This is a genomic window from Terrirhizobium terrae (assembly GCF_030323265.1).
In the GTDB taxonomy this organism is placed as follows: Bacteria; Pseudomonadota; Alphaproteobacteria; order Rhizobiales; family Rhizobiaceae; genus Neorhizobium.
Genome location: NZ_CP104992.1, coordinates 3984033 through 4214718, shown reverse-complemented (window position 1 = coordinate 4214718; position 230686 = coordinate 3984033). Strand labels below are relative to the sequence as shown.

General features: G+C 61.3%; 185 protein-coding genes, 1 tRNA gene and 45 pseudogenes (2 of these 231 only partly in view). 104 read left to right on the top strand and 127 right to left on the bottom strand.

What is annotated here, in order from left to right:
• On the top strand, nucleotides 1-637 hold the 3' portion of the coding sequence (locus N7E02_RS28825; protein ID WP_286581261.1) for an alpha/beta hydrolase. The gene continues 380 nt to the left of window position 1, outside the view; only the last 637 of its 1017 coding nucleotides appear in the window; the start codon falls outside the window, past its left edge; the stop codon is at nucleotides 635-637.
• Nucleotides 638-701: 64 nt separating this feature from the next.
• Here N7E02_RS28825 and N7E02_RS28820 read toward each other — a convergent pair whose 3' ends face one another.
• Nucleotides 702-1751, bottom strand: coding sequence for a glycosyltransferase family 4 protein (locus tag N7E02_RS28820; RefSeq protein ID WP_286581259.1), 1050 nt, complete (start codon nucleotides 1749-1751; stop codon nucleotides 702-704).
• Nucleotides 1752-1913: 162 nt separating this feature from the next.
• On the opposite strand from N7E02_RS28820, the gene N7E02_RS28815 reads away from it, so the two are divergent.
• Complete coding sequence (locus N7E02_RS28815; protein ID WP_286581257.1) at nucleotides 1914-2159, top strand: type II toxin-antitoxin system VapB family antitoxin; 246 nt, start codon at nucleotides 1914-1916, stop codon at nucleotides 2157-2159.
• Nucleotides 2159-2587, top strand: coding sequence for a type II toxin-antitoxin system VapC family toxin (locus N7E02_RS28810; protein ID WP_286581256.1), 429 nt, complete (start codon nucleotides 2159-2161; stop codon nucleotides 2585-2587). The genes N7E02_RS28815 and N7E02_RS28810 overlap by 1 nt, the downstream gene beginning before the upstream one ends.
• Before the next feature lie 7 nt (nucleotides 2588-2594).
• Here the strand turns inward: N7E02_RS28810 and N7E02_RS28805 are convergent, their stop codons facing one another.
• Nucleotides 2595-3509 carry a sugar kinase gene (locus N7E02_RS28805; protein ID WP_286581255.1) on the bottom strand — a complete coding sequence of 305 codons (915 nt, stop codon included), beginning with the start codon at nucleotides 3507-3509 and terminating at the stop codon, nucleotides 2595-2597.
• A 144-nt stretch (nucleotides 3510-3653) separates the two neighbouring features.
• On the opposite strand from N7E02_RS28805, the gene bglA reads away from it, so the two are divergent.
• The 3 genes from bglA (at nucleotide 3654) to N7E02_RS28790 (ending at nucleotide 7433) form a co-directional block, all read left to right on the top strand.
• Nucleotides 3654-5303 (top strand): beta-galactosidase BglA, encoded by a 1650-nt coding sequence (gene bglA, locus N7E02_RS28800; protein WP_286581254.1) that lies wholly within the window; start codon nucleotides 3654-3656, stop codon nucleotides 5301-5303.
• An 80-nt stretch (nucleotides 5304-5383) separates the two neighbouring features.
• Nucleotides 5384-6361, top strand: coding sequence for a hypothetical protein (locus N7E02_RS28795; RefSeq protein ID WP_286581253.1), 978 nt, complete (start codon nucleotides 5384-5386; stop codon nucleotides 6359-6361).
• A 238-nt stretch (nucleotides 6362-6599) separates the two neighbouring features.
• Entirely contained in the window at nucleotides 6600-7433 is an 834-nt protein-coding gene (locus N7E02_RS28790) for a GNAT family N-acetyltransferase (protein ID WP_286581251.1), read from the top strand.
• Nucleotides 7434-7516: 83 nt separating this feature from the next.
• On the opposite strand, the gene N7E02_RS28785 is transcribed toward N7E02_RS28790, so the two are convergent.
• The 12 genes and pseudogenes from N7E02_RS28785 to N7E02_RS28730 all read right to left on the bottom strand — a co-directional run bounded on the left by N7E02_RS28785 (nucleotide 7517) and on the right by N7E02_RS28730 (nucleotide 19440).
• On the bottom strand, nucleotides 7517-8758 hold the full coding sequence (locus N7E02_RS28785; RefSeq protein ID WP_286581250.1) for a saccharopine dehydrogenase family protein: 1242 nt from the start codon (nucleotides 8756-8758) through the stop codon (nucleotides 7517-7519).
• A gap of 67 nt (nucleotides 8759-8825) precedes the next feature.
• Nucleotides 8826-9923, bottom strand: coding sequence for a carboxynorspermidine decarboxylase (locus N7E02_RS28780; protein WP_286581248.1), 1098 nt, complete (start codon nucleotides 9921-9923; stop codon nucleotides 8826-8828).
• A gap of 159 nt (nucleotides 9924-10082) precedes the next feature.
• Complete coding sequence (locus tag N7E02_RS28775) at nucleotides 10083-10499, bottom strand: GFA family protein (protein WP_286581246.1); 417 nt, start codon at nucleotides 10497-10499, stop codon at nucleotides 10083-10085.
• Nucleotides 10500-10578: 79 nt separating this feature from the next.
• A pseudogene (locus N7E02_RS28770) lies at nucleotides 10579-11111 on the bottom strand (SRPBCC family protein).
• A 21-nt stretch (nucleotides 11112-11132) separates the two neighbouring features.
• The gene (locus N7E02_RS28765) at nucleotides 11133-11549 is read right to left on the bottom strand and encodes an ArsR/SmtB family transcription factor (RefSeq protein WP_286581245.1); all 417 of its coding nucleotides are present in this window, start codon (nucleotides 11547-11549) and stop codon (nucleotides 11133-11135) included.
• Between the two features lie 188 nt (nucleotides 11550-11737).
• Nucleotides 11738-12844 carry a branched-chain amino acid ABC transporter substrate-binding protein gene (locus N7E02_RS28760; protein WP_286581244.1) on the bottom strand — a complete coding sequence of 369 codons (1107 nt, stop codon included), beginning with the start codon at nucleotides 12842-12844 and terminating at the stop codon, nucleotides 11738-11740.
• A 273-nt stretch (nucleotides 12845-13117) separates the two neighbouring features.
• Nucleotides 13118-14811 (bottom strand): annotated as a pseudogene (gene ade / locus N7E02_RS28755) (adenine deaminase).
• A gap of 380 nt (nucleotides 14812-15191) precedes the next feature.
• Nucleotides 15192-15512: an ArsR/SmtB family transcription factor gene (locus tag N7E02_RS28750; protein ID WP_286581243.1), complete on the bottom strand. Its 321-nt coding sequence runs from the start codon at nucleotides 15510-15512 to the stop codon at nucleotides 15192-15194.
• A gap of 125 nt (nucleotides 15513-15637) precedes the next feature.
• Entirely contained in the window at nucleotides 15638-16354 is a 717-nt protein-coding gene (locus tag N7E02_RS28745; protein WP_286581241.1) for a HugZ family pyridoxamine 5'-phosphate oxidase, read from the bottom strand.
• Nucleotides 16355-16472: 118 nt separating this feature from the next.
• Nucleotides 16473-17552 (bottom strand): choline ABC transporter ATP-binding protein, encoded by a 1080-nt coding sequence (choV, locus tag N7E02_RS28740; protein ID WP_286581240.1) that lies wholly within the window; start codon nucleotides 17550-17552, stop codon nucleotides 16473-16475.
• Complete coding sequence (gene choW / locus N7E02_RS28735) at nucleotides 17549-18382, bottom strand: choline ABC transporter permease subunit (RefSeq protein WP_286584084.1); 834 nt, start codon at nucleotides 18380-18382, stop codon at nucleotides 17549-17551. The genes choV and choW overlap by 4 nt, the downstream gene beginning before the upstream one ends.
• Before the next feature lie 105 nt (nucleotides 18383-18487).
• Nucleotides 18488-19440: pseudogene (locus N7E02_RS28730) on the bottom strand (choline ABC transporter substrate-binding protein).
• Between the two features lie 253 nt (nucleotides 19441-19693).
• Here N7E02_RS28730 and N7E02_RS28725 point away from each other — a divergent pair.
• Nucleotides 19694-20416, top strand: coding sequence for a L,D-transpeptidase (locus N7E02_RS28725; RefSeq protein ID WP_286581239.1), 723 nt, complete (start codon nucleotides 19694-19696; stop codon nucleotides 20414-20416).
• A 299-nt stretch (nucleotides 20417-20715) separates the two neighbouring features.
• Nucleotides 20716-21723 carry an FkbM family methyltransferase gene (locus tag N7E02_RS28720; RefSeq protein WP_286581238.1) on the top strand — a complete coding sequence of 336 codons (1008 nt, stop codon included), beginning with the start codon at nucleotides 20716-20718 and terminating at the stop codon, nucleotides 21721-21723.
• On the opposite strand, the gene N7E02_RS28715 is transcribed toward N7E02_RS28720, so the two are convergent.
• Complete coding sequence (locus N7E02_RS28715; protein WP_286581237.1) at nucleotides 21653-22291, bottom strand: VOC family protein; 639 nt, start codon at nucleotides 22289-22291, stop codon at nucleotides 21653-21655. The two genes, N7E02_RS28720 and N7E02_RS28715, sit on opposite strands and share 71 nt — an antisense overlap.
• Before the next feature lie 106 nt (nucleotides 22292-22397).
• Between N7E02_RS28715 and N7E02_RS28710 the strand changes: the two are divergent.
• A pseudogene (locus N7E02_RS28710) lies at nucleotides 22398-22966 on the top strand (AAA family ATPase).
• A gap of 7 nt (nucleotides 22967-22973) precedes the next feature.
• Here N7E02_RS28710 and N7E02_RS28705 read toward each other — a convergent pair.
• Nucleotides 22974-23489, bottom strand: coding sequence for an NUDIX hydrolase (locus N7E02_RS28705; protein WP_286584083.1), 516 nt, complete (start codon nucleotides 23487-23489; stop codon nucleotides 22974-22976).
• A gap of 117 nt (nucleotides 23490-23606) precedes the next feature.
• On the opposite strand from N7E02_RS28705, the gene N7E02_RS28700 reads away from it, so the two are divergent.
• The 6 genes from N7E02_RS28700 to N7E02_RS28675 all read left to right on the top strand — a co-directional run bounded on the left by N7E02_RS28700 (nucleotide 23607) and on the right by N7E02_RS28675 (nucleotide 29016).
• Entirely contained in the window at nucleotides 23607-24251 is a 645-nt protein-coding gene (locus N7E02_RS28700) for a DUF47 domain-containing protein (protein ID WP_286581236.1), read from the top strand.
• Nucleotides 24251-25255 (top strand): inorganic phosphate transporter, encoded by a 1005-nt coding sequence (locus N7E02_RS28695; protein WP_286581235.1) that lies wholly within the window; start codon nucleotides 24251-24253, stop codon nucleotides 25253-25255. Before N7E02_RS28700 ends, N7E02_RS28695 begins: the two co-directional genes overlap by 1 nt.
• A gap of 88 nt (nucleotides 25256-25343) precedes the next feature.
• Complete coding sequence (locus N7E02_RS28690) at nucleotides 25344-25925, top strand: thymidine kinase (RefSeq protein WP_286581234.1); 582 nt, start codon at nucleotides 25344-25346, stop codon at nucleotides 25923-25925.
• Between the two features lie 396 nt (nucleotides 25926-26321).
• Nucleotides 26322-26771 carry a pseudoazurin gene (locus N7E02_RS28685; protein ID WP_286581232.1) on the top strand — a complete coding sequence of 150 codons (450 nt, stop codon included), beginning with the start codon at nucleotides 26322-26324 and terminating at the stop codon, nucleotides 26769-26771.
• 182 nt (nucleotides 26772-26953) lie between these two features.
• A complete protein-coding gene (locus N7E02_RS28680; RefSeq protein ID WP_286581231.1) occupies nucleotides 26954-27787 on the top strand; it encodes a hypothetical protein in 834 nt (277 codons plus the stop codon).
• A 77-nt stretch (nucleotides 27788-27864) separates the two neighbouring features.
• Nucleotides 27865-29016, top strand: coding sequence for a DUF2333 family protein (locus N7E02_RS28675; RefSeq protein ID WP_286581229.1), 1152 nt, complete (start codon nucleotides 27865-27867; stop codon nucleotides 29014-29016).
• A 93-nt stretch (nucleotides 29017-29109) separates the two neighbouring features.
• On the opposite strand, the gene N7E02_RS28670 is transcribed toward N7E02_RS28675, so the two are convergent.
• The 3 genes and pseudogenes from N7E02_RS28670 to N7E02_RS28655 form a co-directional block, all read right to left on the bottom strand.
• Nucleotides 29110-29526, bottom strand: a complete 417-nt coding sequence (locus N7E02_RS28670) for a PAS domain-containing protein (RefSeq protein ID WP_286581228.1) — start codon at nucleotides 29524-29526, stop codon at nucleotides 29110-29112.
• 99 nt (nucleotides 29527-29625) lie between these two features.
• Nucleotides 29626-30352, bottom strand: a pseudogene (locus tag N7E02_RS30265) (helix-turn-helix transcriptional regulator).
• 157 nt (nucleotides 30353-30509) lie between these two features.
• Nucleotides 30510-30969 (bottom strand): annotated as a pseudogene (locus N7E02_RS28655) (Lrp/AsnC ligand binding domain-containing protein).
• Nucleotides 30970-31080: 111 nt separating this feature from the next.
• Here N7E02_RS28655 and putA point away from each other — a divergent pair.
• A pseudogene (putA, locus tag N7E02_RS28650) lies at nucleotides 31081-34201 on the top strand (bifunctional proline dehydrogenase/L-glutamate gamma-semialdehyde dehydrogenase PutA).
• 169 nt (nucleotides 34202-34370) lie between these two features.
• On the opposite strand, the pseudogene N7E02_RS28645 reads toward putA, so the two are convergent.
• Both N7E02_RS28645 and N7E02_RS28640 read right to left on the bottom strand, forming a co-directional pair.
• Nucleotides 34371-35680: pseudogene (locus N7E02_RS28645) on the bottom strand (GGDEF domain-containing response regulator).
• A 163-nt stretch (nucleotides 35681-35843) separates the two neighbouring features.
• Entirely contained in the window at nucleotides 35844-36389 is a 546-nt protein-coding gene (locus tag N7E02_RS28640) for a TIGR00645 family protein (protein WP_286581225.1), read from the bottom strand.
• Nucleotides 36390-36675: 286 nt separating this feature from the next.
• On the opposite strand from N7E02_RS28640, the gene N7E02_RS28635 reads away from it, so the two are divergent.
• From N7E02_RS28635 to N7E02_RS28610, 6 genes are all read left to right on the top strand, one after another.
• The gene (locus N7E02_RS28635) at nucleotides 36676-37992 is read left to right on the top strand and encodes a TonB-dependent receptor plug domain-containing protein (RefSeq protein ID WP_286581224.1); all 1317 of its coding nucleotides are present in this window, start codon (nucleotides 36676-36678) and stop codon (nucleotides 37990-37992) included.
• Entirely contained in the window at nucleotides 37976-38509 is a 534-nt protein-coding gene (locus N7E02_RS28630) for a TonB-dependent receptor domain-containing protein (protein WP_286581222.1), read from the top strand. The genes N7E02_RS28635 and N7E02_RS28630 overlap by 17 nt, the downstream gene beginning before the upstream one ends.
• Complete coding sequence (locus N7E02_RS28625) at nucleotides 38491-38907, top strand: TonB-dependent receptor domain-containing protein (protein ID WP_286581221.1); 417 nt, start codon at nucleotides 38491-38493, stop codon at nucleotides 38905-38907. Before N7E02_RS28630 ends, N7E02_RS28625 begins: the two co-directional genes overlap by 19 nt.
• A gap of 173 nt (nucleotides 38908-39080) precedes the next feature.
• Nucleotides 39081-40760: a formate--tetrahydrofolate ligase gene (locus tag N7E02_RS28620; protein WP_286581220.1), complete on the top strand. Its 1680-nt coding sequence runs from the start codon at nucleotides 39081-39083 to the stop codon at nucleotides 40758-40760.
• Between the two features lie 60 nt (nucleotides 40761-40820).
• Nucleotides 40821-41024 (top strand): hypothetical protein, encoded by a 204-nt coding sequence (locus tag N7E02_RS28615; protein ID WP_286581219.1) that lies wholly within the window; start codon nucleotides 40821-40823, stop codon nucleotides 41022-41024.
• Between the two features lie 160 nt (nucleotides 41025-41184).
• The gene (locus tag N7E02_RS28610) at nucleotides 41185-41433 is read left to right on the top strand and encodes a hypothetical protein (protein WP_286581218.1); all 249 of its coding nucleotides are present in this window, start codon (nucleotides 41185-41187) and stop codon (nucleotides 41431-41433) included.
• Nucleotides 41434-41558: 125 nt separating this feature from the next.
• Here N7E02_RS28610 and N7E02_RS28605 read toward each other — a convergent pair whose 3' ends face one another.
• Nucleotides 41559-42875, bottom strand: coding sequence for an extensin family protein (locus tag N7E02_RS28605; RefSeq protein WP_286581217.1), 1317 nt, complete (start codon nucleotides 42873-42875; stop codon nucleotides 41559-41561).
• Nucleotides 42876-43260: 385 nt separating this feature from the next.
• Here N7E02_RS28605 and N7E02_RS28600 point away from each other — a divergent pair.
• Nucleotides 43261-45449: pseudogene (locus N7E02_RS28600) on the top strand (anthranilate synthase).
• 135 nt (nucleotides 45450-45584) lie between these two features.
• Here N7E02_RS28600 and N7E02_RS28595 read toward each other — a convergent pair.
• The gene (locus N7E02_RS28595) at nucleotides 45585-45815 is read right to left on the bottom strand and encodes a hypothetical protein (protein ID WP_286581215.1); all 231 of its coding nucleotides are present in this window, start codon (nucleotides 45813-45815) and stop codon (nucleotides 45585-45587) included.
• A 269-nt stretch (nucleotides 45816-46084) separates the two neighbouring features.
• On the opposite strand from N7E02_RS28595, the gene N7E02_RS28590 reads away from it, so the two are divergent.
• From N7E02_RS28590 to N7E02_RS28580, 3 genes and pseudogenes are all read left to right on the top strand, one after another.
• Nucleotides 46085-47029, top strand: a complete 945-nt coding sequence (locus N7E02_RS28590) for a cation diffusion facilitator family transporter (RefSeq protein WP_286581214.1) — start codon at nucleotides 46085-46087, stop codon at nucleotides 47027-47029.
• Nucleotides 47026-47489, top strand: a pseudogene (gene queF, locus N7E02_RS28585) (preQ(1) synthase). The gene N7E02_RS28590 and the pseudogene queF overlap by 4 nt, the downstream one beginning before the upstream one ends.
• Nucleotides 47490-47668: 179 nt before the next feature.
• Entirely contained in the window at nucleotides 47669-48001 is a 333-nt protein-coding gene (locus N7E02_RS28580; protein WP_286581213.1) for a hypothetical protein, read from the top strand.
• A 47-nt stretch (nucleotides 48002-48048) separates the two neighbouring features.
• Here N7E02_RS28580 and N7E02_RS28575 read toward each other — a convergent pair whose 3' ends face one another.
• A complete protein-coding gene (locus N7E02_RS28575; RefSeq protein WP_286581212.1) occupies nucleotides 48049-48873 on the bottom strand; it encodes a DUF2076 domain-containing protein in 825 nt (274 codons plus the stop codon).
• A gap of 133 nt (nucleotides 48874-49006) precedes the next feature.
• Nucleotides 49007-49591, bottom strand: a complete 585-nt coding sequence (locus N7E02_RS28570) for a HupE/UreJ family protein (RefSeq protein ID WP_286581210.1) — start codon at nucleotides 49589-49591, stop codon at nucleotides 49007-49009.
• A gap of 218 nt (nucleotides 49592-49809) precedes the next feature.
• Between N7E02_RS28570 and N7E02_RS28565 the strand changes: the two are divergent.
• Nucleotides 49810-50400: pseudogene (locus tag N7E02_RS28565) on the top strand (ATP-dependent Clp protease proteolytic subunit).
• Between the two features lie 61 nt (nucleotides 50401-50461).
• On the opposite strand, the gene N7E02_RS28560 reads toward N7E02_RS28565, so the two are convergent.
• The 3 genes from N7E02_RS28560 to N7E02_RS28550 all read right to left on the bottom strand — a co-directional run bounded on the left by N7E02_RS28560 (nucleotide 50462) and on the right by N7E02_RS28550 (nucleotide 54268).
• The gene (locus tag N7E02_RS28560) at nucleotides 50462-51079 is read right to left on the bottom strand and encodes an ATP-binding protein (RefSeq protein WP_286581209.1); all 618 of its coding nucleotides are present in this window, start codon (nucleotides 51077-51079) and stop codon (nucleotides 50462-50464) included.
• Nucleotides 51016-51483: a MerR family transcriptional regulator gene (locus N7E02_RS28555; protein WP_286581208.1), complete on the bottom strand. Its 468-nt coding sequence runs from the start codon at nucleotides 51481-51483 to the stop codon at nucleotides 51016-51018. Before N7E02_RS28555 ends, N7E02_RS28560 begins: the two co-directional genes overlap by 64 nt.
• Before the next feature lie 103 nt (nucleotides 51484-51586).
• Entirely contained in the window at nucleotides 51587-54268 is a 2682-nt protein-coding gene (locus N7E02_RS28550) for a bifunctional diguanylate cyclase/phosphodiesterase (protein ID WP_286581207.1), read from the bottom strand.
• A 197-nt stretch (nucleotides 54269-54465) separates the two neighbouring features.
• On the opposite strand from N7E02_RS28550, the gene N7E02_RS28545 reads away from it, so the two are divergent.
• The 6 genes and pseudogenes from N7E02_RS28545 (at nucleotide 54466) to leuA (ending at nucleotide 61186) form a co-directional block, all read left to right on the top strand.
• The gene (locus N7E02_RS28545; protein WP_286581206.1) at nucleotides 54466-54963 is read left to right on the top strand and encodes a winged helix-turn-helix transcriptional regulator; all 498 of its coding nucleotides are present in this window, start codon (nucleotides 54466-54468) and stop codon (nucleotides 54961-54963) included.
• 50 nt (nucleotides 54964-55013) lie between these two features.
• Nucleotides 55014-55148, top strand: coding sequence for a hypothetical protein (locus N7E02_RS28540; protein WP_286581204.1), 135 nt, complete (start codon nucleotides 55014-55016; stop codon nucleotides 55146-55148).
• A 123-nt stretch (nucleotides 55149-55271) separates the two neighbouring features.
• Nucleotides 55272-56140 (top strand): annotated as a pseudogene (locus N7E02_RS28535) (class I SAM-dependent methyltransferase).
• A gap of 211 nt (nucleotides 56141-56351) precedes the next feature.
• A complete protein-coding gene (eglC, locus tag N7E02_RS28530; protein WP_286581203.1) occupies nucleotides 56352-57788 on the top strand; it encodes an endo-1,3-1,4-beta-glycanase EglC in 1437 nt (478 codons plus the stop codon).
• A 161-nt stretch (nucleotides 57789-57949) separates the two neighbouring features.
• Nucleotides 57950-59130, top strand: a pseudogene (locus N7E02_RS28525) (benzoate/H(+) symporter BenE family transporter).
• A 347-nt stretch (nucleotides 59131-59477) separates the two neighbouring features.
• A pseudogene (gene leuA, locus N7E02_RS28520) lies at nucleotides 59478-61186 on the top strand (2-isopropylmalate synthase).
• Nucleotides 61187-61278: 92 nt separating this feature from the next.
• Here leuA and N7E02_RS28515 read toward each other — a convergent pair.
• From N7E02_RS28515 to N7E02_RS28505, 3 genes are all read right to left on the bottom strand, one after another.
• A complete protein-coding gene (locus N7E02_RS28515; RefSeq protein ID WP_286581202.1) occupies nucleotides 61279-62127 on the bottom strand; it encodes an anti-sigma factor family protein in 849 nt (282 codons plus the stop codon).
• Nucleotides 62124-62603, bottom strand: a complete 480-nt coding sequence (locus N7E02_RS28510; protein WP_286581200.1) for an RNA polymerase sigma factor — start codon at nucleotides 62601-62603, stop codon at nucleotides 62124-62126. Before N7E02_RS28510 ends, N7E02_RS28515 begins: the two co-directional genes overlap by 4 nt.
• Before the next feature lie 89 nt (nucleotides 62604-62692).
• The gene (locus tag N7E02_RS28505; protein ID WP_286584081.1) at nucleotides 62693-63652 is read right to left on the bottom strand and encodes a metallophosphoesterase family protein; all 960 of its coding nucleotides are present in this window, start codon (nucleotides 63650-63652) and stop codon (nucleotides 62693-62695) included.
• A gap of 65 nt (nucleotides 63653-63717) precedes the next feature.
• Between N7E02_RS28505 and N7E02_RS28500 the strand changes: the two genes are divergently transcribed.
• Nucleotides 63718-64206, top strand: coding sequence for an NUDIX domain-containing protein (locus N7E02_RS28500; RefSeq protein WP_286581199.1), 489 nt, complete (start codon nucleotides 63718-63720; stop codon nucleotides 64204-64206).
• A gap of 12 nt (nucleotides 64207-64218) precedes the next feature.
• Here the strand turns inward: N7E02_RS28500 and N7E02_RS28495 are convergent, their stop codons facing one another.
• The gene (locus N7E02_RS28495; protein WP_286581198.1) at nucleotides 64219-65205 is read right to left on the bottom strand and encodes a glutathione S-transferase family protein; all 987 of its coding nucleotides are present in this window, start codon (nucleotides 65203-65205) and stop codon (nucleotides 64219-64221) included.
• A gap of 262 nt (nucleotides 65206-65467) precedes the next feature.
• On the opposite strand from N7E02_RS28495, the gene N7E02_RS28490 reads away from it, so the two are divergent.
• Nucleotides 65468-65998, top strand: coding sequence for a GNAT family N-acetyltransferase (locus tag N7E02_RS28490; protein ID WP_286581197.1), 531 nt, complete (start codon nucleotides 65468-65470; stop codon nucleotides 65996-65998).
• 68 nt (nucleotides 65999-66066) lie between these two features.
• Nucleotides 66067-67379 (top strand): annotated as a pseudogene (locus tag N7E02_RS28485) (MFS transporter).
• Between the two features lie 6 nt (nucleotides 67380-67385).
• Here N7E02_RS28485 and N7E02_RS28480 read toward each other — a convergent pair.
• The 6 genes and pseudogenes from N7E02_RS28480 to N7E02_RS28455 form a co-directional block, all read right to left on the bottom strand.
• Nucleotides 67386-67805, bottom strand: a complete 420-nt coding sequence (locus tag N7E02_RS28480) for a GNAT family N-acetyltransferase (protein ID WP_286581196.1) — start codon at nucleotides 67803-67805, stop codon at nucleotides 67386-67388.
• Between the two features lie 38 nt (nucleotides 67806-67843).
• Entirely contained in the window at nucleotides 67844-68260 is a 417-nt protein-coding gene (locus tag N7E02_RS28475; protein ID WP_286581195.1) for a GNAT family N-acetyltransferase, read from the bottom strand.
• 3 nt (nucleotides 68261-68263) lie between these two features.
• Nucleotides 68264-70330, bottom strand: a complete 2067-nt coding sequence (locus tag N7E02_RS28470; protein WP_286581194.1) for a hypothetical protein — start codon at nucleotides 70328-70330, stop codon at nucleotides 68264-68266.
• A 12-nt stretch (nucleotides 70331-70342) separates the two neighbouring features.
• A pseudogene (locus tag N7E02_RS28465) lies at nucleotides 70343-73185 on the bottom strand (DUF4159 domain-containing protein).
• The gene (locus N7E02_RS28460; RefSeq protein WP_286581193.1) at nucleotides 73182-74099 is read right to left on the bottom strand and encodes a DUF58 domain-containing protein; all 918 of its coding nucleotides are present in this window, start codon (nucleotides 74097-74099) and stop codon (nucleotides 73182-73184) included. Before N7E02_RS28460 ends, N7E02_RS28465 begins: the two are co-directional and overlap by 4 nt.
• A gap of 27 nt (nucleotides 74100-74126) precedes the next feature.
• Nucleotides 74127-75140: an AAA family ATPase gene (locus N7E02_RS28455; RefSeq protein WP_286581191.1), complete on the bottom strand. Its 1014-nt coding sequence runs from the start codon at nucleotides 75138-75140 to the stop codon at nucleotides 74127-74129.
• Nucleotides 75141-75331: 191 nt separating this feature from the next.
• Here N7E02_RS28455 and N7E02_RS28450 point away from each other — a divergent pair, with 191 nt between their 5' ends.
• The 3 genes and pseudogenes from N7E02_RS28450 to N7E02_RS28440 all read left to right on the top strand — a co-directional run bounded on the left by N7E02_RS28450 (nucleotide 75332) and on the right by N7E02_RS28440 (nucleotide 77860).
• Nucleotides 75332-75955 carry a DUF1285 domain-containing protein gene (locus N7E02_RS28450; protein ID WP_286581190.1) on the top strand — a complete coding sequence of 208 codons (624 nt, stop codon included), beginning with the start codon at nucleotides 75332-75334 and terminating at the stop codon, nucleotides 75953-75955.
• Complete coding sequence (locus tag N7E02_RS28445; protein WP_286581189.1) at nucleotides 75952-76602, top strand: CoA pyrophosphatase; 651 nt, start codon at nucleotides 75952-75954, stop codon at nucleotides 76600-76602. Before N7E02_RS28450 ends, N7E02_RS28445 begins: the two co-directional genes overlap by 4 nt.
• Nucleotides 76599-77860: pseudogene (locus N7E02_RS28440) on the top strand (CCA tRNA nucleotidyltransferase). Before N7E02_RS28445 ends, N7E02_RS28440 begins: the two are co-directional and overlap by 4 nt.
• A gap of 56 nt (nucleotides 77861-77916) precedes the next feature.
• Here N7E02_RS28440 and N7E02_RS28435 read toward each other — a convergent pair.
• The 3 genes and pseudogenes from N7E02_RS28435 to hemF form a co-directional block, all read right to left on the bottom strand.
• Nucleotides 77917-78105, bottom strand: a complete 189-nt coding sequence (locus N7E02_RS28435) for a DUF1059 domain-containing protein (RefSeq protein ID WP_286581187.1) — start codon at nucleotides 78103-78105, stop codon at nucleotides 77917-77919.
• A gap of 594 nt (nucleotides 78106-78699) precedes the next feature.
• On the bottom strand, nucleotides 78700-79374 hold the full coding sequence (locus tag N7E02_RS28430) for a hypothetical protein (protein WP_286581186.1): 675 nt from the start codon (nucleotides 79372-79374) through the stop codon (nucleotides 78700-78702).
• Between the two features lie 15 nt (nucleotides 79375-79389).
• A pseudogene (gene hemF, locus N7E02_RS28425) lies at nucleotides 79390-80302 on the bottom strand (oxygen-dependent coproporphyrinogen oxidase).
• Between the two features lie 221 nt (nucleotides 80303-80523).
• Between hemF and N7E02_RS28420 the strand changes: the two are divergent.
• Complete coding sequence (locus N7E02_RS28420) at nucleotides 80524-80781, top strand: hypothetical protein (protein WP_286581185.1); 258 nt, start codon at nucleotides 80524-80526, stop codon at nucleotides 80779-80781.
• Between the two features lie 9 nt (nucleotides 80782-80790).
• Here N7E02_RS28420 and N7E02_RS28415 read toward each other — a convergent pair whose 3' ends face one another.
• A complete protein-coding gene (locus tag N7E02_RS28415) occupies nucleotides 80791-81252 on the bottom strand; it encodes a tRNA (cytidine(34)-2'-O)-methyltransferase (RefSeq protein ID WP_286581184.1) in 462 nt (153 codons plus the stop codon).
• 380 nt (nucleotides 81253-81632) lie between these two features.
• On the opposite strand from N7E02_RS28415, the gene N7E02_RS28410 reads away from it, so the two are divergent.
• The 3 genes and pseudogenes from N7E02_RS28410 (at nucleotide 81633) to N7E02_RS28400 (ending at nucleotide 87637) form a co-directional block, all read left to right on the top strand.
• Nucleotides 81633-83501, top strand: a complete 1869-nt coding sequence (locus N7E02_RS28410; RefSeq protein ID WP_286581182.1) for an ABC transporter ATP-binding protein — start codon at nucleotides 81633-81635, stop codon at nucleotides 83499-83501.
• 205 nt (nucleotides 83502-83706) lie between these two features.
• A pseudogene (locus tag N7E02_RS28405) lies at nucleotides 83707-85627 on the top strand (HAMP domain-containing methyl-accepting chemotaxis protein).
• A 143-nt stretch (nucleotides 85628-85770) separates the two neighbouring features.
• Nucleotides 85771-87637 (top strand): annotated as a pseudogene (locus N7E02_RS28400) (ABC transporter ATP-binding protein).
• 29 nt (nucleotides 87638-87666) lie between these two features.
• Here N7E02_RS28400 and N7E02_RS28395 read toward each other — a convergent pair.
• Nucleotides 87667-88611 (bottom strand): endonuclease/exonuclease/phosphatase family protein, encoded by a 945-nt coding sequence (locus tag N7E02_RS28395; protein ID WP_286581181.1) that lies wholly within the window; start codon nucleotides 88609-88611, stop codon nucleotides 87667-87669.
• 458 nt (nucleotides 88612-89069) lie between these two features.
• On the opposite strand from N7E02_RS28395, the gene petA reads away from it, so the two are divergent.
• The 5 genes from petA to N7E02_RS28370 all read left to right on the top strand — a co-directional run bounded on the left by petA (nucleotide 89070) and on the right by N7E02_RS28370 (nucleotide 93134).
• Nucleotides 89070-89573 carry a ubiquinol-cytochrome c reductase iron-sulfur subunit gene (gene petA, locus N7E02_RS28390; protein WP_374730751.1) on the top strand — a complete coding sequence of 168 codons (504 nt, stop codon included), beginning with the start codon at nucleotides 89070-89072 and terminating at the stop codon, nucleotides 89571-89573.
• Between the two features lie 11 nt (nucleotides 89574-89584).
• Nucleotides 89585-90877, top strand: coding sequence for a cytochrome b (locus N7E02_RS28385; RefSeq protein ID WP_286581179.1), 1293 nt, complete (start codon nucleotides 89585-89587; stop codon nucleotides 90875-90877).
• Between the two features lie 26 nt (nucleotides 90878-90903).
• Nucleotides 90904-91800: a cytochrome c1 gene (locus N7E02_RS28380; RefSeq protein ID WP_286581178.1), complete on the top strand. Its 897-nt coding sequence runs from the start codon at nucleotides 90904-90906 to the stop codon at nucleotides 91798-91800.
• A 95-nt stretch (nucleotides 91801-91895) separates the two neighbouring features.
• Entirely contained in the window at nucleotides 91896-92438 is a 543-nt protein-coding gene (locus tag N7E02_RS28375; RefSeq protein WP_286581176.1) for an adenine phosphoribosyltransferase, read from the top strand.
• A gap of 84 nt (nucleotides 92439-92522) precedes the next feature.
• Nucleotides 92523-93134, top strand: coding sequence for a LysE family translocator (locus N7E02_RS28370; RefSeq protein WP_286581175.1), 612 nt, complete (start codon nucleotides 92523-92525; stop codon nucleotides 93132-93134).
• 6 nt (nucleotides 93135-93140) lie between these two features.
• Here the strand turns inward: N7E02_RS28370 and N7E02_RS28365 are convergent, their stop codons facing one another.
• The 3 genes from N7E02_RS28365 to ychF form a co-directional block, all read right to left on the bottom strand.
• Complete coding sequence (locus N7E02_RS28365; RefSeq protein WP_286581173.1) at nucleotides 93141-93608, bottom strand: MaoC family dehydratase; 468 nt, start codon at nucleotides 93606-93608, stop codon at nucleotides 93141-93143.
• Nucleotides 93605-94063 (bottom strand): MaoC family dehydratase, encoded by a 459-nt coding sequence (locus tag N7E02_RS28360; RefSeq protein ID WP_286581172.1) that lies wholly within the window; start codon nucleotides 94061-94063, stop codon nucleotides 93605-93607. The genes N7E02_RS28365 and N7E02_RS28360 overlap by 4 nt, the downstream gene beginning before the upstream one ends.
• Nucleotides 94064-94129: 66 nt before the next feature.
• Nucleotides 94130-95233 (bottom strand): redox-regulated ATPase YchF, encoded by a 1104-nt coding sequence (gene ychF, locus N7E02_RS28355; RefSeq protein ID WP_286581171.1) that lies wholly within the window; start codon nucleotides 95231-95233, stop codon nucleotides 94130-94132.
• A gap of 242 nt (nucleotides 95234-95475) precedes the next feature.
• Between ychF and clpS the strand changes: the two genes are divergently transcribed.
• The gene (gene clpS / locus N7E02_RS28350) at nucleotides 95476-95784 is read left to right on the top strand and encodes an ATP-dependent Clp protease adapter ClpS (RefSeq protein ID WP_286581169.1); all 309 of its coding nucleotides are present in this window, start codon (nucleotides 95476-95478) and stop codon (nucleotides 95782-95784) included.
• A gap of 6 nt (nucleotides 95785-95790) precedes the next feature.
• Here the strand turns inward: clpS and N7E02_RS28345 are convergent, their stop codons facing one another.
• From N7E02_RS28345 to N7E02_RS28325, 5 genes and pseudogenes are all read right to left on the bottom strand, one after another.
• Nucleotides 95791-96534 (bottom strand): oxygenase MpaB family protein, encoded by a 744-nt coding sequence (locus tag N7E02_RS28345; RefSeq protein WP_374730674.1) that lies wholly within the window; start codon nucleotides 96532-96534, stop codon nucleotides 95791-95793.
• 277 nt (nucleotides 96535-96811) lie between these two features.
• Nucleotides 96812-97539, bottom strand: a pseudogene (pth, locus tag N7E02_RS28340) (aminoacyl-tRNA hydrolase).
• 67 nt (nucleotides 97540-97606) lie between these two features.
• Nucleotides 97607-98356, bottom strand: a complete 750-nt coding sequence (locus N7E02_RS28335; protein ID WP_286581167.1) for a substrate-binding periplasmic protein — start codon at nucleotides 98354-98356, stop codon at nucleotides 97607-97609.
• Between the two features lie 51 nt (nucleotides 98357-98407).
• Nucleotides 98408-100783, bottom strand: a complete 2376-nt coding sequence (locus N7E02_RS28330; RefSeq protein WP_286581166.1) for a putative bifunctional diguanylate cyclase/phosphodiesterase — start codon at nucleotides 100781-100783, stop codon at nucleotides 98408-98410.
• A 205-nt stretch (nucleotides 100784-100988) separates the two neighbouring features.
• Nucleotides 100989-101609: a 50S ribosomal protein L25/general stress protein Ctc gene (locus N7E02_RS28325; protein WP_286581165.1), complete on the bottom strand. Its 621-nt coding sequence runs from the start codon at nucleotides 101607-101609 to the stop codon at nucleotides 100989-100991.
• Nucleotides 101610-102188: 579 nt separating this feature from the next.
• Here N7E02_RS28325 and N7E02_RS28320 point away from each other — a divergent pair.
• A complete protein-coding gene (locus tag N7E02_RS28320) occupies nucleotides 102189-104741 on the top strand; it encodes a bifunctional diguanylate cyclase/phosphodiesterase (protein ID WP_353622861.1) in 2553 nt (850 codons plus the stop codon).
• Nucleotides 104742-104761: 20 nt separating this feature from the next.
• Here the strand turns inward: N7E02_RS28320 and N7E02_RS28315 are convergent, their stop codons facing one another.
• From N7E02_RS28315 to lgt, 8 genes are all read right to left on the bottom strand, one after another.
• Nucleotides 104762-105019: a hypothetical protein gene (locus tag N7E02_RS28315; RefSeq protein WP_286581164.1), complete on the bottom strand. Its 258-nt coding sequence runs from the start codon at nucleotides 105017-105019 to the stop codon at nucleotides 104762-104764.
• A 109-nt stretch (nucleotides 105020-105128) separates the two neighbouring features.
• On the bottom strand, nucleotides 105129-105617 hold the full coding sequence (locus N7E02_RS28310) for a Kazal-type serine protease inhibitor domain-containing protein (RefSeq protein ID WP_374730673.1): 489 nt from the start codon (nucleotides 105615-105617) through the stop codon (nucleotides 105129-105131).
• 113 nt (nucleotides 105618-105730) lie between these two features.
• A complete protein-coding gene (locus N7E02_RS28305; protein WP_286581163.1) occupies nucleotides 105731-106663 on the bottom strand; it encodes a ribose-phosphate pyrophosphokinase in 933 nt (310 codons plus the stop codon).
• 138 nt (nucleotides 106664-106801) lie between these two features.
• Nucleotides 106802-107563, bottom strand: coding sequence for a hypothetical protein (locus N7E02_RS28300; protein WP_374730672.1), 762 nt, complete (start codon nucleotides 107561-107563; stop codon nucleotides 106802-106804).
• A gap of 91 nt (nucleotides 107564-107654) precedes the next feature.
• Nucleotides 107655-108806 (bottom strand): M24 family metallopeptidase, encoded by a 1152-nt coding sequence (locus N7E02_RS28295; protein WP_286581162.1) that lies wholly within the window; start codon nucleotides 108804-108806, stop codon nucleotides 107655-107657.
• A 1-nt stretch (nucleotide 108807) separates the two neighbouring features.
• Nucleotides 108808-109539, bottom strand: a complete 732-nt coding sequence (pgeF, locus tag N7E02_RS28290) for a peptidoglycan editing factor PgeF (RefSeq protein WP_286584076.1) — start codon at nucleotides 109537-109539, stop codon at nucleotides 108808-108810.
• A gap of 173 nt (nucleotides 109540-109712) precedes the next feature.
• Nucleotides 109713-110789: a class I SAM-dependent methyltransferase gene (locus N7E02_RS28285; protein ID WP_286584075.1), complete on the bottom strand. Its 1077-nt coding sequence runs from the start codon at nucleotides 110787-110789 to the stop codon at nucleotides 109713-109715.
• Between the two features lie 48 nt (nucleotides 110790-110837).
• A complete protein-coding gene (gene lgt / locus N7E02_RS28280) occupies nucleotides 110838-111692 on the bottom strand; it encodes a prolipoprotein diacylglyceryl transferase (protein WP_286581161.1) in 855 nt (284 codons plus the stop codon).
• Between the two features lie 186 nt (nucleotides 111693-111878).
• Between lgt and N7E02_RS28275 the strand changes: the two genes are divergently transcribed.
• The 4 genes from N7E02_RS28275 (at nucleotide 111879) to N7E02_RS28260 (ending at nucleotide 114256) form a co-directional block, all read left to right on the top strand.
• Nucleotides 111879-112139 carry an accessory factor UbiK family protein gene (locus tag N7E02_RS28275; protein ID WP_286581160.1) on the top strand — a complete coding sequence of 87 codons (261 nt, stop codon included), beginning with the start codon at nucleotides 111879-111881 and terminating at the stop codon, nucleotides 112137-112139.
• Between the two features lie 452 nt (nucleotides 112140-112591).
• The gene (locus N7E02_RS28270; protein WP_286581159.1) at nucleotides 112592-113092 is read left to right on the top strand and encodes a type III secretion system chaperone family protein; all 501 of its coding nucleotides are present in this window, start codon (nucleotides 112592-112594) and stop codon (nucleotides 113090-113092) included.
• 2 nt (nucleotides 113093-113094) lie between these two features.
• The gene (proC, locus tag N7E02_RS28265) at nucleotides 113095-113910 is read left to right on the top strand and encodes a pyrroline-5-carboxylate reductase (protein ID WP_286584073.1); all 816 of its coding nucleotides are present in this window, start codon (nucleotides 113095-113097) and stop codon (nucleotides 113908-113910) included.
• Nucleotides 113911-113914: 4 nt separating this feature from the next.
• Nucleotides 113915-114256, top strand: coding sequence for a tRNA-binding protein (locus N7E02_RS28260; RefSeq protein WP_286581158.1), 342 nt, complete (start codon nucleotides 113915-113917; stop codon nucleotides 114254-114256).
• Between the two features lie 29 nt (nucleotides 114257-114285).
• On the opposite strand, the gene N7E02_RS28255 is transcribed toward N7E02_RS28260, so the two are convergent.
• The 5 genes and pseudogenes from N7E02_RS28255 to N7E02_RS28235 form a co-directional block, all read right to left on the bottom strand.
• Nucleotides 114286-114711: a GFA family protein gene (locus tag N7E02_RS28255; protein WP_286581157.1), complete on the bottom strand. Its 426-nt coding sequence runs from the start codon at nucleotides 114709-114711 to the stop codon at nucleotides 114286-114288.
• Between the two features lie 185 nt (nucleotides 114712-114896).
• Nucleotides 114897-115904 carry a Rossmann-fold NAD(P)-binding domain-containing protein gene (locus tag N7E02_RS28250; protein ID WP_286581156.1) on the bottom strand — a complete coding sequence of 336 codons (1008 nt, stop codon included), beginning with the start codon at nucleotides 115902-115904 and terminating at the stop codon, nucleotides 114897-114899.
• A 148-nt stretch (nucleotides 115905-116052) separates the two neighbouring features.
• Nucleotides 116053-117431 (bottom strand): annotated as a pseudogene (locus N7E02_RS28245) (ATP-binding protein).
• Nucleotides 117432-117458: 27 nt separating this feature from the next.
• Nucleotides 117459-118155, bottom strand: a pseudogene (locus tag N7E02_RS28240) (response regulator).
• A 9-nt stretch (nucleotides 118156-118164) separates the two neighbouring features.
• Entirely contained in the window at nucleotides 118165-118668 is a 504-nt protein-coding gene (locus tag N7E02_RS28235) for a MarR family winged helix-turn-helix transcriptional regulator (protein WP_286584071.1), read from the bottom strand.
• A gap of 315 nt (nucleotides 118669-118983) precedes the next feature.
• On the opposite strand from N7E02_RS28235, the gene N7E02_RS28230 reads away from it, so the two are divergent.
• Nucleotides 118984-119169 carry a hypothetical protein gene (locus N7E02_RS28230; protein ID WP_286581155.1) on the top strand — a complete coding sequence of 62 codons (186 nt, stop codon included), beginning with the start codon at nucleotides 118984-118986 and terminating at the stop codon, nucleotides 119167-119169.
• A 72-nt stretch (nucleotides 119170-119241) separates the two neighbouring features.
• Nucleotides 119242-119889, top strand: a complete 648-nt coding sequence (locus N7E02_RS28225; RefSeq protein WP_286581153.1) for an MBL fold metallo-hydrolase — start codon at nucleotides 119242-119244, stop codon at nucleotides 119887-119889.
• Nucleotides 119890-119974: 85 nt separating this feature from the next.
• Here the strand turns inward: N7E02_RS28225 and N7E02_RS28220 are convergent, their stop codons facing one another.
• Entirely contained in the window at nucleotides 119975-120190 is a 216-nt protein-coding gene (locus N7E02_RS28220; RefSeq protein ID WP_046633016.1) for a cold-shock protein, read from the bottom strand.
• On the opposite strand from N7E02_RS28220, the gene N7E02_RS28215 reads away from it, so the two are divergent.
• Both N7E02_RS28215 and N7E02_RS28210 read left to right on the top strand, forming a co-directional pair.
• Nucleotides 120098-120523: a hypothetical protein gene (locus N7E02_RS28215; protein ID WP_286584120.1), complete on the top strand. Its 426-nt coding sequence runs from the start codon at nucleotides 120098-120100 to the stop codon at nucleotides 120521-120523. The two genes, N7E02_RS28220 and N7E02_RS28215, sit on opposite strands and share 93 nt — an antisense overlap.
• 450 nt (nucleotides 120524-120973) lie before the next feature.
• Complete coding sequence (locus N7E02_RS28210) at nucleotides 120974-122176, top strand: pyridoxal phosphate-dependent aminotransferase (RefSeq protein ID WP_286581147.1); 1203 nt, start codon at nucleotides 120974-120976, stop codon at nucleotides 122174-122176.
• 67 nt (nucleotides 122177-122243) lie between these two features.
• On the opposite strand, the gene N7E02_RS28205 is transcribed toward N7E02_RS28210, so the two are convergent.
• The 3 genes and pseudogenes from N7E02_RS28205 to N7E02_RS28195 form a co-directional block, all read right to left on the bottom strand.
• Entirely contained in the window at nucleotides 122244-123467 is a 1224-nt protein-coding gene (locus N7E02_RS28205; RefSeq protein ID WP_286584069.1) for a PQQ-dependent sugar dehydrogenase, read from the bottom strand.
• Nucleotides 123468-123683: 216 nt separating this feature from the next.
• Nucleotides 123684-124112, bottom strand: a complete 429-nt coding sequence (locus tag N7E02_RS28200; protein ID WP_286581146.1) for a DUF3597 domain-containing protein — start codon at nucleotides 124110-124112, stop codon at nucleotides 123684-123686.
• A gap of 95 nt (nucleotides 124113-124207) precedes the next feature.
• Nucleotides 124208-125388: pseudogene (locus N7E02_RS28195) on the bottom strand (calcium:cation antiporter).
• Between the two features lie 209 nt (nucleotides 125389-125597).
• Between N7E02_RS28195 and N7E02_RS28190 the strand changes: the two are divergent.
• Nucleotides 125598-125858, top strand: a complete 261-nt coding sequence (locus N7E02_RS28190; protein ID WP_286581145.1) for a DUF2188 domain-containing protein — start codon at nucleotides 125598-125600, stop codon at nucleotides 125856-125858.
• A gap of 141 nt (nucleotides 125859-125999) precedes the next feature.
• On the opposite strand, the pseudogene N7E02_RS28185 reads toward N7E02_RS28190, so the two are convergent.
• From N7E02_RS28185 to trxB, 4 genes and pseudogenes are all read right to left on the bottom strand, one after another.
• Nucleotides 126000-127122 (bottom strand): annotated as a pseudogene (locus N7E02_RS28185) (alkene reductase).
• Between the two features lie 55 nt (nucleotides 127123-127177).
• Nucleotides 127178-127473 (bottom strand): annotated as a pseudogene (locus N7E02_RS28180) (ArsR/SmtB family transcription factor).
• 537 nt (nucleotides 127474-128010) lie between these two features.
• Nucleotides 128011-128913, bottom strand: coding sequence for a LysR family transcriptional regulator VtlR (locus tag N7E02_RS28175; protein ID WP_286581144.1), 903 nt, complete (start codon nucleotides 128911-128913; stop codon nucleotides 128011-128013).
• A gap of 2 nt (nucleotides 128914-128915) precedes the next feature.
• A complete protein-coding gene (gene trxB, locus N7E02_RS28170) occupies nucleotides 128916-129890 on the bottom strand; it encodes a thioredoxin-disulfide reductase (RefSeq protein WP_286581143.1) in 975 nt (324 codons plus the stop codon).
• Nucleotides 129891-130133: 243 nt separating this feature from the next.
• Here trxB and N7E02_RS28165 point away from each other — a divergent pair, with 243 nt between their 5' ends.
• The 4 genes and pseudogenes from N7E02_RS28165 to N7E02_RS28150 all read left to right on the top strand — a co-directional run bounded on the left by N7E02_RS28165 (nucleotide 130134) and on the right by N7E02_RS28150 (nucleotide 133497).
• Nucleotides 130134-130601, top strand: coding sequence for an Lrp/AsnC family transcriptional regulator (locus N7E02_RS28165; RefSeq protein ID WP_286581141.1), 468 nt, complete (start codon nucleotides 130134-130136; stop codon nucleotides 130599-130601).
• 12 nt (nucleotides 130602-130613) lie between these two features.
• Nucleotides 130614-131423 (top strand): annotated as a pseudogene (locus N7E02_RS28160) (glycosyltransferase family 2 protein).
• 20 nt (nucleotides 131424-131443) lie between these two features.
• Nucleotides 131444-132475 carry a glycosyltransferase gene (locus N7E02_RS28155; protein WP_286581140.1) on the top strand — a complete coding sequence of 344 codons (1032 nt, stop codon included), beginning with the start codon at nucleotides 131444-131446 and terminating at the stop codon, nucleotides 132473-132475.
• Nucleotides 132472-133497 (top strand): glycosyltransferase, encoded by a 1026-nt coding sequence (locus tag N7E02_RS28150; protein ID WP_286581138.1) that lies wholly within the window; start codon nucleotides 132472-132474, stop codon nucleotides 133495-133497. Before N7E02_RS28155 ends, N7E02_RS28150 begins: the two co-directional genes overlap by 4 nt.
• On the opposite strand, the gene N7E02_RS28145 is transcribed toward N7E02_RS28150, so the two are convergent.
• From N7E02_RS28145 to greA, 3 genes and pseudogenes are all read right to left on the bottom strand, one after another.
• On the bottom strand, nucleotides 133498-134328 hold the full coding sequence (locus tag N7E02_RS28145) for a glycosyltransferase family 8 protein (protein ID WP_286581136.1): 831 nt from the start codon (nucleotides 134326-134328) through the stop codon (nucleotides 133498-133500). It abuts the gene before it with no gap.
• A 32-nt stretch (nucleotides 134329-134360) separates the two neighbouring features.
• Nucleotides 134361-135445: pseudogene (locus tag N7E02_RS28140) on the bottom strand (glycosyltransferase family 4 protein).
• A 6-nt stretch (nucleotides 135446-135451) separates the two neighbouring features.
• Nucleotides 135452-135928, bottom strand: coding sequence for a transcription elongation factor GreA (greA, locus tag N7E02_RS28135; protein ID WP_286581135.1), 477 nt, complete (start codon nucleotides 135926-135928; stop codon nucleotides 135452-135454).
• A 238-nt stretch (nucleotides 135929-136166) separates the two neighbouring features.
• Here greA and N7E02_RS28130 point away from each other — a divergent pair.
• Both N7E02_RS28130 and N7E02_RS28125 read left to right on the top strand, forming a co-directional pair.
• Nucleotides 136167-137400 (top strand): annotated as a pseudogene (locus N7E02_RS28130) (putative DNA modification/repair radical SAM protein).
• A gap of 64 nt (nucleotides 137401-137464) precedes the next feature.
• The gene (locus N7E02_RS28125) at nucleotides 137465-138850 is read left to right on the top strand and encodes a UdgX family uracil-DNA binding protein (RefSeq protein ID WP_286581134.1); all 1386 of its coding nucleotides are present in this window, start codon (nucleotides 137465-137467) and stop codon (nucleotides 138848-138850) included.
• Between the two features lie 727 nt (nucleotides 138851-139577).
• Here N7E02_RS28125 and N7E02_RS28120 read toward each other — a convergent pair.
• From N7E02_RS28120 to carB, 6 genes and pseudogenes are all read right to left on the bottom strand, one after another.
• The gene (locus N7E02_RS28120) at nucleotides 139578-140783 is read right to left on the bottom strand and encodes a T6SS phospholipase effector Tle1-like catalytic domain-containing protein (protein WP_286581133.1); all 1206 of its coding nucleotides are present in this window, start codon (nucleotides 140781-140783) and stop codon (nucleotides 139578-139580) included.
• 172 nt (nucleotides 140784-140955) lie between these two features.
• On the bottom strand, nucleotides 140956-141447 hold the full coding sequence (locus N7E02_RS28115) for a hypothetical protein (protein WP_286581132.1): 492 nt from the start codon (nucleotides 141445-141447) through the stop codon (nucleotides 140956-140958).
• A 243-nt stretch (nucleotides 141448-141690) separates the two neighbouring features.
• Nucleotides 141691-142151 (bottom strand): annotated as a pseudogene (locus N7E02_RS28110) (SRPBCC family protein).
• Nucleotide 142152: 1 nt separating this feature from the next.
• Nucleotides 142153-142611: an SRPBCC domain-containing protein gene (locus tag N7E02_RS28105; protein WP_286581131.1), complete on the bottom strand. Its 459-nt coding sequence runs from the start codon at nucleotides 142609-142611 to the stop codon at nucleotides 142153-142155.
• Nucleotides 142601-142957, bottom strand: a complete 357-nt coding sequence (locus N7E02_RS28100) for an ArsR/SmtB family transcription factor (RefSeq protein WP_286581130.1) — start codon at nucleotides 142955-142957, stop codon at nucleotides 142601-142603. The genes N7E02_RS28105 and N7E02_RS28100 overlap by 11 nt, the downstream gene beginning before the upstream one ends.
• 87 nt (nucleotides 142958-143044) lie before the next feature.
• On the bottom strand, nucleotides 143045-146527 hold the full coding sequence (carB, locus tag N7E02_RS28095) for a carbamoyl-phosphate synthase large subunit (protein ID WP_286581128.1): 3483 nt from the start codon (nucleotides 146525-146527) through the stop codon (nucleotides 143045-143047).
• Nucleotides 146528-146884: 357 nt separating this feature from the next.
• On the opposite strand from carB, the gene N7E02_RS28090 reads away from it, so the two are divergent.
• The 5 genes from N7E02_RS28090 (at nucleotide 146885) to N7E02_RS28075 (ending at nucleotide 150391) form a co-directional block, all read left to right on the top strand.
• Complete coding sequence (locus tag N7E02_RS28090) at nucleotides 146885-148006, top strand: acyltransferase family protein (RefSeq protein ID WP_286581127.1); 1122 nt, start codon at nucleotides 146885-146887, stop codon at nucleotides 148004-148006.
• A gap of 101 nt (nucleotides 148007-148107) precedes the next feature.
• Nucleotides 148108-148296 carry a hypothetical protein gene (locus tag N7E02_RS28085; RefSeq protein ID WP_286581125.1) on the top strand — a complete coding sequence of 63 codons (189 nt, stop codon included), beginning with the start codon at nucleotides 148108-148110 and terminating at the stop codon, nucleotides 148294-148296.
• Nucleotides 148290-148610, top strand: coding sequence for a phosphatase PAP2 family protein (locus tag N7E02_RS29970; protein WP_353622933.1), 321 nt, complete (start codon nucleotides 148290-148292; stop codon nucleotides 148608-148610). The genes N7E02_RS28085 and N7E02_RS29970 overlap by 7 nt, the downstream gene beginning before the upstream one ends.
• Before the next feature lie 145 nt (nucleotides 148611-148755).
• Nucleotides 148756-149154, top strand: coding sequence for a phosphatase PAP2 family protein (locus tag N7E02_RS28080; protein ID WP_286581124.1), 399 nt, complete (start codon nucleotides 148756-148758; stop codon nucleotides 149152-149154).
• Between the two features lie 25 nt (nucleotides 149155-149179).
• Nucleotides 149180-150391: an MFS transporter gene (locus tag N7E02_RS28075; protein ID WP_286581123.1), complete on the top strand. Its 1212-nt coding sequence runs from the start codon at nucleotides 149180-149182 to the stop codon at nucleotides 150389-150391.
• Between the two features lie 58 nt (nucleotides 150392-150449).
• On the opposite strand, the gene N7E02_RS28070 is transcribed toward N7E02_RS28075, so the two are convergent.
• Nucleotides 150450-151895, bottom strand: coding sequence for a methyl-accepting chemotaxis protein (locus tag N7E02_RS28070; protein ID WP_286581122.1), 1446 nt, complete (start codon nucleotides 151893-151895; stop codon nucleotides 150450-150452).
• Between the two features lie 269 nt (nucleotides 151896-152164).
• Between N7E02_RS28070 and ypfJ the strand changes: the two genes are divergently transcribed.
• Nucleotides 152165-153070 carry a KPN_02809 family neutral zinc metallopeptidase gene (gene ypfJ, locus N7E02_RS28065; RefSeq protein ID WP_286581121.1) on the top strand — a complete coding sequence of 302 codons (906 nt, stop codon included), beginning with the start codon at nucleotides 152165-152167 and terminating at the stop codon, nucleotides 153068-153070.
• 392 nt (nucleotides 153071-153462) lie between these two features.
• On the opposite strand, the gene N7E02_RS28060 is transcribed toward ypfJ, so the two are convergent.
• Entirely contained in the window at nucleotides 153463-153942 is a 480-nt protein-coding gene (locus N7E02_RS28060; protein ID WP_286581119.1) for a DUF2938 domain-containing protein, read from the bottom strand.
• Between the two features lie 166 nt (nucleotides 153943-154108).
• On the opposite strand from N7E02_RS28060, the gene N7E02_RS28055 reads away from it, so the two are divergent.
• Nucleotides 154109-155362 carry a TCR/Tet family MFS transporter gene (locus N7E02_RS28055; protein WP_286581118.1) on the top strand — a complete coding sequence of 418 codons (1254 nt, stop codon included), beginning with the start codon at nucleotides 154109-154111 and terminating at the stop codon, nucleotides 155360-155362.
• 127 nt (nucleotides 155363-155489) lie between these two features.
• A complete protein-coding gene (locus tag N7E02_RS28050) occupies nucleotides 155490-156905 on the top strand; it encodes an MATE family efflux transporter (protein WP_286581117.1) in 1416 nt (471 codons plus the stop codon).
• A gap of 24 nt (nucleotides 156906-156929) precedes the next feature.
• Here N7E02_RS28050 and carA read toward each other — a convergent pair whose 3' ends face one another.
• Nucleotides 156930-158147 (bottom strand): glutamine-hydrolyzing carbamoyl-phosphate synthase small subunit, encoded by a 1218-nt coding sequence (gene carA, locus N7E02_RS28045; RefSeq protein WP_286581116.1) that lies wholly within the window; start codon nucleotides 158145-158147, stop codon nucleotides 156930-156932.
• 305 nt (nucleotides 158148-158452) lie between these two features.
• Here carA and N7E02_RS28040 point away from each other — a divergent pair, with 305 nt between their 5' ends.
• A complete protein-coding gene (locus tag N7E02_RS28040; RefSeq protein WP_286581115.1) occupies nucleotides 158453-158905 on the top strand; it encodes a GatB/YqeY domain-containing protein in 453 nt (150 codons plus the stop codon).
• On the opposite strand, the gene N7E02_RS28035 is transcribed toward N7E02_RS28040, so the two are convergent.
• Together N7E02_RS28035 and N7E02_RS28030 are read right to left on the bottom strand one after the other, a co-directional pair.
• The gene (locus tag N7E02_RS28035) at nucleotides 158834-159286 is read right to left on the bottom strand and encodes a BrnA antitoxin family protein (RefSeq protein WP_286581114.1); all 453 of its coding nucleotides are present in this window, start codon (nucleotides 159284-159286) and stop codon (nucleotides 158834-158836) included. The two genes, N7E02_RS28040 and N7E02_RS28035, sit on opposite strands and share 72 nt — an antisense overlap.
• The gene (locus tag N7E02_RS28030; RefSeq protein WP_286581112.1) at nucleotides 159252-159542 is read right to left on the bottom strand and encodes a BrnT family toxin; all 291 of its coding nucleotides are present in this window, start codon (nucleotides 159540-159542) and stop codon (nucleotides 159252-159254) included. The genes N7E02_RS28035 and N7E02_RS28030 overlap by 35 nt, the downstream gene beginning before the upstream one ends.
• Nucleotides 159543-159728: 186 nt before the next feature.
• Between N7E02_RS28030 and dnaG the strand changes: the two genes are divergently transcribed.
• The 3 genes and pseudogenes from dnaG (at nucleotide 159729) to N7E02_RS28015 (ending at nucleotide 165675) form a co-directional block, all read left to right on the top strand.
• Nucleotides 159729-161747, top strand: a complete 2019-nt coding sequence (gene dnaG / locus N7E02_RS28025; RefSeq protein ID WP_286581111.1) for a DNA primase — start codon at nucleotides 159729-159731, stop codon at nucleotides 161745-161747.
• Between the two features lie 424 nt (nucleotides 161748-162171).
• A pseudogene (rpoD, locus tag N7E02_RS28020) lies at nucleotides 162172-164231 on the top strand (RNA polymerase sigma factor RpoD).
• A 181-nt stretch (nucleotides 164232-164412) separates the two neighbouring features.
• Nucleotides 164413-165675: a DUF930 domain-containing protein gene (locus N7E02_RS28015; protein WP_286581109.1), complete on the top strand. Its 1263-nt coding sequence runs from the start codon at nucleotides 164413-164415 to the stop codon at nucleotides 165673-165675.
• A 245-nt stretch (nucleotides 165676-165920) separates the two neighbouring features.
• On the opposite strand, the gene N7E02_RS28010 is transcribed toward N7E02_RS28015, so the two are convergent.
• Both N7E02_RS28010 and N7E02_RS28005 read right to left on the bottom strand, forming a co-directional pair.
• The gene (locus tag N7E02_RS28010; protein ID WP_374730671.1) at nucleotides 165921-166106 is read right to left on the bottom strand and encodes a DUF982 domain-containing protein; all 186 of its coding nucleotides are present in this window, start codon (nucleotides 166104-166106) and stop codon (nucleotides 165921-165923) included.
• 262 nt (nucleotides 166107-166368) lie between these two features.
• Nucleotides 166369-166444: transfer RNA gene (locus tag N7E02_RS28005), tRNA-Ile, on the bottom strand.
• A gap of 225 nt (nucleotides 166445-166669) precedes the next feature.
• Here N7E02_RS28005 and N7E02_RS28000 point away from each other — a divergent pair.
• Complete coding sequence (locus N7E02_RS28000; RefSeq protein ID WP_286581107.1) at nucleotides 166670-167410, top strand: SIMPL domain-containing protein; 741 nt, start codon at nucleotides 166670-166672, stop codon at nucleotides 167408-167410.
• A gap of 80 nt (nucleotides 167411-167490) precedes the next feature.
• On the opposite strand, the gene N7E02_RS27995 is transcribed toward N7E02_RS28000, so the two are convergent.
• The 4 genes and pseudogenes from N7E02_RS27995 to N7E02_RS27980 all read right to left on the bottom strand — a co-directional run bounded on the left by N7E02_RS27995 (nucleotide 167491) and on the right by N7E02_RS27980 (nucleotide 170821).
• Nucleotides 167491-167832, bottom strand: a complete 342-nt coding sequence (locus tag N7E02_RS27995; protein ID WP_286581105.1) for a hypothetical protein — start codon at nucleotides 167830-167832, stop codon at nucleotides 167491-167493.
• A 135-nt stretch (nucleotides 167833-167967) separates the two neighbouring features.
• Nucleotides 167968-168389 (bottom strand): annotated as a pseudogene (locus N7E02_RS27990) (secondary thiamine-phosphate synthase enzyme YjbQ).
• A 54-nt stretch (nucleotides 168390-168443) separates the two neighbouring features.
• Nucleotides 168444-170055, bottom strand: a pseudogene (locus N7E02_RS27985) (DHA2 family efflux MFS transporter permease subunit).
• 1 nt (nucleotide 170056) lies between these two features.
• Nucleotides 170057-170821, bottom strand: coding sequence for an HlyD family secretion protein (locus N7E02_RS27980; protein ID WP_286581104.1), 765 nt, complete (start codon nucleotides 170819-170821; stop codon nucleotides 170057-170059).
• Here N7E02_RS27980 and N7E02_RS30260 point away from each other — a divergent pair.
• The 3 genes from N7E02_RS30260 to N7E02_RS27965 all read left to right on the top strand — a co-directional run bounded on the left by N7E02_RS30260 (nucleotide 170784) and on the right by N7E02_RS27965 (nucleotide 172964).
• Nucleotides 170784-171272, top strand: a complete 489-nt coding sequence (locus N7E02_RS30260) for a hypothetical protein (protein ID WP_445344464.1) — start codon at nucleotides 170784-170786, stop codon at nucleotides 171270-171272. The genes N7E02_RS27980 and N7E02_RS30260 overlap by 38 nt on opposite strands.
• Before the next feature lie 125 nt (nucleotides 171273-171397).
• On the top strand, nucleotides 171398-172123 hold the full coding sequence (locus N7E02_RS27970; RefSeq protein WP_286581103.1) for a phosphatase PAP2 family protein: 726 nt from the start codon (nucleotides 171398-171400) through the stop codon (nucleotides 172121-172123).
• Between the two features lie 73 nt (nucleotides 172124-172196).
• Complete coding sequence (locus N7E02_RS27965; protein ID WP_286581102.1) at nucleotides 172197-172964, top strand: SDR family NAD(P)-dependent oxidoreductase; 768 nt, start codon at nucleotides 172197-172199, stop codon at nucleotides 172962-172964.
• 5 nt (nucleotides 172965-172969) lie between these two features.
• Here N7E02_RS27965 and N7E02_RS27960 read toward each other — a convergent pair whose 3' ends face one another.
• The 3 genes and pseudogenes from N7E02_RS27960 to N7E02_RS27950 form a co-directional block, all read right to left on the bottom strand.
• A complete protein-coding gene (locus N7E02_RS27960) occupies nucleotides 172970-174181 on the bottom strand; it encodes an SAM-dependent methyltransferase (protein WP_286581101.1) in 1212 nt (403 codons plus the stop codon).
• Complete coding sequence (locus N7E02_RS27955) at nucleotides 174181-174930, bottom strand: DUF1365 domain-containing protein (RefSeq protein WP_353622860.1); 750 nt, start codon at nucleotides 174928-174930, stop codon at nucleotides 174181-174183. Before N7E02_RS27955 ends, N7E02_RS27960 begins: the two co-directional genes overlap by 1 nt.
• A gap of 58 nt (nucleotides 174931-174988) precedes the next feature.
• Nucleotides 174989-176341: pseudogene (locus N7E02_RS27950) on the bottom strand (NAD(P)/FAD-dependent oxidoreductase).
• A gap of 101 nt (nucleotides 176342-176442) precedes the next feature.
• On the opposite strand from N7E02_RS27950, the gene N7E02_RS27945 reads away from it, so the two are divergent.
• The 4 genes and pseudogenes from N7E02_RS27945 (at nucleotide 176443) to N7E02_RS27935 (ending at nucleotide 178244) form a co-directional block, all read left to right on the top strand.
• Entirely contained in the window at nucleotides 176443-177096 is a 654-nt protein-coding gene (locus tag N7E02_RS27945) for an RNA polymerase sigma factor (protein WP_510185318.1), read from the top strand.
• Complete coding sequence (locus tag N7E02_RS29965) at nucleotides 177060-177155, top strand: hypothetical protein (protein WP_353622932.1); 96 nt, start codon at nucleotides 177060-177062, stop codon at nucleotides 177153-177155. Before N7E02_RS27945 ends, N7E02_RS29965 begins: the two co-directional genes overlap by 37 nt.
• Nucleotides 177152-177807 (top strand): annotated as a pseudogene (locus tag N7E02_RS27940) (ChrR family anti-sigma-E factor). Before N7E02_RS29965 ends, N7E02_RS27940 begins: the two are co-directional and overlap by 4 nt.
• A gap of 29 nt (nucleotides 177808-177836) precedes the next feature.
• Nucleotides 177837-178244, top strand: coding sequence for a DUF2177 family protein (locus N7E02_RS27935; protein WP_286581100.1), 408 nt, complete (start codon nucleotides 177837-177839; stop codon nucleotides 178242-178244).
• A gap of 25 nt (nucleotides 178245-178269) precedes the next feature.
• On the opposite strand, the gene N7E02_RS27930 is transcribed toward N7E02_RS27935, so the two are convergent.
• Both N7E02_RS27930 and N7E02_RS27925 read right to left on the bottom strand, forming a co-directional pair.
• Nucleotides 178270-178659, bottom strand: coding sequence for a response regulator (locus N7E02_RS27930; protein ID WP_286581099.1), 390 nt, complete (start codon nucleotides 178657-178659; stop codon nucleotides 178270-178272).
• A 136-nt stretch (nucleotides 178660-178795) separates the two neighbouring features.
• Nucleotides 178796-179770 (bottom strand): DnaJ C-terminal domain-containing protein, encoded by a 975-nt coding sequence (locus N7E02_RS27925; protein ID WP_286581098.1) that lies wholly within the window; start codon nucleotides 179768-179770, stop codon nucleotides 178796-178798.
• Nucleotides 179771-180147: 377 nt separating this feature from the next.
• On the opposite strand from N7E02_RS27925, the gene N7E02_RS27920 reads away from it, so the two are divergent.
• Nucleotides 180148-180870, top strand: a complete 723-nt coding sequence (locus tag N7E02_RS27920) for a Crp/Fnr family transcriptional regulator (RefSeq protein WP_286581097.1) — start codon at nucleotides 180148-180150, stop codon at nucleotides 180868-180870.
• 6 nt (nucleotides 180871-180876) lie between these two features.
• On the opposite strand, the gene N7E02_RS27915 is transcribed toward N7E02_RS27920, so the two are convergent.
• Nucleotides 180877-181239 (bottom strand): response regulator, encoded by a 363-nt coding sequence (locus tag N7E02_RS27915; RefSeq protein WP_286581096.1) that lies wholly within the window; start codon nucleotides 181237-181239, stop codon nucleotides 180877-180879.
• Between the two features lie 247 nt (nucleotides 181240-181486).
• On the opposite strand from N7E02_RS27915, the gene N7E02_RS27910 reads away from it, so the two are divergent.
• The gene (locus N7E02_RS27910) at nucleotides 181487-182155 is read left to right on the top strand and encodes a Crp/Fnr family transcriptional regulator (protein WP_286581095.1); all 669 of its coding nucleotides are present in this window, start codon (nucleotides 181487-181489) and stop codon (nucleotides 182153-182155) included.
• 12 nt (nucleotides 182156-182167) lie between these two features.
• On the opposite strand, the gene N7E02_RS27905 is transcribed toward N7E02_RS27910, so the two are convergent.
• Nucleotides 182168-182398, bottom strand: coding sequence for a DUF6894 family protein (locus N7E02_RS27905; protein ID WP_286581094.1), 231 nt, complete (start codon nucleotides 182396-182398; stop codon nucleotides 182168-182170).
• Between the two features lie 154 nt (nucleotides 182399-182552).
• Between N7E02_RS27905 and N7E02_RS27900 the strand changes: the two genes are divergently transcribed.
• On the top strand, nucleotides 182553-183068 hold the full coding sequence (locus tag N7E02_RS27900; RefSeq protein WP_286581093.1) for a sigma-70 family RNA polymerase sigma factor: 516 nt from the start codon (nucleotides 182553-182555) through the stop codon (nucleotides 183066-183068).
• A gap of 27 nt (nucleotides 183069-183095) precedes the next feature.
• Here the strand turns inward: N7E02_RS27900 and pepT are convergent.
• From pepT to N7E02_RS27860, 8 genes and pseudogenes are all read right to left on the bottom strand, one after another.
• Nucleotides 183096-184332, bottom strand: a pseudogene (gene pepT, locus N7E02_RS27895) (peptidase T).
• Nucleotides 184333-184485: 153 nt separating this feature from the next.
• Nucleotides 184486-185766, bottom strand: coding sequence for a TRAP transporter large permease (locus tag N7E02_RS27890; protein ID WP_286581092.1), 1281 nt, complete (start codon nucleotides 185764-185766; stop codon nucleotides 184486-184488).
• Nucleotides 185766-186287 carry a TRAP transporter small permease gene (locus N7E02_RS27885; protein ID WP_286581090.1) on the bottom strand — a complete coding sequence of 174 codons (522 nt, stop codon included), beginning with the start codon at nucleotides 186285-186287 and terminating at the stop codon, nucleotides 185766-185768. Before N7E02_RS27885 ends, N7E02_RS27890 begins: the two co-directional genes overlap by 1 nt.
• Before the next feature lie 226 nt (nucleotides 186288-186513).
• Entirely contained in the window at nucleotides 186514-187500 is a 987-nt protein-coding gene (locus N7E02_RS27880; RefSeq protein WP_286581089.1) for a TRAP transporter substrate-binding protein, read from the bottom strand.
• A gap of 49 nt (nucleotides 187501-187549) precedes the next feature.
• Nucleotides 187550-188463: pseudogene (locus tag N7E02_RS27875) on the bottom strand (amidohydrolase family protein).
• On the bottom strand, nucleotides 188429-189565 hold the full coding sequence (locus tag N7E02_RS27870) for a mandelate racemase/muconate lactonizing enzyme family protein (RefSeq protein WP_286581088.1): 1137 nt from the start codon (nucleotides 189563-189565) through the stop codon (nucleotides 188429-188431). The pseudogene N7E02_RS27875 and the gene N7E02_RS27870 overlap by 35 nt, the downstream one beginning before the upstream one ends.
• A 6-nt stretch (nucleotides 189566-189571) precedes the next feature.
• On the bottom strand, nucleotides 189572-190477 hold the full coding sequence (gene kdgD / locus N7E02_RS27865; RefSeq protein WP_286584067.1) for a 5-dehydro-4-deoxyglucarate dehydratase: 906 nt from the start codon (nucleotides 190475-190477) through the stop codon (nucleotides 189572-189574).
• A 73-nt stretch (nucleotides 190478-190550) separates the two neighbouring features.
• Nucleotides 190551-191321, bottom strand: coding sequence for a FadR/GntR family transcriptional regulator (locus N7E02_RS27860; protein ID WP_286581087.1), 771 nt, complete (start codon nucleotides 191319-191321; stop codon nucleotides 190551-190553).
• A gap of 240 nt (nucleotides 191322-191561) precedes the next feature.
• Here N7E02_RS27860 and N7E02_RS27855 point away from each other — a divergent pair, with 240 nt between their 5' ends.
• The 7 genes and pseudogenes from N7E02_RS27855 (at nucleotide 191562) to N7E02_RS27830 (ending at nucleotide 197749) form a co-directional block, all read left to right on the top strand.
• Nucleotides 191562-192521 carry a S1C family serine protease gene (locus tag N7E02_RS27855; protein ID WP_286581086.1) on the top strand — a complete coding sequence of 320 codons (960 nt, stop codon included), beginning with the start codon at nucleotides 191562-191564 and terminating at the stop codon, nucleotides 192519-192521.
• A gap of 84 nt (nucleotides 192522-192605) precedes the next feature.
• Nucleotides 192606-193202 (top strand): DUF922 domain-containing Zn-dependent protease, encoded by a 597-nt coding sequence (locus tag N7E02_RS27850; RefSeq protein ID WP_353622858.1) that lies wholly within the window; start codon nucleotides 192606-192608, stop codon nucleotides 193200-193202.
• A 132-nt stretch (nucleotides 193203-193334) separates the two neighbouring features.
• Nucleotides 193335-194483 (top strand): M20 family metallopeptidase, encoded by a 1149-nt coding sequence (locus N7E02_RS27845; protein WP_286581084.1) that lies wholly within the window; start codon nucleotides 193335-193337, stop codon nucleotides 194481-194483.
• A gap of 31 nt (nucleotides 194484-194514) precedes the next feature.
• Nucleotides 194515-196071 (top strand): VOC family protein, encoded by a 1557-nt coding sequence (locus tag N7E02_RS27840; RefSeq protein ID WP_286581083.1) that lies wholly within the window; start codon nucleotides 194515-194517, stop codon nucleotides 196069-196071.
• Nucleotides 196047-196589 (top strand): annotated as a pseudogene (locus tag N7E02_RS29960) (ROK family protein); the annotation flags it as partial. The gene N7E02_RS27840 and the pseudogene N7E02_RS29960, both read left to right, overlap by 25 nt.
• A 32-nt stretch (nucleotides 196590-196621) precedes the next feature.
• Nucleotides 196622-197047 (top strand): ROK family protein, encoded by a 426-nt coding sequence (locus N7E02_RS29955; protein WP_353622857.1) that lies wholly within the window; start codon nucleotides 196622-196624, stop codon nucleotides 197045-197047.
• A pseudogene (locus N7E02_RS27830) lies at nucleotides 197031-197749 on the top strand (copper homeostasis protein CutC). The gene N7E02_RS29955 and the pseudogene N7E02_RS27830 overlap by 17 nt, the downstream one beginning before the upstream one ends.
• Nucleotides 197750-197757: 8 nt before the next feature.
• On the opposite strand, the gene N7E02_RS27825 reads toward N7E02_RS27830, so the two are convergent.
• Entirely contained in the window at nucleotides 197758-198246 is a 489-nt protein-coding gene (locus N7E02_RS27825; protein ID WP_286581082.1) for an MgtC/SapB family protein, read from the bottom strand.
• An 86-nt stretch (nucleotides 198247-198332) separates the two neighbouring features.
• Nucleotides 198333-199588, bottom strand: a pseudogene (locus N7E02_RS27820) (AGE family epimerase/isomerase).
• Nucleotides 199589-199755: 167 nt separating this feature from the next.
• On the opposite strand from N7E02_RS27820, the gene metH reads away from it, so the two are divergent.
• The gene (gene metH / locus N7E02_RS27815) at nucleotides 199756-203529 is read left to right on the top strand and encodes a methionine synthase (RefSeq protein ID WP_286581081.1); all 3774 of its coding nucleotides are present in this window, start codon (nucleotides 199756-199758) and stop codon (nucleotides 203527-203529) included.
• A gap of 77 nt (nucleotides 203530-203606) precedes the next feature.
• Here metH and N7E02_RS27810 read toward each other — a convergent pair whose 3' ends face one another.
• The 7 genes from N7E02_RS27810 to N7E02_RS27780 form a co-directional block, all read right to left on the bottom strand.
• Nucleotides 203607-204032, bottom strand: a complete 426-nt coding sequence (locus tag N7E02_RS27810; RefSeq protein WP_286581080.1) for a hypothetical protein — start codon at nucleotides 204030-204032, stop codon at nucleotides 203607-203609.
• Nucleotides 204033-204042: 10 nt separating this feature from the next.
• Nucleotides 204043-204300, bottom strand: a complete 258-nt coding sequence (locus tag N7E02_RS27805) for a type II toxin-antitoxin system Phd/YefM family antitoxin (protein WP_286581079.1) — start codon at nucleotides 204298-204300, stop codon at nucleotides 204043-204045.
• Nucleotides 204301-204400: 100 nt separating this feature from the next.
• Nucleotides 204401-205735, bottom strand: a complete 1335-nt coding sequence (locus tag N7E02_RS27800; protein ID WP_286584064.1) for an MFS transporter — start codon at nucleotides 205733-205735, stop codon at nucleotides 204401-204403.
• A 155-nt stretch (nucleotides 205736-205890) separates the two neighbouring features.
• The gene (locus N7E02_RS27795) at nucleotides 205891-206952 is read right to left on the bottom strand and encodes an ABC transporter ATP-binding protein (RefSeq protein ID WP_286581078.1); all 1062 of its coding nucleotides are present in this window, start codon (nucleotides 206950-206952) and stop codon (nucleotides 205891-205893) included.
• A gap of 9 nt (nucleotides 206953-206961) precedes the next feature.
• A complete protein-coding gene (locus N7E02_RS27790) occupies nucleotides 206962-207750 on the bottom strand; it encodes an ABC transporter permease (protein ID WP_286581077.1) in 789 nt (262 codons plus the stop codon).
• Between the two features lie 10 nt (nucleotides 207751-207760).
• Entirely contained in the window at nucleotides 207761-208636 is an 876-nt protein-coding gene (locus N7E02_RS27785) for an ABC transporter permease (protein ID WP_286581076.1), read from the bottom strand.
• Nucleotides 208637-208713: 77 nt separating this feature from the next.
• Entirely contained in the window at nucleotides 208714-209817 is a 1104-nt protein-coding gene (locus N7E02_RS27780) for an ABC transporter substrate-binding protein (RefSeq protein WP_286581075.1), read from the bottom strand.
• 529 nt (nucleotides 209818-210346) lie between these two features.
• Between N7E02_RS27780 and N7E02_RS27775 the strand changes: the two genes are divergently transcribed.
• Both N7E02_RS27775 and N7E02_RS27770 read left to right on the top strand, forming a co-directional pair.
• Entirely contained in the window at nucleotides 210347-211846 is a 1500-nt protein-coding gene (locus N7E02_RS27775) for an amino acid permease (protein WP_286581074.1), read from the top strand.
• Nucleotides 211847-212052: 206 nt separating this feature from the next.
• On the top strand, nucleotides 212053-212766 hold the full coding sequence (locus N7E02_RS27770; RefSeq protein WP_286581073.1) for an AAA family ATPase: 714 nt from the start codon (nucleotides 212053-212055) through the stop codon (nucleotides 212764-212766).
• 223 nt (nucleotides 212767-212989) lie between these two features.
• Here the strand turns inward: N7E02_RS27770 and N7E02_RS27765 are convergent, their stop codons facing one another.
• Nucleotides 212990-214399: a L,D-transpeptidase gene (locus N7E02_RS27765; RefSeq protein ID WP_286581071.1), complete on the bottom strand. Its 1410-nt coding sequence runs from the start codon at nucleotides 214397-214399 to the stop codon at nucleotides 212990-212992.
• A gap of 190 nt (nucleotides 214400-214589) precedes the next feature.
• Between N7E02_RS27765 and N7E02_RS27760 the strand changes: the two genes are divergently transcribed.
• The 3 genes from N7E02_RS27760 to N7E02_RS27750 all read left to right on the top strand — a co-directional run bounded on the left by N7E02_RS27760 (nucleotide 214590) and on the right by N7E02_RS27750 (nucleotide 216257).
• The gene (locus tag N7E02_RS27760; RefSeq protein WP_286581070.1) at nucleotides 214590-215429 is read left to right on the top strand and encodes a DUF4432 family protein; all 840 of its coding nucleotides are present in this window, start codon (nucleotides 214590-214592) and stop codon (nucleotides 215427-215429) included.
• Between the two features lie 77 nt (nucleotides 215430-215506).
• Complete coding sequence (locus tag N7E02_RS27755; RefSeq protein ID WP_286581068.1) at nucleotides 215507-215845, top strand: protein tyrosine phosphatase family protein; 339 nt, start codon at nucleotides 215507-215509, stop codon at nucleotides 215843-215845.
• Between the two features lie 70 nt (nucleotides 215846-215915).
• The gene (locus tag N7E02_RS27750) at nucleotides 215916-216257 is read left to right on the top strand and encodes a RidA family protein (RefSeq protein WP_286581067.1); all 342 of its coding nucleotides are present in this window, start codon (nucleotides 215916-215918) and stop codon (nucleotides 216255-216257) included.
• A 62-nt stretch (nucleotides 216258-216319) separates the two neighbouring features.
• On the opposite strand, the gene N7E02_RS27745 is transcribed toward N7E02_RS27750, so the two are convergent.
• From N7E02_RS27745 to N7E02_RS27725, 5 genes and pseudogenes are all read right to left on the bottom strand, one after another.
• A complete protein-coding gene (locus N7E02_RS27745; protein WP_280141693.1) occupies nucleotides 216320-216442 on the bottom strand; it encodes a hypothetical protein in 123 nt (40 codons plus the stop codon).
• A 64-nt stretch (nucleotides 216443-216506) separates the two neighbouring features.
• Nucleotides 216507-218168: a thiamine pyrophosphate-binding protein gene (locus tag N7E02_RS27740; protein ID WP_286581064.1), complete on the bottom strand. Its 1662-nt coding sequence runs from the start codon at nucleotides 218166-218168 to the stop codon at nucleotides 216507-216509.
• A pseudogene (locus tag N7E02_RS27735) lies at nucleotides 218165-219300 on the bottom strand (CaiB/BaiF CoA transferase family protein). Before N7E02_RS27735 ends, N7E02_RS27740 begins: the two are co-directional and overlap by 4 nt.
• Nucleotides 219301-219400: 100 nt before the next feature.
• Nucleotides 219401-220365 (bottom strand): annotated as a pseudogene (locus N7E02_RS27730) (DMT family transporter).
• Nucleotides 220366-220433: 68 nt separating this feature from the next.
• Nucleotides 220434-221372: an alpha/beta fold hydrolase gene (locus N7E02_RS27725; RefSeq protein WP_286581061.1), complete on the bottom strand. Its 939-nt coding sequence runs from the start codon at nucleotides 221370-221372 to the stop codon at nucleotides 220434-220436.
• Between the two features lie 90 nt (nucleotides 221373-221462).
• Between N7E02_RS27725 and ettA the strand changes: the two are divergent.
• From ettA to metF, 3 genes and pseudogenes are all read left to right on the top strand, one after another.
• A pseudogene (ettA, locus tag N7E02_RS27720) lies at nucleotides 221463-223111 on the top strand (energy-dependent translational throttle protein EttA).
• Nucleotides 223112-223425: 314 nt separating this feature from the next.
• Nucleotides 223426-224431: pseudogene (locus tag N7E02_RS27715) on the top strand (ArsR/SmtB family transcription factor).
• 2 nt (nucleotides 224432-224433) lie between these two features.
• Nucleotides 224434-225327, top strand: a complete 894-nt coding sequence (gene metF / locus N7E02_RS27710) for a methylenetetrahydrofolate reductase [NAD(P)H] (protein ID WP_286581059.1) — start codon at nucleotides 224434-224436, stop codon at nucleotides 225325-225327.
• 339 nt (nucleotides 225328-225666) lie between these two features.
• Here the strand turns inward: metF and N7E02_RS27705 are convergent, their stop codons facing one another.
• The 5 genes and pseudogenes from N7E02_RS27705 to N7E02_RS27685 all read right to left on the bottom strand — a co-directional run.
• Nucleotides 225667-226665, bottom strand: a complete 999-nt coding sequence (locus tag N7E02_RS27705) for a DMT family transporter (RefSeq protein WP_286581057.1) — start codon at nucleotides 226663-226665, stop codon at nucleotides 225667-225669.
• Nucleotides 226666-226806: 141 nt separating this feature from the next.
• Nucleotides 226807-228021, bottom strand: a complete 1215-nt coding sequence (locus tag N7E02_RS27700) for a lytic murein transglycosylase (RefSeq protein WP_286581056.1) — start codon at nucleotides 228019-228021, stop codon at nucleotides 226807-226809.
• A gap of 173 nt (nucleotides 228022-228194) precedes the next feature.
• Complete coding sequence (locus tag N7E02_RS27695; RefSeq protein WP_286581054.1) at nucleotides 228195-228977, bottom strand: glycoside hydrolase family 25 protein; 783 nt, start codon at nucleotides 228975-228977, stop codon at nucleotides 228195-228197.
• Nucleotides 228978-229105: 128 nt separating this feature from the next.
• Nucleotides 229106-229773: pseudogene (locus N7E02_RS27690) on the bottom strand (class I SAM-dependent methyltransferase).
• Nucleotides 229770-230686 carry the 3' portion of a BtaA family protein gene (locus tag N7E02_RS27685; RefSeq protein WP_286581052.1) on the bottom strand. Its footprint extends 349 nt past the window's final position, so the window shows 917 of its 1266 coding nt (coding positions 350-1266); the start codon falls outside the window, past its right edge — the gene reads right to left on this strand; its stop codon occupies nucleotides 229770-229772. The pseudogene N7E02_RS27690 and the gene N7E02_RS27685 overlap by 4 nt, the downstream one beginning before the upstream one ends.

The following is a 230686-nucleotide window of genomic DNA, read 5'->3' as shown; positions in this document are numbered from 1 at the left end:
CGGCGCTGAGGCTGCCGTCGTTTTCGTCGACTACGAGCGCTCGCCGGAAGCGCGCTATCCGGTCGCCATCGAACAGGTCTATGCCACGGCCAAGTATGTGACCGAGCATCCGAAGGAATTCGGTGTGGATGCGAGCAGGCTCGCCGTGGTCGGCGACAGCGTCGGCGGCAACATGGCTGCGGCCTTCACGCTGCTGGCCAAGGAGCGCGGTGGACCGCAGATCGACCAGCAGGTGCTGTTCTATCCCGTCACCGACGCCAATTTCGATACCGGATCCTACAATCAGTTCGCCAATGGCCCGTGGCTGACGAAGGAGGCGATGAAGTGGTTCTGGGACCAGTATCTGCCCGACGTGGCAAAGCGCAAGGAGCCGACCGCTTCGCCGCTTCAGGCATCGATCGAACAGCTCAACGGCCTGCCGCCGGCACTCGTGATCGTCGATGAGAACGACGTGCTGCGCGACGAGGGCGAGGCCTATGGCCGCAAGCTTTCGCAGGCGGGCGTCAAGGTGACCTCGCTCCGCTACAACGGCACGATCCACGATTTCGTGCTTCTGAATGCAATTGCCGAGACACCGGCCGTTCGCAGCGCCATCTCGGTAGCCAACGCAACCTTGAGGGATGCTCTGAAGAAATAGGCGGTTTGGCCGAAAGCATGCCAAGGAGACAGGGCCCGGTGTTTATCCGCCGGGCCCTTTTGCGTCAGTTTGCAGGGAGTGCGCTGTTTGAATGCGGATGGCTGGCCTGAGCCTTCAGCACATTGCCGAGAAACTGTTTCGACGCCGCTTCCCAAGTGTAATGTTTGGCCAGACGACTTGCATCCTCGCGGCGACAGTCGAGCGCTTTGAGGCAGGCGATCCGCAGGTCTTCGTCCAGCGCGCCGGCACCCGATCCTTCCTCGATGATGTCGACAGGCCCCATGACCGGGTAGGCCGCCACCGGGACGCCGCTGGCGAGTGCCTCCAGAATGGTATTGCCGAATGTATCCGTCTTGGACGGGAAGACGAAGACGTCGGCCTGAGCATAAGCCTTGGCCAGTTCCTCTCCCGTCTTCATGCCGGTGAAGAGGACGTTCGGATAGCGTTTCTTCAGGTCTGCCAGGGCAGGGCCGTCGCCGACGACGACCTTGGAACCGGGCAGGTCTAGATCGAGGAAGGCGGGTAGGTTCTTTTCCACGGCGACGCGGCCGACCGTCATGAAGATCGGGCGTGGCAGGTCGAAGGGCCGCTCGTCGCGTTCCATCGGGTGGAAGACCGTCTGGTCGATGCCGCGGCTCCAGCGCAGGAGGTTATGGATGCCAATCTTGGAAAGCTCGCGCTCGAGGCTCGCGGTTGCCACCATGCAGCCATTGCCGGCATTGTGGAACCAGCGGACGAAGGCCTGCATCCAGCGGATAGGCACCGGAAAGCGGGCCGCGACATATTCTGGAAAGCGGGTGTGATAGCTGGTCGAGAACGGCATGTTGTTCTTCAGGCACCAGCGGCGGGCGATCAGGCCGAGCGGGCCTTCGGTGGCGATATGCACTGCCGTCGGCATGGTCTTCTCGATCGCACCGGCGACCTGCGTATAGGTCGTCACCGACAGCCTGATCTCGGGATAGGTGGGGCAGGGGATGTTGGCGAAATCCTTCGGCGTGACCATGAACACCTCGACGCCCATGCCGGTGAGCTCGCGATTGGTGTTCTCGATTGAACGGACGACGCCGTTCACCTGCGGATACCAGGCATCCGTGACGATCGTGATTCTGGTCATGCGACGGCCCCAAGCCCCGTTGCCGATCCGCGGGCGACTCGCTGATAGCCCGCGTTTTCGGCTCTCTATCGCCAACTATTGTAACAGGGGGATGAAGCAGAGTGTGGGGCGTTGTTACGTTGTATACCTGGTGATATCTTGTTTCGGAAAAGGAGATATCTCATGCCGCTTTTCGTACGCGATGAGGAGATTGCCGAGATGACGGTCGAGCTGCAGCAATTGCTGAATGCTCCCACCAAAACGGAGGCATTGCGCACTGCGCTGCGCCATGAGCTAGAACGCACGCGCGCAAGGGTTCCGATGAGAGACCGGCTCGCCAAGGCGCGGGCCATGGCTGATGCCATCGGTCCATCCAATCCGAAGTTCGACCAGAAGGCTTTCAGCGACGAACTTTGGGACGATCTCTAATGTTCATTGATGCGTCGGTTATTGTAGCAATCCTCAAACCCGAAGCGGATGCAGAGGAGCAGATGGCGCGTCTCGATACGGCAGGTGGTCCATTCTACGTGTCGCCGATGGTCCGAATGGAGGCTAGCCTTTCGCTCGCGCGAGCCAAGGCCGAAGCCGTTGACGCGAAAGGAAAGCCGACGCCGGAGATACTGAGGCAATCGGGTGCTGCGGTCGATCAGCTTATCGAAGCACTCGCGGCACAGGATATTCCGATATCATCTGAAATCGGTATGGCGGCGCGGGATGTAGCTGCCCGTTATGGCAAACTCGTCGGGCACCGGGCAAAGCTCAATCTCGGGGATTGCTTTACCTATGCCTGTGCCGCCAGCGTCGGGCAGAAGATCGCCTACAAGGGCGATGATTTCATCCATACGGACATGGGGTGAGCCGGGGTCATGCCGGCAAAAGCTCCGGGCTGACCAGCGCCCCATGGTGGCGGATGACGGTGGCGGCGACGGCGGCGCCGTGGGCGGCGGCTTCTGCCGGTGATGCGCCGGTCATGAGGCGGGAGAGGAAGCCGCCGTTGAAGCTGTCGCCGGCGCTTGTCGTGTCGACCACCTTGTCGACCTTGACCGAGGGGACGTGCACCGTTGGAGAGGTGCCGAAGGCCAGCGTGATACCGGCAGGTCCGTTCTTGACCACGACGTTCTCGACGCCATAGCTGCGGTAGCGGGCGATGGTCGCTTGCTCGTTGGTGTCGCCGAAATGGGTGGCCTCGTCGTCGAAGCTCGGCAGGACGAGGTTGGAAGAGCGGGCGCCGTCCTCTATCGTCTTCAGCATGTATTCCTTGTTCGGCCAGAGGCGGGGACGGATGTTCGGGTCGAAGACGACCGTCTTGCCCATGGCCTTGGCGCGGCGCGCCTCCGACAGCAGCGTGTCAGCTGCTTCGGGAGCGAGGATGCCGAGCGTGATTCCGGAAAAGTAGACGATGTCGGCGCTTTCGATCGCGGCACGCAGATGATCGGCATCCTCGGCGAGCTTCTTCGCTGCTGCCGTATCGCGCCAGTAGCTGAAGGTGCGCTCGCCATCCTTCAGGGTGATGAGATAGAGGCCCGGCGTCTTGCCGGGGATGCGGCGGATGAGGCCGGTGCCGATGCCGGCTTCCTCCATCATCGCCAGCATGTCGGTGGAGAGCGGGTCATCGCCGACGGCGGTGAAGTAATCGATCGACCAGTCGGACGGGAAGCAGGCGCGCGCATACCAGGCAGTGTTGAACGTGTCGCCGGCAAAGCCCTTGCGCAGCAGGCCTTCGCCCGCCTGCGACAGTTCCACCATGCATTCCCCGATCGAAAGAAGCTTTCCGCCCAATTGTCGTCCTCCTCTGTTGGCTAAGTCGCATAGGCCGAAGAACGTTGTCTGACAAGAGCGTGTGGGCGTCTCGTTTGCGCGTTGTCTTTTGAGGGCAGGGCTCTAGGTTGGGCGTTGGAACAATCGGGAAAGGAGATGCAGACGATGGCGACGGAAGTGCAGAGCAAGTCGGGTGCCGACTGGTGGCGCGGCGCGGTGATCTACCAGATCTATCCGCGATCCTTCCAGGATACGACCGGCGACGGTCTTGGCGACATCAAGGGGATCACCCAGCGCCTTGCCCATGTCGCCTCGCTCGGCGTCGACGCGATCTGGCTGTCGCCCTTCTTCACGTCTCCAATGGCCGACATGGGGTATGACGTCTCCGATTATTGCAACGTCGATCCTATGTTCGGCGTGCTTGCCGACTTCGATGAGATGATGGAGGAGGCGCATCGCCTCGGCCTCAAGGTGATCATCGACCAGGTGATCTCGCACACGTCCGACCGCCATCCGTGGTTCATCGAGAGCCGCGCGAGCCGCACCAATCCCAAGGCGGACTGGTTCGTCTGGGCCGACCCGAAGCCGGACGGCACGGCACCGACCAACTGGCTGTCGATCTTCGGCGGGCCGGGCTGGGAATGGGACGGCGTGCGCAAGCAATATTACATGCACAATTTCCTGATTTCGCAGCCGGACCTGAATTTCCATAATCCCGATGTTCAGGATGCGATGCTGGACACCGTGAAATTCTGGTTGGACCGCGGGGTGGACGGGTTCCGGCTCGATACGGTGAACTACTATTTCCACGACAAGCAGCTGCGCAACAATCCGCCAATGGTCTACGATACCGACGGCGCGGGCATGGAGACGGATACCAATCCGTATTCGATGCAGAACCATCTCTACGACAAGACGCAGCCGGAGAATATCGGCTTCCTGAAGCGGTTCCGGGCGCTGCTCGACAGCTATGACGACCGTGCTTCGGTGGGTGAGGTGGGCGACGGGCCACGCTCGCTCAACACGCTGGCTCTCTATACGACCGGCAATGACAAGCTGCATATGTGCTACACGTTCGACCTTCTCGGGCCGGCGTTTTCGGCGAGCTATATCCGCAAGGTGATGCAGACCGTGTTGGACACCGTGGTCAATGGCTGGGTCTGCTGGGCGTTTTCCAACCATGACGTGGTGCGCCATGTCACCCGCTTCATCGAGGATCCGAGCGAGCAGGATCGCGTGGCGAAGATTTCCGCCTCGCTGATCTCTGTCCTGCGCGGCTCGATCTGCCTCTATCAGGGCGAGGAACTGGGTCTAACGGAGGCGGAACTCTCCTTCGAGGATCTGCGCGATCCCTACGGCATCCGCTTCTGGCCGGCCTTCAAGGGCCGCGACGGATGCCGCACGCCGATGGTGTGGGAGGCGAAGGCGCCGCATGCGGGCTTCACCGACGGCTCGACGACCTGGCTGCCGGTGCCGGCCGACCATGCAAGCCGCGCCGTCGACGCGCAGGAGAAGCTCGCCGATTCCGTATTGGCGCACTACCGCCAGACGCTCGCCTTCCGCAAGGCGCATCCGGCGCTGATTGATGGCGACATGACCTTCATCGAGACCAACCAGGCCCTGCTCGCCTTCGTGCGCGAGAAGGGCGGCGAGAAGCTGCTCTTCGTCTTCAACCTGACTAGGGAGCCGCAGAAGTTCACGCTTCCGGCCCGTTTCGGCAGCGTGATGCCAGTCGATATGCCGGGGTTCACTTCGAAGCTGGCGGGCGGAGTGGCCGAACTCGATGCGATCGACGTGTTCTGCGCACGGGTATAAGGGCAAATTTGGGGGGCGGCATGAAGAGGCTTTTGCTCGTTCAGGCGTTGACCTGCGCGCTCGTTGGTTTTGGAGGGCCCTTGGCTGCCGAAGAAACTGGCGAACCGCCGGTCAAAGAAGGCTGGGTTGAAAGGGCGTTCGAGTTTTCGGCGCCGGACCTGGATTTCAAGACGCTGGTGCCGGACGAGGCAAAAGTAGCTTTCGTGCCGATGAAGCCGCGGGAAAAAATGAGATTCGGCAGCATCAAGATCATCGGCGAGGTGCCGGTGATCGATACTGCCGAGGTACCCGTCAGGGTGACCATATTGGGTTATGACCTTCGGACATCCGGCGGTGCCGATCGCATCTGTAGCCGGGTGCAGGAGGAAGAGGGGTACAAACAGGTCGAAGAGAAGGTGACGCGGCATCGGTCCGATGCCATGTCCCTGGCATTCAAATATGTCGACGGGCTTGCTGCCGATGGCATCATTAGCCGCTGCCTGACGCGCGGCCACCAGGCTCTGGCCGTGAATTTCCTCTTCTCGCTGGCCAAGGCCAAGACGGATGAGGATCGTTCCGCGATTTTCGAGGCCGCGGAGAATTATGCCACGACGTTTACGGACAACATGGCATTCAAGAACGGCGAGGATGGCGGTTACTGGGACAGCGTGAAGGAAGTGCCTCTCAGGATCGGCGGCAAGACGATCGACCTGCGCATTCCCGACGACTGGGGCGTCCCGATCAACGATTTCGACGGGCGGCCGACCGCCGAGCTGCATATCCTCAAGCAGGATGGGAACGTGACCAAGGGCGGAGCGTGGCTGCTGGCAGCGGACATGACTGCCAAACCCGACCTCGAAAAGGTTGGTAGCGAGGCAATCCCGCTTTTCATCAAGCTTCAGTTCCAGGGACAGCAGCCCGGCGTGCTCAAACTCGAAGAGACCAGTGCCGGATCGGGGCCGAGCGGCAAGGACGCGCTGGTACAGCATTTCCTGTTTTCGCTGACGGGCGAGGATGGAACGACCCAAAGCAGTGCTCGCGCAATGATGGTCTGGCACGAGGGAGGCTCTACACCCTGATCCGCTGGTCGCCCTACGTGGAGGACGGCAGCCAGAATGCCTTCTTCTCGATGCTCCCGTTATTGACCATTTATGACAGCTTCGCCGCCACGGTTCATGATCTTGTGACCGGCGAAGGCTGAAGCGGCAGCGCTCAGACGTTTCACGCAGTGATTTCAATCGTAGCGCGAAGTCTCGTGGCCGTGCCGATATTCGATGGTATTTCAGCTCCAGGTCATATCCTTGGCAAGGAGCCGTCATGCAAGTGGATACAGTAGCGAGAATTTCCCCGGCGACCATCGAGGCTATCGAGAAAGAGGCTTGGCTCGATCTTTATGCGGCCGCGCCTGCTCACGTAAGGGGCGAGATGGCGCTGGCATCCACTGAAATCAGCTCTGCCCCGGCTATTGCATGCCGGGGCATGGCGGTCACCGAGCTCAACCGCAGTTTCGGTCTGGAGGACGCGGAGGCTCCCGATCTTGCCTCGTTAACGACATGGCTGGAAGAGAATGCTGATCCTGCTTTTGCGCTGCAGATCGCAAATGACGAGAGCACGGCGGCAATACAACGCTGGGCCGGCAGTATGGGCCTTACGCCAACGGGCAATGGATGGTCCAAGCTCGTTCGCCGTTTCGACTTTTCGAGCGAGATTCACGCAGGCGGATCGCTGCAGTCCGGCATCGAGATCGTTACCGATCCCGAACCGGCGGTCTACGGCCGACTTGTCGTGAAGGCCTTCGGATTTCCCGAGATCCTTGCGGACTGGTTCGGGGCGCTTGTCGGCCGGCCGAACTGGACGACGGTTGTCGCGCTGCTCGACGGCAAGCCTGCCGGAAGCGGAGCCCTTTTCGTCAAGGACAATTGGGCCTGGTTCGGTGTCGGCGGCACATTGCCGGAGGCCAGGCGAAACGGTGTCCAGGGGGCGCTGATTGACGCTCGCACCAAGATCGCCCTTGCCAAGGGCGCCACCCACATCACCGCCGAAACCGGCCGGCCGGAGCAACCCGATATGAAACAGACGTCGCGCGACAATTTTCTACGTCGGGGCTTCGTCGAGGCCTATCATCGCCTCAACTTCAAAAGGCCGGCGTGATCCCAACCGAGCTTTTAAAGCAAAAAGGCCCGCGATCACTCGCGGGCCTTTCGTCATTTCAGTGATGAGGCTTTCGCCGCATCTCAATCGAAATGCAGTTCGCGCTCGCCCTGTTCGTCGCGGATGCAGGTCTGCAGGCCGATCTTGTTGAGGATATTGAGGAACGGGCGCGGGGCCAGTTCTTCGACGTTTGCCATCTTCTTGACGTCCCATTCGCCCGTTGCCACCAGCATGGCGGCTGCGACCAGGGGAACGCCGGCGGTGTAGGAAATGCCCTGGGAGCCCACTTCATTATAGGCTTCCTTGTGGTCGGCGACGTTGTAGATGAACACCGTGCGTTCCTTGCCGTCCTTGATGCCCTTGACGAAGTCGCCGATGCAGGTCTTGCCTTCGTATTCCGGCGCCAGCGAGGACGGGTCGGGCAGGCAGGCTTTTACGACCTTGAGCGGCACGACTTCGGAACCGTCGGCGAGCTTGACCGGCTGTTCGGAGAGAAGGCCGATCGACTTTAGGACGGTGAAGACGTTGATGTAGTGATCGCCGAAGCCCATCCAGAAGCGCACGTCGGCGCCTTCCATGTTCTTGGCCAGCGAATGCACTTCATCATGGCCGCAGAGATAGGCGCGGCGGGTGCCGACGACCGGCAGGTCGTAGTCCTTGCCGATTTCGAACATCTTGTTGACGTTCCATTCGCCGCCCTGCCACGAATAAACGACACCCGTGAATTCGCGGAAATTGATTTCCGGGTCGAAGTTGGTGGCGAAATACTTGCCGTGGCTGCCGGCATTGATGTCGACGATATCGACGTCGGTGACCTTGTCGAGATATTCGTCCTTGGCCAGACGCGCATAGGCGTTGACGACGCCCGGATCGAAGCCGGCGCCGAGGATGGCGGTGATGCCCTTTTCCTCGCATTCGGCAGCACGCTTCCACTCGTAGTTACCGTACCACGGCGGGGTCTCGCAGATCTTGTTCGGCTCTTCGTGGATGGCGGTGTCGATATAGGCGACGCCGGTATCCATGCAGGCGCGCAGCACCGACATGTTCAAGAAGGCGGTGCCGACATTGATGACGATCTGGCTGTCGGTCTTTTCGATCAAGGCCTTGGTGGCTTCGATGTCGAGCGCGTCAAGCGCATGGGCTTCGAGCACGCCCGGCTGCTTCATCGCCTTCTTCTCGTGGACTGAGGCGATGATGGCGTCGCATTTCGACTTGGTGCGCGATGCGATATGGATGTCACCAAGGACATCGTTGTTCTGCGCACACTTGTGGGCAACGACCTGTGCGACGCCGCCGGCGCCGATGATGAGCACGTTCTTCTTCATTCTGGGGACCACTCCTTGCGTCCAATCGTCAGAAAGTCTTGTCCTGTGGGCCTTTGGCCCTTTCTGTTCAGGAAAGGCTCTGTTCGTAGTCCGTGTAGTCAAACTCACGGACCGTCCTGAGGCTGCCATCCAGTTCCCGGATGGCGATTGCCGGCATTTTCACGCCGTTAAACCAGTTTTTCTTGACCATCGTGTAACCGGCAGCATCCTGGAACGAGATGCGGTCGCCGACCTTTACTTCCTCCGGGAAGTCGAATTCCCCGAAGATATCCCCGGCAAGGCATGACTTGCCGCAGATCATCGCACGATGGGGTCCCTGGTTGGGGTGAACCTTGGCATTCTCACGATAGATCAAAAGATCCAGCATGTGCGCTTCGATGGATGAATCCACCACGACAAGGTTCTTGCCGTTGTAAAGCGTGTCGAGGACGGTGGTTTCCAGCGTCGTCGATCTGGTGATCGAGGCTTCGCCTGGCTCAAGATAGACTTGGACGCCATATTCGCCGGAGAAACGCTTCAAGCGTTCGGCAAACTGGTCGACCGGGTAGTCGTCGCCGGTGAAATGGATGCCGCCGCCGAGCGAGACCCATTCGGCCCTCTTCAGAAGCGGTGCGAACTTTTCCTCCATATCGCCGAGCATGCGATCGAACAGGGAGAAATCCTTGTTCTCGCAATTGTTGTGGATCATGAAGCCGGTGATCATGTCCATGACCGGCTCGACCTTGGCGAGATCCCATTCGCCCAGCCGCGAGAAGGGGCGGGCAGGGTCTGCCAGATCGAAGGACGAGGAGGAGACGCCGGGGTTCAGGCGCAGGCCGCGGGTGATGGCGGAGGACTGGCTTTCGAAACGCTGCAGCTGGCCGATCGAGTTAAAGATGATCTTGTCGGCGTGGGAGACGACTTCATCGATCTCGTAATCGGCATAGGCGACGGAATAGGCGTGGGTTTCCTTGCCGAAGCGCTCGTGGCCGAGGCGGACCTCATTCAGCGACGAGGACGTGGTGCCGTCCATGTAGTCGCGCATGAAATCGAAGACCGACCAGGTGGCGAAGCACTTTAGCGCCAGCAATGCCTTGGCGCCCGACTTCTCGCGGACAACGGCGATCTTCTCCATATTCTGGAGCAGTTTCGACTTGTCGATGAGGTAGTAGGGGGTCTGCAGCATCTCGTTCGGCCGGCCTTCTTACAGTTCTTCTAAAACGTGAAGGGGCCTATTGCCTGACAAGCCTGTCATCTTCAAGACCTGAGGGCCAAGAATGTGGCACGGCTGGCCGATTGGCGGGCGACTGGCAGATTATGGTGCGTTACTGGCTCAGATGGTGATTTACCCTGCCGGTGGCATTCGCGCGAAGGTGGTCAGGGCCGTGTCGATGCGATCCCATGGCTGGGCGCCGTCGGTCCAGGTGACGATCTGCGGTTGGTAGCGGTCCGGCTCGTCGAGGCTTGCGGCGCGGATGACGAAGAGATCCGGCATGGCGGGGAAGGTCATGTAGACGGGCGAGCCGCAGGTCGTGCAGAAAGCGCGACTTTTGACCGTCCCGCCGTCACCAGTCGCCTCCCAATGGCCGGGTTGGCCTTCAAGCTTTACCGTCGCGCCTGCGAAGACCATGTTCGAGGTGTGGCCGGTGCCGCTCTCGCGCTGGCATTGTCGGCACTGGCAATCGACCATGGCGACAGGGTCGCTCGTGACATGGTAGCGGATGGCGCCGCAGGCGCAGCCGCCGGTAAATGGCCTGCTCATGATTGTCTCCATGTCCGAAAGGGCGATCGATTGTCAGCGTTGGCCCTGCCGATCCGGAGGCCGGCAGGGAGTGGGAGGTTCACTCCGGAATGAGGCGCTCGTACTCATCCCGCAGCCGCTGCCAGCCCTGCCAGAAGGGCTCAGGCTTGCGACCCTCGGCCTTGGCGGCGAGGATATCGAGATGCATGTGCCAGCCGGCGCCGACCATGGTCATGTTCTTGCGGTCGGAAATGCGTCTGTGAACGAGGGTGAGCAAGACATCCGAGCCGATGGTCTTGAGTTCGATCGAGACCTCGCCGCGCGGCGGCCAGGTGAAGGCGAGGCGGTGCGGGGCCTCGAAGAGAACGATCTCGCTCGTCATCCGCTGTTCCTCGGGAAGCCTTCGGGCCGAGCTTCCGCGCCGTCGGTCAGCTCGTCGTTGCGCCAGACGAGTTCGAACGAGCCGCCCGGCTGGCTCGGCATGATGCCGGAGGCCAGCCATTGGCGGCGCAGGTCGCTATCGGTCAGATAATCCCAGATGCGCTCGATCGGACCGGGCAGCTTGCGCTGGATGGTGATCTCGGAGGGCGCTGTAACGGTGCCGTATTTCTCCAATAGATTCATGCTGTTCATCGGTCTTCTCCCAGTTTTGATTCAAGGTTCATTTCCAGGTTTCGATGCGGGCTTGGGGGCAGGCTTCGGGGCAGGTTTGTCGGTGGGTCGATCGGCCAAGGCCCTTCGGGCGTCGTCTTCCTTCAGGAGGCGTTCCAAAGCATCCAGGCGATCGGTCCAGAAATGTTCGTAGAAGGACAGCCATTCGTGTGCCGTGGCGAGCGGGCCGGGATCGAGGCGGCAGAGATGGGTGCGGCCCTGGATCTCGCGGCGCACGAGGCCGGCACCCTCCAGAACCTTGATATGCTTGGAGGCTGCGGCGAGCGACATGGCGTAGGGCTCGGCCAGCTGGCCGACCGTGCGTTCGCCGCGTGTCAGTTCCCGCAGCATCTGGCGGCGCGTGGCATCGCTCAGCGCATGAAAAACGGTGTCGATCTGCTGTGCGTGTAATTCAACCATGTGGTTGAATGTGCGCTTATCGAGATGGATTGTCAATCGGTCGGTTTAATAATTACAAGCTGGCCGGAAGAGGGAGGAGGCAGGGCTTTAAGGGCCTGTCTGACGGTAAGGCGGCAGAACTTGAGGCTTTGAGATGGATGTCTTCCGGCGGCAATCCTTGAAGGTGCCGCCGGAAAGCCGTTGTCAGATTATTCGGCGGCGACGATCTTGCCGTCTTCCCACTTGAACAGGGAGAAGCTCTGCGAGGTGAGGTCGCCCGTCTCGCCATAGGTGAGCTTGCCGATCGCGGTCGGGATTTCCTCGCCGGACTTCAGAGCTTCCGCCACGGCTGCCGCGTCATCCGCCGCCTTTGCCTTCTCGATGCCGGCCTTGATGACTTCCACGGCGGCATAGGCGTTCAGTGTGAAGGCTTCGGCCGGGATGTTGCGTGCGGCGAGCGCATCGGCTGCAGCCTTGGAATCTGGGTTCTTGGTGGCGTCCGAGGCGTTGGTGAAGATCGTTCCTGCCGCAGCGGCAGTGCCGATCGTCCAGTATTCGCTATTGGACAGGCCGTCACCGCCGATGAGGGCGGCCTTTACGCCGGCATCCGAAAGCTGGCGGACGAGCAGGCCGCCTTCCGGATGGTAGCCGCCGAAATAGATCACGTCGACATTTTGCGCCTTGAGCTTGGTCACCAGAGCGCTGAAATCCTTGTCGCCGGGGGTGACGGATTCGTTGACGACTTCTGTAACGCCGCCCGCATTGAGCGTGGCTTTGAAGGCATCGGCCAGGCCTTTGCCATAGGCGCCCTTGTCGTCGATGATGGCGATGTGCTTGCCCTTGAGGGACTTCAGCACATATTGTGCGGCCACTTCCGCCTGCTGGTCGTCACGGCCGCAGGTGCGAAGGACGGTTTCGAGGCCGCGGCTCGTCAGCGTCGGGGTCGTCGCCGTCGGGGTGACCATCAGCACGCCGTTTTCCGCCAGCACGTCGGACGCGGGAACCGCAACGCCGGAGGTGACGGGGCCGACGACGAACTGGATGCCTTCGCCGATCAGCTGGTTTGCGGCGGATACGCCCTGCTTCGGTTCGGCCGCGTCATCTGCAGCCTTCAGGACGAGCTTTTCGCCGAGTACGCCGCCGTTTTCGTTGATCACGGCAATGGCAGTCTCGACGCCGTTCCTGACCTGAGCGCCATAGGCGGCAACCGGGCCGGTGAGCGGCGCGATCAGCCCGATCGTAATGTCGGCGTAGGCCACTGACGAAAACAGGGTGGAGGCGAGGGCGGTTGCCCCGATGAGGGTCTTGAAGTTCATGTCTGGTCTCCTTGGATGGGGCTATACCCGCAGTGAACGCCCGCTTCACCGTCTTCCAGGCGCCACAGCCAATGTGACGGAAGACGGGAGAACACGCGGACGACGCGTCGAGCGAGTCATGTTTGACTTTCGCCCGGCGGAATATCTGTAAAAACCTGGCCTGGATTTCGCAAGAAGAGAACTCGCGATGCCAGGTTTTCGCAACCTATGGAAAAGGGGAGGCCGCTTGGTGTTTTTCCAGCGCCCGATGCGTGTCTCTCTGACGCGACCTGTTCAGATCAGCTGAAACCTGTCGACATCCACCATGCCCCGGTCGGAGATCTTCAGGTGGGGGATGACGGGAAGGGGCAGGAAGGCGACCTGCAGGAATGGTTCCTCAAGCGTCGTTCCAAGGGCATAGGCCGACTTCCTCAGCTCATGCAGCGTGTCGCGCACCCACTCATAGGGTTCCCGGCTCATCAGACCGGCGATGGGGAGGGCGATCTCGCCCGTGACCTTGCCATCCTCGACGACGACGAAGCCGCCCTGGGTTTCGCCCAGTCTGTTGGCGGCGAGCGCCATGTCGTCCTCCGAGACGCCGACGACGCAGATATTGTGGCTGTCATGCCCGACGGTGGAGGCGATCGCGCCCTTCTTCAGGCCGAAGCCCTGGACGAAGCCGTTGGCGTGGTTGCCGTTTTTGCCGTGGCGCTCGATGACGGCGACCTTGATGATGTCGCGGTCGAGATCGACGCCGGCCTGGTTGCCGGCGGCGGGCAGGCGATAGCGACGGTGCTCGGTGATGATCTTGCCAGGCATAACGCCGATGACCGGGGTTTCGGCTTCGGAATAGGGGACGCCGAAATGCATGGCCTGGACCGGCCTTGCCTTGACGCTATGAAGGCCGACCGGGGCGACGGGTTTGCGGGTGGCGAAGAGCTCGTTGCTGACGCGGCGGCCGGCCGAGAAGACGATCTCGGCCTTGCAGCTTTCGAGTGTGTCGATGACGACGAGATCGGCGCGCCAGCCGGGGGCTACAAGGCCGCGGTCTCGCAGGCCGAAAGCCTTGGCGGCGGATATGGATGCGGCGCGGTAGATGGCGAGCGGCTCGACGCCGGCCGCGATCGCGGTGCGGATCATGTAGTCGAGATGACCCTGCTCGGCGATATCGAGCGGATTTCGGTCGTCGGTGCAGAGCGCGAGGTAAGGCGACAGGCGCTCGGTGATGATCGGCATAAGCGCGTGCAGATCCTTCGACACCGAGCCTTCGCGCACGAGGACGTGCATGCCCTTGCGGATCTTTTCGAACGCTTCTTCGGCCGTGGTGCTCTCGTGCTCGGTGCGGATGCCGGCCGCAAGATAGCCGTTCAGGTCGTTGCCGCGCAGGAGGGGGCGTGACCATCGATATGGTCGCCGTAGAAGGCGTCGAGCTTGGCGAGGCAGGTGGGGTCCTTGTGGATCACACCCGGGAAATTCATGAACTCGGCAAGGCCGATGACTTTCGGGTGCTCGCGGAAGGGGAGGAGCTTCTCGATCGGCAGTTCGGCGCCGGCCGTCTCCAGATGGGTCGCCGGGACGCAGGAGGAGAGCTGGACGCGGATGTCCATGATCGTCTGCTCGGCGGAGTCCAGGAAATATCGGATGCCCTCGGCGCCGATGACATTGGCGATTTCATGAGGGTCGCAGATTGCGGTCGTCACGCCATAGGGCAGGACGCAGCGATCGAATTCGTGCGGCGTCACGAGCGAGGATTCGATATGGAGGTGGGTATCGATGAAGCCCGGCACGACGATCCTGCCGGTGATGTCGATCTCGGTCCTGCCCTGATAGTCGCCACAGGTACCAACGATCCGTTCGCCGCAGATGGCGATGTCGGATTGAACGAGTTCGCCGGTGACGAGGTCGAAGAACTTGCCGCCCTTCAGCACGATATCGGCCGGTTCGCGGCCCGTGCCTTGATCGATCAGTGTTTCAAGCCGTTTGGACATTTCGCAAGGTCTCCAATTCAGGAGACGATACTAATGATTTGGAACAGAAGCACAAAATGTTCGAGGCGTGTTCGCTGTATCGTCCACGGATAGATCGCTGGACGTTCCCGGCAAATTATGCGCGCACGGCTTCTCCCGCACTCGATGGCGAGTGGTCGGCGGAGGACAAATGTTGCGTGCCTTGGTTCGCATGCCGCGCCGCTCAAATCCGGCTGAAGCATGCCTATGGCCTGCAGCGAAACATCATTTCGCGCTCATGGCCATCTCTGGTCCGGGTGACAAACCCAAGCGGTGTTGGCTAACTTCTCACTCTGCCCCCCGACAGAGTAGCAAGTCGTCACACAGCCGTGGGTACATCGTGTTGGACCGATCCAAATGGATCAGGCAGCCGCCGACGTCTTGCGCTCGGAAGTGATGTAGATGTCTTCGAGGCTGTCGAGAATCTTCAGAACCGATTCCGACGAGCTCGAATAATAGATCGTCTGTGCGTCGCGGCGTGTCTTGACCAGCTTCTGAGCGCGAAGCTTGGACAGATGCTGCGACAAAGCGGACTGGCTGAGGCCGACACGTGTGGCAAGAGCGCCCACAGCGACTTCGCCTTTGACCAAGCAGCAGAGAATCATCAGTCGCTTGGGATTGGCCATTGCCGACAACAAGCCAGCAGCGGCATTCGAATGTTCAGAAAGCGGTACCTTATCCATCAACTCGTTCCCCTCAGTCTCCATAACAGCCGCGTAATTCATAATTTCATTTTTTATGATGTTAGGCGGCATCGCCAGAATTTGTATATCCCCTAAATTTCGGGTAGTTCAAACTGAACTTTAGATTATTCGTAAATATAATACATGACGTCGTCAGGCAAATATTTCGTATGTGAAAACTCATGCCTTACGAGCAGATCACCCGAGATCAGGTCTATTCCTGATGGATCGGCCAAGCCGAACCGCCAGTTCTTGTCGCCGAGCCCCAGCCTAGCTGCCAGACTGGCCGCTTGAGGCTTGAGATCGCCAAGCTTTTCCTGCAGCTGCGTCCAGGCCGATTCGTCGGTCGCAGCCGCCATGATGAGGTCGTCGCCGGACAAGGCATAAGCGCGCCCGAAGCCTCCGTTCAGCGATGCCTGTTGCGGGATCAGCCGGAAAAACCGAAAGTCCGGGAAATCCACATAAAGCTGCGCCTTCGGGTGGCGGCAAATAAATCTCTGCCTGATGCGCACATGGTCGCCGCTCTCGCGTTCGACCATCTCGGCCAGGCACTGGACCGTGATGCGGGCATGGGCCAGCGGATCGCCTTTGCCCGGCTCGCCGGCCAGCAATGAACAACGGGCGTCCGCCAGAAGTCCCTTCGTATGTCCCGACAGCGCCGATACGAGCACGACAGGCGTGCCGTCCAGATCAATGGCTGTCAAGGCGCGGCTAACGGACGGAAAGCCCGTTGCCGCATCAATGACCGCGAGCGACATGTAGCGCGCGCCACGCACAAGCAGGCGAGCGAGCTCGCGTGCTTCATCGTCCGTCGGGCGCAGCAACTGGGCCTGCTCGGCCATTCTTCACTCTCAGGTTGAAACCGTTATTTGTTGTATCTCTATAACATTTATTTTCGAGATACAAAAGATGCCTTACCCTGTTAAGTTTAGGGGTTGCAATAAGCTCTCAACGGTTGATTCACCGCCTATGGCGTGTCAGTCCGGCCACGACATTGTCTGCCGTAATCGAGCCGACAATCCCGCCATTCTCGACGATTGCGATGGTTCCGCTCTGGCGAGCCAGGGCATCCAGAATGTCGACGAGCGGCGTATCGGGAGATGCCGTGGCCGATACGGGCACATTTCCGGAGGACGTAACACCCGGTGTCATGATGTCGCGGGCCGACAGCATGCTGATCGGATTCATATGCTGCACAAAGTCCGCAACATAATCATCGGCCGGATCGCGCACGATCTCCTGCGGCGTGCCGCACTGGATGATACGCCCGCCTTCCATGATGGCGATCCGATTGCCGATGCGGAATGCCTCATCGAGATCATGGCTGACGAAGAGGATCGTCTTTTTCAGACGACGCTGGAACTCGAGCAACTCGTCCTGCAGCTTGGTGCGGATCAAAGGGTCGAGCGCGGAGAAGGGCTCGTCCATCAGAAGAATGGGGGCGCCCGTTGCAAAAGCACGGGCAAGCCCGACGCGCTGCTGCATCCCGCCGGAGAGCTCGCCGACGCGGCGACCGGCCCATTGGGCAAGGTTGACCAGATCGAGTTGTTCGGCCACCCGGCGCTTGCGTTCGGCCTCCGGCACGCCGGCAAGCTCCAGGCCGAAGCCGACATTTTCCGATACGGTGCGCCAGGGCAGAAGGCCGAATTGCTGGAAGACCATGGAGACGTTGTGCATGCGCAAATCGCGCAGCACCTTCGCGCTCGCCCGGTAGGGATCGACCGGGCCTGAAGGCGTGGCGACGCTCACGCTGCCGCGCACGACCGGTGCAAGGCCGTTGACCGCACGAAGCAAGGTCGACTTTCCGGAACCCGACAGCCCCATCAGGACGAGAATCTCGCCCTCCTTGACCGACAGGTTGGCATTGGCGACACCGACCACCATGCCCGTCTCGGCGCTGATCTGGTCGCGGCTCATGCCCTTGTCGAGAAGCGGTAGCGCTTGGCCCAGCCTCTCGCCGAAGACGATGTCTACATTGGTGAAGGTGACGCAGTCCGGGGCTTCGGCTTGGCCGGCTTGCAGCTTGGGCGAGAGGCTCATGCGGCATCTTCCTTTCCGCTTCTGAACAGCCGGTCGAGGATGATGGCGAGGATGACGATGCAGAGGCCCGCCTCGAAGCCGCGGGCGATGTTGACGGTGTTGAGCGCGCGCACGACGGGCACGCCGAGGCCGTTGGCGCCAACGAGAGCAGCAATAACCACCATCGAAAGCGACAGCATGATCGTCTGGGTGAGACCGGCCATGATCTGCGGCATGGCGTAGGGTAGTTCCACCTTGCGCAGTACCTGGGCGGGTGTTGCGCCGAAGGCCACGGCCGCTTCCGTCAGTGCTTCCGGCGTCGAGATGATGCCGAGGCGGGTGAGGCGGATCGGCGCCGGAATGGCGAAGATCACGGTGGCGATGAGACCCGGCACCATGCCGAGGCCGAACAGGATCAGCGCCGGGATGAGGTAGACGAAGGTCGGGATGGTTTGCATCAGGTCGAGCACCGGGCGCATGATCTCGTAGACCCATTTGCGCCTTGCCGCGGCGATGCCAAGCGGAATGCCGACGGCCATGCTGACGACCGTGGAGGCAAGAACCAGCGCAAGCGTTTCGGTCGTCTCCTTCCAGTAACCCTGGTTATAGATCAGGAGCAGCCCGAGACAGGTAAACAGCGTGATGCCGATCGAGCGGCGCAGCGCATAGGCGAGCACGGTGAACAGCGCCACGAGCACGAGCGGGTGGGGGAACTGGAGCACGGCCAGCAGCGCGTCGATGACAGCCGACAGCACATTCGACAGCCAGTCGAAAAACCAGTTTGCATTGGTCGTCAGCCAGTCGACGACATCCTTGGCCCAGGTGCCGAGCCGAAGCTTGCCGCTCAGAATCGACGAGCCAGTCAGGGAGCCAGTTCACGTCCGATATCACCCCGATGTTATAAAAAGGCAGAGCGGAAGGGCCGGTTCACTGCGTGACCGGCCCTTGAGCGTGGATCAGAGGCCGAGTTCGGACTTGACCGCATCGAGGCCGGGCTTGCCGTCCTTGGTGGTGACGCCCGCAAGCCAGGGCTCGATCGCCGCACCATTGGCTTTCAGCCAGTCGGTGGCAGCCGCTTCCGGCTCTTCGCCGTCATTCAGGATGCCGCCCATGATCTCGTTTTCCATCGGAAGCGAGAATTTCAGGTTTTTGATGAACGCGCCGACATTCGCGCATTCCTCGGTATAGCCTGCGCGGACATTGGTATAGACCTCGGCGCCGCCGAAATTCGGGCCGAAGACGTCGTCGCCGCCGGTCAGATAGGTCAGCTTGAAATTGGCGTTCATCGGGTGGGGTTCCCAGCCGAGGAAGACGACCGGCTCGCCAGCCTTGTCGGCGCGCGCGACCTGGGCGAGCATGCCCTGTTCAGAGGATTCCACCACTTCCAGCTTCTTGAGGCCGAACGTGTCCTTCTCGATCATGTCGAGGATCAGGCGGTTGCCGTCATTGCCCGGCTCGATGCCGTAGATCTTGCCGCCAAGCGCATCCGCATGGGTGGCGATGTCCTTAAAATCCTTGATGCCGAGTTCGGCACCCTTTTCGTTGGTGGCGAGCGTGTACTTGGCGCCGACGAGGTTGGGGCCGAAGGATTCTACGGTCTTTTCGGTCAGGTAGGGCGCACGTCGCCTTCCTGGGTCGGCATCCAGTTGCCGAGGAAGACGTCGATGTCCTTGTTCTTCAGCGACGAGTAGGTGACCGGCACGGAGAGAACCTTGATGTCGGTCTCGTAACCGAGCGCCTTCAGAAGAACCGAGGCTGTCGCGGTGGTGGCGGTGATGTCGGTCCAGCCGACATCGGAGAAGCGGACGGTGCCACAGGCGGCCGGTTCGGCGGCAGCAGCCTGAGTCGCGAGACCGGCGACAGAGGCGGAGAGGGCGGCGGCGAAGGCGAGCGATGTATGGATGCGCATGATTTGCTCCCGTTTTTCTTTGTTCCCGTCATTATCAATATCTTCCTACGGGAGGCAAGCGCGTGCATTCGCGGCACGGTAGCGGGGGCATTTGCGACATGGAATGGGACAGGGCTGTCAAAGGAGCCAGCCCGAGCGCTTCCACCGGGTAGATCGCCTGCTTTGCCAGATGCCCGACTTGTGATTTGATCCGTGATGATCGCAGGCGGATAGAGGCCTATCAATCCTTGCGAAATTTCCGGAATCGATTCCCATGGACTTTCAATCCTACTTGCCGCGGCGCAGTTTTCTTCTCGGGTCGCTTTCCCTGAGTGCGGCACTTGCAGGCTGTTCCACGGCGGGGCGGCCGACAGTGGTTCCGGCTGTGGCGCAACGCCCGGTCGGCCCGCCCGACGAGGCGGAGCTACAGGCGCGTTATGCGGCACTGGAGGACAGCGGCCACCAGATCCCGGCCATTCCTTACCGGGAGATCGATCCGAAATATTATCGCCAGCGGGTGTACGACCCGACCGGCGAGACACCCGGCACGGTTGTCGTCGATACGCCGAACCGGTTCCTCTACGTGGTCGAGCCCGGCGGGACGGCGATGCGCTATGGCGTCGGCATCGGCCGCGACGGGTTCGCCTGGGAAGGCGAGGGCGTGGTGCACTGGCGCCAGCCTTGGCCACGCTGGAAGGTGCCGGACGAGATGATTGCGCGCCAGCCTTCGCTTGCCCGTTACTCGGTGGAAGCCGGCGGCATGGATCCGGGCATCAAGAACCCGCTCGGGGCGCGTGCGCTCTACATCTTCCAGAACGGGCAGGACACGCTCTACCGCCTGCACGGTTCGCCGGAATGGCAATCGATCGGCAAGGCAACGTCATCCGGCTGCGTGCGCTTCGTCAACCAAGACATTCTCGACCTCTACACCCGCGTTCCCTACCACGCCCGCATCGTTGTGCATCAGGGCCCGCTGAACGTTGCCTCGACGGCGTGATGCTGTGGACGCTCATCTATGCTGAGTAAGTGTCGGATTTGTACTTCTTTCGCGCCTTGACTGGGCCTGCTCGGCCTTGGGAGGACGATTCCTGGCGCTCGGTGCGGCGTGATCGGGAGCGATAGACAGAAGGGTTAGACCGCGATCTCCCGATGTAATCCACCCGGAATCCCTCCATTTGAATTGTTTTGGATGCAATTCCAGGTGGTATCATCGCTTCTCTGCATCGTCATAGGAGGCGCGGCATGATCTCATCTTCAAGGTCGAAATATCTCGATGGCCAGTGGTGGAGAGCTGCGGTGATCCCCAGGCTGAATGATTTCATCGCGTCTTTCGGCTTTACTCCCCATGAGGAGAAGCTGACGGTAAACGACATTCCGTTCGACTTCGTCGTCTCGACGCCGCTCGCTAAGAACTGGTACGCGCGCAAGTCGACCGACTACTCGCACGAAATCGCGGCGCTGGCTGCCCTGGATCTACGGGATGCCACGATCTTCGAATGCGGCGGGCACCATGGTCGCGATTGCGTGGTTATGGCGAAGATGGTCGGGCCCAATGGCCGTGTCGTCAGCTTCGAGCCGCATCCGGACAATGTCGATGTGTTGAGAAGAAACGTAAGGCTCAACCACCTCGATAATGTGATCGCCGTCGGTGCCGCGGTCGGCTCCAAACCGGGGGCGCTTTTCATCCGGTCTCGTTCAAATGCGAAAGTGTCTCGCAGCGGCAGCGGAATCAAGGTGCCCGTCGTGACTGTGGATGAATGGGCGGAGGAGCAGGGGTTCTGGCCGGATATCATCAAGATCGATGTGGAAGGCTACGAGTTCGAGATCCTGCGCGGCGCGCAACAGGCGTTGGCGAGGACGCCGGCGCTCTCCATCGAAGTCCATTGCAATATCGTGCGTGAATTCGGTTGGGAGCCCGACGCGTTATGGGATCTCGTCGACGTGTCGAAATACGACGTCTTCATCCAGCGGCATGACGGACAGGCGGCCGAGCCCTTGCTCAAGCCGGAAGCATTGGAAGGACGTCCCCACCTCTTTTCAAGCCGCGTATCTCGCGGCATTGATGCTGGCCAGTTCGCCGCGCGCTTGTTTCGCCAGGCGTTGCCGCAACCGGCCGGCCACCTTCAGGGAGCGATGGCTGGCGGCTGCCATATTGGGGGCGGCCGCCAGTTCACCGACGCAACTGAGCCTGGGCAAATGAGCTGGAATCGGCTGCCGTGCGTCGTGCGGCGGTTCAGGTCAGTGCTTTCAATCCGGAAGGCGTTGCAATCGCCGCCCGGTAGCGAAGCTCGGGACCCGCGATGACGGCCGGCGGCTGCTGGATGGCGAGATCCCGGTAGAGCGCCTCTATGCCTTCCGGATCTGGATGCTCCAGGGTGAACGCGTGAAGGCGCGCGCCGAGGTCCGGAATGGAGGCCACATAGCTGGCATCGCCGCGATGATCGATGATCGAGGGAGCCGCGCCATCCAGCGGAAGCGATCCATCAGCCGGAATCGAGAATGTGAAGGTCGGGTCCGCTGACGGCAGGCTCACCGCGTCGCCGAAGATTGCACCATGGGTCTGGCGGATGGCATCCATGTGATCGGTATTGGCAACCCAGCCTCTCAGGCGTCGCCCGGCATCCCAGTCCGACCTGATCTTTCGCTGATCATCCAAGCCGAACCAGCGTGGCCTGCCGGGTGGCGTGCCGTCGGGATCAAGCGCAACGATTTCGAGATAGACGGAGTTTCCCAGCTGGAGGCGATGGTTGTGGGTGCCCATATAGTCGTGGCGCGAACCGAAGGGCACGTCGAGATCGAGGCAATTGCGGACGTGCTCAACCCCTTCGGCCAGCGACGGCGCTATCACGGTCAGATGATCGAGTTTCAGCACGAGTGTCACTCCGATAGGATCTCGCGCAGATTAGGCATGGCGGCGATGGCGGCAATACCCGAAACCTTGCCTTCTCGATCCGGCTTACAGGACAGGAATATTTCGCATGGACCGTTTGGTCGTGATTTCAGGATGCTCCGGTGGCGGCAAGTCCACACTGCTTGCCGAGCTTGCAGCGCGGGGCCATACAGTCGTGGAAGAGCCCGGACGGCGGATCGTGAAGGAGGAACTGGAAGGCACGGGGGCCGCTCTCCCTGGGTGGACCTCGCGGCGTTTGCGCGTCGGGCCATTGAAATGGCGGTCGCCGACCGTGCTTCGGCTGCCCGGAATGAAGGCTGGACGTTCTTCGATCGCGGGCTGGTCGATGCAGCCGCAGCGCTCGAGCAGGCGACCGGGGAGCCGGCTGCCGCGCGGCTCAACGCATCCCATCCCTACCAACCCATGGTCTTCATGACGCCGCCTTGGCCGGAAATCTATGCCGGGGACGCTGAGAGGCGCCATTCGCTTGATGACGCCGTTGCCGAATACGAGCGGCTTGCCGCGATCTATCCCGCGCTCGGCTATGAAGTGATCCCGCTGCCGAAAGTGACGGTCGGCGAACGGGCGGATTTCGTTCTCCGCATGCTGGAAATTCCAGGGGCGGGCAGGGCTGAGCGATGCCGGCCGATTGGTTAGCCGTCGCCTATTTTTGTTTCGGCCTAAAGTCGATGATGAGGGATTTGAGCTCGACCTCGCGGACACGATGGGCAGCTTCCTCGCGTGACAGCCAGGCAAGCTCGCGCTGGCCGCGTTCCTTGAACTTGGCATCTATCTCGGTGACCTCGATCTCGTAGACTTCCACCATGCAGGGCGCGACGTCGCCGTCGTCCAGCCATTTCAGATAGGTGTAGCGACCCACAGGCTTCTTTTTCGCCCGGCCGCGGACGCCCGCTTCCTGCCATGCCTCTATCTCGGCGGCTTCGTGCGGCTTCTTCCTTTTCATAGGCCAGCCCTTGGGGATCACCCAGCGGCCGCTTTCCCGCGAGGTGATGAGCAGGATTTCGATATCTCCGCGGCCTGCCGCCTGCCGATAGCAGAGCGCTGCGTATTGATGCCGGAACTCGCCGTTGAACAGCTTGTCCGGCATCTGCGCAAGCTGTTGCAGCAGCGTCCTCGGTTTGGTGTCGAGCCGCTTCTTATCTTTTCTGGCAGGCTTCATGGGCGGGTAAAAGCCGATTTTCACGGTTGATTCCAGCGGCCCGATAGCATTTATGACAGTTTTGTGACAGTGGCGGCGCCAGACGACGAACACTGAGACAATACCGAGGACAGGGCCATGATGAGCGTTTTCCGGAAATTGATGCCGCGCGAGGACAAGTTCTTCGACATGTTCTCCGAGCATTCGCGCACAGTGGTCGAAGCTGCCGAGGCGCTGCGCAGTCTTCTCAACGGCGAGGACGTGGAGAAGAACTGCGAGCGCATCGTGACACTGGAAGACCGCGCCGACAACATTACCCGCGAGGTGCTTTTGGCCGTGCGGCGCAGTTTCATCACGCCTTTCGACCGCGGCGACATCAAGGATCTGATCCAGTCGATGGATGACGCGATCGACATGATGCACAAGACGGTCAAAACGATCCGCCTGTTCGAGCAGACGAGCTTCGATCCGTTGATGCGGCAGATGGGCGAGGAGGTCGTGAAGGCCGCGCATCTCGTCGCCGAAGCCATTCCGCTGCTCGATAAGGTCGGCGCTAATGCACAGCGTCTGAGCGCCATCGCCGAAGAAGTCACCCGCGTCGAGGGGCGTTCCGACGACCTGCACGATCAGGGGCTCAAGGATCTCTTCATCCGCCATGGCGCTGCCGGCAATGCGATGGCCTATATGATCGGCAGCGAGATCTATGGCGAACTTGAAAAGGTCGTCGACCGGTTCGAGGACGTCGCCAACGAGATCAGCGGCATTGTAATCGAGAATGTCTGATGGACGCGACACTCGCTTTTCCGCTTCTCGCCGGTCTGATCGGCATCGCGCTGTTTTTCGATTTCCTCAACGGATTGCACGACGCCGCCAATTCGATCGCGACGATCGTCTCGACGCGTGTGCTGCGGCCGCAATATGCGGTGGCCTGGGCTGCGTTCTTCAATTTCATCGCCTTCCTGTTTTTCGGCCTGCATGTGGCCGAGACGCTCGGAACCGGCATTATCGATCCCGGCATCGTGTCGCCTGCGGTGATCTTCGCCGCGCTGATGGGGGCGATCGTCTGGAACATCGTCACCTGGATCTTCGGTATTCCGTCCAGTTCGTCGCACGCGCTGGTCGGTGGACTGATTGGAGCAGGTCTTGCCAAGGTCGGCGTCTCTTCGATCGTCTGGAGCGGTTTCCTGAAGACGGCGGGGGCGATCTTCATGTCACCTGCAATCGGTTTCTTCCTGGCGCTGGTGCTGGTGCTTGCCGTCTCCTGGATCTTCGTGCGCCAGACGCCCTTCGCTGTCGACCGGACATTCCGCATCATGCAGTTCATCTCGGCCTCGCTGTATTCCCTCGGTCATGGTGGCAATGATGCGCAGAAGACGATGGGCATCATCGCGGTTCTGCTGTTCAGCCAGGGCTATCTCGGTTCTGAGTTCTACGTCCCGTTCTGGGTGGTGATCACCTGCCAGTCGGCGATGGCACTCGGCACGCTGTTCGGCGGCTGGCGGATCGTCCACACAATGGGGTCGAAGATCACCCGGCTCAACCCGATGCAGGGTTTTTGCGCCGAAACGGGCGGTGCGCTGACGCTGTTCGGCGCGACATGGCTCGGTATTCCGGTCTCCACCACCCACACGATCACAGGTGCCATTATCGGCGTGGGTGCGGCGCGTCGGATGTCGGCAGTGCGCTGGGGGCTTGCCGGCAACATCGTCATCGCCTGGATCGTCACCATGCCGGCGGCGGCGCTGATCTCCTACCTGACCTACAAGGCCGCATCGCTGTTCGGCTGACGGAGCGCTTGGGGGCAGCGCTTCAATTATCTGTGGTTATCGGCACCAATCCCTTCCGTCGAAAGCGGCGGAAGGTCAAAACGCATCCATGGCCAAGCTCTATTTCCACTACGCGACGATGAATGCCGGCAAGTCGACGATGCTGTTGCAGGCTTCGTATAACTACCGGGAACGGGGCATGCGCACGGCGATCTTCATCGCCGCGCTCGACGATCGCGCCGGCAAGGGACGCGTCGCCTCGCGGATCGGACTGTCGTCCGAGGCGATCCCCTTCGGTGGCGGCGAAGACCTGTTCTCGATGATCAGCGAGATGCATGCCGCCGAGCCGATCGCCTGCGTCTTCGTCGATGAGGCGCAGTTCCTGTCGGCCGAACAGGCCTGGCAGCTGGCGCGGGTCTCCGACCGGATCGGTATTCCCGTGATGGCCTATGGGCTGCGCACCGATTTCCAGGGCAAGCTGTTTCCAGGCTCGCTGGAGCTTCTGGCGATTGCCGACGAGCTGCGCGAAGTGCGCACCATCTGCCATTGCGGCCGCAAGGCGACGATGGTGGTCAGGGTCGACGAGGCGGGCGAGGTGATCCGCGAGGGCGCTCAGGTGGAGGTCGGCGGCAACGAGAAATACGTGTCGCTCTGCCGCCGCCACTGGGAAGAGGCGATGCGCTGCGAGTAAACGCGATCGTGTCCGGTCGTCAGGCGGGATTGTCTTGCGCGCTACAATTGACCGATGTCAAAGCGTGCTCCGGGAGGAGGGCTAGGGTCAAAACTCAATCAGGATGGGTGTTCTGTTGAACGGGATGGGATCGAATGGAAGCGAACAAGCGCAAGGCAAGACCCGAAGGTCTTGTCGAGCATTGTTCGCGATCAGGCGGCCCATCCCGTTCAATCCTTCGGACAAGCTGTATTTTGTGCCTGCGGGCGTCGGAGAAGTTTGAAAGTGATTGGCACTTTCTGCACTTCCCTCCTACTCAGGCACAAAATACAGCTTGCAGAACACCCATCCTGATTGAGTTTTGACCCTAGAACACCGTTGCCACGGTTTCGCGTGATCCCCGCAGGAGAATTTCTAATGACCAAGACCCGTCTCACTTCCCTCGTTCTGGCTGCCGGCATGAGCCTATTGGCACTGCCGGCGCTTGCTGCCGAGATCGAGATCAAGATGATGAACAAGGGCACGGACGGCCAGGCGATGGTGTTCGAGCCTGCAGCCGTCAAGGCTGCACCCGGCGACACGATCAAGTTCGTCGCCGTCGATAAGGGCCATGACGCAGCCTCGCTGCCGGGCCTCGTGCCGGACGGCGTTGCCGCGATCAAGGGCAAGATGAGCCAGGACCTGTCGGTTACCGTCGATCAACCCGGTGCCTACGTATTCAAGTGCACGCCGCATTTCGGCATGGGCATGGTGGCGCTCGTCGTCGTCGGTGATGCGCCCGCAAATATCGATGCGGTCAAGGCAGCCAAGATGCCGAAAAAGGCCAAGGATCGGCTGGACGCCGAGATCGCCAATCTCGGGCTCTGATCTTCGGCGCCGCCGAATTTCCAACACCTTGTCGAATTTCTGAACTGTTCGATAGGGCCGCCATCGTCAAATCGCGTGGCGGCCCTATTTCCGTCTGGCGCATGAAAGGCCGGGGGCGGCCGAGCGCAGGTACCAGGGGCAGGAATGCGGCGGATTGAGGGGCGGTTTCGTTCGAAGAGGCTATGGCGCAGACATGCGCCGAGTTGAGGGCTATCGGCGAAGTGGCCGACCGGCTCGTCGAGCGCGTGGTGTCGGGCGTCGGCCCCGGAGCTCCTCATGCGGCTGATATCGCCGACTTCGACCGTAACTGCGATGCATTGATCGCCCACCAGAAGATGGCCCATGCCATGCTGGCCGGGCAGGTCGGAGAGATCTCAAAGGCGGTTGATGGGGCACGTACGGCGCTCGCGGCAGATGACGAGCCGCGTCGCAGCGACCGATGGATCGGTCACGTTTCAAAACGGCTGATGCGGCGCCGGATTGCAGGTCGCTCCGGTCGGCTGTCGCAAGGGCAGGGGTTGCTGCTGGTACTTGGCCGCTGTGACCGGCTGGCGGGAATTATCGAGGGACATCGTCACATGGTGACGGGGCAGCGTGATAGAGCGGAGGCCACTCTTTCGAAATTCTATTCCCGCAATCGCAATCGCGAACAGGAGATGGACGATGCGGCCGCCGAATTGTCGCGCCCGTCAGATATCGAAAGCGCTCAAGCGGTCGACCCGGCCGCTCCTTCCTTCTCCGCCTTCGTCGATTTACTCAATAGGGCAATCGGCGACCATGTGGTCTTGCTGCACAAGCTGACCTTCGATCTTGAGCATGCGCTGGAGGTCTACAATGTCCTCACGGATATGGGCCTGGTGCGCGAGGCACTGCCGGGACCAGAAGCCCATCCGCATTTCAGCCCGTCGATCGCACGCTTTGCGGACGGCATCCTGCCCGGTGGCCGTCTGGCGCCTGCGCGCCATGCCGCAGACCGCGCTTTCGAGGAGCGGTTCTCGCCTCGCGGTCAAGCTTGATGAACCGTGCTGTTGTAGAACACGGTTCGACAACATATGTCAGCGGTCACGATTGTTGATAGGTTCCAGGAGGAATAATGCTCGACCAGATCACCGGATTTCTTCGAAGGATCGTTTCCGCCATTGGACGCGGGATCCGGTTGCTGATTGCCTGGCTGATCTGGCCGTTCATGGCCGCCCACGGCTGGTATCGCGGGCGTCATCTCTGGGTGAAGGCTCCTATTGCGGCGTTTCTCGTGCTCCTGGTTGGTCTTTACGGCTATTTCATCTGGCAGACGCAGGTGTGGAGCGGCTTTAATCCCAATTTCGTCGACAGCTATCGCTGGAGCGAGAGAAACATTCCGGCGGGGCAGGAGTTGCCGACCGCTGGCCCGCAGGAGCAGGCCAATGCGGCGGCCACCTCGACCGTTCCCAAGCAATGCCAGACCTCGGCGATCGCAGACGCGGCCGTCGACCTGACCGACATGAACGTCAACCAGAACGCATGGATTTCGTCCATGCTGCTCTATCGTCTCGGCTTCTTCGGCATGGACTGGGATGCGACGCCCTTTCTCGACAACAAGGCGTCCTTCCAGCGCGGTGTGAACCAGGCCGTGCGTCGCACGTCAGTGGAACTCGTCGATACGCTTGCGCGGGTGAGGGGTACGTCGGGCGTCAACAATAACCTTCAGGACGCGCGCAGCAATCTGCAGTTCGACGAATATTCCTGGTATTTCGGCCTCAGCCCGTTCGGCCCGAAGACGCCGACGCCGAGCTATTATCGCGCAGCGATCGACAGCCTGCGCAAGTTCAATGTGGAACTCGGCAACTGCTCGACGATGTTCGATAGCCGCGCCGACAATCTCGTCCAGTTCCTCGACCGTATCGCCAACGATCTCGGCGGCACCTCGGCGATCCTCAGGGAACGTTCGGAAAACTATAATGGCGGCTGGTTCGATACCCGGGCGGATGACCGCTTCTGGTTTTCGTATGGCCAGATCTATGGTTATTACGCCATTCTCTCTGGTGCGGGAGCAGATTTCTCGCAGGTGATCCGCGAGCGCAACCTCGCAACGCTCTGGGGCGATACGCTGAAGCAGATGCAGGCTGCGTTGCGCATCCAGCCCGCCATCATTTCCAATGGCCGTGAAGACGGGTGGATCATGCCGACGCATCTTGCGGTGATGGGTTTCTACACATTGCAGATCCGCTCCAACCTCGTGGAAATCCGCTCGGTGCTGGACCGCTAAAGCGTGTCGCGATCTTTCAGATTCGCTCTCACACTTTAGCCTTTTGTTTTTCGCATGTCTCCCGAAACCGGAGCCACTTTCGGGAGACATGCTTTAGCCCCCATGCTCGTTCAAGATTTCTTCCCCTGAAATGAACCCGATCGTGGTCTCCTGGGGGAAGAGTTCATAGGTCATGCCTATAACCTCGCCCTTGCTGCTTTCCGCAGGACGGAACTTGCCGACGCTGCGGACATAGCGATAGTTCTCCGCGTCGGTCTTCACCCGGTAGAGGTTGTGATAGGTAAGTCGAGCTGCACTGGCTCTCTCAAAAGTTTCCATCATCGACGAGAGGTCGTCAGGATGGATGAGGGAGCTGAGCTTCACGAGATTGACCGGACCAGTCGTGTGCGTCATGCCGAAGATCCTGGCATGGTCAGGACTTGCGAAGAAATGGCCGCTGTCTATGTCAAAGCGCCAAAAACCGCATAGCCGGAACGACGAGAGCAGTTCCAGAACTTCGTTGTCGCCCAATCCAACCATGCGATGCTGAGCCTCGTATGGTTTGCGAGAATATTCGATCCAGGACGCCAATCCAGGGTCTCCTGACGCCGGATGAGACCCCTTCATACACTAGGCGATCAGCCTCAACCTCAACGCCTTAGCTACCAACTGGGTGCGATTCACGCAATCGAGTTTCTTGATCGCATTGGTCATGTAGGCGTTGACGGTATGATCGGAGAGCGACAGGATCTGCCCGATTTCGGCGGAGGTCTTGCCCTGGGCGGTCCAGCGAACAACCTCCAGTTCGCGGGTCGTCAAGAGCGCGGGAGCGGCTTTTCGCTCGCAGCGCTTGATCCGGTCATAGACGTCGAACGCGTGCAGCATGATCATGCCGATCTCGTTCAGTTCCACCTGGGTCAGGCGGTGGCGCGTGCCGTCGAAGCGCATGATGAAGCGGCCGCCGTCCATCGAATACAGGGTCATCGCAACGCTGGTGATGAGATCGTAACGGCGTTGCAACTCCTCGATAGCCGGATCGAGTTCAGAAGCCGCGGGTCTGGATCGTGTCATTGATGGACCAACAGAAGGGCAGCTTGGAGTTGAGGATGATCGGGGCGATCGGGCATTTTCTCAAGAGCCGTTTACGGTCGAATTCTTGATGGAAGGCTTTGGGAACGCTGCTCTCCACCACCATTCGCGAAAGAAATTCTTCGTCTGGATTATGCAGGGAAAGCAAAGTCACATGCCGCAGACTAAATTCGTGCGTCACACGTCTCAAGGCAAGGAACAAGCCTTCCTGTGAATGGACAGCGGAGATTTCGCTGCTCAGCACCGATTGCCGTTCGAGAATGATCATCAGTTCATCGTTTCGAGGAGCTATGTTCTTGTTAATAAATATACTAATCAGTTTGAATGGCCAGCAGATATTAGTGCACGAATGGTTACCAATGCAATATTTCTGATATCTGATCACATTAATTATTTAATATCAGTGGGTTGTGGGCAAATGTCAATCACACAGGAATATGCCCAGTCGTTTTCACCTCCTCCATCACCGCGTAGGTGTGGGTCTCTCGGACCCCTGGAAGGGGAGAATCACCTCCGAGAGAAACTGGCGGTAGGCATCCATGCCGGCTACGCGCGCTTTGACGAGATAATCGAAACCGCCCGCGACCATATGACACTCCATCACGTCATCGCTGCGCTTCACGGCGGCGGCGAAGGCATCGAAGACATCCGGTGTCGTGCGGTCCAGTTTCACCTGAACGAAGACGAGGAGATTGCGTCCGAGCTTGGTAGGGGAGAGTTGCGCGCTGTAGCCCGTGATGTACCCTTCCCGGGTCAGGCGCTTGACGCGTTCGGTCGTGGCCGTGGGGAAAGGCTTACCCGATCGGCCAGTTCGGTGTTCGTCAGGCGGCCCTCTTTCTGGAGCAGCCGGAGTATCTTGCGGTCGAGGCGGTCTAAATCCTTCATGTTGTCCCTAGGAAGTGTCGTTTTTGCAGTGAGATCCTCCGCTACTATCGATGAAATCAGCGGGAAACACCAGCAATTTCCCGCTATCTGGGCGATGAAACGGGATGTGCCATGGAGCCGAGAAACGTGACCGAGACCTTTGCGCTGTTTAATGCCCCTTATGCCGGTGACGACGATCGGCTGATCCGCCAGTTCGCCGCCCGCACCAGCTTTACCGCCGCCCAGGATGCGGCGATCGACCAGCGTGCACGTCGCATGATCAACGCCATTCGCGACGGCTCCGGCAAGGTCGGCGGTGTCGAGGACTTTTGCGCGAATACGGTCTTTCGACGCGCGAAGGGCTGGCGCTGATGGTGCTGGCGGAAGCGCTGCTGCGCGTTCCCGACGCGATCACCCAGGACAGGCTGATCGAGGACAAGCTGCGCCAGGGAGGCTGGAGCACCCATGAGGCTACAGGCGAAAGCTGGTTCGTCTCGGCTTCTGCCTGGGCGCTTGCCGTGTCTGCCCGCGTCATCGGCCCCGGCGAGACGCCGGAAGGTGTCCTGCGCGGCCTTGTGAAGCGCGTCGGCCTTCCGACGGTGCGCAGCGCCACCAAGCAGGCGATGCGGTTCCTCGGTCATCACTTTGTTCTCGGAGAGACAATGAAGGATGCGCTTGGCCGCGCCGCCAAGAGCGAGGAGAGGGCTACCGCCACTCCTTCGACATGCTGGGCGAGGGTGCCCGCACCGCTGAGGACGCCAAGCGCTATTTCCGCTCCTATGCCGACGCGATCCAGTCGATCGGCACGTTCATGGCCAAGAAGGGCAAGGGCAAGCAGCTGCCCGACCGCATGGGTATTTCGGTCAAGCTGTCGGCGCTGCATCCGCGCTATCTCGCCACCCATCGCGACCGGGTGATGCGTGAACTGGTGCCGGATCTGCTCGACCTCGCCCGCATGGCGAAGGAGCATCAGCTCAACTTCACCGTCGATGCCGAAGAGGCGGATCGCCTGGAACTGTCGCTCGACGTCATCGCCGCCGTGTTCTCCGACCCGTCGCTTGCAGGATGGGACGGCTTCGGGCTTGCGATCCAGGCTTATCAGAAGCGCGCGCCTCAAGTGATCGACTATATCGACAATCTTTGCGCCACCTATGGTCGCCGGATGATGGTGCGCCTCGTGAAGGGCGCCTATTGGGATACCGAGGTGAAGCGCACGCAGGAGCGCGGGCTCGAAGACTATCCGGTCTGGACCCGCAAGCCCGCCACTGACCAGGCCTATCTCGCCTGCGCCCAGCAGATGCTGTCGAAACGCGCCCGCATCTTCCCGCAATTCGCCACTCACAATGCGCTGACCGTCGCGACCATTCTGGAACTGGCCGGCCCTGATCGCAGCGGCTTCGAATTCCAGCGCCTGCACGGCATGGGGGAGGCGCTCTATGATGACCTGCTGGAAAGCAACGACCGCATCGCCTGCCGGATCTATGCGCCGGTCGGCGGCTATCGCGACCTGCTCGCCTATCTCGTCCGCCGCCTCCTGGAAAACGGTGCGAACTCCTCCTTCGTCGCGGTTGCCGGCGACAAGCAGATCCCGGTCGAGAAGCTGCTGGAGCGCCCCGCCCAGCGCCTTGGCCTGGATGATGGCGCGAGCGCCCGCCACAAGCAGATTCCGCTGCCGTCCGAGCTTTATGGGCGCCGCAAGAACAGCGCCGGCTTCGAATTCGGCCATCGCGAAAATCTTGAACGGCTGATGGCGACGCTTGAGCGGCCGCTTGGCGAGATCAAGGCCGGGCCGCTGGTTGCCGGTCTGGTGCCCAAGGCGGAAGCCAAGCCGGTTCGGTCTCCCTCCGACAGGCAGAAGATCGTCGGCACGGTGCAGGACGCGAGCGTTACGGATGTCGGCGTCGCCTTCGATGCCGCCTCCAAGGCGTTCAAGGCTTGGGCGCGCCAGCCGGTGGAAGTGCGTGCCGCCTGCCTGGAACGTGCCGCCGGGCTGCTGGAAGACAATCGCGACGGCCTGCTGGCGCTTCTGGCACAGGAAGCCGGCAAGACGCTGGATGACGGTGTCGCCGAAATCCGCGAGGCGGTCGATTTCCTTCGTTACTATGCCGACAAGGGCCGCGAACTCTTCGGCACACCGACTGCGATGCCCGGCCCGACCGGCGAGGACAACCGGCACCTGTGGCGCGGCCGCGGCGTCTTCGCCTGCATCTCGCCGTGGAATTTCCCGCTGGCGATCTTCATTGGGCAGGTTTCGGCAGCACTCGTGGCCGGCAACACGGTTGTCGCCAAGCCGGCGCCGCAAACGCCGCTGGTCGCCTTCGAGGCGATCAAGCTGCTGCATCAGGCCGGCATTCCGGTCGAGGCGCTCGCATTCCTACCGGGTGGTCCGGAAATCGGCTCTGCCATCACCGCCCATCCGAAGCTTGCCGGCGTCGCCTTTACCGGCTCGACCAAGACGGCCTGGGCGATCAACCGGACGCTCGCGGCCAAGGACGGTCCGATCGTGCCGCTGATCGCGGAAACCGGTGGCATCAACGCGATGATCGTCGATGCGACGGCGCTAGGCGAACAGGTGGCCGACGATGTCGTCATGTCCGCCTTCCGTTCGGCCGGCCAGCGCTGCTCGGCCCTGCGGCTGCTGTTCCTGCAGGACGATATTGCCGACGGCATGCTGAAGATGATCGAAGGGGCTGCCGCCGAACTCAATCTCGGCGACCCGATGCTTGCCAATACCGATGTCGGTCCGATCATCGACGAGAACCAGACGAAGATGCTGTCCGGCCATGTGGCCGAGATGGGCGCCAAGCAGAAGGTTCGTTATGCGGGCAAGGTGCCGACGACGGGCAATTTCTTTGCGCCACACATCATCGAACTCGACAGCGCTGCGGCACTGACCAAGGAAGTCTTCGGTCCGGTTCTCCACGTCGTGCGCTGGAAGGCGAAGGATCTCGACAAGGTGATCGAGGCGGTGGAGGCAACCGGCTACGGCCTGACGCTCGGCATCCATAGCCGTATCGAGGCAACGATCCGCAAGGTTTCGGACGCGCTCGATGTCGGCAATGTTTACGTTAACCGCAACATGATAGGCGCCGTCGTCGGCACCCAGCCCTTCGGCGGGTCAAAACTTTCCGGTACCGGCTTCAAGGCGGGTGGTCCGGCCTATCTGATGCGCTTCGCCGAAGAACAGGTCGTCTCCGTCAACACGGCTGCAGCCGGCGGCAACGCCAGCCTGATCGCGATCGGGGAAGGGTGAGGAACGGTCCGGCGTAAGCCGGGGCCGGCAGGGCGCGACGGCTTGCCGGCAAAAGGCTCCACTGGAGCCTTTTGCGTGTCGAACGCTCAATGCAAATACGGAAGCGTAAGCTACACCGCCGTTTGAATGGATCAAGGCACCGCGAGGTGCCTTGATCGTTTGAGCCACGTCAATCGCCGGTCGAGGATGACAGGGAGCGCATGGCTTCGGGAAGCGTCAGCGAGGAATAGACGCGGTTGCGGCCGTTGGCCTTGGCGAGATAGAGAAGCTGGTCGGCGGCGTTCATCTGGTTGTTGAACGTCTCGCCTGGCTCGATCTCGACAACACCGATCGAAACCGTGACGGATATTTTGCCGCTTCCGGTCGGCACCTCGGCTTCCTCGATTGCCCGGCGTAGGTCCCCGCAGAAGGAATGGCTCTGGAAAGCATCGGCCTTGTTGAGGAAAATGGCGAATTCCTCGCCGCCGAGCCGCGCGGGAATGTGCCGGCCGGCCGCGCACATCTTCTCCATCACGGTTGCCAGGGTCACCAGCACGCGGTCGCCGACATCATGACCATAGCTGTCGTTGACGTTCTTGAAGTGGTCGATGTCGAGCAGGGCTATGGAGCCGGAAAGGGCATCGGCGCCGAGATTGCGCATGCGGTCGAAAAAGTGCCGGCGGTTTGCCAGTCCGGTCAGATGATCGCGCTCCGCAAGGCGGCGCAGGTGCTTCAGCTGGTTCAGCGTCTCGATATTGTTGTCGATCCGACACTGCAGCTCTTCCGGTACGAAGGGGCGGTAGATGAAGTCGGAGGCGCCCGCCTTGAGGAAGCTTGCCGAGAGCAGGCGGTCGGAGGAGGACGAGACGCCGACGATGCGGATTTCCTCGGAGCCACGGGTTTCGCGGATACGACGGGTCAGCTCGTAACCGTCCATGTCGGGCATGTGATAGTCGGTGATGACGAGTTCGATCGTGTCGTCCCCGGCCAGGATTTCGAGTGCCTGCCTGCCGGAATGGGCTTCCAGAACCTGAAAATTCTGGCGATCGAGAATGTCGGTCAGGCCCGAGCGGGCGGTGCGGACGTCGTCAACCACGAGGATCCGGTAAGAGCTGTTGGTGCAGAAGCGGCGCACGGTGTGGACAACCGTGTCGACCGTGCGGCTGCCGTCCTTGACGATATAGTCGATGATCTTCTTTTCGGCATATTTTTCCCGGGCGTTCACATCGAAACGGGCGGTGAAAACGATGGTGGGAACGCCGGATTCGTCGAGAAGGCTGAGAACTTCGCCATTCGGTGCATCCGGAAGGTTGAGGCCGGAGAGCGCAAGCATGAAGCTTTTTCCTGCAGCCTGGCGCGAGCCGCCGCCATGCTGCCGCAACGGGTCACCGAAACGCCGGTCTCCTCTTCCAGCCTTTGGGTCAGCAGGGTCGAGAGAGCGACGGAATCCTCAATAAGGAGGATTTTATCTGCCCCACGATTGCCCGGCCCTTCGGCCATGAGCAGATTGTCCCTGCCAACAGTCATGTCTTGCTCCAGTGTATTGGGTACACTGGTAAGCGGCATCCCTTACCAATCGATTATGTGCGATTGTTCATTCCGACTTTTTGTCTCTACTGTGTCTGGAGGCGGAAACATCTCTGACAACCTTAGGTTTCTCCAGTCAGAGCTTGACTTGGTGGTCGTTGTCTTTGCTGACCTCAGCCTTGTCCGCCTTGGCGGCGGCCATGATGCGTTCGAGCCAGCCGAGCATAACGGCGGAGACGACGAACGCGAGGTGGATGATGGTGTACCACATCAGCTGCCCGTCGCTATACTGGCTCGCGTTCAAGAAAATCTGCAGCAGATGGATCGAGGAGATCGCCACGATAGAGGAGGCTACCTTGATCTTCAGGCTACCGGCGTCAAGCTTGCCGAGGAAGGAAACATCCGCCTCCGTCTCGTCGAAGCGGCTGACGAAGTTTTCGTAGCCGGAGATCATCACCATGACGATCAGGCTGGCGACGAGTGCCGCATCGATCAGGCCGAGCATGGCGAGGATCATTTCTGCTTCGCCAAGCGTGAATACGCCCTGAGCAACCTTCCAGAACTTGAAGATGAAGGAGAGGGCGTAGACGGCCAACGCTGCGACCAGTCCCATGTAGAAAACGACCAGAAGCCAGCGGCTCGAGAGAATGATCTTTTCGACCAGTAGTTCCAGCGATTTCATCGGGGCTCCGCGGAAATAGTTTTTAGTTTCCCATAATTTAGGAATGCCAGCGTCGCAAGATACCCATCAGGATTGTTGTAAATTTGTCACCAAAATTGCCTCTCGGAAAGATGATCGCAAGAGTCATGTTTCAATAATTGACAATTTTGCTCATGTTTTATAATGGCATGAATAAGGCGGCTTTCTGCTGCTTTCCGTATTTTTGCCATAGTTGAACGAGGCCCATCCATTGTTCCACGCGCTTCCGCGCGGGGACGATTTCGTGCGGCCGGACGAAGGGATATTCATGATCAGTCGGCGTCTGCGCTATGTATTTACCACGTGCACGGCACTCGCTTTGGTATCGATTGCTGCCCAGGCCTCTGCCCAGCAACCGGCCCAGGCCGAGCAGGAGGGAGAATCTCTGGAGCCCATCGTGCTGAAGGGCAAACGGCCGACCAAGGCCGGCGATCTCGAGAGCACACCGACTGCAACCGAAACCACCGAAGCTCAGCTTGAGCAGAAGCAGGTTCAGTCCATCGAGGATCTCGGTCGTACCATTGATCCCGGCGTCAATTTCAACCGGGCGACGAAATCCCTGAACATCCGTGGCCTCGAAGGCAATCGCGTAACGACCCTGGTCGATGGCATCCCTCTGAGCTATCTCAGCGATGGTGCCCGCAGCACTGCGGGCGGTGCCGACAGTGTGGATTTCTTCTCACTGACCACCGTCAATGTGGTGAAGGGCGCAGACAGCAGCCGCATCGGCGATGGCGCGCTCGGCGGCGCGCTCGTCCTGCGCACGCTGGAGCCCGAAGACCTGATCGGCGAAGGCAAGGACTGGGGCGGCAAGGTCGGCGTCACTTACGACAGCATGGACAATAGCAGGTTTGGCGGAGCGGCTGTCGCCAAGAAGATCCAGAATACGTCCGTGCTGTTCCTCGGTACCTACAAGAAGGGCGATGAGCGGGACAATCGCGGCGATGTCGGGGGCTACGGGCCGCTCAGAACCAAAACGAACCCGGCCGACTACGATCAGTACAACCTGTTGTTCAAGCTGCGTCAGGATACCGATAGCGGGCATCGTTTCGGCATAACGGCGGAGCATTTCGACTTCGACAAGGATATCGATCTGAAGCAGGCGCAGACCCCTACCGGAAACTATCGTCCGGGCGACCATTCCTCAGGGGAAGAAAACAAGCGCACCCGCGTTTCGCTCGATTACGAATACGAAGCGCCTAGCATGGACGGCCTGATCGATGCCGCCGAGGCAACTCTCTACTGGCAGCGGCAGGAGCGCGTCGACAGCCAGGATTCCTATCGCTGGACCAGCGTTCGCGGCGTGTTCAAGCGTAATAACGAGATCTCTGAATCCGGTGTGGGCTTCAACGGGTTCTTCGATGCCGGTCTCGATGCCGGATCGGTCAATCACACGTTCACGCTCGGCACGAGCATGTTCTTCTCCAAGGCCGAACAATATTCCGCCGGCGTCGATCTCGTGCACGCCTATTACCTCTCTGTTTCCGCCCTGCAGCATGCTGCACACCAACCAGTCCGACATGCCGGATGTCGACAGCTCGAAGGTCAGCGTTTATGCGCAGGACCGGATGACATTCGGAGATAGCGGTTTCTCGCTTACGCCGGGTATCCGTTTCGATTGGTATGATCACTCTCCCCAGGACACTGAGGCCTATCTGAGCAACCCGGCAACGCCGGTTCTGCCGAACGGCTCCAGCGACAGTGCGTTTTCCCCGAAAATCCTGGCGGAGTATGAGGTCAACAATAACCTTACCTTCTTTGGCCAGTGGGCGATGGGCTTCCGTTCGCCGACCGCGAACGAGCTCTATCTCACCTACGGCGGGACCGGCAGCTATCTGCGGATCGGCAATCCTGATCTGGAAGCGGAAACCAGCCGCGGTTTCGAAGTGGGAGCACGTCTGGGAGACGGCGACTTCGGTGGCTCGGTCAACCTCTTCTACAATCGCTACAAGAACTTCATCGACAGCCGCGCCTATACGAACGCCGAGGCCATCGAAGCGGGATACGATCCGGCAGACTTCCCTTGGGAGTTTCGGGATACCAGAACATTTCGCGCGCCAAGATTTACGGTGCCGAGTTCAGCGTGCACAAGAACTTCGTGAACGGCTTCAATGTCCGCGCAGGCCTCGCCTTCACGAGGGGCGTAAACCAGCAGACGGATCGCTACCTCAGCTCCGTTGCGCCGCTGAAGGGTGTCATCGGTGCCGGTTACGCGGCCGACAGCTGGGGCGTCGATGCGCTGTGGACCGGCGTGGCGGGCGTTTCGGACAAGTCCACGGCAACATTCAAGGCGCCGGGATACGGCCTCGTCGATCTGACGGCATGGTGGGAGCCCGAGCAGGTCAAGGGCCTGAGTATCCGCGCCGGCGTCTACAACGTCTTCGACAGGAAGTACTGGGATGCGCTCAACACGAAGGACGCAACCGTGCCTGCCGCGACGAAGGACTATTACACCGAGCCTGGCCGGACCTTCAAGATCTCGCTGACGCAGCGGTTCTAACCGGCAAGAGTGGACAGGAGCGGGGACGCTCTGAAAAGGCGGTGCGGGAAACTGCGCCGCCTTTTCCTTGTGGGCATCTCGGGAAGATCACCCTTGGCTATTCTATCTTCGCGCCATCTTCGCTATCGGTGTCGCCACGGGCCATGCGTGGCAAAGAGATGCGGAGAATACCTATGGTAGACGTGAAATCGGATATCGAGATCGCTCGCGCAGCGGTGAAGAAACCGATCGGCGAGATCGGCGATAAGCTGGGCATTCCCTCTGCGGACCTCATTCCTTACGGTCACGACAAGGCGAAGATCGGCGAGGGCTTCATCGCTTCGCTCGACGGCCGCAAGAACGGCAAGCTGATCCTTGTCACCGCGATCAACCCGACGCCGGCCGGCGAAGGGAAGACGACGACGACGGTCGGCCTCGGAGACGGTCTCAACCGCATCGGCAAGAAGGCGGTCATCTGCGTGCGCGAACCGTCCCTCGGTCCCTGTTTCGGCGTCAAGGGCGGGGCTGCTGGCGGCGGATATGCTCAAGTCGTGCCGATGGAGGATATTAACCTCCATTTCACCGGCGATTTCCACGCCATCACCTCGGCGCATAATCTCCTGTCGGCGATGATCGACAATCATGTCTATTGGGGCAACGAGCTTAACATCGACATCCGCCGCATCACCTGGCGGCGGGTGATGGACATGAACGACCGCGCGCTGCGCGAAGTCGTCATGTCGCTCGGCGGTTCCAAGAACGGTTTTCCGCGCGAAGGCGGCTTCGACATCACGGTCGCCTCGGAAGTCATGGCGATCCTCTGCCTTGCCGAAAACCTGGCCGATCTCGAGCGGCGGCTCGGCGAGATCGTCATCGGCTACCGTTTCGACCGCTCGCCGGTCTATGCCCGTGATCTGAAGGCCGACAAGGCGATGGCGGTTCTGCTCAAGGATGCGATGCAGCCGAACCTGGTGCAGACGCTGGAGAACAATCCGGCTTTCGTGCATGGCGGCCCGTTCGCCAATATCGCCCACGGCTGCAATTCGGTGATCGCCACCAAGGCGGCGCTGAAGCTCGGCGATTATGTCGTGACGGAAGCGGGCTTCGGGGCGGATCTCGGCGCTGAAAAGTTCTTCGATATCAAGTGCCGTCAGGCCGGGCTGAAGCCTGATGCGGCGGTCATCGTCGCAACGATCCGTGCGCTGAAGATGAATGGCGGCGTGAAGAAGGAAGACTTGTCCGCCGAGAATGTCGAGGCGCTCGTGCGCGGCTGTGCCAATCTCGGCCGTCATGTCGCCAATGTGCGCAAGTTCGGCGTGCCGGTGGTCGTGGCGATCAACCACTTCATCTCCGACACAGATGCGGAAATCGCCGCGATCAAGGAATATGTCGATCGGCATGGCGCTGATGCGATCGTTTGCCGCCATTGGGGGCAGGGCTCTGCCGGCATCGAGGAGCTTGCCTATAAGGTGGTCGAGCTTGCCGATAGCGGTCAGGCCGATTTCCAGCCGCTTTATCCCGACGATACGCCACTGATGGAAAAGATCGAGGTCGTGGCCACGAAGATCTACCATGCCGGCGAAGTGACGGCAGACAAGGCGGTGCGCGACCAGCTGAGGGCCTGGCAGGATCAGGGTTACGGCCATCTGCCCGTCTGTATCGCCAAGACGCAATATTCATTCTCGACCGATCCTGCATTGCGCGGCGCGCCGGAAGGGCATGTCGTGCATGTACGCGAAGTGCGGCTTTCGGCCGGTGCCGGCTTCATCGTGGCGATCACCGGCGAGATCATGACTATGCCAGGTCTGCCGCGCTCGCCTTCGGCGGAACGGATCATGCTCAACGAGGAAGGCCAGATCGAAGGGCTATTCTAGGCAACCGATCGAGGCTCCGGGCGTTCAGCTTCACAGGCAAGAACGCAGGAAGGAGCCGCCATGCCCTATCTCGAAGTCGCATTGAAGGCCGGAAGCACCATTCTGGTCGAGGACGAGCGGTCGCCCGAGGCGTTTTCTCGGGCGCTGGCGGAAAACGACGAAGTGACGGCAAATCGTGTCGAGGTGTTCGATCCGGATCAGAAATACGAGGTCGTGCTGACAGACGAGGACGTGGCCGGGGTTGCCGCTGCGCGGGATCTCTGACCCGGTTTCCAATGGGTGAACATCGGCCTTTCGACAGTTCGAGAGATCTCACCTAGTTGCGTGCAGGAGCTGTGGGAACCTAAATCCCATTTCGGAATTGATGCTGCGCGGGATTGGGGGCAACCTTTTCCGCGTCCATTTTTCTTTTCCGGAGATATCCATGTCGATTTCATTCCGAAAGCTTACGCTTCCTGCGGCTGCTCTTATGGCTGCAATGGTATCGCCCATTACAGCAGGTGCCGCTGATCTCGTCGGTGGCTATTATGCGCCATCCCAGTCTCACTATCGCGAGGCTCGCGCCGTTCGCACGACTTACGTGCGCCGCGAGGTTCGCGACTGCCAGCTGCTGCGCATCACCGATCCGGACGATAGCCGGGTTGTCGAGGTCTGCTTCAAGCCGATCTTCTGACCCCCAACTAGTCCCTAAAAACACAATCCCGCGAAACTCAGGTCGAGTTTCGCGGGATTGTGTTTTTGAAACAGATGCTTGAGGCTTGCAGTTGCGGTTATGATTCATGCTGTTGAGACATTGATTCAACGGCAGTAGCGATAGCCGCCTTTCCGCTCCATGACGTCGAGATGCAGGTGGTCTTCGTGGGCTGCATCGCTGCCGGGAGAGAGCACGGTTGTGAAGTGCAGGCAGGCGCCGGCTGTCGCGGTGCGCTGGAAGGCGCCTTCGAGCGTGGAATCCTCGTCGCGTGGTTTCATCTCGATGGTCTCGCCATTGTCGAGCTTGAAGGCGGCCACATCGAAGGCGTTGCCGCGCGCATGCTCTGAAATCTTCCCGGTCGAGGCGTTGTTTCTGAGGCGGCACTGATAGGTGGAGCCGGGCACGAGGCGGACGATCTTGCGGCCAGGCATGGCGATGTCCAGCGCCGGCTGGGCCGTGTCCTTCAGCCAGTGGGCCATGGTGAGCGCCGTCTTGCAGCGCATCGTCGCGCCGCCGAGATCGACACCGGGCAGGACTTCGGCGACATCGATCGGGTGCTCGATGCCGCAGCCATTGCCTTCGTTGATCGGATCCGTCGCCTCGAATTTTGCGCCGATCGCTTTGAGATCGGCAAGGCAGGCCTGCAGTTCCTGCGGGTCTTCCTTCACAAGCGGCGGTGGAGGCGGTTCGGCCTCGGCCTTTTCACCTTCTTCCGCCGCTTTCCCATCGGGTTTGGTTTCATCGGCAGCGGTCTCGCCGTCCTTGGCTGGTTCCTGATCGTTCTTCGTTGCCGGCCCCTTGTTGTCGGTCGCTGCCTCATCCGTTTCAGGCTTGGCCAAGGGCTTGGGAACCTCGGCTTCACGGGCCGGCTCGTTAGCGGTGGCCGGCTGCTGGACGACAGGCGGGCTGGCTGCCCCGTCAGTCGGAGCCGGTGTGGCTGGAGACGGAGGCTCGTCGGCCTTTGCCGTCTCCGGCTTTGCAGCAGAAGGCGGAGCAGTGTCCGACGATGAGGTGCTCGGCGTCGCAGTTTCGCGTTCTGCCGGTTTCCCGGGAGCGGTTTCTGCCTTCTCTGGTTCCGCTGGCTTTTCCTGCGGCGTTGGGGTGGTGCCAGACTTATCTTCCGTCTGCGCCTGCTCGTTTGCGGGCGCAGCTTGCGCGTTTTGCGTAGGCTTCGGCAGCGGCAATGGAACGCTTGCGATGGCCGGTGGTTTGGGGAACACGCCGCGATTGGCCTGGGAGCGTGTTCTGGTGCGCTGGGAGGACGGACGCTTCCTGACGCCGGCATCCTGGAGGAAGCGGTCGATGACATTCACTTCGACGACATCCGCAGGCTGAGCCTGCGGTATCGGCCGCGTCGGCGGCAGTGATGCGCCGAGCATCAGGGGCATGCCCAAGGCAAGAAGATAAAGGGATCGCTTCATCCTTCGTCCTGTCCTATTCCTCGTCTATCCATGGGCCAGAACGCCCGTTGCCGGGCTATCTCGGACGTCCGGCCAGACAGGCAACGCGCGTGACCCGGATTTGGTCGCATCCGTCGACGGTATTTTTGCGCTTGCGCGTGGAACGGACTGACGCTAACAATTCCGCCCATGACGATTTCGATGATCAACAACGGTAACTGGTGGTGGGCACGCTGACGCGGCCTTGACCAGTCATGTCCATCGACAAGACGAGACCAAGCCGCCCGAGACCCGAGGCGGCTTTTTTATTGGCCGACGAGGGAAACGGGTACTGAACAACCCGAGCAGGCCAACGCGACGTGAAGTCTCAGCCTGCGCCGGAGACGAGAGACCGGAGAGGCATGCCATGGTGACGATCATCAACGACGACGGATCGGAGACTTACGAGACGAAGGGCGGCATTACCGTCAGCCGCGCACGCCGGCCGGCGGAATATGCAACGGCGATTTCGTCCTATGTCGACCGGCTCGATGAGCGCCGCGGCGCCGTCTTCTCGTCGAACTATGAATATCCGGGCCGTTATACAAGATGGGACACGGCCATCGCTGATCCCCCGCTCGGGCTCACCTGCAATGGCCGCAAGGTATGGATCGATGCCTATAACGAGCGCGGTGAGGTTCTCCTTGGGTTCGTTGCCGACAGGCTTGCGACGGTCGAGGACTTGACACTTGGCGAACGGACTGCACGCCGGCTGGACCTGACGGTCAACCAGCCGTCCCGCGTCTTCACCGAAGAAGAGCGCTCCAAGATGCCGACGGTGTTCACCGTCCTGCGGGCAGTCGTCGATCTCTTCTATTCCGATGCGGATTCGGCCATCGGCCTGTTCGGTGCCTTCGGTTACGATCTCGCCTTCCAGTTCGATGCGATCAAGCTTTCGATGGAGCGGCCGGAAGACCAGCGCGACATGGTGCTTTTCCTGCCGGACGAAATCCTGGTCGTCGACCACCATGCGGCGAAGGCCTGGGTCGACCGCTATGATTTTGCCAAGGACGGCGTGACGACCGAGGGCAAGTCGGGCGATGTAGCGCCTGATCCTTTCCGCCGGACGACGGTCACGCCGCCGAAGGGCGACCACAAGCCGGGCGAATACGCGAGCCTCGTCACCAAGGCGAAGGAAAGTTTTCGCCGTGGCGATCTGTTCGAAGTGGTGCCGGGCCAGAAATTCATGGAACGCTGCGATTCCAAGCCTTCGGAGATTTCCAACCGGCTGAAGGCGATCAACCCGTCGCCCTATTCCTTCTTCATCAATCTTGGAAACCAGGAGTATCTGATCGGCGCATCGCCGGAGATGTTCGTGCGCGTCTCCGGTCGCCGGATCGAGACCTGCCCGATCTCAGGCACGATCAGGCGCGGCGAGGACGCGATCTCCGATAGCGAGCAGATCCTCAAGTTGCTCAATTCCAAGAAGGACGAGTCCGAGCTCACCATGTGCTCCGACGTTGACCGCAACGACAAGAGCCGTGTCTGCGAGCCGGGTTCGGTGAAGGTGATCGGTCGCCGCCAGATCGAGATGTATTCGCGCCTCATCCACACGGTCGATCATATCGAAGGCCGCCTGCGGCCGGACATGGATGCGTTCGACGGTTTCCTGTCTCATGCCTGGGCCGTGACAGTCACCGGTGCGCCAAAACTGTGGGCGATGCGCTTCATCGAGAGCCACGAGAAGAGCCCGCGCGCATGGTATGGCGGTGCGATCGGCATGGTCGGCTTCGACGGCAACATGAATACGGGTCTGACGCTGCGTACCATCCGGGTCAAAGACGGCATTGCCGAAGTGCGTGCCGGTGCGACATTGCTGAACGATTCCAACCCGGAAGAGGAAGAAGCAGAAACCGAACTGAAGGCATCGGCCATGATTTCCGCGATCCGCGATGCGCGCGCCGGCAATACGGGCAAGGTCTCCCGTGATGTCGCCCGGGTGGGCGAGGGGTGAAGATCCTGCTCGTCGACCACGAGGACAGTTTCGTCCATACGCTCGCCAACTATTTCCGCCAGACGGGCGCGACGGTTTCCACTGTTCGCACGCCGGTGCCGGAAGAGGTGTTCGACCGGATCGATCCCGATCTCGTCGTGCTGTCGCCGGGACCCGGCAACCCAAAGGACTTCGACTGCAAGGCGACGATCAAGGCGGCCAGGGCGAAGAACCTGCCGATCTTCGGCGTCTGCCTCGGCCTGCAGGCTCTGGCGGAAGCCTATGGCGGCGAGTTGCGCCATCTGGCGCTGCCGATGCACGGCAAGCCATCGCGCATCCGCGTGCTGGAGCCGGGCATCGTCTTTTCCGGCCTTTCCAAGGAAGTGACGGTCGGTCGCTATCACTCGATCTTTGCCGATCCGGCGACGCTCGATCCGAACTTCATCATTACGGCGGAGAGCGAAGACGGCACGATTATGGGCATCGAGCACGCCAAGGAGCCGATCGCGGCTGTGCAGTTCCATCCGGAATCGATCATGACGCTCGGCGGCGATGCAGGGATGCGGATGATCGAGAATGTCGTGGCGCATCTGGCCAGGAAGCGCGAGACGAAGGCTGCTTGAGCCGTTTTGGGAAGAGGAGCCGGCAAGGGGTGAGTTCTCCCCTTGCCGGCTCCTCTTTCCTGATTTACCGAAACGCGAGGCCATCAGCAGGGCTCAGGATTGAGGCAGCAGCAAGCCCCGCGTTTCGCCAAATGCCTAGACCCCGAGCTTCCTATCTACTTCCTCGCGCGGGATGCCTTCGTTGATGAGGTGACGGGCAAGCTTCTTCTTGTCGGAAAAATTGAGAATCGTTTCCGGCTTCTCCCAGCCGGCATCGAACTGCATCGTGGTGGTCACGCCATAGCTGCCGTCCGGCGCGGGGGTAACGTCGAAGCGTCGCATCGTTTCTTTGTCGAATTCGATGAAGAATTGGATATTGGTGTCCATCCCAGCCTATCGGTCCATTTTTATTAGTTTTACGTTACATAAGCTTAGTTGGATCTCTTTTGTACAGATTTTCTTGATAAGCCTAACAAGATATTGGGGATGAACATTGTCGGGCAGGGAGTAACCGCGCGCCTTTGACAACCGACCCTGTCTAAGGCATAGAACCGCTCATCCGAAACCGCCGCCGCGACCTCCGTCGTGGCGGCGGTTTTGCCGTTTTGGAGCTTGGCTCCTGCAAGTCATTCGCACACGCAATAGAGGCGCGATCCGTGAATACCGTTACCGTTGAGGACAGATCCATCGTCGGCAGGCTGGCATTCTGGGGCATCCCCATCTCGATCGGCGTGATGGGCCTGAAGATGCTGGCATGGTGGGTGACCGGATCGGTGGCACTGCTCTCCGACGGGCTGGAATCCTTCGTCAACGTGACGGCGGCCTTCATCGCCTATTTCGTCATCCGCTATGCGGAGCGTCCGGCAGACCATGACCACCAGTTCGGGCATCACAAGGCGGAATATATCTCGGCTGTCGTCGAGGGTGTGCTGATCGTCGTTGCGGCGATCCTGATCATCCAGGAGGCGTGGGACGCGCTGGCATCTCCGGCCGTCATGGAGGCGCCGGCGCTGGGGCTTGCGATCAATGCGGTTGCCGGTGTCTTCAACGCAATCTGGGCGACAATCCTCATCCGCACCGGGACAAAGTTCCGCTCTCCTGCGCTGACGGCCGACGGTCATCACATCATGTCGGATGTCGTCACCTCGGCTGGTGTCTTCGTCGGCCTCATCCTCGCTGTCGTCACCGGCTATGCGATCCTCGATCCGCTGCTCGCGATCCTCGTGGCGATCAACATCCTTTGGCAGGGCTACAAGGTGATTTCCCACTCGCTCGGCGGCCTGATGGACAAGGCGCTGGAGCCGGACGAGGAGGCAGCGGTGCGCGCTGCGATCACTACCCATTCCACTGGCGCGCTCGATGTTCACGACCTCAAGTCCAGACGGGCAGGGGCAGCGGCCTTCATCGATTTCCATCTCGTCGTGCCCGCATCGATGAGCGTCGGAGAAGCGCATGATATCTGCGACCGCTTGGAAGACGCGATCAAAGAGGTTATTCCCGGCGCCACATTGGCGATCCATGTCGAGCCCGAAGGCGAGCACGCACATGGACAGAAGGTAGACGTTGAAGGGCATGCAGGCCCGGAAGGAACAGGCAAATGACGATGACGGATGTCAGCGGGCTGTCGCAGCTCGGAAAACAGGTGGACGCGCCGAAGAGCCCGGAAGAGGCCGTACTGGAGCGCGTACCGAACAGCAACCAGGACATGGATTACGTGACACGCTTCACCGCGCCGGAATTCACGTCGCTCTGCCCGATGACCGGCCAGCCGGACTTCGCCCATATCGTGATCGACTACATTCCCGATGCCTTTCTGGTGGAATCGAAGTCGCTGAAGCTTTTCTCACCTCGTTCCGCAATCACGGGGCATTCCATGAAGACTGCTCGGTCTACATCGCCAAGCGGCTCGTCGAGCTGCTGCAGCCGAAATGGCTGAGGATCGGTGCCTACTGGTATCCGCGCGGCGGCATTCCGATCGACGTGTTCTGGCAGACGGGCGAAGTTCCGGCCGGTGTATGGCTGCCTGACCAGGGCGTACCCACCTATCGCGGTCGAGGCTGAGAGCCGCCAGGACGGCCATGATGCGAAGCGAGCGGCCGCCTTCGGAGGTCGCCCAAAGCGAAGTCTTTCCGATAATACTGCTCGATAAGCAGATTATCTCCATTGTTGACCAACATAGATTTATGTCGGGACGCGGATAGTCTGCTTTACTTCAGCTCCATCTAAAGCTGGAGGAAGAGATGAAGGTCATTTGCATTTCAGGTGTCGCCTTGCTGGCATCGGTTCTCTCAAGCAGTCTGGCTCATGCCATCGAGCGGCCGGCTACCAAGGCAGAAATCGAGCGGATTGCTGTCGGCCACACCATGAATGGTCGAATGCGATACATGACCAATGGACGCTACCTTCATGCCGGGAAATATCCCGGCGTGTATACGATCGCGAATGGCAGGATCTGCATCCATTTCGACAGCCGCCGCAACCGCTGCGACCGCATCGTGACGGATGACGACGGAAAGACCTTCTGGATGATCACATCCGCCGGCAAGCGAAGCACGTATCGTCGCCGTCCATGACCTGACACTTACTGGTGCTGTTACCCGAGGTCCGTTCGGGGTGTGGCTCAGATGTCGAGGCTGTTGTCGTCGCCGAAGTCCGATTGATCAGAGGCGCCGTCATCATTGTCGTAATCTGCCTGCTGCCAGCCATCATTACCGGCGGCGCCGCCATCGTCGCCATTGTCTGACGCCTCGCGGATGGCATCGTCACCGTAGTTGTTGTTGACGACGGTCTCCTCGACGGCAGGCTGTTCCGAGGCGCCGAATGCGCCCGCACCGGCGAGCGGATTGCCGAGGCCCGCTCCGGACATATGGCTGCTGAAAATTCCCGACAAGGAATTGGCGAGCAGCATGCCGCCGGCTACCCCGGCCGCGGTCCCGAGTGCTCCGGTCAGAAAGCTGCTGCCGGCGGACGGGCCGCGATATGCGTTACCGCCCCATGGGCCGGCGGGCTGGTTTGCTGAAGCTTGGTAGCCAGAGGAGGGCTGCGGACTACGATAGCCTTCATCGTGGCGACGGCCGTCATCGGACGGCCCACGCGCCGTGCTGTCCCATGGACCGGAATTTTGCTGCACTGGCGCTTGTTGTTGAGGCTGTGATGAGCCGAAAATCGAACTCAGAAAACCTCCTCCCTGTTCGGCGCGGCGGTGATCACTTCCGCTGGCTTCCAGCTCGCGTATGCGGTCTTCAAGGTCACGAATGCGGTTGGCAGCGGCTTCGAGCCCCTTTTCCTGCACGGCGACTGCCTGGGCAAGATAATAGGCGGCGTAGGGCTGGCGGCGGGTTTCCTGCTCGATCAGTTCTTCCGCTTCCCTGTCCCGCGGCGTGGCGGATGCCGTGCGGATCCGTTCGAAAAGTCCATTGAGAAGCTGGCGTTCTTCCGGCGACATGAGTGCCTCCCTGTGAGCCCCTTGGGGCTGTTGTTATCCACAGGGAGGTAGGAGAGAGTATCGGCTTTTCAAACCGCCGGAAGGTTAATTCGCGGTAATGCGGCCGTCTCCGGCTTTGTCCCGAGGTTTCCGCTCAGCCGAAGGCCAGCGACAGACCTAGCAGGGCGGTGATGCCCCCGAGAACGCGGGCGATATAGGGGCTGAACCGCGAAATTCCGAGACCCAGGGCTATGCCGGCGACATGCAGTAGGGCGGTGGCGATGACGAAGCCGATGCCGAACTGCATCGCGCCCGCCGAACCGAGTTCACCGCCATGGGCATGGCCGTGGAAGAGAGCGAAGATCGCGACGATCGCGGCGCAGGCTGCCGTCGGCAGGCGAACGGCCACTGCAACGAGAAGGCCGAGCGCAATGACCGATGCAAGGATCGCGGGCTCGACAAACGGGAGTTCGATGCCGGCAAGCGCCAGCGAGAAGCCGACAGCCATCGTCGCGACGAATGCAGACGGAACGATCCACAGAGCGCTCCGCTTTCCGTCCTGGGCAATCTGAGCAGCCCAGAGGCCGACCGCGATCATCACCAGGATATGATCCATGCCGAAAAGCGGGTGGGAGAAGCCGGCCATGAAGGAACCATGTTCCTCCGGATTGAGATGGGCAAAAGCGGGTGCCGCCGCGGCGGCGAAAATGGCGGCTGACAGTGAAAGGCGCTTGAACATCGGGTCCCCGTAATCTTGTTCTGCAAAATCGATGTTGGCGAGAATAGGGCAGGACCGTCCGGCCTGTCCACGGCAATCAAGGGCTATCGGGCTGAAGTTCCTACGTCATTCACCTTAGTCACCGCTAACCGTGTGGCTTCGGGCCTGCCTCCATTGTTTTGTGGCCGCGAACACATTATGTCCGGTATATGAATCCCATGCAGGAGACACTGACTGTGCTGAACGACGAAGACGACAACGACGACAAGACCAAGGAATTGCCGCTGGGCAAGGAAACTGAGGCGAGATCTTTTCAAGTCGCGCTCGATCTTCATCTATGGGCCGATCACCCAGGAATTGGCGCAGAAGGTCAACACGCAGCTGGTCGCCCTTTCGGCAGCCAGCGATGACGACATCCGCATCTACGTGAACTCGCCTGGCGGTCACGTCGAGATCGGGCGATCTCGATCCATGACATGATCAAGTTCATCAAGCCCAAGGTCTGGATGATCGGAACCGGCTGGGTCGCTTCCGCCGGTGCGCTGATCTATGCGGCCGCGCCGAAAGAGCGCCGTATCGCGCTTCCGAACACCCGCTTCCTGCTTCACCAACCGTCCGGCGGTACCCGCGGCATGGCTTCGGACATCGAGATCCAGGCCCGCGAAATCATCAAGATGAACGAGCGTCTGATCAAGATCTTCTCCAAGGCCACCGGGCAGCCGGAAGACAAGATCGCCAAGGACATCGACCGCGATTACTGGCTCTCCGCCGACGAAGCCGTTTCCTACGGTCTGGTGTCGAAGATCGTGACGTCGCAGAGCGAACTCTGATCGCCTGAACCCATAGGTTCTTTTGAAGCCCCGCCTGCTCATAGCCGGCGGGGCTTTTTCGTCAGGCGGCCTGCCGCCGCCAGGCAATCGTGCCGGCAGTCCGAGCGCGCACTTCAGGCGTCGCGAGGCAGGTTTCGACCGCCTCGAAGCCAAAGGCTCCGGTGCGTGGTTCCACCACGAGAGGCGGGCTGTGGTTGGCAGGGCAGAAGAGTACTGCTTCCTGCGGGCCGATCGCTGCAAGATCCAGGATCGCCGACGAGCGTGTCATGGCGAAGATCGGCACGCTGCGGCCCGGGCGTTTCAGCCATGCCGCGACTGCCTGCTGGGTGGCCGCGTCGAGATCATGCTCGATCATGTCGATGACCTTGATGGTTTCGGGATCGCTTTCTATGGCAACGAGCAGTGCTTGAAGGGCAGCGGTTTCGCGCGCGCCTTCCTCGGCCATCCATCGCATGGCTCGATCCACGCGTCGGGCGAGTTCAACGTCATCCGCCATTCGCTTGCCGTCGCAGTCGCCATCCCGGCCCATGCCGACGAAGATGGCATCCGCTATGTTGCCGGCCAGCGCTTTCGCGAGGCGGGTCTTGCCACTGCCGAGCGGCCCGACGATGTAGATCAGCGTCGCATCGCTATTAAACTCGAAGCGTTCACCGCCCCAGGGCCAGGGAGGTCGAAGCAAACCGAGATCTTCGGTCTCTGGCGAAGGCCATGAGCGAGTTCCTCTGGCGTCGGTTTGTGCCCGCGGGAAATGCCCGCGCGAAGGTCGTTCACTGCGCGCAGCCTTTCCGAAACGACGTCGATCTGACGCTCAAGCCTCGCCTGATGGGCCGAGAGAGCCGCGTCCATTGCTTGCAGTTCGCCGCCTATCATGCGCTTGACCTCGGCCAGGCTTAGGCCGAGATTGCGCATCTCCACGACGGCCGCCGCCCTCGCCATTTCATTCGGTCCGTAAAGTCGCCAGCCGGCAGCCGATCGTTGCGGCTCGACCAGTCCGTGCCGTTCGTAAAGCAGGAGGGCCTTGCGAGATACGCCGAGCCTCCGCACGGCCTGCGACGCGGTAAGATCTGCTGGATATGGGCTCACGGAATCACCTCGCTGGTTATAGTCCGCATCCTTATCGGGGCGGACCCAGGGGCAAGGTCAAGCCGTTCCGTGCATTCGTTCTGTTTTCAGCCTGTTCCGGCAATCACGCGACGGCGCTGCCGAGCCGGTCGCGATTTTGCCAGTCGCGGGCGAAGTCGACAAAAGCTTCCGCCGACATGGGCTTGGCGAAGGCATAACCCTGCAGCGCGTGGCAGCCGAGATTGCGCAGGATCTCGATATGCGCCTGGGTTTCGACGCCTTCGGCCAGGATCTCGATATTTTGAGACTTGCCGATCTCGATGATGGAGGCGACCAGTCTGCGTTGCGAGGCGGATGCTTCGAGCGGTGCGATCAGCTTCCGGTCGATCTTGAGGCGTTTCGGGCCGAGTTCGAGGAGGCTGACGATCGACGCGTGGCCCGTGCCGAAATCGTCGATCTCGATGTCTACGCCGAGAGACTTCAGCCTGCTGGTCGCGAGGCGCAGCTCGTCGTCATTGCCGTCGAAGGAAATGGATTCGAGCAGTTCGAAGGAAAGGCTGCCCGGCCGGAAATGCATGCCGGCCAGCTTGTCCATCAGGCGGCCGTCCTTTAGCCGCTGGGCCGAGATGTTGACGGACAGATGCGGGATGTCGAGGCCAAGGGCCTGCCAGCGGGTGGACTGGAAGAAGGCCTTGTCCAGCATGATCGCATCGAGATCGGCCGCGCGGTTGAGGCTTTCGGCGATATCGAGGAACTTGTCCGGGGCGAGGATGCCCAACTCGGGATGATCCCAGCGGGCGAGCGCCTCGACACCGACGATATCGAGCGTCAACGCGTCGAATTGCGGCTGGAAGAACGGCACAATCTGATCGTGTTCGAGCGCCGTCAGGAATTCGTCCGACGTGTTCTTGCGGCGCACCGCGGCCATGCGAAGTTCTTCGGAGAAGACTTCCATGCGGTTGCGGCCGCGCTTCTTCGCCTCATATAGGGCGATATCGGCATTGACGAGAAGCTGGCGTGGGTCTTCTGCGGCGGCCGTCTGGCAGGCGATGCCGGCGCTGCAGCCGATGCGGCATTTTTGGCCGTCGATCTCGATCGGCTTGGCGAGCGAGCGGACGATTGCAAGCGCCAGTTCGCGCGAGCGGCGCCAGGCCTGCGGGCCGCTGGTGACGACGACGAATTCGTCACCGCCGACGCGCGAGGCAAATTCGTCGTGGCCGATCAGCTTGAGCAGTCGTTCGGTCGTTTGTCTCAGCACCTCGTCGCCGGCTGCGTGGCCAAGCGTGTCGTTGACCTCCTTGAAGCGGTCGAGATCGACATGGATGAAAGCCAGGCGATGGTTGGCATCAGCGGTATTCTCGGCATCCATAAACTGGTCGAGGAAGCGGCGATTGGGCAAGCCCGTCAGCGCGTCGTGAAGCGACTGGTGTTCGAGGGTGCGGCGGGTGGCGCGCAACTGGTCGTTCTGTTGCTCGGCGCGCTGACGCGCATCGTTCAGTTCCGCCTGCAGCATCATGTCGTTGGTCACGTCCCAGTTCGCGCCGATGACCTTGATCGGACGACCGGGCGGGCGGTAAACGCGCCCATTGGCACGGATATGGCGGATTTCACCTCGCGGGGAAACAAGGCGGAACTGGGTGACGTAAGGAGAATCGTCATTGAGCGTCTCGCGGAAACCTGCCACTGCGGCCGCGGCATCGTCCGGATGTATGGCGTTTCTCCAGTCTTCATAGCCGAATGTCGAGCGATCCGGCGCGGCATCATACATTTCTCGCATGCGGCGGTCCCAGATCAGATTGCCGCTATCCGGGTCGTATTCCCATACGCCGATGCCGGATGCTTCCAGGGCCAATCCGAGGCGATGGGAAATCGATCCGAGCTCCTCCTCCCGTTGCTGCAGGGTAACGAGGGTGCGGTACCGCTGCTTCATCAACAGCCCCGCCCATATCATCGGAGCGACGATGCCGACGGCAATCAGCGCCGCATACAGGCGGAATATCGCGATTGAGGGCGGGGTCTCGACCCATCCACCCTTCGGAACGGCAGAGAGATACCAGGTGTCGTAACCGAGCTCGATGCGGGTGCGCACCGCGTCTTCGGAGAAGACGGCGGGGTTGCCGACAAAGACGTCCTTGGGCTGCGGAAGCGGGCGCCGGGATATGGCGATATCCAGAGGTTGGCGATTGGAATTGAGGTTGCTGTCGCGGTACAGGCGATCAGCATCTATGACCGAAGAAACTATGCCCCAAAAATGCCCGTTGGACAGTTTGAAGACGGGGTAGCGGACGAGCAGCCCGTAACCGCCCTGATCCAGCTTCACGGGGCCGGCGATCATGGTCTTACGGCGCTTGATGGCCTCCATGACCGAACCCGATTGCTTGGGATGCGCCGCATAGTCATGACCGATGAGCGACTTATTCTCTTCGAGGGGATGGACGAGCTTGACCACAAGATCAGGCGCGGCGACAACATTCCTCAACTGCGAGGGGACGGAAAATATTCGTTCCGATAGCGCGGCGAACTGCGGCTGGCTCATGTCCGGGCTTGCAGCGATGGCGGCAACCAGACCGTGGACGAGATTGACGTTGCCGTGGATCTGCGTCTCCAGCCTGGAGGATACCTGGGCAAGTCTTTCCGATGCGACAAGCCGCTGTTCGGACAGGAACTGTTCGTGCTGTTCGCGATCGGCCTGAACGACGCCAATGGTTACGGCCACCACAACCACGATGGCAGGCAGGAAATAGCTTATTCCGAACGACTGGGTCGCCGGTGCGCCGGGTGCTGCAGAAGACGTATAAAAGGCCATAGACTATTCCGATCGGATACTTGGCCATTTTTTCAGATAAGCTTTAAAATTATACTTTAGGAATAAGGTGTTGAAGAGGTTAAGCCTGAAGGCTGCCGGCGATCACCTCTGGTTGTTCAGTCAGTGTGCCGGTACAATTCGTGGACTAGACCCTGTCTCTACGCAGGCGCATAATTTGCTGGACGGGAGACCAAGCCATGCAGGGTGACGGCTACAATCAGTTCTGCCCCATCGCAAAGGCCTGCGAGCTGATCGAACCGCGGTGGACCTTGTTGCTGCTGTCGGAAATGTGGTCGGGATCGACCCATTTCAACGAGATCAGGCGCGGCGTACCGGGAATGTCGCCGACGCTGATGTCCAAGCGATTGAAGCAACTGGAGGAGAACGGCCTCGTCACCCGCTCGATCAACGGGCGGACCGGCGAAATCACCTATGTGACGACCGATATCGCCAATGAGCTTGCGCCGATCGTCAAGGAGCTCGGCCGCTGGGCGCACCGCAATGTCGACGCGGAGGTGACCCTCGAACATCTCGATGCGCGTCTGCTGATGTGGAACATGCGCCGCAAGGTCGATGCGACCGGACTGCCGAAGCGAAAGCGCAGCGTGATCGAATTCAGCTATCCGGAACTGCCGCGTGAGGAGCGCAATTACTGGATCGTCAGCAAGCCGGGGAGCCTGTCGATCTATGCCTGATCGACCCCGGCTATGACGTCGACCTCTATATTACCGCACAACTCAAGGCGATGACTGCGGCCTGGATGGGCCTGTCCGGTCTGAAGGCCGAGATCGATCGCGGTACGATTTCACTCGTCGGTGACCCCGATATCGCCGCGCGCATCGACACATGGATGGTGCGCAGCTCGTTTGCCGGCTGCTGAGTGCTCCAGTTTCTGTAGCAGGTCCGCTACACTTCCTGCACTGGAGAGACTGAGGTGCTTTCCTGCATTTTCCCTCCATGGCCCAAGATCAAGCGGGCCGATCATTCGAGTGGAGGGATTACAATGCAGAACACCAATCTCAACCCGTCCCGGGGTAATGCAGCTCCGCCTTTGCAGCCCGTGCCTTTCGGCGGCGTGGATTTTTCTGCCGTCAAGACACGGCAGCAGGGCGCCTGGGCTTCCGGAAACTATGCGGTGGTCGGCACGACGCTGCAGATCGTCGGCGAGCGGCTGTGTGAGGCGCTTGACCTGCGCGGCGGGCAAACGGTGCTGGATGTCGCTGCCGGAAACGGGAATGCAACGCTGGCTGCCGCGCGGCGCTGGTGCAGCGTGACGTCGACCGACTACGTGCCTGCCTTGCTGGAGCAGGGCAGACGCCGGGCTGAGGCGGAGGGGCTTACCGTTGATTTCCAGGTGGCGGACGCCGAAGCTCTGCCATTTTGCGATGAGGCGTTCGATGTCGTCGTTTCCACCTTCGGCGTGATGTTCACGCCCGACCAGCAAAAGGCGGCAGGAGAAATGCTGCGGGTCTGCAAGAGCGGCGGCCGCATCGGCATGGCAAACTGGACGCCCGACAGCTTCATCGGACAGCTGTTCAAAACGATCGGGCGTTACGTCCCGCCACCAGCCGGTGTGCAGCCGCCGTCCCTCTGGGGCACGCCTGCGCGGCTCGATGAGCTTTTGAACCGATGGCCGGTCTGGCAATCGAGGCACAGTCCTTCGTCTTCCGGTATCGCTCGCCCGAACACTGGGTCGACGTGTTCCGCAACTGGTACGGGCCGGTTCACAAAGCTTTCGGAGCGCTTGAGCCGGAGAAGCAGGCCGATCTACAAAGGGAGCTGCTCGATCTGATTTCGCGTTTCAATCACGCAAAGGACGGGACGATGGTGGTTCCGAGCGACTATCTCGAGGTGGTCGCGACCAAGCGTTGAGCCGCTTCCATATGCGAATAAGTGCCGCGATAAAGCCTGTTTCATTGCGGCACATCGTTCGATCGCCGTTTCAGCCTGACTTAACCGCCATGACGATTTAGGTGTATCAAAATCGGATTATGTCTCGGTTTGTTGCATTCTCGCCCCATTCCGGCCGCATGTTCCCAGCGGGAGAAAATCTGGAGGAGACCACGCAACAGGAGCGATTTCGATGACGAATTCCATTTTGAATGCGTTAGGCCAACCCCTTTATTATAGTGGCACATCAACGGCCTGGCTCTCGGCGACGGGATCCGGACCGACGCTGAACGGCACTGCCGGCAATGATTCCATCTGGGGTGACGGCGCCGTCAATGTGACCATGGCCGGCGGAACCGGCGACGATATCTACTACCTCTATTCCAGCATCAACCGTGCCGTAGAGTCATCCGGGGCAGGGGTCGATACGATCGATACCTGGATGAGCTACACCCTGCCGGAGAATTTCGAAAATCTCAGGGTGACCGGCGACGGTCGCTATGCCTTCGGCAATTCCATCGACAATATTATTACCGGCGGCTCTGGAAGTCAGACCATCGACGGCGGTGCCGGCAATGATGTGCTGATCGGCGGCGGCGGTGCCGATACATTCATCTTCACCGGCGGCAACGGCACGGATCTTATCCGGGATTTCGGCGCGGATGACACGATCCGCCTGAATGGCTACGGCGCCACGACCTTCGACCAGCTGATCAGCGGATCGACGCAGAAAGGCAGCGACCTCTGGCTCAATTTCGACAATGGGGAGAGCATTGTTCTTGCCAACACGACGAAGGACGATCTGAGCGCAGATCAATTCGATCTGAACCTGGACCGCTCCAACCTCACCCAGACCTTCAATGACGACTTCAATTCACTTTCGCTCAACAACGGTGAAGGCGGCACATGGGAAGCGAAATACTGGTGGGCGCCGGATAAAGGAGCCTCGCTCCATACCAATGGCGAGTATCAATGGTACATCAATCCGGAATACGGCCCGACCGCATCGGCTAATCCATTCTCGATCTCGAACGGTGTGCTGACGATCCGGGCGGAGCAGACACCAGACGAGCTTTCCTACCATGTCGAAGGCTACGACTACACGTCGGGGATGCTGACGACGCATGCAAGCTTTGCCCAGACCTACGGCTATTTCGAGATCCGCGCCGACATGCCGGAGGAACAGGGCGCGTGGCCTGCATTCTGGTTGTTGCCGGAAGATGGCTCCTGGCCGCCGGAACTCGACGTGATCGAGATGCGTGGGCAAAATCCGAATTCGCTGATCCTCTCGGCGCATTCGAACGAGACGGGTGAGAAGACTTCCGTCATCCAGGATGTCAGCGTGGCAAGCACCGAAGGTTTTCACACCTATGGGCTGCTCTGGGACGAAGAACATATCACCTGGTATTTCGACGACGTCGCCGTTGCGCAGACGGATACGCCATCGGACATGCATGACCCGATGTACATGATCGTCAACCTTGCGGTCGGCGGCATGGCGGGGAAGCCGGCAGACGGTCTGCCAAATGGCTCGGAGCTGAAGGTGGACTACATCCGCGCCTATTCGCTGGACGATATGGAGCAGGCAACAGCCAGCTCTGCTACCCACCATGACGGAATGCTTTCCTAGATAGCCTTGAGATCACGCGACCCTGTTGCGTGATCTCTTCAACGCATGGATGAGCGATAGGCGTGACCCGCCGAACGCTTTCGACCTTCGCCGACTTGCAAGAACTCTCTCGGTTTGATCTGACGAACGGACAGTTCGCGCAATCTGTCCCCGAGTCATCCATGCTCAAAGATTTCTCCCCTCTGCCCTCACCATGGGGCTGCTGACGGCTTTCGTCGGTTTCATCAGTTCCTTTGCCGTCATCCTGCAGGGATTGCAGGCCATGGGGGCGACGGGTGCGGAACAGGCGAGCGCGCTTCTGGCGCTTTCGCTCGCGCAGGCCGTTCTGGCGATCTACTTCTCGCTCCGGCTTCGCATGCCGATCATGATGGCGTGGTCAACGCCCGGCGGCGCGCTCTTGGCCGCGACCGGTGCCATACAGGGCGGCTTTCCGGCGGCGGTCGGCGCCTTCGTCATCTGCGGCGTGCTGATCACGCTGTCGGGACTGTTTCACCCGCTCGGCCGGGCGATCCGGCTGATCCCGACCGCGCTTGCCAATGCCATGCTTGCCGGCATTCTTCTCGGTCTCTGCCTTGCGCCGGTCAAGGCTGTCGCCTTCGATGCGGCACTCGGCCTGCCGATCGTGCTGGCCTGGATGGTGGTTGTTTCGCGCTGGCGGCTCTGGGCCGTGCCGGCTGCGCTCGGGGCCTTCGTGCTGGTGCTCATCTTCGGCGTCGACCTGCCGGATAATGCCTTCGCGCGGATCGGCGAGGCGATCCACCCGGATCTGATCGCCGTCATGCCTGTCTTCACCTGGCATGGTGTCGTTTCGGTCGCTCTGCCGCTGTTCATCGTCACCATGGCGTCGCAGAACATTCCGGGCATCGCCATCCTCAAGGCGCATCACTACGAGCCGGAGCCCGGGCCGCTGTTTGCCTCGACCGGCGTGTTTTCGACCATCTGCGCCTTTTTCGGCGCCCTGCCGGTCAACATGGCTGCGATCACGGCGGCGATGTGCGCCAGCGAAGATGCCCACCCCGATCCCGCCAGACGTTATTGGGCGGCGGTCGTCGGCGGTGCTGCCTACATCGTGCTCGGCCTGATCGCGGGCGGCATCATCGCCTTCGTCTCGATGGCGCCACCGATTCTCCTGCAAGCTGTCGCCGGTCTCGGTCTGATCGGTGCCTTTTCGAATGCGGCCTTTGCGGCATGGCGTGATCCAGAAACGCGCGAGGCTGCCGTGATCACCTTCCTCGTCACGGCATCCGGCGCCACGTTTGCCGGTATTTCCGGTGCGTTCTGGGGCCTCGTGGCTGGCGGCGTGATGATGGGGTTGGCACGCGTGATGCGCAAGAAGGCCTGAGGCAAACCGTACCGCAACGGCGAAAGCGGTTCTTGCCACTTTCATTCGCGGCAGTTATACATCCCGACATGACCATGACAGGCGCGATCATGTCCGACCGTTTTGCCGCCCGCAGCATCGCTGCCGGGGCGACGGTTTTCGCGCCTCTCTCGCTTCTTAGCCTCGACCTTACACTCGGTTGCCGGGTCCGTTGAGGAGCGCCCGGCGGCCGACAAAGCCCGCCGGCGTAAGAGCTCCTCGCAAGAAATCCTAATTTAAGCTGAGATTAGCCCGACAGGGCGCCATCCGTTCGTTACAGGCCGCGCTTAAGACGCGAAGCCCGGGGATGGCAGGACGAGGACGAAGACATGGACACCAAGATTTCCACATCCAAGGGCATGGCCGACGCTGCGGTGAAGTACCGGGCCTATCCCGCCATCAATATTCCCGACCGCACATGGCCGTCGAAGATCATCGAAAAGGCGCCGATCTGGTGTTCCGTCGATCTGCGTGACGGCAACCAGTCGCTGGTCAACCCGATGGGCCATGATCGCAAAGCGCGCATGTTCAAGCTGTTGCTCGACATGGGCTTCAAGGAAATCGAGATCGGCTTCCCTCCGCCTCGCAGACCGATTTCGACTTCGCCCGCTGGTGTGTGGAAGAGGGCGGTGTGCCGGATGACGTGTCGCTGCAGGTTCTGGTTCAGTGCCGGCCGGAACTGATCACCCGCACGTTCGAGGCGCTGGAAGGCGCCAAGCACCCGATCATCCACTTCTACAATTCGACATCGGAGCTGCAGCGCCGCGTCGTGTTCGGCAAGGATGTTCACGGCATCAAGCAGATTGCCGTCGATGCGGCGAAGATGATCATGGACATGGCCGTAAAGGCGGGCGGCGACTATCGCTTCGAATATTCGCCGGAAAGTTTCACCGGCACAGAGCTGGAAGTGGCGCTGGAGATCTGCAACGCAGTGATCGCCGAAGTGAAGCCGACGCCGGAGAACAAGCTGATCCTCAACCTGCCGTCGACCGTCGAGATGGCGACGCCGAACATCTATGCCGACCAGATCGAGTGGATGTGCCGCAATATCGACAAAAGAGACAGCGTCATCATCTCCGTTCATCCGCATAACGACCGCGGGACGGGCATCGCCGCGACCGAGCTGGCGCTGATGGCCGGTGCCGACCGCGTCGAAGGCACGCTGTTCGGCAATGGCGAGCGCACCGGCAATGTCGATGTCGTGACCCTGGCGCTCAATATGTACACCCAGGGCGTCGATCCGGAACTGGATTGCTCAGACATCGAGCGGATCAAGGAAGTCTACGAATATTCCAACGAGATGGTGATCCCCGAGCGCCATCCTTACGTCGGTGAGCTGGTCTATACGGCCTTCTCCGGTTCGCACCAGGATGCGATCAACAAGGGCATGAAGGCGATCAAGGTCGCCAACCATCCGGTCTGGGAAGTGCCCTATCTGCCGATCGACCCGCGTGATGTCGGCCGTTCCTACGAGGCGATCATCCGCATCAATTCGCAATCGGGCAAGGGCGGCATCGCCTATATCCTGCAGCAGGACTATGGGTTGAACCTGCCGCGCAACCTGCAGGTGGAGTTCCGCGAGGATATCCAGCGGATCACCGATGAGGAAGGCAAGGAGGTCGGCTCCAAGCGCATCTACGAGCGCTTCATGGAGCGCTATGTCGAGCAGCCGGACGCGCGGTTGAAATTCGTCGATCACCACACCTATCCGTCGGAGCCGAACCACAAGGGCATCCGCGTCGTCGCAGCCGAGATCACCGATGGCGGTGAGACGAAGCGGATCGAGGGCAGGGGCACAGGCCCGATCGACGGGTTCATCAATGCGCTGTCGACCTATCTCGGCATCGACCTGTCGGTGAACGACTATTCCGAGCATTCGCTGCAACATGGCTCCAACGCATCGGCGATCGCCTATGTCGAGATGGAGCATCCGGGCGGAAAGCTTTTCGGTGCGGGCGTCAACAAAAACATCGTCACCGCCTCGCTGGAAGCGATCGTCTCTGCCGCGAACCGGGTTCTGGAAGAGCGCAGCCGCTAAGGTTTGAGTGTGGCTAAAACGAAAGCCGCATCGGGTTCGATGCGGCTTTTGTCGTTTTGGATTATCGCGTGCGTTCGATCTTCCGGATCAGATCAGCCCGGCGGCCTTGGCGGCAATCTCATCCAGGTCTGCGGCAGAAGAGGGGCCGACCACGACATAGGTCGCCATCGGCGTGCTCCAGGACACAAGTCCGGTATCAATGCGGATGTCTTCGGCCGGCTTGAGGTTTCCGGGCGCGACTTGGAGAAAGTCAGCGCGATGATGTCGCTGCCGACATCGGCGTCTGTGCGGCGGTATAGCAGGATGCCGGTCGGCGTATTGTCGGCCGCGATCATGCGGGCGCCCAAGAAAGTCAGGCCGCTATCGCCTAGATCGGGGATGCGGAAGGTTACGCCGGTGCCGGTCGTCAGCCATTGCAGGATATCGGCCGGCCGATCGGCGCCGATCTCGACGAGGCGATTATCCTGACGCGCGTAGAGCCTGTAGTGGGCGACGATGTCATCAAACCAGTCACGCGTGGCCGCGGCGTTGCTTTGCGCGAGTTGCGGCGAGGCGACGCCAAGCGGCTGCATGCCCATCATGTAGCCGATGCCGCCGCCGAGGATCAGTGTCAGCGTACAGGCGGCAAGTGTTGCGGGTGCCGACATCTTGAATGCCATGCTGGGCCGCGGCGAGCCGGGAAGGCGGATTGCCTTGCGGGGCAGCGGCGCATTCTTGATGCCGCGCACCAGATCAAGCGGAACGGGCTCCTTCAGCATGTCGTCGAACAGGCGGCGGCCGAGATCGCCGCCGCGCTTCAGGCCATCATGCAGGCTCCGCGCTTCGGGATCGTTGACCAGAAGCGCTTCCATGTCCTGCTTCTCGTTGTCGGAGATTTGGCCGTCGACAAAGGACGACAGGCTCCTTTCCAGCGCTGACGGCTCGACGCTCGCAATTGTCATGCCCGCCTCTCCATCGGTTCGGGAGGCAGCGAGGCAAGGTGCAAGCGGGCAGCGCAGAGCCGGGAGGCAAAGGTATCTGACGGGATGCCGAGGATGGACGCCGCTTCGGCATAATCGAAACGCTCCACATCGGCGAGAAGCAGCGTGCTGGCGAGGCCTTCCGGCAGACAGAGAAGAGTTCTGCCCGCTATGCCTTGAATATCGTTTGAAGAGGCATTTACGCTATTCGCCTCCTGATCACCGCGCTTTTTTGCCTGATCGCTCCATGTCGTGCGGATCAGGCTGAACAACCAGCTCTCGATCCTTCCCTTGCCCTTCCAGTGATGGCTCTTCTGGATCGCGTGCGCGCAGACATCCTGCACCAATGCATCTGCCATCGAGGCATCACTGGTGAGCGTCAAGGCAAAACGCCTGAGCTGCGGCAGGAGGGCCACGAGATCGCGGCGGATGTCATTGGAGGTGGCGGATGCGGTCATGAATGCGCTGGTGGCCTTTTCGCCATTCGATCGATTGCTTGCGAGATCTAGCTATGAATCGATTGTGACGATTATGCAACAAGCTTCTCTTAAACTTGTAGTGTTCTGGCGGCTTCCTCCACCGGGATTTGTTCCGGCACATGGCCGTAGAACAACCGGCTCTCGTCGAGCTGCACGTGATCGCCGGCCTCGGTCAGCGCATATCGCTCGCACAGAAGGTTCCAGGCGCCGGGCTCTCCCGACAAAGTGAAGAGGTTATAAGCCGCGCGCGGTTTATGGCCACCGGGTCCCTGGGAGGCGGAAGCGATGCCGACGACGGGCACCGGATCACCATGAGTTTTCAGCTGGTAGACTGTGTTAAGATGGGTGTGGCCATGCAGAACGAGTTCCGCGCCGCCGGTAGAGATCGCTGCCGCGAAACGCCTGATCCCGATCATGCGCTTGTGGGATGCAGCCGCGCCATGAATCGGCGGGTGGTGGATGAGGACGACGCGGAAAAGGCCTTCTTCGCCGGCCTTCCTCAGCAGGTTGACCGTCTCGCGCGCTTGCCTGGGGCTGTAAAAGCCGGAGGCGGAGAAGGGCGGAGTGGCATTGGAGGTGGAGCAACCGATGATCGCCAGCGGCCCGCGGCGGCGTAGCGTCGGGAAGATATGGTCTTCTTCCGACCAGTGCTGGGAATCGTCGTCGCTCGCAATATAGGGATACCAAGCCTCGACGGACTTATCGTGGGCACCGGGCACGTAAGCGTCGTGATTGCCGGGCACCACCGTCATCGTCTCCGGCGTGCCGATCGTATCCAGCCATTCGCGCGCCAGCCGTGTCTCGATCTTCGTCGCCAAATTGACCAGATCGCCGGTGATGACGAGCTGGTCCGGATGGCGGCTCTTCAGGTCGCTCAGGATGAGGTCGAGCGTATTGACGAAGAGATGCTTGCGCCTGTTTCGATGCCAGTTCACGAAGCCGGTTATGCGCTTCGACATCAGTTCGCGAAGCGTAAGGTTCGGGAGAGGCCCCAGGTGGATATCGGAAATATGGGCGAATTTGAACATGACCCAGACATAACGCACGAAATGGAAATTCGTTATGAAATTTGCGCGAGCGATGTGGAGGTCATATGAGCAGCGCTGGAATACCTGAGATCGGCAGCTGGCGTACCCGCATAATCGTGTGGCTGATGCACCGCGTTTTCTTCTTCACGCGCGGTATGACCGTGGGCGTCAGGGCCGCCTGTTTCGATGCCGAAGGCCGTATTTTCCTGGTGCGCCATACCTATGTTCCAGGCTGGTACATGCCGGGTGGCGGGATGGAGCGGGGCGAGACGGCGCTTGGAGCTCTGCACAAGGAGTTGCGGGAGGAGGGCAATCTTGTCGTCAGGGGCGAGCCGCAGCTCTTTCACGTCTACTACAATCGCAAGGCCAGCAAGCGCGACCATGTGCTTTTCTATCGCGTCGACGTGGAGCAGACGGCGCCGCGTGCGCCGAACATGGAGATCGCCGAGAGCGGTTTTTATTCGCTGGAGGCTCTGCCCGACGGCGTGACAGACGCGACGCTTCGCCGGTTGCAGGAACTGAGCGGCAAAGCGGAGCGATCTGACTATTGGTGAGCGGGCGATGCCTCAGGTCTGAGCCAACCCCTCGCGCCCATGCGCGGCATTCAGGTCAAGCGCCGGGCCTACCGGCACGATGCCGGTCGGATTGATGGTCTTGTGGCTCTCGTAATAGTGATGCTTGATGTGGAAGAGATTGCAGGTCTCGGCCACGCCCGGCTGCTGGTAGAGGTCGCGCAAATAGCCCGACAGGTTGGGATAGTCGGCGATGCGGCGGATGTTGCATTTGAAGTGGCCGACATAAACGGGATCGAAGCGCAGCAGCGTGGTGAAAAGCCGCCAGTCGGCCTCGGTCAGCTGGTCGCCGAAGAGATAGCGGCTCGTCTCCAGCCGCTGGTCCAGCATGTCGAGTGTCTCGAACAACGCGGTGACGGCCTCTTCATAGGCGTCCTGTGTCGTCGCGAAGCCTGATTTGTAGACACCGTTATTGACCCGGTCGTAGACGATGGCATTCAGGTCGTCGATCTCGCTTCGCAGCTCGGCGGGATAGAGGTCGAGATCCGATCCCGTCAGCCCGTCAAAGGCGCTGTTCATCATGCGGATGATCTCGGCGCTTTCGTTGGAGACGATCGTGTTCTGCTGCTTGTCCCACAGGACAGGCACGGTAACGCGGCCCGAATAGCTGTGATCAGCCTTGAGATAGACCTGATAGAGGTAGTCGGAACCGAACAGGTCGTCGCCTGTGGCGCCGTCGCGTTTCCTGAATTCCCAGCCGTTCTCCAGCATCAGGTAGTCGACGACCGAAACGGAGATCAGGCCCTCGAGTTTCTTCAGCTTGCGGAAGATCAGCGTGCGATGCGCCCAGGGGCAGGCGAGGGAAACATAGAGATGATAGCGACCGGGTTCCGCCTTGAAGCCGGGCTTTCCCGTCGGGCCTGCGGAACCGTCGGGCGTGATCCAATTGCGGAACTGTGATTCCGTCCGCTTGAAATGTCCCTTGGTCGCCTTGGTGTCGTACCAGACGTCCTGCCACTTGCCTTCGACGAGCATGCCCATAGCGCTCTCCTTATCCTTCGTTTCCCGATACATACGGCGCTTGCGGCAGATGGCGAGACGCGATTTTGCGAACGATGTGTTTTTGCATTGGACGGACAAAAGAAATACTGCTAGTTCGCTTTTCACACTTTTTCGGGAACACGCACTCTCATGACCGAAGTACGGGCACTGCGACGACGCTGAAGATCGACCACGACGCCACAAGAGGCGTCATCGATTTCGCTTGTCCTGTCCGCTCCTTTATCTACGGCTTCGGTTCACCATGTCCCTGCACCTTCTCAGCATCCAGTCGCTCGCAAAACACGATCTCGTCTATCTGACCGAGGACGCGTCTCATGATGAAGTCATCGAACTGATCAACGAAGAAGCCTTCGGTCCCGGCCGGCATGTCAGGGCCGCAGCCCGCATCCGCGAGCAGGGGCCGCATGACCGGTCGCTGTCCTTTGTCTGCACCGATGACGGCGAGACGATCGCTTCCGTGCGGATGACGCCGGTGCTGGCGGGTTCCGTAAGAGGCCACATGCTCGGCCCGCTTGCCGTCAGGCCCTCGCACAAGAACCGCGGTATAGGCCGGGAACTGGTGCGGATTGCCATCGAGGCCGCGCGGCGCAAGGGTTCGGAAGGCGTGATCCTGATCGGTGACCCGCCCTATTACATGCCGCTCGGCTTCGAAAAGGTCTCTTACGATGCGCTGAAGTTCCCCGGTCCGGTCGATCCGGCACGAGTTCTGGTCGTACCGTTGGTCGAGGGCGTGCATGACGGCCTGAAGGGCGTCATCGGCTGGCGCGAATAAATTAAATCGATTATGCCTACCCTTGGCTGGTGGCGAGAGCCGAACTGAACTCAGGGGTGAGGGCGGGCATGAAATACATCACTGTCGACGAAGCGCTGGATCGTGCCGGCGCCGGGCGGTATCAGCGTCGGCTGATTGCGATTTTCGGGCTCGTCTGGGCCGCCGACGCGATGCAGGTGCTGGCGGTCGGTTTTACCGCGGCGTCGATCGCGGCGACCTTCGGCCTGACTATCCCGCAGGCCCTGCAGACGGGAACGGTATTCTTCCTCGGCATGCTGATCGGCGCGGTTGCCTTCGGACGGCTTGCCGACCGGATCGGCCGACGCTCGGTGCTGATCATCACCGTATCCTGCGACGCGCTCTTCGGAACGCTGTCGATCTTTGCGCCTGACTTCACCATTCTCTTGATCCTCAGGCTGTTTACCGGCATGGCGGTCGGCGGCACTCTGCCGGTCGACTATGCGATGATGTCGGAATTCCTTCCGGCGAAGAACCGCGGCCGCTGGCTGGTGGCGCTGGAAGGTTTCTGGGCAATCGGCACTCTGATCGTTGCCCTGACGGCCTGGATCGCCAACGTTGCCGGGATCACCGACGCGTGGCGGGTTATCTTCGCCGTCACGGCCCTGCCGGCTATCCTTGGTATAGGCATGCGCGTGCTCATCCCCGAATCGCCGATTTATCTGTTGCGCACGGGTAAGACGCATGAGGCGCGCGAGGTGGTGAACCGGATCGTGGCCGTCAATACCGGCAAGGAGCTCGCGCTGTCGGAGGAACTGGTTCTGCCGCCGGCGGAGGCGCGGGTCGGCATATTCGCGCCGGCGCTGCGGCGAACGAGCGTGATGATCCTTGCTGTCTGGTTCCTGGTCTCAGTCTCCTATTACGGGGTCTTCACCTGGATGCCGGCGAGGCTTGCCAGCGAAGGCTTCGGCTTCGTGCGCGGCTACGGCTTCCTTGTCCTCGTAGCTCTGGCTCAGCTGCCGGGCTATGCGCTTGCCGCCTATGGTGTGGAGAAATGGGGCCGCAAGCCGACACTGACCGGCTTCTGCCTGCTTTCCGCCGTCGGATGCCTGCTCTTCGTGCTGGCGTCAGGCGCGGTGATGATCGGAACGTCGCTGCTGCTGATGAGCTTTGCGCTTCTCGGCACCTGGGGGCGCTCTACGCCTATACGCCGGAGCTCTATCCCACGACGTCGCGCGCAACCGGCATGGGCGCTGCAGGCGCCATGGCCCGGCTCGGCGGGCTGATCGCGCCTTCGGCCATGGTCTATATCGTTGCCCACGGCTTCGGCCTGACGATCGGCATCTTCGCCGCATTGCTTTTGGTTGCGGCGATCGCTTCGCTGATGATCCGTGTCGAGACGAGGGACGCTTCGCTGTCGTGACGCGCTCTAGAAGCGTTTGGCGAGCCATGTGATGACATGGCCGCCCGCGAGCGCGTCGAGCCTGCCGATCTCTGCGTAGCCGAGCTTGAGATAGAGTTTCAGCGCCGCCGGGTTCATCGTGTCTATATAGGCGCCGATGCAGCCGCGTTGGCGGGCCTCGTCTTCGGCCATGGCGAGCATGCGGGCGGCAAGGCCTTGGCCACGCAGTTCTTCCGGGATGTAGAGCATCGAGACATAGAGCCATCCGCGGCCTGTATAGCCGACGAGGCCTCCAGTGATTTCGCCCTCATCGCCGTAAAGAGGGATGGTCAGTTCGCGGCGATCGCTCTCGCCGAAAGAGGCGGTATTGAATGACTTCAACCGATCGAGAATGACCGCTTCCTTTGAAGGAGCAATTCCCTCCGTCACTTTAAGCTCGGATTCCATGCCTCTGGATTTCCTCCCGTTTTCAGGGGAGTTGTAGCTCAGAGCGCCTTCCGGAGAAAGCTGCGGGTGCGGTCGCCGACGAAGGCGGGCAGTTCGCCGAAGATCTCGTATCCCTGCCGCTGATAGGCCTTGAGGGCCTGCGGGTTGAACGTGTCGATCCAGGCACCGCGGCAGCCGCGATGGCGGGCTTCGGCCTCTGCCTCATCCAGCAGTCTGGCGGCCATGCCGTGTCCGCGCAGCTGTTCGGGAATGAACAGCAATTGCGTGAACAGCCAGCCCCAGGACGTGTAGCCCGACAGGCCGCCGATCACCTGTCCGCCTTCGTCGCGGATCAGGACCGCCAGCGGGATGCGGTCGGCGGGACCGACCTCGGCTTCGTTATAGGCGGTGAGGCCCTTGAGGATGACGTCCAGATCCTCGCCGGTTGGCGCGGACGTGAGCTCGATCGTGGCCACGGGTCAGCGACCCTCGCGCCACCACATGGCGGCGACGGCGAAGAGCAGGGCCGAGAGGCCCGCAAAGCCGGCGAACAGCGGCAGGCTGTTGATGCCGCGCAGCACGGATTCATCGGTCATGCGCACGACCATGCGGCTCGGGTCGCTGATGCGCACCTCGCCGCGCACCGGCAGGATATCGGGCAAAGTGATGCCGTCGCTGGATGCGACGCGGGTGACGAGGCCACGGGTTTCGTCGGCATAGGGTTTCAGCGTCTCTTCGGTCGAGATCATTGCCTTGAATTCCGGTGCATCGACGGCGCCGACATGGACGAGCGTGGTGAAATCGCCGTTCGACACCTGGAAGAGGCCGACCTCATCCATGCGCCGCTCGAAGCGGTACTGGCCGGGGCCGGCTTCGGCCATCGGGATGGTCTCGGTGCGCCCGGACGGGAAACGGACTGTCGCGGGACCCGGATCGTCGCCGATCGTCTGGCGCGTCGCCTCGAGCGTGCGGCCGGAGGAGCGGGCGGTCAGCGCCTCCTCCTCGAGTTCCGGTTCTTTCATCAGCCAGTGGGCGATGCGGCGATAGAGCGCCACATGCGGGCCGCCTCCTTCGAAGCCGCGGGCCCAGAGCCAGCCCTGGTCGGAGAGCAGCATGGCGACGCGGCCTTCGCCCTGGCGGTTCAGCACGAGGAGAGGACGGTTGCCGTCGCCTTCCATCACCGTCTGGCCCTGCGGCTGGTCGACATCGATGGTGCGGAACCAGCGGCCCCAGGCGGGCGGGGTGGAATTGGAGCCGTCGAGGCCGCGGGTCACCGGATGCTTCTGGCCGGCTGCCGAAAGGTGCGGATAGAAGCCGGCATTGTGGACTTCACCGGTCGGGGAGGCGGGGAGTACCTGTTCCAGCGGCGTCAGCGCGATCGAATCCTCGCTCGCATGTTCCGGGCCCGCCGCGATCAGCAGCGCGCCGCCGTTCTGCACATATTGGGAGATGTAGTCGTAATAGAGGATCGGCAGGACGCCGCGATGCTTGTAGCGGTCGAAGATGATCAGGTCGAAATCCTTGATCTTCTCGACGAAGAGTTCACGGGTCGGGAAGGCGATCAGCGACAGTTCGTCGATCGGCGTGCCGTCCTGCTTTTCCGGCGGACGCAGGATGGTGAAGTGGACCAGATCGACCGAGGCATCGGACTTCAAGAGGTTACGCCAGGCGCGCTCACCTGCGTGCGGTTCGCCCGAGACGAGCAGCACGCGCAGGTTCTGGCGGATGCCGTCGATCACATGGACAGCGCGGTTGTTTGCCGTCGTCACTTCGCCCGGCAGTTCGTCGACGGAAAATTCCATCACGTTATTGCCGGCGCGGGGCACGGTGAAGGGGAAGGGCGTATCGGTGCCGGGCGTGGCGCGGAAGGTCGCGGTCTGTTCGCCGTTCATGCGCACCGTCACCTGGGCCGGCGCATTATTGGAGCGGCCGTCGTCGACAACCCGAAGCGTCAGTTCCTGCTCCTCGTTGACGATGCCGAAGCGCGGGGCGCGGACCACTTCGACGCGGCGGTCGAACTCGTCCGGCTGGCCGGTGATCAGGCCGTGGACGGGGGCATTGAAGCCGAGATCCTGATTGGTGCCGGGCATGTCGTGGATCTGGCCGTCGGTAACGAAGACGGCGGCACCGAGACGGGCAGGCGGAACGTCGGAGATCGCGGCACGGAGCGCGGTGTACAGCCTCGTCGAGGGCGTGTCGCTATCCGGGTCGTCATTGACCTCGACGATGCGCGTCTCGATGCGGGGATAGCGCGAGAAGCGATCCCTCAGTTCGGCCAGCGCCTCATCCGTCTGGCGCTTGCGTTCCTCGGTCTGCTGGCTCTGGGAGCGGTCGACGATGACTGGTACGATGGTCGAGAGCGGCTCGCGGTCTTCCTGCAGCAGCGTCGGATTGGCGAGTGCCAGAAGCAGGGCGGCGAGGGCGAGCGTGCGCAGGCTCGCGCCACGAATGCCACGCCAAAAAGCCATGGCGCAGAGAATGAGCGCGAAGGCGCCGAGACCGATCAGCACAGGCCAGGGGAAGAAGGGCGCGAATTCAAGTGTCATCGTCGTTCTCCCTTACTGGCCTAGCCGTTCGAGCAGGGCAGGGACATGCACCTGGTCGGCTTTATAGTTGCCGGTCAGCATGTACATCATGATGTTGACCCCGGCGCGGTAGGCATATTCCCGCTGCATGTCGTCCGGCGGTACGGTCGGCAGGACAGGCGCGCCCTGTGCATCGACGGCCCAGGCGCCGGCCATGTCGTTGCCGGTGATCATGATCGGCGAGACGCCGTCGCCGCCGGAAGACACCTGGTTTGCGCTGTTGCGTCCGTCCTGCCGTGCCTCGACCCAGAGCGGGCTGCCGGTATAGCGGCCGGGGAAGTTGGTCAGTAGGTAGAAAGAACGCGCGAGAACGTGGTTTTCCGGCACGGGCTCCAGAGGCGGAATGTCGATGTTGGCGAGGATTTCCTGCAGCCGCTCGCCGTTCGGAGATGTGCCGCCATCAAGCGAGGACACCTGATCGCGCGTATCGAACAACACGGTACCGCCATTGCGCATATAGGCGTCGATACGGGAGATCGCGGCCTGCGAGGGCATCGGTGCGTTGGCGGAAATCGGCCAGTAGATGATCGGGTAAAAGGACAGTTCGTCTTTGGTGATGTCGAGGCCGACGGGCGCGCCGGGCTCCAGCGTCGTGCGATAGGTCAGGAACTGCGACAGGCCGTCGAGCCCCTGTTCGGAGACGCTATCCACATCCGCCTCGCCGGTGACGACATAGGCGAGATGGGTCGTGTCGAGATGTTCGAGGATCTGCTCGTCGCCGGCCTTCGCACCGCTGCCCTCCGGCATTTCCTGGGCGGAAACCGGGTTCGGCTGCATGGCGAAGAGGCCGAAGGCCAGCGCTGCGATAGCGGCCGCAGTGGCTGCATCGGAGCTGCGGCGTGGGCCTTTCGGCCTGCGGGAAAAGGCACCATTCATGAAGAGCACGATCAGGCTGTCGAGGATAAGCATGGCGAAGGCTGCGGCAAACAGCGAAGGACGCAGCGACACGGCTTCACCACCGGCGAGCCCTTCGCGGACGACGGGGCGACCGATCGCGGCGGGATCGAAGGCGGCGAGCACCGTTCCCGGGGCTAAAAGGTTTACGGCCGAGAAGCCGTCCTCGGTGCCGTAAAGGCCGGGCGGATGGTCGAAATTGGCGGATGGCGTCTGGCCGGCGGCGATGGTGATCGGGCGGGCACCGCCCGTTTCCGTCGTCAGCAGGCCGTCAGCCGTCAGCAGGCGATAAGGCGGAAGGGTCGCTGCCGCGTTATCCGAGCCGGCAGACGAAGTGGTCGCACCGCCGGCGCGGGCGAGCTGGACCACGCGGCGCAGCATTTCGACGAAATTGCCCGATAGGGGCAGGTTGGACCATGTCGCCTCGGCGCTCGTATGGAAGAGGACGAGACGGCCGGCTTCGACTTCGCGGGTCGTGACCAGCGGCGTGCCATCGGCAAGGCTTGCCCAGGTGCGCTCGGCAAGGTCCGGCGTCGGTTCGGCGAGGACCTGGCGGGTGACGGTGATGTCGGCGGCGCGCGGCATGCCGGCGAAGGGACCGAATTTCGGGAAGTCCGCCAGAACCTGCGGCTCTGACCAGGACATGGCGCCGCCAAGCGCGCGCTCGCCCTGGCGCAACCGCACCGGCACGAGCGGATCGTCGGCAGGGGCGGCGGCAAGGCGTGGGCCGGCGAAGCGGATCAGCGTGCCGCCGCGTGAAATCCATTGCTGTAGAGGAGCGTAGGTCTCCGCCGGCAGGCGCCCGACATCGGCCATGATGATCGCGGACGGGTTGTTTTCGAGAATCTGCGGGATGGACACCGCGAGATCGGCCGTATTCGGCTGGATGACGTCGGCATAGGGCGAGAGCGCGCGGCTGATGTAGTAGAGCGGCTGGAGCAGCGGTTGGAAATCGCTGCCGCTCTCGCCGGCTATCAGAGCGATGCGGCGGCGCTTGAAGCCGTCGTCTAGCAGATGGGTGGCGCCGGCCGTAGCGACACCTTCGACACTCAGGCGGGCGAAATCGTTGCGCAGCTCAAAGGGGCGGAGATTTCCGCCGTGGCGGTACCGGAGCCGGCGGCGAAATCCATCGTGCCCGAGGCGAGCGCGCGGCCCTGCTGATCCAGCGCGTTGACGGTGACCTGTTGCGGCGCACCGGTCTCAAGTCGGGTGGCGGTGACAGCCATGGAGGCGGAATTGTTGGTGGCGCTGGTCAGCGCGATCGAGCCACGGCCGTCGCCTTCGTAGAGGCGGACTTCGCCGGGAGACAGGCCAGCGAGCGTCGTCATTGCCTCTTCGTCGCCGCCGGCAGCGATGCCATCGGAAATCATCGCGACGGTGCCGGGCTGGTTGCCGTTCAGTGACTCCTGCAAGGCGCGGGCGGCGCGCAGGCGGTCAGGCACGAGCGGCCTCGGCTCGGCTGCGGCGAGCTTGTCACGCGCGGCGGCGGCGGTTCCCGCGACCGGCTCGTTGGTCGCTTCGGCAGTGAAGATGACCGAAACCGGCACGTCGGAGCTCTCGGCCTCGTCGATCAGCATGTTGGCCGTCTCGATGCGGCGCTCCCAGTCGACGGCGCTCGACCAGCCATTGTCGATCACAAGCGCGAGCGGACCGCCGGAATTGAGCGAGCTTGCGCGCGGATTGAGGACCGGATCGGCGATCGCCAGGATGACGGCGGCGGCAAGCAGCATGCGCAGCAGTGTCAGCCACCAGGGGCTTTGGGCCGGCGTTTCCTCGCGCTTCAGGACCGTCGCAAGGATACGAAGCGGCGGAAAGACTTCCGTCTGCGGGCGCGGCGGGGTGAGCCTGAGCAGCCACCAGATCACCGGCAGCGACAGAAGCCCGAAGAGGATGAAGGGGTTGGCGAAGGCGAGAGCACTCATGTCCGCGCCCCCGGAATGACGGCCGGCATGCCGGCGAGATAACCGTGGACGGCGACGAGCGCTTCCGATGCCAGATGGTCGGTGCGGTGGAAAACGAAACTCCAGCCGAGCCGGCGCAGGCCTTCACCAAGCGCCTCGCGGCGGGCGAGATAGGCGCGCTGATAGTCGTCGCGGATCATTTCGGCGCGGCCGGCTGTCAGCTTCTCGCCGGTCTCGGGATCGGTGAATTCGGTGCGGCCGGCATAGGGGAAGGTTTCCTCGGCCGGGTCGGCGACCTCGACCACATGGCCGCGCAGGCCGCGTTTCCCGAGCGGCGAGATGCGGCTCATCACGGTATCGGCGTCATCGAGAAAATCGCCGATCAGGACGATATCGCTCTGGCCTCTGATCATCGAGGTTTCCGGCAGGCCGGTGGTGAGCGGTGCGTGCATGATGGCGGTTGCCAGCCGTTCGGCGGCGTTGCGGGACGAGACCGGCTCCATGATGCCCGGACATCCGATGCGCTCGCCTGAGCGCGCGAGGATTTCGGCAAGCGCCAGCATCAGCACCAGCGCGCGGCTTTCCTTCGAGACCATGGCGAGCGTCGACTTGTACATCATCGACGGCGACATGTCGGCCCAGAGCCAGATCGTGTGGGCGGCTTCCCATTCGCGGTCGCGGACATAGGTGTGGTCGTCGCGGGCGGAGCGGCGCCAGTCGATGCGCGACAGGCTTTCGCCATCCGCATAGGGGCGGAACTGCCAGAAGTTTTCGCCCATGCCGCGCTTGCGCCGGCCATGCCAGCCGGCGATCACCGTGTTGGCGATACGCTTTGCTTCCACCATGCAGTCGGGAACGAGTGCTGCGCGCGCCTGGGCGCGGGAGAGGACTTCGCTGCTGGATGTCTGCTCGACGATCTGGCCGATTGATGCCACGCACTGTCCTTTCAGAGGAGCGGGATTTTACCCGCGAGCCTGCTTTACCAATCCAGCAATCACGTCACGCACCGACATGCCTTCGGCGCGCGCTGCAAAATTCAGGGCCATACGATGTTCGAGAACCGGCTCCGCCAGCGCGTAGACATCGTCGAGCGACGGGGCGAGGCGGCCTTCATAAAGTGCGCGTGCACGCGCCGTCAGCATCAGCGACTGGCCGGCGCGCGGGCCGGGGCCCCAGGCGACATGCTTGTCGGTCTGAGCATTGCCGTGCCCAGGACGCGCTGAACGGACGAGCGACAGGATGGCATCGACCACCTTGTCGGAGACCGGCATCTGGCGGATCAGCATCTGGATCTCCTGCAGGCGGGCGCTGTCGATCACGCCGCGCGGCTTTGCTTCGGCCATGCCGGTCGTGTCGAGAAGGATCTGTCGCTCGGCGGCGAGATCCGGATAGAGCACGTCGACCTGCAGCAGGAAGCGGTCGAGCTGTGCTTCCGGCAGGGGATAGGTGCCTTCCTGTTCCAGCGGGTTCTGGGTCGCGAGAACATGGAAAGGGGCGGGCAGATCGTAGCGCTGGCCGGCCACCGTGATGTGATATTCCTGCATTGACTGCAGCAGTGCCGACTGGGTGCGCGGCGAGGCGCGATTGATCTCGTCGGCCATCAGAAGCTGGGCGAAGACGGGGCCTTTGATGAAGCGGAACGAGCGGCGGCCGCTCTCGTCCGTATCCATGACTTCGGAGCCGAGAATATCGGAGGGCATCAGGTCGGGCGTGAACTGGATGCGGCTGGAATCGAGACCAAGAACCGTGCCGAGGGTATTGACGAGTTTTGTCTTGGCAAGACCCGGGACGCCGACGAGCAATGCGTGGCCACCGGAGAGAACGGCGAGAAGGGTGTTTTCGACGACCCGCTCTTGGCCGAAGATGACCTTGGCGACTTCCTCGCGGACCGCTGCGATGTCTGCGAGCGCCTTTTCGGCGGCTGCGACGATCGCCTTTTCATCAAGAACGGCCTCGGTTGGATTCATCACGCCCATGTCGTTCTCCATGTTCAAGGTCTTGTTCAAAACCGAACGGCTTCATGCCCGGTCGCGACTCGTTGCACCGCAACAGACACGATACCCTCAGAAGTTATTACCCGAAATATGGCTGACAAGCTCGTTTCGAATGACTATCTCGTGAGAACTACCGCGACCGTGAACGATTAAAATCGAACCGGGACTGAAAGATGGCAGCAGAAACGATAAATTCGGCATCCGACGCCGCCGGCCTTGCGGCCATGATTTCGCGCGCCGCCGAACAATCAGGTACCGGAAAGCGCGGCTTGCCGCCGGTCGACAGATGGAACCCGCCCTTTTGCGGTGATCTCGACATGGAAATCAGGGCCGACGGGACTTGGTTGTACATGGGTACGCCGATTGGCCGGGCGCCTCTCGTCAGGCTGTTCTCCACCGTCCTGCGCAAGGATGAGGACGGCAAGACCTATCTCGTCACGCCTGTGGAAAAGGTCGGCATCCGGGTCGTCGACGCGCCCTTCCTGGCGGTCGAGATGCAGGTGACCGAGCGAGACGATGAGCCGGTCCTCACGTTCCGCACAAATGTCGGTGACGTTGTGGAGATCGGGACCGAGCATCCGCTGCGCTTCGAGACGCTCGGCGAGGACCGGCAGCTGAAGCCCTATCTGCTCGTGCGCGGCCGGCTGGAAGCGCTCGTGTCGCGGCCCGTCATGTATGACCTGGTCGAGCTTGGTGACGTTATCGATGTCGATGGTGTCGCGATGTTTTCTGTCCGCTCGGGCGGCGTCACCTTCCCGATCATGTCGGCGGACGAGCTGGATCGGCTGGCGTCATGAGCGATCTCTCAGCCCATGACCGCGCGCCGTTTTCGGCAGAGAGCTTTCGCCGCCGAGCGCTGCATCAGGCCGGAGCTCCGCTGGAGACGGCGTGGCGTGACCATGGCGACCATCTGCTCAATCCGCAATTCGTCCAGACCGCGATGGAGCTGAAGCTCAAGGACGCGGCCGTTCTCGTGCCGGTCATCGACGACGGGGACGAGGCGAAGGTGATCCTGACGCAGCGCACGGCGACTTTGAGGAAACATTCCGGCCAGATCGCCTTTCCGGGCGGTGCCGTCGATCCCGAGGACGGCTCTCCGGAGCGGGCGGCGATGCGTGAGGCGGAAGAGGAGATCGGGCTTGATCCCCGTTTCGTCGAACCGCTGGCGCGGCTGCCGCAATATTACGCGATGACCGGCTTTCGCATCACGCCGGTGCTTGCCGTGGTCAATCGCGGATTTGACCTGAAGCTCAATCCGACGGAAGTCGATGATGCCTTCGAGGTGCCGCTGTCGTTTCTGATGAACGAAGCGAACCATCAGCGCGGCACCCGGCAGTTCAACGGCACGGAGCGGCATTTCTACCTGATGCCCTACGAGAACCGGAATATATGGGGGATCACCGCCGGTATCCTCCGCACTCTCTACGAAAGGCTTTATGCATGACATCGGTGGCTGGCGAAACCTGGTTCCAGGATGCGGCCCTGCAGCGCATTCTTGTGCTGCTCAATGATGATGGCGGCGAGGCGCGGGTCGCTGGCGGCGCGGTGCGCAACGCGTTGATGGGCCTTGCTGTTGCGGATGTCGATATCGCCACGACGCTGCGGCCCGAGGTCGTCGTCGAGCGCGCCAAGGCGGCCGGCATCAAGAGCGTGCCGACGGGCATCGAGCACGGCACGGTGACGCTGGTCATCGACGGCCGCGGGTTCGAGGTGACGACGCTGAGGCGCGATATAGAGACCAATGGCCGGCATGCAGTTGTGGAATTCGGCACCGACTGGAAGGCTGACGCCGAACGGCGGGATCTCACCATCAATGCGCTCTATGCAGATGCCAAGGGCGAGGTGATTGATCTCGTCGAGGGGTTGAAGGATCTCGAAAAACGGACCATCCGCTTCATCGGCGACGCGTCGCAACGGATTGCCGAGGATCATCTGCGGATCCTCAGGTTCTTTCGCTTCTTCGCCTTTTACGGCTCCGGCCGCCCCGATGCTGATGGTTTGCGAGCCTGCGCGCGGGCGAAGGACAAGCTTTCGACGCTGTCTGCGGAACGGGTCTGGGCCGAGACGAAGAAGTTGCTATCCGCACCGGACCCGTCACGGTCGCTTTTGTGGATGCGGCAGGCCGGCGTGTTGACGGAAATTCTGTCCGAGACGGAAAAATGGGGCATCGATGCCATCCACGGGTTGGTCGCGGCAGAAAAGTCGCTCGGCTGGGCACCGGATCCGCTGCTCAGGCTTGCGGCCATCGTGCCACCGGATGAACAGAGGCTGGAAGCGCTCGCCAAGCGGCTGCGCCTGTCGAATGCCGATGCACTGAAACTGACACGCTGGGCGACGACGCCGATGCCGCCGGACGAGGTGACAGATGTCGGCTTTACGCGACTGCTCTACAGGCACGGCAAGCCTGGCATGATCAGCCGGTTGAAGCTGGCGCTGGCATCGGCACGGGCCTCCGCAGAAGGCGACCCGATCGCGATGCGCAAGAGCGCGCGGTTGTATGAGCTTCTGTCCAAGGCGGAGGCCTACGAAAAGCCGAACTTCCCCTGAGTGGCGCGGACGTGATTGCAGCCGGTGTGCCCGCAGGCAAGCAGGTGGGAGAGGTTCTGAAGGAGCTGGAGGAATTCTGGATCAGCCGGAACTTCAATCCCGAGCGGCCCGAACTGGCCGCTCGTCTGTCGGATATGGTGAGCAAGCAGGACTAGCCCCGAAACTCAAGCCAACGAAGTCCAGGCTTGGTGAAGCTCAAGCCCGATGAAACTCAGGCGGGCGCGTTCTGCTCGTTGCGGATGCGCGCCTTGATGTTTTCCACCATGTTCTCGCGAATAATTTCCTCGCCGTGGGCGCTGCGCATATGCTCCACCGCCCGACGCACGACTTCGGCATCCTCTTCGGCGCGCGTATGCCACTGGCATCCGGGCACCAGCGTCCCGCATTCGAAAAGCCGCATGGCCATATCTCCCTGATGGTTGATGTCCGCCACCCGTTTTGCGAGTGGTCAGACGGAAACCAATGGAGAGCGCAAGAGTTCCCACGGTTCTCGATTGCCCAGGCTGATGCGGAAAAGGCCGCGCCAGGTCGCTATTCGGGCATAGCCCAAGAGTGGAACACCGATCTGCCGCCGGTCTGCGCCGTCTTTGCCGAAAATGCCGCTGCGGTATTGGCCGCTGCCGTTTCCGCAGTCTTGCCCGCCAGCTTGCGCTTGACCTGCTCGACACAGAAGGAATGGGGAGTTCACCACCGCTCGCGGTCCGCATTTCACGCGCCATCCGCTCTATAAGCTGGGCTTTGTCGGTCGGGTGGTTCGGATCGTCCTTGGGAGGCAATGCTGCTGGTGAGGGCATGCTCTTCGATTCACTCATCGACTCCTCCTCCGGTGATAGCTCGTTCGAGCTAAGTTAGAACAAGCTAACACCAAGGATGCGATTCGCGTATGACATTTGTCAACGAAGAGTTGTTGTAGAGATCAAAGATTCGTGCGTCGGTGTATTGTCGGAGATACCCTGCGTGTCGACAGCCCAAGACTTCCCGCAGGCGAGATGTGCTAGAGCCCTGAAATGCGCTTTCGCGCGAGAGTGGCGGCGTTGCGCACCATCGGGTGCGGATGTTGCTCGCCTTGCTCGGCAACCTGCATCAGATGCGGCATCGGGCGCTGAGCTATCGTCCGGCATAGCGCTTCCGCGACGTAAACGTCATCGCCACCGACAAGGATGGACAGATAATCCGGGTCGGAGAGGTCGAGCGAGGGCACAAGAACCGGGACGATATCTTCGTTATCCGCTTCCGAACATAGCTGCGCGATGAGGCTCTTCAAGCCGGCCTGATCGCCGGCGATCCAAGCATGTTGCGGATGCTCATCATCCAGGAAACCTCCGGCATCAGAAGCACGGCGGGCCGCTTCCATGAAGCTTGTAATGCCGTCGAAAACGATCCGGCTGTCGCCGTCATGAGCCAGATAAACGACCGTTCCTTCTAGCGGGCTGCGACACACAACCACATGATGGTTGCTCGTGTCGGGATCATCCAGAACTATGCCTTGGAGTGTCCTGACCAGCGGATGAAAGCTTCGAAAATTCTCAGTCTGCTCGATCGCTTCGGGTCGCGGTAAAAGACCGAGCTCGTCTCGGCCCTCGCTCCAGGCGTCGACGGTTCTGAAATAGGCTTCCAGCTTTTCGGTGATGTCGTGATCGCCGGTCAGCGCAACCAGTTCCGTGTTCATCTGCCGTATCCTTCGTTATGGCCAGCGGACGACGGGGGCAGGGAGGAAAGGATCGATTCCACGTTGCCGCCCGTCTTCAGGCCGAAGATCGTGCCGCGGTCGTAGAGTAGATTGAACTCCACATAGCGGCCGCGGCGCACGAGCTGTTCGTCGCGCTGCTCTTCCGTCCATGGCTTGTTGAAGTTCTGCCGGACGATGCGCGGATAAACGAGATTGAAGGCGCGGCCGACATCCTGCGCGAAGGCGAAATCGGCCTCCCAGCCGCCCTTTTCTGCGGGAGACTGCAGCCAGTCGAAGAAGATGCCGCCAATGCCGCGCGGCTCGTTGCGGTGCTTGAGGAAGAAATACTCGTCGCACCACGCCTTGTAGCGCGGATAGTCGGCGACCTCGCCATGCCGCTGGCAGGTGATTTCCATTACCCGGTGAAAGAGCTGGGTATCCGGATCTTCCTGGGTGCGGCGATCGTTGAGCACCGGCGTCAGGTCGGCGCCGCCGCCGAACCAGTGGCTCGACGTTACCACCATGCGGGTGTTCATGTGCACGGTCGGCACATTGGGATTGACCGGATGGGCGATCAGCGAGATGCCGGAGGCCCAGAAACGCGGGTCTTCCTCGGCGCCGGGGATCTGGCTGCGGAAATCGGGGAGAATTCGCCATGCACGGTGGAGGTGTGAACGCCGACCTTTTCGAAGACGCGGCCTTCCATCATGGACATACGGCCGCCGCCGCCTTCGCCACCGTCGCGAAGCCAGTCCTTGCCCGTGAATTTTCCGGGCGGCTGGTCCGACAGCATGCCGGTCAGTTCCTCTTCCAGGGTCTCGAAGGAGGCGCAGATCGTGTCGCGCAGGGTCTGGAACCAGGCGCGCGCTGCCTGCTTCTTGTCCTCGATGTCGTCAGGCAGGCCTTTCGGCAGATCAGGACGCTCCATTCAATACTTCCTTCCGGTCTTGCAAGTCACGTTGCGCATTCGCTTGGCGCAGTCGCTTGTTCGGGCGATTCGGCTCCTCGGCCACCGACATAACAGCAATGACTTTCGCGAGCCATTCCGCAGTCGGCTCCACGGCTAATCATCCGTGTAAAATCAGACTCGTAAAACGTGCAGAGCAAGCCTATCTTCCGTATTCAGCAAGGTGCGGATGAGAGGCTTTCATGGCGAAATTCACACCACCGCCGCTCGACGGCCTGAAGCGGCGGATCAGCCGCCATCGGCAGCAGACCGCCGGTGAGCGTTCGGGCATGTTCGTCCGGGAGACTTTCCAGATGTCCCGGTTGGATGCGCGCGAAAAAGCGAGGGAATGGTTCGAGGAATTTCCCAAGGCTGCCTACTGGACGGAAGTCGAGAGCTGGCGGCAGCTGGAAGGCGACCGGATCGAGTTCACCATGCGGCGCCTGCCGACCGCGGACTGAAAAAGCTGGCTATTGCCAAACAGTCTGGCGCATCGCCTCGCCGGCGATCATGGCGGCCGACATGGCGACGTTGATCGAGCGCTGGCCTTCCACCATCGGGATCAGGATGCGTCCCTCGACTGCTTCATGCACATGGTCGGGCACGCCGGCGCTTTCGCGGCCGAAGAGCAGGATGTCGTTCGGCCGGTAGGCGAATTGCGTATAGGGCTCAGGCGATTTCGTGGTCGCGAGCACCAGCCTGCGGCCGGCTCCGCGGCGCCATTCGTCGAATTGCTGCCAGTTCACGTGGCGGGTGAGCGAAACGGCCGAGAGATAATCCATTCCGGCGCGTTTCAGGTTACGGTCGGATATGTCGAAACCGGCGGGCTCGATGATGTCGACGCCGAGGCCGAGGCAGGCGGCAAGCCGCAGGATCGTGCCGGTATTGCCGGGAATATCCGGCTGATAAAGAGCAATGCGCAGGTCGGTCATGGAGATCTTGTTAGCGGAGACCGGGTCTCTCGCTCAAGGCCCTTGTCTTTCCCTAGGGCACTCGATGACTTTTCGCGCGGCGCGATCTGTGGCCGAAATGGCCTTTTCAATTTTACCGCAAGCGTGTATGAGGACGGCCTGTTTAACGCCCACTCCGGAGGCCTACATGGATATGACCGTGCTCTCGCGCCTCCGCCAGTCGGATCTTCGTCTGGCCTGAGGCGTTTCGCGGTTCACGCAAAGTCTTTTCTTCACTGATCCGCTCTTCAAGGACCGTTCGTCGTCGAATGCGTCCATAGCTGTTTTCCCTCGATGTGTATCGGCTCCGGTATGCCCGTGCCTTCGGATCGCTCGAGGTTTCCGTCCATCGGAGCTTATTCATGTTTTCGTGGTTTGAACGTCGTCTCAATCCCTATCCGGACGATCAGCCGACCCTTCCGCCCAAGGGGCTTTTTGCCTTCTGCTGGCATTATACCAAGCCGGTCTGGCCGTGGCTTGCGCTGCTCGGCACCTGCTCGCTGCTGATCGCCGTTGCCGAAGTGCTGCTCTACCAGTTCCTCGGCAATATCGTCGACTGGCTGGCTGCGGCGAACCGTGAGACTTTCCTCTCGGATGAAGGCGGGAAGCTGTTCTGGATGGCGGCGCTTGTGCTGGTCGGCCTGCCGCTTGTCGGTGCCGTCCATACGATCACCATGCACCAAGTGCTGGCCGGCAACTATCCGATGATCGCGCGCTGGCAGATGCACCGCTTCCTGCTGCGCCATTCCATGGCCTTCTTCGCCAACGAATTCGCCGGTCGCGTCTCGACCAAGGTGATGCAAACTTCGCTTGCCGTGCGCGAGGCTACGATGAAGATCATCGACGTCTTCGTTTATGCGATCAGCTTCTTCGTCTCGATGCTGGCGCTGGTCATCGCGGTCGAATGGCGGCTGGTGCTGCCGCTGGTCATGTGGTTCGTGCTCTATGTGCTGATCCTGCGGTATTTCATTCCGAGATTGCGCAAGCTTTCCAGCGAGCAGGCCGATGCCCGTTCGATGATGACGGGCCGTATCGTGGACAGCTATACGAATATCGGCACGGTGAAGCTGTTTTCCCATGCGGGTCGCGAGGAGCGCTACGCCAGGGAAGGCATGAACGAGTTTCTCGGTACGGTGCATCGCCAGATGCGCCAGATCAGTCTGCTCAACATCTTCGTCGACCTGAACAACGCGCTGACGGTGTTTGCCGTGGCGGGTCTCGGTATCTGGCTGTGGCTCGGAGGCGGGGTAAGCGTCGGTTCGATCGCGGTGGCGATCGGCCTTGCGATGCGCATCAACGGCATGTCGCAATGGATCATGTGGGAAGTCACCGCGCTCTTCGAAGCGATCGGCACCGTCTATGACGGCATGAACATGATGACCAAGCCGCATGACGTGATCGACGTCGAGGGCGCGCATCCGATTGCCACTGGGCCGGCCACTGGCGGCAAGGGGCATATCCGCTACGAGAATGTCCGCTTCCACTACGGCAAGAACAAGGGCGTCATCGATGGGCTGTCGCTCGACATTCCCGCCGGCCAGAAGGTTGGCCTCGTGGGCCGTTCCGGCGCCGGCAAGACGACGCTGATGAACCTGCTTCTGCGCTTCTATGATCTGGAAGCGGGCAGGATCACCATCGACGGCAAGGACATCTCGACGGTCACCCAGGACAGCCTGCGCGGTCTCGTCGGCGTGGTCACGCAGGATACCTCGCTGCTGCACCGCTCGATCCGCGACAACATCGCCTATGGCCGCCCCGAGGCGAGCGATGCTGAGATCATGCAGGCCGCCAAGCGCGCCAATGCCTGGGAGTTCATCGAAGGCCTGTCCGACCTGCAGGGACGTACCGGTCTCGATGCCCATGTGGGCGAACGCGGCGTGAAGCTTTCCGGTGGCCAGCGCCAGCGGATCGCGATTGCCCGCGTGTTCCTCAAGGATGCGCCGGTGCTTGTGCTGGACGAGGCGACGTCGGCGCTCGATTCCGAAGTCGAGGCTGCGATCCAGGAAAACCTGTTCTCGCTGATGCAGGGCAAGACGGTGATCGCAATCGCGCATCGCCTTTCCACCTTGACCGAGATGGACCGGCTGATCGTGCTCGACAAGGGCCATATCGTCGAGGTCGGGACGCATGAGGAACTGGTGTCCTCGGGCGGCATCTACGCCGATCTGTGGCACAGGCAGTCCGGCGGGTTCCTCGGCGATCATGCACTGGAGGACGCGGCGGCGGGGTAACCCGCCGCCTTCGCATCTCGCGCCGTGGTTGCTTGTCGCCCTTTTTGCATGAGCCGGACTTGATGTTCGTCAAATCCAGGCGCGACTTTGCGTTGAACGCCGATTGTTCTCATCGGTTGGTAAGTCTTTCTTCATCGGAAACTGGCAGCAAGTAAGCACGGGTGCTTCGCACTTTTGGCTTTTTCCTCAGCTGGTTAACGAGATGATGAACTCTATTAAGATAAAACTACTTTTGCCTGCGCTTTTCGGCGTGATGGTCTTAATCCTAATTGTTCAGGGTGCTCTCGGCATGCGTTCCGTCGCTCAGATGGATGAGCAGACCGACCAGATCAGCCGGCGCATCGATCGCGCACTGATGGTTGCGGATATGGACGGCGTTCTGTCGGATATCCGTCGTCTTTATTTGATGACGCTGACGGCAAGCAATGCCGCGGAGAGGAAGAACTGGCTTTCCCAGCTTCAGGAAAAGAACTCCGCTCGTGCTGAAGCCTTCAAGGCCTATGGCGATTCGATGACGATCCCCGCCGCGAAGGAAAAATTCGCCGAGATCGAAAAGGTCGTCGCGGATTATGACGCGCTCGGGCAGCAGTTTATCGGTCTCGTTCAGTCGTCGCGGGTCTATGAAGCCAAGGACGTCATCGCCAAGATGATCCCGTTGGGCGGAGAGGCCGGCACGATGCTGCAGGGCCTGATGGACGACAACAAGGCACGCAGCGTCGAGGATCGCCAGAAGGCAAGCGACACGGCTGACTTCGTCTACATCTCCACGATCGGCGGCGTCCTCTTCGCCGTCGCGATTGCCGTCGGTGCTGCGGTTCTGTGCCTTATGCGCGTGACCCGCCCGATCACCCAGATCACCAATTCGATGAACGTCCTTGCCGCCGGCAACAGCTCGGTCGCCATTCCCTATGCCGGCCGTCCGGACGAAATCGGCGAAATGGCGGCGGCCGTCGCAGTATTCCGCGACAATGCACTGGAGCGCGTCCGCCTGGAGCAGGAAACCGAAGCCAATCGTTCGATGAGCGAGCGCGAGCGTATCGCCAATGAAGAGCAGAAGGCCCGCGAAGCTGCCGACGTCGCCTTTGCCGTCGATGGCCTCGCTCGTGGTTTGAAGAGCCTGTCGGATGGCGACATGACCATCCGCCTGCAGCAGCCGTTTGCCGGCCAGCTCGACATGCTGCGCACAAACTTCAACGAATCCGTCGGCAAGCTGCAGACCGTGCTGCGCTCGGTCGGCGACAATGCCCGCATGATCGATGCCGGCGCCAACGAGATCCGCTCGGCTGCCGACGACCTTTCCAAGCGTACCGAACAGCAGGCTGCCTCGGTCGAGGAAACGGCCGCAGCGCTCGAGCAGGTCACCACCGCAGTCAAGGATCTCGGCCGTTCGTGCCGGTGAAGCAGGCACGCTGGTCGACCAGACCCGCGCAGGTGCGGAGCGTTCCGGCGACATCGTCCGCCAGGCGGTCAACGCCATGGAGGCGATCGAAAAGTCTTCCGGTGAGATCTCCAACATCATCGGCGTGATTGACGAGATCGCCTTCCAGACCAACCTTCTGGCGCTTAACGCAGGGGTGGAAGCGGCACGTGCAGGTGAAGCCGGCAAGGGCTTTGCGGTCGTTGCCCAGGAAGTACGTGAACTCGCCCAGCGTTCGGCCAATGCCGCGCGCGAAATCAAGGCGCTCATCAGCGCCTCCGGCGAGAAGGTTCGCGATGGCGTGACGCTGGTCGGCGAGACCGGCAAGGCGCTGGAAACCATCGTTGCCGACGTGCAGGTGATCAACCGCAACGTTGCCTCGATCGTCGTCTCCACCCGCGAGCAGTCGACGGGTCTTTCCGAGATCAGCACCTCCGTCAACCAGATGGACCAGGGCACCCAGCAGAATGCGGCCATGGTCGAGCAGACCAACGCAGCAAGCCACAGCCTTGCAACGCAGGCGGCGGCGCTGAACGAGCTGCTGTCGCAGTTCAAGCTCGGCGGCGAAGCTGCCGTAGCACCGCGCGCGGCAACGCCTGCCTCGCGTCCGGCCGCATCGCCGGCACGCGCGCTCGGCGCCAAGATCGCCTCGGCCTTCGGCGGCGGTTCTTCCGCTGCTGCCGTCAAGCAGGAATGGTCCGAGTTCTAAGCTCGGCACCAGCTTTGACGAACACATCGAACGGCGGCCTCGGGCCGCCGTTTTTCGTTTCCGCCGGTGGTTCATGATGCTTGCCGAAATGTAATCTGGTCGCACCCTTTGCCGTACTGCCGAACCGGCATATATCGGTGGCCATGGCCATCACCCAATTCTTTCGCTTCTTCGAGACACGCGTCGAACCTTTCGCCGAAGCGGAGGATCTGCGGCCGCCTTCCGGCACGCTGTCCTTCATCTGGTTCTATGTCCGCCAGGCCAAGGCGCCGTTTCTGGCAATGCTGGTGCTCGGCGGCCTGACGGCGGCGATCGAGGCTGCACTCTTCTGGTTCGTCGGCCGGCTGGTCGATATTCTCGCCACGGTCGACCGCGCGGCAGGATGGGGAGGCTTGCTGGCCGCCCATGGCTGGGAGCTCGGCGGTATGCTGGTGCTGATCGGCGTCGTCCGCTTTCTCGTCACGATGGTGACGGCACTGGTCGACCAGCAGATCATCACGCCCGGCTTCTACAATCTCGTCCGCTGGCAGTCCTACCGGCATGTGGCGCGCCAGTCTCTGTCCTTCTTCCAGAACGATTTCGCCGGACGGATCGTGACCAAGGTCTGGTCGGGCGGGCAGGCGGCGGGCGATCTCGTGACCTCGCTGATGGAAAGCGTCTGGTTCGTCCTGATCTATTCGGTATCGATGCTGACGCTGATCGGCGGGCTGGACTGGCGGCTTGCGATGCTGGTGCTTGCCTGGGTGGCGATCTTTGCAGCGCTCGCCCGCTATTTCGTGCCGCGCATCCGTTATCATTCCAAGGAGACGGCCGAGGCGGCATCCATGCTCTCCGGCCGCATGGTAGATGCCTATAGCAATATCCAGACGCTTCGCCTGTTCGGCCGCGACGAGGCGAATGACCGCTACATGCGCAACGGCTTCGACGTGTTCCAGTCGTCAGTCATCATGTTCACCCGGTTTATCACCGGCGTGCGCGCCTCCATGGCGCTTCTCTCCGGCGTGATGATCACCTCCATGGCGGCGCTCTGCATTCATCTCTGGCTTGAGGGCAAGATCAGCTCCGGCGCGGTGGCCTTCACGCTGGCGCTGGTGCTGCGTCTCAACTTCTTGCTCGGCCGGCTGATGACGCAGTTCAACGGGATCATGCGCAATTTCGGCACGGTGCAGAATGCCGCCGAGCTGATCTCGCAGCCGATCCAGCTGACCGATATGCCCGGTGCGCCGGCACTCACCGTCGAGCGGCCGGAAATCCGTTTCGAGGATGTGAGCTTCCACTACGGCCGCAGCGCCGGTGTGATCGACCACATGAACCTCACCATCAGGGCGGGGGAGAAGGTCGGCATCATCGGCCGCTCGGGTGCCGGCAAGTCGACGCTCGTCAATCTGCTCCTGCGCTTCTACGATCTTGAAGGCGGTCGGATCGAGATCGACGGGCAGGACATCTCGAAGGTGACGCAGGAATCGCTCAGGGCACAGATCGGCATGGTCACGCAGGACACGTCGCTGCTGCACCGCTCGATCCGCGACAACATCCTGTTCGGTCGCCCCGATGCTTCCGACACGCAATTGCTCGACGCGGCGAAACGGGCGCAGGCCGACGAGTTCATCGCCAGCCTTGTAGACCAGCGTGGCCGCAAGGCGTTCGATGCCCATGTAGGCGAGCGTGGCGTCAAGCTCTCCGGCGGCCAGCGACAGCGGATCGCGATCGCCCGCGTCATGCTGAAGGACGCGCCGATCCTGGTGCTGGACGAGGCGACATCGGCGCTCGATCTCGGAAGTCGAGGCGGCGATCCAGTCGAGCCTCGACGAGCTGATGCAGGGCAAGACGGTGCTGGCGATCGCCCATCGGCTCTCGACCATCGCCATGCTCGACCGGCTGATCGTGATCGACAAGGGGCGGATTGTCGAAGAGGGGACCCATAACGAGCTGCTGGCAAAGGGCGGGCTGTATGCCGAGCTCTGGTCGCGGCAGACCGGCGGTTTTCTTGCGGCAGATGCTGCGCAGTAGATCGACTATCGAACCTGACGTGGCAAGCCTCAGTTTCCGGTAATGGCGATCTCGGCCATCAGCCCGGCATGGTTCGATCCGTGAGCGTCGGGAAGGCGTTCTACGGAGCGGAACTTCAACGGCGCACGAACGTAGACATGGTCGATCGCGAGGCCGAAAGGACCGAGCTCTATCGGCCATGTCGCCGGTTCCCAGCTCGCGGCGCGCAGGTCGGTCCAGCGCAGGAATTCGCGAACATTCGGTCCGAGGCTCGATGCATTGAAATCGCCGGACAGGACCAGCGGACCTTCCGTGTCCGTCAGGGCGAGGGCAGCCCGGATCAGTTCCATCGTCTGGAAATTGTCGAAGTAAGGCTTCGTCGTGTGGATGCCGGCGACATGAATGCGGTGCCCGCCGATCACCGTCTCGGCCAGGATGAAGCGATTGTCGAAGATCGGGCCTAGGCTGCGGATCACGCCGTTTTCGAGCGGCGTCTTCGACAGCATCAGCTGATCGCAGTCCATGACCTGGATGCCGCAACCGACATGGTAGGGATAGGCGTCGGCGAGCAGGGGCAGTTGGGCCCGCAGCGGCTCGCTTTCCATGACGTTGACGACGTCGGCACCTGAGGCCGCGATCATCTTCGCGATCGCCTCGCCGTTCGTGTAGTTGTTGGACAGGATGTTGAAGGACATCAGTCTGAAGCCCGGCGCATCGGCATCCGCCGCCGTCACCTCTGACGCGAGCTGCCTGCCCATGACGACCGCATGTCCGGCCAGCACGAGGGAAGCGATGAGCAGCAGGTAGCTGACGACATTGCGATGAAGCAGGATGGCGACAAGCATCGCCACCGCGCAGGCAAGCGCAAAATGCAGTTGCAGGCTGTGAAGAGCCGCCAAAATCCAGTGCGGATGGAAATAGCGCGTCGCAATCGCGAACAGGACAAGCGACACGATGACGCAGATGGCGACGGATAAGATCTGTCTGATGGTCATGATCGCGTCCGAGGCCCCGTGATGCTGCGATGCATTAGCATGCCCGCAGAACACTGGCAACGCGACAGCCCTGGCGGGTGGACGTGGCGCTGCCACACTTGATCCAAGTCAAGCTACGCTTTGATTTTGCGCGCTAAATCAGTGCTGCTGCAATCGCTTGAAAAGGCGCGTTGCCGCACCCGGTTGTTGCGACGCAAAAGTGTAGGGCGACCCTCGCTTGGAAGGCCGAAGGCCTTGCCAAAGCGGGAGTTTTTCTGCGATCAAAGCGTTGAGGAGCCGTCTTGCTGGGGAATCGATGTTCGATCTATGGTGGCGGAGGCTTAACCATAGCCAGGAGGAGGCATGCGAATGACTGGGACATTGCATGAGAGGATGGTTGAACCGTGAGTGAGCATAATCCAAACGACGGGACCGTGAGCGAGCCTACTCGCCGCGATTTCCTCTATCTAGCGACGGGCATGACGGGTGTGGTCGGTGCCGCAGCCGTCGCGTGGCCGTTTATCGATCAGATGCGCCCCGACGCATCGACGCTGGCTCTCGCCTCCATCGAAGTGAATGTCGCTGCGCTGCAGCCCGGCATGTCTCTGACGGTGAAATGGCGCGGCAAGCCCGTCTTCATCCGCAACCGGACGCCAAAGGAAGTCGAGGAGGCCAATGCGGTCGCGCTTGGCGACCTCAAGGATCCCGTCGCCCGCAACGCCAACCTTGCGGCGGATGCTGAAGCCACGAGCATCGACCGCTCGGCTGGCGACGGCAAGGAGAACTGGATCGTCATGATCGGCTCCTGTACCCATCTCGGCTGCGTACCCCTCGGCCAGGCCGGGGATTTCGGCGGGTGGTTCTGTCCCTGTCATGGCTCGCACTACGATACGGCGGGCCGCATCCGAAAAGGTCCTGCGCCGCAGAACCTGGCAATTCCGACATTCGCATTCGCTAGCGATACCGTGATCCGGATTGGGTGAGGGGCAGGGACATGAGTGGACATTCTTCATACCAGCCGTCGACCGGCGTGGAAAAGTGGATCGATGCCCGGCTTCCGCTGCCGCGCATGCTGTACGACAGCTTTGTCGCCTATCCGGTGCCGCGTAACCTCAATTACGCTTATACATTCGGCGCCATGCTGTCGGTCATGCTCGTGGTGCAAATCCTTTCGGGCATCGTGCTCGCCATGCACTATACGGCCTCTACCGGCGTCGCGTTCGACTCGGTCGAAAAGATCATGCGTGACGTCAACCACGGCTGGCTCCTGCGCTACATGCATGCCAACGGCGCATCGTTCTTCTTCATTGCGGTCTATCTGCATATCGCGCGCGGCCTCTATTACGGTTCCTACAAGGCGCCGCGCGAAATCCTCTGGATCCTCGGCGTCGTCATCTATCTCCTGATGATGGCGACCGGCTTCATGGGCTACGTGCTTCCCTGGGGACAGATGTCCTTCTGGGGTGCCACCGTCATCACCGGTTTCTTCTCGGCCTTTCCGCTTGTGGGCGAGTGGATCCAGCAGTTCCTGCTCGGTGGCTTTGCGGTCGACCAGCCGACGCTCAACCGCTTTTTCTCGTTGCACTATCTCCTGCCCTTCATGATAGCAGGCGTCGTCGTGCTGCATGTCTGGGCACTGCATGTCACCGGCCAGACCAACCCGACCGGCGTCGAGGTGAAGACCAAGACCGATACAGTCGCGTTTACACCCTATGCAACGCTTAAGGATGCGCTCGGTGTCTCGATCTTCCTGATCGCTTATGCCTGGTTCATCTTCTACATGCCGAACTATCTCGGCCATCCGGACAACTACATCCCGGCCGACGCACTGAAGACACCGTCGCATATCGTGCCCGAATGGTACTATCTGCCGTTCTACGCAATGCTGCGTGCGATCACCTTCAATGTCGGGCCGATCGATTCCAAGCTGGGCGGCGTGCTCGTGATGTTCGGCTCGATCATCATCCTGTTCTTCCTGCCCTGGCTCGATACGTCGAAGGTTCGCTCCGCCGTCTATCGTCCATGGTACAAGCTGTTCTTCTGGCTGTTCGTCGCCAATGCGATCCTGCTCGGCTGGCTCGGCTCGCAGCCGGCGGAAGGCATCTACACTCTCCTGTCGCAGCTCGGTACGCTCTACTATTTCGGCTTCTTCCTGGTGATCATGCCGCTTCTCGGCCTGTTCGAAACCCCACGGAGAATTCCGAACTCGATCACCGAGGCGGTGCTCGAGCAGCAAGCCAAGAAGAACGGATCGGCGGTCGCCGAGCCCGTGAAGGTCTCGGCATGAGCGCGGCGACGGAGAGGGACAAGATCATGAAAAAGCTTGCAACAAGCATCCTGTCGCTGGCACTTCTCGCAGGCGTGGGGCTGGGTCTCGGCCTGACCCAGGTTCAGGCGCAGGAAAACCACGATGCTGCCGCCGGCGGCGAAGAGCACGCGGAAGGCGGCACGCCGCATTATCCGATCCATCATCCCAAGAATGAGGACTGGAGCTTTGCCGGGCCATTCGGCCATTACGACAAGCAGCAGCTTCAGCGCGGGTTGAAGGTCTATACGGAAGTCTGTGCCGCCTGTCATTCGATGCGGTTGGTTTCCTTCCGCACACTGGAGGACCTCGGTTACTCGGAAGCGCAGGTAAAAACCTTCGCTGCGAACTACCAGGTGCAGGATGGGCCGAACGACGACGGCGAGATGTTCGAACGTGCGGCGACGCCGTCCGACTATTTCCCGTCGCCCTATCCGAACCCGCAGGCCGCTGCCGCTTCCAACAACGGCGCAGCCCCGCCGGACATGTCGCTGCTTGCCAAGGCACGCGGCATCACCCGTGGTTTCCCGCAGTTCGTCTTCGACATCTTTACCCAGTACCAGGAAGGCGGGCCGGACTATATCTACTCGCTGATCACCGGGTATCAGGAGCCGCCGGCCGGCGTCGAAGTGCCAGAAGGCGGTCACTACAACCCGTACTTCGCCAATGCGGCCTCGCTCGCGATGGCGCCGCCGATTGCCGACGATCAGGTGACCTATGACGACGGCGCGCCGCAGACGGTCGACCAGTATGCCAAGGACGTCTCCGCCTTTCTGATGTGGACCGCCGAGCCGCATCTGGAAGAGCGCAAGCGTACCGGCTTCATGGTCATGGTGTTCCTGGTCATCTTCACCGGCCTCATCTATCTGACGAAGAAGTCGGTCTACGCCAACAAGGGACATTGATCCTCCGTTGGCTCACGGGTAGAGAAGGCGGCTTCGGCCGCCTTTTTCATGCGCGCTTTGCAGAGCGCCGCAACAGGACGACAGACAGGGTTTTCATGACATCCGCCAAAGACATTCTCGCCGCTTCCATCCGCTCGATCCCGGACTATCCGAAGCCCGGCATCATTTTTCGCGACATCACCACGCTGCTTGGCGATGCGGCGGCTTTTCGGCTGGCGGTGGACGAACTGGTGAAGCCCTATGAAGGCCTCGGCGTCGACAAGATCGCCGGCATGGAAGCGCGTGGCTTCATCCTCGGCGGCGCGATGGCGCATCAGCTTTCGGCCGGCTTCGTGCCGATCCGCAAGAAGGGCAAGCTGCCTTACCGGACGGTCAGCATGGCCTATGCGCTGGAATACGGTACGGACGAGATGGAGATCCATGTCGATGCGGTAAAGCCGGGCGAGAAGGTGATCCTCTGCGACGACCTGATCGCCACCGGCGGCACCGCCGTCGGCGCCGTGCAGCTGCTGCGCCAGATCGGTGCGGAAGTCGTCTCCGCCTGCTTCGTCATCGACCTGCCGGATCTCGGCGGCCGCAAGAAGCTCGAAGCGCTTGGCGTGGAAGTGCGCACGCTGGCCGAGTTTTCCGGGCACTGATCAGTAGGCTTTGTCCCCTCGTATTCCAGGGGTGGCGGCGCGGATGCTCGCTGCTAGTCTCCCATCTTTCCGACGGGGGAATCGATGGATCTTACCGCGCTTGCGACTTTCGCCGCCGCCTTCCTGTTCTTCGCTGCCAGCCCTGGGCCCGACAACGTGACGATCGTCGCGCGTACGATCGCGCAGGGCGCGGCGTCAGGCATTGCCTATGGAGCCGGGACATGCACCGGCATCCTGCTTTTTCTCTGGCTTGCCGTCTTCGGTCTGTCGGTGGTTGCGAGCGAGATGGGGGCGGTCATGACCGTCCTGCGTTATGCCGGAGCGTTGTATCTTGTCTGGACCGGCATCAGGCTCTGGACGGCGAAGCCGATCGTGCCGGAACTTGAGGCGAGGTCTTCGCAAGGCGTGATGGGGGCGTACCTCACGGGTGTCGTCCTCAACCTCGGCAATCCCAAGATGCCGCTCTTCTATATCGCGCTCTTGCCCAATGTGGTCGGGACCACGCTGACCGCTGCTGACGGCGGCATGCTGGCCGCGGTGATCCTCGCCGTGGAGGTTTTCGTCGTGGGTGGGCATGTGATGCTGGCGGCACGGGCGCGGCGTGCGCTTCGCAGCCCGGTCGTCGTTAGGCGCGTCAATCGAGCGGCCGGGACCTTCATGATTGGGGCAGGGGCGGCGGTGGTCGTCGCCCGATAGGGGGCTCTATTCGAACTCCAGCACGCTGCCCTGGAAGCGCAGAACTGTTTCGCCCTTCTGGTTGACGCCTTCGTTGGCGGACGTGTTGATGAAGGTGCCGGGTCGCGACATCAGTGCCCGGCTGTCGGTCAGCGAAGTGGAATAGGTGATCGTGTCGCCGGCATAGACGGGCTTCAGCCATTGCAGCTTCTTGAAGCCGGGCGAGGGGCCGAATTTCGGTGGCTCGATGCCGTCTGCGAGAAGCCGGGCACGTTCACGGTCGCGATAGGCGATATAAGTCTTCATCCAGCCGGCGCAGGTGTGCCAGCCCGAGGCGCAGAGCCCGCCAAAGACATAGTTCCTCGCTGCCTCTGCATCGGTGTGGAACGGCTGCGGATCGAATTTCTTCGCAAAGGCGATGATGTCCTCTGCCGTGAACAGCAGCGAGCCGATGACGGTCGTCTGGCCGGGCGGGGAGAGTTCGATGAGCCTCATGCCTCGCTGCTCCCGTCGGTGCGGGCGCGGAACATAATCGGGTTCTCGCCGCGCATCACCACGTCGCCATTCTGGTTCGTGACCTCGTGGAGGAACCTGACGAGGCCGATGCCGGGGCGCGACTGCAGGCGTCTGGCCTCGATCACCGTCGAGCGGCCAGAGAGCCTGTCGCCTGCCAGAACCGGCTTCTTCCATTCCATGAAGTCGATGCCGGGAGAGCCTTCGGAGGACGAATCCGCCAGCCAACCGTCATACATCATGCGCATGAAGACGCTTGCCGTGTGCCAGCCCGATGCCGACAGTCCGCCGAGGATGCTGGCCTTGCCGGCTTCCTCATCCAGATGCATCGCTTGGGGATCGAATTCCGAGGCGAAGGCAATGATCGCTTCGGCCCTCATGGTCTGCGAGGCGAGCGGTAGCACGCGACCGGCTGTGAAATCCTCGAGGTAGAGCATTCGGCGCCTCGGCAGATCGGTCGGAGGCCACGGCAGGGGAGCCTGCCATGGTCTCCTGTCAAAGACTTAGGTGTTGAAGCGGAAGTGGATCACGTCGCCGTCATGGACGACATATTCCTTGCCTTCGTCGCGGCCCTTGCCGGCTTCCTTGGCACCGACTTCGCCCTTGTAGGCGATGTAGTCGTCAAAGCCGATGGTGAAGGCACGGATGAAGCCGCGTTCGAAATCGGTGTGGATGACCCCGGCGGCCTGCGGGGCCTTGGTTCCGCGCACGATCGTCCAGGCGCGAGTTTCCTTCGGGCCGACGGTGAAATAGGTGATCAGGTCGAGCAGGTGGTAACCGGCGCGGATCAGGCGGTCGAGGCCGGCTTCTTCCAGGCCGAGCGCGCCGAGGAATTCCTTGGCTTCTTCTTCCGGTAGCTGGGCGACCTCGGATTCGATTGCGGCCGAGATGATGACGCATTCCGCGCCTTGGCCCTTGGCCATTTCGGCAACAGCCTTGGTGTGCTCATTGCCATCGACGGCGTCACCCTCGGCGACGTTGCAGACGTAGAGAACCGGGTGCGAGGTCAGGAGATTGAGGCCCTTGAGGATCTCGATTTCTTCCGCCGACAGAGTCTGGAGAAGAAGGCGGGCCGGCTTGCCGTCCTGCAGCAGCTTGATGACTGCTTCCATGACCGGCAGCTGGGCAACCGATTCCTTGTCCTTGCCGGTGGCGCGCTTGCGGGTCTGCTCGACGCGGCGTTCCAGGCTTTCGAGATCGGCGAGCATCAGCTCGGTCTCGATCGTTTCGGCATCGCCGACCGGGTTGATGCGGCCTTCGACATGGGTGATGTCGTCGTCCTCGAAGCAGCGCAGGACGTGCACGACGGCATCGACTTCGCGGATATTGGCGAGGAACTTGTTGCCCAGGCCTTCACCCTTGGACGCGCCGCGCACGAGGCCGGCGATGTCGACGAAGGAGATGCGGGTCGGGATGATTTCCTTGGAGCCTGCGATCGCCGCCAGCTGCTGCATGCGGGCGTCGGGAACCGCGACCTCGCCGGTATTCGGTTCGATCGTGCAGAACGGATAGTTCGCGGCCTGCGCGGCAGCGGTCTTGGTCAGCGCGTTGAAGAGAGTGGACTTGCCGACATTGGGCAGTCCGACGATACCGCATTTGAAGCCCATCGGGGATGAAACCTATCGCTTGAACTGATTTTGCAGTCGCTATGGGGGAAAGTGCCTTGCGGGTCAAGGCTTGGTGAGAAGGCAGCGTCCGGTGGGTAGGGCAGACAACCTTGTCGGCGGCGTCTTATTCTCGACACCGATTGACTGCCATCTTCCGCCCTCGCCTTGAAATATTCCTGTTGCGATGCAAAATTACTGTTATTCGAACGCCCTTATACAGGGCCCATCAGGAGGTTGTGCTGATGGCCGACGACACTGTTATCGATCCCAAGACAAAATCGAAGCCGAAGCTGGAGCGTCCGAAGCTCTACAAGGTCATTCTGCTCAATGACGATTATACCCCACGCGAATTCGTCATCATGGTGCTGAAGGCCGTGTTCCGGATGAGCGAGGAGGCCGGCAGTCGGGTCATGCTGACGGCACACCGCCTCGGCTCCTGTGTTGTCGTGGTCTGCGCCAGGGATATCGCCGAGACGAAGGCAAAGGAAGCGACCGACCTCGGCAAGGAAGCCGGCTTCCCTCTGATGTTCACCACGGAGCCTGAGGAATAGCCGCAGCTATTGGCGGCGATAGAGATAATCCTCGGGAAGGCCGAGCCTCAGACAGGCCTGGACCGGTGGGGATGAGCGCAGCAGCAGTCGGTCCGCGCTTCTCGCAGCGAGAGAAACGGCGGCCCGCTCCAGCCGGTTCAGAGACCATTCCGGTCCAAGCTGCAATCGCTCGCGGATCCATGCCGGCAGAATGTCGACCGCGGCGTTTATCATCAGCCCCTGCAACGGGCGAGAGGGACCGGGAAGGGCAGGGACTTCGGCCATGATCGCCAGAAACTCACCGACAATCGGGGATGGCTCGAGGCGGCTGCGCATGCTTTCGAAAAGCGCGTCCAGTTCGGCCTGCGATGCCGGAGCGCCGGTTGCGCCGTAGAGGCGCGCTGCAGGTTGTGCTTCGCGAAACAGGGCATCGCGCTCGCTATTCGAAAGCGGATGAGCGAACTGGTGGTAAGCCTCCATGAAGCCGAAACCCGCCGTAGCCTGCACCCAGTCGAGCAAATCCTGATCATTGGCATTGTAGGCTTCGCCGCCTGTCGTCATGCCCTCAACCCTGCCATGACGGCGGACCACGCCGGCGATCATCGCCTCGACCTGGCTGCGGGCGCCATAGACGGTCACCATGGCGGCGAGGCCGGTACGCTGCAGTCGCTTCATCGCATCCTGGCGGAAGGTGCTGTGCTGCCAGACGCCGTCGCGCACCTTTGGCTCGGCGAATTCGAGGATTACGGCAGCGACGCCACCAATGAACATGGTGACCTGGTTCTTGAAGATGCGCCAGGAGACGGAGTCTGCTGAAACCAGCGCTGCCTCTCCTCGGGATGGGCGAAGTCGACCGAATGCGCGGCGTTGCCTAGGAGGTCCAAAGCGGCGCGGTCGAGCCGGTCGTGCATGAGGGCAGGCAAGGGAATTGCCGTCGAGTGATGAAACATCGGTGCCTCCTTCCGGAAGGTAAGCACCGAAGGTCCGAATTGTTCCAGATAAATGACTGTCTATCGGTTTTTGTAGGGCGTCTGGATGAGCGGGATACTCAGTCGCCTTTGGAGCCAAACATCTTCTTCAGCATATCGGCCATGGGGCCTGTCGTCGGAAGGTTCGGCTTCGCTCCGCCGCGGGCCTGATGGATATGCGACTTGCCGGCCGGTTTCGGTGCCGATGCCGGTTTGGCGGGCTTTTCCGGTTCAGGTTTGCCGCCGACGGCAAGCGTCAGCTTGTTCATCAGCTGCGAGATCCTCGGCCTTCACCAGCATACCGGCATTATCGGCTATCGCATCCATCAAGGGTTCGAGCCATACGCGGTCGCTCTTGGCGAAGTCGCCCAGAACATGGTTGTGGACCTGTTCCTTCGATCCGGGATGGCCGATGCCGATGCGCAGCCGGCGGTATTCCTTGCCGCAATGGGCGTCGAGCGACTTGATGCCGTTGTGCCCGCCATGCCCGCCGCCGGTCTTGATACGCGTCCTGCCGGGCGCCAGATCCAGCTCGTCATAGATGGCGATGATGTCCTTCGGTGCCAGCTTGAAGAAGCGCATCGCTTCGCCGACGGATCTCGCCGGAAAGGTTCATGAAGGTCTGCGGCTTCATCAGCAGCACTTTTTCGCCGTCGATCTCGCCCTCGGAAATCTCCGCCTTGAACTTCTTCGACCAGGGCGAAAAGCTGGCGCGACGCTGGATGGCATCGACCGCCATGAAGCCGACATTGTGGCGGTTACCCGCATATTTCGCGCCCGGATTACCCAGGCCGGCAATGATCAGCATCGAAGATCTCCGTTCGCTATTACCGGTTCACCACCGCGAAACGGAGGTCGTGTCAACAGTTTTTCGCTTACCGGTCCCACCAGCGAAGCGGCTTCACACCGTATTGCTCAAGGATCTCATCCTGCCGCCTGTCACGGATGAGCGTGTCCAGGCCCTGCTGCATCCGCTCGATCATTTCGTCCGGCATGTCCCTGTTGCAGGCGATGCCGAGTTGCGGTTCGGAGAACAGAATGACTTTCTCCAGCGGTTTCCCTTCCGCCCGCAACTCGTCGAAAGCATTTTCCGCCATTGGCATCATGTCGATGCGCTGTTCCAAAAGCTTGTTCAAAGTGAGTTCGAAATCGGCACTAAGATCGATCGCCGGGAAGCCGCGCTCGCGCAAAAGGCTCTCGGTATAATCCGCACGATGAGTCCCTATCGTGTAGCGTTTGGCCTCTTGCATGGTGGTCGCGCGCACCGCGGATCGGCCGTTTCTTACGAGGAAATTTCGATCTACGTTGAGCGGCGAGACCCATTTGAACTTCGGCTCCCGTTCAGGTGTGCGAGCGGCGGCGAAGACGCAGTGCATCGGCTGGGTCTCCGCAAGTGCAATGGCACGGGCCCAGGGCATGATCTCCATGGTGAAGGGGATGCTTGCATTGCGCATCATCGCTCCGACCTGGTCGACGCCGGCGCCACGATAGGAGCCGTCGGGGTCACGATAGGTAAGGGGCGGATAGGCTTCGGTCGTGAACGTCACGGCATGCTGAGCCTTGGTTGGCGATGCCAGCATCGATGCCAGGCCTAGCGTTCCAATGAGCAATGTCTTCTTCTTCATCGCATGCCTCGGAATGGTTTGGATGATGGCCTGCTCGGTGGCGTTCAAGTCTCAGCTTGCAAGGGATGCCTCATCCGCTCGCGAAGACAGATTGGCCAGAAGATCGTTGATGCTCTGGGGCTTGGCAAAATAATAACCTTGTGCGCAATCGACAGCCATCTGCATCAACTGCAGCTGTTGTTGGCGCGTCTCGACGCCTTCGGCGACGACCGCACAGTTCATCTTGTGCGAGATCGTGGTGATCCCTTCGATCAGCATCCGGCTCTTGCGCTCCACGTCCGGCTCACATCCGATCAGCGACTGCACGAAGGATTGGTCGATCTTGACGATATCGACGGGGAAGCGGTTGAGATAGCTGAGCGAGGAATAGCCGGTACCGAAATCGTCGAGTGCGATGCGGCAGCCGAAGGAATGAATTTCGTCGAGAATGCGCCGGATTTCAGGGTCGTCGTGCATCAGAACGGCCTCGGTGATTTCGACCACGAGGCGGGATGGCCTGATGCCGTGGCGCGCAAGAAGCGATGCGAGACGGTTCGGCAGCCCCGGCTGAAACTGCAACGGTGAAAAATTCACGGCAACATAGGCATCCGCCAGAGCCGGAAGGCGGGATGCTCGCGCAAGATTTGCCAGCGCGTCCTCAAGGATCAGATTGCCGATCTCGATGATGCTGCTGGTTTCTTCGGCGACGCTGACCAGCGGGCCAGGCGGCATCAGGCCCTTGCGGGGATGGCGCATGCGCATGAGCGCTTCGAACCCCATCGTTCGGCCGCTGGTGATCTCCACGATCGGTTGGAAATGCGCTTCGAACCAGTTGCCTGCTATGCCAAGCTCGATGTCGCTCTCGATCTCCGCACGCTCGCGCGTTCGGTCGAGGATGGCAGCATTATAGACCTGTGTACCGTTCTTGCCGTCGCGTTTTCGGGCATACATGGCTAGGTCGGATTTCTGCAGAAGTTCCGCGGCACTTGCCGCATGCTGGGGATAGAAGGCGACACCGACGCTGGCGCTCAGCCGCACAGTCGCGCCGTCAAGATGGAATGGCGTCTCGAGCATATCGACGATCCGCTGGCAGAGCGCCTCGCTTCTCGCCTCGGCATCGTGTCCGGCCAGAAGGATTGCAAATTCGTCGCCGCCGAGGCGCGATGCACGATCGCCGTCATCCAGCATCGGCTGCAAGCGCGCCACGAACTCGCATAAGACTGTGTCACCTGCTGCATGACCGTGATTGTCGTTGATGGATTTGAAGCGGTCGAGATCGACGAAAAGGCAGGCAAGTCTGGATCCCTCGCGATCGGCGTCGACGATCCTGAGGTCGAGTGCGCTTTCAAACCCCTGTCTGTTCAACAGGCCGGTCAGATGGTCAGAAATCGCCTGCTGATGATTGCGCAGTTCGGATTGCTTCAATTGTGTCACGTCGGTCATGACACTCAGCGAGCCTGTCAGATGGCCGCTGACACCTGCAAGTTCGGCTTCAGCGATCAAGACGTCCATGGCGCTTCCATCGCTCCGCAGAAACCGCACGGTGATCTCCCGTCGCGAATTTTCTCCATCGCCGCCCGGTCGGCGTCCTTCGAATGCAGGCCGGTCCATCGGGCAAAGCAGCTCGGAGAACGGGCGACCGATGACTTCCTCCCGGCAATAGCCGCTTGCAAGAAGCCAGTAGTCGCTGACGGCGGCAATCGTATCGCTGGTCGTCAGCGAGAAGAGCATGGCCGGAGTGAGGTTGTAGATCTCCACCGATTGCTCGTGCGCGCGCTTCAGTTCGCGCTCCTCACGTTCTAGCAGAGCCTGCATTTCGTTGTAGCTCTTCGCCAGGCGGCCCATCTCGTCATTGGAGCGCCAGTCAACATGATGGCGCGAGCCGAGCCTCCGGGTGGCCTCGATCGCCGCGGTCAGTCGCATCAGGGGCTTGATGACCATCATCCTGTTGCCGAAGACGGCCGCACCGAACACGGTAAGGATGGCAATGATGAAGATGGAGATGAAAGCAAATTCGATCTGGTGAAGGGCGGAAAACCAGCTGGGCTGCGGAACCCATACGGTCAGTGTGCCTACTTCGCGGACGCCCTGGACGGACTTGTAGATGACCGGTCGGGTACGCGCGTCGAAGCCATAGAAATTGTTCGGATTGCTGTCTCCTTCGAAGACGCTCAGCTTGCCCGTCGTGTCGCGGATGTCGACGGCGTGGATCATCGGATCGGCCACCAGCATCAGCGCGACCTGTTCGATGCTGTCGGCGTCGAGATCCCACAACGGCTTGCCCAGCGCTTGCGAATTGCTGGTCAGCACGACGTCGACATGTTCGGTCAGGCTTTGGGATGCCTGCTGGGAAGACAATGTTAGGAAAAGCGTAAATAGCGGCGCGACCACGACAAGAAGTGCGCCAGAAATCAGCGCAATGAAACGACTCTCAACAGAATGAGTCATTCGTTTTCCCCGCAACTCGCCTGGAGGCGATCAAAGTATTTCCCCATAGTAGAGGGGCATACTTCCATCGAAAGCTTTAAACTTCCCTCATGGGGTTAAGCAAATACATCGTTAAGGGTGCGTCATACGGCGCAATGGATGTCTCGAAAACAAGAAAGCCCGCCCCGGATGGGGCGGGCTCTGCAAAGAGCTGATGCCGAAGATCTTATTCTTCGGTCGAAGCTTCTGCTGCTGCGGCTTCTTCTTCGTCGGCAACGCCGGCTGCCGGAGCAACGATCGTTGCGATCGTGAAGTCGCGGTCGGTGATGACCGGGCGAACGCCCTTCGGCAGCTTGACAGCCGAAATGTGCAGGCTGTCGCCGATCTTGGCGCCGTCGAGGTCAACCGTGATGAATTCCGGGATAGCGTTTGCCGGGCAATGGAACTCGACCGTGTGACGGACGATGTTCAGGACGCCGCCCTGCTTGATCGCGGACTTGTCTTCGTTGACGAAGTGAACCGGAACTTCGACGTTGACTTCCGTGTTGGCGGAAACGCGCAGGAAGTCGACATGCATGGTGAAGTCGCGGACCGGATCGAGCTGGTAGTCCTTCGGCAGGACGCTGATCTTCTTGCCATCGAGTTCGATGGATGCGACCGTCGTCATGAAACCGCCAGCGTGAATACGCTTGGTGACCTCATTGGTGTTGAGGACGATCGACAGAGGAGTCTGCTTGTCACCGTAGATGACTGCAGGAATGAAACCGTTGCGGCGAAGTTCACGGGAGGACCCCTTACCGACCCGTTCGCGCGCCTCGGCCTTGAGCACGTAAGTTTCCTGGCTCATGGCATTTCCTTTCGAGGTTGTTTGGAGAGTTCTGCCGGCATTTGCCGGTTCGAACCGGAGGGCATCTCACGACGCTCTCCATCCGCATTGCCTCCAAGGGTGTCTGTGCGGACGCGGTCCCTATAATACAAGGGGCATAGGGAGGCAAGGGCTCAGTCAATGCGACAGGCAATCAGGTTGATGCAGCCTATCGGTGCGTCGCCCGCCCAGGCTTACTCACGGTGGGGGGCGCTTGCGGGACTATTAAGCACGTTTTGTCATGGTGACCTAAAAAAGTGTGTGCTCAATAAGCTGTACGGAGTTTGTTAAAGACGCTGCCCCTTAAAAAAGGATCAAGTTTCGGGGGTAAGTTCTTATGTATGGTGTGTTCACCTGCCTAGCTTATGAGCATGATCTGTCGCTTGTCGTCGTGGCAGGCCTGCTGTGCTTCATGGCAAATCTGGCGACGGTCACGTTCATCGGACGGGCAAAGCAGACGCGCGGCAGTGCGCGGATGATCTGGGCCGCCGTGGCCGGCGGGGCAGGGGATTCGGCATATGGGCGACCCATTTCGTCGCGATGCTGGCTTACGACCCGGGAATGGCTTTCCGCTTCGACCTTTCTTTGACCCTCGTTTCGCTTGCGCTGGCCTTCGCTTCCACGTTCGTCGCGTCGTTCCTAATGGTCGCTGCACCGACGCGTCTTGGTGCCATCGCCGCCGGCGCGATCTTCGGCGCCGGCGTGTCCTGCATGCATTTCACTGGAATGTCGGCAATCGAGTTCGGTGGCGTGATCGCGTGGTCGCGTCCGCTCGTGATCACCGCGATTGCCGCTGCCGTCGTCATGGCGCCGATTGCGTTCTTGATCGCACTCGGCAAGGGGGCGAAGACGGTGGCACTTGCCGCGACGACCCTATCGCTCGCGATCGTCTGCATGCATTTCATTGCCATGGGCGCTGTCGAGCTCGTTCCCGACCTTTCGCAAAGCATTGAGATCGGCTCGCTGTCCAAGCCATTGATGCTATCGACGATTATCGTCGTTTCTCTTTCGCTCATCGGATCCGGCGTTGCGGCGGCGATCGTGTCGGGCCAGGCCGCCCGTTCGTCGAAGGCTATCGAACGCAATTTCCAGCTGCTCGTCCGCGGCGTCACCGACTACGCCATCTACATGCTCGACCCGAACGGCGTCGTGACCAATTGGAATGCCGGGGCCGAGCGTGCCAAGGGCTATGCGGCAAAGGAGATCGTCGGGCGGAACTTTGCCCGCTTTTACTCCGCTGAAGATCAGGCTGCAGGCGCGCCCGCGAAGGCTTTGAAGACCGCGCGTGAAACCGGTCGATTCGATGCGGAGGGCAAGCGCTACCGCAAGGACGGCAGCTGGTTCTGGGCGCATGTGGTCATCCAGCCAGTGATCGATGATGACGGCATCCTCGTCGGTTATGCGAAGATCACGCGCGACATCACACGACAGAAGGGAGACAGCGACCGGATCGCCGCCATCACCCAGAACCTCGACCTGGCGCTGGAGAACATGAGCCAGGGCATCTGCCTGTTCGACCGCGACGAGAAACTCATTCTCTCCAATGGCCGCTACCGTGACATGTTCAAATTCCCCGAGGGTTTCGTCGTGCCGGGCCGTAGCTATTGGGAAATCGTCAGCAAGGGCTTCGAGATGTCCTATCCCGATCCCAGGGATGCGAGCCTGCGCGCCCGCGCCCACTACGACCGTTACATTGCTGCGATGAAGGCCGGGCCGCAGAGCCTGCTGCACAGGACCTATGATGGGCATACGGTCCGCACCGCTCTCAACGAGCTTGCCGGCGGTGGCTGGGTCGCGACCTTCGAGGATATTACCGAGCAGGTCCGGTCCGAGGAACAGATCGCCTTCATGGCCCGCCATGACAGCCTGACGCAGCTGCCCAACCGCGCAGCCTTCATGAGCTATCTGGAGGGCGAGGTCCTGCATGCCGCCCATAGCGGCGATCAGCTTGCCGTTGTCGGGATCGACCTCAACAAGTTCAAGCAGATCAACGACCAGCTAGGTCACGCGGTCGGCGACGAAGTGCTGAAGGAAATGGCGCGTCGGATGATGCAGCTGGTCGGTCCCAACGACATGTTCGCCCGCTTCGGCGGTGACGAATTCGTGGCCGCGATGCGCTACAACGACATTGCCGACGTGCAATCGTTCCTTGATCGTATGACCGCCGAATTCAATCGGCCGATGGATGTCGAAGGTCACCGGCTGGTGCCGGGCGCCAGCATGGGCGTGGCGCTCTATCCGAATGACGGCAATTCGCCGGAGGCGCTGATCGCCAATGCCGACCTTGCCATGTATCGCGCCAAGGGCTCGCTCTCCCGTGAGGTCTGCTTCTACGACGTGGAAATGGACGAAGCGGCGCGCGACCGCACCAAGATGGCTAAGGACCTCTGGGCGGCCATTGAGGCCAAGCAGTTCTATCTGCATTATCAGGTGCAGAAGTCGATCTCGACCGGGGAAATTACCGGCTACGAAGTGCTGCTGCGCTGGCGGCATCCGGAGCGCGGGCAGGTTTCGCCGGTCGATTTCATCGGCGTGGCGGAAGAATGCGGTGCCATCCTGCCGATCGGCGAATGGGTTCTGCGGGAAGCCTGCCGCGAGGCGGCGACTTGGCCAGTCGGCTACAAGGTTGCTGTCAATCTTTCACCGGTCCAGATCGCCCATGCCGACATGCCGGCAATCGTCCACTCGGTGCTTCTCGAAACCGGCTTGAAGCCGAGCCGTCTGGAGCTCGAGATCACCGAGAGCTCGATCTTCGCCGACAAGCAGCGCGCGCTTCATGCGCTGCGGGCTATCAAGGCGCTCGGCGTGTCGATCGCGATCGACGATTTCGGCACCGGCTATTCGTCGCTTGAGACCCTGCAGTCCTTCCCGTTCGACAAGATCAAGCTCGATCGCAGCTTCCTGGCGGATGTCGAGCGCAGCGAAGAAGCCAAGGCGATGGTCCGCGCAATCCTGGCATTGGGGCAGGGGCTTCGCATCCCGGTCCTGGCGGAAGGTGTGGAGACCAGCGACCAGCTTCTGATCCTGCGGGACGAAGGATGTCACGAAGCGCAAGGCTATCTGCTTGGACGCCCTGCACCGATGGGTGATCAAAAGGTCGTTGCGGCTGCTTGAGCGGAATTCCGGCAGGAAGACTACCGCCGGGCCTCGCCGCCCGGCGCGTAGTAGGACTTCTGCTCGAAGCGGAATTTCAGTCCGCAGTCGCCGCATCGGATCATGTATTTGCGTGGGTCGGCGGATGCGAACTCCGTACGAAAGCCCTTCGGCAATTCGTCGATGCGGAAATCACGATTGCCGGCGCGCTTGTCATCCGTTTCCGAAACCTCGGCAAAGCCGGTCTGGCCGCACTGGGCGCATTCGAGTTTTCGGGAATAACGGTCGCGTGAGGCCATGCGGGGCTCCTTGAATAGGCGATCTACATAGTCAACGGATTTGCCGAATGCAAAATGCCGGGACAGCGATCCCGGCATTTTGTTTTGGATGGCTGAGCGATTTCTTCCGTCAGCCGCGGCGGCACTCGCCGGAGGAGATTACCCCAAAGCCGGCATTGCGGGCTTCACAGGCATTCGGGAAGGTTCGCGTGCGGCCGCGGTTCTGGCCGCAGACAGGGCGATATTCGCGGGTGCAGAAGCCCTGTTCCGGGCGATCTGGCCGATCCGGTCTTCCCGGGCGGTCCCAGCCGGGTCTATCCGGCCTGTCGGGACGGCCCGGAGGCGGATATCCACCGGGGCCGCGGCATTCGCCTGGGCTGGCAACACGGAAGCCGCGGGCGCGCGCCTGGCAGGAATTGCTGAAAGTCTCGAACCGGCCGCCGCGTTCGCCGCAGACCGGACGATACTCCATCGTGCACATCTGCGGTCCGGGCTCAGGGCGCGGTGGCGGATAATATCCACCCGGGCCGGACGGCGGACCGCCCTCGACGCAGGCCGAAAGCATCGGCAGCAGGACGAGAAGCGGCAGCCTGTTGCGCTGGCTTCTAATTGAAAACATGGCGGTTCCTCTCCGGTTGATCATAGTCAGCCTAAAGCATCGGGCCGAAAATCGAAAACGACTTCCGGCCCGACGCGGTAATCTGAAACTTTGGCAGAATTGGCCTGCGCCAATCAATCGAAGAGACTGGAGACCGACGATTCCATCGATGTGCGGCTGATTGCTTCGCCGAGCAGGTTCGCCGTGGAAATGACGCGGATATTCGGCGCGGACTGAACGGCCGTCGTAGGCTGGATCGAGTCCGTGATGACCAGTTCCTTCAACTTGGACGAGGAAATACGGGTAACCGCACCACCGGAAAGCACGCCGTGGGTGATATAGGCGGTCACGCTGGTCGCGCCGTTCTTCAAGAGGGCTTCGGCGGCGTTGCAGAGCGTGCCGCCCGAGTCGACGATGTCGTCGATCAGAAGACAGTCCTTGCCTTCGACATCGCCGATGACGTTCATGACTTCCGATTCACCGGCGCGTTCGCGGCGCTTGTCGACGATCGCGAGCTGGCAATCGAGGCGCTTGGCAAGCGACCGCGCACGAACCACGCCGCCGACGTCCGGCGAGACGACCATGACGTTGTTGAGGTCGTAGTTTTCCTTCACGTCACGCGCCAGGACCGGCACGGCGTAAAGGTTGTCGGTCGGGATATCGAAAAAGCCCTGGATCTGACCGGCATGCAGATCGAGCGTCAGCACGCGATCGGCACCGGCCTCCGTGATCAGGTTCGCGACGAGCTTGGCCGAAATCGGCGTGCGCGGCCCGGCCTTGCGGTCCTGTCTCGCATAGCCGAAATAGGGAAGCACTGCCGTGATACGCTTGGCCGACGAGCGGCGAAACGCGTCGATCATGATCAGCAGTTCCATCAGATGATCGTTGGTCGGGAACGACGTGGACTGGATGACGAAGACGTCTTCCCCGCGCACGTTCTCCTGGATTTCAACGAAGATTTCCTGGTCTGCAAATCGCCTTACACTGGCTTTTCCGACTGGAACATTGAGATAACTGCAGATCGCGTCGGCCAAGTGCCGGTTCGAATTGCCTGCGAAAACCTTCATTGCGGTCCGCCTGTTTTGAAGCTGGATGGCGGCCTTTTACCGCCGCAGGTTTCGAATGCAATAGCCATTTCCATCCTGCCCACGTTTTTTATGAACGATGTGTGACTTGCGGCATAGATTCCGGCGTTCGATGACAGGCTATCCGGCCTGGGTCTGACGCCATGAGAGGTAGTCGCGGATCGTCTTGGTGGCGATCTGCTGCATGAGGGAGGGCGGAACGGCCGCCCATGGATCCGAACCTTGAGCCGGAAGAGTTTCCTGGCCCTGCATGCGGTGGAGACGGGCGCCGGCATTGTCGAGCACGTCCCAGACATAGACGATGGTGACCTTGCCGCTGTCGGCGAAGGCGGAGAAATAGCCCTTGAGGATCTGCTCCGTGCTGTTGTCGCTCGACGGGCGGATGGTTAGGCCAGAAGCCCGCGCCTCTGCGCCCAATTGTCGCGAGAGAGGCGTCACAGCCTGAACGGGCGCGCCGATGATGGGCAGGAAACGGATTGTGCCGGCGCCTCCGGCCGGCGGCTGGGCTGCGATCTGAGGCGCCGCAGGGGGCACGGTTTCATCCGAAGGCGACCGTATCGGCTGGCTCTCATTGCCCTCCCAATCCGGCGGCGGCCCCGAGGACGAGGGCGAGACTGCGTTGCCGGCCTCGAGTGCCCGCGCCTGGGCTTCCAGTGAATTCTGCGGACCGGTGGCGTAGCCTCCGGGCGATCGCTGGACCGCTGGCGGCGCATAGGTGCCGGCCATGCGATCGGTGTCTGCCTGGGTGACGGGCGTCGATGAACGTGTCGTTCCTCCGCCGACGTCGACTTGAGGCGTCAAGGCATCGGATGTGGTGCACGAGACTAGTCCGAGGGTCAGCAGCGCGGCGATGGCGATGTGAAATCTTACCGAACGCCGCACGAATCCGTCTCCTGACCAGCTTGCCCCCGTCGAGAGCTTAGAGGTCGCCTTCGATCGGAGTCAATCTCGGCGACCTCGTCGGAGCCGGTTGTCAGCAGACGATGAGATCGAGGCTGTGGCGGGAGAGTGGCTGCGGTGCTTCGCTGGTCGTCAGGTAGGTGTGGCCGAGCGTCATCGCGGTATTCGTCTCGGAATCCATGATGATCATGTGCACGAACAACGTCATGTCGGGCAGAATTTCCTGCTGGTTGCCGACATGGAACATTTGGTGCTCCATCCAGGACGGCGAGAAGCGGGCTCCGAGCGAATAACCGCAGGCATTCAGCCGGTGGCGGGAGAGGCCGCGTTCGTCGAGGATGCGCGCATGAGTGTCGAAGACATCACCGAAGACGTGACCCGGCCGCAGGACCTCCTCGATCGCCTGGATCGTTTCGAGCGAGGCCTTGTAGAGTTCGCGGTGACGGAATGTCGGTTCGCCAATGATGACGGTACGCATCATGGCGGCGTGGTAATGCGCTGACGTGCCGGCCCATTCGAGCGTCAGCTGGTCGTTCGCGTCGAGCTTGCGACGGCCCGCCTTGTAGCGGCAGAGCAGGGCATCCTCGCCGGAACCGATGATGAATTCGTTGGCGGGATAGTCGCCGCCGCCGGCAAGGATCGTGCCCTGCATCGCAGCGAGAATATCGGCTTCGTCGGCGCCGGCCTTGATCAGCGGCAGAGCCGCGTCGAGCGCGTCGTCGGCGAGTTCGGCGGCGCGGCGCGCATAGGCGATCTCGGCCGGGCTCTTTACAAGGCGCAGGCCGCTGACGATGTAGGAGGCGTCGCTCACCTGGCCGAAGGTGGCGAGCTGGTGATCGAGCAGGCGGGCGATGCGGCCGGTCATGCCGTGGGTGTCGTATTCGATGCCGATCTTCGCGCCGAGCAGATCCATCTCGCTCAAGAGGTTTTTGAGATCGAGCGTTGGGTCGGCGTTCAGCCGGTCGACCCAGATGCTGATATTCTCGATGATCGAGGTCTGGCGGGCCTGGCGAAGGTCGGCCGAGCGCGTCAGAAGCGTCATCGACCCGTCCGCCTTGACGATCAGCGTCTGGAAGAAGCAGTAGCCGAACGTGTCATAGCCGGTCAGCCAGTACATGCTTTCCTGCGCAAACAGCAGAACGGCATCGAGCTTCTGCTCCTGCATCGCGGCGAGCAGGCGGTTCATGCGGGTAGCATATTCTTCGCGTTCGAAGTGCAGGGCCATATCAATCCTCCCGGATCGCGATTGCGGAAATCTGGCGGCCGTAATCCGGCTCTCTGGCGTGGGTGGTGCGCCGATAGGAGAAGAACCTGTCGGGATCGGAATAAGTGTCGAGGCCGAGATTGGCGGCACTGATGCCGGCGTCCGTCAGGCGCTTGATCGTCAGGGACGGCAGGTCGAACATCGCGTGGCCAGGCTTTTCCGAGGGCGAAAAGAAGATCGCGTAGCCCGGATCGACCGTCTTGAAGTTTTCGATGAATTCGGGACCGACCTCATAGCTCTTCGGGCCGATCGAGGGCCCGAGCACGGCGGTGATCTTCGATCGGTCGGCGCCAAGGGTCACCATCGCCTCGATCGTATTCTCCAGCACACCGTATAGCGCGCCCTTCCAGCCGGCATGGGCGGCGCCGATGACGCCGTTTTCGGCATCGGCAAACAGCACGGGGCCGCAGTCGGCCGACAGGACGCCGAGCACAACGCCCGGAACCGTCGTGACCATCGCATCCGCTTTCGGACGCTCGCCGCTCGCGCTCTTCGAGTCGACGACAACGACGTCAGGAGAGTGGACCTGGTGGACGGTATTGAGAGTTTCGGTGCCAAGGCCGAACCACGCGGCGACACGCGCACGGTTCTCCGTCACTTTCTCCCGATCATCATCGGAGCCGACGCCGACATTCAGCCCGGCATAGATGCCTTCGGAGACGCCGCCCTTGCGGGTGAAGAAGCCATGACGGATGCGGGGGCTGCCCGCTCGTTCAGCAAATCGCTCTCAATCGGCTGCGGCAGGCCAAATCCCGGCATCGGCGTTCATCCCATTGAATTTATTTCGCAATCTACGCGAATGCTTCGGTTTCTTGTGGGGGAGATTGGCGCAAGAGGGCTCCCGCTGTCAATCCGCCGGCGGGCTCGTCAGTCCACCGGCCGGAACGGCATAAGCTTGAGCGCCGGGCTGGAGACGGCAATCACCTTGAAGAGTTCGCCCATCTTGCCCGCACCTTCGCCCGCCAGCCTGTCGACCGCGGCGGCGATCAGCCGCTGCTCGGCCGGATCCTTGTCGCGGGCAAGGGCCGAGGCGCGTTCGGCAAGGCCGAGACCGTAGAGGAATTCGCCCTGGCGCAATCCGCCGTTCAGGTGGACGCCGGCGACGAGCGCGACCTTCGCCAGATCCTCGAAATCCACATGGCTTGTAAGATCGGCTTCGCCCGGATGGGCCAGCGGCGGATCGAAGTCATGGTTCATGATCGCCTGCAGCGTATCGCCGAAGCCGGTCGCCATATGGCCATAGTCGATGATGAGCGCGGTGCCGCCCTGATGCTTGAGCCGTTCGCAGAGCGTCTGCATGACGGCCTGGCGGGCAGGGGCGAGCTCGAAGATCGTGCCGTCGGGAATACCTGCCGCCGGAGCCGGCAACAGGGACGGATCGACGGTTGCGACACCGGCGACGAAAGTCAGTTCGTCATCGGCGCCGAGCCCGACGAGGTGCTCGCGAAAGCCGGTCGGCGTCTTGACGAACTGGCGGATCGGAATGGCGTCGAACAATTCGTTGGCCGCGATCAGGCAAAAGCCTTCCGGCACTTCTTCGAAGCTGTCGTGCCAGCTGACCTTGGTCGAATAGGCCTCGAGCGTGATGCGCTGGACGCCGCGCAGGCGCTCGCTGGTTTCCACCAGATGCACGTTCAGGTCTTCGAGCAGGGCTGGTGCGATGCGCTTGATGACGCGCAGCATGTCGGCCATCATCGTGCCGCGGCCGGGGCCGACTTCGACAAGGCGCACGCCGGTCGGCTTGCCGTGCTGCTGCCAGGCATGCACCATGAAGATGCCCAGCATTTCGCCGAACAGCTGGCTGATCTCGGGCGCGGTGATGAAGTCGCCCGCCTGGCCGAAGGGTTCGCGCGTGCGATAATAACCGTATTCCGGATCGGCGAGGCAGAGCGCGAAATAGTCGGTCACGCTGATCGGCCCGTTGGCGCGGATCAGCGTCTTGATCTTCTCGGCGAGGGAGTTGGGGCGTGCGTGCTCATGACGGGTTTCGCCTCAGACGCGCGCCATGCGGGCGGCAGCGGTCTTTGCCCTGATGACGGCCCACACGCCGATTGCCACCATCGGCAGGGACAGGACCATGCCCATGGTCAGCCAGCCGGTGCCAAGCAGATAGCCGAGCTGCGCATCCGGCTCGCGGAAGAATTCGACGAAGATGCGCGAGAAGGCATAGCCGATGACGAAGACGCCGGAGATGATGCCGGGCGTGCGCAGAGCCTTGAAGCGGAAGATCAGGAGCGCCAGGACCAGAAGCAGGACGATGCCTTCGAGGCCCGCTTCATAAAGCTGGCTCGGATGGCGGGCGCCGAGGCCGCCGGTCGGAAAGACGATTGCCCAGGGCATGGTGCTCAGACGGCCCCAGAGCTCGCCATTGATGAAATTGGCGATACGGCCGAAGAGCAGGCCGATCGGCACGACGGCCGCAACGATATCGAACATGCTCCAGACCGGGATGCTGTTCTTCTTGGCGAAGAAGATCATGGCCAGCGTCGCGCCGATCAGGCCGCCATGGAAGGACATGCCGCCGTTCCAGATTTCGATGATGCGGATCGGGCTCTCGATCATGCGCGCGAAATCATAGAACAGGACATAGCCCGTGCGCCCGCCGAGCACGATGCCGGCCGCGATCCAGACGAGGAAATCGTCGAGATGCGTCTTCGTCATCGGGGCAGCGTCGCCTTTCCACAGGTCCGGTCGCTCGATCAGCTTGCGAGCATAGAACCACCCGAGCAGGATGCCCGCGACATAGGCGAGACCGTACCAGTGAATGGCCAGCGGACCGATGGAGAAGGCCACCGGATCGATGTTCGGAAACGGCAGAATGGCGAGAAGATGGAGTGCTTCGTACAAATGTAATTTCCAGGCGAGACCGTTGTGGCCGGAACATGGCCTTGGCAATTGTGGCGGTCAAGCTGGAATCGGCCGATCACCCGCCACGGCAGTGGATGGCGCTTGCAACCGAACGTTTCTAGCCCTACTTCCATTCCAATGGATATTTTGCCGGACGCTAGACGACCGGCTGCAAGGAGATGACAGATGTCGACCGGAACCAACCGCATTTTCGATGATTTCGCCCGACTGATGACGGATGCTGCAGGGGCCGCGCAGGGCGTGCGCAAGGAAGTCGAGACGGCATTTCATGCCCAGGCCGAGCGTTTCCTCAACAATATGGACATCGTCAAACGCGAAGAGTTCGAAGCCGTTCGCGAAATGGCTGCCCGCGCCCGCGACGAAAATGAGGCGCTGAAGGCCCGCATCGAGGCGCTGGAAGCCAAGCTCTCCGATCAGCAGGGCTGATTAGCGCTTCACAGACGAAGTTTGGAATCGGAAACGACCTTCCGCGGTAGCGCGGGAGGTCGTTTTGTTTTGCGCGGCAGGATTGTTCCGTTCCTGCACACCGTATTCGGTCCTTATCCAAAGAAAAGGACCCGTCTTCGAGTGAAAAATACAGCCTGTGGACATAGCCGAAAAAGCAAGTCGGCAGAGTCAGTTAAGACTCTCTTCTGATCCCGAATACGAACCCGGCAAGTGATTCCCCCACGGAAATAATGGGGTGAGGGGTAGCGACCGGAACCTGTCTAGCTACACTGATTTTAAATGATGATCTCGAAACGAACTGGTAAGCTCCAGACAGGGTGAGAGCGTTAATCTGGCGGCGTCGTAAGATCATCGGGAGTGTCGTTCCGGTTAAGTGTTCGCGTGTTGGCGTATCCGCAAATCCGCATTCATTCCGGTCAAGAAGGTGCCGCATGAGCCTCATGGAATTGGAAATTGAACGTCAGTCGAATCCGGTCGACATGATCGAATTCGTCGCTGCCTCCAACGATTGGACGTTCGAGCGATCCGGCGAGGACGAGATCGCGATGACCGTCGAGGGGCGCTGGGCAGATTATCACGTCTCGTTTTCCTGGATGGAAGACTTCGAGGCGCTCCATCTGGCCTGCGCCTTCGATCTCAAGATCCCGGACAGCCGCGTCAATGAAGTCATCCGGCTTCTCTCGCATGTGAACGGCCAGACGCTGATGGGTCATTTCGACCTGTGGCGCCAGGAAGACGTGATCATCTTCCGCCAGTCGCTGCTGCTCGCTGGTGGCGCAGAGCCGACCAACCAGCAGGTGGAAGTGCTGCTTTCGAGCGCACTCGAAGCCTGCGAGAGCTATTTCCAGGCCTTCCAGTTCGTTGTCTGGTCCGGTATGGAAGCGAAGGCGGCACTGGATGCCGTGCTGTTCGAAACCGTCGGTGAATGCTGATCATGGCCGGCGGCAAGGGAGCGATCGTTCTCGTCGGCGCCGGCAATATGGGCGGCGCCATGCTGTCAGGCTGGCTGGATAAAGGCATTGCGGGTGACCGGATCACGGTCATCGATCCGTCGCCTTCCGACGCGATGAAGGCCAAAATATCCGCCGCCGGTGCGCAGCATGTGACGGCTGCTCCTGAAGGGCTCAAAGTCGATATCCTGTTCCTCGCGGTCAAGCCGCAGATGATGGATACGGTGCTGCCGCCGCTGAAGGCGATCGTCGGTGACGATACGGTCGTCGTTTCGGTCGCAGCCGGCAAGACGCTTTCCTACATGAAGAGCCATCTGGGCGACGCGGCAATGGTCCGCGCCATGCCCAACACGCCGGCGATGATCGGCCGCGGCGTCACCGGTGCCTTTGCCAACGAAAAGGTCGCGGACGCGCAGCGTGAGGCCGTCGACGGATTGCTCAAGGTGAGCGGCCCTGTCGAATGGGTCGCGACCGAAGCCGATATCGATTCCGTCACGGCCGTGTCGGGCAGTGGCCCGGCCTATGTCTTTTATCTCGTCGAGTGCATGGCCGAGGCCGGCCGCAAGCTCGGCCTGCCGGCGGATACCGCCATGCGGCTGGCCCGCGAGACCGTCGCCGGTGCGGGCGAACTGCTCCATCAATCCACTGACGAGGCGGCGCAGCTGCGCAAGAACGTGACGTCGCCGGGCGGCACGACGGCTGCGGCACTTTCTGTGCTGATGGCGGACGGTGGCATGCAGCCGCTGTTCGACGAGGCGATTGCCGCCGCACGCAAACGGGCAGAAGAACTGGGAAGCTGAGAGCATGGCAGACGAGATCACGTTCGGCGACTTCGAGAAGGTTGATATCCGCGTCGGGACGATCATCGAAGCCGAACCCTTCCCGGAAGCGCGCAAGCCCGCCTTTAAGCTCAGAATAGACTTCGGGCCGGAGATCGGCGTCAAGAAATCCTCCGCTCAGATCACCGTGCACTACACGCTGGAGTCGCTTATTGGTCGCCAGGTCCTCGGCGTCGTCAATTTCCCGCCACGCCAGATCGGCCCGGTGCGTTCGGAAGTCCTCACCCTCGGCTTCGAGGACGAGAACGGCGCTATCGTTCTCGCCGCCGTCGAGCAAGGCGTGCCGAACGGCCGCAAGATGATGTGAGCGGCTGAGAGCTGCTCTGAAACCTCATCTCACGTCGTCGGATCGAACCTCAGAATCCCGGCGATCCTTGATGTGGAACCGGTATCGGACGGATGCGAGACGCCGTCCACGACCTGAACCTCCGCAAAGTCGAACGGGCTTACGCCCTCGATACAGGCGACGTTTATGCCGAATTGGTTCGGATTCGAGCGGCGCTGGTGATGGGTGTAGATGCCGCAGGTCTTGCAGAAATAGTGTTTCGCGGTGCCGGTGTTGAATTGATAGAGCGTGAGATTGTTTTCGCCCCCGATGAATTCGATATCGGCAAGCTCGGCCGAGGCGGCGATGGCGCCGCGCATCCGGCAAAAGGAACAGGTGCAACGGCGGATCGTGTTGAACTCATCCGCAAGCCTGACCCGGAACCTGACCGAACCGCAGTGGCAGGCCGCATTATGCTGGTGTCTTTCGCCGCTCATTTTTGGTCCACCTCAAGTTTTCCCGCAATCATCCATACCGACCCTAAGGCCAGCGACGGCTGATGACCAGCATGGCGAGACAGTTCGTCGACACTTCAAAAATACTCTCAGCAGACGCTCATCCGAGTTGGACCATGTCCGTCGCACAGACATGGTCGCCGCCCGGAGAGGCGTGCACGCCATGGTCACGATGGATGCAACGCCGTAACACTCCCGCCCGCCGACTTCAGCCGAGCGAGATAGGCTTTGGGGTCGAGCACCTGGAAGGGGAAATAGAGTCCGGCAGGTGTGGGCTGATTGCCGTCCAGGCCGAGTAGCCTTTCAAGGATCATCGACGTTCCCTGTGCCGTCAGAGGTGCCGCTCCCTGAGGATGGAAGACCGCATGACGGGTACGCAACGCCTGGCCGTCACGATCTTTTCCGGTCAGTTCGATGATGATCTCCGTGGATTTCGGCTCTCCGCGGCGGCGGCTGGAACTGATGCCTGTTGCAAGATTGAATTGAACATTCGGCGCACCTGTCGCCGTTGCCAGGCCGACGACGTCGATGGAAGAGAAGCCGGATGCCTCTATCCGGGTTCCGTCGATGGCCGAGAACTCGGTCTTGGCGTCGTCGCCATCGCGCCAGATATAGGCGCCGTCCCGACGGGTAAACGCGGCCGGCATCATCTGGGACATGCGCTCGAAGTCGGCGGCAACTGCAGGCCCGCCGCCATCCTCCTCGTCCACCAGTGCGCCGATGACGATGTCGCTAACGCTGCCGAACGCTTTTGCAATATCGAGCGTCGGGATCGTCGTGGCGCCGACAAGCCATTCGGCACCGAAGACGATCGGCGCGGCGCCAGGCTTGTGCATGAAGTTCGCGACGTCGGGGGCGATCTCGTAGATTGCTGCCGATATGCCCAGATGCGGAATGCCGCGTGCCTGCGCGAAACGAAGGCCGGCGGCGCGCTCGTCGGAGTAGAAGACTGCAACGGCGCTCACCGCGCGGTCACCGAGGCCGAGGTCATCGGCACTTGTATCGAGCGCCACGCCCTCCGCCTGACCAATCTCGCGGGCGGCTTTCTCGCTTTTCTCCAGATCGCGCCCGCCTATCAATAGCGGTATCTCGGGATGTACCGCATGAAGCGCTTTTGCAGTCTGGCGTCCTATTGCACCTGAACCGCCCATGAAAAGAATAGGGTCAATCGACATGGCCTGTGTCCTCTTCCTGCTTGGTAACCCATCAGTGGTCGGCCCCTATAGCTGGCGCGCCACCGGTCGCTTTTCAACCAGAGGGCGGAGAAGACGAGATTCAATGAGGCCCTCGTGCAGCAACCGACGCGGCGATCGCGATAGATCCTTAGGCCGGAATACGCACCACTGCTCTCAATCCTCCACTTGGGCTTTCCCCAAGTGTGACGTTGCCGCCATGGGCACGGGCGATGTCGCGGGCGATCGCGAGGCCGAGGCCGGTGCCGGAGGCGTCGAGATTGCGTGCCTCGTCGAGCCTGTAGAAGGGCTTGAACACTTCCTCGCGCGACGCCTCTGGAATGCCGGGGCCGTCGTCATCCAGTGTCAGAGTCAGCCATTTGGCGCTGTGGCGGGCGTTGATGTGAAGCGTCTTGGCGTAGCGCTCGCTGTTGGACACAAGATTGGCGACGAGCCGCGTGAAGGCATTGGGGCGTACGGCGATCTCGTCTCCGCCCTCGATCTCATAGGTCAGCGGCCGACCGCGCAGTTCGAAATCGTTGCGGAAGCGCTCAAGCAACTCGCTGAGCCTGAGGGTGCCGAAATCCTCTTCCGACTCTCCTTTGGCGAAGGCGAGATAGCCCTCGAGCATGGACTGCATGTCGTCCACATCTTCGGTCATGCCGGACAGTTCCGGCTTGTCGCCGGCGAGCGCCAGTTGCAGCTTGAAGCGGGTGAGGATGGTGCGCAGGTCGTGGCTGATGCCCGCCAGCATGGCTGTGCGCTGTTCAAGCTGCCGTTCGATGCGTTCGCGCATCAGGATGAAGGCGAGACCCGCGCGCCGGATCTCGTCGGCGCCCTTGGGCGAAAAGCTCTCGTTCTTTTGCCCTTGCCAAAGCTCTCGGCGGCGTTCGCAAGCGAGAGGATCGGGCGGATCTGCCCGCGCAGGAAGAGGATGGAGATCAGGACGAGCACAAAGGCAGTACCGACCATCCAGACCAGGAATATGTGGGTGTTGGAGGCGTAGGTTGAGCCTCTTCTGACGAAGATGCGCAGCACCCGTTCGTCGAGCTTGATGCGAATTTCGACAAGCCGGCTGTCGCCGACCGTGTCGAGCCAGAAAGGCATGCGGATCTGCTGGGTGATCTGGTCGGACAGGATGCCGTCGAGGATCGAGAAGAAGGGCCGCGGCCGCGGTGGCGGCAACTGCCCCTGGGCCTCGACCGCGATGGTGAGGTTCAGCGCCTCGTCGGCGATCCGCGTGATGGTGTCGTAATTGGCATCCTGCGGATAGGAGCGGATGACCTCGATGATCCCTGCAATGTCACGGACGGTACCTTCCGACAGACGCTCCGTGACGATGCGCCAATGGCGCTCCATGAAAACCGCGGCGACAACCGTCTGCAGCAGCAGCATGGGCAGGATGACGATGAGCAGCGAGCGGGTGTAGAGGCCGGTCGGCAGCCTCCGGCGCAGCCAGCGTGTGAAGGGCCGCCAGCCGGGCAGGGCGACGGCCGATACATTCTGCCTCAGCGTTTCGAAAAGAGCCATTGGCGCTTCCTCTGCCGCTCCACCTTGCTAGTCGATGCTCAGACGATAGCCGATGCCGCGGACCGTCTGGAGATAGACCGGGTTTGCCGGATCCTCCTCGATCTTGCGGCGCAGGCGGTTGATCTGCACGTCGATCGTCCGTTCGCCGACATCGGAATCGTCGCCGATCAGTTCATGACGCGGGATGGTGTCGCCGGCGCGTGTGGCGAACAATAGCATGATTTCCTGCTCGCGATCGGTGAGGCGAATGGTTTCGGCCGCACGGCGCAGCTCCTTGCGGGAGATCGAGAAAGTGAACGGCCCGAAGATGACCTGCTCGATCTTCGGCGCGTCGGACGCGCTGCGGCGCAGGATGTTGTTGATGCGCAGGACGAGTTCGCGCGGGTCGAAGGGTTTTGCCAGATAATCGTCAGCCCCTGCTTCCAGTCCCTCAATACGCGCATCCGCCTCGACACGCGCCGTCAGCAGGATGACCGGGATCGTCTTCTTCTCGTAGAGCGCCTTCGTGAGCGACAGGCCGGATCTCGCCCGGCATCATGACGTCGAGAATGATCAGGTCGAAATACAGGCCTTCCAGCTTGCGCCGCGCTTCGGCTGCATCTGCGGCAATCGTCACCCGGAACCCTTGTTCCGTCAGATAGCGGTTCAACAGGTCGCGAATGCGCTTGTCGTCATCCACGATCAGAAGGTGAGGGGCGTCGTCGGATGGTGGCATCTTCGTCATTGCGGCATCCTATTCCACGTCGTCATGAACGGGCGGCAGGCTTTGATCGCGGCCGCGCATCTGCTTTAAAAACTGTTTCACGGCCTCGCGGGCTTCCGGTTTGAGGCCTTCCAGCGCATGGGCGATGCGCAGAGATTGCGGCTCAGATAGGGCAAGCGATAGTTCACGGCCAGCAAGGGTCGGATAAAGGCGCCGTTCGCGCCGGTCCTTGGCGCCCGCCATCTGCCGGATATAGCCGGCCTCGATCAGGTGCTTGAGCACACGCGACAGGCTCTGCTTGGTGATCTGCAGGATATCGAGGAGATCGCTCACCATCAGTCCGGGCTGGCGGCTGACGAAATAGACGACGCGGTGATGGGCTCGGCCCATGCCGATGCCCGCGAGAATGGCATCTGGATCGGAAATGAAGTCGCGATAGGCAAAGAAGAAAAGCTCGATCGTCTCGAAGTCTATCCGGCTCTCATCGACAGCCGGCAAGGGAGGCTGGGCTTTCCTGACGGGCTTTGCCGCCATTGCTCGAGACACGTACGGATCCTTTCTGCAGGCCAGTCTTCAAGGCTCGTCGCCGAGGGCAGTCGTTTACTGCCACCGATTGTAATCCTTCGGTCTCGATAAAGCGCGATCGGCTTGAACAATCAACAGAATTTGTTCGCAAACCGGCAACGAAACGTGATTGGAAAGCTTCGAAAACTTAACCGATCCTGCGCGGCATCCAAATGCGGAGTGCGCGTATCTTCCAAGCATTGATTGCGGGATCTCCATAACATGACGGGAACTTAGTGATGAAAAACTCATTATTACCGCCAGACAGATCGGAGAGCACCCGCCATGACCGAGACCTATTCTTCCATTCCGCCGATTACGATTGACGAACCTAAGCCGCACCCGCTGCGCGCCGTCTTTGTCACTGTCCTTACCCTGAAACTCGCAGTCTGCGCGTTTCTCATCGCCACTGCTTCGCTCGCCCCGCCGGTTGCCGCCGATGCCCGTTACATGGTCGTCGCGGCCGAATAGTTTTGACCCTAGGGCTGCATTCTTTCCCATCAGGCGCTATACCCCGCGAAACACGCGCGAAAGTCGGAGGCCATGGGAAAACTTCAAGCCGGGATCATACCCGTCACGCCCTTCCAGCAGAACTGCACCATCCTTTTTGACGACGAGACCCGCGAAGGCGTGGTGATTGATCCGGGTGGCGACGTGCCGGTAATCGAGGCTACGATCCGCGAAAACAACCTGTCGATCAAGGAAATTTGGATCACCCATGGTCATATCGACCATGCCGGGGGCGCTTCTCAGCTACGCAAGGCCCTGGGCGTCCAGGTCATCGGGCCTCATGAAGCCGACCTGCCGCTTCTGGAAAATCTGGAGATGCAGGCCCGGTCTTTCGGCGTTGCCATGGAGGCGCAAAACCTTGTGCCGGATCGCTGGCTTTGCGACGGCGATACAGTGTCCTTCGGCGGTCATGTCTTCGAGGTCTACCATTGCCCGGGCCACGCGCCGGGGCACGTGATCTTCTATAATCCGACGCAGAAATTCGCTCATCTCGGCGACGTGCTGTTCAATGGGTCGATCGGGCGCACCGATCTGCCGGGTGGCGACCATGCGACCCTGCTGGCATCCATCCGTGACAAGGTTCTGCCACTCGGGGACGATATCGGCTTTCTCTGCGGGCACGGCCCGGGCAGCCGCATCGGCGACGAACGCAGGGGCAATCCCTATCTTCAGGGGCTCTAGCTGACTTTCTCCGAAACGGGACAATGCAGGCACAAAAAAACCCGGCAAATCTGCCGGGCTTCAACTTGGGTCAAGCCTTAGGCTCTTAGCCAGAAATCTGCAGGTTAACGGCCTTTGGGCCCTTACCGCGGCGATCCGGCTCCGTGTCGAAGCTCACCTTCTGGTTTTCCGACAGACCGGACAAGCCCGATGCCTGTACGGCGGAGATATGGACGAAGATATCGGCGCCACCATTATCTGGCTTAATGAAGCCGAAGCCCTTGTCAGTATTGAAAAATTTTACAGTGCCAGTTTCGGCCATGCAGCAGGTCCTTTTCTCTCTGTCCGTGTTCAGCGGCGGACAGCACAACATTATTGCCCCGAGGGGCGGCGGCAGGCAGTTTTAAGAAAGGGTCCCTGTGTTACCGCGGCGAAAAGGAATAGCTCAAAAAAGTTGCCCCCAGTCCCCGCCCGAAGTTTTGGCGCCTTCGGATCGCATTTTTATAGGTCTTCCCATGCTCGTAAATTGCCCGAACGTCGGCAGATTGCTGTGTTTATCGAAAATTGGCAAGAAAAAGTTTTGCTACAGTGCGCCGATGGGTTGAAAATTCGAGATCGGCTGAAGGCGTTGAAACGCAAGACGTTTCGCCTTTGAGGCAATGTCCGGCTTGCAGTATATCGTCAACCATCATTGATTGTATTGGCAAATGTCCCGTTCTGGGACACCAAAGTTACAGTCGTGTCATATTGGACCGGCTGTTTTCGATGCGCTCCGACGGCAACTTAAACGACTGTAAGTGCAGGCGGCTCAGGGTATAGCCTGCGGCCCGTTGTGCCGCTCTCTCACGCTTCCAGTTGTACTTGCCGGTCGAGCATCGGAGCGATGGAAGCGGGACGTCAATTCTTTGTTCACGATGACCGGATCGGGCAGGCGAAAGCGTGCAGATGTAATCAAATTCGCCAATTCTCCGCCATCTGATCACTCACATTGATGGAAATCATTCAAGCTTTCCGCTTGAAACCGCTGGCGTCATTCGACATACAGCATGGTCGGCGGATGCGCCTGTGCCTCCGCACCGATCAACAGCCTCCAGGACCGATAGATATGGCCTTTCTTGCCGATGCCCTTTCCCGTGTGAAGCCATCCGCCACCATCGCAGTCTCGCAAAAAGCACGAGACCTGAAAGCGAAGGGCAGGGATGTGATCGGCCTCGGCGCCGGCGAGCCGGATTTCGATACGCCGGATAACGTGAAGCAGGCCGCAATCGACGCCATCAATCGCGGCGAGACCAAGTACACGCCGGTTTCCGGCATTCCAGAGCTGCGCAAGGCGATCGCGGAGAAGTTCAAGCGCGAGAACGGCCTCGACTACAAGCCGGAACAGACGATCGTCGGTACTGGCGGTAAGCAGATTCTTTTCAATGCCTTCATGGCAACTCTTAATGCAGGTGATGAAGTCATCATCCCGGCTCCCTACTGGGTTTCCTATCCGGAAATGGTAGCTTTGTGCGGCGGTACGCCGGTTCCGGTCGTCACCAAGCAGGAGAACAATTTCAAGCTGACGGCTGCCGAACTTGAAGCCGCCATCACGCCGAAGACCAAGTGGTTCCTGTTCAACTCGCCGTCCAACCCGACGGGTGCAGCCTACAGCGCCGAGGAGCTGAAGGCCCTGACCGACGTGCTCTTGAAGCACGAGCATGTCTGGGTCCTGACCGACGACATGTACGAGCACCTGACCTTCGGCGACTTCAAGTTCGCGACGCCTGTCGAGGTCGAGCCGAAGCTCTATAACCGCACGCTGACAATGAACGGCGTTTCCAAGGCCTATGCAATGACCGGCTGGCGTATCGGTTATGCCGCAGGCCCGATCGAGCTGATCAAGGCCATGGACATGATCCAGGGTCAGCAGACCTCGGGTGCGTCGTCGATCGCCCAGTGGGCTGCGGTCGAAGCGCTGAATGGTCCGCAGGACTTCGTTGCCAAGAACAAGGCGATCTTCGAAGGTCGCCGCGATCTCGTCGTCTCCATGCTGAACCAGGCGACCGGCCTCGTGTGCCCGAAGCCGGAAGGCGCCTTCTACGTTTACCCGTCCTGCGCCGGCCTGATCGGCAAGACCACGCCGACGGGCAAGGTCCTCGAAACGGACGAGGACTTCGTCTCCGAGCTACTGGAAGCAGAAGGCGTTGCCGTCGTCCACGGATCGGCTTTCGGCCTCGGCCCGAACTTCCGCATCTCCTACGCGACCTCCGAGGAGTTGCTCGAGGAAGCCTGCAAGCGCATCCAGCGCTTCTGCGCATCCTGCAAGTAAGCAGCGCGAGATACGACCAAAAAGCCCGCCGGAAACGGCGGGCTTTTTCATACGCGATAATGTTGGCTTAGGCCTTGGTGAGCTTGATGATGCTCGATTCGCCACCGCGGGTTTCCGTGACGGCATAAACGGCGCCATCCGGGCCGACCTTCACGTCACGGATGCGCGCGTCGAGATCGACGCGTTCTTCATGGGAAACCTTGTCTCCATCGAGATGGAGAACGACAACGCCCTGGCTGACAAGGCCGCCGACGAGGAAGGTGCCCTTCCATTCGGGAATGGCGTCGCCATCATAGAAAGCCATGCCGGACGGGCCGATGACCGGATCCCAGTAATAGACCGGCTGTTCGGTCTCTGCCTTTTCGGTGATCCCTTCACCGACAGCGCTGCCGCTGTATTCGACGCCATAGGTTACTTCCGGCCAGCCGTAGTTCTTGCCGGCTTGGGGAAGGTTCAACTCGTCGCCTCCCTTCGGGCCGTGCTCCACCGTCCAAAGGCGGCCTTGTCCGTCCAGCGCTGCGGATTGCATGTTGCGGTGACCGAGGCTCCAGATTTCCGGCAGGGCTTCTTCCTCGTTGACGAAGGGGTTGTCGGGCAGCGCCTTGCCGTTCATGTCGATACGGAAGACCTTGCCGAGACCGCTCGCAAGCTCTTGAGCCTGGACCCGCGGTTCTCTGTCGGAGCGCTCGCCGACAGTGACATAGAGCTCGTTGCTCGGGCCGAACACGAGGCGCGAGCCGAAATGCTTGTTGCCGTCATAGGTCGGGGTCTGGCGGAAGATGACATTGACGTTTTCCAGCTTCCCGCCGCCGTTGTCGTCGGCAACGAGTTTTGCCGAGGCGACCGACGTGCCATTGCCATCGTCGCGCGGCTCGGAGAAGGAGAAGAAGATTATGCCCGACGTCGCATAGTCGGGAGCCAGTGCCACGTCGAGCAGGCCGCCCTGTCCGCCGAACGCGACTTCCGGAACGCCCTCGATCTCAGGCCCGGCCTTACCGTCAGCAGAGATGATATGCATCTTGCCTTCCTTGGCGTTCACCAGCATCCGTCCATCCGGCAGGAATTCCATCGCCCATAGATGCGGCAGGCCTTCCGCAACCACCTCGGTGGCAATCTTCGGCATCGCGGCGGGCTGCGGCGCGCGCGTCTGGTTTTCGAAGGCAGGCTTCTGGTCGGGTGCGTTGGCGCGGCCGGTCTCGGCTGGCTGGCTGGCCGTCTGCGCGCATGCAGGGCCGGCGATTGCTGCTGCCGCAAGGATCGTGCTGGTAAGGATGAGGTTGAGGCGGTTCATCGATGCTCCCTTCGACGAGGTGTTGTGCGGTGTCGGCTTCCTGTCGGCACTGCTCGTCATGGGAGCGGGCCGGCCAGTCGCAACGAGATAGGGCGCCTCGCGCGCTGAGCCGAACACGCGCCGTTCAAGATTATTTTATTAAAAGGTGCTGCCTTCGGCCGGCAGCAAAAGCCCGCCTTGTGGGCGGGCTTTCGATTGGGCGTCACTCGAGACCGATCAATCGAGCAGTTCGGCGGGAACCTTGCCGCCATTCTCGGAGAGTTTTTTCATCAGCGCCTTGTGCAGCCAGATATTCATCTCGGCCGAACCGTCTTTCGCGCCTGTATAACCCAGCTCGTCGGCGAGTTCCTTGCGGGCGGCGAGGCTGGAATCGAGATCGAGTGCCTTCATCAGGTCGACGATCGACTTGCGCCAGTCCAGCTTCTGGCCGCTCTTGGCGACGGCATCATTTAAGATTGGCGCTACGTCGATCGGTGCCGAGGGTGTCGGTGCCGCAGTCTTGGCAGGCGTGGGCGTGACCGGTGCCGGCGCCGCGGGTGACGCGGCGGGTGGGGTCGGAGCTGCACCCGCGGCCGGCGTCGTCTCTACGTCGGCTGCCTCGGCGCGGCCGAAAATGGCATTCTTGATCTTGTCGAAAATACCCATGGTCAGAATCTCCCAATTTTTTAGACTTTCCGAATGGAAGTATCGCGACGAAGTCCCGTTTCAAGGCACGCCAAAAGGTTGAGCCTGCTGCCTTTCTACAAACCCAGGACCGTCAGCATGACGAAGGTTGCGAAGAGAACGAAATGTGTCATGCCTTCGATCGCGTTGGTCTGGCCGTCATTGAGGTTGATCGCCGCCACCACCAGCGTGATGCCGACCATGACCGTCTGGACGGGCGTCATCGCCATGATGAAGGGCTGGCCCGTATAAAGCGCGATGCCCTCCATGACCGGGACCGTCAGGATGACGGTGGAGAGCGACGCACCCATGGCGATGTTGACAACCGATTGCATGCGGTTGCGCAGCGCGGCGCGCAGGGCGGTCAGGATCTCGGGCGCGGCGGAGATCGCAGCCACGACCACGGCCATCAGGGCAGGGGCGCACCGGTGCCTTCCAGCCCGGTATTCAGGAAGGCGGACATGAATTCGGCGAGGAATCCGATGATCAGCACGCCGACGAGAATGATGGCGATCGAGAGTGTTGCAGATTCCGCCTCGGCTTCCGCATGCACAGGTGTTTCGGGCGCCGCGGTGGCGGCACCGGTTGCCGTTTGGGACGCTGGTGATGCGCCCGGTGCCGATGACATCGCCTGGGATGCCTGCGCTGGCCGAGGCGTGCGGCCATAGCTGTAGCTGAAGAAATAGCTGTGCGGGCCGACCTGCATGCGCAGGAAGAGCGCATAGAGCGCGATCATCGCGAAGATGGTGAAGGCGGAATAGTAGTGCCATTTCGCTTCCGGGATGAATTCCGGGACGATCATCGAGATGCCCATCGCCGTCAGGATCATGGCGCTGTAGGTGCGGCTGGAATCGTCGTTGTAGATCTGCTCGCCATGCCGCAACCCGCCGAGAAGGGCTGCGAGGCCGAGAATGCCGTTGATATCAAGCATGACGGCCGAATAGATCGTGTCACGTACCAGTGTCGGGGAGTTGCTGCTGCCCATCATGATCGCCAGGATCAGCACCTCGACCGCGACTGCGGACAGGGTCAGGATCATCGTGCCATAGGGATCTCCGACCTTGTGGGCCAGAATTTCCGCATGGTGCGCGACACGGGTCGAGGCGAGGACGATGACGCCGATCAGCACCGCTGCTGCGACGAGCGACATCGCCTTGCCGCTTTCAAGTACGGCATGCTCGAACAAGTAGGCGACAAGCGCGACGGCGAGGGCGACAAGAAGGAAAGCCTCCTGCCTGACGAGCGACAATATCTTCAACGGTGGATCTCCGGTTTGCGGTTGAGATCTAACGCGTCGACTGGCCGCATCAAGTCGTGGCACCCGATGCCGGGAGATGTTTGCGCAATTTGTATGATGATGACATTATTTCGCTCGTGGCCTGGAACCTCGCTGCGGTCTTTCGCATCTCCATTCAGAAGCCGTAGCCCAAAAATCAACAGTGATGCGGCCACGCGTAAGGAGGAACTATGAGCAAGGTCGTTTACAAGGTCGTTCCGCATGATGGCGGCTGGGCTTACCGGCTCGGAGACGTCTATTCCGAGACTTTCCCGACCCATTCGGATGCGCTGCAGGCGGCGCGGATCGTCGCTGCGGAACAGCAGGTCGGCGGAGAGCCGGAAGAGATCAGCTGGCAGGACGACAAGGGCGTCTGGCACACCGAGCATAGCGATGGCGGTGATCGGCCGGAAGCCGAGGTCCAGGACGAAGAGCAGGCCGGAGCGCGATAGGCGCCTCACTGCACGGAGCCGGTCCTTTCGGAAACTGGTCACGTGCCAGTTTCACCTTGCGCTTGCCTTTGCGTAGCGTGCCTTGCCCGTGATGATGTAAACGACTGGGGCCGTACGAGACGGCCCCAGGAGTAGCAGGATTTAGGCGACCACCTGGAGCGACGGATAGTCCGTATAGCCCTTGGCACCGCCACCGTAGAATGTCGCCTTGTCAGGCTCGTTCAGCGGCGCGTTGTCCTTGAAGCGCTCGACGAGATCCGGGTTGGCGATGAACAGCTTGCCGAAGGCAACCGCGTCCGCATAACCGCTCTCGACGGCCTTTTCTGCGCTGTCCTTGATGTAGCCGTTGTTGACCACCCAGGCGCCGGTGCCGCCTCGCCTTGCGGTAGATGTTCTTCAGTTCATGATAGTCGAACGGCTTGTCGCCCTGGGTGAAGTCGCGGTCACCGCCGGTCGCACCTTCAACGACGTGGATGAAGGACAAGCCGCGTGAGCCGAGTTCGTTGACCAGATAGTTGTAGACGTCCTGCGGCTTTGTCTCGGTGATGCCGTTGGCAGGCGTCGTCGGCGAAAGGCGGATGCCGACACGACCGGCACCGATTTCCTTGGTGACCGTGTCGACCACTTCGAGAGCGAAGCGTGCGCGGTTTTCGATCGAACCGCCATACTGGTCGGTGCGCTGATTGGCGCCTTCCTTCAGGAACTGCTCGATGAGGTAGCCATTGGCTGCATGGATTTCGACGCCGTCAAAGCCCGCATCGATCGCGGCGCGTGCGCCCTTGCGGTAATCTTCCAGAATGCCGGCGATCTCGGCAGTATCCAGCGCGCGGGGAGCCGAGGTCTCGACAAACGCACCGCTGCCGTCGGGATTGATGATGTAGGTCTTGCCGCCTGCCGGAATGGCCGAAGGAGCAACCGGCGCGCCGCCATTCGGCTGAAGCGAGACGTGGGATACGCGGCCGACATGCCAGATCTGGGTAACGATCTTGCCGCCCTTCTTGTGAACGGCGTCGGTCACCTTCTTCCAGCCGCTGACGGCTTCCGGAGAATAGAGGCCCGGCACGTCGGCGTAACCCTGCGCCTGCTGAGTGATCGGGGTACCTTCGGTGATCAACAGACCGGCGGTGGCGCGCTGCTCGTAATAGGTCACGTTGAGGTCGTTCGGCGTCGCCTTGGGAGAGCGGTTGCGCGTCAGCGGCGCCATGACGATCCTGTTCGCCAGTTCGATGTCGCCGAACTTCACCGGGTCGAAGATAGTGGTCATTGCAGGGTCCTTTTGCCTTTGGCTTGGGGAGGGTGACGTTGAGGAGGAGGCCTGATCAGAGCGTCGATCTGAGCTCGGTCAGGAAGGTTGCGATCGTATCCTCGTTGCGGGAATAGAAGGCCCATTGGCCGACACGGTCCGATTTCAGCAGGCCAGCCTTTTCAAGGGCCGCCAGATGCGAGGAGACGGTGGACTGGGAGAGACCACATCTCTTTTCGAATTGCTTGGCGCAAATGCCCATTTCCAGGGGTGGGCCTGGTCGCTGAAATGCCGCTCGGGTTCGCGCATCCATTCCAGGAACGAGATCCTTATCGGGTGAGCCAGTGCCTTCAGAATTTCCGTTTTATCGATAGTCATCTAAATCGCCTCCAGACGATATGTAGATCGGAATTTCTCGATTTAAAGAGGCAAAAAATCGGGCCAGCGGATTTCTCCGCGGCCCGTCAGGTGTGAAGGTCGATAACCTCCAGAGGGGAACAGCCAGCGCGGTGGCGGGGAAGCCACAAGTGGCGCTAGCTGATTATGAATATGGGCTCGCATGTTCCGGACGACAAGGGCCGGATAGGATATTGAACGTTACTTTTGTAATGCCCTACGTCTCAATTGTAACCGGGGTGGAGTTCAGGCAAAAAAAGAGGGCCACCGGATCGCTCCAGGGCCCTTTTAAGTGTGAAGGTCAAAAAACCTCCAGAGGGGAACAGCTGGTGCGGTGGAACTGGGAGGAAAGCCACCGTGTGCATCAGCTGAGTGCGATATGGTGGTTTTTTGTGCATCGCGCAATCTTATTTTGTGCAGGCCAGCCATGCGATGTGTGCAAGGCTGGTGTCTTAAAACCTGCATAATTGCCGCGCGTGATTCTTTTGGTGGTCTTTAAGTCTCTGAAATATATCAGAAACTCCAGTTGCGCGCCTTGCCGACGATGAAATCACGGAAGACTTTCAGCTTCGCCGCATTCTTCATTTCGTCCGGATAGCAGAAATAGGTATCGAAAGACGGAATATCGGCGTTTATGGCGAGCTGGATCAGGCCTGGGTCGCGGCCGACGATATAGTCTGGCAGGCAGGCAATGCCGATGCCGAGAAGGCAGGCGCGCTTGATAGACGTCTGGCTGTTGATCTGCAGATGCGGCGTGCGGGCATTATCGGACGAGCGGCCGGCATATTCCAACCAGTTGACGTCGAGCAGGTAGTTCGGCGCCGGTTCACCGAAGGTGATGATGCGATGGTTGTCGAGATCGTCGATCGTCTGCGGCTCACCGAAGCGGTTGATATAGGAGGGTGCCGCATAGACGTGCATATGCACGGTAAAGAGCTTGCGCTGGATCAGGTCCGATTGCTGCGGCTGGCGAAGCCGGATCGCGCAATCCGCATGGCGCATATTGACGTCGACTTCCTCGTTGTCGAGGATCAGCTGGATCGACATTTCCGGATAGAGCTGCAGGAATTCCTGCACCTTGTCGGTCAGCCAGCCCTGGCCGAGACCGACGGTTGTGGTTACACGCAGCTTGCCGGATGGCTTGTCGGTCGTCTCGGTGAGCTGGACCTTGACGGTTTCCAGCTTCAGCAGAACATCATGGGCGGTTCTGTAGAGCAATTCGCCCTGTTCGGTCAGGATCAGGCCGCGGGCATGGCGGTGAAACAGCTTGACGCCCACGTCCTGTTCAAGCGCGCTGACCTGGCGACTGATCGCCGACTGGGAGAGATGCAGTTTATCTGCGGCATGGGTGAAGGAGCCAGCCTCCGCCGCCGCATGAAAAATGCGCAATTTATCCCAGTCGAGAGGAACGCCCATGCTTACTCCGCTGCTATGGCAACTGGCTGGATGCCGGCGAGATAGCGTTCCGCTTCGAGGGCTGCCATGCAGCCCATGCCGGCGGCGGTGATCGCCTGCCTGAATGTGTCGTCGGTCACGTCACCGGCGGCAAAGATGCCGGGCACGTCGGTTGCGGTCGAATCCGGCGCTGTCCAGAGGTAGCCGCCGGTCTTCATCCTGAGCTTGTCCTTGAACAGCTCGGTGGCCGGAGCATGGCCGATGGCCACGAACACGCCGTCGATCGGCTGCTCGGTGATCGCGCCGCTCAAGGTGTTGCGCAGCTTGACGCCTTCCACCGATGGCGGAAGCGGCGGCTTGGCGGGCTTGCCGGTGATCTCGTGGATCTCGGTATTCCACAGCACCTTGACGTTTTCTCGCTGGAAGAGGCGTTCGCGCAGGATCTTTTCCGAGCGGAATTCGTCACGGCGATGAACGACGGTGACGGTCTTGGCGATATTCGACAGATAGAGCGCTTCCTCGACGGCGGAGTTGCCACCACCAACGACGATGACGTCCTTGTTGCGATAGAAGAAGCCGTCGCAGGTCGCGCAGGCCGAAACGCCGAACCCTTGGAAATGCTGTTCGCTCTCGATGCCGAGCCACTTCGCCTTGGCGCCGGTGGAAATGATGATCGTGTCGGCGGTCCAGACAGCACCCGAATCGGTGCGGATGGTGAAGGGGCGGCTCGTTGTCTCGACTTCGGTGACGAGGTCGTTGACGATCTCGGCGCCGACATGGGTCGCCTGCTTGAGCATCTGCTCCATCAGCCAGGGACCCTGGATCGGGTCGCCGAAGCCTGGATAATTTTCGACATCGGTGGTGATCATCAGCTGACCGCCCTGTTCCATGCCGGCGATCAAGACCGGCTTCAGCATGGCGCGGGCTGCGTAGATGGCTGCCGTGTAGCCGGCGGGGCCAGAACCGATGATCAGCACTTCCGTGTGACGGGCGGACATGAAGACTTCCTTTCAAGGATCGGTCAGAACGTTCGCACCCAATATAGGAAGGCCTTTCCCGCTCTGCCGCTTTTTGCAGACCATGTAATGTCGATCCATGCGGTAGTGCAAGGGCAGGTTTGCATTAGTAACAGGACAGTTGGACGCAACAGCCTGAAAACGGCGGGAAGCCGAGTGCATTCGCTTGCGCCTTGCGTTAAACGAGGTTTCGATTAAAAGCCTTCCCATTCATAGGGGAATACCGTGCTCCAGGCCGATCTCGACGCCATTGACATCAAGATATTGAGGGAGCTCCAGCGGGACGGCCGTATCACGAATGTGGAACTTGCCGAACGCGTGGGGATTTCCGCGCCACCCTGCCTGCGGCGCGTCCGCAAGCTGGAGGAAGCGGGCATAATCGAGGGCTATCATGCTCTCCTGAACGGGCCGAAGCTCGGCTTCGATCTCGTCGCCTTCTGCATGGTCGGGCTGAAGCGCCAGTCGGATGCCGATCTCAAAGGCTTTGCCTCCAGAATGCAGCAATGGCCGCTGGTGCGCGAGGCCTGGATGGTCAATGGCGACAGCGACTTCATCCTGCGCTGCACGGCCGAGAACCTGACGAAATTCCAGGATTTCGTCATCGAGGTCCTGACCGCCGACGAGCATGTGGACACGGTCCGCACCATGCTGACCATCCGCCAGGTCAAGCAGCTCGGCCTCGTGGAAGTTTAAAGGAGGCGGACCATGTCCAGGCTCCCGATCTCGGCCTTCATCATCTGCCAGAATGAAGAGGCCTATCTCGCCAATTGCATCGAGAGCCTCGCTGATCTCTCCGAGATCGTGCTTGTCGATCTCGGGCTCGACGGACGGCACGCTCGATCTGATCCGCTCCTATGCCGATAAAGGCTGGCCGATCCGGCTGATCGAGGAGAAATGGCGTGGCTATGCCGGGCAGAAACAATTCGCGCTGGAGCAATGCAGCCAGCCCTGGTGCCTCAATATCGATTCCGACGAGCGGCTCGACCGCGACCTGAGGGCCTTGTTGCCCGAGCTGATCAAGGCGCCCGAAGAGGTCGTCGGCTGGCGCGTCGCGCGGCGTCCCTATCTGATCGGCTTCGGCTACACGCCGGCGCATGTGAAGGAACGCAAGAACCTTCGCCTGATCCGCAAGGGCAGGGGCGCTACGATCTCTCCCAGGCGGTGCATGAAGGCATCGTCCCCGATGGACGGGTGGACAATGCCGCGACGGGATCGCTCCTGCATTTCCGGCCGCTGATCATCGACGAGCAGATTCTCAAGGAAAACAAGTATTCGACGCTGAAGGCCGACCAGCAATTCGCCGCCGGCAAGAAGCCGAGCACGCTCAAGCTGATATTTTCGCCCTGGGCCTATTTCCTGCGGCTCTATTTCAAGAACGGCCTGTGGCGCTGCGGCGTGTCGGGCTTTATCGAGGCGATGACCGGTGGTGTCTATTCCTTCCTGACCCAGGCCAAGCTGTTTCAGCGCACGGCACTGAAGGACAGGCCAAACCAGGACGACGCCGTCAATCACTGAGACACGGACCCGAGGCTGCCATGAAAGTCATGCATATCCATTTCGGCACCGACGGCGGCGCGGAGCGTTTTTTCGTCAACCTCGTCAACGCGCTCGGTGACCGTGGCGTCGAGCAGCGTATGCTGATCCGCCCTGATCGCAGCTGGCGCAAGGACATCGAGAAACAGGGCATTGTCTACGAGGGCGTGTTCCGGCGCATTTCGCTGTCGCGCTTCATCCTCTCGGCCAGGATGAAGCGCATCCTCGCCGAGTTCAAGCCGGACGTGATCATGTCCTGGCAGCTGCGTGCCAGCCGTTTCATGCCGGACTACCAGCCGGCGCGGCGGCTCTCTCGTCTCGGCGACTATCCGGAACATCTCGGTTATTACACGAACTCGCAGACGCTCATCTGCATCACGCCCGACATCGCCTCCAAGGTCCGCGAGCTGGGCTGGACGCGCGGCGTCGAGGTCATTCCCAACTTCACCCGTGCCAAGGCCGGAGCGCCGATCGAGCGCTCGGTGCTCGATACGCCGGACGACGCCTTCGTCGTCATCGGTATGGGCCGGTTCGTCAAGCGCAAGGGTTTCGACAGCCTGATCCGCGCGGTCCATAAGCTCGATGGCGCCTATCTCTGGCTGCTCGGCGACGGACCGGAGAAGGAAAGCCTGCAGGCGCTGGTGACGGAGCTCGGCATGGCCGACCGCGTCCGTTTCCCGGGCTGGCGCAGTGACGCCTATGCCTATCTCGCCGCTGCCGACGCTTTCACGGTAACCTCGCTGCACGAGCCCCTCGGCAATGTCTGTTTCGAAGGCTGGGGTGCCGGCAAGCCGACCGTCTCGACCCGGGCGGAAGGCCCGTCCTGGGTAATGACGGACGAGACGGATGCGCTGATGGTCGATTGCGGCGATGCCGACGGGCTCGCGACGGCGCTCGGCCGGTTACGCAACGATTCCGACCTGCGGGCGCGGCTTGTCGAAGGCGGACGCCGCACGCTCGACGAACGTTTTTCCGAAGAGGTGATCGCGCGCACCTATATGCGGCTGTTCGAAACCGGTTCGGCCGCGCCATGAAGGTGATGCACTTCCATTTCGGCAAGGATGGCGGAGCCGAGCGGTTCTTCACCCATCTCGTCAACGCCTTTGCTCGCCGGGATATCGAGCAGATCAGCGTCATCCGTCCTGACCGGTCATGGAGGAAGGATATCGACGGTGTGAGCCGCATCGTCGAGAGCCATTTTCGCAACCTGTCGCTCGATCGCGTGCTCCTGCCCATGAAGGTGATGCGGATGGCGAAGGCGGAAAGGCCGGATGCGATCATGGCCTGGGCGCCGCGCGCCAGCGAACTGATGCCGGCCTATGACGGCTGCATCAAGATCTCGCGGCTCGGCGACTATCCGCTGCGGCTCACCTATTTCCGCAATACCGATGTCATCGTCTGCAACACGCCGGGCATTGCCGATCAGGTGCGCAAGCTCGGCTGGGACCGGCGCGTCGAGGTGATTTCCAACTTCACCAATACCGAGAAGGTCGCGCCGATCGATCGTGCCGCCTTCGACACGCCGGCCGATGTGCCGCTCGTGATGTCGATGGGACGCTTCGTCAAGCGCAAGGGCTTTCATACGCTGATCGATGCCGTGGCGAGGCTTCCCGATATCTGGCTGTGGCTGGCCGGCGAGGGCGAGGAGCGCGAGGCGCTGGAAGCGCAGGCGAGGGAGCGCGGCATTTTCGACCGGACCCGCTTTCTCGGCTGGCAGCAGGACGCCCGTCCGCACGTCGCCGCCGCCGACATCTTCATCATGCCCTCCAACCACGAGCCGCTCGGCAACGTGATCCTGGAAGCGTGGGCGCAAGACAAACCGGTCGTCTCGTCCCGATCTGAAGGTCCCGTCTGGTTCATGCGCGATGGCGAGAACGGTCTGCTGGTCGATATCGACGATGCCGCCGGCTTTGCCGCTGCCATTGCGCAGATCCTCTCGGATTCTCAACTGGCCCGCTCGCTTGCCGAGGGCGGCCGTCGCACGCTGATGGCGCAGTTTTCCGAACAGGCGATCTGCGATGCCTACCTGGATCTGATGACCCGGAAGCGTGCCTGATCAGCCGCCGGCAACGGCTTTCCAGCGGCGATGCAGCGAATGCTTGAACTTGCGCCAGCGTTTGTCGAGCTTGGTCTTCAACCGCTTATTGGCCCACGGCGTGTCACGTCGGTATTCGAGGAAAAGCTCTTTTTCCGGATGTTTGCATCTGGTCGTATTGGGCTTGGCATGGGTGAAATGGATGATCGCCGCCGTATCGCTACCTGCGGCCAATTCCTCGTTCCAGCTGCGGTCGAGCGGCACTACACGCCCGTCGATCACGAGGTTCAACGCATCCTGATCCGGGAAGCGCAGGTTGTTGTTCCTGACGATTTCCAGCGCCCGGTCGCCCAGTTTTTCGGTCCGATACTTTTCAAGCTCGAGAACGAGAACGCCTGAGTTGAAGTAAAATCTGTCTGCGGGCCGACCGATGGACGCGTTCATGCGGGGCAGGGAGCCGCCGACGGCGGCTGCGATCGCTCCGCCGAGATCCATCTCGAAAAGCGGGCGGATGCTTTTCTTCGCCATCGTATCGGCATCGAGATAGACGAGGCGGGTGACGTCGGCGTCCAAAAGGTCCGGCAGGATCAGGCGGCCGTAGATGGCGCGGCTCCAGTTGGCGTTTGTCCGGAAGCCGGCGAATCTGGCGATCATCTCGTCGGTCAGGTCGATGAACTTGATCTTGCGGCCGGCGCAGATCTCCAGCCTTTTCTTGTCGATCGGCTTCAGCCCGTCGCCAAGCACGCAAAGAGGGACATGGGGAATATCGCCGTTGATGCGTACCGAATGCAGCATCACGCCGGCAAGTTCGGTGTAGTTGCGATCGATGGCGCAAGCGAGGGTCATTGTCATGGGGTGGAGGATTCTGTGTCCTGGGATTGTCTTTAAGCGGTCGCCATCAGGCTTTCGTAGACGCGACCCAGGGCGTCGGCCTCGTTGGCGATGGAAAACCGCGTGCGCGCATGGCGCAGAGCGCAGGCCGAGGCGTTCAGCCGGCGGGCCTCGTCATCCATCATCGTCGCTGTCGCAGTCTTCATCGCGTCGAGATCGTCGCGTGCGATGATGACACCGGTTTCCTCCTTACCGGTGACAACGAGTTCGGAAAAGGCACCGACATCGGTGGCGACTACCGGGACGGCGCTTGCCATCGCTTCCAGCGGCGTCAAGCCAAATCCTTCCCAGCGCTGGGGGCGACGAACAGGTCGAGTGCGCGGTACCAGTCGTTGATATTGGTGTGTTCACCGACGAAGCGAATGCGATCGGCGAGGCCGGCCTTGGCGATTTTTTCGATCAGGCCCTTTTCAAAATCGACATGCGGGCCGGTGGCGCGGCCGGCGACGATGGCGATCCAGTCGGGCCGGGCCGGCAGGATTTCCATCATCGCGTCGACGAAGAGGTCGGTGCCCTTCTGGTGACGGACGCGGCCGAAGCAGCCGACGATCTTGCGATCAGCGGGCAGCGCGCGGGCGCGCTTTGCTTCAGCCTTATCCGGCGCAGGTGCAAAGCGTTCAGTGTCGATCCCGTGAAGGATGACGGTGTTCGGCACGGTCAGATAACCCGATGTGCGGCTGCTGGTGGCGATCACCGCGTCCATGTTCGAGATCAGCCATTTCGTCCAGCCCGTATGCTTGCGCTGGGAGGCGGAGGTGAAGGCGATCTTCAGCTTCATCCGCAAGACGTCGCGCAGGAAGATCGCCGGCAGCATTTCGAGGTTGCGGCGGGCATGCCAGATGCGCACGCGCCTGCCCCGCGGTGCTTTCCAGCAGCGCAGGAGGTCGCGAAAACGGATATGGGGAATGCTCGACGGCAAGCCCGGCCCAAGCGCTGCCACCTTGTAGCCAAGGGCACGCTGGACCGGAACGAGCTGGATGATGGTCGAGGTGACGCCGGAAAGGCGCCGCTTGAAATTCGGCGCGATTACTTCGACGTCACTGATATCGACGACGGCGTCGTCGCCTCTCTTGCTCACCGGGCATCAGCCCCAGGAGATGGAGAGGATTTCGTAGGCCTTCGATCCGCCGGGCGCCACGACTTCGATCGAATCGCCGGCTTCCTTGCCGATCATCGCACGCGCGATCGGAGAGGAGATCGAGATGCGGCCCTTCTTCACATCGGCTTCCTGGTCGCCGACGATCTGATAGACCTTTTCTTCTTCGGTATCTTCGTCGACGAGCTTTACCGTCGCGCCGAACTTGATGGTCGAGCCGGACATTTTGGAGAGGTCGATCACCTCTGCACGGGCAGTGAAATCCTCAAGCTCGGTGATGCGGCCTTCGTTGTGGCTCTGGGCCTCCTTGGCGGCATGATATTCGGCGTTTTCCGAAAGGTCGCCATGGGCGCGCGCTTCCGCAATCGCTTCGATGATACGGGGACGCTCTTCCTGCTGCCTCCAGCGCAGTTCTTCCTGCAGCTGGGTAAACCCGCTCGGCGTCATCGGTACCTTATCAACCATTTCCTTGTCCTTCAGGGATGTGACCGCGGTTGCCGCGAACACAAAAGAAACAGGTTCCGGAGCGTAAACTTCGGAACCATCGCATCGTCAAAATATAGGTCACTATAGCAGAATTTCGATGTTCCCCGTGAGGAAATTCGAAAAACCGTCATGTCTCCCGCATAGATATCTGATGTGAACCGCGCTCATTTGTCAATCTCTTGACGCCTCCAATGAGAACATATATAGAACAAACATAATGAAGAAGTCGCTGAAAGAACGATTGGCGATCCTGTCGGACGCCGCCAAATATGACGCATCCTGCGCCTCCAGCGGGACGACGAAGCGGGATTCGTCGTCATCCGTCGGCCTGGGATCGACGGAAGGTTCCGGCATCTGCCACGCCTATGCGCCAGATGGTCGCTGTATCTCGCTCCTGAAGATCCTGCTCACCAATTTCTGCATCTATGACTGCGCCTATTGCATCAACCGCTCCTCCAGCAATGTCGAGCGGGCGCGCTTCACGCCCGAAGAAGTGATCTGGCTGACGTTGGAATTCTACCGGCGCAACTATATCGAGGGCCTGTTCCTCTCGTCGGGCATCATCCGCTCCTCGGATCACACGATGGAGGAGATGGTACGGATCGCCAGAGAGCTTCGCACCATCCACAATTTCCGTGGCTATATCCATCTGAAGTCGATTCCCGAGGCGTCCGCCCATCTGATCGAGGAGGCGGGGCTTTATGCCGACCGCCTGTCGATCAATATCGAACTGCCGACCGATGCCGGGATCGGAAAGTTCGCGCCGGAAAAGCGGCCGGACAATATTCGCCGCTCCATGGGCAATCTCAGGCTCAAGATCGAGGAAATGGCCGAGCCGACGCTGCAGACGAAGCGACGCAAGAAATTCGCGCCGGCCGGCCAGAGCACGCAGATGATCGTCGGCGCGGATGGTGCAAACGACGCGACGATCCTCGGCACCAGCGCGCGGCTTTACGGCAGCTACGGCCTCAAGCGCGTCTACTATTCGGCCTTCAGCCCGATCCCCGATCTCGTCTCGCAACCTGCCGCTGATCAAGCCGCCGCTGATGCGCGAGCACCGTCTCTATCAGGCCGACTGGCTCTACCGCTTCTATGGCTTCGATATCGGCGAAATCACGTCCGGCGGCGTCAACGGCATGCTGGATCTCGATCTCGACCCTAAGCTTGCCTGGGCGCTCGGGCACCGCGACCGTTTTCCGGTCGATATCAACCGTGCCGACCGGGAGATGCTTTTGCGCGTGCCGGGCTTCGGCACCAAGACGGTCAAGGGCATCATTTCGTCGCGGCGGTTCCGGCGGCTGAGGCTTGATGACTTGAAGCGGCTCGGCGTGTCGCTGAAAAAGGTGCAGCCCTTCGTCGTCTGCGACGGATGGACGCCGCACCGTCTCGTCGATCGATCCGACCTGCGCGCCATGTTTCAACCCCAGCCGGAGCAACTGTCGCTGCTATGATGTTCCGCTATTCCTTGCGGGGGCGGGGGATGCGACCGAGTGGCGGGATGCCGCCCGGGCCTTCATGCTGGCCGGCATCGTGCCCGACATCATCGACTGGCGCACGATGGACGATGCCGACGGGCTGTTCGGTTTCGACGACAACCGCCTGCCGGAACCGTCCCCTCTCTGCGAAAAGCCGATCGTCTCCATGGCCTTCGTCCGGTTGGCCGAGGCCGTGCTCTGTCATTCCGACCCGACCCGCTTCGCGCTTCTTTATCGCATGCTGTTCCGCATCAATTTTGGGGCCAAGTCGCTGTTGCAGCATGCCAGCGACCAGGATGTGGTGGCCGCCAGCCGCATGGCGAAGTCGGTCGGGCGCGATTATCACAAGATGACGGCCTTCGTCCGCTTCAAGGAACTGCAGCTGCCGGAGGAGACTGCCGGGCGGCGGCGCTTCATCGCCTGGTTCGAGCCGGACCATTTCATCGTCAGCCGTGTGGCGCCATTCTTCCAGCGCCGCTTCACCGACATGGACTGGCTGATCCTGACGCCCAAGGGCTCGGCATCCTGGGATGGCGAGGAGTTGCGCACCACCGACGATCCGGCCGAAAAGCCGAACCTTCGCGACGATACCGACGAGCTGTGGCGCACCTATTATGCCTCCATCTTCAACCCGGCGCGGCTGAAGGTGAAGATGATGACGAAGGAGATGCCGAAGAAATACTGGAAGAACCTTCCGGAAGCGGATCTCATCCCGAGCCTGATCGCCAATGCCGAGGCCAATGTCATCGAGATGGCGGCGAAACAGGCGAGCGAGCCGCTGCCTTTCCACCATCGCATCCAGGAGGCGGCAGCGAAGGTGCCGGCCACGCCACGCGCCGCCTCCGGCACGCTCGAAGACCTGCGGGAGGAGGCGCGGTCCTGCACGCGCTGCGACATCTATTGCCGGGCCACCCAGACTGTATTCGGCGAGGGACCGGCCAATGCGGCGACGATGATCATCGGCGAACAGCCGGGCGACCAGGAGGATCTTGCCGGCAAACCCTTTGTCGGGCCGGCGGGCCAATTGTTCAACGATACGCTTAAACAGGTCGGCATCGATCGCCACGGCCTCTATGTGACCAATGCGGTGAAGCATTTCAAATACGAGCCGCGCGGCAAGCGCCGCATCCATCAGAAGCCGAATATGGGCGAGGTGCGGCAATGCCGCTGGTGGCTCACGAAGGAAATCGAACTGGTTCAGCCCAAGCTTCTCGTGGCGATGGGGGCGACGGCGCTGTTTGCGCTGACCGACATGCGCCAGAAGCTCGAAGACGTACGCAGCGCGCCGATCCCGATGGAGGATGGCCGCACGCTCTTCGTTACCGTCCACCCATCCTATCTCCTGCGCATTCCCGACGAGGGACGGAAGCAGGAGGAGCTTATCCGCTTCCGCGACGATCTGGCGGCGGTGCAGCGCCTGATGTGAGGCCGTTTATTCGGTGCTTGGCGATTGGCAAGGGTGGTTGCGCGAGGTCAAGGACATGGGGGAGGGAGCGGATCAGTCTCCCGATGAAGGCCTATCTGCCTTCAGGAGGATAATGCCATGGACATATTGCAGCACTTTTCCCTGTTCGATGCCGGCCTGCTGCTCCTACTCGCGGCGGCGCTGCTGATGGGCTTCATCAACGAGGCTTGAAGCAACTGTCTCTGCCGCGCCCGCATGTTCGCCATCGTGTAGGGCAATCCCGGCCTTGAGGGCGAGGCTGATGCTATCCGGAAGTCGCACAACGCTCGATAAATATGCAATTTTGATGATGCAACCCGACGGGCGTTCCTGTGCCATTTCGACGCCGTATCGGCGCGAAACGGGACGGGCTGCGAAATCTTGTGTGCACTGCAGCGTAGTCTCTTAAGACTTCCCAGTCTTCAATCGGGACAGGCCGAATATTGGCCTCTAGCCTATCCCCGGATCAATTCTGGAGGTGCCGCCGCATGACGAGGCGGGTTGCTAACCTGATCATGTCGATCCTCGTCGCAGTCGTGACGTGGACAGCCCTGGCTATTGTCGCCTTGCTGATGTGGAAATATTTCCGGGATTATGCCGGATGACCCGCCAGCGGACATGTCTTATCGCGCCGCGGCGCGCATCGATCCTTCGTATCTGATCCGCAGGCGGCCTGCCGTTCCTGCGCCAGCTTCCCACGAGATAGCCTTCACGGTACGTAGACCGGATTCTTCGGCAGGTTCGGCGGATTATAGCCGCCCGCGTCGATCCGGATTCTTACGGAATCGTGCAGTATCGCGCCATCGGGAATGAGGCGCCGGTCCTTGCAGGGAATATATATCCTGCGTCGGTCGCCGCGCTTGCGCCAGGAATTTTCCGGCACGCGGCGGGGCACGGCTTCGAGCAGCCGCCAGCCGAAGCTCATGGAATCGTGTAGTGTCGCGAGCGGATCGAGCGGCACATATTTATTGTCGCGCTCGCCGCGCACCAAATTGTCGACGGTATGCTGCTGAAAGAGCAGTCCGGTGGGTTCCGTCTCGCGGATCATCCAGTCGAGCGGGATTTTTACCTGGCCGCTTTCCGCTTCGGGATAACCGCCGCCGATATCGCCATGCACGCCGGAAAACCAGACTTCCCTGAAATTCTGCTTCGCCTTCACCTTCTTGAACGGACTTCCCCTGTAGTCCTGATCGGGTGTCCAGAGCTCCGGCTGGAACATGGTGCGGCGCTCGTCGATGGCGACTGCATGGCGCACCCACTCGACGCTCGGGTTGCGGTGGGTGAAGGGATGGGTCTTCATCTGCAGCCAGTGTTTTCCGGGCTCGATGACGGAAGCGACCGTATCGAACAGACCGAGCAGCTTGATCGGCGGCCTGCCGGTCTTCAAAGTGCGCTCATATAGCCGCATCGAGGCGAAGGCCGACCGTGCATCGCCGTCCTGAACCGTATCCTGCCCTCTCTGTTCCCGGTCGGAAATGCCCTTGTAGGTATTGTAGGCATAATCCAGCAGATTGAGATGGTAGCGGCTCATGAAGCCGAGCGCATGGATGAAGCCCGCCAGCACCCGCGCGGTATAGGCGCCGCGGCTGAAGCCGAAAATGTAGATGCGATCGCGATCCACATGATTGCCATCGGCATCCGTCGGGCCGGCATCGTAGTTCTCGATCAGAAACCGGTAGGCTTCCTTGACGTTCTGGTCGAGCCCCCAGCCGGTGGCCAGCCCCCAGACCTCGACTGAATTGCGATAGAGTTTCGACCAGGCATTGTTGGCGCCAAATGTGCCGACGCCCGGATCATAGTGGACGATCTGGCGCTCCGAACGCTCCAGCGCGCCGAACAGCCTCAGCACATTGGTGCGGTCCGCGGAAATCTCGTTCGACGTCCCGTCGAACAGAATGACGATATTCTTCGACATGCCCGCCCCCTCGCGAATGCAGGGTGAAATTACCAGTGGTGTGGGGGATGTTCAATGAAGGGTGGAGTTTCAGATGGAACTGGGGGATTGAGCGCGACGCTCAACTGCGCCTCAATGTGGCCGGGGGCCTTGGCTCCCATAACGATCACGCTGCTCAAAGCCGCCGCCAGCTTCAAAATATCTCGTACAGATCTTTCTCTTCGTTAAGGCGCCACTGCTTCCCGGTAAGGAGAGCCGTCACCTCGTAGGTCAGACGATCGTCCATAGGGAACTTCACGGGTGGAAAGCTATCCGGATCGAGAGTGTCGTCCGTCACTTCTTGATCGGTTTGCATATCGAAGATCCGATTGCCAACCCGAAAGAAGGTATTTCGAGGCACCTGCGGATTGGGACACGCCGAATCCAGCAGAACCCATGGGACTGGATTGTTGCGCGACTTCACGAACGGCCCATCATTGATCAGATGGTCTGTTATTATCAAATCCTGCCCGAAGAGCTCAGGTGGCAGATCTCTTGTGTCACCGATCGCCTTGAAGATGTTTACGAGGTGCCCAAAGTTGAGATGCGATAGGGTTGCATAACCGAACCCGAAACCTAACTCGTCAGCCAACTCGATTGCGAACAATCGACCTGTGTTGATCGTAAGAGGTTTGTATTTCTTCACTTGCCTATCCTATCTCTCCACCTGCTGGCACTGCGCTCACTCTTAGATTTTTCGAACCCCATCGGTCCGGTTCGGGTCATCCGGCAACCGCCTGTTCGGATCCTCCCGCTCGATCCCCTGACTAAAAGTGATGTATCAAGGTCTCATAAACTCTATTTCGGCCTGCTCATAACCGCTAGTATGCTGGCTGCTCGGACTTCGTTCGACCCAGAGACTTCGTAGCCGCGACCGACCTTAAGTCCTTTACCTGAGTGTCCCCATATACCGATCGAGCTTGGCGAGCGTCTGCTGCCCACCTTCCACCGCGCCGAACTCGACCACCGCCTGCTTGGCCTCCGCGGTCGGCAGGATCAGGGTGAGTGTGATGCGGGTCTTGCCGCTTTCCTCATCGAGCGTGATCAGGCCGGTGAAATGCGCAGGCTCATCCAGCTCGCCGCCGTGGTCATAGGCGATGCGGGAGGGGCGGTGATCTCGGTGTAGCGGATCCAGTTCGGCCAGTCCTTTCCGTCCCGGCCGTGCATCGTGTAGTGCCACAGGCCGCCGACTTCGAAACTCATGGCATGCGTCTCGTTGGTAAAACCCTCCGGTCCCCACCACGCATCGAGATGCCTTGCATCGGAAAGGGCCGCGAAGACGAGTTCGCGCGGGGCGTCGATCAAGCGGTCGAGGCGGATGATTTTGCTCGGGTCCAGTTCTGCACTCATCTCAGCGATCCTTTTCCAAGTCTGACAAGACGGCTTCCAGCCGGTCGAAATTCTGTTCGTTGGCGGCCCGAAGGAATTTTTCGATCTGCCGGTTCTCTTCCATATCCTCGAAGGACATGCGCCAGGTGAGGCGCGTCTCGGCGTCAGCCTCATGGAAGCCGATCTCCAACCCGAAGGCGTGCATCGGGCCGTGATGGAAGGCGACGATGCGTTCATCCGGCCGGATGTCCTCGAAGGTCCAGTGATTTTCGAAATCGGTATCGCTGGAAGAGGTCATGACGATCATCCATGTGCCGCCGTTCCTGAACTCGAACTGCTCTATGCGGTTGGTGAAGCCGTGTGGCCCCCACCATTTCACCAGCACATCCGGATCGGAGAATGCCCTGAACAGGGCAGGGCGGTCTGCCGCAAACACCCGTTCGTTCTCGATGATCAGCGAGCGTTCCAGATTATCGGTCATTGCCGTCCTCCCTCTTGTCTTCCGGCCGATTCAGCGTCGCGAGATAGTTTTCCAGCCTGTCCAGCCGGTGTTCCCAGAGCTTGCGGTAGTCGCCGAGCCAGCCGTCGACGGCCTTCAGGGGCTCGGGCTCCAGGCGGCAGGGGCGCCACTGGGCGGTGCGGCTGCGGGTGATCAGGTTGGCGCGCTCCAGAACCTTCAGGTGCTTGGAGACAGCCGGCAGGCTCATGTCGAAGGGCGCAGCCAGCTCGTTGACCGTTGCCTCGCCGGTCGAAAGCCGCGCAAGGATCGCCCGGCGCGTCGGGTCCGCAAGCGCGAACATCGTCTGTGAAAGAGGATCGAGGGGCATATTTATCCGTTCGGTTAATTAACTGATCGGATAAATACACGGCAAAGAAGCCGGTCAACAGGAATGCTGACCGGCTCCTATTGTGGCTTAGAAATAGCTCTGCAACGGGCGGACTTCGAGATTGCCGGCCTTGAGCGCCTTGATCGCCATGGCGGCGGCTTCGGCGCCGGCCATGGTCGTGTAATAGGGCACCTTCTGCATCAGCGTGGCGCGACGCAGCGACTTGGAATCCGAGATCGCCTTGTTGCCGTCGGTCGTATTGATGACCAGCTGGACCTGGCGGTTGCGGATCGCGTCCTCGATATGCGGACGGCCTTCCAGAACCTTGTTGATCTTGGTGGCGTCGATGCCGTTTTCAGCGAGGAAGCGGGCGGTGCCGCCGGTCGCCATGACCTTGAAGCCCGATTCCGTCAGCAGGCGGATGGCCGGAAGCACGCGGGTCTTGTCGCTGTCACGCACCGACACGAAGACCGTGCCGTCACGCGGCAGTTCGACATTCGCGCCGAGCTGCGACTTGGCGAATGCCAGCGCGAAATCCGTGTCGAGGCCGATGACTTCGCCGGTCGAGCGCATTTCGGGCCCAAGCAGCGTATCGACGCCGGGGAAGCGGGCGAACGGGAAGACGGCTTCCTTGACGGCGATGTGCTTGAGGTTGCGCGGATCCGGCTTGGTGCCGTAGGCCGAGAACAGCGGGTCGAGCTTCTCCCCGGCCATGGCGCGGGTGGCGATCTTGGCGATCGGGGCGCCGATGGTCTTTGCCACGAAAGGCACGGTACGCGAGGCGCGCGGATTGACTTCCAGCACGTAGACCGTCTCGTCCTTGATGGCGAACTGGACGTTCATCAGGCCGACGACGTTGAGCGCCTTCGCCATGGCCTTGGCCTGGCGTTCCAGCTCGTCGATCATGGCATCAGACAGGGTGCGCGGCGGCAGCGAGCAAGCCGAGTCGCCCGAGTGGATACCGGCTTCCTCGATATGCTCCATGATGCCAGCGATGAAGACGTCGGTGCCGTCGCAGAGGCAGTCGACATCCACTTCGATGGCGTTGGACAGGTAGCTGTCGAACAGAAGCGGGTTCTTGCCGAGCAGGGTGTTGATCTGGCCGGTCTTGTCGTTCGGGTAACGCTGCTTGATGTCTTCCGGAACCAGTTCCGGCACGGTATCGAGCAGGTAGGTCTGCAGCTGGCCTTCCGAATGCAGGATCTGCATGGCCCGGCCGCCGAGAACGTAGGACGGGCGCACGACGAGCGGGAAGCCGATCTCGGAGGCGACGGTGCGGGCCTGTTCCACCGAATAGGCGATGCCGTTGTTCGGCTGCGTCAGGTCGAGCTTCATCAGAAGCTTCTGGAAGCGATCGCGGTCTTCGGCAAGGTCGATCATATCAGGCGCGGTGCCGAGGATCGGGATGCCGTTCTTTTCCAACGCTTCTGCGAGCTTCAGCGGGGTCTGGCCGCCCAGCTGGACGATGACGCCGACAACTTCGCCCTTTTCCTGCTCTGCACGGAGAATCTCGATCACGTCTTCGGCTGTCAGCGGCTCGAAATAGAGGCGGTCGGACGTGTCGTAGTCGGTCGACACGGTTTCCGGGTTGCAGTTGATCATGATCGCTTCATAGCCGGCATCCTTCAGCGCGAAGGCGGCGTGGCAGCAGCAATAGTCGAACTCGATGCCCTGGCCGATGCGGTTCGGGCCACCGCCGAGGATGACGACCTTCTTGGCGGCCGAAACTTCGGCTTCCGAGCGCAGCTCACCGACGAAAGGCGTCTCGTAGGTCGAGTACATATAGGCGGTCGGCGAGGCGAACTCGGCGGCGCAGGTGTCGATGCGCTTGAAGACCGGGCGGACGTTGAGCGAGTTGCGCAGTTCTGCAACTTCCTTCGGACGCTTCGATGTCAGCGAGGCGAGGCGGGCGTCGGAGAAGCCCATAGCCTTCAGCATGCGCAGGTTTTCGGCATCGGTCGGCAGGCCGTGCTCGCGGATGCGGGCTTCCATGTCGACGATCGCCTTGAACTGGGCGATGAACCACGGGTCGATCTTGCAGGCCTCGTGGACTTCGTTTTCGGTCATGCCGAGGCGCAGTGCCTGGGCGACCTGGCGCAGGCGGTCCGGGGTCGGCGTGCCGATCGCGGCGCGGATGGCATTGTGGTCGTCGCCGTCTCCAAGGCCCGGGATATCGATCTCGTCGAGGCCGGTCAGGCCCGTTTCCATGCCGCGCAGCGCCTTCTGCAGCGATTCGGCGAAGGTGCGGCCGATCGCCATGACTTCACCGACCGACTTCATCGCGGTGGTGAGAACCGGCGAGGCGCCCGGGAACTTTTCGAAGGCGAAACGCGGGATCTTGGTGACGACGTAGTCGATCGACGGTTCGAACGAGGCCGGCGTCGCGCCGCCGGTGATGTCGTTGTCGAGTTCGTCGAGCGTGTAGCCGATGGCGAGCTTGGCCGCGACCTTGGCGATCGGGAAGCCGGTTGCCTTGGATGCCAGTGCCGAAGAGCGCGAGACACGCGGGTTCATCTCGATGACGACGAGGCGGCCATCGGCCGGGTTGACGGCGAACTGCACGTTCGAGCCGCCGGTCTCGACGCCGATCTCGCGCAGGACCGCGATCGAGGCGTTGCGCATGATCTGGTATTCCTTGTCGGTCAGCGTCAGCGCCGGCGCGACGGTGATGGAATCGCCCGTATGGACGCCCATCGGGTCGATGTTTTCGATCGAGCAGATGATGATGCAATTGTCCGCCGTGTCGCGGACCACTTCCATCTCATATTCCTTCCAGCCGAGTACCGATTCTTCGATCAGAACTTCGGTGGTCGGGGAAGCGTCGAGGCCGGAGCCGACAATCTCGAAGAATTCCGAGCGGTTATAGGCAATGCCGCCGCCGGTGCCGCCGAGCGTGAAGGACGGGCGGATGATGGCCGGCAGGCCGACGACGTCGAGCGCCTGGGCACCGATCGCCATGGCATGCGCCATATATCGCTGCTTGCGGTCGGTCTCGCCGAGGTTCCACTGGTTTTCCAGCGCATCGAGCGCCTTGTCGAGATCGGCGCCCGAAAGCGTGTCGCGCAACTTGGCGCGCTCGGCTTCATGCGCCTTGCGGTCGGCATCCTTGATGTCGGTTGCGTTGGCGAGCATCGACTTCGGCGTTTCCAGCCCGATGCGGGCCATGGCTTCGCGGAACAAGGCGCGGTCTTCGGCCATATCGATTGCGGCAGGCTTCGCGCCGATCATCTCGACATTGTAGCGATCGAGCACGCCCATGCGCTTCAGCGAGAGCGCGGTGTTGAGCGCCGTCTGGCCACCCATGGTCGGCAGCAGCGCGTCCGGACGTTCCTTGGCGATGATCTTGGCGACGACTTCAGGCGTGATCGGCTCGACGTAAGTTGCGTCTGCGAGGCCCGGGTCGGTCATGATCGTTGCCGGGTTGGAATTGACCAGGATGACCCGGTACCCTTCTTCCTTCAGCGCCTTACAGGCCTGGGTGCCGGAATAGTCGAATTCGCATGCCTGGCCGATAACGATCGGACCCGCGCCGATGATGAGGATCGATTTGATATCTTGGCGCTTTGGCATGGGTCTCTATCCGCTGTTTTTCTGCGCGAAAAACCGGCTCGGGGCAGGGAGCTCCGGTCGGGTGGCGTGCGCATCATTTTTCTGGCTAGACGCGGCTTATAGGCAAATGTTTGCCCGAACGGAACCCCATAATTGAGCAAATCGACAGGAATCCGCGGTTTGGTTTCCAAGGCCGCGGAGGGGATGCGACCTTGCCGCGATGATGTGCCGTTTTCACCTGTCTGGTTCGCCGGGACGCGTATCGCTCTGCATCTGAATCGATAGCGGTTCCGTCATTAAGAATATTAGCGCTAACTAATGACTGTGCGGGGCGAAGCGGCTATTCCTTGCCGCTCAACGAGCGACAAGGATTTGCCCATGAGCGCATCGCCCCAGCAAAACAGCCAGCGCAAGCTCCTGTCGATACAAATCCTGCGCGGGCTCGCGGCGGGATCGGTGGTGATCGCTCATGTGATCGAGCACCCAAGCGAGCAGCCGAACAATTCGATCCTGACGCTCGGCCTGTTCGGCGTCATCGTCTTCTTCGCGATCAGCGGCTTCATCATTGCTCATATCAACAATCATCCGTCCGGTGATGCCCGTTTCGATCCCGTGAGCTTTCTCATCCGCCGCTTCTTCCGTCTGGTGCCGCTCTACTGGGTCTGCACGCTCCTGACCTTTTTCTGCGCGCTGTTTATGCCGGCGCTTTTCAAGCACACAACGGCCGATGTCGGCTATCTCGTCTCCTCGCTGCTTTTCATTCCCGCAGCCCTGCCGGATGCGCCGAATGACTGGCGGCCGATCCTCAAGCTCGGCTGGTCGCTGAACTACGAGGTCTTTTTCTACCTCGTCTTCGCCGCGTTCTTTTTCATCGCCAACAGCCTGAAGCGCACCATTGCCCTGACCATCCTTCTGGGTTCGATGGCGAGTGCTGCTTTCTTCATTCCACCAGAATCAAGCATATTGGCCTTCTACCTGAATTTCTCGCTGCTCGCTTTCGTCGGCGGGCTGTGGCTGGCGGAAGCCGAACGGCGCCGACTGTTCGACAACATGCCGTTGGTGGGGATCGTGCTCATGGCGCTGATCGCGCTCGCTGCGCTCGGCAACCTGTTCAGCCTGGATTTCAGAGATTTCGCCAGCTTCCACGGCTACAAATGGCTGGTCATCGCCGCCCTGGCGCTGGTGGCGCTCTCGCTTGCCTTCGAGCGCCTGATCGGCAACGGGCTGCTGGTCAGCGGCCTGGTGAAGCTCGGCGACATCTCCTACTCGCTCTATCTCACCCACATGTTCGTCGTCGGCTTCGGCTGGTTCGTGATCAAGCGCCTGGCCCTCGGCGAGGTCGCGACGGTGATCGGCATGGCTTTGATCGTCACGGTCAGCGTCATCGGTGCTGCGATCTCCTATGCGATCATGGAGAAGCCGTTCAATCATCTGGGACGACTGGTGACACGCGGGCGAAAGGCGCGTGTCAGAGGTCCGGCAAATGTAACGTCCTCCTGATATCGCTCGGCAAGACAAGCTCGCGAAAGCGAGGCGTACAGAGGCTAGCGCGACGTTAATAATTGGATGGCACTTTCCCTGGCCTAAAATAAGGGGTGAGGATGTCGAACGAATTCCGGCGCGCGCGCCATACGCTGATATGGCTTGCGCTGATCACGTATCTTATTGTTGGAGCGCTCGTTCTTGTCTCAGCAATGCCGGTCGACTACTCGTCGGCGTGGCCACTGGCGCCGTTGATCGGCGTCATTACGCTTTTGGTAGTCTGTACTGCTTATGGCGCGGAATGCTGACATGTCGCGCGATACTGGAGACTTCCGGGATCGGCTTTCTCGCCACCGCGCCAGTCGTCGTAGCCAATTATCTCGCTGCTTATGCCGGGTTCGAGCTTGCAGACGAGAGGCTTTCGGCGATTGACAATGCGTTGGGACTTGATTGGCATGCTTTCGTAAATTTTGTCGATGCGCGACCTTGGCTCGCTTATTCTCTCGATGCTGCCTACCAATCGCTCGCGTTGCAACTGGTGCTGCTGCCGGTACTTCTGTCAATCGGGGGAGAGCGATGCGAGCATACCGCAAGGTCTCGATATTCGTACTTATCGGTCTGATCTCAAGCCTCGTCTCCGTCTGGGTTCCCGCCGTCAGCGCATTTCCCTATTACGGGGTCGAATTGGGTGCACTGCGTAGCATCGATATTCACTTCGGATATTTTTCCTCGAACAGTTCAATGCGGTCAGGACGGATCCGGATTTCGTGTTCTCTCTCGACCGCGCGGCAGGCATCGTCACGTTTCCGTCAGTCCATGCCGCGGTGGCTGTGCTCTGCATATGGGCCACCTGGAATAGCCGCTGGCTGCGCTATCCTTTTCTGTTCCTGAACCTTGCGATGATCGTGTCTGTTGTCACGCACGGAAGTCACTATTTCGTCGATGCGCCTGCCGGGATCGTCTTGTGCTTGGTGTGCATCAAGCTGGCCCAAGTCCTGCCGCGCATACTTGGCTGGATTCCGTACGGCTTGCACTCAAGGTCGCCGCTTAGGCCATTTCAACCTGCCTGGCACCGTACCGTTTGGGCCAATGATGCCATGGACAGCCATTGCCGCCGATACTATTCCTCGGATAATCAAGAGAATGCGGCGACGGTGATCCGATAGGCGGCCCGTGTCCGGAGGAAATTCCATGGCTGACGCAACGTCGAAACCCGTAGCCGCCGCTGCGGCGGAAAAGACCGTTCTTCCGATCATCCTGGCAGCCAGTTTCTGCCATATGCTGAACGACATCATGCAGTCGATGATCTCGGCCATCTATCCGATGCTGAAGGCCGACTTCAATCTCGACTTCTGGCAGATCGGGATGCTGACGCTCGCCTTCCAGTGCACCGCATCGCTATTGCAGCCGGTGATCGGCATCATCACCGACAAGAAGCCCTATCCCTATTCGCTGCCGGTCGGCATGGCCTCGACCTTCATCGGCCTCTTCATGCTGGCCGCCGCGCCGACCTATGCGATGCTGGTCATTGCCGCAGGCCTCGTTGGTATCGGTTCGGCGGTCTTCCACCCGGAAGCCTCGCGCGTGGCGCGGCTTGCCGCCGGCGGGCGCTACGGCTTTGCCCAGGCGACATTCCAGGTCGGCGGCAATTTCGGCCAGTCGATCGGCCCGCTTCTCGCCGCCTTCATCATCGTACCGAACGGGCAGGGCAGTGTCGCCTGGTTCTCCGGCATGGCGCTTCTCGGCATCATCGTGCTGACCTGGATTGCCCGTTGGTACAAGGCACATATGCTCGCCAACAAAGGGCGCAAGAAGGCCATAAACGCCCATAACCTGTCGAAGCGGACGGTGGTCATCGCGCTTACCGTGCTGACCATTCTGACCTTCTCGAAGAACGCCTATATGGCCTCGATCAGCAGCTATTATACGTTCTTCGCCATCGAGCGTTTCGGCGTTTCCGTCCAGATGTCGCAGATCATGCTCTTCGTCTTCCTCGGCGCCGTGGCACTCGGCACGGTCGTCGGTGGCCCGATCGGCGACAAATTCGGCTCCAAGGTGGTGATCTGGATTTCCATTCTCGGCGTGCTGCCTTTCACACTGGCTCTGCCCTATGCCAACCTGCCGCTGACCATCTTTTTGTCGGCCGTCATCGGCTTCATCATGGCCTCGTCCTTCCCGGCCATCATCGTCATGGCGCAGGAACTGGTGCCCGGCCGGGTCGGCATGATCGCCGGCATCTTCTTCGGCATCGCCTTCGGTGTCGGCGGTATTGCGGCGGCCGTCCTCGGCGTGCTTGCCGACCACCATGGCATCGCTTTCGTCTACGGGGTCTGCTCGTTCCTGCCGGCAATCGGACTGTTGACCGTGTTCCTGCCGAGCAAGAAGCAGTTGCAGGTCGCATAAAGAAAAAGCCCGCCGGGAGGCGGGCTTTGATGTTTCAGGCGAGCTCTGCAGATCCGGGTTACGCCGCGTAGCGACGTGCCGGTGCCGCGTGGCTCGCCGACCGTTCGGCCTCTCCGACGCTGAACTTCGAGACCATCTGCGCCAGATCCTGGGCTTCCCGAACGAGACCGTGGCTTGCGGCAGTCGTTTCCTCGACCATGGCTGCGTTCTGCTGGGTCATCTGGTCCATCTGGTTGATAGCCGTGTTGATCTGCTGCAGGCCGGTCGACTGTTCGTGGGTCGAGGAGGCGATGTCGCTGACGACGGCATTGATCTCGTTGATCTGGGTTGAGATGTTGCGCAGCACGTCGCCGGTTCGATCCACCAGGGTGACGCCTTCCTGTACCTGCTGCGACGAGGTGTCGATCAGCGTCTTGATTTCCTTGGCCGCATTTGCCGAGCGCTGGGCGAGTTCACGGACTTCCTGGGCGACGACGGCGAAACCGCGGCCGGCTTCGCCCGCACGGGCTGCTTCGACGCCGGCATTGAGCGCGAGCAGGTTGGTCTGGAAGGCGATCTCGTCGATAACGCCGATGATCTTGCCGACCTGCTGGGACGACTGTTCGATCTGGGACATGGCGTTGACCGTGCTTTCGACGACGGTGGCCGAGGTCTCTGCCGCCTGACGGGCCGAGAGCGTCAGGGTCGCCGCCTGCTTGGAACCGGCTGCCGTCTTGCTGACGGTCGAGGTGATCTGGTCGATCGCCGACGCGGTCTCTTCCAGCGCTGCCGCCTGGCGTTCGGTGCGGGTGGCGAGGTCGTCAGCCGCATGGCTGATTTCGCCGGCCGTGCCATGCATGCTCTGCGTCGCGTGGGCGACGGAGGCGACCATGGTCTGCAGCGTCTGAACGGCGCGGTTATAATCGTCCTTTAGGCGGCGGGTCTTGTCGGCGAGATCGGCATCGATCCGGTAGGTGAGGTCGCCCTTTGCGAGAGCGGAAAGGCCGGAGAGCAGGCTCTCGATCGCCATCTGATCTTCTGCCGCCTCGCGCGCCGTCTTCTGCTCGAGCATGATCTGCTCGTGGACGTCGGTCAGTGAACCGCAGGCGCGGATCGTCTTGCCGTCCGGCTGGTGGCGGCAGCCGCCGGTGGCGCGGAACCAGCGATAGGAGCCGTCCTTCATCTTGAGGCGATAGTTGACCCGGTAGCGGGCACGGCCGGTCTTGTCCGTCAGGTGGCCGGAAAAGGCCGCGAACGTGGGCTCTACATCATCGGGATGCAGCTTGTCGGACCACGAATTGACGACGTTCGGGAAATCGGTGGCGTTCTCATAGCCGATCATGCGGCGGAACTCGGCCGACCAGGTCCACTTGCTTTCCGGATGCATGGCATCGCCATTGACGAGCACTGCTTCCCACAGGCCGATGCCGCATGCTTCGTCCAGCAATTCGGACCGCTCGCTGACTGCCGCCAGACGTTCTTCCAGCTTGTTGTTGGCGTTCTGCCGATTGCCGAATAGTGGCATGGATCAATTCCCTCGCGTGATCAGTAAAACCGTCGGCAAGGTGAATGGTGTTGGTTAGTTTTTTCTGAATGTATTCAATAATTTAATGTGACAATGTGTTGCGTTTCGGATTTGTATGGGTTGGATTGCGTCTATTACTGTATTCCAAAGTGATATAGTTGATCATTGCTTCGACTTTAGCGTGTCTTCGAGCACGTCTTTTCACAATGGATTTGTAAGCGGACTGCCATATATACAAATCGACAAAGCCTGCCGCTGGAGGATGCGCCATGGAATGGAAGGGTCGACGTCAATCCGACAATGTCGAGGATCAGCGTGGTGCATCCATGGGCGGCAATCCGTTCGGGCGCGGCGGGATGCGCATTCCGATCGGCGGAGGAGGCCGCAGGGGCGGCGGTATCGGGATCGGCGGCCTCGTCGTCATCCTGATCATCTGCTGGATCACCGGCATCAATCCGCTGACCTTGCTTTCCGGTGGTGATATCGGTTTTGACGATGGCGGCGGCACCCAGCAGTCGCAGCAGCGCACGCCGGCCGATGACGAGATGACGGCCTTCGTCCGCACCGTGCTTGCCGATACCGAGGACACCTGGAAGGAGATCTTCCAGGCGAGCGGCCAGACCTATCAGGATCCGACGCTCGTGCTGTTTTCCGGTCAGGTTCGGTCGGCCTGTGGCTTCGCATCCTCGGCGTCGGGACCGTTCTACTGCCCGGGCGACCGCAAGCTTTATCTCGACACGACCTTCTTCCAGGAACTGTCGCAGCGCTTCGATGCGTCGGGTGACTTTGCCGAAGCCTATGTGATCGCCCATGAAGTAGGCCATCACGTCCAGAACCTGATCGGCGTTCTGCCCAAGTTCAATCAGATGCGCCAGCGGATGAGCGAAACCGAGGCCAATGCGATTTCCGTCCGCGTCGAGCTGCAGGCCGATTGTTTTGCCGGCGTCTGGGGCAAACATACGGACCAGAAGGGGTGGCTTAGTCAGGGCGATCTCGAAGAGGCACTGAACGCGGCACAGCAGATCGGCGACGATACGCTACAGAAGCGCAGCCAGGGCTATGTCGTGCCCGAAAGCTTCAACCACGGAACATCGGCGCAGCGCATGCGCTGGTTCAAGCGCGGCTTCGACAGCGGCGATACAAATGCCTGCGATACTTTTTCGGGTGATGTCTAGTCACGACTGCACGCACGTTCGGCCACGCCGGTGATCCGCCATGGTTGCGGGAATGGGGCAGGCGTTTGGTATAAGAGTTTGGTGGTAGGTTTTTCGCCTGCCCCGATCGCTTCCTGCCTTCGCTTCGGGACTTGTCAATTCCCGCCATTCTGGCATTTGCAACCATCATCGAAAACCTGGTCGTTGAACCCTGGTAAGGGAGCCCGGTTCGCGAACCCGGTTTCCCGCTCGATGACGCGACGATTGTCGCGGATCGGCGAGGGGCGGGGATGAATGCCTTACTTCCGTCCTCGTAAGTCTCTGGATAGATGCGGATATTTTTAAAGGAGCGAGGCCTAACGTTCCCGAATACTGCTTTGCGGTTATCCTGGACCGTTCTGCTGTGTCGGTTCTCAACGCATCAACATCGCCGCGCCCCAAAGCCCAAGCGCAAAAACCGTGTGCCCTAGAATGCTGAACAGCCGCACCTTGTTCGGTCTCGGCGTCTTCGATGCCGCCCAGCCGAGGCCCATGCCGGGATGCATGAAGAACCAGCCGGCAGCAATCGTGACCATGCCCCAGATCCAGGCAGGCAGGAACGTCGGTGCCGCAAACCAGCCGGGCCCCACGATGAGGGCGAAGACGACACCATAGATGATCCCAACCGCATAGTGCCCGGACCAGCCGAGCGCCTGTTCGTGCTCATAGGGCTCGGCTGCGGCGATGGAATCGTGAAAGACCTTGCCCTTTGCCAGATGACGGAACCAGCGGCCGGGAGGTGCCCAGTTCGGCTTGGGCTCCCCGAAGACCAGATGCAGCGTCAGCGCCCACAGATCCATCAGGGCAGTCGCCGCAACGCCGATGACGATCCCCGGCCATACCAATTCGATCATTGTGAAAAATCTCCCCGCTCGGATTTCGATAAGGTTGCGATTCCCTGATCGGGCGCATCAAAAAACTTCATGCGTTCATGTATTGTTCTGTTTTTCATATTTCTGTATGTAACATTCGGGCGAACCGATCGTCTTTCAGCGGAATACCAAGTTAGAGAGACGCCCGATGCTTGATCCGAAATTCGTCCGCCGCGGTCTTTTCATCGTCTTCATGATCCTGTTTCTCGATATCATCGGGATCGCGATCATCATGCCTGTCCTTCCCGCCTTCCTGCAGGAGTTGACGGGCGACGACGTCAGTACGGCCGCGATCGATGGCGGGTGGCTGCTTTTGATCTATTCGGCCATGCAGTTCATCTTCGCGCCACTGCTCGGCAATCTCTCCGACCGGTTCGGGCGTCGCCCTGTTCTTCTTGTCGCGGTGCTGACATTCGCGCTCGATAACCTGATCTGTGCTGCCGCGACCAGTTTCTGGATGCTGTTCGTCGGGCGCGTTCTCGCCGGCATTTCCGGAGGCAGTTTCGCCACCTGCTCGGCCTATATCGCCGATATCAGCACCGACAAAACAAGAGCGCGCAATTTCGGCCTGATCGGCATCGCCTTCGGCGTCGGCTTTACCGTCGGCCCCGTCATCGGCGGTCTGCTCGGCGAACTCGGGCCGCGCGTACCGTTCCTCGGCGCCGGCCTGCTGTCGCTCGCAAACTTCATCGCGGCGTGGTTCCTGCTGCCTGAGACCCTGGAGCGGCACAATCGTCGCGCCTTCGATTGGCGCCGCGCCAACCCGCTCGGCGCGCTGCGCCAGATGCGCCATTACCCGGGCATCATCTGGGTCCTGCTGGTGACCTTTCTTTATTGGCTCTCGCATGCCGTCTATCCGTCTGTCTGGCCCTTCGTCGGTACCTATCGTTACGGCTGGAGCGAGGCACAGATCGGCCTGTCGCTCGGGCTGTTCGGCATCTCGGCGGCGATCGTCATGGGCGTGGTCCTGCCGCGGCTGATCCCGGTGCTCGGCGAATGGCGAACGGCCGTCCTCGGCATATCCTTTTCCTGCCTCGCCTTCGTCGGCTATGCGTTTTGCTGGCAAGGCTGGATGGTTTATGCCGTCATCCTTCTGACCACGATCGAAAACGTCGCGGACCCGGCGCTGCGCAGCATCGCATCGGCCAAGGTGCCGCCGTCGGCGCAAGGGGAGTTGCAGGGCGCGATGACCAGTCTCACCAGCCTGACGACGATCGTCGGGCCGGCAATCTTCACGCAACTGTTCAGCCGCTTTACCGGAGACGGTGCAATCGTCGAATTTGCCGGCGCGCCTTATCTGATGGCGGCGATCTTCATGGCCTTGGCGGGGATCCTCTTTGTCCTCAAGATTTCGCGGTCGGAAACGGTCGGTGCGGCCAAGGAGATCCATCAGGTTTCTTGAAGTCTCCAGCACAAAAACTTCTGGATCGGCCGTTTGTCTTGCTGGCCCGTCCTGCCTTCTTTATAGGCAAGATGCTGCGCCGCTGACCAATACTGGAAGCGGCCTTTTCTTTTATCGAGGTTCTGTCATGTCGAGTTCGGTGAATACCGCTGATTCCGGGGTTCAGGCCAAGTCCTGGTTCTCGCATCTGCGCGCCACATTTGCCCTCGGCATTCCGTTCGTCGGAGCTCAGCTTGCGCAGATGGCGATCAATACGACCGACGTCATCATGGTCGGCTGGCTGGGCACGACCGAGCTTGCAGCCGTCGTTCTGGCGAGCCAGGTCTTTTTCATCGTCTTCATTTTCGGATCCGGTTTTGCCGCTGCCGTCGTGCCCATGGTGGCTCATGCCATGGGGCGGGGTGAGGTGACGTCCGTTCGCCGTGCCGTGCGCATGGGGATCTGGGTGGTGCTCTGTTATGCCGCTTTGACAGCGCCCATCCTTTGGTTCTCGCAGCCGATCCTGCTTTCGCTGGGGCAGGAGCCGGAAGTGGCAGCGCTGGCGCAGGGTTATCTGCGCGTTGCTCAGTGGGGTATTTTCCCTGCCTTGACTCTGATGGTTCTCCGCAGCTTCTTAAGCGGCCTGCAGCGTGGCAGCATCATCCTCTACGTGACGATCGCCATGTTCCTCACCAACGCCGTGCTGAACTACATGTTCATCTTCGGCAATTTCGGTGCGCCGGCCTGGGGCCTTGTGGGCGCGGCTTTCGCCTCCGTCTGCGCAAGTACGCTCGGCTGCATCCTGATGATCACCTATATCGGTTATCGCCCCGAAACGAACACCTACCAGCTCTTCGTCCGGTTCTGGCGGGCGGACTGGGGTGCGATCCGCGAAAACCTGGCGCTCGGGCTGCCGATCAGTTTCACCATTCTGGCCGAAACCAGTCTTTTTGCCGCGGCCTCCCTGATGATCGGTACGATCGGTACACAGGAGCTTGCCGCCCACGGGATTGCACTGCAGCTGGCATCGATTGCCTTCATGATCCCGCTCGGCCTGGCGCAGGTGGCGACGGTCAGGGTAGGGCTGGCCTATGGAGGCGGCGACCTTGCCGGCGTTCGCCACGCCGCCACCGCCGTGCTGTTCGCCAGTATCTGCTTCACGCTGGTCGGCGGCCTGCTTTTCGCCGTCTTTCCGGCTGATCTCGGTGCGCTCTTCCTCGATACACGGCAGTCAAACGCAACCGCCGTGCTGGATCTGGCAGTGCCGCTTATTGTGATTGCCGGGATTTTTCAGCTTGTCGATGGGCTACAAGCTGTCGGCGCCGGCCTGCTGCGTGGCTTGAAGGACACCCGTATCCCGATGATCCTCGCGCTCATCGCCTATTGGCCGATCGGTTTTGCCTGTGCCTACCTGCTTGCGTTTCCGCTGGATCTGAAAAGCCAGGGTGTGTGGTACGGCTTCGTCTTCGGGCTTGCGGCTGCAGCGCTGCTGCTTTGTGGACGGTTCTGGATACTGGTCCGGCAAAATGAAAAGGCGGCCAGCGCAATCACGCTGGCCGCCTGAACGTCAGAACGTCTTAATCTGTTATCAGCGCTCGGCGAGAGCCGGTTCGCCCTTCTTTTCGCGCACCATGTTGATGAAGCGGCGGAAGAGGTAGTGGCTGTCCTGCGGGCCCGGCGATGCTTCCGGGTGATGCTGGACGGAGAAGACCGGCTTGCCGGAGACGCGCAGGCCGCAGTTCGTGTTGTCGAACAGCGAGATGTGAGTCTCTTCAACGCCTTGCGGCAGCGACTTCGAGTCGACCGCGAAGCCGTGGTTCATCGAGACGATCTCCACCTTGCCGGTCGTGTGGTCCTTCACCGGGTGGTTGGCGCCGTGATGGCCCTGGTGCATCTTTTCCGTCTTGGCGCCGAGCGCCAGGCCCAGCATCTGGTGGCCGAGGCAGATGCCGAAGGTCGGGATGTCGGTCTTGATGATCTCCTGGATGACCGGCACGGCATATTCGCCGGTGGCGGCCGGGTCGCCCGGGCCGTTCGACAGGAAGATGCCGTCGGGCTTCAGCGCCAGGATGTCTTCGGCAGACGTCTGCGCCGGGACGATCGTCACCTTGCAGTCTAGGCCGGTGAAGAGGCGCAGGATGTTGCGCTTGACGCCGTAGTCGATGCAGACGACGTGGTATTTGGCATCTTCCGCCTTCAGTTCGCTATAGCCCTCGTTCCAGACCCAGGGCTTTTCCGACCACTGGCCGGACTGGCCGGAAGTCGCGACCTTGGCGAGATCGAGACCTTCGAGACCGCTCCATGCCTTGGCTTCAGCCTTCAGCGCCTCGATGTCGAAGACGCCGTTCGGGTCGTGGGCGATGACGGCGTTCGGCGCGCCATGCTCGCGGATCCAGGCGGTCAGCGCGCGGGTGTCGATGCCCGACAGACCGATGACGCCGCGGCTCTTCAGCCATTCGTCGAGATGTTTTGCCGCGCGGTAGTTGGACGGGTCGGTAATATCGGCCTTGAAGATCGTGCCGACCGCGCCGTGGCGTGCTGCCGGCGTCAGGTCTTCGATGTCTTCTTCGTTGGTGCCAATATTGCCGATATGCGGGAAGGTGAAGGTAACGATCTGGCCGAGATAGGAAGGATCGGTGAGGATTTCCTCGTAACCGGTCAGCGCCGTGTTGAAGACCACTTCCGCGGTCACCTTGCCGGTCGCGCCGACGCCGGTGCCTTCGATGACGGTGCCATCGGCGAGAACGAGGAGGGCGGTGGGCTTTTTGGGCGTCCAAGCGGGTGTCTGGGGTGCGGTACCGGTCATGGCTATCCTTCTGACCCATCGTTCCGGTCTTTAGGCAAAGACAGGCTGCAGGGGTTTCTTGTTGTCGCAGAAAAGTGCGCAAGCGATATCGCCGGCGGCTCTTCAAATCCAAATGTCGTGCAGGTGCGGGAAAATAAACAAAGGCCGGGTCCGGGTCAATCGTATCCGTTAAAGAATCACCCTCAATCCGCGAGCAATTGCGGGAAAAGATTGATCGGCCTGCAAGCCTGATCTATCACCACCACAAATGCCTCAGGGGAGGCGCTGCGGGACGATACTACCCGCCATGACGGAGACGAACGAAGATGATGCGCGAAAAGCTCACCGAATCCATGAAGGATGCGATGAAGGCGAAGGACAGCCGCCGGCTTTCCACCGTCCGCCTGATCCAGGCTGCGGTCAAGGATCGCGACATCGCCAATCGCGGCACCGGCAAGGATGCAGCGACCGACGACGAGATCCTGCAGATCCTGCAGAAGATGGTGAAACAGCGCGAAGAATCGGCCAAGATCTATGAGGATGCCGGCCGCGCGGAACTCGCGACCCAGGAACGCGAAGAGATCGAAGTGCTCAAGGCCTTCATGCCGGAACAGCTTTCGAATGAGAAGGTCGACGAAATCGTCGCCGCCGTCGTCGCCGAGACGGGTGCCGCGGGCATGAAGGACATGGGCAAGGTTATGGCAACCTTACGCGAGCGTTATGCCGGCCAGATGGATTTCGCCAAGGCTTCCGGTGTCATCAAGGCGAAGCTGAGCTGAGGCTATTGCGGTGCCGGCCATTGAACGAGGCGGGGGCCGAAGTGCCTCCGCCTTATTTTTCAAGCGCTTCTGCTCGGCGACGTAATCCCTGAGCACCGTATTGATGCGGGCCTGATAGCCCTTGCCGGTCGCCTGGAAGAAGTCGATGACGTCCTCGTCTATGGCCACGGAGGTTGACGTTGTCGCTTCCGCATTGACCATCTTCGCCTTCGACCAGTCGATATCCTTGAACTCGGCCCAGTCGGGATCGTCGGCGATGGCGCGCTCGATATCCTCGTCGGTCATGGCATTGACGCGCGCCCAGTCGGTCTTGTCTTGACCCGACCGGATCATTTCTTCGATTTCTTTACCCGTATACCTGACGATACGCTCTTTGCTCATGTTTGCTCGCAGTTCTTGCCGATATTATCCGGCAACGCTCGCTTCTCATTGTGTAAACCACTGCCAATATGGTGCCCGTATCCGGACAAATCGCAAGGGTTCTGATTTCTCCGCTACGATCTGACGGAAATTCGACATGGGGACGTTTCAGTGCGTCAGCGGCGCGAGGAAAATCTATGCCGTGTTTACGAAGATTGCCGAGGCGCTTCGCTTCGTCCCATTCGAATTTTGCGGTTTCCGTAAACTCCCGGCCCATTGGACAGGTTCTCACAACGGTCAGTCTGCTTGTCTGGCTGCGTATAAGAACTTCAATTAGGCGCTGTGTTGCAGTGTATATCCGTCCCCTGGTTTTTCAAGCCTGTGAATAGCGGGCACCATCTGTCTTGCCGGTGGCGTTCGGGGCCTCTCGTGCTTATATGACGTCTGACCCTGAGAGTATGATATGCGCTTTTCCAACACGTTCCTCGACGAGATACGCGACCGCGTGCTGATCTCCACCGTGATCGGCCGGCGTGTGACGTGGGATCGGCGCAAGACGAATGTGTCGCGCGGGGATTATTGGGCCTGCTGCCCGTTCCATGGCGAGAAGAGCCCGAGCTTTCACTGCGAGGATCGCAAGGGGCGTTACCACTGCTTCGGCTGCGGCGTGTCCGGCGATCACTTCCGTTTTCTCACCGATCTTGAAGGCCTGAATTTTCCGGAGGCCGTGCAGCAGATCGCCGATCTTGCCGGCATCGCCATGCCGCAGCCGGACCCGCAGGCGGAGAAGCGCGAGAAGGAACGAACCTCGCTGCAGGACGTCATGGAAATGGCGACCTTGTTCTTTCAGGACCAGTTGCAGAGCGCCAATGGCGCCAAGGCACGGGCCTATCTGCGCGACCGCGGCCTGACCGGACGCACGATCGAGACGTTTCGCCTGGGCTTTGCGCCGGAAAGCCGCAATGCGCTGAAGGAGCATCTTGCCGGTAAAGGCGTGCCGCGCGAGCAGATCGAGGCTTGTGGCCTCGTGCGCCACGGGCCGGATATCCCCGTCTCCTACGACTATTTCCGCGATCGCATCATGTTCCCCATCCTGTCGTCGCGCGACAAGGTGATCGCCTTCGGTGGTCGCGCCATGGCGCCGGACGCGATGGCGAAATACATGAACTCGCCGGATACCGAACTCTTCCACAAGGGGCAGGTGCTCTACAATTTCTCCCGCGCAAGGCGGGCAGCGCAGGCTGCCGGCGATCGCCGGCAGAGCGGCACGCTGATCGCCGTTGAAGGCTATATGGACGTGATCGCGCTCTATCAGGCGGGCGTCGAGAATGCGGTGGCGCCGCTCGGCACCGCGCTGACCGAAAACCAACTCGATCTTCTCTGGAAGGTCTCGCCGCAGCCGGTGCTTTGCTTCGACGGCGACGGTGCCGGTATTCGTGCGGCAAACCGCGCGGCCGATCTCGCGCTGCCGGCGATCAAGCCGGGGAAGTCGGTCAGTTTCGCGCTGCTTCCGGACGGCAAGGACCCCGACGATCTCGTCAAGCACGAGGGCAGGGCGCCCTTCGACCGGGTTCTTTCCGAGGCGCGGCCGCTGGTCGACATGGTCTGGCAGCGTGAGACGGCCGGTGCGACCTTCGATACGCCCGAGCGACGGGCCGAGCTCGATGCACGGCTGAAGCAGATCGTCTCGGTGATCGCCGACGAGAGCGTTCGCTACCACTACCAGCAGGATATCCGCGGCCGCCTTGCTTCGTTCTTCTCTGGGAGAACCGGAGGTGGAGACGGGGACCGCCGCCAAGGCGGCGGGCAACGTGGCCGGCAGGCCGCGCCGGGCCGGCGCGGTCCAGCGCCATCCAACCATACCGTCGGCGGTGCGATGATCGAAAACGGGACAGCCGGCAGCGCGCGGCTGAACCAGATGCTGAAGTTTTCCGCCCAGTCGCGGCCGGCGCTGCGCGAAACCGTACTGGCGCTGACGATCGTCAATCATCCGCAGCTGCTGCTCGACGAATATGACGAGATTTCCTCGATCGATTTCGAAAACAAGGACCTGCAGCGCTTCTGGTCCTGCGTACTCGGCATCGTTGCGCGACTTGGCGAGAAGATCACGGCCGAGGACCTTCGCTCCAACCTTGCAACGGAAGGGTTCGGGGATCTGCTGACGTCGATGAGCCAGCAGGTGCGCAATGCAAGGCTCTGGACCGCGACGGAAGCGGCAGATCCCCATGACGCGCTGCAGGCATACCGCCAGACGCGGGCGCTTCACTCCCGCAACAAGGAGCTTCGGTACCAGAAGCTCGAACTCGAGCGCGAGATCGCCGACCTGACGGGCAGTGACGACGATGCCGAACGCGGTGAGATTTTGCTGCGGGCACTCCTGGAGATCCAGAACGAGATCACGAGGCTCGAAAACCAGGAAGCGATCATCGATGGCTTCGGCGTGTTGTCGGGGCGGGTGAAGGGGGCGGCCGTGAGCCATTAGGGTGGCTGTCGAAATGTGCCTTCGCGCATAGGATGCGGGAATTGTGTTTTGGTTAACTCTTGTCTTATAGATCGGGCCGCCTACATAAGCGTCGAACTGGTGAACAGCCTCGGCATGCCGGGTGCAGCGCGTCTTTTTCCACTTTTTCTGGGCAAAGCCCCGAGAAAAGCTTGACGGATCGTTAATTTGTGGGAATCACCATTTCTAGGCAAGATAGGCGGATTGGGTCAACTGCGCCGGTGCGATCGGCAATCCATTACAAGCGGTCCGAACATGGCGATCGCTTCTGGTAATCGGGAATTAAAGGTCATTCCGTTACGAGTGGGCAAGTGATTCGCGGTTGGGGATGAAGTCTTCGACCGCAGGCCACAAGCGTGGCTCTTGAGATGCAACGCAGTGGCGTTCAGGGAAAGTGACGAACTACATGGCAACAAAAGTCAAAGAAAACGAAGAAGCAGAGAACGAACGCGAAGGCTCGCCGGACGGTCCACTTCTCGATCTTTCTGATGACGCGGTCAAGAAGATGATCAAGGCCGCGAAGAAGCGCGGCTATGTGACCATGGACGAGCTGAACTCGGTCCTGCCGTCGGAGGAAGTCACCTCCGAGCAGATCGAGGACACGATGGCGATGCTGTCCGACATGGGCATCAACGTGATCGAGGACGAGGATGCCGAAGAGGCATCCGGCGGCGACGACGACGACAGCTCGGACAGCGATGACGGCGACAGCGAAGGCGGTGAACTGACGACCTCGACGGGTACGGCAGTCGCTACCGCCAAGAAGAAGGAACCCACCGATCGTACCGACGATCCGGTGCGCATGTACCTGCGCGAAATGGGCTCGGTGGAGCTTCTGTCGCGCGAAGGCGAAATTGCGATCGCCAAGCGCATCGAGGCCGGTCGCGAGACCATGATCGGTGGTCTCTGTGAAAGCCCCTCACGTTCCAGGCGCTGATCATCTGGCGCGACGAACTGAATGAGGGGACGACGCTTCTGCGCGAGATCATCGATCTCGAAACGACCTATTCGGGTCCGGAAGCCAAGGCTGCTCCGCAGTTCCAGAGCCCGGAAAAGATCGAGGCGGACCGCAAGGCTGCCGAAGAGAAGGAAAAGAGCCGCAAGGCTCGCATGACGGCTGCCAATGACGACGATATCACGTCCGTCGGCGGCGAAATGCCGATCGAGGAAGAGGAAGAGGACGACGATGAGTCGAGCCTTTCTCTCGCCGCGATGGAAGCGGAACTGCGTCCGCAGGTCATGGAAACCCTCGACCTGATCGCCGATACCTACAAGAAGCTGCGCAAGCTGCAGGACCAGCAGGTGGAAGCCCGCCTGTCTGCGGCGAGCACGCTGTCTTCGGCCCAGGAGAAGCGCTACAAGGAACTGAAGGACGAGCTGGTTACGGCGGTCAAGTCGCTGTCGCTCAACCAGAACCGCGTCGACAGCCTCGTCGAGCAGCTCTACGACATTTCCAAGCGCCTGATGCAGAACGAGGGTCGCCTGCTGCGTCTCGCCGATTCCTACGGCGTCAAGCGTGACTCGTTCCTGGAGCATTACCAGGGCGCCGAGCTCGAGCCGAACTGGCTGGAAACGGTCGGAAACCTTGCAGCCAAGGGCTGGAAGGAGTTCGCCAAGGCCGAGACCCGCACGATCACGGAAATCCGTTCGGAAATCCAGAATCTTGCGACCGAAACCGGCATTTCCGTCGCCGAGTTCCGCCGCATCGTCTCGATGGTGCAGAAGGGTGAGCGCGAAGCGCGTATCGCCAAGAAGGAAATGGTCGAAGCGAACCTTCGCCTCGTCATCTCCATCGCCAAGAAGTACACGAACCGCGGTCTGCAGTTCCTCGACCTCATTCAGGAAGGCAATATCGGCCTGATGAAGGCGGTCGACAAGTTCGAGTATCGCCGCGGCTACAAGTTCTCGACCTACGCGACATGGTGGATCAGGCAGGCGATTACCCGTTCGATCGCCGACCAGGCCCGCACGATCCGTATTCCGGTGCATATGATCGAGACGATCAACAAGATCGTCCGTACCTCGCGCCAGATGCTGCACGAGATCGGCCGCGAGCCGACGCCGGAAGAACTGGCCGAAAAGCTCGCCATGCCGCTCGAAAAGGTCCGCAAGGTCCTGAAGATCGCCAAGGAGCCGATCTCTCTCGAAACCCCGGTGGGTGACGAAGAGGATAGCCACCTCGGCGACTTCATCGAGGACAAGAACGCGCTTCTGCCGATCGACGCCGCCATCCAGGCGAACCTGCGCGAGACGACGACCCGGGTTCTGGCTTCGCTGACACCGCGTGAGGAACGTGTTCTTCGCATGCGTTTCGGCATCGGCATGAACACCGACCATACGCTTGAGGAAGTCGGCCAGCAGTTCTCGGTTACCCGCGAACGTATCCGCCAGATCGAGGCGAAGGCGCTCCGGAAGCTCAAGCATCCGAGCCGTTCCAGAAAGCTTCGGAGCTTCCTGGACAGCTAAGCCGGCGTCAGCCGCTTTCAATTTTACGAGAACAAGCCCGGTAGCCTTGTGCACCGGGCTTTTTCTTAGGCGGAAGCGGTGAGGGGGACTCGATCCTGCCCGCCTTTCATCCTACATCGGGACGATGCAGGAGAGATCACCCACACCGCGACACAAGATCTATGGAGGCGTTGCAGCCTCCGTGGCGGTGCATGCAGTGATAGTGGCCGCGCTGCTGATAAGCCTGCCCGTTCCCGAACCGGAGCCCCCACAGAAGGAGGAGACCGTCTCGGTCGAGATGGTGCCGCCGGAAGAGGCGCCGCCCGAACCTGCGACGGAGGAGCAGCCGAAGGACGAGGAGCAGGCGCTCGACCTGACCATGCCGGAGGAAAAGCCGGAAGAGCAGAAGGCCGAGATCCCACCGCCACCGGAGCCGCCCAAGCAGGAAGCCGAGGAGCAGGGTGCACCGCCTCAGCCTCCGGCCGAGGAACAGGCTGAGACCGCCGAGCAGACGGAATCTCCGCCACCGGAGCAGAGCCAGCCGCAGGAACAAGCGGCCGAGCCTCCACCGGAAGCGGAACAACAGGCTGAGGCCGAACCGCCTCCGTCGCCACCCGCCGCCGAGGAACAGCCGCCCGAGCAGGCCGCACAGCCACCGGAACAGCAGATGCCGCCCCCATCGGAGCAGCAGGCTGAGGCCGGCAATCAGCAGCCAGCGCAGGGGCAGCCCATTCCGACGCTGCGTCCGGTATTCGAGTTCGGCGACGAGGATGCCGGGCCTGAAGTTGCCCAAGACGGAGATGCCGCGGAGCAGGCACAGGAGACTGATGCGCCGACCGATGCTGCGGAGCCCGATGCACCCGCCGAGGCGACCGAGCAGGCGGATGCTCAGGCCGAGGCACCCAGCGAGGATGCAACCGGGGAGCCAGCGCCGGCCGATGATATTGCGGCACCGCAGATCGATGGCATGACCGGCGAACCGCTTGCTTCGAACAATGAACAGCCGGCTGACGGCTCTGCGGTCGCGATCATTCCCGAGCCAAGGCCGACGCCGCCTGCGCCTGAAAATACTGAGGAGGGCGAAGCCAGGCCCGCCGGGCAGCCCCCGAAAGAGGTGAAGCGGCTGTTCTCGCAGAATGATACGGATGATCCGACAGCGATGACGGCGATGGGCAGCATTCCGCGCGACATTCGCGCAAGCCAGCTCTGCGCAACCGAACTCAGGGAGCAGCTTCGACACGCGTCGCCGGCCTACCAGCCTGAACTTCTGCCGTCCTATCGCCTGCCGGAAGGAACCGTCCTCGACATCAGGCAGGCCGCGTTTCGCGCAAACGGCCAGTGGTTCAATATCGGCTTCCGTTGCGAGATCAACCAGAACGCCACGAAGGTCGTTTCATTCGGCTTCGACGTCGGCGAGGCGGTGCCGCGCAGCCAATGGCGGGCGCGGGGCTTTCCGGAACTGTAAAGAATGCTGGGGCCGAGCGAGGGCTCATCGAGCATCTGACCGAGCGCGGTGATGGTCGTCAGTGCTTCGTCAGATGACGAAGGTCTCGTCCGATGGCACGCATCTCCCAAGCTGCACATCGCGACCATGCGGTCTTTAATGGAGCCCGCTGTTTGCCAGAATTCCAAAGTCAGCGAGGCGTGTCACCGGGTGTATGCGTTGAGATAGACGGACGAGGACTATCGCAAGATCATGCCGCCACCCATTCACGAGCGGATCAACACACCGGCTTCCTTTGCGGCCTCGACAAAAGCCTGTCGCGCGTCCTCCGGTTTGCGCTTGCCGGCATCAACCGCGGCACAGATTGCCAGCGCCCGGTCAAGCAAAGTACCATCTTCGACAGGCCAGTCCTCGATCATGGCCCAGGCGGCGCCCTGCGTCGTTTCAATCACAGCTTCTTCCGGCGGCTCCCCAATAAGGACGACAACCGGTTTCTTCCAAGGCGTGTTCATAAGCTAGTTCCAGTACATTATTTTGGAGCTTCTTAGGCCGTTTTGGTTCCCCTGGCGAGGCTCCGACACGACATACTCACTCTCAAAGCTCGGCGACAGAGAGATCGATGGACCTCATGCTCCCGATGGCAAAGACAAGCGGAAATGAATACCGCTGCCTCTCAAGTCACATTAGGATTTGCGCGGAAGTGCTGAAAAATGTTGGTGGGCCCGGAGGGACTCGAACCCCCAACCAAGCGGTTATGAGCCGCCGGCTCTAACCATTGAGCTACAGGCCCCTGCCAATGGCAGCGATGGGTGCAATGGTTCACTCCATCTTGAGCCCGCTCTAACGCAATTTGTCATCGCTCACAAGCCGTTGCCGCAATAGCTTCACAATGCACCGTCAGGTAAGAGGTCTGCGTGTCGTCAAGACTCGGAAAAGCAGGCCGTTTGCCGCCCCTCCGCCTCGATGAAGGAAGGGCGACGCGCGGCAGGGCGAAATATTACAGCAAGGAAACACCATGAACTCCATCTCCCGTTTTGCCTGCGCCGCATTGCTCGCGCCCTCCGTTCTCCTCGGCGTGAGTTCGAATGCTGCTCTTGCCCAGGACGCGCAGGCCCGTGAGCCGCAGATCAACGTTTCCGGCGAGGGCGAGGTGGCCGTGAAGCCGGATATCGCCATCCTGTCGCTCACCGTGCTGCGCGAAGCCGAGACGGCCGAGGCGGCTCTGACCGCCAATAGTGCTGCCATGCGCAATGTCGTCGGCGCGCTGCGCGAACAGGGCGTCGAGGAACGGGACATCCAGACCAGCCAGTTCCAGATCTTTCCGCGCTATAACCGCACCGAAAACAAGGACGGCCAGACGGAAACCGGCGAGATCGTCGGCTATCAGGTCAGCAATGCCCTGACCGTACGGGTGCGCGACCTGCCGAAGCTCGGGGTGCTGCTCGACCAGTCGGTCAAGCTCGGCGTCAACAAGGGCGGCCAGATCAGCTTTTCCAACGACAATCCTGAAGCGGCGCTGACCGAAGCACGCAAGAAGGCCGTGGCCGAAGCGCTCGCCAAGGCGAAGACGCTGACGGAAGCCGCCAATGTCAAGCTCGGCCGGATCATCGAGATGAGCGAGAATTCGGTACGCCCGATGGCGCAGCCGATGGTGCGCATGGCGATGGCGAAGGAAGCGGGCGATTCGGTGCCGCTGGCAACGGGCGAAAACACCTATAGCGTCACGGTCAACGTGACCTTCTCGCTGCAGCAGTAATTGTCCTCCCGGAGTTAAGAGAAAGAGCCCGGCCACGCAGGTGGCCGGGCTCTTTCCTTTAGCGGTGTTCAATTAACGCTCTAACGACGGATGACCGGGCAGCCGCGTTCGTTGGCGAAGACGATGCGGTCGCGACCGTGCCTGTCGCGGCCGACGACGACAACCGCGCGGCGCGAGACGTCGACCACGCGTGCCCGGCGCAGGCCCATGCGGGACGCCTTGTCCTCGGCCCGCCATGGCGAGCAGCCCGGGCGGCCGTGGTGGCGGCGGTCCCAACCGCGGTCGCGGTCATGGTGCTGGACATAGATGCCGAAACGCGGCTCGGCCGCCGAGGCCGTACCGATCGTGGCGGAAAGGCCGGTCAGGGCGATGATGGCAGCCAGCCCGAGCCTGGCGCCGATCCTTGCAATGCGATTGGTCATGGGATGATCCTCCGTTGCTACAGGCTTTTTCTCGTCGCCACATCCGGCGATGATCGAAAGCTAACTGCCGCCACCTGAACGCGTGCCAAAAGGCGCGTTCAGCGGGAGTTCATCACAGGGAGGTCGGCATATCTGTTACGTCGAGAGATGCAGCACGATCTCGCGCCGGTGAGGGCGGTCACGGTGCTCGAAGAGATAGATGCCCTGCCAGGTGCCGAGCGCCAGCCGGCCGCCGATCACGGGAATGCCGATCGAGACCGCCGTCAGCGCGGCCTTGATATGAGCGGGCATATCGTCCGGCCCTTCGTCGGTATGGATGACCCAGCTCATGTCCGGATGGCTTGAAGGGGGACGAGCCGGTTGAAGAAGGTTTTGAGGTCGCGCTGCACATCGGGATCGGCATTCTCCTGGATCAGCAGCGAGCAGGAGGTGTGCCGCACGAAGACGGTGAGCAGGCCTTCGCCGGCCGACTGGCTACGGACGAAGGCCGCAACCTCGTCGGTGAATTCGTAGAGGCCCTGGCCGCGGGTTGCGACTGAAAGAACGGTCTGGGGCATCTGCTGATCCTTATCCATCGGTGGGCGATCACTGCTCGAAGGCCGCGGGAGCACTCAGTGGGCCGGGCCGCCGCCTGCCTTCAGATCGACCTTTCTCAGGATCAGCGCAAGGGGGATAGCGCAGGCGGCCATGATCGCCAGAACGTGGAAGACGTCGATATAGGCGAGATAGCTCGCCTGTTCCTGAACCTGCTCGCCGATATAGGCCATGGCCTGGTTTTGAGCATCGACGGCATTTGCGCCGCGTTCGGCGAAGAACTGCTGCACGCTGTTCAGCGTCTGGACGTAGCTCGGATCCGACGGAACGACATGTTCCACCAGCATGCTCTGGTGCCATTGCTCGCGATGGGCAAGCACGTTGGAGGCGATTGAGACGCCGATCGAGCCCCCGGTGTTCCGGGCCGCATTGATCAGCGCGGAGGCCTGGTCGGTCTGGTCGGGGCGCAGGCCATAGTAGGAAGCTGCGGTGATCGGGATGAAGATCAGCGGCAAGCCGAGGCCGAGATAGAGGCGCGAGGTGACAAAGAAGCCGAAGTTGAGATCCGGGTTCAGGCGCGTCATGTCATACATGGCAAGCGCGATGATGCCGGCGCCGATGGCGATCAGATATTTCGGCTGGAAGATCGAGGTCAGCTGGCCGACCATGAACATCATGAACATTGTGACGAGACCGCCGGGGGACAAAGCAAGGCCCGCCCAGGTGGCGGTATAGCCGTAGTTCTCCTGCAATACCTGAGGCACGAACTGGGTCGTGGCGATGAGGATCGCGCCGGTGGCCAGCATGACGATCATGCAGGAGGCGAACTGGCGGGTTGCCATGAGGCGCAGGTCGACGGCCGGGTTTTTCTTCGTCAGAAGCCAGGGGATGGAGGCGATCAGAGCCACGACGCAAATTGTCGTGGTGACGATGATGAAGGTCGAGATCGAACCAGTCTTCGGTCTGTCCTCGATCCAGAACGAGTTCCAGAGCGCCGAGAAAGATCGCGACGAGCCCGAAGCCGATGACGTCGAAGCGTACCCCGTTCCTGCGCATCTCTTCGCGCTTCTTCTCTGCGTCCTCGGGTTCCTGCACGAGGAAGTAGACGAGCGCGAAGGCGAAGATGCCGACCGGGCCGTTGATGAGAAAGCACCAGTGCCAGGAGAGATTGTCGGACAGCCAGCCGCCCAGTGTCGGGCCGATGACGGGGGCAACGACGACCGCGACGCCGAAGATGGCGAAGGCCTGACCGCGCTTCTGCGGCGGAAAGGCATCGGTGAGGATCGACTGGGATACGGGCACCATGCCGCCGCCGGCAAAGCCCTGGATCATGCGGAAGACGAGCAGCGAGGGCAGATCCCAGGCAAGGCCGCAGAGCACGGACGAGATGGTGAAGACGGCGAGGCAGAGGAGATAGAAGCGCTTGCGGCCATATCTCTGGGCGATGAAGCTGGAGGCGATCAGTGCAATGGCATTGGAGACGAGATAGGTCGTCACCACCCAGGAGGCTTCGTCGGAACTGATGGCCAGGCCGCCGGAAATGTAGCGCAGTGCCACGTTGGCGATGGTGGTGTCGAGCACTTCCATGAAGACGGCGACCGCGACGACGATGGCCACCAGCCATGGATTGGTGGCCCGGCGGGCGCCCGAACGGGCCCCGCCTCCACTGCTTGCCTCTGCGACCGCCATGTCAGTTCCTCGGGCGCACGGTCACAGTCGGGACGACCGACATGCCGGGGCCGATCGACACGTCCTTCGGCCATTCATCGACCTCGATCTTCACCGGTACGCGCTGGGTCACCTTCACGTAATTGCCGGTGGCGTTCTGGGCGGGCAAAAGCGAGAAGGCGGTGCCGGAGCCTGGCTGAACCGAGGCGATCTTGCCGTGCAATTGATGGTCCGGGTATGCGTCGATGACGAGATCGACCGGCTGGCCGGGGCGCATGTCAGCCAGCTGCGTTTCCTTGAAATTGGCCGTGACCCAGATGTCGTCGGGCACGAACATGGCAACTGCCTGCCCAGCCTGAATAAACTGGCCCTTGGCGCCGGAAAGCCGAACGACACGGCCCGGCTGGGCTGTGGTGATCGTCGTGTAATTGAGGTTCTGAACGGCGGTTTCCCGCTGAGCTTCGGCTTCCTTGAGGCTCGCCTCTGCACTCGCCTTCTGGGCTTCGGCGGCACTCTGGTTCTTCATCGCCGACGTAATGCTGGCGCCGGACTGGGTGTAGCTCGCCTGCGCCTGCCTCAGATTGGATTCCGCCTGCTGCGATGTCTGCAGGCTGCCGGCGCCGCCCTGAACCAGTTCCCGCTGCCGGGCCGCTTCGTCCTTGGCGAATTGAAGGGCTGCCTCTGAGGACTGCTGCTGTGCCTTTGCCTCTTCGACGGATGCCCCGGCAACCTCGATCTGAGCCTCGGCATTGGTGATCGCGGCCCGGGCCGATCTCGACCTGCGCATTCGCCTGGTCGAGCGCGATCTGATAGTCGCGCGGTTCGATCTTCGCGATCACGGCGCCCGCGTCGAAATGCTGGTTGTCGGTAGCCGGAACATCGGCGAGGTAGCCGGAAACCTTGGCCGCCACCGAGAAGCTGCGAGCGTCGATGAAAGCGTCGTCCGTCGTCTCATAAGGGTGGAAGAAGATCAGCCAGATAAAATAGGCAGCGACGCCGAGCGCGATCAGCAGCGCGACGATCAATGCGATCCAGAGAGGATGACGCTTGAATATCGACGGCTTCTTCTGGTCGTCTTTAGTGTCGGCCTGAGCACCAACCTCTTCGGGGTTGTGTTCCTTGGCCTCTGTGCTTTCGGATTGATCAGAATGGGCGCGCTGAGCTTGAGCCACGACATGCCTCTCAAGATTTGCTGGGGACGCGATGAAACGCCGGATCGCCGGCTAAGGTTCCAATAGACTTGCTGCAACTGCGAAGTTGGCGAAAATCTTCATCCCAACGGTGATTTGAGGCTTGTACAATTCTTGTGAGACCGCGCCTTCTTCCTATCTACTCCCCATCGTCATCAATCACGTGAGAGAGCATGCCATTCCATCAGCGCGTCCGTCAGGGGATCATCGACCGGTTCGTGACATTCGAGCCCATCGGCCTCATTACCTTCGCTGCGATCGCCGGTGGCATACTCGCCTTCCTGATGCTGACGGGTGAAGTGCTCGAAGGCGAAACCCATGCATTCGACGAAAAGATACTTCTCAGCCTGCGGCAGGCGACCGATCTTGCCATTCCAGTCGCACCCTATTGGGTGACCCATGCGGTGGACGACATCACGGCGCTCGGCGGTGTGACGGTGCTGTCGCTGATGACCATTCTGGCGACCCTCTATCTGCTGCTTTCGCGCCAACGGGCGATCGCGGCTTTCATGTTCTTCTCCGTGCTGGGCGGATGGCTGATCAGCAACGCGCTGAAGCTGGGTGTCGGGCGGCCGCGGCCGGATATCGTGCCGCATCTGGTGGATGTCAGTGATCTCAGCTTTCCGAGCGGCCATGCGATGCTGTCGGCCGTCACCTATCTGACGCTTGCCGCGATCTTGTCGCGCGCCGAACAATATCGCTCGACACGGATCTTCCTGATGGCGACGGGCATTTTCCTGACGCTCATCATCGGCCTGTCGCGCATCTATCTCGGTGTCCATTATCCGACCGACGTTCTGGGCGGATGGTGCGCCGGTGCCGTCTGGGCGGCGGGATGCTGGCTCATCGCACGACGCTTTATTTCGCGCGAACCGAAGGATGCCGTCCCCGTCAAGTGACATAGGTTTTCCGGGAGCGAAGATCCGATTGCCTCCATCCTGCGTAATCAGGGATAGCAGGATGGAGAGCTTCATGAACAACGGAACAGCCGAACGGAAAATCGCCTGGGTGACCGGGGCGAGTTCAGGCATAGGTCGCGCGGTCGCATTGAAGCTCGCCGATGGTGGCTGGCAGGTAGCGGCAAGTGCCCGCTCGGCTGACAAGCTCACTGCGCTGGCTACAGAACGGCCGGGCTCCATCCATGCCTATCCACTCGACGTCACGGACGGAAAAGCCGTCACCGAGACGGTCCGGTCGATCGAGCAGGCGCTCGGGCCGATCGATCTCGCGCTGTTTTCGGCCGGCAGCTACAAGCGGGAAAGTGCCAGGACATTCGACGCCTCCGTGCTTGCCGAGATGGTCAATCTCAACGTCACGGGCACGGGCAACAGCCTGCAGGCGATCATCGAGCCTATGATGCGGCGCGGGTCGGGTCAGATCGCGGTCATCGCCTCGGTGGCCGGTTATATCGGCCTGCCGGGCGGCGGCTTCTATGGGGCGACCAAGGCTGCGCTGATCAATCTCTGTGAAGCGCTGCGGCCGCAGCTCGAGCGGGAAGGGGTGAAGCTGCAGCTCATCAGCCCAGGCTTCGTCGATACGCCGCTGACAAAGAAGAACGATTTTCCGATGCCCTTCCTGATCAGCCAGGAGAAGGCGGCCGACGCCATCGTTTCCGGGCTCGAGAGCAGCAGGTTCGAGATCGTCTTTCCGTGGCAGATGGCGATCGCGATGAAGCTCCTGCGGGCATTGCCCTATGCGCTGAGCCTGCCGATCACCCGCCGGATGCTGCGCGAAGACTAGTCGCGCTACTTGGCCAGCCGGAAGTGGACGACGTCGAGGCGACCGGTACGGAAGCCGGCGGCGCAATATTGCAGGTAATAGTGCCACATGCGCGAGAAGCGCTCGTCGAAGCCATGCGGCGCGATCCTCTGCCAGTTGGCACGGAAAGCCTTGTCCCACAGAAGCAGCGTGCGTTCGTAGTCACGGCCGAAGCAGAAGCGGTCCTCGACCGAAAGGCTGGCCGAGGTCGCGGATCGCTCGAAGGCCGATATGCTCGGCAGCATGCCGCCCGGGAAGATGTAGGCCTGGATGAAGTCGGCATGCTTGCGATAATGGGCGAAGCGTTCCTCGGCGATCGAGATCACCTGGATCATCGCCTGGCCTTGCGGCGCGAGCAGAGATTTCACGCGGTCGAAATAGGTCGGCCAGTTTTCCTCGCCGACGGCTTCGAACATCTCGATCGAGACGATCTTGCTGAACGTGCCCTCGCAGTCGCGATAATCCTCCAGGCGGATATCGGCATGGTCCGCGAGGCCGGCGCGCTCCAGTCGGTCCTTGGCGAAAGCGGCCTGTTCCTTCGACAGGGTGAGACATGTCACGCGGCAACCGGTGGCGCGGATCGCTTCCTCTGCAAAACCGCCCCAGCCGCAGCCGATCTCCAGCACATGATCATCCTTGGAGATTTTCAGCTCGTCGATGATGCGGCGGTATTTGGCGGTCTGCGCGTCGGCGAGGTTTTGGCGCGGATCTTTGAACAGAGCAGAGGAATAGGTCATCGTTTCGTCGAGCCACAGCCGATAGAACTCATTGCCGAGATCGTAATGGAAGGCGATGTTGCGGCGGCTGCCGGCCTTGGAATTGCGGTTCAGCCGGTGGCGTAGCCGGGCGACGATTGCTGCGATCAGGCTCGCCGCCATGATCCCCGCCCAGCGCGCTTCGTTGGCAATGGCGAGATCCATGACATCGCCGAGATCGGGTGTTTCCCATTCACCTTCGAGATAGGACGTGGCGAAGCCGAGGCTGCCGCCGCTCATCAGCCGGCGCAAGGGGCGCATCGACCTGAACTGGATCGATGCCGTCGGGCCGCTTTGCTCGCCAGCTACGCGGATCTCACGTCCACTCGGAAACCGCAGCGTCAGCTGGCCGTAAGCGAGCTTCTGCGCCCAGCGGCAGACGATCCGCTCGGAGAGCGAAAAGGACGGCAGGGGCATCTGCATGTTGTTGTCGATATCCGACATCAGGGGGTCTCCGTACCGTGGGGATTGGCAACGATCGTTGTGGCGCGGGGATGGGCGGCTTTCGTGTGGCGGTGGATGGGAACGCGCTTCAGCCAGAGGTGAAGGGCCTCCCAGTGGATCGCAGCCGTCACCTTCAGCGTCATCAACGGATATCGGAGGAAGGCGCGCGCCAAGCCGCGATCGGTGAGGGGCTGCTGGCTGCCCTGGAACATGGCGTAGAGCAGCATGCCGTCGTGATCGGATTCCTTGATCGCGATCCGCACCCTGTCGGCCGGCACCCGGACGGTGAAATCGTATCGGCAGTCCATCGGCACGAATGGCGAAACGTAGAGTTCCTTGTCGCAGGAATGGCTGATGTCGCCGTCATGATCGCTGCCGGCCCGGATGATATAGGCACGCCGCTCGTGGAAAGTGTTACAGACTTCGTAGATCACGGCGCGAAGCGCATCGTCCGCGCCGTAGCAGAAATAGACCGTCAGCGGATTGAAGACGTAACCGAAGATGCGCGGGTAGCAGAGGACCCTGATCCGCAGGCCGTCGGTGCCGATCCCGGCGCTTTCCAGCTGGCTGTCGACCCAAATCCGCAGGCCGTTTTCCGATCCCTCACCGTGATCTTTTTCCCAGAAGCTGAACAGGCCGCGGCGATTGACGGAGAACAGGCGAAGCCCCTTGTCCAGCGCCGAGAGTTCGTCGAGGTCGAGCAGAAGCGAGAAGACGCTGTAGCGCAGGCTGTGCTGTTTCGGGCGCAACCGGGTATGGACGACGTCGCCGGCGTAGATGCTTGAGGTGAGGGGGAAGCGCTTGCCGTCATTCGGCCGCTTCCCGGAAAGGAGTTATCGGGATCCGGCCGGATTCTGTTCTCGACATTCCACGGGCGGCGCAGACTGCCCAGTGCCTCAGCGACGGCGAGCCCCGATTGTAGGCCGTCCTCATGGAAGCCGCTGCCGAAATAGGCGCCGCAGAACCATGTGTGGTTTCTGCCCTGCAGGTCCCACAGCTCCTTCTGTGCCTTCAGTGCGGCGCTATCGAAACGGGGATGGGTGTAGTTATAGATGCCGTGGACCTTTGCAGGATCGGGTTCGCGGTTGGGGTTCAGGGTGACGAAAAGCGGGGAGGGCGTGTCGAGCTTCTGCAGGCGGTTCATCCAGTAGGTGACGCAGAGAGGCTGCTCACCGGACTTGCCGCCGCCGAGATAATTCCAGCTCGACCAGATCTGCTTGCGTTTGGGCATCAGCGCCACATCGCTATGCAATACGGCCTGGTTTTCCGTATAGCCGAATGCGCCGAGCAGCTGTCGCTCCTGTTCGTCCGCATCGGACAGCATGGCAAGCGCCTCATCGGCATGGGCCGCAATCACCACATCATCGAAAAGGTCCGACTGGCCAGTTGCATCGGTGACGACGACGCCGTTTGCGGCGCGGCGGATCGAGGCAACCGGCGTGTCGAGCCTGATCGCTCCGGAAAAATCGGCGGCAAGACGCGCCACATATTCCCGGCTGCCGCCATCGACCGTGCGCCATTGCGGACGGCCCGAGAGCAGCAGCAGTCCGTGATTGACGAAGAAGCGCAGGAAGGCCTGCAGCGGATAGTCGTGCATGTCCCGCGCCGTCGTGGACCAGATCGCGGCGCCCATGGGCATCAGGTGATCGTTGATGAAGGGCTCGGAATAGCCCGCCTGATCGAGATAGCCGCCGAGCGTCACGTCCTCGAACTCCGGCCGGCCGAGCAGGGTCGGAGCGTGCTTGTAGAAACGGAAGACGTCCTTCAGCATGGTCCAGAAGCGTGGGCGCAGGACGTTTCGTTTCTGGCCGAGCAGGCCGGCGAGGCCGGTACCGCTATATTCGAAATCGCCATTGTCCATCGATGCCGCGAAGGACATGTCCGAGGCGATCGTCGGCACGTTCAGGTGCTCGAACATCGCAACCAGATTGGGATAGTTCACGTCATTATATACGATGAAGCCGGTATCGACGGCGATGCTTCGGCCGTTCATTTCGACATTCACGGTATGGGCGTGGCCGCCGAGCCGGGGGAGTTTTCGTAGAGCGTCACGTCGCGGCTCTTCGACAGAAGCCATGCCGCCGACAGGCCGGCTATGCCGGAGCCGATGACTGCGACCCTCGCCTGATCCTGTCTCGCGTCACGCGTCAACGTTCTCATTCCGGCATCCTCTCGCCCAGTATCGTCGTCATCTGAAGTCCAATACGAGATAGGGCAGGAAACGGATCTTCGCTGAAGGTCAGAAATTTTTTCAATGCCGCATGATCCGTTCTTTCAGGCCCGCCGTAATGCTTGCCATGAACCTGACCATTCCTATCTCGGTAGAGACGTGCCACAACAGACCCATGGTTGCCGCAAGGTTTTCCAGACGGGCAGCGCATGGGTTCAGGATGAATAATAAAACCACCGACGGCTTGGCGCCGGGCGACCTCTCCCAGGAGGAGATGGTTCGGCTGCTCGCAGTCGTGGGCCGGGAAAGGAATATCGACGCATTCGAAGCAATATTCCGCTTCTATGCTCCGCGTATCCGCACTTTCATGGCGGCAAAGACCAGGGACAGACAGGCTGCCGAGGAGCTGATGCAGGAAACCATGGCCGCCGTGTGGAACAAGGCCAGTCAGTTCGATCCGGCGCGCGGCAATGTATCGGCCTGGATCTACACGATCGCCCGAAACATAAGGATCGACGCGTTCCGCCGCCGCCGTCCGGCGTTCGATGTCAACGATCCGGCCTTCGTACCCGACGACGTCGCCGGTGCCGACCAGGATTTCCAGCAGATGCAGGAGGCACAGTTGCTGCGCGGCGCGATGGCGACCCTGCCCGAGGAGCAGGTCGATGTGTTACGCCGCGCTTTTTTGAGGAGGCGTCGCATTCGGCGATTGCACGCGATCTCGGTGTGCCTCTGGGAACGGTGAAGTCACGCATACGCCTGGCCTTTGCAAAGCTGCGATCAGCACTGGACGGCCAGCTATGACCATCAAGCATCACCTCAGCGACGATTTCCTGATCGAGTACGCATCCGGCAGCCTTTCGGAAGGCTGGAGCCTCGCTGTCGCGAGCCACCTGTCGCTTTGCCCTCAATGTCGGCGTCGGCTCGCAGCCATCGAGGGGCTGCGGGCGCGCTTCTGGAGAAGGCCGAGCAGAGCGGAGACCAGGACGAAGCGTGGTTACGCTTCAAACAGCGATCGATCGACCTCAAGGCCGAGGAAATCAAGGCCAGCCCGGTGCAGGAGCGGCCGACCGCCGTGCTTCCGGAGCCGCTTCGCTCCTATGTCGGCGGTGATCTGGCGGAGCTGAAGTGGCGCGCACTTGGGCGCGGCGCCTATCAGATCCTGATCGACACAGAGGACAAGGATACACAGGTGCGTCTGCTGCGCATCCCGGCCGGCAAGCCGGTGCCGGAGCATACCCATGTGGGGCGTGAGCTGACGCTTGTTCTGGCAGGAAGTTTTCACGACGGGGACGATCTTTTCGCCCGCGGTGATATCGAGGAAGCCGACGGTGACCTCCTGCATACGCCCACCGCAACGCCGGGAGAGGACTGCATCTGCCTTGCCGTCACCGAGGCGCCGCTGAAATTCTCGAGCTGGATCGTCCGCCTCGTCCAACCGATATTGAAAATCTAGTTCTCCAAACCCGCCCGCAGGAGGAGCCGATGACCTATGTAATCGCCTATGTCGCTACGACCGTCGCCTTCCTAGGGTTGGACTTCCTATGGCTCGGAACTGTTGCGACCGGGTTTTACAAAAGCAGGCTGGGCGACATGCTGCTCAACCAGCCAAATTTCGTCGCCGCCGGCGTCTTTTACCTCTTCTATGTCGCGGGGATCGTCTATTTCGCGGTGCAGCCGGCATTGGTCTCCGGCAACTGGACGACAGCGGCGATCGCCGGCGCCATCCTCGGTTTCATTGCCTACGGGACTTACGACATGACCAACCTGGCGACGCTGAAGAACTGGTCGCCCGCCGTCAGCGCCGTAGACATGGCTTGGGGCACGGTTCTCACTTCGTTTTCGGCGGTCGTAGGTTACTTCGTGACCCAGAAACTATTCGGCTCGATCTGATCGCGAGCGAATACAGCGGCGTGTTTCAGGCGCTGTTTTTAACGCCGAACGTCTCGCGCATCAGCCGGTCGAGCTTTTGGGCATTCCACGGCTTGGAGAGCATGGCCATGCCTTCAAGCTGTCCCTTTATCTCGGGAATTTCGGCGTAACCGCTGCATACGATGACCGGCACCGAATGCTGCTGCAGCATTTCGATGACGGGGAAAGACAGTTCGCCATGAAGATTGAGGTCGACAATCGCGCCTGCCAGATCGTTACGGGGAATTGCGTCCATGGCGTCGGCTATGCGTCCAAATGGCCCGACGATCTTGTGACCGGTCTTCAGGAGGTGATCCTCCATATCCATGGCGAGGAGCAGGTCGTCTTCCAGAAGGAGGATATTCGGGCAGTCGTTCAGAAATTCAGCTTCGGACATTTCACCATTTCAACGCAAATCATGGGCCAGGGCAAGATGGCGCCCCGGCCGTATATTTCAAGTCATCGCTAATCTATCGCCGGAGTGTCACCAGTTTCTGAACTTGTGATATTTCGGAGATTTCCCGATGGCCGGGTTACAGGGCCAGATGCTTGCGCGGATCGCCGCCGGCCGTTTCCGGAGAGGCTTCCAGGAAGGCGGTGAGATCGAGATCCGGCCTTTCCGGTAGCACGATCCTGGTCGTGACCAGCAGGTCGCCATGCGTCCCACCGGCTTTCGCCACGCCCTTGCCCTTCACACGCAGCACCGTACCGGTATCGGTATGGGACTTCAGAGTCAGGTTTACATATCCCGTCGGCGTCGGAACCTTCACCTTGCCGCCGAGCACGGCCTCGCGGATCGTGATCGGCACCTCGACGCGGATGTTGTCGCCGTCGCGGACGAAGAATGAATGCGGCCTGACGTGGACCTCGATCAGCGCGTCGCCATCCGGTACGTTGCCCGGCGCTTTGCCGCCCTTGCCGCGCAGGCGCAGGATCTGACCGTCCTTGGTGCCGGCGGGGATCTTTACGTCCAACCCGGCACCCGGCGCCAGCGAAACGCTGGTGGTCGTGCCGTTTATGGCGTCGAGGAAGTCGATCTCCATCCTGTAATGCACATCGGCACCCTTCGACGTTGCTTGGGATGCCGCCTGGGAATGGAACTGTGAAGCCCCGCCGCCGCGGCGCGACATGAAGCTCGCGAAGATATCCTCGAAGCCGCCGAACTGATCGGCGCCGAATTGCTGGCCACCACCGAAGTGCCTGGCGAAGTCGGCCTCGTCAAAATACACCTCTTCGCCCATGCCGGCGCCGGCATATTCCCGTTGGTGATAGGGCGCACGCTCGGTGCCGTTGATGTCGATTTCGCCACGGTCGAAACGGCCGCGCTTCTCCTCGTCACCGAGGATTTCGTTGGCTGCGGAAATCTCCTTGAAGAGATCCTCGGCCTTCTTGTCACCGGGGTTGAGGTCGGGGTGGTGCTTCTTGGCGAGTTTGCGGAAAGCGCTCTGGATGTCCTTCTGCGAGGCATCCCGCTTCACGCCTAAAATTTCGTACGGATCCTGTCTCATCATAACCTCCAGACGCGATACTCGACGCCGGGTCTCATCGCCTTTTCCAGTCGGGGTTCGGCCCGTCGGGTAGGCTTTTCCGGCAATTCAGCGGCCGCACTGAGAGTGCTCAAAGCATAGTAGTATGACGGCGCACGCAATGCGCGAGCGCTACAGGTTTCGGGTGACCTCGCCGTACCATATCCTCATCAAGCAACATGGTCAGAAGAGCAGCTGTCTGTTCCTGCCGATCCCTATCAGGCAACCGGCATACAGGAGGTGGGGGCTGACGCGGCGAAGTTCAAGTGGATGGAACTCAGCCTCAGTTACGGTCGTTTGCATAGCTCTGTCCCGGCCCATGACGTGCCGGGTGACGCAACTCAAGATGGAGGATTACGGTGAAGAATCGGAACAAGTTGCTGGCTCTCCTTGCTCCAGAAGATTATGCGTTGCTGGAACCGGCTCTGGAGCAGATCGAGCTTCCGCAGGGCTTCGTGCTTTCTGCGCCTGGAGAGCCGTTCGAATATTGCTATTTCCCGTTTTCCGGGGTCGTGTCGACCGTCGTCGTGTCGCCCTCCGGCAAGCGCAGCGAGATCGGCCTTCTGGGGCGAGAGGGCGTTTCGCCCGCATCTGTCGCCCTCGGTGCAGCCGACACACCATATTTCGTCGTCATGCAAGTGCCTGGCGAAGGTGTCCGTGTGCCGATCAAGCGCATGTGGAAACTGATCGAAAAGTCGCCAGGCATCAGGCGCCTGCTGACACAATGGGGCCATGTCGCGATGAGCCAGTCTTCGTTCACGGCTTTGTCGAATGCGATCCATTCCGTCGACGAGCGACTGGCGCGCTGGATCCTGATGTGCCACGACCGCGTCGACGGCGACGAGATCGATTTAACGCACGAGTTCCTGGCGATCATGCTGTCGGTGCGCCGACCGAGCGTTACCGTGTCGCTGCATGTGCTTGAAGGCAAACACCTGATTTACTCGCACCGTGGCACGGTCGTCGTGCGGGACCGAAAGGCGCTGGAAGAGTTTGCGGCGGATTCCTATGGCGGAGCGGAGCGCGAATTTAACAGACTGTTCGGTGAAGGCACGGAGCCTCAGGCCAAGAAATCGGCCTAGGGATCTCTAATCGAGAGCAAGCCGGGTGCGGATCTTTCCCGCGAGAATCGCTGGATCGCCCGGCTTGCTCAGCCAGTCCCCGGCGGCAAAGAGGGACCCGTCCCATTCCGGCGGCTTTTCGCTGCCGGTATAGATCAAGAAAGGCGTTTGCGTCTTGTGCAGATGCTCCAGCACAGGTCTGCTGTCGCCGTCGTCCAGATAAAGATCGAGAAGCACGAAGTCCGGTGAAAATTCACCAAGCCACGCCATGGCCTCCTTCTGGGTACGAAGGGTGACGATATTTCGAAACCCGTTCTCCGCGAGGCTATCCTCTACATCCAGCGAGATGAGCGGCTGATCTTCGAGCAGCAGTATGAGCTTATCGGACAAATCGAGATCTCTGACGATACAAGATGCTGATAAGATAGCGGGATTACGCGGGCGTGTGTGCCTTTGTCTGATACCGTACCGAGCCCCGTCGCCGGGTTGTCTCACGAATTTTCTGGTCATAGATGGATTTGTTCAAACGAGCGGAGACTCTTCCAGAGGAAAGCCGAATAGGCCGTGTTCTGCTTTTCAGGGATGGGTGATGGGTGAAATTCGGCAAGCGGCTGTTCGGAATAATCTGCTTCGATTGATGTCGGCGGAAAGTTTTGATGCGATCGCGCAGCATCTGGAACTTCTTGAGCTGCCGCGCGGTTTCGAGCTGTCGGAACCTCATGAGGAAGCCGATTATGCCTATTTCCCGGAAACCGGCATTGCGTCCATCGTCGCCCGCTCGCCGCAAGGCCAGCATGCCGAGATCGGCATTTTCGGCCGTGATGGGATGACACCTGCGGCCGTCGTGCTCGATGCCGGTACCGACCCTTATTCCATCTTCATGCAGGTTCAGGGCGACGGTTATCGCATTCGTGCGTCGATCCTGAAGCAGATGCTGGATGAGGATGCAGAGGCGAAGGCATTGCTCGGCCGCTATGTCCAGGCACTATCCGTACAGGGCGCCTATACATCACTGTCCAACGCCGTCCACCATATCGATGAGCGTCTGGCACGCTGGATCCTGATGTGCCACGACCGCACCGATGGCGACGAAATCAGCCTCACCCACGAGTTCCTGTCGATCATGCTTGCCGTACGCCGACCGAGTGTCACGACCGCTCTCCACGTGCTGGAAGGGCGCAAGCTCATCTATTCCGAGCGCGGTATGATCATCGTCCGCGATAGGCCGGCGCTTGAGGAGTTTGCCAGCGATGCCTATGGCGAGTGCGAGCGCGAATATTTCCGGCTGATCGGGCCGTTCAGCTAAGGTTCTGGTTGCCTAACCCGAAGTCCGCGGGAATGGCACGGTGCCGACAAGGCTGCCGCTGGCGTCCTCCACCTCAAAGAGCCCTTCATCGGTTGCAAGACCGCGCTTCAGGCGATCGGCGCTCAGTTCACGAGCAGCGATTGCGGCTTCGCTGAGAGCCGCCTCGTTGTTCTGAAATTCGCTTCCTTCCTTGTCATCGTAGCGATGACCGGCGGACTGGATATGGAAAAAATATCGGGGCATGGTCCTTCCATGGGCTGTTTGTCGAACTGCCCTTACCCTACCGACAAGTCGCTGATCCGTTCCCGAATTGATTGAAATTTCCGCTGTTTCGTACGTTTCCGTACGGCAACGCTCCCGCCGATCGCCCGTTTCCGGCGCAGGGAGGATCGCATCAATGGACGATCAAAGACTTGCGAAAGCAGCCACAGACGGCGTTCGCCCCGACGTGGAAGCTCAATTGCCAGCGCTTAACCGTTTCGCCCGGCGGCTCGTCGGACCCGGTGGAGACGCCGAGGATCTCGTGCAGGATACGCTTCTGAAGGCGCTTGGTGCGTCGAGCCAATTCAAGACCGGAACAGCGCTCAAATCCTGGCTCTTCACCATCATGCGTAACACGTTCTGCACTGCCTACCGGGTGCGTCAGCGGGAGCAGGTGGGTATCGACGATGCGCTTGCATCGATGCTCAGCGTGCCGCCGGCGCAGGAATGGGTCGTTCGCCGTAATGAGATGGAAAGCGCGCTGGAGAAACTGCCCCGCCATGTGCGGCAGGCGCTGATCCTGATCTCGTTCGGCACAAGCTATGACGAGACGGCGCGCATCTGCCGCTGTGAGGTCGGCACCGTGAAGAGCCGGGTCAATCGTGCCCGAAAGTCACTGGTCGAGGACCTCGGCAGCCTGACGATGCATTAGCCGCCGGCTGCCGGGCATCTCGATGGCTCAGGCGCGCTCTTCCCAGAGTTTCGCCAGTTCCACGATCGTCTTCACGGCTCGGTCCATGTCCTGGCTGCTGACCCATTCGAGCGGCGAGTGGAAGGCGTGCCCACCAGCGAAGATGTTGGGGCAGGGAAGGCCCATAAAGGAGAGGCGCGAACCGTCCGTGCCGCCGCGAATGCTGCCGCGCACCGGCGTCATACCCGCGCGGCTGATCGCCTCGATGGCGTTCTCGACGATCTGCGGATGTCGATCCAGCACTTCCTTCATGTTGCGATACTGTTCGATGATCTTCAGCGTATGCGACGAACCCGGGTAGTCCGCCATCACCTCGGCAATGATCCCTTCCAGCAGCTTCGCCTTGGCCTTCAATCCGTCAGTGGTGAAGTCGCGCAGGATCAGGCTGATCTTCGCGCCCTCCATTGTGCCGGTCACCGAGGTCGGGTGGATGAAACCGTCGCGGCCCTTGGTGGTCTCCGGCGCCATGTCTTTCGGAAGTTTCGCGACGATATTGCCGGCGATGCGGATGGCGTTCTCCATCTTGCCGAAGGCGAAGCCCGGATGGATGGCGACGCCCTTGATAACGATATCAGCGCTGTCGGCGGAAAAGGTCTCGTCCTCGATCGTGCCGGCCGTCTCGCCATCCAGTGTATAGCCGAAATCGGCGCCGAGTTTCTGCAGGTCGACTTTTTCCACGCCGCGGGCGATTTCCTCGTCGGGCGTGAAGAGGATGCGGATCGCGCCGTGCTTGATGTCGGGATTGTTGATGAGGAATTCGGCGGCCGTCATGATCTCGGCGAGGCCTGCCTTGTCGTCGGCGCCGAGCAGCGTCGTGCCGTCCGAGGTGATGATGTCGTTGCCGATCTGTTTCTTCAGTTCCGGATGTTCTTCCGGACGGATGACCCGGCTCGGCTCGCCGGGAAGCGTGATCGCACCGCCCTGATAGTTGCGGATCACCTGCGGCTTGACGCCGGTGCCGGAAAAGTCCGGTGCCGTGTCCATATGAGCGCAGAAGCAGATGACCGGAACGTTGTTTTTGCCGGTGTTCGACGGGATCGTCGCGTAGACATAGCCGTGCTCGTCCAGTTCCGCATCGGTGATGCCGATCTCCTTCAGTTCCTCCACCAGCAGCTCTGCCGAGGTCGAGCTGCTTTGCCGTCGAGGGCTGGGTCGGAGAGGATGCGTCGGACTGGGTATCGAGGACGACATAGCGGAGAAAGCGGCTGGTCACGGTATCGGTCATGGCAAAATCCGTCTGACAAAAGCGATGCAATCCGGCGACCATAGCCCGCCGACCAGACGGCGTGAACCACCAAATATCAGGTAGGGAGAGGCCCGAAAAGACAGATCCCGCCGAAGCGGGATCTGGTTGGCTGGTCTGAATTTTCGTGTGCTGCTACCTGAACACGCCAGGCAGCCAGAGGGACAGCGAAGGGATGTAGGTCACAAGCAGCAGCACGAGGACGCTCGCGCCGAAGAACGGCCAGATCGTGCGCATCGCCTCGCGGATCGATATCCCGCCCACCGCGCAACTGACGAAGAGCACGGTGCCGACCGGTGGCGTGTTCAAGCCGATGCCGGCATTGAGGATCATCACCACGCCGAAATGCACCGGATCGATGCCGAAGGCCTTGACGACCGGAAGCAGGATCGGCGTTGCGATGATGACCATCGGCGCCATGTCCATGAAGGTGCCGAGGACGAGCAGGATGATGTTGATCATCAGGAGCACGATGATCGGGTTGTCGGAGATCGCGCTGATCGCCGCGATGATCAGTGTCTGGACCTGCAGGAACGCCATCAGCCAGCCGAAGGAGGCGGCGGTGCCGATGACGAGCAGCACCATGGCTGTGGTCCGCACCGCACCCATGACGGCCTCGACAAAGCCTTCCCAGTTCAGCTCGCGATAGACGAGCATGGCGACGAGGAAGGCGTAGAGAACGGCGATGCAGGAGCTTTCCGTTGCGGTGAAGACGCCGGAGCGGACGCCGCCGAAGATGATGGCGATGAGCAGGATGCCGGGCAGCGAGGCCAGGAAGTAATAGCCGACACGAGAGAAGCCCGGGAAGGCATCGGCCGGATAGCCACGCTTCACGGCGACCCACCAAGCGGTGAACATGAGTGCGCCGGCGAGCAGGATGCCGGGGATGATGCCGGCGGTGAACAGGTCGGCGACCGAGACATTGCCGCCGGCTGCGATCGAGTAGAGGATCATGTTGTGCGACGGCGGGATCATCAGCGCGATGATGGCCGCATTGGCGGTGACGTTGACCGCATAGTCACGGTCGTAGCCGCGCTTCGCCATCTGCGGGATCATCAGGCCGCCGACCGCGGATGCGTCAGCAACCGCGGAACCGGAAATGCCGCCGAACAGGGTCGAGGCGACGACATTGACCTGGCCGAGGCCGCCGCGCATGTGGCCGACGAGACCGGCGGCGAAACGGATCAGCCGCGTGGCGATGCCGCCGCGCACCATCAGGTCGCCGGCGAAGATGAAGAACGGGATCGCCATCATGGCAAAGACGTTCATGCCGGAATTCAGCTGCTGGAAGACGACGATCGGCGGCAGGCCGAGATAGAGCACGGTGGCAAAGGACGCGATGCCGAGGCAGAACGCGATCGGCATGCCGATGATCATCAGGAAGGTGAAGGCACCGAAAAGGATGGTATAGGCCATTATGCGGCCTCCTGGACAAGCACGTCGGCGGCGACTTCCTCGCCGATCGCGACGTCGATGAAACGTTCGAGTGAGAAGATTGCGATCATCGCGCCACCGACGATCATCGGGAAGAAATCCGTGCCGCCCGGCCAGCCGAGGACGGGGATGCGCGCCGACCAGGTGCCGGCCGCGAGCAGGCTGGAATAATAGGCCATGCCTATGCCGAAGAGGATGATCAGGCCGAGGCTCAAGAGATCCATCGCCTTCTGCACGCCCGGCGGCATGACATAGCGGACGATGTCCAGGCCCAGATGGACGCTTTCGCGCACGCCGACGGCTGCACCCAGCATGATGAACCAGGACATGAGGTAGAGCGACAGCGGCTCCGACCAGCTCGGGCTGTCGTTGAGGACATAGCGGCTGAAGACCTGCCAGCCGACGATCAGCGTCATGGCGATCATGCCGATGCCGGCGATCCACAGTGACAGGCGGCTGATCCCGCCCAGAATAGGCCTGATGGCCAGCATGAATTTTCGCATTGTCCTGTCCTCCTCGACCCCAGTGCCTCTTCGGCAATGCCGGTCAGTCCTCTGGCGGGTCGCAGCTCTCGCCGACGTCATCCTCGGGCTTGTCCCGAGGATCTGCGCCGTCCAATGGAAGGCACGCTGGGCAGATGCTCGGGACAAGCCCGAGCATGACGGAAAGGGCAGGACGCTCACCGAATTGGTCCGGCCACCCGAAGGCGGCCGGCTATGCTTCATGCGATCACTTCACCGCCTGGATTTCTTCCAGCAGCGCCTTCATCGACGCGTCGGTGACGAACTTGTCGTAGACCGGCTTCATCGCGGCCGAGAACTCTTCCTTGTCGACCTCGATCACCTTGACGCCACCGGCGCGAACCTTCTCTTCAGAAGTCTTTTCGCGGGCTGCCCAGAGTTCGCGCATCTTGACGACCGAGTCCTTGGCCGCCTGGCGGATGATCTTCTGGTCGTCCGGGGTCAGCTTGTCCCAGGAGACCTTGGACATGACGAGGATTTCCGGGTTCATCGAATGCTGGGTCAGCGTGTAGTTCTTCGCCACTTCGTAGTGACGGGCGGATTCGTAGGACGGCCAGTTGTTTTCCGCACCGTCGACGACGCCCGTTTCAAGCGAGGAATAAACTTCGCCCATCGGCATCGGCGTCGGGTTGGCGCCGAAAGCCTGCATCATGGCAATCCAGAGGTCGGACTGCTGGACGCGGATCTTCATGCCCTTGAGGTCGGCAAGCTTCTCGACCGGCTTCTTGGTCGTGTAGAAGGAGCGCGCGCCGGAATCGTAATAGGCCAAGCCGATCAGGCCGTGGGGCTCGAAGGCGGCGAGGATCTTGTCGCCGATCGGGCCGTCGACGACCTTGTGCATGTGCTCGGTCGAGCGGAACAGGAAGGGCAGGCCGAGAACGACCGTTTCCGGGATCAGGTTGTTGAACGGCGCGGCATTGACGCGGTTCATGTCGATGACGCCGAAGCGGGTCTGCTCGATCGTGTCCTTCTCGCCGCCGAGAACCGAGTTGTTCATCACCTGGATGGCGATGCGGCCGTTGGTGCGTTCCTTGACGAGGTCGCCCATATATTTGACCGCGTCCACGGTCGGATAGCCGTCCGGATGGATGTCGGCCGAGCGAAGAGTGATTTCCTGGGCGTAGGCCGCAGGGATGGCAGTCGTCGCTGCGAGCGTGAGAGCGAGTGCCAGCCCGAGAGCTTTGGTGATTTTCATGTTTTCCTCCTCCAAAGGCCGGCGCCTCCACGCGCCGGCGGTTTAAAAATCAGATTGTCGATGCACTCCATGCCGGAAGGCCGAAAAGCTCTTCCGGGTTCTTGACCAGCGCCAGTTGCAGCGCGTTCTCATCCGGCAGCCAGCCGAGCACGGTATCGGTCAGCGCCACGTCGTCGGGGTAATCAGCCTGTTCGCGCGCCAGATTGTGCGGCCAGTTGGTGCCCCAGACAATGCGCTCCGGCGCATAGGCCGCGATATCGCGGGCGACGGCTGCCACATCTTCGTAATCGGGGCCGCCGCTCTTCGACGACTCGTAGACGCCGGCGAACTTGAACCAGCATTTTCCCCGTCGATCAGCCGCTTGACGGCCGCGACCTCATCGCTCTCAGGCGTGACGCCCGCGAAGAACTTGCCGTGATGGTCGAAGACCCAGCGGGATTTGAGGTTCTTCAGCCGAGCTTCATGATCGAGGATGTTGCTGCCGTCGAACTGCACGGCGAGCATCCAGCCATGGGCCGCCGCCTTGGCGTCGACCGCCTCGAGTTCGGACAGGCCGACAGCGCCGCCGGGAAGATCCATGATCCGGGTGCCGACGATGCCGGCGGCCGCCAAACGCTCGATCTCGGCATCGGTCGTGGTGCTATCTATGACGCCGACGCCGCGGGCGATATTGCCCAAGACGCCGAGGGAGGCGACGAGGTTCTCATTGTCCCGTTGATGGGCATTGCCCTGGGTGATGATGACCCGGTCGATGCCGAGCCATTCCATGAACTGCAGATACTGATCAGCATCGGGCAGGGCGCCGACCGGAAGGCCGGGGCCGCCCGGAAGCGACGGATAGCCCGGCAGATACATATGCATCTGGGTGTCGACCGCACCCTGCGGCAGCCTGGTTTTCGGAGCATTGCCGGAAAGGGGCGGACGAGCATCAGGCGTCTCCCATTCTGAATTCTTTGAGCGCATCGCGGTTGATCTCGATCCCCAGGCCCGGGCCATTCGGGATCTGCACCACGCCACGCTCGTGTTCGATCGGGGTTTTGATCACCGCCTGACGGAAGGGGTTGTCGGTGCGGTCGAATTCGAGGATCGGCTCGATCGGGTTGACGCGAACCGGGCTCGGGATCATCGCCGCCATGAACTGCAGCGCCGCGGCGATATGGACCGCTGTGCCCCAGACATGCGGGACGACGCGGATGCCGTGGAGTGCCGCGAAATCGGCGACGCGCTTGGCTTCGGTAAAACCGCCGACGCCGGCAAGATCTGGCTGAAGGATATCGACGGCGCGGGTTTCGATCGGCTCGCGCATGCCCCAGCGGCTGTGCCATGTTTCACCGCCGGCAACCGGTATCGGCTGTCGGCTGCGGACCTCGCGATAGGCGGCGAGCTGTTCCGGTACGACCGGTTCCTCGAACCAGTCGATGCCGTATTCGGCTGCCGCATTGCCGAGCCTGATTGCCTCCACCGTGTCGTAGCCATGGTTGGCGTCGATCATCAGCCGCATGTCGGGGCCGGCGGCCTCGCGCACGGCGCGGATGACGCGCAGGTCTTCCTCAACACCGAAGCCGATCTTGATCTTGGTGGCGTGAAAGCCTTCCGAGCGATAGCGCGCCACGTCACGGGCATTGTCCTCGACCCGGTCGACACCGTCGCGCTTGAAGCTGCCGGTCGCATAGGCGCGGACGCTTTCACGAAAGCGCCCGCCGAGCAGGATGGAGACGGGGGCGTTGAAATGCTTGCCCTTGATGTCCCAGAGCGCCATGTCGACGCCGGAAAGGGCGGTGACGGCAAGACCGCGCTGGCCTTGGTCGCGCAGCGCATTGTAGAGCCGTGCCCAGATCTTTTCCGTCTCGAGCGGGTTCTCACCAATCAGCCAGTTGGCATAGGTGGCGACGATTGCCGCATTGGGGCGGGCAGGGCCGAGGCATTCACCCCAGCCCACCGTCCCGTCGTCGCACTCGATCTCGACGAGAACATGGGCGCGACGGTCGAAGCGCATGGAGGCGCTTTCGAAGGCGACGTCGAGCCTGTGTTCGAGAAGATGGGTGCGGACCGAAGCGATCTTCATCTACGTTTACCGCTTGTGGCTGCCAATGAGTTTCAGGAGCATCTGCTCTTCTTCGGCGGTCAGGTCATCGAGCGGCGGGCGCACCTTGCCGGCGTCAAAGCCCTGCAGGCGCACGCCGGCCTTGATGGCGGAAACCGCATAGCCCTTGCGGCGGGCGCGCAGCGCCATGAAGGGGTAGAAGAACTCCGTCAGGATTTCTTCACAGCGGGTGCGATTGCCGGCCCGCAGTGCCTTGTAGAACTCGACCGCAAGGCCAGGGACGAAGTTGAAGACGGCGGACGAATAAGTGGTGAAGCCGGCGCCGAGATAGGCTTCAGCGAAGAGTTCCGCCGTCGGCATGCCGCCGAGATACATCAGCCGGTCGCCCATGGTGGCGGTGACCTGGCGGACGAGGCCGATATCGCCGGTGCCGTCCTTGAAGCCGATCAGGTTCGGGCATTCGTCGCAGAGACGCTTCAGCGTGTCGACCTGCAGCACCGAGTTGTCGCGGTTATAGACCATGACGCCGATGCCGACCGACTGGCAGATCGCCTTGACGTGATTGTAGAGCCCTTCCTGCGGGGCATCGATGAGATAATGGGGGAGTAGCAGGATGCCGTCGGCACCGGCCTTTTCCACGGCCTTCGCCATGTCGACGCCAACCCTGGTGCCGAAGCCGCAACCGGACACGATCGCGGTGCTGCCGGCGGCTTCCTTGGCAGCCTTGACGATGGTGGGAACTTCATCGGGAGCAAGCGAGAAGAACTCGCCGGTGCCGCCTGCCGCGAAAAGGACCGGGGCGTCGAAGCCCGACAGCCACTCGATATGGCGCTGATAGCTGTCCTGTTTGAACTCGCCCGCTTCATCGAAGTGGGTCACGGGAAAGGACAGCAGGCCAGCACCAAGCGTGGCCTTGATCTCTTCAGGCGTCATCATGAAATTTCCTCTCGAATGTCTCCTCCAGACAGAAATTGTCGTACAGGTTGGCTAAATTGATGTCAACAAGTTATCTGACATCTTCGCGGAGTGCGCGAAGAAGTGCGCGGTAGCGCAACTGGCTGCCGCGCAGATGACGGCGCATCGCCTCGCGTGCTTCTTCCTCGCTGCCGTCCGAAATGGCCTCGACGATCGCCTGATGTTCCTCGACGAGCAGGCTGATATAGCCGGTTTGATCGGCATCCTTGTCGTCGCCTCGAATGGCAGCGCGGGGGATGACGTTGCGACCGATCATCGTCAGGAATTCGCGGAACCGCGGGTTGTTGGTGGCGTCGGCAATGGCAAGGTGAAGGGCGAAATCGGCCTCGCTGGTCGGCTGGTTGGCCTCGAGACAGGCCCGAACGGCATAGTGTCGGTCGAGGATCACTTCTTCCTGTGCGGGAGAGCGCCGAACGGCCGCAAGCCCCGCCGATTCAACTTCCACGGCGGTTCTGAGCTCGAGAAGCTCGATCATCGAGGAAACGCGGGCGAGATCGATCTGTCCGAGCGACAGGTTGAACGGCTGCGGGGCCGGCGTGGATTGCAGGACGAAGACGCCGGCGCCCTGACGGGCCTCGACCAGGCGGTCCGATCGCAGTGCCGCGATCGCCTCGCGCACCACCGTGCGGCTGACGCCGTGGGCCGTCGTCAGCTGAGCCTCGCTCGGCAGGCGGGAGCCCGGCGGAAACTGTCCCTCGGCGATCGCCTGGCGAAGCGTGTCGCTCAGTTGGGTCGCGCGGGTCTTCGGGAAAGTGATCGTGTCCGACTTGAGTTCGTCGCTCATCTTGAGTTCCTTGCTCATGGGGGCTGCGGTCCTTCCTATCTCTTTCGCTTGACGTTGATCGGCGTACTGCCGCGTCCACATTATATTTCTGCACTCAGATGTATGACAAGTTTGGCCGCTTGTCACTCGCTTATGCTGTCCAGTGACTTTGAGCCTCCATGGGATGCGCGATGAGGACTCACTTGTTCCGTCGAGGCGGCACGCCCACATCTGCTGCAAATCTCTTCCATTTCGGAAGTCAGTTCCGGAGTAACCATCATGGGTTTCATCGACAAGAATCCTCCCGTTCCGGAGAGTGCCGCCCTGCTGGATGCCTATTCGACCACGGTCGCTGCCGCCGTCGATCGCGTCGGCCCGGCGGTCAGCCGGATCGAACGGCTTTCCGGCGGCGGGCACGGCTCGGGCTTTGCCATTTCGCCGGACGGCCTGATCATCACCAACCACCACGTCGTGGGCGACGCCAAGGCGGTGCGCATCCGGGCGGCGAACGGCTCGGTCGGGCAGGGCAGCGTTTTGGGGCGTGATCCCGATACCGATATCGCCCTGATCCGAGCCGACATGGACGTGTCGTCTTGGGCGCGGCTCGGCGATTCCAAATCGCTTCGGCGTGGCCATATCGCGATCGCCATCGGCAATCCGCTCGGCTTCGACTGGTCGGTCACGACCGGCGTGGTCTCGGCGCTCGGCCGCTCCATGCGCTCCTCGACCGGCCGGCTGATCGATGACGTCGTGCAGACCGATGCCGCGCTCAATCCAGGCAATTCCGGCGGGCCGCTGGTCTCGACCGCGGGCGAGGTCGTCGGCGTGAATACGGCGGTCATCCAGGGCGCGCAGGGGATTGCTTTCGCGGTGGCGTCGAACACCGCCAATTTTGTCGTCTCCGAGATCATGCGCTTCGGCCATGTCCGCCGCGCCTATATCGGCGTCGTGGTCGACACGATCGCGCTGCCGCGCCGGGTCGCGGTGCGGGCCGGGATGACGGAAGAAACGACCGTTCGTATCCGCCGCATCGAGCCGGGCAGTCCGGCGGAACTGGCGGGCCTGAAGGAGGGCGACTTCATCCTCGCCATCGACGACCAGCCGGTCGCCGGTGCCGATGACCTGATCCGGCTTCTCGACGGTTCGCGGATCGGGCAGGAGGCCGTGGTTTCTGTCTACGATCTGGACGGCGCGATTGGCGAGCGGCGGCTGATGCCGGTCGCGCGATCACAAGCCTGACGCTGCAGGTTTCATCGGGACGTTGAAAAGACGGGCTCCAACCTCTAGGACGACAACAGAGTTCTGGTTGGAGCGCGTCCACGAGTGAGACTGAGCAGATATCTTCTGGCTGGCATTTTGTCGGTCGTGCCCTCCATCGCGATGGCCCAATGGGCGCCCGTCGAACAGATCAAGACCTATACGGTCAGCGGTTCGACCGGCATCGAACTCTACTCCCAGATCGGCGAGAAGGGGCCGCTGGTCGGCGGCAAGGTGCGCACCATCGCCCATACCGATTTCAAGCTTCTCTGGTCGCGCGACTACCGGCCTCAGCCCGATGGCGCCTGCACGCTCGTTTCGGCGCGGCCAAGCCTGACCCTGATCTATACCCTGCCGCGCGCCGGCAAGAACATGCCGGATAATCTCAAGGCCAAGTGGGACGTGTTCGAGGCCGGTGTGAGGAAGCACGAGCTTCTGCATGGCGAGATGATCGTCGAGATGGTCAAGGAGATCGAGGCGGTCAGCGTCGGCCTGTCGGTGCCGGACGATCCGAAATGTTCAAAGATCCGCAAGGAACTCACCGCAAAGCTCGGCGAGATCTCCAGGCGCAACCGCGAGCGGCACCGGGATTACGACAAAGTGGAGATGAACAATGGCGGCAATGTCCATCAGCTCATCCTCAATCTGGTGAATGAACGCTGACGCGTTTCGCGGCGCCTTCTTGCCGGCCGATTTAATTCTCGAACAGTCTGATCACAGCGCCGTGCCGTTGCCCGTCGGTCTTTCATCGGTATAGTCCGCCCATCAAGTGCATGACATGACAGAGGGATTTTCATGACGAGTTTCGTTTCCGCCGCCGATATCGACGACAAAGCTTTGCTGCAGGAACTCATTGCCTGGGTGGAAATCGAAACGCCCTCCAACGATGCAAAGGCCGTCAACCGGCTGGTGGATCATGTCGAACAACTGGCCAAGGCTGCATCGCTCGATGTCGAGCGCCTGCCGGGCACGCTTGGTCTCGGCGATATCCTGACCGTGCGCTCTCCGCGCCCGGAAGGCGCCAACGAGAAGAGCGTGCTGGTGCTGGCGCATCTCGATACCGTCCATGCTCATGGAGTGATCGCCAAGCAGCTGCCGCTGAAGCGCGATGGCGACAAACTTTACGGTCCCGGCACCTATGACATGAAGTCCGGCGCGCTGATGGCTCTCGAAGCTCTGAAGATCGCCGTCTCGCGCGGTTCGAAAATGCCGGTCGATCTGGTCTTCGTGCCGGACGAGGAGATCGGCAGCTATTCGTCGCGCGCCTATATGGAAGAGCTTGCCCGCAATGCCGGCTATACGCTGGTGGTCGAGCCCGCCCGCGACGGCGGCAAGATCGTCATCGCCCGCAAGGGCGTCGCCATGTACGACGTCACGGTGCGGGGACGCGCTTCGCATGCCGGCACGCGGCCACAGGACGGACGCAGCGCCATCCGCGGCGCCGCCCGCCTCGTGCTGGAGCTGGAAGCGCTGAACGATGCCGAGCGCGGCGTGACGGTGACGATCGGCACGATCCAGGGCGGCACGGGCCGCAACACGGTGCCGGCGGAATGCCGCATGCAGGTCGATGTGCGCGTGCCGGACGAGGCCGCGGCCAAGGAGATCACCGCCAAGATCGAGGCGATGAAGCCGGTCGATCCCGACATCACCTTCGAGATAAAAGGCCAGATGAACCGCCCGCCCTTCGCCCAGTCGCAGGACGGCGTGAAGCTGTTCGATGTGGCGGCCGGTATTGCCGCCGAACTCGGCATCACGCTGGAAGGCGTGGTCACTGGCGGCGGTTCGGACGGCAATTTTACGGCAGCCCTTGGCGTGCCGACGCTGGACGGTCTCGGCGCCGATGGCGCGGGTGCCCATACGTTCGACGAGCATATCTTCGTCAGCAGCCTTGCGCCGCGTACGGCTCTTATCACCAACCTGATGATGTCTCTGGAACCCAAGTGAGTTCGGGCCAACTGAAGCAGCGGAGAAAACCATGACCAGCGGCATCCATCACGTCACCGCCATCACCCGCAAGATCCAGGCAAACGTGGATTTCTATGTGGGTTTCCTGGGCCTGCGTCTCGTCAAGCGGACGGCTGGTTTCGAGGATGCGCGGCAGCTGCATCTCTTCTATGGCGATGGCGCCGCAACGCCCGGCTCGCTCATCACCTTTCTCGCCTGGGAAGACGGCTCGCTCGGCCGCGTCGGCCATGGGGCAACGAGCGAGATCAGCCTTGCGGTCGATCGCGAGGCGATCGGCTTCTGGCTGACGCGTGCCCTGCAATGCAATGTGAAGATGACCGGCCCGACCCAGGAATTCGGCGAGCCGGTGCTGCGTCTGACCGATCCCGACGGCATCATCATCAAGCTCGTCGGCGTCGATGATTACGGCGACTGGGTCTGGTGGAAGGATGGCGGCATCGCCGAGGCCGATGCGATCCGTGGCATTCGTGCAGCGACGATCCTCTCCGAGAAAGCCGAGGAGACCGCTGCCTTTCTGACGAAGCACATGGGCTTCGAAGCGGGTGCCACCGAGGGGTCGATCCAGCGGCTGGTCTCCGATACGGGACAGGTGCTCGACGTGCGCGATGCCTCGGGTTTCTGGACTGCAGCGCCGGGCACCGGCACGATCGACCATGTGGCGCTCCGAGCACCCGACAGGGCGGCAGTGGAGGCCGTGCATGCGGGCCTCGTTGCCGCCGATGCGGGCGAGATGAACATGCATGACCGCCAGTATTTCTATTCGCTCTATGTCCGCGAGCCGGGTGGCACGCTGATCGAGCTTGCCTCCGACGGTCCCGGCTTCATGACGGACGAGCCGATCGAGACGCTCGGCAGCGGCTTCTTCATCCCAAAACATTTCAAGGGCGATCGTGACGCGCTGAAGGTGATGCTGCCGCAGTTCGGCCTTCCCGGCGAGGAGCGGATCACCTATCGCGACCTACCTTTCGTCCATCGCATCCATATGCCGGAGACATGGGATGGTTCGACGCTTGTCGTGCTGCACGGCACCGGCGCCGACGAGACGGCCATGCTGCCGCTCGGCCGCAAGGTGGCGCCGAATGCGATGCTGATCGGCCTGCGCGGCCGGTCGGTCGACGAGGGCTATCCGCGCTTCTTCCGCCGCTTCGACCAAGTGACTTTCGACCAGAAGGAGATCGCCTCCGAAGCCGAAGCCTTCGTCGCCTTCATCGAGGATATCGGTCCGGCCTATGGCGTGGACCCTAAGCGCACGACCTTCCTCGGCTATTCGAACGGCGGCAACATGATCGGCGCCACGATGCAGCTTCACCCCGAGGTGATCCGCAAGGCGGTTCTGCTGCGCTCCATGAACGTGCTGGAGGTGCGGCCGGAGGTGGATCTGTCGGGTGTGCAGGTCCTGTCGCTCAGCGCGACCGATGATTTTTACGGTTCGCTGGCCGTAGAACTGGAAGACAGGCTGAAATCCGCCGGTGCAGAACTGACGGCCAAGGTGCTGGAGGCCAATCATGGGCTCGGTGCCGAAGACGAGGTGATCACCCGCGCATGGCTCGAAGAGCGGGCGGTGTGATGCAGTCCGTCAATTCACCTCGCGGTGACATTGGGCAGGGTGCGTCTGTGCTCTGCGCCGATATCGGTGGTTCCTTCATCAAGTTCGGCATCTCGCGGATGCCGGGCCATGTCGAGGAACTGGATCGCGTGCCGACGCCGAAGGCGGACTGGCGGGATCTTGCCGACGCGCTTCAGGGGTTGGCCGACAAGGCCGACCCGTCGCGGCACCTGCCACTCGGCCTCTCCGTCGCTGGGCTGGTCGATCCGATCACCGGGGCCGGACTTTCCGCAAACATCCCGCCGCTTACCGGCCTGCCGATCGCCGAGGCGATCGCATCGGTTGCCGGGCGGCCGGTCTTTGCTGCGAACGATGCCGATTGCCTGACGCTCGCCGAGGCCAATGACGGGGCAGGGCGCGGTTATCCCGTCGTGTTCTGCATCATCATGGGCACCGGCATCGGCGGCGGTCTGGCGATCGACGGCCGGATCGTGCGCGGCGCCGGCGGCGTTACCGGCGAATGGGGGCATGGGCCGGCAATGAATACCAGTGTCGAGCTCGGGGAAGTCTCGTGTCCGTGCCGCGGTTCGCCTGCGGCTGCGGCCAGTCCGGCTGCATCGACACGATCGGCGGTGCGCGCGGCATGGAGCGCCTGCATGGCCTGTTTCATGAAGAAACCCGCAGCAGCCACCAGATCATCGAGGACTGGCAGGCAGGCGAAGCGAAAGCCTGCGAAACGATCGATGCCTATCTGCAACTGGTCGCCGATCCGCTGGCCGTGGCCATCAACACGGTCGGCGCGTTCATCGTGCCGGTAGGCGGCGGGCTTGCCTCGGCGGGCAAGCTGATTGCGGCGCTGGACGAAGCGGTGAGGGCGCGCATCCTCCATCGGCTCGATCGACCGCTGCTCGTGCCGGCAATCCGCCGCGAGGATGGCGGTCTGGCCGGTGCGGCGGTTCTGGCAAGGCAGGGAGCATCCGATGTCCGTGCTGCTTGAAGTCTGCGTCGACAGTGCAGAAGGGCTTGAAGCGGCCGTCGAAGGTGGCGCTGATCGGATCGAACTTTGCTCGGCGCTCGATCTAGGCGGGCTGACGCCGTCGCGGGGGCTGATGGCATTGGCGGCGAAGGCATCGGTGCCGGTCTATGCGATGATCCGGCCAAGATCAGGAGCTTCGTGTTCGGCCCTGCGGACCGGGAGGTGATGCTGGCCGATATCGACGCTGCCCGCGAAAGCGGGCTGGCCGGTGTCGTGCTCGGGGCGAGCCGGACGGATGGAACGCTGGACGTTGATCTGCTGCGGATGCAAACCGAACGCGCGCGCGGAATGGGCCTGACGCTGCATCGTGCCTTCGACCTCGTGCCTGATCCGTTTGAAGCGCTGGCGCAGGCAATCGAACTCGGCTTCAAACGCATACTGACCTCCGGCCTGTCGGTAAAGGCGCCGGATGGTGTCGGCGTTCTTCGCAGTCTCGTCGAACAGGCGGCCGACCGGATTTCGATCCTAGCGGGCAGCGGGATCACGCCGGCCAATGTTGCCGAGATCGTGCGTGAAACAAGGGTGACCGAGGTTCATGCCTCGTGTCGCCTTCCGGTGATGTCTTCGAATGCAGCGCTCACCCGCTTCGGCTTTTCGGCCCAACAGGAATATCGGACCAGTGCCGACGTCGTGCGTCAGATGCGCGAAGCTCTCCGCTCGTAGGCCGTAGCCTACCTCTCGTCCTTAAGGCCTGAAGCGACCTGGGCCTTGCGCAGGAGCCAAAGGATCAGGATGCCGGTGACGGTCGCGAGCACCGCGACCAGCCACATGCCGAGCCCAACGCAGAGGCCGATCGCGCCCGACAGCCACATGCTGGCACCCGTCGTCAGGCCCTTCACGTCGCCCCGCATCTGGAACACGACACCGGCGGCGAGAAAGGCTATGCCTGCCGTGACGGCCTCGATGAGACGCATCGGGTCGATCTGGACCGTATCGGGCTGATTGCCGAATTCATGCAGGATCTGCAGCCCGACCAGCGTGAAAACGCAGGCCGCGAGGCCGATCATCATGTTGGTGCGGAGGCCGGCGGAGTTGTGGCTGCTTTCCCGTTCCAGGCCGATCAGGCCGCAGAAGATCGCCGCGCCTAGCAGCCGAACGATCAGAACCTCGATCGAGACGGGCGCTTCGTGGGCAAATTCATTGGCGAGATTGTTCAGCATCGATCGGTTTCCGGCGTCAGATAATATGTGACACCGGAAACCGATCTAGGCCTTGATGGTTCCGTCGCCGACTGGTGACGATCCGTTTAGATACGGCCGTCAGCTTCGACGATCATTTTCGTCAGGCTGCCGTCTGCCGGATAGAGCGGGATCAGGCAGGCCTGAAGAGCGTGGTAGATGTCGCCCTTGCCGGGGAAGAGCGTGTGGGCGGGAACGAGATCTTCCGTCAATTCCTCGTGCCAGCCGCCGTTCTTGTGGTCGATGAACCTGTTGGCGATGGTGCTCCAGATCAGCCGGTAGCTGTCCTCGTAGAACGGGTCGTGCGGCAGATGCTGGTTGATGTAATGAGCGGCACCCGCCGCCTCGCACATCGGCCACCAGAGCTTGTTGGTCTTGGCCGGCTTGTCTTCCCAGTCGAGCGTATAGAAGAAGCCACCCTTTTCCTTGTCCCAGCCCAGTGACATGGCTTGGACGAAAAGGTTCTTTGCCGCATCCGGCATCCAGGCATGCTTTTTCCGCCCAACGTCCAGAGCTGCAGCGTCAGGCGTGCCCATTCCAGCGCGTGGCCGGGCGTGGTGCCGGCCGGACGGAACATTTCGTCCGGGTGGTAATAGTCCTTGTTGAGGATCCAGTTGGCATCGAAATGCTCGCCGACGCGGAAGCCGGTCGCGCCTGCAAGGCGGCGGATGATGAGGTCGGCGATACTCTCCGCCTTGTCGAGATAATGCTGCTCGCCGGTCGCCTCATAGGCGGCCATCAGCGCTTCGGTGAGGTGCATGTTGGAGTTCTGGCCGCGATAGCTGCCGCCGTCGATCGGGCCCCAATCGGCAGCAAATTCCTCGGCGATGGCACCGTGGCTCTTGTCCCAGAAACGGGTCTCCAGCACTTCGGTAATATCGGCCAGCATCCGGTCGGCCAGCGGATGGCCGACGACCTTTGCGGATGAGGCCGCGAGCAGCACGAAGGCGTGGCCATAGCCCTGCTTGTTGCCGTCAGCCGCGCCGTCGTCGTTCATCGTCCAGACGTAACCGCCGTTCGTCTGGTCGCGGTGGCCGTTCCAGAGAAAGTTCATGCCGTGGTCGATCAGGTCGCCCGAGCCCGGGCGGCCAAGCAGATATCCGATGGAGAAGCAATGGACCATGCGGGCCGAGGCATGAATGCCGCGGGTCGGGTTGGCACCCGGCAACGGATTACCCACATCATCGAGATCGTAGAAGCCGCCCTTGGGATTGATGGCGCGATACTGGAAGAAATCGAACAACCCGTCGGCCTGATCGAGAAGCCAGCGACGGTGGTAGGGAAGATCACTCCAGAATTTCGACACCTGACCAGCTTCGCTCATGCTTTTCTCCCTATCGCAATCGGCCTGCCTTAGATCGACAGGCTATATCGACCATATAGGGGCCTGTCATCGACAAAACATGGTCCGCTGGCGTCATAAAGCTGGACTTCACATAAAGGCATCTTTATATGGTTATGGATATTTTGATGAATGCCAAGGAGCCTTCCGTGTTCGACGAACTTTTCGGATCAGCAGCCGCCCCACGTGACGGCACGGAAATTCTAAATGCCCTGAAGGCCGCCGCCCGCGAGCGCATCCTCGTCATCGACGGTGCCATGGGCACCCAAATCCAGGGCCTCGGTTTCCAGGAAGAGCATTTCCGCGGCGAGCGCTTCATCGGCTGCGCCTGTCATCAGCAGGGCAATAACGACCTTCTGATTCTGACCCAGCCGCAGGCGATCGAGGATATCCACTATCGCTATGCAATGGCCGGTGCCGACATTCTGGAGACAAACACGTTTTCGTCGACGCGCATCGCGCAGGCCGATTACGAGATGGAAGGCGCTGTCTACGACCTCAATCGCGACGGAGCGCGTCTCGTCCGCCGTGCCGCCTTGCGGGCAGAGAAGGAAGACGGACGCCGCCGCTTCGTCGCCGGTGCCATCGGCCCGACCAACCGTACCGCCTCCATCTCCCCCGACGTCAACAATCCCGGCTACCGCGCCGTCTCCTTCGACGACCTGCGCAAGGCCTATGGTGAGCAGATCGACGGCCTGATCGATGGCGGCGCCGACATCATCCTGATCGAGACGATCTTCGATACGCTCAATGCCAAGGCTGCGATTTTCGCCTGCGAGGAACGCTTCGAGGCCAAGGGCATCCATCTGCCGGTGATGATCTCCGGCACGATCACCGACCTTTCCGGCCGCACCCTGTCGGGCCAGACGCCGTCGGCCTTCTGGAACTCGGTCAATCACGCGCGGCCGTTCACGGTCGGCCTCAACTGCGCGCTCGGCGCCGATGCCATGCGGCCGCATCTGCAGGAATTGTCGGACGTCTCCGACACGTTCATCTGCGCCTATCCGAATGCCGGCCTTCCCAATGAATTCGGCCAGTATGACGAGACGCCGGAGATGATGGCGGCGCAGGTGGAAGAGTTTGCCCGCGAGGGACTGGTCAACGTCGTCGGCGGCTGCTGTGGCTCGACGCCGGACCATATCCGCGCCATTGCCGAGGCGGTCTCGAAGCACAAGCCGCGCGAGATTCCGGAGCACAGGCCGTTCATGTCGCTGTCGGGCCTCGAGCCCTTCGTGCTGACCAAGGACATTCCCTTCGTCAATGTCGGCGAGCGTACCAACGTCACCGGCTCGGCGAAATTCCGCAAGCTGATCACCAATGCCGATTACACGGCCGCACTCGCCGTTGCCCGCGACCAGGTGGAAAACGGCGCGCAGGTGATCGACATCAACATGGACGAGGGCCTGATCGACTCGGGCCACGCCATGGTCGAGTTTCTGAACCTCATCGCCGCCGAGCCTGACATCGCCCGAGTGCCCGTGATGATCGACTCGTCGAAGTTCGAGATCATCGAGGCCGGCCTGAAATGCGTACAGGGCAAGGCGATCGTCAACTCGATCTCGCTCAAGGAAGGCGAGGAGAATTTCCTGCGCCAGGCGAAGCTGATCCGCAATTACGGTGCGGCCGTCGTCGTCATGGCCTTCGACGAGAGTGGCCAAGCGGATACCTATGACCGCAAGGTCGAGATCTGCACCCGCGCCTACAAGATCCTGACGGAACAGGCCGGTTTCCCGCCGGAAGACATCATCTTCGACCCGAACATCTTCGCGGTGGCGACGGGTATCGAGGAGCACAACAATTACGGCGTCGACTTCATCGAGGCGACGCGGACGATCCGCGAGAGAATGCCGCTCGTGCATATTTCCGGCGGCGTGTCGAACCTCTCCTTCTCCTTCCGCGGCAACGAGCCGGTGCGTGAGGCGATGCACGCCGTGTTCCTCTACCACGCCATCCAGGCGGGCATGGACATGGGCATCGTCAATGCCGGCCAGCTGGCAGTCTACGACAATATCGACCCGGAACTGCGGGAAGCCTGCGAGGACGTGGTGCTGAACCGCCGTGCCGACGGCACGGAGCGACTTCTCGAGGTCGCCGAGCGGTTCCGTGGCGGCCCCGGCCGGGAAGCGAAGGTGCAGGATCTTTCCTGGCGCGAAAAGCCGGTGGCGGAACGTCTGTCCCACGCGCTTGTCAACGGCATCACCGACTATATCGATGCCGATACGGAAGAGGCGCGCCAGCAGGCGGAACGTCCGCTGCACGTCATCGAAGGCCCGCTGATGGCCGGCATGAACGTGGTCGGCGACTTGTTCGGCTCCGGCAAGATGTTCCTGCCGCAGGTGGTGAAGTCCGCCCGCGTGATGAAGCAGGCCGTTGCCGTGCTGCTTCCCTACATGGAAGAGGAAAAGCGCCTCAACGGCGGCGACGAGCGCAAGTCGGCCGGCAAGGTGCTGATGGCGACGGTCAAGGGCGACGTCCACGATATCGGCAAGAACATCGTCGGCGTCGTGCTCGCCTGCAACAATTACGAGATCATCGATCTCGGCGTCATGGTGCCCGCCACCAAGATCCTAGAAACGGCGGTTGCGGAAAAGGTCGATATCATCGGCCTGTCCGGCCTGATCACCCCGTCGCTTGACGAGATGGTGCATGTGGCGGCCGAAATGGAGCGGCAGGGCTTTGATATCCCGCTGTTGATCGGCGGCGCGACGACGAGCCGCGTGCATACGGCGGTCAAGATCCATCCGCGCTATGAAAAAGGCCAGGCTATCTATGTCACGGACGCCTCGCGCGCCGTCGGCGTCGTGTCCTCGCTTCTGTCTAAGGAACAGAAGCCGGCCTATGTCGACGGTATCCGCGGCGAATATGCCAAGGTTGCGGAAGCCCATGCCCGCAGCGAGCGCGAAAAGCTGCGCCTGCCGATCGCCCGCGCCCGCGCCAATGCGGAGAAAGTCGATTGGGCTTCCTATGAGCCGGTGAAGCCGCAGTTCTTCGGCACGAAGGTATTCGAGACCTATGATCTGGCGGAGCTGGCCCAATACATTGACTGGACGCCGTTCTTCCAGACCTGGGAGCTGAAGGGGCGTTACCCGGCGATCCTGGAGGACGAGAAGCAGGGCGAGGCTGCGCGTCAGCTCTGGTCCGATGCTCAGGCGATGCTGAAGAAGATCATCGACGAGAACTGGTTCCGTCCGCGCGCCGTGATCGGCTTCTGGCCGGCCAATGCCGTCGGCGACGATATCAGGCTGTTCACCGACGAAACGCGTTCGGAAGATCTCGCGACCTTCTACACGCTTCGCCAGCAGCTTTCGAAGCGCGATGGCCGTCCGAACGTGGCGCTGTCGGATTTCGTCGCACCGGTCGACAGCGGCAAGGCCGATTACGTCGGTGGCTTCGTCGTCACGGCGGGTATCGAGGAAGTGGCGATCGCCGAGCGCTTCGAGCGGGCGAACGACGATTATTCGTCGATCCTCGTCAAGGCGCTGGCCGACCGTTTTGCCGAAGCCTTTGCCGAACGCATGCACCAGCGGGTCCGCAAGGAGTTCTGGGGTTATGCCGCGGACGAGACGTTTACGAACGAAGAGCTGATCCACGAGGAATATGCCGGCATCCGTCCTGCACCCGGCTATCCGGCACAGCCCGACCATACGGAAAAGGACACGCTCTTCCGCCTGCTCGACGCGACCAATGCGACGGGCGTGGAACTGACCGAAAGCTTCGCCATGTGGCCGGGCTCATCCGTCTCCGGCATCTATATCGGCCACCCGCAGAGCTATTATTTCGGCGTCGCCAAGGTGGAGCGGGATCAGGTCGAGGACTATGCGTCGCGCAAGGGCATGGCAGTGACCGAGGTCGAACGCTGGCTCGGGCCTGTGCTGAACTATGTGCCGACCAATGCGGTCGAGAAGATCGATGACGCGGCGTAAGCTGGCAGTTTGAAAAGCGATGGGGGAAGCCTGGAACAGACGTTTCGGGCTTCTTTCCGTTTCAGCCCACAGATCAATCAGCGCCGGACCGATCTACTTTTGCCATCCCGTGCAAGCTCAAGAAAATTCTCCTTGATGATCTTGAAAAGGCCTGGCGGAAGAAAGCCGTAGGCAAAATTGTGTTGACTGCCTGGAATGGGGGAGAGGCCTGCGTTCGGCCATTCGTCGATATTGTATTCTGATACGATGACCCAACTGGGTGCTTCATCAAGCCCGATCGCCTGCTTCACCTTGGGCGGGATTTCTATTCCGATGGTTTTACCTGCTGGCCGGCTGTGCGTGATCGGGAGGATTACGACATACCGTGGTCGTGCAGCCGGATCGCTTGTTGCGATAAGGCAGGCCGGGCGATCTTTTCCGGAGGATCGCCCTTCAACCCGTTCAGTCGCCCAGAGATAATCATAGCGGATCACCAATCCCGGTTCGGGTGCGGGAAGCGCCATCGGCAAAGGTCTACTTCAGGAGGTCGTCGAGGTGCCGATGCCTTTCATCCATCTCGGCGCTTTCGATCGCGTCAAGAATTGCCGGGCTGACATCATCCTTCGTCTGATGGGCTCGCTGTGCTGCGGCTCGCAGCCAGTCATAGTGATTGGCTGACATGAGAACGAGCTTCGGCTGGCCGTCGCGTGTTATTTCGATCGGTTCACGTTCGGCCTGACGCTGATATTCCTGGAGGTTTCGCTTGAATTCGCTCGCTGTTGTCCGTGTCATGCCAGAAGCTCCGCAAAGGCTGGCTTGATTATACAGGGAGGGGCGCTACCCGCAATACAACAAGGCAAGGCAGGCGGCAGTGTTGCCGCCTGCCTGGTTCTCAGCCCCTGGCCAGTCGCGCCGTCAGTTCCTCGATGCCGGCATCGGCTTCCACTTTGTCGCCGTATAGCGAGAGATAAACGCCGAGACCGACCGTCAGGGCGGCGATGAAGAGCAGATACCAGGCATGCGCCATCGGATTGATGGCAAGTGCCGAGGTGACCGCGATCGGGGTCAGGCCGCCGAATACCGCGTAGGACACGTTGTAGGAGAAGGAGAGGCCAGAGAAGCGGACGCGGGCCGGGAAGGCGCGGACCATGACGTAAGGTACGGCGCCGACCATGCTGACCGCGAGGCCCATCACCGCGTAAAGGGCGAAGACGGTGGTGATCGAGGTCGAGGCAAGGCTGTAGAAAGCCCAGGTCGCGGCACCGAAGATGACGCCGCCGACGGTGAAGAAGCGTCCCGACCCGATGCGATCGACGATGGCGCCTGCGGCCGACGTTCCGAAAATCAGAAACACGGTGCCGAAGCTGGTGGCGAGAAGCGACTGCTGCGGCGTGTAGCCGTAAAGTTTCTGCAGCAGGGTGGCGGTCATCAGCGTCGTGACGACGATCGCTGCGGAGAGAACCCAGGTCAGCAGAACCGAAATGAATACGCCGCGAAGGTGATCGCGGAGCACCGTCTTCAGCGGCAGTTCCGGCACGAGTGCGCGGCTCGCCTTCATCTCGGTGAAGATCGGCGTTTCCTGCAGCCAGCGACGCATCCAGACCGACAGCAAACCGAATATGCCGCCGAGGAAGAACGGGATGCGCCATGCGCCATCCGCGATCGCTTCCGGCGTGAAGACGGTGTTGATGACTGCGGCGATGGACGAGCCGAGCAGAATGCCGAGCGACAGGCCGGAGGTCAGGAAGCCGCAGGCGAAGCCGACGCGGCGGAAGGGTACGTGTTCGGCGACGAAGGTCCAGGCGCCGGGCACCTCACCGCCGATTGCCGCACCCTGCAGGATGCGCATGAGAACCAGCAGGATGGGCGCGAGCACGCCGATCGTCGCATAGGTCGGCATGATCGCCATGCCGAGCGTCGACAGGGCCATCAGCAGGATCGACAGGGCAAACACCTTCTTGCGGCCGAACAGGTCGCCGAAGTGAGCTAGCACGATACCGCCGAGCGGACGAACCAGATAGCCGGCTGCGAAGATGCCGAAGGTCTGGATCAGCACCAGCCAGTCCGGCATGTCCGGTGGAAAGAAAAGCTTGCCGATCACCGTCGCGAAGAAGACGAAAATGATGAAATCGTAGAATTCCAGAGCACCGCCAAGTGCAGCGAGGCCAAGTGTACGGAAATCCTGCGATGTAAGGCGGCGCGGCGCCGAAGAGGTGATCGGAGACATGATACTCAACTGTTGCTCGGGATGGCCCTCCAGCGGGAAGGCAACATTAGGGCAATGCGGTATCAGACCTCGCATTTCAAGGCTGAACGGCCGCTCCAGCAGTCATTCGGCAAGCATTACGATGCAGTTAAGCAACAGGTGTATTTGGGGGGATTTCAGTCGCGGATAAGTAGCAGGTCTCCGGCGGCAAAGCGCAGCGTAACGGTCTCGCCCGGCTGCGGCAGGATCTTGTCCGGCGCATTGAACATGTCGAAGGAAATCTGGTTGCCGCCGACTTGGAACTTGGTGCGCACGACCGAGCCGAGGAAGTGCGACGACACGACGGTGCCGGTGAGCGCGGTGTCGCCCTTGGCGCTTTCGGAGAGTGATCCGGCTTCCGGACGCAGTGCGACGGACATCTTGTCGCCGGCCTTCAGCGCAGCAACCGTCTCACGCAGAGAGATCACATTTTCACCGATGCGGATGGTGTTGGCCGCGGGGTCTGCGACTACAGCGTCGATGATGTTGAGCGTGCCGACGAAGGAGGCGACGAAGCGGGTCGCCGGGCGGTTGTAGATATCCGACGGCGTGCCGATCTGGTCGGCGCGGCCTGCATTCATCACGACGATGCGGTCGGAGATCGACAGCGCCTCTTCCTGGTCATGGGTGACGAAGACGGTGGTGATGCCGAGCTGGCGCTGAATCTGGCGGATTTCTTCGCGCAGCGACACGCGGATCTTGGCATCGAGGGCGGAAAGCGGCTCGTCGAGCAGCAGGACCTGCGGCTTCGGTGCCAGCGCGCGGGCGAGCGCCACGCGCTGCTGCTGGCCTCCCGACATCTGATAGGGGTAGCGGTCGGCGAGATGTTCGAGATGGATGAGTTTCAGCATCTCCTTCACCCGGGTCTCGATCTCGGCCTTCGGCATGCCGGCGACCTTGAGGCCGAAGGCGACGTTGTCGAAGACGTTCATGTTGGGGAAGAGCGCATAGGCCTGGAAGACCATGCCGATATTGCGCTGGCTGGTCTTGAGGCCGGACTGGTTCTTGCCATTGATGGTGATCGTGCCGTCGCTCGGGGTCTCGAAGCCAGCGATCATCCGCAGGATCGTCGTCTTGCCGCAACCGGACGGGCCGAGGAAAGAGATGAATTCTCCTTTCTCGATCGCCATGTGAAAATCCTTGACGACCTGGGTCGGCCCGAAACTCTTCTTGATGCTGTCGAGGACAAGAAACGACATGGAAAATCCTTAGGCCTTGGACGGCGTCAATTTGCTGAAACGGGAGACAAGCTGGAGGAGGCCCATCGAAATCCAGGTCATGGCGAAGGCGATGACGGCAAGCGCTGAAGGTTCATAGGCCTTGTTGGCGCCGACAAGCTGGAGATAGGGACCGAAGGCCGGGCGGTTGAGCAGCGATGCCATGGTGAATTCACCCATGACGATGGCGAAGGTGATGAAGGCGCCCGACAAGACGCCCGACATGACATTCGGGAAAATGCACTTGAACAGGATGGTCGGCCATTTGGCGCCGAGGATTTCGGCGGCTTCCGTCAGGGTGCGGACGTCGATCGTGCGCATCGCCGTGTCCACCGAGCGGTACATATAGGGCAGCGACAGGGTGATGTAGGACATGACCAGCAGCACGTTCGTGCCGAAGATCGAGCCGGTGAACGGGATGTAGGACGACGAGTTATAGAGGCGCAGATAGCCGAAAACGATGACGATCGCCGGGATGACCAGCGGCATCAGGGTGATGAATTCCATCACCGGGCGCATCTGCGGCAGGCGCAGGCGCACCCAATAGGCGGTCGGCACGACGAGAAGCATGCCGAAGACGATGGTGAGCAGCGCCATCAGCACCGAGAAACCGAAAGTCTGCTGGAACTGGATGTCGGAGAAGACCGAGCCGTAAGAGTCGAAGGAATATTCGCCGCGGCGCATGCGCAGCGAGAATTCGAACGTGCCGAGCAGCGGCACGAAGAAGTAGATGACGCCGACGGCGATGGCGAGCCAGGCGAAGAACTTGGTCATCTTCATGGGCGCGCCCTCACTTCTGCCAGCGTTCGGCGCGCATGCGCAGCCAGATGTAGAGGATGTTGGAGATGCCGGTAATGACGATCATGCCGAGCGCCAGCGCGTAGCCGAGGTTCGGATTGTGCAGCACGTCGCCGCGGATCTGCGCATAGAGCAGGATCGGCACGATGTTGAGCGAGGCGCCGGTCAGCGCATAGGCCGTGGCGATGGCGCCGAAGGCATTGGCGAAGAGCAGCAGGCTGGTGCCGAGCAGGCTTGGCCACAGGATCGGCATCGCCACCATGCGCCAGTATTGCCAGGTCGACGCGCCGAGAATTTCGGAGGCTTCGCGCCATTCCTTCTTCAGGCCGTCCAGCGCGGGTGTCAGGATCAGCACCATCAGCGGGATCTGGAAGAACATGTAGGTGATGGTCAGGCCGAAGAAGGAGAGAAGGTTGAAGCCGGTCGAATAGAGATTGAAGCCGAACCAGTCGCGCAGGAAGACGGTGACGAGGCCGGTGCGGCCGAGCGTGGCGATGAAGGCGAAGGCGAGCGGCACGCCGGCAAAGTTCGAGGCGACGCCGGAAAAAGTCAGGAGGCCGGAGCGGATCCAGGAGGGCAGACCGCCGAGCACGATTGCCCAGGCGAGAAAGAAGCCGATCAGCGCGCCACCGAGCGAGGAGGCGAAGGACACCTTGATCGAGATCCAGTAGGCCGAAAGGATGGTCGGCGTGAACAGGTCGCCGATATTCTTGAAGGTGAAATCACCCTCCGGCGTAAAGAAGGCGCCGGTGACGAGATAGAGCGTCGGCACGAGCAGAAACATCAGCGCGAAGATCATGAACGGCGCGATGCCGAGCCAATCGATGACGGTACGTCTGTCGATGAAGGACGAGGATGCTGTGCTCATGAAGCCGGGTTTCTGTCCGAGGAGGAAAACCTCCCCGCCTATAAAGACGGGGAGGCTGAATGCATTGCTTAACTAGCTTACTGGACGTTGGCGCCGACGACCTTGTCCCAGTTGGTGGTGATGGCGGTCTTGCCCTTGTCCTGCTCTTCGAGCGTCGGGAACTTCGCCTTCTCATAGGCGGCTGCCGGCGGCAGGGCGTCGAGCATTTCCTTCGGGATCTTGTTGTTCTTGGCAAGATCGTTGAAGCGGATCGGGTGGCAATAGCCCTTCAGGTAGCCGAGCTGGCCTTCGTCGGAATAGAGATATTCCATCCACAGCTTGGCAGCGTTCGGGTGCGGAGCGAAGGCAGAGATCGCCTGGACGTAGACGCCGGCGACGACGCCCGATTCCGGAACGACGACTTCGAGCGGCGGGTTGCCCTTCAGCGTATCGCGCCAGGAGAGACCGTTATAGTCCCAGGCGACGACGATCGGGGTGGAGCCCTGAGCGAGCGAAGCGGACTTGCCGATGACTGGAACAAAGTTGCCGGCCTTGTTGATTTCCGAGAACAGCTTCAGGCCGGCTTCGCCAGCCTTGGTCGCGTCGGTTTCGCCGGCGGCGAGGCCTGCGGCGTAGACGGCCTGAACAGCCTGGTTGGAACCGCGCGGGTCACCGGCAAGAGCAACCGAGTTGGCATAGTCGGACTTGGTCAGGTCCTTCCAGTCCTTCGGCACTTCCTTGACGATGTCGGTGTTCACGATGAAGGAGAGAACGCCGTAATAGTCGCCGTACCAGTAGCCTTCAGCATCCTTGGCGTCGTCCGGGATCGAATCCCAGGTGGAGACCTTGTAGGGCTGGATCAGCTTTTCAGCCTTGGAGGACGGGCCGAAGGACAGGCCGACGTCGATGACGTCAGGCGCCTGCGGGCCGGTATTGCCCTTGTTGGCCTTGATGGCTTCGATTTCGTCGCCCGAGCTTGCGTCCGGGTTCAGTTCGTTGACTTCGATGCCGTACTTGGCCTTGAAGCCGGCAATGATGTCGCCGTAACCGCACCAGCTGTGGGGCAGGGCGATGGTGGTGAGCGAGCCTTCCTTCTTGGCGGCGGCGATCAGCTCGGCGCTCGGCTCGGCAAAGGCGAAGGAGGTGGAAGCAACGACTGCGGCAGTCGTCAGCGAGAGCAGGCGATGGGCGTTCTTGAGCACGGGTGTCCTCCTGAGGGTTTTGTCGTGTCGGCGGCGACTCGTAGAGCCGTTTCGTGAACTGTATGTGACAGGCCCGGCGCCGATCATCTTCCTATAAGCCCCCGCTTTGAAAGCACTTTTTCGCGATGCCTTGATTGCCGGATGCCGTGGCCTGTGGATAACCGGGGCCAGACGTCGCGGGAAGGACAGGGAAGGCGCAATTCAGCCAAGGGAAAAGCGAAGTTTCGTTTGACGACGCGCACAAAGTGAAGAATTCTCTGCTGCAACTTTTATTTTATTTCTACCGATCTTCTTTTCACGACTGCTTTCATGCTGAGCCCTTGAAAGAAGAGCGAATTATAATCGGCCGGGCGAGGGATCGCGACCGTCCGCTACTGCAACCCGATCAGGGACTGCGTAAGAAATAGATCCCCTTGGGAGCGTCAAAGCTGTGTCAGTGCCGGCACCGAAATATCGGGCCGGCGCGAAGAGGACAGGGCATATCCGGCCGTTGGGGCCGGAGCCCGTTGCTTTGAGCAGGAGAAGGGGAATGGAAAGTTCATCTGCCGGCGTCAGCTACAAGAAGGCCGACGCCTCCTATTTCGACAAGCGCGGACTGTCGCGTTACGCCGGTGTCTGGTCGCTCTGGGCGCTCGGCGTCGGCGCGGTCATCTCGGGTCATTTTTCCGGCTGGAATTTCGGCTTCGCCACCGGCGGCTGGGGCGGCATGCTGGTTGCCGGCATCATCATCGCCATCATGTATCTCGGGCTGACCTTCTCGATCGCCGAGATGAGCCCGGCATTGCCGCATACGGGTGCGGCCTATTCCTTTGCGCGCACCGCGATGGGCCCGTGGGGAGGGTTCCTCACCGGCCTTTGCGAAAACGTCGAATACGTGCTGACGCCCGCCGTCATCGTCACCTTCATCACCGCCTATGTGAACTCGATCCTCGGGCTCGATCCGGCCTATTCGCCGCTTCTGTGGATCCTGTTCTACGCGGTCTTCCTGGCGCTCAACGTCTTCGGCCTGGAACTGTCGTTCAAGGTGACGCTGGTGATTACGCTGATTTCGCTGGCGGTTCTGGTGTTCTTCTGGATCAGCGCGATCCCGAACATGGATTTTTCCCGCTGGGCGCTGAATATCGGCGTCGGTCCCGATGGTGCGGCGATCGAACTGCCGGAAGGCAATGGCGACTGGTTCCCCTTCGGTTTCTCCGGCGTGCTCGCGACGCTGCCCTTTGCCGTCTGGCTGTTCCTCGCGATCGAACAGCTGCCGCTTGCGGCCGAAGAATCGGTCGATCCCAAGCGCGACATGCCGAAGGGCATCATCCTCGGCATCATCACCCTGATGATCTCGGCCTTCATGATCGTGCTGCTCAACCCGTCGCTGCCGGGTGTCGGCGCCTTCCATCTCGGTTCGGCGCTGGAGCCGCTGCTGGACGGCTTCAAGGCGGTCTATGGTGACAGCGGCGTTGTCATCCTCGGCCTCGTGGCGCTGACGGGCCTGATCGCCAGCTTCCACACGATCCTTTATGCCCAGGGCCGGCAGATCTATTCGCTGTCGCGTGCCGGCTACTTCCCGACGGCTCTGTCGGTCACGCATCCGGTCTACAAGACGCCCTATGTGGCGATGATGGCTGGGGCGGCGGTCGGTCTTGCCGTCATGCTGGTCATCTGGTTCGCGCTCGGCGCGGAGCAAGGCGGTACGGTGATCGGTGCGGTGCTGCTCAACATGGCCGTGTTCGGGGCGATGTTCTCCTACATCATGCAGGCGATCTCCTTCATCATCCTGCGCAAGAAACTGCCGAATATCGAGCGGCCGTTCCGCTCGCCGCTCGGCATTCCGGGGGCGGTGCTGACGATCATCATCGCCGTCGTGACGCTGCTCTACCAGATCCAGGATCCGAACTTCTTCAAGGGCGTGGTCTGGGTCGTCGTCTGGTTTGCCGTCGCGATCGCCTATTTCGCGATCGTCGGCCGCCACAGGCTAATTCTCTCCCCGGAAGAGGAATTCGCCATGGAACACAAGGAGGCCGCTGCGCTGGCTTGATCGCCCGAGTCGTTTCGCAAAGGAGGCGGCTGCACGCGCGGCCGCCTTTCTTCGTTCAACTGTGAGGGACGAGTTCTTCTCGATGATATTCGCAGATGCTGAAATTAATCATTCGTTAACCATGATTGGAAAGGATGCGATCTAACGGCCCCATGCTTCGGGGATTCTGGAGAGCGATGCGGCTCGTCACCTTTCGAGGATGGAAAATGCCCGTAATCTCTTTCGCCAATGCCAAGGGCGGCGCCGGCAAGACGACAGCCGCACTTCTGCTGGCCACCGAGCTCGCCCATGAGGGCTTTCGCATCACCATCATCGATGCCGACCCGCAGCGCTGGATCAGCCAATGGCAGGAGGCCTCGGGCAAGGTCCGCAATATCGAAGTCGTTTCGGAAATCACCATCGCATCGCTGCAGTGTCACCTGCGCGAGATGGCGTCGCAGACCGACTATTTCATCATCGACCTCGCCGGCGCCCGTGACGCGCTGGTCACCACCGCGCTCGGACTTTCCGACCATGTCTTCATCCCGGTCCAGGGTTCTGCCATGGATGCCAGGGGTGCGGCGCAGATCCTCGATCTCCTGGCGCTGATGAAGGATAAGGGACGGCTCGACATCGCCCATTCCGTCGTTCTCACCCGCGTCACCTCGATGGTGACGACGAAGGCGATCGTGGCGATCAAGGGCCTGCTCGCCTCCAAGGGCGTTCATGTTCTGGCGACGCCGATCGGCGAACGCATCGCGTTCAAGGAGCTGTTCGAGACCGGCGGCACGCTGCACAGCATGGACCCGGCTAGGGTCAGCAATGTCGACAAGGCACGCGACAATGCCCGCCAGTTCGCCCAGGAAGTGCTCAGCCTGATGCCGGTCAAGGTGACGCGCTCGGCGGTGTCCCGGCTCATCGGTCTTGGCCGCGGCATCTGATCGCTGTTGCGAAGAAGTCTTTGAGAAATGGCTCGGGAGGCTACACGTCCGCCGTCATCCTCGGGCTTGTCCCGAGGATCTGCGACGTCGTGATTTTATTCGGCGTGATTAGATCCTCGCCACAAGGGCGAGGATGACGGCATTTGGCCTTTGCGGCTTATCGGGAGCAGAACGTCCAGTGATAGCCGGCAATTTTCCTAAGCCTCGAAGGGGCTTCCAGTCCTTACTCAACAAACTCCACCGTCGTGCCCGGCTTGACCATCTTGGCAAGCTCGGTCGCATCCCAGTTGGTCAGGCGCACGCAGCCGTGGCTGTTGGTCTTGCCGATCTTGGACGGTTCCGGCGTGCCGTGGATGCCGTAGGTCGGCTTCGACAGGGCGATCCAGACGGTGCCGACCGGGCCGTTCGGGCCTGGCGGGATCTGCAGGATTTCCTTGTTCTCACCCTGGGTGAAATTGATCTTCGGATTGTAGGTGTAGCCGGGATCGAGCGCGATGCGCTGGACCGTGTGGTCGCCGCTCGGCGACGGCGTGTCGGACGAGCCGATTGTCGCCGGATAGGCGGCAATGAGATTGTTGTCGGCGCCGTAAGCGAAGACCTGCTTGCGCGCCTTGTCGGCGACGATACGCGTCACTTCGCCCTTCTTCGGCTGCGCCGGGTTGACGACCTTGATGATCGTGCCGGGAATGGAGAAGTCGGCATTCGGATTGAGCGACTTCAGGTAGTTCTCGTCCATGTGGAACTGTTCGGCCAGCTTTTCGGTGACCGAGGTAAACGACATGGCCGGCAGGGCCGCTTTGTGGGCATAGTCTTCCGGGATCGACGCGACATAGGGACCCGCGGCATCGGCCGGCGTGATCGTGTAGTCGACGATCGGCAGGCCGCCGGAATAGGTCAGGCGCTGCATTATCTCTTCGGAATTGTTCGGATCCAGCGTCTCGCCCGTCATTTCCTGCCAGGCAGCGATCGCCTTGTTGACGTTGTCACCGAGACGGCCGTCGATGACGCCTGGCGAAATGCCTTCGCGATCCAGAAAGACCTGGAGGGCCGCGATTTCAGCCTGCGGCTTGTTCGTCACCGTGGCGACCGGCTTGTTTGGGTGCAGTTGCTCGGCCGGCGGCAGGCTCGGGTTCGGCTCAAGCGATGCCTCTTCCGGATAGCCCTGGTCGACACCCGGCAGTTCCTGCTGGTCGAGCGGCATGCGCGTGACCTGATCCTGTCGGCCGATCGAGCCGGTCGTTGCGCCGGGCTCTGTCGGATCGCCGGGGCGGTACTGGCGGTAGTCGCGATAGCCGTATCCGCTCTGGTCGTCGTAACGGGCCTGGTCGCGGCGATTGTTGCGATAGCCGGGCGGCGGCGGATAGCCGTTATTGCCGCCACGATAGCCGTCGCGGTGCATTTCGGTCGCGATGACATTGCCATAGCTGTCGACATAGACGCGCTGCCCGGCTCGGTCGCGCGTGATGGAAATTCCGCCACCATTGGGAACATAATCGAGGATAGCGCCGTCAGGTGCGACGAGCATCGGTCCTTCCTCGTAGCCGTAATAGCGCGATTGCGCCGAGGCCGGGGACTGGCTGAGGGATGCCGCAAGGACAGACAGGCTGATACTGAAAAGGAGCGAGCGCTTCACGATTCCACCGATTATAATGTTGCACATTCAGGTAATCGGGAATGGGGCTTTCTGGTTCCCGTTTGCTGTCTGCGATGACTGACAAGTTAAATTTGACGCTTGTATGGAAAAATCTCAGCTTGCAATGAATGAATCATTAAATTCCGCTCACCTTTGGTAACGCCCGGGTGAGCACCAGGAGGAAATACCGATGAAGACCTTCTCCGCCGCTTTGGGGCCACGGCTTATGCTGGACGAAAGCTCGGTGCTCGATATCGGAAGCTGCTTCGTCAACAATATCGACATCGCGCCGGGCAGGGCGATACCGGACGATGGTGATCCGCGGATAGATCATTCGCTGGAGGGTTTCCTGTTCACCTGTGGCCCCGATCACATCCGCCATCCGGACCTGATCGACGGCAAGAGCAATGGCCGAAAGTTTCCGCTGCACGGGTCCTTCTCGTCGCATCCGGCCGAGATCCAGTTCTGGGATGCCCAGGGCGAGGATGCCGAATGTCGGGCGAAGGTGAAGGTCGCGACGGCCGATGGCGGCAGCGCTGTCCTCGAACGCCATTGGCGCATCGACAACACGACCGGCGAGGTCTGCCTGCAGGACAGGGTGACCAATACCGGCGACCGGCCGATGGCGCGGGTGCATATGTATCACATGAATGTCGGCGCCTGGCTGTTCGACGATGCCGTGCATCTTTCCGGCCGGATGCTGGAGGGCGGGCAGATGCCCTGGGGATTCGGTCCCGATCCGGGCAGCGTGTTCTGCGTGCCGGCGAAGGAAGAGGGCAAGGAATGGGCGGAAGTGGCTCTAGGCCCGATCGCGGCACTCGGCGGATCGACGCTGAAGGTCCGGTTCAAGACGGACGGGCTGCCCTATCTGCAGATCTGGCGCAACCAGGCGGCGCCCGCCCACGTGCTCGGCATCGAGCCGGTTTCCCACCGGCTGGCGAGCCGCAAGGAGCTCAAGGAAGGCGGCGAGCTGGAATGGCTGAAGCCGGGCGAGAGCGCCGACTATGCGCTGCGTTTTGCCTTCGTCTGATCTGACACCCTTCTGTCGTTGACGCTCACCGAGGCACCGCGTAATGCTTGCGCCTCAATAAGGAATGGAGGTTGCCCATGGATATCCGCCAGATCAACGACGAGTATTCGGTTTCCGGTCAGATCACCGTGGACGAACTGGACGAGGTCAAGGCAATGGGGTTCAAGTCCATCGTCTGCAATCGTCCTGACGAGGAAGAGCCTGGTCAGCCGCATTTCGCCGACATCGAGGCGCGTGCGAAGGAACTCGGCCTTGAGATCCGCCATATCCCGGTCGGCCGCATGGGCCTGACGCCGGAAGGCGTGACCGAGATGGTCGATGCGGTGGAAGATCTGCCGAAGCCGATGCTCGGCTATTGCCGTTCGGGCGCCCGCTCGACCGCGATCTACGACCAGGCCCAGCGTTCGCGCGGCTAACGAGTTTTTCGCGCACGATGCGGGCATCCGTGTCGTGCTTATTCCCAGCTCAGCATTCAGGAGCATTCCCATGAGCATCAAGCGCATCGAGCCCGGCGCCCGCATGAGCGGCGCAGTCGTCCACGGCAACACCGTCTATCTCGCCGGCCAGGTTGGCGAAGGCGAGACCGTGACCGACCAGTGCAAGGACGCGCTCGCCGAAGTCGATCGCCTGCTTGCCGCAGTCGGCTCCGACAAGTCGAAGATCCTGCAGACAATCATCTATCTTTCCGACATGTCGACCTTCGGCGAAATGAACGCTGCCTGGGAAGCCTGGATCGACCCGGCCAACCCGCCGGCACGTGCAACGAGCGAAGCCGCTCTCGCCGCACCGAAGTACAAGGTCGAGTTCATCGTCACCGCTGCGATCTGATTTCGATCATCCGAGCATGAAAAAAGAGGCCGGTGAAAACCGGCCTCTTTTTTATTTGTCGATCAGGGTTCGCCCGGCGTCATGCCGAAAAGATAGAAAGCGGCGAGAGCGATGCCGATCAGGAAGATGACGACAACAAAGGTCGACATGCCTCCTAGTGCTTTGCGTTTTGTTTCACTAGCCATGTCCTATCAACAGCTTGGCCAGCGAATGGTTCCCATCGAATGAGCAAAAGCCCAGAAGTGGACATCAGGCCTTGTTGCGGATCTGGGTCAGCGTACGGGCAGGCGTGATCGCTTCCGGATCGAGCCTCACCTCGATGATCGCAGGCTTGCCGCTCTCACGGGCACGCAGATAGGCCGGGCCGAAATCCTCGGTCTTCTCCACCAGTTCTCCATGGCCGCCGAAAGCCTTCGAATAGGCGACGAAATCCGGATTGACGAGATCGGTGGCACTGACGCGGCCGGGATATTCCCGCTCCTGGTGCATGCGGATCGTGCCGTAGATGCCGTTATTGACCAGCACCGTGATGATCGGCAGCCCGTAGCGGACGGCGGTGACGAATTCCTGGCCGTGCATCATGAAGCAGCCGTCACCGGCAAAGCAGACGACTTCCCGCTCTGGGAAGAGCTGCTTGGCGGCAACCGCTGCCGGCAGGCCGTAGCCCATCGAGCCGGAGGTCGGCGCCGACTGGGTGTTGTACTTCCGGAAGCGATGGAAGCGGTGCAGCCAGGTGGCGTAGTTCCCGGCGCCGTTGGTGAAGATCGCGTCGTCCGGCGCGTTCGCCTCGATCCATGCCATGATCGGTCCCATATGGACGTCGCCGGGGCCGCTTTCGGGTGGTGTCGACCATTTGAGATAGGAATCGTGCATCGCCGATTTGCGCTCGGCCCAGAGCGGCAGCGCCGGTGGTTCGAGATCCTTGATCGCCTCGACGAATTCCGCGGGTGCTGCGCAGATCGCCAGATCCGGGCGATACATGCGGCCAAGTTCTTCCGGATCGGGGAAGACATGGACGAGCTTTTGGCTCGGATAGGGGATGTCGATCAGCGTGTAGCCGGAGGACGGCATTTCCGACATGCGGCTGCCGATCAGCACGAGCAGGTCGGCGTCCTTGATCTCCTTGGCGAGAGCCGGGTTGATGCCGATGCCGACATCGCCCGCATAGGACGGGTGCAGGTGATCGAACAGCATCTGCCGGCGGAAGGAGCATCCGACCGGCACCTTGAACTTGCTGGCGAAGGCCTGGAAGTCCGCGACCGCGTGTTCGTCCCAGCGGGTGCCGCCGAGGATGAACATCGGCCGCTGCGCTTCCTTCAACAGCTTCTCGAATTCGGCGACCTGCGATCGGCCGGGATGGCTCTCGACGCGCGTATAGGCCTGCGCCTCGACCGCTTCGACTTCCTCGACCAGCATGTCCTCGGGCAGGGTCAGCACGACCGGGCCGGGGCGGCCGGAGGTGGCGACCGCAAAGGCGCGGGTGACGAATTCCGGAATACGGCGGGCATCATCGATCTCACCCACCCATTTGGCGAATTCGGTGAAGGCGCGGCGGTATTCGACTTCCTGAAAGGCCTCGCGCTCCTTCATGTCGCGGCCGATCTGGCCGACAAAGAGGATCATCGGGATCGAATCCTGCTTGGCGACATGCAGGCCGGCCGAAGCATTGGTGGCGCCCGGTCCACGGGTGACCATGCAGATACCGGGTTCGCCGGACAGACGGCCCCAGCTGTCGGCCATCATCGCAGCGCCGCCTTCCTGGCGGCAGACGAGCACATCGATGCCGCTTTCATAGAGCGCATCGAGCACGGCGAGATAGCTTTCGCCCGGGACGCAGGACACGCGTTTGACGCCGTTCGCCTTCAGCGCCTCGACGATGAGTTGGCCTCCGGTTCGCTTGGCAGTCGTCATCGGTTGCTGTCCTTTTCGGTTGCCTTGGTGGATGCCTTTTGGGATGCCCGTTGGGAGGCGTTGAGTTCGGCGAGAATTTCGTCCGTATGCTCGCCCACCTTCGGGCTCGGGCGATGATAGGCGAGGGGCGTCTCGGAGAGCACGATCGGGCTGCGGACACCCGGAATGATCGTGCCGTCGGCCGCCTCCAGATCGACGCGCAGACCGCGCGCCTTGACCTGGGGGTCCTCGAACATCTCGCCGATCGAGTTGATCGGCCCGACCGGCACGGCATTCTCGCCGCAGGCGGCCAGCAGATCGGCCTTGGTCCATTGGGTCGTCTCGGCGGTGATGAGGCTGCGCACCTCGACGCGATGGGCGACGCGGGCCTTGTTGGTCGCATAGCGCTCGTCGTCTGCCAGCTGCTCGACACCGAGGATGCGGCAGAAGCGGCGGAACTGCCCGTCATTGCCGACGGCGAGGATGATATGGCCGTCGAGAACCGGGATCACCTCATAGGGCGAGATGTTCGGATGGGCGTTGCCGAGCTTGACCGGCGAGATGCCGGAAATCAGGTAATTCATGTTCTGGTTGGCGAGCACCGACGACATGACGTCGAGCAGCGCCATGTCGACGAGCTGTCCTTCGCCGGTCTTCATCGCATGGATCAGCGCGCTCTGGATGGCGGTGACGGCATAGATGCCGGTGAAGATGTCGGCGATCGCGACCCCCGCCTTCATCGGCTGGCCGTCCGGCTCACCGGTGATCGACATGAAGCCGGACATGCCCTGGACGATGTAGTCGTAGCCGGCGAGCGAGGCGTAAGGGCCATCCTGACCGAACCCGGTGATCGAGCAATAGACGAGCTTCGGATTGATCTTTTGAGGCTCTCGTAGTCGAGCCCGTATTTCTTCAGGCCCCCGAGCTTGAAGTTCTCGATCAGCACGTCGGACTGTGCCGCGAGCCTGCGGACGATCTCCTGGCCTTCCTCGGTCTTCAGATCGACGGCGATCGAGCGCTTGCCGCGATTGGTCGAATGGTAATAGGCGGCCGACAGGTTCTCGCCGTCGACGCTCTCGACGAAGGGTGGTCCCCAGGCGCGCGTGTCGTCGCCGCCGTCCGGGTTTTCCACCTTGATGACATCCGCTCCCATGTCGGCCAGCATCTGGCCGGCCCAGGGCCTGCCAGAACACGGGCAAGTTCGAGGACGCGGATGCCGTCGAGCGGCGGCTTCTTCTTGGCATTATCCATGATCAGGGGGCTACCGATGTCGTTTCGCTTTTGGTGACGGGCTTGATCGAGGCGACGCGACGCTCGCGCCAGATGATGTAGAGGCCGGAGCCGATGATGATCGAAATGCCGAGCCATTTGATCGGATCGGGAAAATCGCCGAAGACGAGCCAGCCGAACAGCGTGGCCGAGATGATCTCGAAATATTGGATCGGCGCCAGGACGGAGGCCGGTGCCGCGCGATAGGCATAGACGCTGAGGACGCCAGAGAGGGCGGCAACGACGCCAACTGCGGCAATCCATGTGAAGGTGGTGAGGTCGGGAACGGAGGGGCGAGAAAGTCGATCTCGGTCATGCCTCCGATCAGGAGCAGCACAGCGCAAATCGGCAAGCCCCACATCGACATCTGGAACTGCATTGCCCAGGGATTTTCGCGCTGAGCAAGCGCACGGGTCATCATGGCGAAGATGGCGATGCCGAAGGCGGTGACGACCGGCAGGAGCGCGATATAGCCGATCTCCTGAAAGCTCGGGCGGATGACGATCATGGCGCCGATAAATCCGACGACGCAGGCAGTATAGCGGCGCCAGCCGATGATCTCCTTCAGGAAGATGCTCGACAGCACGGTCAGGATGATCGGTTCGACGAAGAAGATCGCGACAGCGTCAGCGACCGGCATCACCGCCAGCGTGGCGACGAAACAGACCATGGAAATCGCGATCACGGCGGCGCGAATGAAATGGTAGAAGCTCATCCGCCAGGAGAAGCTACGCCATGAGCCTGTCCAGATCACGAAGGGCAGCATGCATAGCGCCTGGAAGACGAAGCGTCCGGCCGTGATCATGGTGGGGGAGGCGGAGGTCGTCGCGAGCTTCGAAAAGACGTCGATCAGAGGCGCGATCAACATGGCGAGGATCATCAAGCCCAGGCCAGCGGTGATACTGATGGCGTGCATGGATGGAGCCGGTTTTGCGGGCGCTGCGCTCATGGTCTGGATATACCGAGGGTGGAATCTTCGCGCACTTGAATAAAAGTCATGAACTCATTCCGTCGCCGTCAGCTACGCTTGGAAATAGTTGCCGCCCACTCCGCAAACTCGGCTGTTGCCTCGCCGCGAACGGTGTCGTTCAGGGTCTCGTGGCGGGTATGCGTCCAGAACCGCGTCATCACCTTGTGGAAGCCGTTTTTCCTCAGATGCGCCGAGAGCCAGAAGATCGCGTTGCCCTTGTCGGTGGCCGGGTCTTCACCGCCACCGAGCAGATAGATCGGCAGGTCTTTCGGCATCCGATCGATAAGCGCCGGTGCGCGGAAGGTGAGTTCGAAGAGGTCGAGCCAGAGCGAGACGCTGGCATCGAAACCGCAAAGCGGATCGGCGATATAGGCATCCACCTCTGCCGGATCGTGGCTCAGCCAATCGAAGGCGGTACGATGGTTCGGGATGCTTTTGCCCCAGGCGCCGAAGGTGAGGCGGGGCAGCATGCCGCTCGGTACGTCCGATCCCTTGAGGGCGCGCTCGGCCAGCAACAGGCCCTGCGCGGCGCGACCGGCGAGACCGGGATTGAAGTTTGAATTCCACACCGCCACGGCATCGAAGGCGCGTGGATTATCTACCGCGGCATTGAGTGCGATCAGCCCGCCCATGGAATGGCCGAACAGGATGACCGGCAGGCCGGGATGGGCGGCTGCAGCCAGATCGCGCATCGCCATCACGTCGCGCAGAACGATCGCCGCACCATCCTTGAGAGCGAATCGCCCGATCGGCGCGTCCGGTGCCGTCGTCTCGCCATGGCCGCGGTGATCCCAGGCATAGACATGGAATCCCGCCTTGGCCATCGCGGCAGCAAATGGCCGGTAGCGTCTCGAATGTTCCGCCAGTCCATGGGAAACCAGCAATATCCCTTTGGCCGGTTCGACGGCCGCGGCGTGGTGATACGTGACCGACGCACCCGTCGGGCTGGGGAAACTCGATGTTTCCCACCCAAATTCCAAGGTCATTTCAAGGCCTCCCCCGCTCTGCGCATTGCCCCGAGGCGCGTCTTCGCCTACATAGCGGCAAAACCTCTTTCCCCCGGAGCTTATTTATCGATGGCACGTCAGTTCATCTATCACATGTCGGGACTGAACAAGTCCTATGGCGCCAAGAAGATCCTCGAGAACGTCAACCTGTCGTTCTACCCCGACGCCAAGATCGGTATCCTCGGCCCGAACGGCGCCGGTAAGTCGACCGTCCTGCGCATCATTGCCGGTCAGGACAAGGAGTTCACCGGTGAAGCCTGGCTCGCCGAAGGTGCGACCGTCGGCTATCTGGAGCAGGAGCCGCATCTCGATCCGACGAAGAATGCCTTCGAAAACGTCATGGTCGGAGTGGCCGACAAGCAGGCCGTGCTCGACCGCTACAACGAACTGATGATGAACTATTCCGACGAGACTGCGGAAGAGGGCGCCAAGCTCCAGGACATCATCGACAGCCAGAACCTCTGGGACCTGGAACAGCAGGTCGAGATGGCGATGGAAGCGCTGCATTGCCCGCCGAAGGACGCCAATGTCGAAAACCTGTCGGGTGGTGAGCGTCGCCGTATCGCGCTCTGCCGCCTGCTTCTGTCGCAGCCGGACCTGCTGCTGCTCGACGAACCGACCAACCACCTCGACGCCGAGACGATCGCCTGGCTTGAACGTCACCTGCGCGACTATCCGGGCGCCGTGATGATGATCACCCACGATCGCTACTTCCTCGACAACGTCACGGGCTGGATTCTCGAGCTCGACCGTGGCCGCGGCATCCCCTACGAAGGCAACTATTCCGCCTATCTGGGTGCCAAGGCCAAGCGCATGCAGCAGGAAGCCCGCGACGAGGCCGGCCGCCAGAAGGCGCTGTCGCGTGAACAGGAATGGATCGCATCCAGCCCGAAGGCTCGTCAGGCCAAGTCCAAGGCCCGTATCAAGGCCTATGAACAGCTGGTCGATGCGGCCGAGAACATCCGGCCCGGCGATGCGCAGATCATCATCCCGGTCTCCGAGCGTCTCGGCAATGTCGTCATCGAACTCGACGGCATCAAGAAGGGCTTTGACGGCCGCACCCTGATCAACGACCTGTCGATCAAGCTTCCCCGGGCGGTATCGTCGGCATCATCGGCCCGAACGGCGCCGGCAAGTCGACGCTGTTCAAGATGATCACCGGCCAGGAAACCCCGGATGCCGGCTCGATCCGCGTCGGCGATACCGTGCATCTCGGTTATGTCGACCAGAGCCGCGATGCTCTCGATGGCAACAAGACCGTCTGGGAAGAAATCTCCGGCGGTGCCGAAGTCATCAAGCTCGGCAAGTTCGACATGAACAGCCGTGCCTATTGCGGCGCCTTCAACTTCAAGGGCGGCGATCAGCAGCAGAAGGTCGGCAATCTCTCGGGTGGTCAGCGCAACCGCGTTCACCTTGCCAAGATGCTGAAGGCCGGCGGCAACGTTCTTCTCCTCGACGAACCGACCAACGACCTCGATACGGAAACGCTCGGTGCGCTGGAAAGCGCGCTCGAAGCCTTTGCCGGCTGCGCCATCATCATCAGCCACGATCGTATGTTCCTCGACCGCCTTGCCACCCACATCCTCGCCTTCGAAGGCGACGGCCATGTCGAATGGTTCGAAGGCAACTTCGAGGATTATGAAGAAGACAAGGTCCGCCGCCTCGGCCCCGACGCCCTCAACCCGGGCAGCCAGGCTCACAAGCGCCTGACGCGCTAAGGGCTAGTGGACACAAATGATATGTGGAGGGCGGCTAGGCCGCCCTTCTGTTTTTAAAGGCATGAACCGCGTACCCGACGTCATCCTCGGGCTCGTCCCGAGGATCTGCGACGAATCGTTTTTCTCGACGTGGTTAGATCCTCGCCACAAGGGCGAGGATGACGGCGTGGTGGCTTTGGGCGAGCCGGCAACTCGCAAGGACGCCGTCGATGCCTCTGTTGACAAGCGCCGGGCATAAGCTCCGACCTTCGCTTGCATCACCTGCATTTTTCATATAAAGATATCTTTATATCTTGATTGCCGGGGATGCCGACATGCGGTTGCCGCTCGATACACTGGTTGATGTGCTGAAGACTGTTGGCGAGCCGACCCGTTTTCGGCTGCTTGCGCTTCTGGCACGCGGCGACCTGACGGTGACCGATCTTACCGAAATCCTCGGCCAGTCGCAGCCTCGCATTTCGCGCCATCTCAAGCTCCTCACGGAAGATGCCCTGATCGAACGCTATCAGGAAGGCGCCTGGGCCTATTTCCGGCTGCGCCATGACGGCGAGGCTGCGTCCCTGGTGCGGACCATGCTGACGGCGGCTTCCCCGGACGACCCGGTTCTGTTGCGCGACGGTGAGCGGCTTGCCGCCGTGAAGCGCCAGCGGGCGGAGCGGGCGCAGGCCTATTTCAGCCGCAACGCTTCCGAATGGGACGAGCTGCGCCGTCTGCATGCGAGCGACGCCGCCGTGGAAAAGGCGCTGCTGCGGCTGGTCGGCCCTTCGCCGATCGATCTCGCTGCTCGACCTTGGCACCGGCACGGGCTGGATCCTGCAGCTTCTTGCCCCGCATTATCGCCGCGCGGTCGGCGTCGATGCGAGCCGTGACATGCTGTCGGTGGCGCGCGCCAATCTCGACAAAGCCGGCATCCTCAAGGCGTCCGTCCGTCATGCCGACATTCTCAACCTGCCGCTCGAAGGGCAGGAGTTCGATCTGGTGACCATCCACCAGGTCCTGCATTTTCTCGATCAGCCCGAGCTTGCCATCGGCGAGGCTGCGCGCATCCTGCGTCCCGGCGGTCGCCTGCTGATCGTCGATCTTGCCCCGCACAAGCTCGAACATCTGCGCGAGGAGCATGCCCATGTGCGGCTCGGCTTCTCCCACGAGACGATCAGCGACTGGCTGGAAAAGATCGGTCTCGACGTGGAGCAGGCGATCGACATCGCCCCCGATCAGACCGAGGGGCTTACCGTTACAATCTGGCTGGCGAAGGATCGCCGCCTCCTCATCGCTGACGCCGAACCGGCAACCGCGATCCCGGTTCTTCAGGAAGGCTGATCATGGACGAGAAGACGACAAACCAGCGCCTCAAGATTTCCTTCGAATTCTTTCCCCCGAAGTCGGAGGAAATGGAAGCGCAGCTCTGGGAAACCGTGGAGCGGCTTGCTCTCTGGCAGCCCGAGTTCGTCACCGTCACCTATGGCGCCGGTGGATCGACCAAAGAGCCGACGCTTGCCGCCGTGCAGAAGATCATCGGCGACACCAGCCTGCCGACGGCCGCGCACCTGACCTGCGTCGATGCCTCCAAGGACGAGGTTCGTGCTGTCGTGGACGAATATCGTGCAGCCGGCGTGCGCCGCATCGTGGCGCTGCGTGGAGATCCGGCTGCAGGTATCGGCACCGCCTATGCGCCGCATCCGCAGGGTTTTGCGCAGACAGCCGATCTGGTGCGGGCTCTGGCTGACTATGGCGATTTCGACATCTCGGTCTCGGCCTATCCGGAAAAGCATCCCGAAAGCCCCGACATGGCGGCGGATATCGATGTCCTGAAGCGCAAGGCGGATGCCGGCGCGACGCGGGCGCTGACGCAGTTCTTCTTCGATAACGACACCTTCTTCCGCTACATGGATGAGGTCGCGGCAGCCGGCATCACGCTTCCAGTTATTCCGGGCATCATGCCGATCCAGAACCTCACCCAGCTCAAGCGCTTCGCCCGCCGCTGCGGTGCCGTCATGCCGGGCTTTCTCGACGACCGATTCGAAGGGCTGGACGAGAAGCCGGAAGAGCGTGCCAAGGTCGCAGCCGATGTAGCGGCCGAGCAGATCGAGGCGCTTACGAGGCGCGGCTTCAACCATATCCATCTCTACACGATGAACCGGGCACCGCTCGTTTCGGCGGTTCTGGAGCGTATCGGTTACAAGCCCGTTGAAGCCAAGGCCGTCGCTGCCGCCTAAGCGGGCGCATCGGGATAAATCCAAAGCCCAGATGTGGAAAACGCATGCTCTTAAGGAGCATGCGTCTTTGGAAAGGCTGTCATATCAAACGTTCTTGGATGCAAGATACGACTGGCAGGATGTGTGCAGAATCAGGGCTAGATGAAAAGCATCGAAGCCACGAACACGAATGCTGCACCGACTACCAGGAGATTGAGGGGTAAGTACGTCCCATGTCTGCCTCCTTGCGTTGACCTTTAAACTTTATGACCGATTTGCGTCGGCGCAAAGCCGTTTTTATGACGCAGTGCAGCGGCGGGCGCAGTCAACATATCAAAATCGTTTCCCAAGCTGTTGCTCTTAAAACGATTTTATCTTCCTAGGGGCTGGGGAAAAATCTTGCCGAATTGTTAAAGTCTGTTGCCCGGCGTGAGCGGAAATCAGGCCGCTCGCGTTCGCGAGGCAAAGATTCTGTCCGTCCAGCATCAGCAGTCCGAGAGCGATCACGCCCATGCCGGCGAAGTCTGTCCAGCCTAGCCTTTCATGCAGGAAAAGCGCGCCGAGAAGGATGGCGCTCGGGGGCACGAGCAGCGTCACCAGCGACGCATTGGTCGCGCCGGCAAGCGCCAGGATGCGGAAGAAGATCAGGTAGGCGAAGGCGGTCGAGAGCAGGGCCAGGATGATGACGGCCGCTATGGCTTCGGTCGACGGTACGGGCAGCGACCACGGCTGGTCGTAGAAGAGGGCGGCGGGCAGCATCATCAGGGACGACGCAGTCAACTGGCCGGTGGCCGTGACCGGTGCGGCCAATCCGCGGAAGCGTTTGCCGTAGGTTCCGGCGAAGCCGTAGGAGATCGCGGCACCGATCGGCAGGATCAGGGCCCAGAGCGGGATCGAGGCGGATGAGGAGAGGCTCGGGCCGATCAGGATCGCGGTGCCCAGAAGGCCGGTCAGGCAGCCGGCGAGCTTGGCTGTGCTCAGCTTTTCATCCGCCGTGAAATGGTTGGCGATGATCACCGTCCAGATCGGTGTCGTCGCATTGAGGATTGAGGCGAGGCCGGCACCGATCTCGGTCTGGCCGAAGAAGATCAGCGTGTGGGGCAGGGCATTGTTGATGAAGCCCATCAGGATGAATTCGCGGTAGCGCTCGGCCAGCGTGCGATAGAGTCCGTGCCGGCCGCGCAGGTAGATGTGCAGCGCCAGCGCCGCGAGCCCGAGCCTCAGGAATACCAGCGTGAAGGGCGGGATTTCCAGGACTGCGATGCGGCCGAAGAAGAACGAGCCGCCCCATAGGAAGCCGAGGAGAACGAGCAGGCACCAGGCCAAGGCACTTGGTCTGGTGGAGTGGGCGGCGGTCATGATGTAATCCCGGTTGTATCAGCCGAGATTAGCTACTGCGGCGTTTTCCGCCACCCGATTCCTGCATTACCCAGAGTTTTATTAAAGCGGTTTTACGCAGTTTCGGACGCAAAACCGCTCCACACTTTTGCTGGAGCTGCTTTAGAGGGCGGAGAGCAGCGCCTGGGTCGGCCAGCCGTCGGCGGGCATGCCGAGGCGTTGCTGTTCCTTCTGCACGGCCTGGCGGGTGCCGGAGCCGAGAATGCCGTCGATCTTGCCGACGTCATGGCCATGGGCGTCGAGCTTTTCCTGAAGCTGCTTCATGGCGTCGACATCGAGGCCCGGTTCCGGCGTGGTCTTCTGGTAGGGCGGTGCGCCGGAGAGACGGGTGGCGAAATAAGCGGCGGAGGTCGTGTAGATGAACGACTGGTTCCACTGCAGATAGATGCCGAAATTCGGATAGGCGAGGAAGGCCGGTCCCTTGCGGCCCTGAGGCAGGATCAGCGCTGCCGGTAGGTTGCCGAACGTGATGTCGCCGTCACGCGGGGTAACGCCGTAGTCGAACCATTCCGAGGCCGGGATCTCGTTGCCGAGGCCGGATTTCTCGAAGGGCAGGTTTTCCGGCAGGGTGACTTCCTGGACCCAGGGTTCGCCCTTCTTCCAGCCCATGCTCTGGATGAATTTTGCCGCGGTGAGGACTGCATCCGGGGCGCTGCCCTTCACGTCGATATGGCCGCTGTTGTCGCCATCGACGCCGTGGGCGATGATGTCTTCCGGCAGCATCTGCACCTGGCCGATTTCGCCCGCCCAGGCGCCGGTATTGGTCTGCGGGTTGAGGTCGCCGTGCTGGACCATCTCGGTGAGCGCAATGAGCTGCGGGCGGAAAAGCTGCGGGCGACGGCAGTCGTGCGAGAGGGTGACCAGCGCGTTGCGGGTGTTAAAATCGCCCTGCACGGCGCCGAAATCGGTCTCCATCGCCCAGAAGGCTGTGATGACGCCCGGAGCCACGCCGAATTCGTTCTCTGCACGGGCGAAGACATCCGCATACTGCTTGAGCTTCTGGCGGCCGATATCGAGGCGGGCCTGGCTGACGGTGCGCTGGGAGAATTCGAGGAAGGTCTGGCGGAATACGCCCTGGGCCCGGTCACGGGACAGAACCTTCTGGTCGATCTGCGCGCCGGCGAGGGCCTCGTCCACTGCACTTGCCGGCACGCCCTTTGAGACCGCTTCCTGTTTTACGCCTTCGAGGAAAGCCGTCAGGTCGCCGCCGCAGGCCGGGGCAGGTTCCGCGGCTGGCGTCTGGGCGAGAGCCGGGGCAGAGAGGCCTCCGGCGATGAGAGCGGCAAGGGCAAAGCGGCGGCTGTCGAGGAATGGCATCTGGCGATCCTGGCGATCTGTGACGTGTTCGGGAATGATTTGGCGTGAAGAATGCTTGGAATGGCCGCGTCGTTCCATCACGGACGTCACGGTCACGCGGCTATTTAGCGCAGTCGCATTCACATTGCCAGAAGCACGAATCGGCGAGACGCACGAATTGGATCAGCCTTGCCTCAGTCGTTGGCGGCGGCGACCCAGGCATTCCAGGTCTTGGTGCTGCCGGAGAAGACGTTGATGTCGGTATTGCCCTTGATGCCGGGCACGACGCCGGTCGCGGTATATTGCCAGAAGGCCCATTTGCGGCCGGAATAGATCTCGCCCGGATGGGCGGCGACCGAGCGGACCCAGAAGTGATAGTCGTTGAAGGCGCCGACCAGATTGTCGCGGTGGAAGTCGACCGAGGTGTAGATGATCGGCTTGCGGCCGTAATGGGCCTCGATACGCGCCATGAAGCGGCGCATGACGTCGCGCACCGTCGCGGCATCCGGCTTCAGCTTGCAGGTCGGCGAGGCGTGGTTCCATTCCATGTCGAGCACCGGCGGCAGCATGTTGGCTTCCTTCGGCACGTTGGCGATGAACCAGTCTGCCTGATCCTCCGGCGTCGAGCAGAAATAGTAGAAGTGATAGGCCGCATGCGGAATGCCGGCATTGGCGGCGTTGCGCCAATGAGTGGTGAAGGCCGGGTCGATGCGGTCCTTGCCCTCTGTGCCCTTGATGAAGACGAAGGAGACGCCGGATTTCTTCACCGTCTGCCAGTCGATATTGGTGCCGTTCCACTTCGACAGGTCGATGCCGTGGACCTCGTGGCGGCCGGGATGATTGCGGCCGAAATCCTGCGGGTCGTTGTCACGGAACTTCGTGCCGCTGATCGAGGCGGTGTCCATCAGGTCGCTGGTCGATGTGCAGGCGCTCGCCAGAAGGGCAGTCGCGACGAGAGCAAGAAGGATACGGGGCATGGACTATCCGAGATTACCGCAGGCGCAAGCCTCTGCCCATATCTGCTAATGTGGCAAAGCTGAAGATGCCGTTTACCATAACGCCGTAAAGATTGCGTTATGGAAAGCGACGCGCCGCGATGGCGTCGTCAGCCCCGCTTGCGGATCACGGCATGCCAGGCGTATCCGCGGCCGATCTCCTCGAAGATCATGTCGGCATTGGCCAAGGCGATGTTCGCTTCCAGAACCGCGTGGAGGTTGGCCCGAGGCGTGACGTGGAAGCGTTTCAGCCAGGTCTGCAGGCTGCTGCGGAACCAGGTCGGCAAGCGTTCCTGCTGGCCGAAATCGACGATGTGGAGGGAGCCGTCGGGCTTCAGCGCGTTGAGTGCTGCGGTGATCGCCTCTTCCCATGCAGGGATCATCGACAGGGCGTAGGAGATCATGATCCGGTCGAAACCCTCGGTGCCGAAATCCACGGCGCGGAAGGTGGTGGCGTCGGCGACGATCAGCGACGGCATCGGGCCCTTGCCCGTCAGGTTGGCGCGGGCGGTCTGGAGCATCTCGTGGGAGATGTCGAGGCCGTAGAGTTCGGCTGTCGGATAATGTTTGCGGGTCAGCGCCAGATTGCGGCCGGTGCCGCAGCCGACTTCGAGAATGCGTGCGCCGGCGGGGGCTTGAGGCCCGAAATCATCCGGTCGCGGCCGAAGAGATAGTATTTGCGCGTTAGGTCGTAGATGTGCCGCTGGTAGCGGTACATCCGGTCCATCTCGGCGGCATGACCGCCGGTCGGGCCGCCCGCGGCGAAATCGGCGCTCATTCGCCGGCCTTCGCGGTGTCGGCCTTCACATAGATGTGGAAGCCGCCGTAGATGGCGGAGCGATCCTGCAGGTTCAGCTCATCCGAACGCTGGGCGAGATAGGTCCATTCCTGACGGAGGCTTTCCGACAGGCGGCCCTCGATGACGCTCTTTTCGGCGGCGGTGCGGAAGATGACGCGGGCGCCGGGGGCGGCCGTGCGGTTGATCTCGCTCCAGAGCGCATTCAGCTGCTCGTCGGTCATCCAGTCCTGGGCGTCGAGAAGGACGTAGCGATCGACCGAGGCGGCGGGCTTGCGCGACAGGAGAACGGTGACGCTTTCGTGGTGGACCGCGACGCGGTCGGTATTGCGGCTGATCGCCTTGTAATTCTCGGCGCGCAGATAGGTCGGCAGATGGCCTTCCTCCGGGCGTGGGTAGCGGCGGGCGAAGGCCTGCCAGGCGAAATAATTGTCCTTCAGCGGAAAATGGCAGGCGAGCTTTTCGAGGCGTTCGCGCAGGACCGGCGCGATCGAGCCGTTCGGTGCGAGGCTCGCCAGCTCGTCATATTGCTGCGGCGGAATGCCGAGGCCGAAGAGCGAGCTCTTGCGGCTGGTGATGAAGCGGATCAGCGGCCGGTCGAAGAGCGGCGCGATATTGGTGTCGAAGAACTGGCGCTGTTCGCGGATCGAGCGGGTCTTGGCGAACTGCTTCAGATCGACGCCATGCAAGCGGGCGACGATATGGCCGATGGTGATGAAGCGGCCGAGCAGGCCGGTGCGGTATATGTTGCGGTTGAAGACATCGACGCGGCGGCGGCCGGTGAGCGAGCGTTTTTCCCAGTAGGCGCGGGTCGCTTCATCGAGATGGCGCGCGATGTGGGCGTCGAACGCCTTGCTGTTCGTCCTGACACCATCGACGCCGAGCTGGCGGACGA

Coding starts and splice junctions, on each gene's coding strand:
- N7E02_RS29970 (WP_353622933.1), top strand. CDS start 148,290: ATGCTGACATGTCGCGCGATACTGGAGACTTCCGGGATCGGCTTTCTC.
- N7E02_RS27700 (WP_286581056.1), bottom strand. CDS start 228,021: ATGCCATTCCTCGACAGCCGCCGCTTTGCCCTTGCCGCTCTCATCGCC.
- N7E02_RS27760 (WP_286581070.1), top strand. CDS start 214,590: ATGAAGACCTTCTCCGCCGCTTTGGGGCCACGGCTTATGCTGGACGAA.
- N7E02_RS28205 (WP_286584069.1), bottom strand. CDS start 123,467: ATGAACCGCCTCAACCTCATCCTTACCAGCACGATCCTTGCGGCAGCA.
- N7E02_RS28820 (WP_286581259.1), bottom strand. CDS start 1,751: ATGACCAGAATCACGATCGTCACGGATGCCTGGTATCCGCAGGTGAAC.
- N7E02_RS28220 (WP_046633016.1), bottom strand. CDS start 120,190: ATGGCCGAAACTGGCACTGTAAAATTTTTCAATACTGACAAGGGCTTC.
- N7E02_RS27745 (WP_280141693.1), bottom strand. CDS start 216,442: ATGGCTAGTGAAACAAAACGCAAAGCACTAGGAGGCATGTCGACCTTT.
- N7E02_RS27995 (WP_286581105.1), bottom strand. CDS start 167,832: ATGACCAATCGCATTGCAAGGATCGGCGCCAGGCTCGGGCTGGCTGCC.
- N7E02_RS28310 (WP_374730673.1), bottom strand. CDS start 105,617: ATGTTTTCAATTAGAAGCCAGCGCAACAGGCTGCCGCTTCTCGTCCTG.
- N7E02_RS27800 (WP_286584064.1), bottom strand. CDS start 205,735: ATGTCTCCGATCACCTCTTCGGCGCCGCGCCGCCTTACATCGCAGGAT.
- N7E02_RS28490 (WP_286581197.1), top strand. CDS start 65,468: ATGTCCCTGCACCTTCTCAGCATCCAGTCGCTCGCAAAACACGATCTC.
- N7E02_RS28060 (WP_286581119.1), bottom strand. CDS start 153,942: ATGATCGAATTGGTATGGCCGGGGATCGTCATCGGCGTTGCGGCGACT.
- N7E02_RS28515 (WP_286581202.1), bottom strand. CDS start 62,127: ATGACAATTGCGAGCGTCGAGCCGTCAGCGCTGGAAAGGAGCCTGTCG.
- N7E02_RS28320 (WP_353622861.1), top strand. CDS start 102,189: ATGGCTTTCCGCTTCGACCTTTCTTTGACCCTCGTTTCGCTTGCGCTG.
- N7E02_RS28360 (WP_286581172.1), bottom strand. CDS start 94,063: ATGCTCTACCTCGAGGATTTCACAGCCGGTCGCGTGCTACCGCTCGCC.
- N7E02_RS28050 (WP_286581117.1), top strand. CDS start 155,490: ATGTCGAGTTCGGTGAATACCGCTGATTCCGGGGTTCAGGCCAAGTCC.
- N7E02_RS28365 (WP_286581173.1), bottom strand. CDS start 93,608: ATGAGGCTCATCGAACTCTCCCCGCCCGGCCAGACGACCGTCATCGGC.
- N7E02_RS28785 (WP_286581250.1), bottom strand. CDS start 8,758: ATGAAGAAGAACGTGCTCATCATCGGCGCCGGCGGCGTCGCACAGGTC.
- N7E02_RS27900 (WP_286581093.1), top strand. CDS start 182,553: ATGGACGATCAAAGACTTGCGAAAGCAGCCACAGACGGCGTTCGCCCC.
- N7E02_RS28260 (WP_286581158.1), top strand. CDS start 113,915: ATGGCAGACGAGATCACGTTCGGCGACTTCGAGAAGGTTGATATCCGC.
- N7E02_RS28030 (WP_286581112.1), bottom strand. CDS start 159,542: ATGGGCCGGGAGTTTACGGAAACCGCAAAATTCGAATGGGACGAAGCG.
- N7E02_RS28430 (WP_286581186.1), bottom strand. CDS start 79,374: ATGAACACGGAACTGGTTGCGCTGACCGGCGATCACGACATCACCGAA.
- N7E02_RS28705 (WP_286584083.1), bottom strand. CDS start 23,489: ATGAAGCCTGCCAGAAAAGATAAGAAGCGGCTCGACACCAAACCGAGG.
- N7E02_RS28505 (WP_286584081.1), bottom strand. CDS start 63,652: ATGTTCAAATTCGCCCATATTTCCGATATCCACCTGGGGCCTCTCCCG.
- N7E02_RS27880 (WP_286581089.1), bottom strand. CDS start 187,500: ATGAAAATCACCAAAGCTCTCGGGCTGGCACTCGCTCTCACGCTCGCA.
- N7E02_RS27785 (WP_286581076.1), bottom strand. CDS start 208,636: ATGAGCACAGCATCCTCGTCCTTCATCGACAGACGTACCGTCATCGAT.
- N7E02_RS28745 (WP_286581241.1), bottom strand. CDS start 16,354: ATGGCCGAGCAGGCCCAGTTGCTGCGCCCGACGGACGATGAAGCACGC.
- N7E02_RS28070 (WP_286581122.1), bottom strand. CDS start 151,895: ATGCCACTATTCGGCAATCGGCAGAACGCCAACAACAAGCTGGAAGAA.
- N7E02_RS28250 (WP_286581156.1), bottom strand. CDS start 115,904: ATGTCGATTGACCCTATTCTTTTCATGGGCGGTTCAGGTGCAATAGGA.
- N7E02_RS28675 (WP_286581229.1), top strand. CDS start 27,865: ATGCTCGACCAGATCACCGGATTTCTTCGAAGGATCGTTTCCGCCATT.
- greA (WP_286581135.1), bottom strand. CDS start 135,928: ATGGTTGATAAGGTACCGATGACGCCGAGCGGGTTTACCCAGCTGCAG.
- N7E02_RS28635 (WP_286581224.1), top strand. CDS start 36,676: ATGATCAGTCGGCGTCTGCGCTATGTATTTACCACGTGCACGGCACTC.
- N7E02_RS27805 (WP_286581079.1), bottom strand. CDS start 204,300: ATGACACGGACAACAGCGAGCGAATTCAAGCGAAACCTCCAGGAATAT.
- N7E02_RS27885 (WP_286581090.1), bottom strand. CDS start 186,287: ATGCGAAAATTCATGCTGGCCATCAGGCCTATTCTGGGCGGGATCAGC.
- N7E02_RS27775 (WP_286581074.1), top strand. CDS start 210,347: ATGGAAAGTTCATCTGCCGGCGTCAGCTACAAGAAGGCCGACGCCTCC.
- N7E02_RS28120 (WP_286581133.1), bottom strand. CDS start 140,783: ATGTCGAAGAATATCGTCATTCTGTTCGACGGGACGTCGAACGAGATT.
- N7E02_RS28410 (WP_286581182.1), top strand. CDS start 81,633: ATGTTTTCGTGGTTTGAACGTCGTCTCAATCCCTATCCGGACGATCAG.
- N7E02_RS27695 (WP_286581054.1), bottom strand. CDS start 228,977: ATGCCCCGTATCCTTCTTGCTCTCGTCGCGACTGCCCTTCTGGCGAGC.
- N7E02_RS28605 (WP_286581217.1), bottom strand. CDS start 42,875: ATGAAGCGATCCCTTTATCTTCTTGCCTTGGGCATGCCCCTGATGCTC.
- N7E02_RS27860 (WP_286581087.1), bottom strand. CDS start 191,321: ATGAGCAAGGAACTCAAGATGAGCGACGAACTCAAGTCGGACACGATC.
- N7E02_RS28510 (WP_286581200.1), bottom strand. CDS start 62,603: ATGACCGCATCCGCCACCTCCAATGACATCCGCCGCGATCTCGTGGCC.
- metF (WP_286581059.1), top strand. CDS start 224,434: ATGGACGAGAAGACGACAAACCAGCGCCTCAAGATTTCCTTCGAATTC.
- N7E02_RS28495 (WP_286581198.1), bottom strand. CDS start 65,205: ATGGGCATGCTCGTCGAAGGCAAGTGGCAGGACGTCTGGTACGACACC.
- N7E02_RS28480 (WP_286581196.1), bottom strand. CDS start 67,805: ATGGAATCCGAGCTTAAAGTGACGGAGGGAATTGCTCCTTCAAAGGAA.
- N7E02_RS28610 (WP_286581218.1), top strand. CDS start 41,185: ATGTCGATTTCATTCCGAAAGCTTACGCTTCCTGCGGCTGCTCTTATG.
- N7E02_RS28595 (WP_286581215.1), bottom strand. CDS start 45,815: ATGGACACCAATATCCAATTCTTCATCGAATTCGACAAAGAAACGATG.
- N7E02_RS28325 (WP_286581165.1), bottom strand. CDS start 101,609: ATGAGCCAGGAAACTTACGTGCTCAAGGCCGAGGCGCGCGAACGGGTC.
- N7E02_RS27890 (WP_286581092.1), bottom strand. CDS start 185,766: ATGGCCTATACCATCCTTTTCGGTGCCTTCACCTTCCTGATGATCATC.
- N7E02_RS27855 (WP_286581086.1), top strand. CDS start 191,562: ATGGGTTTCATCGACAAGAATCCTCCCGTTCCGGAGAGTGCCGCCCTG.
- N7E02_RS27705 (WP_286581057.1), bottom strand. CDS start 226,665: ATGACCGCCGCCCACTCCACCAGACCAAGTGCCTTGGCCTGGTGCCTG.
- N7E02_RS27870 (WP_286581088.1), bottom strand. CDS start 189,565: ATGAAGATCGCTTCGGTCCGCACCCATCTTCTCGAACACAGGCTCGAC.
- N7E02_RS28750 (WP_286581243.1), bottom strand. CDS start 15,512: ATGGATAAGGTACCGCTTTCTGAACATTCGAATGCCGCTGCTGGCTTG.
- clpS (WP_286581169.1), top strand. CDS start 95,476: ATGGCCGACGACACTGTTATCGATCCCAAGACAAAATCGAAGCCGAAG.
- N7E02_RS28380 (WP_286581178.1), top strand. CDS start 90,904: ATGAAAAAGCTTGCAACAAGCATCCTGTCGCTGGCACTTCTCGCAGGC.
- N7E02_RS27945 (WP_510185318.1), top strand. CDS start 176,443: ATGATCCGTTCTTTCAGGCCCGCCGTAATGCTTGCCATGAACCTGACC.
- petA (WP_374730751.1), top strand. CDS start 89,070: ATGACGGGTGTGGTCGGTGCCGCAGCCGTCGCGTGGCCGTTTATCGAT.
- carA (WP_286581116.1), bottom strand. CDS start 158,147: ATGACCGGTACCGCACCCCAGACACCCGCTTGGACGCCCAAAAAGCCC.
- N7E02_RS28395 (WP_286581181.1), bottom strand. CDS start 88,611: ATGACCATCAGACAGATCTTATCCGTCGCCATCTGCGTCATCGTGTCG.
- N7E02_RS28385 (WP_286581179.1), top strand. CDS start 89,585: ATGAGTGGACATTCTTCATACCAGCCGTCGACCGGCGTGGAAAAGTGG.
- N7E02_RS28420 (WP_286581185.1), top strand. CDS start 80,524: ATGGCGAAATTCACACCACCGCCGCTCGACGGCCTGAAGCGGCGGATC.
- N7E02_RS28725 (WP_286581239.1), top strand. CDS start 19,694: ATGGACTTTCAATCCTACTTGCCGCGGCGCAGTTTTCTTCTCGGGTCG.
- N7E02_RS27970 (WP_286581103.1), top strand. CDS start 171,398: ATGCCATTCCATCAGCGCGTCCGTCAGGGGATCATCGACCGGTTCGTG.
- N7E02_RS28470 (WP_286581194.1), bottom strand. CDS start 70,330: ATGACACTTGAATTCGCGCCCTTCTTCCCCTGGCCTGTGCTGATCGGT.
- N7E02_RS27960 (WP_286581101.1), bottom strand. CDS start 174,181: ATGTCGGATATCGACAACAACATGCAGATGCCCCTGCCGTCCTTTTCG.
- N7E02_RS28295 (WP_286581162.1), bottom strand. CDS start 108,806: ATGGCCCTGCACTTCGAACGCGAAGAATATGCTACCCGCATGAACCGC.
- N7E02_RS28075 (WP_286581123.1), top strand. CDS start 149,180: ATGGCTGACGCAACGTCGAAACCCGTAGCCGCCGCTGCGGCGGAAAAG.
- N7E02_RS28760 (WP_286581244.1), bottom strand. CDS start 12,844: ATGAACTTCAAGACCCTCATCGGGGCAACCGCCCTCGCCTCCACCCTG.
- N7E02_RS28680 (WP_286581231.1), top strand. CDS start 26,954: ATGGCGCAGACATGCGCCGAGTTGAGGGCTATCGGCGAAGTGGCCGAC.
- N7E02_RS27980 (WP_286581104.1), bottom strand. CDS start 170,821: ATGCGCAGGTCGAGATCGGCCCGGGCCGCGATCACCAATGCCGAGGCT.
- N7E02_RS28150 (WP_286581138.1), top strand. CDS start 132,472: ATGAAGGTGATGCACTTCCATTTCGGCAAGGATGGCGGAGCCGAGCGG.
- N7E02_RS28275 (WP_286581160.1), top strand. CDS start 111,879: ATGTCGACCGGAACCAACCGCATTTTCGATGATTTCGCCCGACTGATG.
- N7E02_RS27840 (WP_286581083.1), top strand. CDS start 194,515: ATGACCAGCGGCATCCATCACGTCACCGCCATCACCCGCAAGATCCAG.
- N7E02_RS28175 (WP_286581144.1), bottom strand. CDS start 128,913: ATGGGCGTTCCTCTCGACTGGGATAAATTGCGCATTTTTCATGCGGCG.
- N7E02_RS28040 (WP_286581115.1), top strand. CDS start 158,453: ATGATGCGCGAAAAGCTCACCGAATCCATGAAGGATGCGATGAAGGCG.
- N7E02_RS28200 (WP_286581146.1), bottom strand. CDS start 124,112: ATGGGTATTTTCGACAAGATCAAGAATGCCATTTTCGGCCGCGCCGAG.
- N7E02_RS28255 (WP_286581157.1), bottom strand. CDS start 114,711: ATGAGCGGCGAAAGACACCAGCATAATGCGGCCTGCCACTGCGGTTCG.
- N7E02_RS28575 (WP_286581212.1), bottom strand. CDS start 48,873: ATGTCGCCGGAAGAACGCCAGCTTCTCAATGGACTTTTCGAACGGATC.
- N7E02_RS28550 (WP_286581207.1), bottom strand. CDS start 54,268: ATGGCCTTTTATACGTCTTCTGCAGCACCCGGCGCACCGGCGACCCAG.
- N7E02_RS28810 (WP_286581256.1), top strand. CDS start 2,159: ATGTTCATTGATGCGTCGGTTATTGTAGCAATCCTCAAACCCGAAGCG.
- N7E02_RS28775 (WP_286581246.1), bottom strand. CDS start 10,499: ATGAGCAGGCCATTTACCGGCGGCTGCGCCTGCGGCGCCATCCGCTAC.
- N7E02_RS28215 (WP_286584120.1), top strand. CDS start 120,098: ATGGACGAAGATATCGGCGCCACCATTATCTGGCTTAATGAAGCCGAA.
- choV (WP_286581240.1), bottom strand. CDS start 17,552: ATGAGCCTCTCGCCCAAGCTGCAAGCCGGCCAAGCCGAAGCCCCGGAC.
- N7E02_RS28615 (WP_286581219.1), top strand. CDS start 40,821: ATGCCCTATCTCGAAGTCGCATTGAAGGCCGGAAGCACCATTCTGGTC.
- carB (WP_286581128.1), bottom strand. CDS start 146,527: ATGCCAAAGCGCCAAGATATCAAATCGATCCTCATCATCGGCGCGGGT.
- N7E02_RS28765 (WP_286581245.1), bottom strand. CDS start 11,549: ATGGTTGAATTACACGCACAGCAGATCGACACCGTTTTTCATGCGCTG.
- N7E02_RS28630 (WP_286581222.1), top strand. CDS start 37,976: ATGACATTCGGAGATAGCGGTTTCTCGCTTACGCCGGGTATCCGTTTC.
- N7E02_RS28690 (WP_286581234.1), top strand. CDS start 25,344: ATGGCCAAGCTCTATTTCCACTACGCGACGATGAATGCCGGCAAGTCG.
- N7E02_RS27930 (WP_286581099.1), bottom strand. CDS start 178,659: ATGTCCGAAGCTGAATTTCTGAACGACTGCCCGAATATCCTCCTTCTG.
- N7E02_RS27770 (WP_286581073.1), top strand. CDS start 212,053: ATGCCCGTAATCTCTTTCGCCAATGCCAAGGGCGGCGCCGGCAAGACG.
- N7E02_RS28435 (WP_286581187.1), bottom strand. CDS start 78,105: ATGCGGCTTTTCGAATGCGGGACGCTGGTGCCCGGATGCCAGTGGCAT.
- N7E02_RS28230 (WP_286581155.1), top strand. CDS start 118,984: ATGACCGAGACCTATTCTTCCATTCCGCCGATTACGATTGACGAACCT.
- N7E02_RS28225 (WP_286581153.1), top strand. CDS start 119,242: ATGGGAAAACTTCAAGCCGGGATCATACCCGTCACGCCCTTCCAGCAG.
- N7E02_RS28330 (WP_286581166.1), bottom strand. CDS start 100,783: ATGACTCATTCTGTTGAGAGTCGTTTCATTGCGCTGATTTCTGGCGCA.
- N7E02_RS28545 (WP_286581206.1), top strand. CDS start 54,466: ATGCAGGGTGACGGCTACAATCAGTTCTGCCCCATCGCAAAGGCCTGC.
- N7E02_RS27795 (WP_286581078.1), bottom strand. CDS start 206,952: ATGTCGTTTCTTGTCCTCGACAGCATCAAGAAGAGTTTCGGGCCGACC.
- N7E02_RS27755 (WP_286581068.1), top strand. CDS start 215,507: ATGGATATCCGCCAGATCAACGACGAGTATTCGGTTTCCGGTCAGATC.
- N7E02_RS28270 (WP_286581159.1), top strand. CDS start 112,592: ATGAGCCTCATGGAATTGGAAATTGAACGTCAGTCGAATCCGGTCGAC.
- proC (WP_286584073.1), top strand. CDS start 113,095: ATGGCCGGCGGCAAGGGAGCGATCGTTCTCGTCGGCGCCGGCAATATG.
- N7E02_RS27810 (WP_286581080.1), bottom strand. CDS start 204,032: ATGGCGCTTCCCGCACCCGAACCGGGATTGGTGATCCGCTATGATTAT.
- N7E02_RS28055 (WP_286581118.1), top strand. CDS start 154,109: ATGCTTGATCCGAAATTCGTCCGCCGCGGTCTTTTCATCGTCTTCATG.
- N7E02_RS28375 (WP_286581176.1), top strand. CDS start 91,896: ATGACATCCGCCAAAGACATTCTCGCCGCTTCCATCCGCTCGATCCCG.
- N7E02_RS28090 (WP_286581127.1), top strand. CDS start 146,885: ATGAGCGCATCGCCCCAGCAAAACAGCCAGCGCAAGCTCCTGTCGATA.
- N7E02_RS28415 (WP_286581184.1), bottom strand. CDS start 81,252: ATGACCGACCTGCGCATTGCTCTTTATCAGCCGGATATTCCCGGCAAT.
- N7E02_RS28780 (WP_286581248.1), bottom strand. CDS start 9,923: ATGCTGCAGACCCCCTACTACCTCATCGACAAGTCGAAACTGCTCCAG.
- N7E02_RS28450 (WP_286581190.1), top strand. CDS start 75,332: ATGGCAGCAGAAACGATAAATTCGGCATCCGACGCCGCCGGCCTTGCG.
- N7E02_RS28345 (WP_374730674.1), bottom strand. CDS start 96,534: ATGTTCATTGGTGGCGTCGCTGCCGTAATCCTCGAATTCGCCGAGCCA.
- N7E02_RS28000 (WP_286581107.1), top strand. CDS start 166,670: ATGAACTCCATCTCCCGTTTTGCCTGCGCCGCATTGCTCGCGCCCTCC.
- bglA (WP_286581254.1), top strand. CDS start 3,654: ATGGCGACGGAAGTGCAGAGCAAGTCGGGTGCCGACTGGTGGCGCGGC.
- eglC (WP_286581203.1), top strand. CDS start 56,352: ATGACGAATTCCATTTTGAATGCGTTAGGCCAACCCCTTTATTATAGT.
- N7E02_RS27910 (WP_286581095.1), top strand. CDS start 181,487: ATGTCGGCGGAAAGTTTTGATGCGATCGCGCAGCATCTGGAACTTCTT.
- N7E02_RS27905 (WP_286581094.1), bottom strand. CDS start 182,398: ATGCCCCGATATTTTTTCCATATCCAGTCCGCCGGTCATCGCTACGAT.
- N7E02_RS28235 (WP_286584071.1), bottom strand. CDS start 118,668: ATGGCGGCAAAGCCCGTCAGGAAAGCCCAGCCTCCCTTGCCGGCTGTC.
- dnaG (WP_286581111.1), top strand. CDS start 159,729: ATGCGCTTTTCCAACACGTTCCTCGACGAGATACGCGACCGCGTGCTG.
- N7E02_RS28100 (WP_286581130.1), bottom strand. CDS start 142,957: ATGCCCCTCGATCCTCTTTCACAGACGATGTTCGCGCTTGCGGACCCG.
- N7E02_RS28305 (WP_286581163.1), bottom strand. CDS start 106,663: ATGAAGGTTTTCGCAGGCAATTCGAACCGGCACTTGGCCGACGCGATC.
- N7E02_RS28685 (WP_286581232.1), top strand. CDS start 26,322: ATGACCAAGACCCGTCTCACTTCCCTCGTTCTGGCTGCCGGCATGAGC.
- N7E02_RS28085 (WP_286581125.1), top strand. CDS start 148,108: ATGTCGAACGAATTCCGGCGCGCGCGCCATACGCTGATATGGCTTGCG.
- N7E02_RS27825 (WP_286581082.1), bottom strand. CDS start 198,246: ATGCTGAACAATCTCGCCAATGAATTTGCCCACGAAGCGCCCGTCTCG.
- N7E02_RS27845 (WP_286581084.1), top strand. CDS start 193,335: ATGACGAGTTTCGTTTCCGCCGCCGATATCGACGACAAAGCTTTGCTG.
- N7E02_RS28580 (WP_286581213.1), top strand. CDS start 47,669: ATGAAGGTCATTTGCATTTCAGGTGTCGCCTTGCTGGCATCGGTTCTC.
- N7E02_RS27790 (WP_286581077.1), bottom strand. CDS start 207,750: ATGAAGATGACCAAGTTCTTCGCCTGGCTCGCCATCGCCGTCGGCGTC.
- N7E02_RS27965 (WP_286581102.1), top strand. CDS start 172,197: ATGAACAACGGAACAGCCGAACGGAAAATCGCCTGGGTGACCGGGGCG.
- N7E02_RS27750 (WP_286581067.1), top strand. CDS start 215,916: ATGAGCATCAAGCGCATCGAGCCCGGCGCCCGCATGAGCGGCGCAGTC.
- kdgD (WP_286584067.1), bottom strand. CDS start 190,477: ATGACGCCTGAAGAGATCAAGGCCACGCTTGGTGCTGGCCTGCTGTCC.
- N7E02_RS28815 (WP_286581257.1), top strand. CDS start 1,914: ATGCCGCTTTTCGTACGCGATGAGGAGATTGCCGAGATGACGGTCGAG.
- N7E02_RS28455 (WP_286581191.1), bottom strand. CDS start 75,140: ATGGGCGTGATGAATCCAACCGAGGCCGTTCTTGATGAAAAGGCGATC.
- N7E02_RS28640 (WP_286581225.1), bottom strand. CDS start 36,389: ATGAAATCGCTGGAACTACTGGTCGAAAAGATCATTCTCTCGAGCCGC.
- N7E02_RS28700 (WP_286581236.1), top strand. CDS start 23,607: ATGATGAGCGTTTTCCGGAAATTGATGCCGCGCGAGGACAAGTTCTTC.
- ypfJ (WP_286581121.1), top strand. CDS start 152,165: ATGGAATGGAAGGGTCGACGTCAATCCGACAATGTCGAGGATCAGCGT.
- N7E02_RS27725 (WP_286581061.1), bottom strand. CDS start 221,372: ATGACCTTGGAATTTGGGTGGGAAACATCGAGTTTCCCCAGCCCGACG.
- N7E02_RS28335 (WP_286581167.1), bottom strand. CDS start 98,356: ATGAAGAAGAAGACATTGCTCATTGGAACGCTAGGCCTGGCATCGATG.
- N7E02_RS28315 (WP_286581164.1), bottom strand. CDS start 105,019: ATGGCCTCACGCGACCGTTATTCCCGAAAACTCGAATGCGCCCAGTGC.
- N7E02_RS28210 (WP_286581147.1), top strand. CDS start 120,974: ATGGCCTTTCTTGCCGATGCCCTTTCCCGTGTGAAGCCATCCGCCACC.
- trxB (WP_286581143.1), bottom strand. CDS start 129,890: ATGTCCGCCCGTCACACGGAAGTGCTGATCATCGGTTCTGGCCCCGCC.
- N7E02_RS27740 (WP_286581064.1), bottom strand. CDS start 218,168: ATGACGACTGCCAAGCGAACCGGAGGCCAACTCATCGTCGAGGCGCTG.
- N7E02_RS28190 (WP_286581145.1), top strand. CDS start 125,598: ATGAGCAAGGTCGTTTACAAGGTCGTTCCGCATGATGGCGGCTGGGCT.
- N7E02_RS28125 (WP_286581134.1), top strand. CDS start 137,465: ATGCTGGCCGGCATCGTGCCCGACATCATCGACTGGCGCACGATGGAC.
- N7E02_RS28500 (WP_286581199.1), top strand. CDS start 63,718: ATGAGCAGCGCTGGAATACCTGAGATCGGCAGCTGGCGTACCCGCATA.
- N7E02_RS28540 (WP_286581204.1), top strand. CDS start 55,014: ATGACTGCGGCCTGGATGGGCCTGTCCGGTCTGAAGGCCGAGATCGAT.
- N7E02_RS28105 (WP_286581131.1), bottom strand. CDS start 142,611: ATGACCGATAATCTGGAACGCTCGCTGATCATCGAGAACGAACGGGTG.
- N7E02_RS27925 (WP_286581098.1), bottom strand. CDS start 179,770: ATGAGACAGGATCCGTACGAAATTTTAGGCGTGAAGCGGGATGCCTCG.
- N7E02_RS28370 (WP_286581175.1), top strand. CDS start 92,523: ATGGATCTTACCGCGCTTGCGACTTTCGCCGCCGCCTTCCTGTTCTTC.
- N7E02_RS28620 (WP_286581220.1), top strand. CDS start 39,081: ATGGTAGACGTGAAATCGGATATCGAGATCGCTCGCGCAGCGGTGAAG.
- N7E02_RS28790 (WP_286581251.1), top strand. CDS start 6,600: ATGCAAGTGGATACAGTAGCGAGAATTTCCCCGGCGACCATCGAGGCT.
- ychF (WP_286581171.1), bottom strand. CDS start 95,233: ATGGGCTTCAAATGCGGTATCGTCGGACTGCCCAATGTCGGCAAGTCC.
- N7E02_RS28145 (WP_286581136.1), bottom strand. CDS start 134,328: ATGACAATGACCCTCGCTTGCGCCATCGATCGCAACTACACCGAACTT.
- N7E02_RS28570 (WP_286581210.1), bottom strand. CDS start 49,591: ATGTTCAAGCGCCTTTCACTGTCAGCCGCCATTTTCGCCGCCGCGGCG.
- N7E02_RS28155 (WP_286581140.1), top strand. CDS start 131,444: ATGAAAGTCATGCATATCCATTTCGGCACCGACGGCGGCGCGGAGCGT.
- N7E02_RS28695 (WP_286581235.1), top strand. CDS start 24,251: ATGGACGCGACACTCGCTTTTCCGCTTCTCGCCGGTCTGATCGGCATC.
- N7E02_RS28035 (WP_286581114.1), bottom strand. CDS start 159,286: ATGAGCAAAGAGCGTATCGTCAGGTATACGGGTAAAGAAATCGAAGAA.
- N7E02_RS27935 (WP_286581100.1), top strand. CDS start 177,837: ATGACCTATGTAATCGCCTATGTCGCTACGACCGTCGCCTTCCTAGGG.
- N7E02_RS28445 (WP_286581189.1), top strand. CDS start 75,952: ATGAGCGATCTCTCAGCCCATGACCGCGCGCCGTTTTCGGCAGAGAGC.